Origin of the sequence: Ralstonia insidiosa (assembly GCF_008801405.1) — a bacterium.
Lineage (GTDB): Bacteria > Pseudomonadota > Gammaproteobacteria > Burkholderiales > Burkholderiaceae > Ralstonia > Ralstonia insidiosa.
The window spans coordinates 115344-340238 of the sequence record NZ_VZPV01000001.1 but is presented as its reverse complement, the minus strand read 5'-3'; the positions used below and the strand labels follow the sequence as shown (position 1 = coordinate 340238).

At 63.9% G+C, this 224895-nt stretch carries 216 protein-coding genes, 1 tRNA gene, 2 pseudogenes and 2 riboswitches (2 of these 221 running past the window's edge); of the genes and pseudogenes, 124 read left to right on the top strand and 95 right to left on the bottom strand.

What is annotated here, in order from left to right:
* Positions 1-910 carry the 5' portion of a CoA transferase gene (locus F7R11_RS01655; RefSeq protein ID WP_064805806.1) on the bottom strand. The gene continues 521 nt to the left of window position 1, outside the view, so only the first 910 of its 1431 coding nucleotides appear in the window; it begins with the start codon at positions 908-910; its stop codon lies beyond the left edge, outside the window.
* 104 nt (positions 911-1014) lie between these two features.
* Here F7R11_RS01655 and F7R11_RS01650 point away from each other — a divergent pair, with 104 nt between their 5' ends.
* Entirely contained in the window at positions 1015-2247 is a 1233-nt protein-coding gene (locus tag F7R11_RS01650) for a citrate synthase family protein (RefSeq protein ID WP_064806497.1), read from the top strand.
* A 115-nt stretch (positions 2248-2362) separates the two neighbouring features.
* On the opposite strand, the gene minE is transcribed toward F7R11_RS01650, so the two are convergent.
* Genes minE through minC form a run of 3 tightly spaced genes read right to left on the bottom strand, consistent with a single transcriptional unit; the run spans position 2363 to position 4283 of the window.
* On the bottom strand, positions 2363-2617 hold the full coding sequence (gene minE / locus F7R11_RS01645; protein WP_004628536.1) for a cell division topological specificity factor MinE: 255 nt from the start codon (positions 2615-2617) through the stop codon (positions 2363-2365).
* Positions 2618-2632: 15 nt separating this feature from the next.
* Positions 2633-3451, bottom strand: coding sequence for a septum site-determining protein MinD (minD, locus tag F7R11_RS01640; protein ID WP_021197109.1), 819 nt, complete (start codon positions 3449-3451; stop codon positions 2633-2635).
* Between the two features lie 46 nt (positions 3452-3497).
* Positions 3498-4283, bottom strand: coding sequence for a septum site-determining protein MinC (gene minC / locus F7R11_RS01635; RefSeq protein WP_021197110.1), 786 nt, complete (start codon positions 4281-4283; stop codon positions 3498-3500).
* A gap of 351 nt (positions 4284-4634) precedes the next feature.
* Between minC and F7R11_RS01630 the strand changes: the two genes are divergently transcribed.
* Both F7R11_RS01630 and F7R11_RS01625 read left to right on the top strand, forming a co-directional pair.
* The gene (locus tag F7R11_RS01630; RefSeq protein ID WP_064805804.1) at positions 4635-6713 is read left to right on the top strand and encodes a bifunctional 2',3'-cyclic-nucleotide 2'-phosphodiesterase/3'-nucleotidase; all 2079 of its coding nucleotides are present in this window, start codon (positions 4635-4637) and stop codon (positions 6711-6713) included.
* A gap of 13 nt (positions 6714-6726) precedes the next feature.
* A complete protein-coding gene (locus F7R11_RS01625) occupies positions 6727-7548 on the top strand; it encodes a tetratricopeptide repeat protein (protein WP_064805802.1) in 822 nt (273 codons plus the stop codon).
* Positions 7549-7566: 18 nt separating this feature from the next.
* On the opposite strand, the gene F7R11_RS01620 is transcribed toward F7R11_RS01625, so the two are convergent.
* The 4 genes from F7R11_RS01620 to F7R11_RS01605 all read right to left on the bottom strand — a co-directional run bounded on the left by F7R11_RS01620 (position 7567) and on the right by F7R11_RS01605 (position 10872).
* Complete coding sequence (locus F7R11_RS01620; RefSeq protein WP_064805799.1) at positions 7567-8544, bottom strand: 2-dehydropantoate 2-reductase; 978 nt, start codon at positions 8542-8544, stop codon at positions 7567-7569.
* A 23-nt stretch (positions 8545-8567) separates the two neighbouring features.
* Positions 8568-9392, bottom strand: coding sequence for a class II aldolase/adducin family protein (locus F7R11_RS01615; protein ID WP_064805797.1), 825 nt, complete (start codon positions 9390-9392; stop codon positions 8568-8570).
* 100 nt (positions 9393-9492) lie between these two features.
* Entirely contained in the window at positions 9493-10437 is a 945-nt protein-coding gene (locus F7R11_RS01610; protein WP_064805795.1) for a DUF2272 domain-containing protein, read from the bottom strand.
* A gap of 156 nt (positions 10438-10593) precedes the next feature.
* Positions 10594-10872: an HU family DNA-binding protein gene (locus F7R11_RS01605; protein WP_021197116.1), complete on the bottom strand. Its 279-nt coding sequence runs from the start codon at positions 10870-10872 to the stop codon at positions 10594-10596.
* A gap of 653 nt (positions 10873-11525) precedes the next feature.
* On the opposite strand from F7R11_RS01605, the gene F7R11_RS01600 reads away from it, so the two are divergent.
* On the top strand, positions 11526-12065 hold the full coding sequence (locus F7R11_RS01600; protein ID WP_064805793.1) for an SET domain-containing protein: 540 nt from the start codon (positions 11526-11528) through the stop codon (positions 12063-12065).
* Positions 12066-12081: 16 nt separating this feature from the next.
* Here F7R11_RS01600 and F7R11_RS01595 read toward each other — a convergent pair whose 3' ends face one another.
* Positions 12082-13761 (bottom strand): sensor histidine kinase, encoded by a 1680-nt coding sequence (locus F7R11_RS01595; protein ID WP_064805790.1) that lies wholly within the window; start codon positions 13759-13761, stop codon positions 12082-12084.
* Positions 13762-13771: 10 nt separating this feature from the next.
* Entirely contained in the window at positions 13772-14485 is a 714-nt protein-coding gene (locus tag F7R11_RS01590; protein ID WP_064805788.1) for a response regulator transcription factor, read from the bottom strand.
* Positions 14486-14589: 104 nt separating this feature from the next.
* Between F7R11_RS01590 and F7R11_RS01585 the strand changes: the two genes are divergently transcribed.
* Positions 14590-14817, top strand: coding sequence for a DUF3717 domain-containing protein (locus F7R11_RS01585; protein ID WP_031330061.1), 228 nt, complete (start codon positions 14590-14592; stop codon positions 14815-14817).
* Between the two features lie 18 nt (positions 14818-14835).
* Here F7R11_RS01585 and F7R11_RS01580 read toward each other — a convergent pair whose 3' ends face one another.
* Together F7R11_RS01580 and phhA are read right to left on the bottom strand one after the other, a co-directional pair.
* The gene (locus F7R11_RS01580; RefSeq protein ID WP_064806495.1) at positions 14836-15141 is read right to left on the bottom strand and encodes a 4a-hydroxytetrahydrobiopterin dehydratase; all 306 of its coding nucleotides are present in this window, start codon (positions 15139-15141) and stop codon (positions 14836-14838) included.
* 47 nt (positions 15142-15188) lie between these two features.
* On the bottom strand, positions 15189-16145 hold the full coding sequence (phhA, locus tag F7R11_RS01575) for a phenylalanine 4-monooxygenase (protein ID WP_021197122.1): 957 nt from the start codon (positions 16143-16145) through the stop codon (positions 15189-15191).
* Positions 16146-16283: 138 nt separating this feature from the next.
* On the opposite strand from phhA, the gene F7R11_RS01570 reads away from it, so the two are divergent.
* From F7R11_RS01570 to F7R11_RS01555, 4 genes are all read left to right on the top strand, one after another.
* Positions 16284-16760 (top strand): Lrp/AsnC family transcriptional regulator, encoded by a 477-nt coding sequence (locus tag F7R11_RS01570; RefSeq protein WP_021197123.1) that lies wholly within the window; start codon positions 16284-16286, stop codon positions 16758-16760.
* Positions 16761-16855: 95 nt separating this feature from the next.
* The gene (locus tag F7R11_RS01565; RefSeq protein ID WP_064805786.1) at positions 16856-17626 is read left to right on the top strand and encodes a lysoplasmalogenase; all 771 of its coding nucleotides are present in this window, start codon (positions 16856-16858) and stop codon (positions 17624-17626) included.
* 48 nt (positions 17627-17674) lie between these two features.
* Entirely contained in the window at positions 17675-18676 is a 1002-nt protein-coding gene (locus tag F7R11_RS01560) for a delta(1)-pyrroline-2-carboxylate reductase family protein (protein WP_064805784.1), read from the top strand.
* A gap of 204 nt (positions 18677-18880) precedes the next feature.
* Complete coding sequence (locus F7R11_RS01555; RefSeq protein ID WP_064805782.1) at positions 18881-19609, top strand: OmpW/AlkL family protein; 729 nt, start codon at positions 18881-18883, stop codon at positions 19607-19609.
* Positions 19610-19671: 62 nt separating this feature from the next.
* On the opposite strand, the gene F7R11_RS01550 is transcribed toward F7R11_RS01555, so the two are convergent.
* Complete coding sequence (locus F7R11_RS01550) at positions 19672-19872, bottom strand: heavy-metal-associated domain-containing protein (RefSeq protein ID WP_064805780.1); 201 nt, start codon at positions 19870-19872, stop codon at positions 19672-19674.
* A gap of 158 nt (positions 19873-20030) precedes the next feature.
* Between F7R11_RS01550 and F7R11_RS01545 the strand changes: the two genes are divergently transcribed.
* From F7R11_RS01545 to F7R11_RS01495, 9 genes are all read left to right on the top strand, one after another.
* Positions 20031-22265, top strand: coding sequence for a heavy metal translocating P-type ATPase (locus F7R11_RS01545; protein WP_064805778.1), 2235 nt, complete (start codon positions 20031-20033; stop codon positions 22263-22265).
* Entirely contained in the window at positions 22262-22705 is a 444-nt protein-coding gene (gene cueR / locus F7R11_RS01540; protein ID WP_064805776.1) for a Cu(I)-responsive transcriptional regulator, read from the top strand. Before F7R11_RS01545 ends, cueR begins: the two co-directional genes overlap by 4 nt.
* A gap of 75 nt (positions 22706-22780) precedes the next feature.
* A complete protein-coding gene (locus tag F7R11_RS01535) occupies positions 22781-23641 on the top strand; it encodes an alpha/beta hydrolase (protein ID WP_064805774.1) in 861 nt (286 codons plus the stop codon).
* 572 nt (positions 23642-24213) lie between these two features.
* Entirely contained in the window at positions 24214-25848 is a 1635-nt protein-coding gene (locus F7R11_RS01520; protein WP_064805772.1) for a GMC family oxidoreductase, read from the top strand.
* A gap of 244 nt (positions 25849-26092) precedes the next feature.
* A complete protein-coding gene (locus F7R11_RS01515; RefSeq protein WP_064805770.1) occupies positions 26093-26863 on the top strand; it encodes an ABC transporter ATP-binding protein in 771 nt (256 codons plus the stop codon).
* Positions 26864-26938: 75 nt separating this feature from the next.
* Entirely contained in the window at positions 26939-27679 is a 741-nt protein-coding gene (locus F7R11_RS01510) for an ABC transporter ATP-binding protein (RefSeq protein WP_021197136.1), read from the top strand.
* 76 nt (positions 27680-27755) lie between these two features.
* Positions 27756-28964 (top strand): ABC transporter substrate-binding protein, encoded by a 1209-nt coding sequence (locus tag F7R11_RS01505; RefSeq protein ID WP_064805768.1) that lies wholly within the window; start codon positions 27756-27758, stop codon positions 28962-28964.
* Between the two features lie 80 nt (positions 28965-29044).
* The gene (locus F7R11_RS01500) at positions 29045-29929 is read left to right on the top strand and encodes a branched-chain amino acid ABC transporter permease (protein WP_064805766.1); all 885 of its coding nucleotides are present in this window, start codon (positions 29045-29047) and stop codon (positions 29927-29929) included.
* A 13-nt stretch (positions 29930-29942) separates the two neighbouring features.
* Positions 29943-30929, top strand: a complete 987-nt coding sequence (locus F7R11_RS01495) for a branched-chain amino acid ABC transporter permease (RefSeq protein WP_064805764.1) — start codon at positions 29943-29945, stop codon at positions 30927-30929.
* Between the two features lie 259 nt (positions 30930-31188).
* Here the strand turns inward: F7R11_RS01495 and F7R11_RS01490 are convergent, their stop codons facing one another.
* Positions 31189-31425, bottom strand: coding sequence for a hypothetical protein (locus F7R11_RS01490; protein ID WP_064805762.1), 237 nt, complete (start codon positions 31423-31425; stop codon positions 31189-31191).
* Between the two features lie 145 nt (positions 31426-31570).
* Between F7R11_RS01490 and F7R11_RS01485 the strand changes: the two genes are divergently transcribed.
* Both F7R11_RS01485 and F7R11_RS01480 read left to right on the top strand, forming a co-directional pair.
* Entirely contained in the window at positions 31571-32011 is a 441-nt protein-coding gene (locus tag F7R11_RS01485; RefSeq protein ID WP_064805760.1) for a hypothetical protein, read from the top strand.
* Between the two features lie 35 nt (positions 32012-32046).
* Positions 32047-32805 carry a sulfite exporter TauE/SafE family protein gene (locus F7R11_RS01480; RefSeq protein ID WP_064805758.1) on the top strand — a complete coding sequence of 253 codons (759 nt, stop codon included), beginning with the start codon at positions 32047-32049 and terminating at the stop codon, positions 32803-32805.
* A gap of 3 nt (positions 32806-32808) precedes the next feature.
* On the opposite strand, the gene F7R11_RS01475 is transcribed toward F7R11_RS01480, so the two are convergent.
* The gene (locus tag F7R11_RS01475; protein WP_064805756.1) at positions 32809-33195 is read right to left on the bottom strand and encodes a cupin domain-containing protein; all 387 of its coding nucleotides are present in this window, start codon (positions 33193-33195) and stop codon (positions 32809-32811) included.
* 191 nt (positions 33196-33386) lie between these two features.
* On the opposite strand from F7R11_RS01475, the gene F7R11_RS01470 reads away from it, so the two are divergent.
* Positions 33387-33938, top strand: coding sequence for a phosphonate degradation HD-domain oxygenase (locus tag F7R11_RS01470; RefSeq protein ID WP_064805754.1), 552 nt, complete (start codon positions 33387-33389; stop codon positions 33936-33938).
* Here the strand turns inward: F7R11_RS01470 and F7R11_RS01465 are convergent.
* Positions 33924-34880: an SDR family oxidoreductase gene (locus F7R11_RS01465; RefSeq protein ID WP_064805752.1), complete on the bottom strand. Its 957-nt coding sequence runs from the start codon at positions 34878-34880 to the stop codon at positions 33924-33926. The genes F7R11_RS01470 and F7R11_RS01465 overlap by 15 nt on opposite strands.
* Before the next feature lie 98 nt (positions 34881-34978).
* Between F7R11_RS01465 and F7R11_RS01460 the strand changes: the two genes are divergently transcribed.
* A complete protein-coding gene (locus tag F7R11_RS01460; RefSeq protein WP_064805750.1) occupies positions 34979-35887 on the top strand; it encodes a LysR family transcriptional regulator in 909 nt (302 codons plus the stop codon).
* A gap of 7 nt (positions 35888-35894) precedes the next feature.
* Here F7R11_RS01460 and F7R11_RS01455 read toward each other — a convergent pair whose 3' ends face one another.
* From F7R11_RS01455 to crgA, 3 genes are read right to left on the bottom strand one after another with little or no spacing between them, the layout of a single operon-like run.
* Complete coding sequence (locus F7R11_RS01455) at positions 35895-36110, bottom strand: DUF3820 family protein (protein ID WP_021197147.1); 216 nt, start codon at positions 36108-36110, stop codon at positions 35895-35897.
* Between the two features lie 18 nt (positions 36111-36128).
* Positions 36129-36554 carry a DUF3995 domain-containing protein gene (locus F7R11_RS01450; RefSeq protein ID WP_064805748.1) on the bottom strand — a complete coding sequence of 142 codons (426 nt, stop codon included), beginning with the start codon at positions 36552-36554 and terminating at the stop codon, positions 36129-36131.
* A gap of 59 nt (positions 36555-36613) precedes the next feature.
* Positions 36614-37525, bottom strand: a complete 912-nt coding sequence (gene crgA / locus F7R11_RS01445) for a LysR family transcriptional regulator CrgA (RefSeq protein WP_064805746.1) — start codon at positions 37523-37525, stop codon at positions 36614-36616.
* A 77-nt stretch (positions 37526-37602) separates the two neighbouring features.
* Here crgA and F7R11_RS01440 point away from each other — a divergent pair, with 77 nt between their 5' ends.
* A complete protein-coding gene (locus F7R11_RS01440) occupies positions 37603-38238 on the top strand; it encodes a short chain dehydrogenase (protein ID WP_279630099.1) in 636 nt (211 codons plus the stop codon).
* 58 nt (positions 38239-38296) lie between these two features.
* Here F7R11_RS01440 and F7R11_RS01435 read toward each other — a convergent pair whose 3' ends face one another.
* On the bottom strand, positions 38297-38983 hold the full coding sequence (locus F7R11_RS01435) for a RelA/SpoT domain-containing protein (RefSeq protein ID WP_104577689.1): 687 nt from the start codon (positions 38981-38983) through the stop codon (positions 38297-38299).
* Between the two features lie 4 nt (positions 38984-38987).
* On the bottom strand, positions 38988-40094 hold the full coding sequence (locus tag F7R11_RS01430) for a ParA family protein (RefSeq protein WP_064805742.1): 1107 nt from the start codon (positions 40092-40094) through the stop codon (positions 38988-38990).
* A 302-nt stretch (positions 40095-40396) separates the two neighbouring features.
* Here F7R11_RS01430 and F7R11_RS01425 point away from each other — a divergent pair, with 302 nt between their 5' ends.
* Positions 40397-41545: an ABC transporter substrate-binding protein gene (locus F7R11_RS01425; protein ID WP_064805740.1), complete on the top strand. Its 1149-nt coding sequence runs from the start codon at positions 40397-40399 to the stop codon at positions 41543-41545.
* A 66-nt stretch (positions 41546-41611) separates the two neighbouring features.
* Here the strand turns inward: F7R11_RS01425 and F7R11_RS01420 are convergent, their stop codons facing one another.
* On the bottom strand, positions 41612-42625 hold the full coding sequence (locus F7R11_RS01420) for an aldo/keto reductase (protein ID WP_064805737.1): 1014 nt from the start codon (positions 42623-42625) through the stop codon (positions 41612-41614).
* Positions 42626-42711: 86 nt separating this feature from the next.
* On the opposite strand from F7R11_RS01420, the gene F7R11_RS01415 reads away from it, so the two are divergent.
* The 14 genes from F7R11_RS01415 to F7R11_RS01350 all read left to right on the top strand — a co-directional run bounded on the left by F7R11_RS01415 (position 42712) and on the right by F7R11_RS01350 (position 56170).
* Positions 42712-43650: a LysR family transcriptional regulator gene (locus F7R11_RS01415; protein WP_064805735.1), complete on the top strand. Its 939-nt coding sequence runs from the start codon at positions 42712-42714 to the stop codon at positions 43648-43650.
* A 181-nt stretch (positions 43651-43831) separates the two neighbouring features.
* Positions 43832-45781: a tRNA uridine-5-carboxymethylaminomethyl(34) synthesis enzyme MnmG gene (gene mnmG / locus F7R11_RS01410; protein WP_064805733.1), complete on the top strand. Its 1950-nt coding sequence runs from the start codon at positions 43832-43834 to the stop codon at positions 45779-45781.
* On the top strand, positions 45781-46449 hold the full coding sequence (rsmG, locus tag F7R11_RS01405; RefSeq protein WP_064805731.1) for a 16S rRNA (guanine(527)-N(7))-methyltransferase RsmG: 669 nt from the start codon (positions 45781-45783) through the stop codon (positions 46447-46449). The genes mnmG and rsmG overlap by 1 nt, the downstream gene beginning before the upstream one ends.
* 21 nt (positions 46450-46470) lie before the next feature.
* Positions 46471-47256: a ParA family protein gene (locus tag F7R11_RS01400; RefSeq protein WP_064805728.1), complete on the top strand. Its 786-nt coding sequence runs from the start codon at positions 46471-46473 to the stop codon at positions 47254-47256.
* 17 nt (positions 47257-47273) lie between these two features.
* Positions 47274-48185, top strand: a complete 912-nt coding sequence (locus F7R11_RS01395; RefSeq protein ID WP_064805726.1) for a ParB/RepB/Spo0J family partition protein — start codon at positions 47274-47276, stop codon at positions 48183-48185.
* A gap of 475 nt (positions 48186-48660) precedes the next feature.
* Complete coding sequence (locus tag F7R11_RS01390; RefSeq protein WP_374754729.1) at positions 48661-49089, top strand: ATP synthase subunit I; 429 nt, start codon at positions 48661-48663, stop codon at positions 49087-49089.
* Positions 49090-49313: 224 nt separating this feature from the next.
* Positions 49314-50195 (top strand): F0F1 ATP synthase subunit A, encoded by an 882-nt coding sequence (atpB, locus tag F7R11_RS01385; protein ID WP_021197160.1) that lies wholly within the window; start codon positions 49314-49316, stop codon positions 50193-50195.
* 83 nt (positions 50196-50278) lie between these two features.
* Positions 50279-50545: a F0F1 ATP synthase subunit C gene (gene atpE / locus F7R11_RS01380; protein ID WP_003262709.1), complete on the top strand. Its 267-nt coding sequence runs from the start codon at positions 50279-50281 to the stop codon at positions 50543-50545.
* A 106-nt stretch (positions 50546-50651) separates the two neighbouring features.
* Positions 50652-51122 carry a F0F1 ATP synthase subunit B gene (locus F7R11_RS01375; RefSeq protein ID WP_013210897.1) on the top strand — a complete coding sequence of 157 codons (471 nt, stop codon included), beginning with the start codon at positions 50652-50654 and terminating at the stop codon, positions 51120-51122.
* A gap of 2 nt (positions 51123-51124) precedes the next feature.
* The gene (locus tag F7R11_RS01370) at positions 51125-51661 is read left to right on the top strand and encodes a F0F1 ATP synthase subunit delta (RefSeq protein ID WP_048935664.1); all 537 of its coding nucleotides are present in this window, start codon (positions 51125-51127) and stop codon (positions 51659-51661) included.
* A gap of 62 nt (positions 51662-51723) precedes the next feature.
* On the top strand, positions 51724-53265 hold the full coding sequence (gene atpA / locus F7R11_RS01365) for a F0F1 ATP synthase subunit alpha (protein ID WP_021197162.1): 1542 nt from the start codon (positions 51724-51726) through the stop codon (positions 53263-53265).
* A gap of 77 nt (positions 53266-53342) precedes the next feature.
* Positions 53343-54218 carry a F0F1 ATP synthase subunit gamma gene (atpG, locus tag F7R11_RS01360; RefSeq protein ID WP_064805722.1) on the top strand — a complete coding sequence of 292 codons (876 nt, stop codon included), beginning with the start codon at positions 53343-53345 and terminating at the stop codon, positions 54216-54218.
* 42 nt (positions 54219-54260) lie between these two features.
* A complete protein-coding gene (gene atpD, locus F7R11_RS01355) occupies positions 54261-55664 on the top strand; it encodes a F0F1 ATP synthase subunit beta (RefSeq protein WP_037012562.1) in 1404 nt (467 codons plus the stop codon).
* An 89-nt stretch (positions 55665-55753) separates the two neighbouring features.
* The gene (locus F7R11_RS01350; RefSeq protein ID WP_021197165.1) at positions 55754-56170 is read left to right on the top strand and encodes a F0F1 ATP synthase subunit epsilon; all 417 of its coding nucleotides are present in this window, start codon (positions 55754-55756) and stop codon (positions 56168-56170) included.
* A 99-nt stretch (positions 56171-56269) separates the two neighbouring features.
* Here the strand turns inward: F7R11_RS01350 and F7R11_RS01345 are convergent, their stop codons facing one another.
* Positions 56270-58621, bottom strand: coding sequence for a DUF6600 domain-containing protein (locus F7R11_RS01345; protein ID WP_064805719.1), 2352 nt, complete (start codon positions 58619-58621; stop codon positions 56270-56272).
* 661 nt (positions 58622-59282) lie between these two features.
* Between F7R11_RS01345 and F7R11_RS01340 the strand changes: the two genes are divergently transcribed.
* The 4 genes from F7R11_RS01340 to F7R11_RS01325 all read left to right on the top strand — a co-directional run bounded on the left by F7R11_RS01340 (position 59283) and on the right by F7R11_RS01325 (position 62337).
* A complete protein-coding gene (locus tag F7R11_RS01340; RefSeq protein ID WP_231973125.1) occupies positions 59283-60359 on the top strand; it encodes an RsiV family protein in 1077 nt (358 codons plus the stop codon).
* Between the two features lie 20 nt (positions 60360-60379).
* Positions 60380-60841 carry a CoA-binding protein gene (locus F7R11_RS01335; RefSeq protein ID WP_064806493.1) on the top strand — a complete coding sequence of 154 codons (462 nt, stop codon included), beginning with the start codon at positions 60380-60382 and terminating at the stop codon, positions 60839-60841.
* A 74-nt stretch (positions 60842-60915) separates the two neighbouring features.
* Complete coding sequence (gene uraH / locus F7R11_RS01330; RefSeq protein ID WP_064805715.1) at positions 60916-61323, top strand: hydroxyisourate hydrolase; 408 nt, start codon at positions 60916-60918, stop codon at positions 61321-61323.
* Between the two features lie 66 nt (positions 61324-61389).
* Positions 61390-62337: an alpha/beta hydrolase gene (locus F7R11_RS01325; RefSeq protein ID WP_064805713.1), complete on the top strand. Its 948-nt coding sequence runs from the start codon at positions 61390-61392 to the stop codon at positions 62335-62337.
* A 7-nt stretch (positions 62338-62344) separates the two neighbouring features.
* On the opposite strand, the gene F7R11_RS01320 is transcribed toward F7R11_RS01325, so the two are convergent.
* The 3 genes from F7R11_RS01320 to gstA all read right to left on the bottom strand — a co-directional run bounded on the left by F7R11_RS01320 (position 62345) and on the right by gstA (position 64693).
* A complete protein-coding gene (locus F7R11_RS01320; RefSeq protein WP_021197171.1) occupies positions 62345-62548 on the bottom strand; it encodes a DUF3562 domain-containing protein in 204 nt (67 codons plus the stop codon).
* 194 nt (positions 62549-62742) lie between these two features.
* A complete protein-coding gene (gene pstS, locus F7R11_RS01315; RefSeq protein ID WP_064805711.1) occupies positions 62743-63804 on the bottom strand; it encodes a phosphate ABC transporter substrate-binding protein PstS in 1062 nt (353 codons plus the stop codon).
* Between the two features lie 283 nt (positions 63805-64087).
* Positions 64088-64693 (bottom strand): glutathione transferase GstA, encoded by a 606-nt coding sequence (gene gstA / locus F7R11_RS01310; protein WP_064806491.1) that lies wholly within the window; start codon positions 64691-64693, stop codon positions 64088-64090.
* Between the two features lie 117 nt (positions 64694-64810).
* On the opposite strand from gstA, the gene F7R11_RS01305 reads away from it, so the two are divergent.
* Positions 64811-65692, top strand: a complete 882-nt coding sequence (locus F7R11_RS01305) for a LysR family transcriptional regulator (protein ID WP_064805709.1) — start codon at positions 64811-64813, stop codon at positions 65690-65692.
* A 7-nt stretch (positions 65693-65699) separates the two neighbouring features.
* Here F7R11_RS01305 and F7R11_RS01300 read toward each other — a convergent pair whose 3' ends face one another.
* Positions 65700-66632: a sterol desaturase family protein gene (locus F7R11_RS01300; RefSeq protein ID WP_064805707.1), complete on the bottom strand. Its 933-nt coding sequence runs from the start codon at positions 66630-66632 to the stop codon at positions 65700-65702.
* A 117-nt stretch (positions 66633-66749) separates the two neighbouring features.
* Positions 66750-67316, bottom strand: a complete 567-nt coding sequence (locus tag F7R11_RS01295) for a hypothetical protein (RefSeq protein WP_064805705.1) — start codon at positions 67314-67316, stop codon at positions 66750-66752.
* A gap of 277 nt (positions 67317-67593) precedes the next feature.
* On the opposite strand from F7R11_RS01295, the gene F7R11_RS01290 reads away from it, so the two are divergent.
* The 8 genes from F7R11_RS01290 (at position 67594) to F7R11_RS01255 (ending at position 82072) form a co-directional block, all read left to right on the top strand.
* Positions 67594-69396, top strand: coding sequence for a methyl-accepting chemotaxis protein (locus F7R11_RS01290; RefSeq protein WP_021197177.1), 1803 nt, complete (start codon positions 67594-67596; stop codon positions 69394-69396).
* A gap of 115 nt (positions 69397-69511) precedes the next feature.
* A complete protein-coding gene (locus F7R11_RS01285) occupies positions 69512-69964 on the top strand; it encodes a cupin domain-containing protein (RefSeq protein ID WP_021197178.1) in 453 nt (150 codons plus the stop codon).
* 82 nt (positions 69965-70046) lie between these two features.
* Complete coding sequence (hemE, locus tag F7R11_RS01280) at positions 70047-71141, top strand: uroporphyrinogen decarboxylase (protein ID WP_064805702.1); 1095 nt, start codon at positions 70047-70049, stop codon at positions 71139-71141.
* Positions 71142-71726: 585 nt separating this feature from the next.
* The gene (locus F7R11_RS01275; protein WP_064806489.1) at positions 71727-74045 is read left to right on the top strand and encodes a primosomal protein N'; all 2319 of its coding nucleotides are present in this window, start codon (positions 71727-71729) and stop codon (positions 74043-74045) included.
* A 192-nt stretch (positions 74046-74237) separates the two neighbouring features.
* Positions 74238-78236: a trifunctional transcriptional regulator/proline dehydrogenase/L-glutamate gamma-semialdehyde dehydrogenase gene (gene putA, locus F7R11_RS01270; RefSeq protein ID WP_064805696.1), complete on the top strand. Its 3999-nt coding sequence runs from the start codon at positions 74238-74240 to the stop codon at positions 78234-78236.
* Positions 78237-78366: 130 nt separating this feature from the next.
* The gene (locus tag F7R11_RS01265) at positions 78367-79500 is read left to right on the top strand and encodes a branched-chain amino acid ABC transporter substrate-binding protein (RefSeq protein WP_021197182.1); all 1134 of its coding nucleotides are present in this window, start codon (positions 78367-78369) and stop codon (positions 79498-79500) included.
* A gap of 205 nt (positions 79501-79705) precedes the next feature.
* On the top strand, positions 79706-80929 hold the full coding sequence (locus tag F7R11_RS01260) for a cation:proton antiporter (RefSeq protein WP_021197183.1): 1224 nt from the start codon (positions 79706-79708) through the stop codon (positions 80927-80929).
* A gap of 9 nt (positions 80930-80938) precedes the next feature.
* Positions 80939-82072, top strand: a complete 1134-nt coding sequence (locus F7R11_RS01255; protein WP_064805693.1) for a YbdK family carboxylate-amine ligase — start codon at positions 80939-80941, stop codon at positions 82070-82072.
* Between the two features lie 23 nt (positions 82073-82095).
* On the opposite strand, the gene F7R11_RS01250 is transcribed toward F7R11_RS01255, so the two are convergent.
* The 8 genes from F7R11_RS01250 to F7R11_RS01215 all read right to left on the bottom strand — a co-directional run bounded on the left by F7R11_RS01250 (position 82096) and on the right by F7R11_RS01215 (position 96268).
* On the bottom strand, positions 82096-84150 hold the full coding sequence (locus F7R11_RS01250) for an OPT family oligopeptide transporter (protein WP_064805691.1): 2055 nt from the start codon (positions 84148-84150) through the stop codon (positions 82096-82098).
* A gap of 196 nt (positions 84151-84346) precedes the next feature.
* Positions 84347-85657 carry a nucleotide sugar dehydrogenase gene (locus tag F7R11_RS01245; RefSeq protein WP_064806487.1) on the bottom strand — a complete coding sequence of 437 codons (1311 nt, stop codon included), beginning with the start codon at positions 85655-85657 and terminating at the stop codon, positions 84347-84349.
* 477 nt (positions 85658-86134) lie between these two features.
* Positions 86135-87511 carry an L-serine ammonia-lyase gene (locus F7R11_RS01240; protein ID WP_021197187.1) on the bottom strand — a complete coding sequence of 459 codons (1377 nt, stop codon included), beginning with the start codon at positions 87509-87511 and terminating at the stop codon, positions 86135-86137.
* A 107-nt stretch (positions 87512-87618) separates the two neighbouring features.
* Positions 87619-88731: an alginate lyase family protein gene (locus F7R11_RS01235; protein WP_390624370.1), complete on the bottom strand. Its 1113-nt coding sequence runs from the start codon at positions 88729-88731 to the stop codon at positions 87619-87621.
* A gap of 166 nt (positions 88732-88897) precedes the next feature.
* On the bottom strand, positions 88898-91837 hold the full coding sequence (gene gcvP, locus F7R11_RS01230; protein WP_064805686.1) for an aminomethyl-transferring glycine dehydrogenase: 2940 nt from the start codon (positions 91835-91837) through the stop codon (positions 88898-88900).
* Positions 91838-91922: 85 nt separating this feature from the next.
* The gene (gene gcvH, locus F7R11_RS01225; RefSeq protein WP_064805684.1) at positions 91923-92303 is read right to left on the bottom strand and encodes a glycine cleavage system protein GcvH; all 381 of its coding nucleotides are present in this window, start codon (positions 92301-92303) and stop codon (positions 91923-91925) included.
* Between the two features lie 43 nt (positions 92304-92346).
* Positions 92347-93474, bottom strand: coding sequence for a glycine cleavage system aminomethyltransferase GcvT (gcvT, locus tag F7R11_RS01220; protein WP_064805682.1), 1128 nt, complete (start codon positions 93472-93474; stop codon positions 92347-92349).
* Between the two features lie 128 nt (positions 93475-93602).
* Positions 93603-93729, bottom strand: a riboswitch (glycine riboswitch).
* Between the two features lie 13 nt (positions 93730-93742).
* A riboswitch (glycine riboswitch) is annotated at positions 93743-93840 on the bottom strand.
* Positions 93841-94072: 232 nt separating this feature from the next.
* Complete coding sequence (locus tag F7R11_RS01215; RefSeq protein ID WP_064805680.1) at positions 94073-96268, bottom strand: ESPR-type extended signal peptide-containing protein; 2196 nt, start codon at positions 96266-96268, stop codon at positions 94073-94075.
* An 87-nt stretch (positions 96269-96355) separates the two neighbouring features.
* On the opposite strand from F7R11_RS01215, the gene F7R11_RS01210 reads away from it, so the two are divergent.
* Together F7R11_RS01210 and F7R11_RS01205 are read left to right on the top strand one after the other, a co-directional pair.
* Positions 96356-96640 (top strand): hypothetical protein, encoded by a 285-nt coding sequence (locus F7R11_RS01210; protein WP_021197194.1) that lies wholly within the window; start codon positions 96356-96358, stop codon positions 96638-96640.
* Positions 96641-96769: 129 nt separating this feature from the next.
* The gene (locus F7R11_RS01205; RefSeq protein WP_064805678.1) at positions 96770-98890 is read left to right on the top strand and encodes a UvrD-helicase domain-containing protein; all 2121 of its coding nucleotides are present in this window, start codon (positions 96770-96772) and stop codon (positions 98888-98890) included.
* Between the two features lie 255 nt (positions 98891-99145).
* Here F7R11_RS01205 and F7R11_RS01195 read toward each other — a convergent pair whose 3' ends face one another.
* From F7R11_RS01195 to F7R11_RS01185, 3 genes are all read right to left on the bottom strand, one after another.
* The gene (locus F7R11_RS01195; protein WP_064805676.1) at positions 99146-99538 is read right to left on the bottom strand and encodes a type II toxin-antitoxin system death-on-curing family toxin; all 393 of its coding nucleotides are present in this window, start codon (positions 99536-99538) and stop codon (positions 99146-99148) included.
* A gap of 3 nt (positions 99539-99541) precedes the next feature.
* Positions 99542-99766, bottom strand: a complete 225-nt coding sequence (locus tag F7R11_RS01190) for an AbrB/MazE/SpoVT family DNA-binding domain-containing protein (RefSeq protein WP_064805674.1) — start codon at positions 99764-99766, stop codon at positions 99542-99544.
* 80 nt (positions 99767-99846) lie between these two features.
* Positions 99847-100959 carry an ABC transporter substrate-binding protein gene (locus F7R11_RS01185; protein WP_064805673.1) on the bottom strand — a complete coding sequence of 371 codons (1113 nt, stop codon included), beginning with the start codon at positions 100957-100959 and terminating at the stop codon, positions 99847-99849.
* A gap of 238 nt (positions 100960-101197) precedes the next feature.
* Between F7R11_RS01185 and hemN the strand changes: the two genes are divergently transcribed.
* Positions 101198-102682: an oxygen-independent coproporphyrinogen III oxidase gene (gene hemN, locus F7R11_RS01180; RefSeq protein ID WP_064805672.1), complete on the top strand. Its 1485-nt coding sequence runs from the start codon at positions 101198-101200 to the stop codon at positions 102680-102682.
* 6 nt (positions 102683-102688) lie between these two features.
* Here hemN and pyk read toward each other — a convergent pair whose 3' ends face one another.
* The 4 genes from pyk to gcl form a co-directional block, all read right to left on the bottom strand.
* Positions 102689-104161 carry a pyruvate kinase gene (gene pyk, locus F7R11_RS01175; RefSeq protein WP_031330083.1) on the bottom strand — a complete coding sequence of 491 codons (1473 nt, stop codon included), beginning with the start codon at positions 104159-104161 and terminating at the stop codon, positions 102689-102691.
* A gap of 613 nt (positions 104162-104774) precedes the next feature.
* A complete protein-coding gene (gene glxR, locus F7R11_RS01160) occupies positions 104775-105686 on the bottom strand; it encodes a 2-hydroxy-3-oxopropionate reductase (RefSeq protein ID WP_064805671.1) in 912 nt (303 codons plus the stop codon).
* Positions 105687-105801: 115 nt separating this feature from the next.
* Positions 105802-106584 carry a hydroxypyruvate isomerase gene (gene hyi / locus F7R11_RS01155; RefSeq protein WP_064805670.1) on the bottom strand — a complete coding sequence of 261 codons (783 nt, stop codon included), beginning with the start codon at positions 106582-106584 and terminating at the stop codon, positions 105802-105804.
* Between the two features lie 43 nt (positions 106585-106627).
* Positions 106628-108403, bottom strand: coding sequence for a glyoxylate carboligase (gene gcl / locus F7R11_RS01150; protein WP_064805668.1), 1776 nt, complete (start codon positions 108401-108403; stop codon positions 106628-106630).
* Positions 108404-108749: 346 nt separating this feature from the next.
* Here gcl and F7R11_RS01145 point away from each other — a divergent pair, with 346 nt between their 5' ends.
* The 3 genes from F7R11_RS01145 to F7R11_RS01135 all read left to right on the top strand — a co-directional run bounded on the left by F7R11_RS01145 (position 108750) and on the right by F7R11_RS01135 (position 110356).
* Positions 108750-109661 carry a LysR family transcriptional regulator gene (locus F7R11_RS01145; RefSeq protein ID WP_064805666.1) on the top strand — a complete coding sequence of 304 codons (912 nt, stop codon included), beginning with the start codon at positions 108750-108752 and terminating at the stop codon, positions 109659-109661.
* Between the two features lie 130 nt (positions 109662-109791).
* Positions 109792-110046 (top strand): type II toxin-antitoxin system RelE family toxin, encoded by a 255-nt coding sequence (locus tag F7R11_RS01140; protein ID WP_064805663.1) that lies wholly within the window; start codon positions 109792-109794, stop codon positions 110044-110046.
* Entirely contained in the window at positions 110030-110356 is a 327-nt protein-coding gene (locus F7R11_RS01135; protein ID WP_064805661.1) for a helix-turn-helix domain-containing protein, read from the top strand. Before F7R11_RS01140 ends, F7R11_RS01135 begins: the two co-directional genes overlap by 17 nt.
* Here F7R11_RS01135 and F7R11_RS01130 read toward each other — a convergent pair.
* From F7R11_RS01130 to F7R11_RS01120, 3 genes are read right to left on the bottom strand one after another with little or no spacing between them, the layout of a single operon-like run.
* Complete coding sequence (locus F7R11_RS01130) at positions 110353-110940, bottom strand: IMPACT family protein (protein ID WP_064806485.1); 588 nt, start codon at positions 110938-110940, stop codon at positions 110353-110355. The two genes, F7R11_RS01135 and F7R11_RS01130, sit on opposite strands and share 4 nt — an antisense overlap.
* Positions 110941-110947: 7 nt before the next feature.
* Positions 110948-111643: a GntR family transcriptional regulator gene (locus F7R11_RS01125; protein WP_031330086.1), complete on the bottom strand. Its 696-nt coding sequence runs from the start codon at positions 111641-111643 to the stop codon at positions 110948-110950.
* 37 nt (positions 111644-111680) lie between these two features.
* Positions 111681-113021, bottom strand: coding sequence for a C4-dicarboxylate transporter DctA (locus F7R11_RS01120; RefSeq protein WP_064805659.1), 1341 nt, complete (start codon positions 113019-113021; stop codon positions 111681-111683).
* 345 nt (positions 113022-113366) lie between these two features.
* Here F7R11_RS01120 and alc point away from each other — a divergent pair, with 345 nt between their 5' ends.
* The 4 genes from alc (at position 113367) to arsC (ending at position 116787) form a co-directional block, all read left to right on the top strand.
* Positions 113367-114377: an allantoicase gene (alc, locus tag F7R11_RS01115; protein ID WP_021197208.1), complete on the top strand. Its 1011-nt coding sequence runs from the start codon at positions 113367-113369 to the stop codon at positions 114375-114377.
* Positions 114374-114913: an ureidoglycolate lyase gene (locus F7R11_RS01110; protein ID WP_064805657.1), complete on the top strand. Its 540-nt coding sequence runs from the start codon at positions 114374-114376 to the stop codon at positions 114911-114913. The genes alc and F7R11_RS01110 overlap by 4 nt, the downstream gene beginning before the upstream one ends.
* A gap of 83 nt (positions 114914-114996) precedes the next feature.
* The gene (locus F7R11_RS01105; protein ID WP_064805655.1) at positions 114997-116274 is read left to right on the top strand and encodes a M20/M25/M40 family metallo-hydrolase; all 1278 of its coding nucleotides are present in this window, start codon (positions 114997-114999) and stop codon (positions 116272-116274) included.
* Positions 116275-116436: 162 nt separating this feature from the next.
* Entirely contained in the window at positions 116437-116787 is a 351-nt protein-coding gene (gene arsC, locus F7R11_RS01100) for an arsenate reductase (glutaredoxin) (RefSeq protein WP_021197211.1), read from the top strand.
* 127 nt (positions 116788-116914) lie between these two features.
* On the opposite strand, the gene F7R11_RS01095 is transcribed toward arsC, so the two are convergent.
* The 3 genes from F7R11_RS01095 to F7R11_RS01085 all read right to left on the bottom strand — a co-directional run bounded on the left by F7R11_RS01095 (position 116915) and on the right by F7R11_RS01085 (position 118813).
* Positions 116915-117178 (bottom strand): hypothetical protein, encoded by a 264-nt coding sequence (locus F7R11_RS01095; RefSeq protein ID WP_048935619.1) that lies wholly within the window; start codon positions 117176-117178, stop codon positions 116915-116917.
* 274 nt (positions 117179-117452) lie between these two features.
* A complete protein-coding gene (locus F7R11_RS01090) occupies positions 117453-118160 on the bottom strand; it encodes a 3'-5' exonuclease family protein (protein WP_021197213.1) in 708 nt (235 codons plus the stop codon).
* On the bottom strand, positions 118157-118813 hold the full coding sequence (locus tag F7R11_RS01085) for an MBL fold metallo-hydrolase (RefSeq protein ID WP_021197214.1): 657 nt from the start codon (positions 118811-118813) through the stop codon (positions 118157-118159). Before F7R11_RS01085 ends, F7R11_RS01090 begins: the two co-directional genes overlap by 4 nt.
* Before the next feature lie 201 nt (positions 118814-119014).
* Between F7R11_RS01085 and F7R11_RS01080 the strand changes: the two genes are divergently transcribed.
* Positions 119015-119749 carry a septal ring lytic transglycosylase RlpA family protein gene (locus F7R11_RS01080; protein ID WP_064805653.1) on the top strand — a complete coding sequence of 245 codons (735 nt, stop codon included), beginning with the start codon at positions 119015-119017 and terminating at the stop codon, positions 119747-119749.
* On the opposite strand, the gene rsmI is transcribed toward F7R11_RS01080, so the two are convergent.
* Complete coding sequence (gene rsmI / locus F7R11_RS01075) at positions 119746-120648, bottom strand: 16S rRNA (cytidine(1402)-2'-O)-methyltransferase (RefSeq protein WP_064805651.1); 903 nt, start codon at positions 120646-120648, stop codon at positions 119746-119748. The two genes, F7R11_RS01080 and rsmI, sit on opposite strands and share 4 nt — an antisense overlap.
* 19 nt (positions 120649-120667) lie before the next feature.
* Between rsmI and F7R11_RS01070 the strand changes: the two genes are divergently transcribed.
* The 18 genes from F7R11_RS01070 to F7R11_RS00985 all read left to right on the top strand — a co-directional run bounded on the left by F7R11_RS01070 (position 120668) and on the right by F7R11_RS00985 (position 132207).
* Positions 120668-121048 (top strand): YraN family protein, encoded by a 381-nt coding sequence (locus tag F7R11_RS01070; protein ID WP_064805649.1) that lies wholly within the window; start codon positions 120668-120670, stop codon positions 121046-121048.
* A gap of 40 nt (positions 121049-121088) precedes the next feature.
* Positions 121089-121886, top strand: a complete 798-nt coding sequence (locus F7R11_RS01065) for a BON domain-containing protein (protein WP_064805646.1) — start codon at positions 121089-121091, stop codon at positions 121884-121886.
* Between the two features lie 121 nt (positions 121887-122007).
* A complete protein-coding gene (locus F7R11_RS01060) occupies positions 122008-122355 on the top strand; it encodes a c-type cytochrome (protein ID WP_048935741.1) in 348 nt (115 codons plus the stop codon).
* Positions 122352-123644 carry an NAD(P)/FAD-dependent oxidoreductase gene (locus F7R11_RS01055; RefSeq protein WP_064805644.1) on the top strand — a complete coding sequence of 431 codons (1293 nt, stop codon included), beginning with the start codon at positions 122352-122354 and terminating at the stop codon, positions 123642-123644. The genes F7R11_RS01060 and F7R11_RS01055 overlap by 4 nt, the downstream gene beginning before the upstream one ends.
* Before the next feature lie 267 nt (positions 123645-123911).
* The gene (locus F7R11_RS01050) at positions 123912-124799 is read left to right on the top strand and encodes an EamA family transporter (RefSeq protein WP_064805641.1); all 888 of its coding nucleotides are present in this window, start codon (positions 123912-123914) and stop codon (positions 124797-124799) included.
* Positions 124800-124967: 168 nt separating this feature from the next.
* Positions 124968-125315, top strand: coding sequence for a c-type cytochrome (locus F7R11_RS01045; protein WP_064805638.1), 348 nt, complete (start codon positions 124968-124970; stop codon positions 125313-125315).
* A 14-nt stretch (positions 125316-125329) separates the two neighbouring features.
* Positions 125330-125800 (top strand): thiosulfate oxidation carrier protein SoxY, encoded by a 471-nt coding sequence (gene soxY / locus F7R11_RS01040; RefSeq protein WP_064805636.1) that lies wholly within the window; start codon positions 125330-125332, stop codon positions 125798-125800.
* A gap of 22 nt (positions 125801-125822) precedes the next feature.
* Positions 125823-126134 carry a thiosulfate oxidation carrier complex protein SoxZ gene (gene soxZ / locus F7R11_RS01035; protein WP_021197224.1) on the top strand — a complete coding sequence of 104 codons (312 nt, stop codon included), beginning with the start codon at positions 125823-125825 and terminating at the stop codon, positions 126132-126134.
* 19 nt (positions 126135-126153) lie between these two features.
* Entirely contained in the window at positions 126154-126609 is a 456-nt protein-coding gene (locus F7R11_RS01030; RefSeq protein WP_021197225.1) for a DsrE family protein, read from the top strand.
* A 7-nt stretch (positions 126610-126616) separates the two neighbouring features.
* Positions 126617-127486 carry a sulfur oxidation c-type cytochrome SoxA gene (gene soxA / locus F7R11_RS01025; protein WP_064805634.1) on the top strand — a complete coding sequence of 290 codons (870 nt, stop codon included), beginning with the start codon at positions 126617-126619 and terminating at the stop codon, positions 127484-127486.
* An 8-nt stretch (positions 127487-127494) separates the two neighbouring features.
* Complete coding sequence (gene soxX, locus F7R11_RS01020; protein WP_064805632.1) at positions 127495-128139, top strand: sulfur oxidation c-type cytochrome SoxX; 645 nt, start codon at positions 127495-127497, stop codon at positions 128137-128139.
* Between the two features lie 8 nt (positions 128140-128147).
* A complete protein-coding gene (locus F7R11_RS01015; RefSeq protein ID WP_064805630.1) occupies positions 128148-128645 on the top strand; it encodes a TlpA family protein disulfide reductase in 498 nt (165 codons plus the stop codon).
* The gene (gene soxB / locus F7R11_RS01010) at positions 128642-130357 is read left to right on the top strand and encodes a thiosulfohydrolase SoxB (RefSeq protein WP_064805628.1); all 1716 of its coding nucleotides are present in this window, start codon (positions 128642-128644) and stop codon (positions 130355-130357) included. The genes F7R11_RS01015 and soxB overlap by 4 nt, the downstream gene beginning before the upstream one ends.
* 47 nt (positions 130358-130404) lie before the next feature.
* Positions 130405-130480, top strand: a tRNA-Ala gene (locus tag F7R11_RS01005).
* A gap of 317 nt (positions 130481-130797) precedes the next feature.
* Positions 130798-131037: a hypothetical protein gene (locus tag F7R11_RS01000; RefSeq protein ID WP_064805626.1), complete on the top strand. Its 240-nt coding sequence runs from the start codon at positions 130798-130800 to the stop codon at positions 131035-131037.
* A gap of 104 nt (positions 131038-131141) precedes the next feature.
* Positions 131142-131354, top strand: a complete 213-nt coding sequence (locus F7R11_RS00995) for a hypothetical protein (protein ID WP_064805624.1) — start codon at positions 131142-131144, stop codon at positions 131352-131354.
* Positions 131355-131444: 90 nt separating this feature from the next.
* On the top strand, positions 131445-131705 hold the full coding sequence (locus F7R11_RS00990; RefSeq protein ID WP_151180496.1) for a hypothetical protein: 261 nt from the start codon (positions 131445-131447) through the stop codon (positions 131703-131705).
* A 13-nt stretch (positions 131706-131718) separates the two neighbouring features.
* The gene (locus F7R11_RS00985) at positions 131719-132207 is read left to right on the top strand and encodes a hypothetical protein (RefSeq protein ID WP_064805623.1); all 489 of its coding nucleotides are present in this window, start codon (positions 131719-131721) and stop codon (positions 132205-132207) included.
* A 417-nt stretch (positions 132208-132624) separates the two neighbouring features.
* On the opposite strand, the gene F7R11_RS00980 is transcribed toward F7R11_RS00985, so the two are convergent.
* The 4 genes from F7R11_RS00980 to F7R11_RS00960 form a co-directional block, all read right to left on the bottom strand.
* On the bottom strand, positions 132625-132909 hold the full coding sequence (locus F7R11_RS00980) for a hypothetical protein (RefSeq protein WP_064806483.1): 285 nt from the start codon (positions 132907-132909) through the stop codon (positions 132625-132627).
* Between the two features lie 531 nt (positions 132910-133440).
* Positions 133441-133725, bottom strand: a complete 285-nt coding sequence (locus tag F7R11_RS00970) for a hypothetical protein (protein WP_021197233.1) — start codon at positions 133723-133725, stop codon at positions 133441-133443.
* Positions 133726-133817: 92 nt separating this feature from the next.
* Complete coding sequence (locus tag F7R11_RS00965; protein WP_021197234.1) at positions 133818-134144, bottom strand: hypothetical protein; 327 nt, start codon at positions 134142-134144, stop codon at positions 133818-133820.
* 415 nt (positions 134145-134559) lie between these two features.
* On the bottom strand, positions 134560-134763 hold the full coding sequence (locus tag F7R11_RS00960) for a cold-shock protein (protein ID WP_021197235.1): 204 nt from the start codon (positions 134761-134763) through the stop codon (positions 134560-134562).
* A gap of 651 nt (positions 134764-135414) precedes the next feature.
* On the opposite strand from F7R11_RS00960, the gene F7R11_RS00955 reads away from it, so the two are divergent.
* Together F7R11_RS00955 and F7R11_RS00950 are read left to right on the top strand one after the other, a co-directional pair.
* Positions 135415-135645 (top strand): isochorismatase, encoded by a 231-nt coding sequence (locus tag F7R11_RS00955; protein ID WP_080981257.1) that lies wholly within the window; start codon positions 135415-135417, stop codon positions 135643-135645.
* An 81-nt stretch (positions 135646-135726) separates the two neighbouring features.
* Positions 135727-135981: a hypothetical protein gene (locus tag F7R11_RS00950; protein WP_064805621.1), complete on the top strand. Its 255-nt coding sequence runs from the start codon at positions 135727-135729 to the stop codon at positions 135979-135981.
* Positions 135982-136490: 509 nt separating this feature from the next.
* Here the strand turns inward: F7R11_RS00950 and F7R11_RS00940 are convergent.
* The 4 genes from F7R11_RS00940 to F7R11_RS00925 form a co-directional block, all read right to left on the bottom strand.
* Positions 136491-137255 carry an SDR family oxidoreductase gene (locus F7R11_RS00940; RefSeq protein ID WP_064805619.1) on the bottom strand — a complete coding sequence of 255 codons (765 nt, stop codon included), beginning with the start codon at positions 137253-137255 and terminating at the stop codon, positions 136491-136493.
* A 186-nt stretch (positions 137256-137441) separates the two neighbouring features.
* Entirely contained in the window at positions 137442-138443 is a 1002-nt protein-coding gene (locus F7R11_RS00935) for a MerR family transcriptional regulator (protein WP_064805616.1), read from the bottom strand.
* A gap of 82 nt (positions 138444-138525) precedes the next feature.
* Positions 138526-139197 (bottom strand): HEAT repeat domain-containing protein, encoded by a 672-nt coding sequence (locus F7R11_RS00930; protein ID WP_064805614.1) that lies wholly within the window; start codon positions 139195-139197, stop codon positions 138526-138528.
* A gap of 598 nt (positions 139198-139795) precedes the next feature.
* Positions 139796-141175, bottom strand: coding sequence for a sensor domain-containing diguanylate cyclase (locus F7R11_RS00925; RefSeq protein ID WP_064805612.1), 1380 nt, complete (start codon positions 141173-141175; stop codon positions 139796-139798).
* A 294-nt stretch (positions 141176-141469) separates the two neighbouring features.
* On the opposite strand from F7R11_RS00925, the gene F7R11_RS00920 reads away from it, so the two are divergent.
* Positions 141470-142069 (top strand): undecaprenyl-diphosphatase, encoded by a 600-nt coding sequence (locus tag F7R11_RS00920; protein ID WP_064805610.1) that lies wholly within the window; start codon positions 141470-141472, stop codon positions 142067-142069.
* Positions 142070-142082: 13 nt separating this feature from the next.
* Here the strand turns inward: F7R11_RS00920 and F7R11_RS00915 are convergent, their stop codons facing one another.
* The gene (locus F7R11_RS00915; RefSeq protein WP_021197243.1) at positions 142083-143537 is read right to left on the bottom strand and encodes an MFS transporter; all 1455 of its coding nucleotides are present in this window, start codon (positions 143535-143537) and stop codon (positions 142083-142085) included.
* Positions 143538-143659: 122 nt separating this feature from the next.
* Here F7R11_RS00915 and F7R11_RS00910 point away from each other — a divergent pair, with 122 nt between their 5' ends.
* From F7R11_RS00910 to F7R11_RS00890, 5 genes are all read left to right on the top strand, one after another.
* Entirely contained in the window at positions 143660-144268 is a 609-nt protein-coding gene (locus tag F7R11_RS00910; protein ID WP_064805608.1) for a TetR/AcrR family transcriptional regulator, read from the top strand.
* Between the two features lie 171 nt (positions 144269-144439).
* Positions 144440-145021: a hypothetical protein gene (locus F7R11_RS00905; protein ID WP_064805606.1), complete on the top strand. Its 582-nt coding sequence runs from the start codon at positions 144440-144442 to the stop codon at positions 145019-145021.
* Positions 145018-145965 carry a S1C family serine protease gene (locus tag F7R11_RS00900; RefSeq protein WP_064805604.1) on the top strand — a complete coding sequence of 316 codons (948 nt, stop codon included), beginning with the start codon at positions 145018-145020 and terminating at the stop codon, positions 145963-145965. Before F7R11_RS00905 ends, F7R11_RS00900 begins: the two co-directional genes overlap by 4 nt.
* 220 nt (positions 145966-146185) lie before the next feature.
* Positions 146186-146890 carry a response regulator gene (locus F7R11_RS00895; RefSeq protein WP_064805602.1) on the top strand — a complete coding sequence of 235 codons (705 nt, stop codon included), beginning with the start codon at positions 146186-146188 and terminating at the stop codon, positions 146888-146890.
* Positions 146887-149385 (top strand): ATP-binding protein, encoded by a 2499-nt coding sequence (locus tag F7R11_RS00890; protein ID WP_064805600.1) that lies wholly within the window; start codon positions 146887-146889, stop codon positions 149383-149385. Before F7R11_RS00895 ends, F7R11_RS00890 begins: the two co-directional genes overlap by 4 nt.
* Positions 149386-149416: 31 nt before the next feature.
* Here the strand turns inward: F7R11_RS00890 and F7R11_RS00885 are convergent, their stop codons facing one another.
* Positions 149417-149914 carry a MarR family winged helix-turn-helix transcriptional regulator gene (locus F7R11_RS00885; RefSeq protein WP_064805598.1) on the bottom strand — a complete coding sequence of 166 codons (498 nt, stop codon included), beginning with the start codon at positions 149912-149914 and terminating at the stop codon, positions 149417-149419.
* A gap of 284 nt (positions 149915-150198) precedes the next feature.
* Here F7R11_RS00885 and F7R11_RS00880 point away from each other — a divergent pair, with 284 nt between their 5' ends.
* Together F7R11_RS00880 and F7R11_RS00875 are read left to right on the top strand one after the other, a co-directional pair.
* Positions 150199-150987, top strand: a complete 789-nt coding sequence (locus tag F7R11_RS00880) for an SDR family NAD(P)-dependent oxidoreductase (RefSeq protein ID WP_048933479.1) — start codon at positions 150199-150201, stop codon at positions 150985-150987.
* A gap of 119 nt (positions 150988-151106) precedes the next feature.
* Positions 151107-153851, top strand: coding sequence for a bifunctional glycoside hydrolase/polysaccharide deacetylase family protein (locus tag F7R11_RS00875; protein ID WP_064805596.1), 2745 nt, complete (start codon positions 151107-151109; stop codon positions 153849-153851).
* 7 nt (positions 153852-153858) lie between these two features.
* On the opposite strand, the gene F7R11_RS00870 is transcribed toward F7R11_RS00875, so the two are convergent.
* Positions 153859-154818, bottom strand: a complete 960-nt coding sequence (locus tag F7R11_RS00870) for an alginate lyase family protein (RefSeq protein ID WP_064805594.1) — start codon at positions 154816-154818, stop codon at positions 153859-153861.
* Positions 154819-155004: 186 nt separating this feature from the next.
* On the opposite strand from F7R11_RS00870, the gene F7R11_RS00865 reads away from it, so the two are divergent.
* The 3 genes from F7R11_RS00865 to F7R11_RS00855 all read left to right on the top strand — a co-directional run bounded on the left by F7R11_RS00865 (position 155005) and on the right by F7R11_RS00855 (position 159351).
* On the top strand, positions 155005-156990 hold the full coding sequence (locus tag F7R11_RS00865) for a methyl-accepting chemotaxis protein (RefSeq protein WP_064805592.1): 1986 nt from the start codon (positions 155005-155007) through the stop codon (positions 156988-156990).
* 181 nt (positions 156991-157171) lie between these two features.
* On the top strand, positions 157172-157756 hold the full coding sequence (locus F7R11_RS00860; RefSeq protein WP_021197254.1) for a response regulator transcription factor: 585 nt from the start codon (positions 157172-157174) through the stop codon (positions 157754-157756).
* 500 nt (positions 157757-158256) lie between these two features.
* Positions 158257-159351, top strand: a complete 1095-nt coding sequence (locus F7R11_RS00855) for a porin (protein WP_021197255.1) — start codon at positions 158257-158259, stop codon at positions 159349-159351.
* Between the two features lie 79 nt (positions 159352-159430).
* Here F7R11_RS00855 and F7R11_RS00850 read toward each other — a convergent pair whose 3' ends face one another.
* From F7R11_RS00850 to F7R11_RS00840, 3 genes are all read right to left on the bottom strand, one after another.
* Positions 159431-160333: a ferritin-like domain-containing protein gene (locus F7R11_RS00850; RefSeq protein ID WP_231973119.1), complete on the bottom strand. Its 903-nt coding sequence runs from the start codon at positions 160331-160333 to the stop codon at positions 159431-159433.
* A gap of 106 nt (positions 160334-160439) precedes the next feature.
* The gene (locus F7R11_RS00845; RefSeq protein ID WP_064805590.1) at positions 160440-161666 is read right to left on the bottom strand and encodes an MFS transporter; all 1227 of its coding nucleotides are present in this window, start codon (positions 161664-161666) and stop codon (positions 160440-160442) included.
* A gap of 110 nt (positions 161667-161776) precedes the next feature.
* Entirely contained in the window at positions 161777-162469 is a 693-nt protein-coding gene (locus tag F7R11_RS00840) for a Crp/Fnr family transcriptional regulator (protein WP_064805588.1), read from the bottom strand.
* 196 nt (positions 162470-162665) lie between these two features.
* Between F7R11_RS00840 and F7R11_RS00835 the strand changes: the two genes are divergently transcribed.
* Positions 162666-163289, top strand: coding sequence for an HD domain-containing protein (locus F7R11_RS00835; protein ID WP_021197259.1), 624 nt, complete (start codon positions 162666-162668; stop codon positions 163287-163289).
* Here F7R11_RS00835 and F7R11_RS00830 read toward each other — a convergent pair whose 3' ends face one another.
* Entirely contained in the window at positions 163290-164285 is a 996-nt protein-coding gene (locus F7R11_RS00830) for a 2-hydroxyacid dehydrogenase (protein WP_064805586.1), read from the bottom strand. It lies immediately after the preceding gene.
* 132 nt (positions 164286-164417) lie between these two features.
* Here F7R11_RS00830 and sbcB point away from each other — a divergent pair, with 132 nt between their 5' ends.
* Complete coding sequence (gene sbcB, locus F7R11_RS00825; RefSeq protein ID WP_064805584.1) at positions 164418-165857, top strand: exodeoxyribonuclease I; 1440 nt, start codon at positions 164418-164420, stop codon at positions 165855-165857.
* Between the two features lie 330 nt (positions 165858-166187).
* On the opposite strand, the gene F7R11_RS00820 is transcribed toward sbcB, so the two are convergent.
* Positions 166188-169748, bottom strand: a complete 3561-nt coding sequence (locus F7R11_RS00820) for an indolepyruvate ferredoxin oxidoreductase family protein (protein WP_064805581.1) — start codon at positions 169746-169748, stop codon at positions 166188-166190.
* Between the two features lie 697 nt (positions 169749-170445).
* On the opposite strand from F7R11_RS00820, the gene F7R11_RS00815 reads away from it, so the two are divergent.
* Together F7R11_RS00815 and F7R11_RS00810 are read left to right on the top strand one after the other, a co-directional pair.
* On the top strand, positions 170446-171312 hold the full coding sequence (locus tag F7R11_RS00815) for a bactofilin family protein (protein ID WP_064805579.1): 867 nt from the start codon (positions 170446-170448) through the stop codon (positions 171310-171312).
* Positions 171313-171365: 53 nt separating this feature from the next.
* Positions 171366-171977 carry a hypothetical protein gene (locus F7R11_RS00810; RefSeq protein ID WP_064806479.1) on the top strand — a complete coding sequence of 204 codons (612 nt, stop codon included), beginning with the start codon at positions 171366-171368 and terminating at the stop codon, positions 171975-171977.
* A 25-nt stretch (positions 171978-172002) separates the two neighbouring features.
* On the opposite strand, the gene pdxR is transcribed toward F7R11_RS00810, so the two are convergent.
* Positions 172003-173478: a MocR-like pyridoxine biosynthesis transcription factor PdxR gene (pdxR, locus tag F7R11_RS00805; RefSeq protein ID WP_064805577.1), complete on the bottom strand. Its 1476-nt coding sequence runs from the start codon at positions 173476-173478 to the stop codon at positions 172003-172005.
* A 93-nt stretch (positions 173479-173571) separates the two neighbouring features.
* On the opposite strand from pdxR, the gene F7R11_RS00800 reads away from it, so the two are divergent.
* The gene (locus F7R11_RS00800; protein WP_064805575.1) at positions 173572-174252 is read left to right on the top strand and encodes a pyridoxamine 5'-phosphate oxidase family protein; all 681 of its coding nucleotides are present in this window, start codon (positions 173572-173574) and stop codon (positions 174250-174252) included.
* Positions 174249-175160, top strand: a complete 912-nt coding sequence (locus tag F7R11_RS00795) for a DMT family transporter (protein WP_167317196.1) — start codon at positions 174249-174251, stop codon at positions 175158-175160. Before F7R11_RS00800 ends, F7R11_RS00795 begins: the two co-directional genes overlap by 4 nt.
* A gap of 146 nt (positions 175161-175306) precedes the next feature.
* Here the strand turns inward: F7R11_RS00795 and gspF are convergent, their stop codons facing one another.
* From gspF to gspG, 11 genes are all read right to left on the bottom strand, one after another.
* The gene (gspF, locus tag F7R11_RS00790) at positions 175307-176518 is read right to left on the bottom strand and encodes a type II secretion system inner membrane protein GspF (protein ID WP_064805572.1); all 1212 of its coding nucleotides are present in this window, start codon (positions 176516-176518) and stop codon (positions 175307-175309) included.
* A gap of 11 nt (positions 176519-176529) precedes the next feature.
* Positions 176530-178089, bottom strand: coding sequence for a type II secretion system ATPase GspE (gspE, locus tag F7R11_RS00785; protein WP_064805570.1), 1560 nt, complete (start codon positions 178087-178089; stop codon positions 176530-176532).
* Between the two features lie 21 nt (positions 178090-178110).
* The gene (gene gspD / locus F7R11_RS00780; RefSeq protein WP_021197270.1) at positions 178111-180525 is read right to left on the bottom strand and encodes a type II secretion system secretin GspD; all 2415 of its coding nucleotides are present in this window, start codon (positions 180523-180525) and stop codon (positions 178111-178113) included.
* Between the two features lie 37 nt (positions 180526-180562).
* Positions 180563-181414, bottom strand: a complete 852-nt coding sequence (locus F7R11_RS00775) for a type II secretion system protein N (protein ID WP_064805568.1) — start codon at positions 181412-181414, stop codon at positions 180563-180565.
* Between the two features lie 10 nt (positions 181415-181424).
* Complete coding sequence (gspM, locus tag F7R11_RS00770) at positions 181425-181994, bottom strand: type II secretion system protein M (protein ID WP_064805566.1); 570 nt, start codon at positions 181992-181994, stop codon at positions 181425-181427.
* A gap of 10 nt (positions 181995-182004) precedes the next feature.
* Positions 182005-183432 carry a type II secretion system protein GspL gene (gene gspL, locus F7R11_RS00765; RefSeq protein WP_064805564.1) on the bottom strand — a complete coding sequence of 476 codons (1428 nt, stop codon included), beginning with the start codon at positions 183430-183432 and terminating at the stop codon, positions 182005-182007.
* 164 nt (positions 183433-183596) lie between these two features.
* On the bottom strand, positions 183597-184670 hold the full coding sequence (gene gspK / locus F7R11_RS00760; protein ID WP_064805562.1) for a type II secretion system minor pseudopilin GspK: 1074 nt from the start codon (positions 184668-184670) through the stop codon (positions 183597-183599).
* Position 184671: 1 nt separating this feature from the next.
* On the bottom strand, positions 184672-185400 hold the full coding sequence (locus tag F7R11_RS00755) for a PulJ/GspJ family protein (RefSeq protein ID WP_064805560.1): 729 nt from the start codon (positions 185398-185400) through the stop codon (positions 184672-184674).
* Entirely contained in the window at positions 185381-185800 is a 420-nt protein-coding gene (gene gspI, locus F7R11_RS00750; protein ID WP_064805558.1) for a type II secretion system minor pseudopilin GspI, read from the bottom strand. Before gspI ends, F7R11_RS00755 begins: the two co-directional genes overlap by 20 nt.
* Complete coding sequence (locus F7R11_RS00745) at positions 185797-186297, bottom strand: GspH/FimT family pseudopilin (protein WP_064805556.1); 501 nt, start codon at positions 186295-186297, stop codon at positions 185797-185799. The genes gspI and F7R11_RS00745 overlap by 4 nt, the downstream gene beginning before the upstream one ends.
* Before the next feature lie 30 nt (positions 186298-186327).
* Positions 186328-186807, bottom strand: coding sequence for a type II secretion system major pseudopilin GspG (gspG, locus tag F7R11_RS00740; RefSeq protein WP_021197278.1), 480 nt, complete (start codon positions 186805-186807; stop codon positions 186328-186330).
* A gap of 175 nt (positions 186808-186982) precedes the next feature.
* On the opposite strand from gspG, the gene F7R11_RS00735 reads away from it, so the two are divergent.
* Positions 186983-187672, top strand: a complete 690-nt coding sequence (locus tag F7R11_RS00735; RefSeq protein WP_064805554.1) for a type II secretion system protein N — start codon at positions 186983-186985, stop codon at positions 187670-187672.
* Between the two features lie 138 nt (positions 187673-187810).
* The gene (locus F7R11_RS00730) at positions 187811-188398 is read left to right on the top strand and encodes an EF-hand domain-containing protein (protein ID WP_064805552.1); all 588 of its coding nucleotides are present in this window, start codon (positions 187811-187813) and stop codon (positions 188396-188398) included.
* A 216-nt stretch (positions 188399-188614) separates the two neighbouring features.
* Here the strand turns inward: F7R11_RS00730 and hppD are convergent, their stop codons facing one another.
* Positions 188615-189721: a 4-hydroxyphenylpyruvate dioxygenase gene (gene hppD / locus F7R11_RS00725; protein ID WP_021197281.1), complete on the bottom strand. Its 1107-nt coding sequence runs from the start codon at positions 189719-189721 to the stop codon at positions 188615-188617.
* A gap of 171 nt (positions 189722-189892) precedes the next feature.
* Here hppD and F7R11_RS00720 point away from each other — a divergent pair, with 171 nt between their 5' ends.
* A complete protein-coding gene (locus F7R11_RS00720) occupies positions 189893-190381 on the top strand; it encodes an Lrp/AsnC family transcriptional regulator (RefSeq protein WP_021197282.1) in 489 nt (162 codons plus the stop codon).
* A gap of 18 nt (positions 190382-190399) precedes the next feature.
* Positions 190400-190780 carry a hypothetical protein gene (locus F7R11_RS00715; protein WP_064805550.1) on the top strand — a complete coding sequence of 127 codons (381 nt, stop codon included), beginning with the start codon at positions 190400-190402 and terminating at the stop codon, positions 190778-190780.
* A 50-nt stretch (positions 190781-190830) separates the two neighbouring features.
* Here F7R11_RS00715 and F7R11_RS00710 read toward each other — a convergent pair whose 3' ends face one another.
* The 8 genes and pseudogenes from F7R11_RS00710 to F7R11_RS00675 form a co-directional block, all read right to left on the bottom strand.
* Positions 190831-191289 (bottom strand): hypothetical protein, encoded by a 459-nt coding sequence (locus F7R11_RS00710; protein WP_064805548.1) that lies wholly within the window; start codon positions 191287-191289, stop codon positions 190831-190833.
* Positions 191286-191674: pseudogene (locus tag F7R11_RS00705) on the bottom strand (SgcJ/EcaC family oxidoreductase). The gene F7R11_RS00710 and the pseudogene F7R11_RS00705 overlap by 4 nt, the downstream one beginning before the upstream one ends.
* Positions 191675-191714: 40 nt before the next feature.
* Positions 191715-192152 (bottom strand): hypothetical protein, encoded by a 438-nt coding sequence (locus tag F7R11_RS00700; protein WP_064805546.1) that lies wholly within the window; start codon positions 192150-192152, stop codon positions 191715-191717.
* A gap of 22 nt (positions 192153-192174) precedes the next feature.
* The gene (locus F7R11_RS00695) at positions 192175-192588 is read right to left on the bottom strand and encodes a hypothetical protein (protein ID WP_064805544.1); all 414 of its coding nucleotides are present in this window, start codon (positions 192586-192588) and stop codon (positions 192175-192177) included.
* Positions 192579-193346, bottom strand: coding sequence for a LysM peptidoglycan-binding domain-containing protein (locus F7R11_RS00690; RefSeq protein WP_064805542.1), 768 nt, complete (start codon positions 193344-193346; stop codon positions 192579-192581). The genes F7R11_RS00695 and F7R11_RS00690 overlap by 10 nt, the downstream gene beginning before the upstream one ends.
* A 151-nt stretch (positions 193347-193497) precedes the next feature.
* A complete protein-coding gene (locus F7R11_RS00685) occupies positions 193498-193989 on the bottom strand; it encodes a cupin domain-containing protein (RefSeq protein ID WP_064805540.1) in 492 nt (163 codons plus the stop codon).
* Between the two features lie 202 nt (positions 193990-194191).
* Entirely contained in the window at positions 194192-194887 is a 696-nt protein-coding gene (locus F7R11_RS00680; RefSeq protein ID WP_021197288.1) for a GNAT family N-acetyltransferase, read from the bottom strand.
* Between the two features lie 162 nt (positions 194888-195049).
* Positions 195050-195265, bottom strand: coding sequence for a hypothetical protein (locus F7R11_RS00675; protein WP_151180495.1), 216 nt, complete (start codon positions 195263-195265; stop codon positions 195050-195052).
* A gap of 24 nt (positions 195266-195289) precedes the next feature.
* Here F7R11_RS00675 and kefF point away from each other — a divergent pair, with 24 nt between their 5' ends.
* Together kefF and kefC are read left to right on the top strand one after the other, a co-directional pair.
* Positions 195290-195856, top strand: a complete 567-nt coding sequence (gene kefF / locus F7R11_RS00670; RefSeq protein WP_021197289.1) for a glutathione-regulated potassium-efflux system oxidoreductase KefF — start codon at positions 195290-195292, stop codon at positions 195854-195856.
* A gap of 30 nt (positions 195857-195886) precedes the next feature.
* A complete protein-coding gene (kefC, locus tag F7R11_RS00665) occupies positions 195887-197827 on the top strand; it encodes a glutathione-regulated potassium-efflux system protein KefC (protein ID WP_064805538.1) in 1941 nt (646 codons plus the stop codon).
* Between the two features lie 26 nt (positions 197828-197853).
* On the opposite strand, the gene F7R11_RS00660 is transcribed toward kefC, so the two are convergent.
* Together F7R11_RS00660 and F7R11_RS00655 are read right to left on the bottom strand one after the other, a co-directional pair.
* Entirely contained in the window at positions 197854-198600 is a 747-nt protein-coding gene (locus tag F7R11_RS00660) for a cellulose 1,4-beta-cellobiosidase (protein WP_231973117.1), read from the bottom strand.
* A 155-nt stretch (positions 198601-198755) separates the two neighbouring features.
* Entirely contained in the window at positions 198756-199550 is a 795-nt protein-coding gene (locus F7R11_RS00655) for a DUF1835 domain-containing protein (RefSeq protein ID WP_021197292.1), read from the bottom strand.
* 198 nt (positions 199551-199748) lie between these two features.
* Between F7R11_RS00655 and F7R11_RS00650 the strand changes: the two genes are divergently transcribed.
* Positions 199749-201059, top strand: a complete 1311-nt coding sequence (locus F7R11_RS00650) for a M20/M25/M40 family metallo-hydrolase (RefSeq protein ID WP_064805536.1) — start codon at positions 199749-199751, stop codon at positions 201057-201059.
* Between the two features lie 197 nt (positions 201060-201256).
* On the opposite strand, the gene F7R11_RS00645 is transcribed toward F7R11_RS00650, so the two are convergent.
* A complete protein-coding gene (locus tag F7R11_RS00645; RefSeq protein WP_064805534.1) occupies positions 201257-201541 on the bottom strand; it encodes a hypothetical protein in 285 nt (94 codons plus the stop codon).
* 498 nt (positions 201542-202039) lie between these two features.
* On the opposite strand from F7R11_RS00645, the gene F7R11_RS00640 reads away from it, so the two are divergent.
* Together F7R11_RS00640 and F7R11_RS00635 are read left to right on the top strand one after the other, a co-directional pair.
* The gene (locus tag F7R11_RS00640; RefSeq protein ID WP_021197295.1) at positions 202040-203170 is read left to right on the top strand and encodes a porin; all 1131 of its coding nucleotides are present in this window, start codon (positions 202040-202042) and stop codon (positions 203168-203170) included.
* A gap of 138 nt (positions 203171-203308) precedes the next feature.
* Positions 203309-204307, top strand: coding sequence for a Bug family tripartite tricarboxylate transporter substrate binding protein (locus tag F7R11_RS00635; protein ID WP_064805531.1), 999 nt, complete (start codon positions 203309-203311; stop codon positions 204305-204307).
* 3 nt (positions 204308-204310) lie between these two features.
* Here the strand turns inward: F7R11_RS00635 and kdpE are convergent, their stop codons facing one another.
* From kdpE to hisC, 3 genes are all read right to left on the bottom strand, one after another.
* Complete coding sequence (gene kdpE / locus F7R11_RS00630) at positions 204311-205015, bottom strand: two-component system response regulator KdpE (RefSeq protein WP_021197297.1); 705 nt, start codon at positions 205013-205015, stop codon at positions 204311-204313.
* A 75-nt stretch (positions 205016-205090) separates the two neighbouring features.
* On the bottom strand, positions 205091-205402 hold the full coding sequence (locus F7R11_RS00625; RefSeq protein ID WP_021197298.1) for a high-potential iron-sulfur protein: 312 nt from the start codon (positions 205400-205402) through the stop codon (positions 205091-205093).
* A gap of 346 nt (positions 205403-205748) precedes the next feature.
* Positions 205749-206816: a histidinol-phosphate transaminase gene (hisC, locus tag F7R11_RS00620; RefSeq protein WP_064805529.1), complete on the bottom strand. Its 1068-nt coding sequence runs from the start codon at positions 206814-206816 to the stop codon at positions 205749-205751.
* A gap of 470 nt (positions 206817-207286) precedes the next feature.
* Here hisC and F7R11_RS00615 point away from each other — a divergent pair, with 470 nt between their 5' ends.
* The 9 genes from F7R11_RS00615 (at position 207287) to F7R11_RS27220 (ending at position 215462) form a co-directional block, all read left to right on the top strand.
* Complete coding sequence (locus tag F7R11_RS00615) at positions 207287-208507, top strand: site-specific integrase (protein ID WP_167317201.1); 1221 nt, start codon at positions 207287-207289, stop codon at positions 208505-208507.
* On the top strand, positions 208504-209322 hold the full coding sequence (locus F7R11_RS00610) for a hypothetical protein (RefSeq protein ID WP_104577685.1): 819 nt from the start codon (positions 208504-208506) through the stop codon (positions 209320-209322). Before F7R11_RS00615 ends, F7R11_RS00610 begins: the two co-directional genes overlap by 4 nt.
* A 149-nt stretch (positions 209323-209471) precedes the next feature.
* Positions 209472-209675, top strand: coding sequence for an excisionase (locus F7R11_RS00605; protein ID WP_104577684.1), 204 nt, complete (start codon positions 209472-209474; stop codon positions 209673-209675).
* A gap of 13 nt (positions 209676-209688) precedes the next feature.
* Positions 209689-210015, top strand: a complete 327-nt coding sequence (locus tag F7R11_RS00600; RefSeq protein ID WP_104577683.1) for a hypothetical protein — start codon at positions 209689-209691, stop codon at positions 210013-210015.
* Between the two features lie 102 nt (positions 210016-210117).
* Positions 210118-211551, top strand: a complete 1434-nt coding sequence (locus tag F7R11_RS00595) for a DUF3987 domain-containing protein (protein ID WP_104577682.1) — start codon at positions 210118-210120, stop codon at positions 211549-211551.
* Positions 211552-211686: 135 nt separating this feature from the next.
* A complete protein-coding gene (locus tag F7R11_RS00590; RefSeq protein WP_208636678.1) occupies positions 211687-212976 on the top strand; it encodes a DUF3296 domain-containing protein in 1290 nt (429 codons plus the stop codon).
* Between the two features lie 363 nt (positions 212977-213339).
* Entirely contained in the window at positions 213340-213771 is a 432-nt protein-coding gene (locus F7R11_RS00585) for a hypothetical protein (protein ID WP_104577680.1), read from the top strand.
* A 549-nt stretch (positions 213772-214320) separates the two neighbouring features.
* Positions 214321-214920, top strand: coding sequence for a hypothetical protein (locus F7R11_RS27225; RefSeq protein WP_249042856.1), 600 nt, complete (start codon positions 214321-214323; stop codon positions 214918-214920).
* The gene (locus F7R11_RS27220; RefSeq protein WP_249042855.1) at positions 214899-215462 is read left to right on the top strand and encodes a YagK/YfjJ domain-containing protein; all 564 of its coding nucleotides are present in this window, start codon (positions 214899-214901) and stop codon (positions 215460-215462) included. The genes F7R11_RS27225 and F7R11_RS27220 overlap by 22 nt, the downstream gene beginning before the upstream one ends.
* 113 nt (positions 215463-215575) lie before the next feature.
* On the opposite strand, the gene F7R11_RS00575 is transcribed toward F7R11_RS27220, so the two are convergent.
* Positions 215576-216556 (bottom strand): YiiX/YebB-like N1pC/P60 family cysteine hydrolase, encoded by a 981-nt coding sequence (locus F7R11_RS00575; RefSeq protein ID WP_167317200.1) that lies wholly within the window; start codon positions 216554-216556, stop codon positions 215576-215578.
* 152 nt (positions 216557-216708) lie between these two features.
* On the opposite strand from F7R11_RS00575, the gene F7R11_RS00570 reads away from it, so the two are divergent.
* From F7R11_RS00570 to F7R11_RS00560, 3 genes are read left to right on the top strand one after another with little or no spacing between them, the layout of a single operon-like run.
* The gene (locus tag F7R11_RS00570) at positions 216709-217980 is read left to right on the top strand and encodes an HNH endonuclease signature motif containing protein (RefSeq protein ID WP_104577677.1); all 1272 of its coding nucleotides are present in this window, start codon (positions 216709-216711) and stop codon (positions 217978-217980) included.
* 40 nt (positions 217981-218020) lie between these two features.
* Entirely contained in the window at positions 218021-218857 is an 837-nt protein-coding gene (locus F7R11_RS00565) for a hypothetical protein (protein WP_104577676.1), read from the top strand.
* Between the two features lie 42 nt (positions 218858-218899).
* Positions 218900-219274, top strand: a complete 375-nt coding sequence (locus F7R11_RS00560; RefSeq protein ID WP_104577675.1) for a PHA-granule associated protein 4 — start codon at positions 218900-218902, stop codon at positions 219272-219274.
* 532 nt (positions 219275-219806) lie between these two features.
* On the opposite strand, the pseudogene F7R11_RS27215 reads toward F7R11_RS00560, so the two are convergent.
* Positions 219807-219920 (bottom strand): annotated as a pseudogene (locus F7R11_RS27215) (HU family DNA-binding protein); the annotation flags it as partial.
* Positions 219921-220761: 841 nt separating this feature from the next.
* Here F7R11_RS27215 and F7R11_RS00550 point away from each other — a divergent pair.
* From F7R11_RS00550 to F7R11_RS00535, 4 genes are all read left to right on the top strand, one after another.
* The gene (locus F7R11_RS00550; RefSeq protein ID WP_104577674.1) at positions 220762-221664 is read left to right on the top strand and encodes an alpha/beta hydrolase; all 903 of its coding nucleotides are present in this window, start codon (positions 220762-220764) and stop codon (positions 221662-221664) included.
* A 40-nt stretch (positions 221665-221704) separates the two neighbouring features.
* A complete protein-coding gene (locus F7R11_RS00545; RefSeq protein WP_104577673.1) occupies positions 221705-223306 on the top strand; it encodes a flavin-containing monooxygenase in 1602 nt (533 codons plus the stop codon).
* A gap of 251 nt (positions 223307-223557) precedes the next feature.
* Entirely contained in the window at positions 223558-224448 is an 891-nt protein-coding gene (locus F7R11_RS00540; protein ID WP_104577672.1) for a transporter, read from the top strand.
* Between the two features lie 47 nt (positions 224449-224495).
* Positions 224496-224895, top strand: the 5' end (the start) of a protein-coding gene (locus tag F7R11_RS00535; RefSeq protein WP_104577671.1) for an alcohol dehydrogenase. The gene runs 653 nt beyond the window's last position; the window shows 400 of its 1053 coding nt (coding positions 1-400); it begins with the start codon at positions 224496-224498; the stop codon falls past the right edge of the window.

Below are 224895 nucleotides of genomic sequence, written 5' to 3'. Positions count from 1 at the left end.
CGCCGGGTCGATAGCCCTGCACGAAGACGTCGGCATCGCGCAGCAGGGTGCGCAATTGCGCGGCGTCGGCCGCATCGCGCAAGTCCAGTTGCGCGGAGCGCTTGCCGCGCCCGGTATCGACCACCAGCGACGGGATGGCCGGCAGGTGCGGCGCGGTAACGAGCAAGACGTCCGCCCCATGTGCCGCCAACGTCCGGCCGCACACCGGGCCGGCAATCACGCGCGTGACATCCAGCACGCGCACGCCGGACAACGGCCGCCCATCGGCGTGCACGGCCAGCGGTTCGGGCGGGGCATCGCCGATGCGTTCGATGGTCATCAGCGGTTGGCCCGCCACGGCCATGCCTTGCGGGTGGCGATCCCACTCGTCAAACGTGCGTGCAGCAGCGACCACCATGCCGACCTGCGCGGCAGCTTCCTCAAACGCTTCGGCCTTCCACTGGCCCAACGCAGCGGCCACCGCATCGCGGTCGTACGCGCAGCCGAGCAGCTTGAGCACGCCATCACGGTGATGCGGGAAGTTGGTATGCAGGCGCACCCAGCGGCCATCGCTGCAGCGGTACAGCCCGGCGATCTTGTCCCACGGTTCGGGTGGCAGTTGGCCGTCGACACGGAAGTAGCGCTCGGAGCGGAACTCCAGCGCGGCATGACGCATGTCCACCGACACGGTCTGCTGACGCCCGGTGCGCAGGGTATCGACCTGCGCGGCCGCCAACGCCGACGCGGCGATGACGCTCTGCGCCAGCGTGTTCACCGCAAAGGACGAAGGCAGCGCAGCGGCGCCCGTCAACGTCACGCGGGACAGCGCATCGGCGGGCCGGCCGAGCGTGCTCCACAGTTGGGCGAGGGCTTCAGTCGAGGTGAGGGTCTGCATGGAAGGATCAACCGCATCAGCAACAGGTGACGACATGACAGGACTCCGCGGAAAGAGGGTGCACGCATTACAGTCCTGCGGTGGCAATAGCGTCAACATTGACTAAACTGATCAACCTCGATCGCCTGACCACGCTTGCGATGACCCAGTACCTCGATGCCGCCGAAGCTGCGCAGCGCCTGAACATCTCGCGCCCAACACTGTACGCCTACGTGAGCCGCGGGCTGCTGGCCGCCTACCCAGCGCCCGACGGTCGCGGCAGCCGCTATCGCGAAGCCGACGTGACGCGCCTGGCCGATCAGCGTGCGGGGGGCCGCCGCCCGCGCCAGGTGGTGCGCCACGCGCTGGACTGGGGCCTGCCGGTCATGGAATCGGCCATCACGCTCATCGACAACGGGCGGCTGTTCTATCGCGGCACACCGGCACTGGAGCTGGCGGAACACGCCACGCTGGAAGCCGTTGCCGCGCGGCTCTGGCAATGCGATGAAGCGGCAGCGTTTGATGCGCCTGCGCCCGTGCTGCCGAAGAGCTGGTACGCGGCGCTGGCCTCCTTGGCAGATGCCGACATCCGCCAGCGCTGCATGGCGCTGTGCACGCTCGCGCTGCCAGCGCTGGACGAAGCCGCATGGCGTCAGGACTCCGCTCGCACGGCACGCGATGCTGGTTCACTGCTGCGCGTGGCGTTTGCCGCCATGCTGGGCCGCAAGCCCGATGCCGTGCCCGTGCATCTGCAATGCCAGCAAGCGTGGGGCGTCGACGCGCAAGCCGCCGAGGCTATCCGCGTCGCACTGGTGCTCTGCGCCGATCACGAACTCAATGCGTCGAGCTTTGCGGCACGGGTTGTCGCCTCAACGGGTGCCAGCCTGGGCGCTGTCGTGAGTGCGGGGCTGGCTGCGCTCACTGGCGGCCTGCACGGAGGCACCACGGCACGCGTGGAGGCATTGCTGAGCGAGCTGGAAGGGGAGCGGTCGATAAGCACCGCCTTGCGCCGTCGGCTTGATCGCGGCGATGCACTGCCGGGCTTTGGCCACCCGCTGTATCGCAAGGCCGACCCGCGGGCGAATGCCATTCTGGCGCAGTTGCCGACGACGGGCGCAGTGCGTAAGCGACTGCAGTCGGTGATCGACGCCGTGGCCGATCTGACCGGCGATGGGCCGTCTTTGGATTTTGCGTTGGTGGCCACCCGGCGTGTGCTCGGGCTGCCGGAGGGTGCAGGCTTTGGCCTGTTCGCGGCGGGACGCACGGCCGGCTGGATTGCGCACGCGCTGGAGCAGCGCGCAGCAGGGCAGTTGATCCGCCCACGCGCGGCCTACGTGGGGCCGATGCCGGCCGCACCGGAAGCGCCGGCGGGCCGCATCATTCGCGTGCGCTAGCTGAGAAAGACCGTCGCAAAACGAAGCGAAGCGGTTCTGGCGGTTCAGCGCCGACGCAGACAGTACTTGGGTACGGCCAGTCGGCGCTGGGCCGCCAGAATCGTTTTTCGGCGGTCTAGGCCTGCGGAATCTCGATCTTCACCTCCAGCACTTCCAGGTTGTCCTGGCGCTCGAGGTTGACCTTGATGTCGTCGTTGCCGATCTTCACGTACTTCGAGATCACGGCCACCAGCTCGCGCTGCAGCGCAGGCAGGTAGTCAGCGGGGGCCCCGCTGGCGGTGCGTTCATGGGCGAGGATGATCTGCAGGCGTTCCTTGGCGACGCTTGCAGTCTTCTTCTTCTCGCCCAGCAGGAAAGACAGAATCGACATGGGTGTGCGTCTCCTTTATTTTCCGCCGCCGAACAGGCGTTGCAGGAAGCCCGGCTTGTTGTACTCGACGTAGCGCAGCTCCTTCTCCTTGCCCAGGAAGCGGTCGATCACGTCGTGGTAGGCATTCGCCACGTCGGTGCCTTCCAGGTGGATGGCGGGCAGGCCCTGGTTGGAGGCTTGCAGCACGGCTTCCGATTCCGGAATCACGCCGATCAGCTTGATGCGCAGGATTTCCTGGATGTCCGACAGCGACAGCATCTCGCCTTCGGACACCCGCTTCGGGTTGTAGCGCGTGAGCAGCAGGTGTTCCTTGATCGGCTCCTTGCTCTGCTCCGCACGGCGCGACTTGGACGACAGGATGCCCAGGATGCGATCCGAGTCACGCACGGACGACACTTCCGGGTTCGTCACGACGATGGCTTCATCAGCAAAGTACATCGCCATCAGCGCGCCCGATTCGATACCGGCGGGCGAATCGCAGACGATGTATTCGAAGCCCATTTCCTTCAGGCCCTCGATCACCTTCTCGACGCCGTCACGCGTGAGCGCATCCTTGTCGCGCGTTTGCGAAGCGGGGAGGATGAACAGGTTCTCGCACTTCTTGTCCTTGATGAGGGCCTGGTTCAGGTTGGCCTCACCGTGGATCACGTTGATCAGGTCATACACCACGCGACGCTCGCAACCCATGATGAGGTCGAGGTTGCGCAGGCCGACGTCGAAGTCGATGACGGCGGTCTTGTGGCCGCGCAGCGCGAGGCCCGCGGAAAACGCCGCGCTGGTGGTCGTCTTGCCGACGCCGCCCTTGCCGGAAGTGACAACGATGATCTTGGTCATGGCTCGTAACTCTAAAAGTTAAATCGCTCGGCACGCATGCAGCGTGTCATTTCATCCGCAACGGTTCAAAAACCAACGTGTTGTCCGTGAGCCGGACCTGCGCAGGCTTGCTGGCGTAGGCGTCCGGCCACGGGGTTTCGCCGGTGCGGTAGATGCCGGCGATGGAAATCAGTTGGGGCTCCAGGCACGTGCAGAAGATGCGCGCATCCAGGTTGCCCTTGACGCCTGCCAGCGCGCGACCGCGCAGCGAGGCATACACGTAGATGTTGCCTTCGGCGATCACCTCGGCGCCGTCGCTCACGATGTCCAGCACCACCAGGTCGCCACGCGCATAGATGCGCTGGCCGGAACGCAGGGGGCGGTCAATGACCATGGTGCCGGGCTGCATGGCTACGGCATCGACGGGGGGAGCGGAAGGGGCAGGCGCTACTGCCTCAGACGACGGCGCTTCGGCGGCCTGGGCATGCTCAGTCGCATCCTGGCCATCCTTCGCATCCTTCTCGCCGCGCGGGCGGCGGCCGTGGCTGTCGAGCAGCGGCAAGCCAAAGGCCTGTGCCCACTCGGCCTGCTCGGGGTCGGCTACCACACCGATCGCGCGGGCACGCAACGTGGTGAGGGTCTCCACCAGACGGTCGATGGGAAGGCGTTCGTCCTCGGCCAGGCGGCGCACGTCGATGGCGATCACGTCATTGGAGAAGAACTCCGGCGTGTCGGCAAAGCGTCGCGTGAGCTCGGCGGTCAGAGCGTCCAAGTCGGCGGTGCGCGGCGACAGCAGCAGGGCATCGACGGAGCCGCTGCGGATCTCGAACAGCGGCGCTTTCTTCTGGGACATAGAACGGCTACGCGGAAAAATGGGCCCATTCTAACGTTGTTGACGAAACGTCCCGAAATTTTTGACCCCGCCGATCCCCCATCCGGCGGAGATCCGCAGCTGGCGCACGTCTTCGGCCGTAAGGTTCACGCTGATTTGTCATCCGGCAGTCACAGCTTCGTCACGCACCCTTCCGATACTCGCTGGCTTCGAGAGCCCGACCAGCCCCCCGGCCCCAGTCATCCGTTCTCTCGCTTGCGTTTTCGTTTGTCACGCAAACGATCACGTACGCGCCTTCAGCTGTTCCTCAAGCAGTCCGTAGTCTGCCGTTCGCAGTTCGCATACCAAAAAAGAACCTTCAGGGAGAAGTTCATGCGAGTCCGACCGTTGTACTCAGCGGCGTTGCCGCTTGCTGCGTTTTTGTCGCTGTCACTGGCCGCCTGCGGTGGCGGTGACGACAACCCCACCAACAACGCCGGCACGGGTGGCAACCCCACACCGGCCGCCGCTGCACCTACCGGCACCAAAGCCACGCTGGCCGTGCTGGAAACCACCGACCTGCACACCAATGTGCTGTCGTACGACTACTTCAAGCTGGCCGCTGATAACTCGCTCGGCTTCGAGCGCGTGTCGACGCTCATCAGCCAGGCGCGGTCGCAATTCCCCAACACGCTGCTGCTGGACAACGGCGACACCATCCAGGGCACCGCACTGTCGGACTACCAGGCCATGGTAAGCCCGGTCACGTGCGGCCAGACGCTGGCGATCTACAAGGTGATGAACGCCGCCAAGTACGACGGCGGCGGCATCGGCAACCACGAGTTCAACTACGGCCTGCCATACCTGTCGCAAGTCACGGGCAATACGTTCAACGTGACCGGCATGCCGGACCCGTCTGCGCAGACCAAATGCGCGGGCCCGGCCTTCCCGCAGGTGCTGGCCAACGTGATGAGCGCGAAGACCAACGCGCCGCTGTTCCAGCCGTACACCATCATCACCAAGACGGTGACGGCCACGGCACCGGACGGCAGCACCGTCAGCGCACCCGTCAAGGTCGGCATCATCAGCTTCACGCCGCCCACCATCACCGCGTGGGACAAGCGCTGGCTCGATGGCAAGGTCTACACCGTCGGCATCAAGGAAACAGCGGCCAAGTACATCCCCGAGATGAAGGCGAAGGGCGCGGACCTGATCGTCGCGATCTCGCACGGCGGGCTGGACAACTCGACGTATTCGCCGACGATGGAAAACGGCAGCTGGTGGCTGTCGACCGTGCCCGGCATCGACGCGATGCTGATCGGCCACTCACACCAGCTCTTCCCGGATGCAAAGAGCACGGTCTATCAGTTCAACCTGCCGGGTGTGGACAAAGCAGCCGGCACCGTGAACGGCGTGCCGACGGTGATGGCCAACTACTGGGGCAAGCACCTGGGCGTGATCAAGCTGGGCCTCTCGTATAACGGCACGAACTGGGTCGTCGACAAGACGCAGACCACGGTGGAAGCGCGTTCGATCCAGAACGCCGACAAAACCTACGTGGCCGCTGACCCGGCCGTCTCCGCTGCGATTGCCACCGAACACCAGGCAACGATCAACTACGTGAAGACGCCGGTGGGCAGCACCGACTTCAACATGAACACGTACTTTGCCGATGTGGGTGACCCGGGTGCGATCGAGATCGTCAACCAGGCGCAGGCCAAGTATGTGTCGGACTACGTCCAGGCCAACCTGCCGCAGTACGCTTCGCTGCCGGTGCTGTCGGTCAGCGCGCCGTTCAAGAGCGGCTTTGGTGGCGGCACGGACTACACCGATGTGGCCGCCGGCCCGCTGGCGATCAACAACGCGGCCGACCTGTACCTGTATCCGAACACGATCTACGCCGTGAAGGTGGCAGGCTCCGACATCAAGAACTGGCTGGAAACGGCGGCCAAGCGCTTCAACACCATCGACCCGACCAGCGCGACGGTGCAGAAGCTGGTGAGCTCGTTCCCGGGCTACAACTTCGACATGTTCACCGACCCGAACCTGACGTATGAGATCGATGTCACGCAAGCCGTGGGCAGCCGCATCAAGAACCTGCAGTACAAGGGCGCACCGATTGATCCGGCAGGTCAGTTCATCGTGGCCACCAACAACTACCGTGCGAGCGGCGGTGGCAACTTCCCCGGTCTGGATGGCAGCAAGACGATCTATGCATCACCGGATGCCAACCGCGATGTGCTGATCAGCTACATCAAGAAGATCGGCAGCGTGCAGCGTGCAACCAATGGCTCGCAACGCAGCTGGCGCTTCACGAAACTAGCGACGTCGTCCGCAACGGTGGTGTTCTCGTCGGCAGCCGGCAAGTTGACGTCGGCAGCCGCCGCAAACATCAACGGCATCACGCTGTATCAGGCAGATGACGGCACCAACAAGGGTCTGTCGCTGTACCAGATCGATCTGACGCAATAAGCAGGAGCCGACCATGCCTTCTCTTCGTTCCGCATGGGCTGGTGCACCGGCCATCGAAACCCCGCGCCAGTCGGTGCCGATGCTCACGGTGGCCGCCGCGTTGGCGATCATCGTGGCCTTGGGCGGCTGGCTGTCGCACGCACGACAGGTACCTGCTGTGGATGCCACGCAACTGGAATCGTGGCGCGCGATGGTCGTGCAGGCGATGGAGCCCGAAGCACTGCGGCAGTTGCGGCAGTTGGCACGCAGTGGTTCGGTGCCGGCGCAGTCGGCACTGGGTGAAGCGTTGCTCAGCGCGCATGACGACTCATTGCGTAACGAAGGGATCCGCTGGCTGGAAACCGCCGCGCAACCAGCCAACGGTGTCCCCGGTGATGTGTATGCGCAGCTCTCGCTCGGCAAGGCGCTGTTGCTGGGCACGGGGGGCGTGGCGCGTGACTATCCGCGCGCGCTCCGCCTTCTGCGCCAGGCTGCAGACAAAGGCGATGCTGCTGCCGCGTACTACCTCGGCGTGATGTATCGCAGCGGTTACGGCACGGGCATCGACACAGTGCAGGCAGCGCATTGGTTTGACCGCGCCGCGCAGCACGGCATTCCGGGCGCGATGTTCATGCTGGCCAATGCCTACCGGGATGGCGATGGCGTGCCGCACGATGAAGCCCGTGCACTGGCGTTGTATCAAGACGCCGCCGAGCACGAATTGCCAGAAGCCGTGCAGGCTCTGGCGATGGCGTATCAGAACGGCGAGCTCGGCCTCAAGCGCGATGACGCCGCGTATCACCAGCAGTGGATCGAAACGGCGCACGCGCTCAAGCACCCGGCGCTGGCGCCGTAACGCAACCGTATCGTTGTCTCAGTAAAGCCCGCGGGTCTGGGCGTGCAAGCGCACCAGACCCAGCAGGGCATCGATCTGCGGCGTTGGCACACCCACGTGTTGACCGATCTCCCGCACCGATGCCACCAGTGCATCGATCTCCAGCGGGCCACGTCCGGCTTCCGCATCCTGCAGCATTGATGTTTTGAACGCGCCCAGTTGGCGTGTCACGGCACTGCGCTCTTCACCGCTTTGTGCGATGGGGCAGCCAATGCGCGCGCCAATCGCCTTCGCTTCCTCCATCACCGCCAGGCAGAACGCTGAGACCAGCGGATCGTCGAGCATCCGATCACACGTGGCACCGGTCAGCACCGACACCGGGTTCATCGTCATGTTGCCCCACAGCTTGAACCAGATGTCGCGCTGGATGGCGTCGCTACGCTCGATCTGCAGGCCGGCACGTTCGAACAGCGTGCCGATCGTTTCCAGTCGCGATGACGATCCACCCGCCGGCTCACCCAGAATCAATCGCTTGCCGAACCCGTGACGTACCTGGCCCGGTGCAGACGTTGAACACGTCAGATGCACGACGCAGCCGAGCACGTTCTTCGTCGGAATCGCATCGGCAATCCGGCCATGCGGATCAACCGACTGCAAGCGCAGCCCCTCCAGCGGACCGGGCCGATCGAAGAACCACCACGGCACACCGTTCATGGCCACCACCACGCAGGTGTCCGGGCCGATCAGGGGCGCGATGGTTTGCGCGACGCTTTCCATGGCAGGCGCCTTGACGGCAACGATCACGACGTCCTGCACACCGAGCGCCGTCGCATCGTTGTTCGCCTGAACGGGGACGGTGTGTGTGATGCCGTCTTCCGTCAATCGCAGGCCTTCGGTTTGCAACGCGTCCAGTGTCGCGCCCCGTGCCAGCACGCTGATGGATTCGCCCGCCAGCGCGAGCTTCGCGCCCAGATACCCGCCGACAGCGCCGGCGCCCACGATGCAGATACGTGTCATGTGCTTGGAAGAGGGGAAGAGAATCAGGAACGGTAGGACGGGTCGATACGATCAATGGTGCGGGTGAGTGCCGCAAACACATCTTCGCCCGCGCCGAAGTTCGGATTGAACTGCAAGGAGTCGCGCGTGCAATTGCGCGCAATGGCCTCGGGAATCTCCAGCACAGGCCCCATCGATGTGGAAGCCAGTTGGATCTCGCAAGCGCGGTTGAGCAGCCACAGCACGGCAAACGCCCGCGCAATCGAATCGCCCCACGCAAGCAGGCCGTGGTTGCGCAGGATCACCGCAGGCTTGTCGCCGATGTTCTGCACCAGGCGCGGGCCTTCATCGGCATGCACGGTGATGCCTTCAAAGTCGTGATAGGCCACCTTGCCGTGCAACTGTGCCGCATAGAAATTGCTGATCGACAAGCCGTCACGTGCGCAGGCCACGGCCATGCCGGCGGTGGTGTGCGTGTGCATGACGCAATGCGCGCCCGGAATGCCGGCATGGATGGCCGCATGCACTGTAAAACCGGCTGGATTGACCGGCCAGTCCGGCTGACCCGCTGCGCGCTGCACGTTGCCTTGCAGATCGATCTTCACGAGGTTCGATGCACAAACCTCGGCATACGTCAGGCCAAACGGGTTGATGAGAAAGTGAGGGCCGCCGTCCTCGCTGGCGCCGTCTTCAGGCACCAGGCGCAGCGTGATGTGGTTGTAGATCAGCTCGGTCCAGCCGAGGTGCGCAAAGATGCGATAGCACGCCGCCAGCTTCACGCGTGCAGCCCATTCGCGCGGGCCGCACCAAGCGGGGCGATGGGCCTGGATGTCCGATCCGGCATCGGGATTCAGCGAAAGCACCGTCATGACCTGTCTCCTGGTCGTGGCGCTGGTCGGATTGCCAGCGCCTGGTTGCTTCACATGTTAATTAATTTGCGGCAAACGTCAAATCGTCTACCGCTCACTGCTAAGGCAGTTGATTGCGCAGGACCACCATCCACTGCATGACCGAGTTTGTGTAGGGGTCCACCTGATTGGCGTCGTTCAGCTCGGTGATGCTCATGGAGGCGGATTGCTGCACGTTACCGCCAATCGACTTGACCTCGTGGCGGACGGGATCCACCTCGACGACCAAATCGCAGTGCATGGGGGTCATACCCGAGCGGATCTCGGCCGGATCCGTCATGAAGCGGTCAGCGCCACGTGCGGTACAGATCAGGTCGCCAGGGCGCGGTACGGCAGGTGTGCGTTCGAGTACGAAGGCGGGATGCCGGAGCAGGTGGTCGCGCGCATCGGTCACGTACTCGGCGTGAGTGGCACCCGTGAGGAACTGGTCATTCTGCAGACCCGCCTTGCGCATGATCCACGAGATGAACACCGCAGACCATGCCCAACCACCGGTGGTCAGTTGCTGGCAGGTCGGTGTCTTGCCGACGATGGCCCAATAGCGCTTGGCCAGCACGCAGCCGCGCGCAGTTGCCTCACCACCGGTGCCGTCGGGATAGCGCAGGCACGGTATGGGTGACGGGGCGACAGCGGCGGTGGCTTGCGGCTTCGACAGCGGCGGCCTATCCGTGCCGGCCTCTTCATCGGACGGTACAGGCGTTGGGTCGTCCTGCGTCAGCCAGTGACCTTGCGGTTGATCGGGAAAACCGCCTCCCGTCACGCAATACGTATCGTCACGCCCTACACGCACCACCTGACGGCCCCAGCGATCCCATTCGGTTAACGCAATCTCAATCATCTTCTGGCGCGACGTGGCACCGGGCGTTGTCTGCACGACCTCGTTGTCGGGCAGCGGCTCGGCTTGCGGACGCGCAGGCGGTGTCGTACAGCCGGCAATCCAGACGACGGGGGCAACGAGAAGAATCGGAAGCGTGATGCGCAGAACGCGCTGGAAGGGGCGGAGCATGTGTGGGAGGGTCAGATCCGGCCTGACGGGGAGACAGGCCCTCCGACGTGGTACGCCAGCGCTGCGGGCTGGTCACGCATGCATTGGCGTGCCACGTCGTTGGCGAGAGACCAGGCAGGCTGGTTCACGCCAAGGTCGTCATCGCATTAGGCGCGATTACGCATTCACGGCGTCCTTGAACTTCTGGCCGGCCTTGAACTTGACGGTCTTGGCGGCTTCCACCTTGATTTCTTCGCCGGTGCGCGGGTTACGCGCCATGCGCTCGGCACGCTCGCCCTGGCTGAAGGTACCAAAGCCGATCAGGCTGACCGCGTCACCCTTGCCAACGGATTCCATGATGGCCGCGAGCGTCACGTTCAGTGCCTGCTCGGCCTTGGCCTTGGTCAGACCGTCTACGCCGCTGGCGATGGCGTCGATCAGTTCAGTTTTCGTCATTGCTTGACTCCCTTCAAGAGTAGATAAAACACACATCGGAGCCTCCGGGGGGCGGCTCCAAGGGCGACATGATACCGGCATGCGCTTGCCGCCGGCATGTGTGCTTTGTAACGGCGCATGGCACACAGGTTCCGGAAACCCGCATGGTGCCTGCCTTGCGAGGTGAGGCCATCACATCAGGATCGACACATTGCGTTTTGCTTTGGGTCTGGTTTGCTCGTCGTAGATAGGGGCGACGTACGTCGATCGATGGGTTTACCTTTTTCTTTATGTATACAGATAGTAGTAGTAGATAACGGTGGATATCTTCTGTGGATAACCGGAAAAAGCGCTTTGTGTTCAACCACTTGCGGCAAGCAAAACCACTTGCACAGTGTGTGCCCTGAGGTGGATGACTTGCGGGTTTCGCTAGACCCCCTGTCGGCAACCCCGTCACTTGTGCCCACACCATCGACAGGGCAGCCACAGACAGCCCACATCCTTTGCCGGTAGTTATCCACAGCGGCAGGCTGGGTTATCCACACGACTTGTCCACATCGGTTATCCACATGGGGTGGGTTGCATGGGGTCGCGGCACGTGTCGAGTTGCCATGCTTTTGGTGTAGGCTCACGGCTTCGCTGATCGACGTTTTCTGTTTTTGCCTCAACGCCTTATGACACGCACGTCCCCTGATGCCACGCCGGCCCTGGCTGAGTCCTCGCCCGCGCCGGAAGCCCCGGCCACACTGCGCCGCCGTGATCGCATCGAGGTGCGTGAATCGGGCGTGCACGGGCGTGGTGTCTATGCCACCGCACCGATCGCCAAGAACAAGAAGATCATCGAATACAAGGGCGAGCACATCTCGTGGAAGGAGGCACTGCGCCGCCATCCGCATGACCCGACCGACCCGAACCACACGTTCTACTTCAGCCTGGAAGACGGCAGCGTGATCGACGCCAAGTTTGGCGGCAACCGCGCGCGCTGGATCAACCATTCCTGCAAGCCGAACTGCGAGGCACGTGAGAAGGACGGCCGCGTCTTCATTCACGCGCTGCGCGATATCGAACCCGGCGAAGAGCTGTTCTACGACTACGGCCTCGTCATTGAAGGCCGCCAGACCAAGGCGCTGCGGGAACAGTTTGCGTGCCGCTGCGGCGCGAAGAAATGCCGTGGCACGATGCTGGCCCGGCCCGAGAAATCCAAGAAGAAGTAAGCCGAAGGTCCGTCGCTCAGACGGATTCGTTCACCAACGGTAAGCGCAAGACGAAGCGCATCACGCGGCAGTCGTCGCGTGCGATGGCGTCATCAATGGCGACCGTGCCGCCGTGCAGGCGCACGATGTCGTGCACGATGGCCAGGCCCAGGCCGCTGCCTTGCGGTTGACCGGGCAGGTGGTCCGCATCGCCACGGAAAAAGCGCTGGAACACCTCGCCACGGCGCTCGTGCGGAATGCCCGGGCCGTTGTCTTCCACGCTCACCACACCCCACCAGCGCGAAGCGGCGTCGGCTTCCATGCCGGCGCGCAAGGTGATGCGCCCTCCGGTTGGTACGTACTTGATGGCGTTGTCGAGCAGGTTGTTGATGGCTTCGCGCAGCAGCACTGCGTTGGCCAATACCGGCGCCTGCAATGAACCTGGCGAGGCCGCTTCCTGCGGCCAGGCTTCGAAGCCAAGATCCAACCCGCGGGCCAACGCACGCGGTACCCACTGCGCGCCGGTATCAAATGCGAGGGATACCAGGTCCACCCGCATTGGCGGCCCCAGTTGATCGAGCGTCATGCCCGGTTCGGCGCGCGCCAGGGTCAGCAGCTGGTTGGACAGACGCACGGCACGGTTGGCACCCGACTGCAGTTCCAGCAGCGCGGGCCGTGCCTCTTCCAATGTCTTGGCATCGACGGCGCGATCCGCATGCAGCTTCAATGCCGTGAGCGGTGTACGCAACTGGTGCGCAGCATCGGCGATGAAGGTGCGCTGCGCTTCCAGGGCATCGCGCAGGCGAGCGAGCAGTGCATTCATCGCGTTGATGAGCGGCTGCAATTCAGCCGGCACGCGTTGCGCGGAGTCCGGCGGCAGCGGCGTCACCGATTGCGCGCTCTGTTTGTTGAGCGTGTCGGCCAGCGTCTGCAGCGGCTGCAATTCTTCTTTGAGCACCAGCGAGAGGATCAAGCCGCCAATGGCCAGCAACACGATCAGCGGAATCGACACCGATAGCAGCACTTCCTTGGCGGCGGTGTCACGGTGGTCCAGCAGTTCTGCGACTTCCACGACGATGCCGTCTTCGGGTGGTCCGGCATCGGGTGGTGTGGCCGGGTTCAGCGCGGGAGCCGTCTGCGCCTGTGTGGGGGCGAGGGCGGGGCGCGTGACGTCGTCTTCCGGGTCTGGCGGCGCGGGTTGGCGTGGCGAGTGAGCCTTGGGTGTTTCAGCGCTGACGCCAGGCACCAGCAGGTGCACGGCGCGCACCTGTTTGCCGTCGACCCAGCTATAGAACACCCGCGCATCACCAATACGGACCTGGCCCGAGCCATAGCCGAGCAGCGTGTCGCGCCCGGCCAGCGTGCCGCTGGGCCCGGCGATGCGCCAGAAGACGCGGTCTTCGCCACCGTTCTGCACGAGCGTCTGAGCACTCAACTCGATGTCGTACAGCTTGGCTGCCGGCACGTGCGGACCGGCAATGCGGATCTGTTCCGCCAACGTATTGGCCACACCCACCAGCGCGCGGTCGAACACCTGCGTGGTGTAGTGCGCCGCCAGCCAATACGACAGTGCACCGGTGCCGACCACCAGACCGAACAGCGGCGTCGCCAGCGCGCGCAGCAGGTGCAGGCGCAGGCTGACGGCGACGTTGCCGGACGCCCCAGTTGCCGGAGCAGCCGAATCGCGAGCGGCAGCGGGACGGTGGCGCTTGAACATGAGAGGAGGACTAGGCTGCCGCGCCGCGTGCCTGCAGCAGATAACCGAAGCCGCGCACGGTGACGATCTCGGCGTCGGAATGTTCGATCTTGCGGCGCACGCGGTGCACGTAGACCTCAATGGCCGTATCGCCCACCACGTCGTGGCTGGCTTCACCAATGGCATGGCCGAAGCTGGCCAGGTGGTCCTGCAACTGCACCTTGCTGACCACGCGACCCTGCCGGAGCATCAGCAGCTCCAGCACGGCAAACTCGCGCGGCGACAGTTCCAGCGGTGCCGCTTCGACAAAGATGCGTCGTTCGCTGCCGCTCATGCGCAGCCGGCCAACCAGAATGTCCGGGCGAGCGATCGGTTCGGTTGGGTCCCCACGCCGGCGCAGCAATGCCTGCACGCGAGCCACCAGTTCGAGCATCTCGAAGGGCTTGAGCAGGTAATCGTCTGCACCGGCATTCAAGCCGTTGACCTTGTCGAGCAGGCCATCTCGCGCGGTGAGAATCAGCACCGGCGTGGCACGATCGCGTGCACGGAATTGCGACAGTAGCGTCATGCCATCGATGCCCGGCAAACCAAGATCGAGAATCACCAGATCGTGCGTCTGTTTGGCGAGCTGCTCGGCGGCAAACACACCGTCATGCACCGTGTGCACGCGATGCCCGGCCTGGGTGAGTCCGGCGTGAATACCGCTGGCAATGGCGCGGTCGTCTTCAATCAGCAGGATGCGCATGGAATGAGCCTGGATGCGGCGGTCCTTCAATCGGAATGGAGTGGGGCGAGGAAGCGCACAGAAAAGGGCAATCCGCACGCATAGCGCAGCGCTACAATGCGCGGATGACCGATGCCCTGCTCACCATCACCGACCTGGAGGCCGCCATCAACTTCTGGCGCGCCCGTTCGCCCGCCGAGGGCGAGGAATTGCGGCTGTGTGCCGAGGCGTCAGCGTTGGCCAAGCCGTATGCGTTGATGATTGTACAAGGCGCCACCCGCATCGCCCCTGAGCAACTGGGCGACAAGGCGCGGGCGGCGTTTGAGGCGTGGCGCGCCGCAGTGGGCGCGTAGCTCGGGACTCGGCTGGCGTTATTTCGCGCCGGTGCTCTTCGCGGCCTGCTCGATGAAGCGCGCGAGATCGGCGTCACGGTGCGTGAGGCCGTTTGCGTCATGCGTAGACAAGGTGATGTCCACGCGATTCCATACGTTGAACCACTCCGGGTGGTGATTCATCTGCTCGGCCTTGATCGCCACGCGCGTCATGAAGCCGAACGCGGCGTTGAAGTCGGCAAAGGTGAAGGTCTTCTGGATCGCGTCGCGGTCGCTCTGCAGTGTCCAGCCGGGCACTTCGGCAAACAGGGCCTTGCGTTGGTCTTCGTTCAGGGTGGGCATCATGGTGTCTTGCGGAATATGGGTGTGAATGCGCGCAGTATAGTCAGCGCTCAAATATCCGCCGTGTCTGCCCAACCTTCGCGGTTGCCGACGTTCAGCACCAGATCGCCCTCCACGACATCGCCCGCACCGATGGTCGGCAGCGCGGCGAGTTCTTCATACAGCGGCGTGAAGTCTGGGCGCGTGGCGTCGAATAACTGCTCGAAGCTGTCGATGGTGAAGTAGGTCTTCTGGAACGTGTCGATGCGATAGCGCGTGCGCATGATGCGGCGCACATCAAAGCCGATGCGGTTCGGGCTGGCCGAATCCAGCGCGTACACCGATTCACTCTTGCTCGACACAATGCCTGCGCCGTAGATGCGCAGGCCGGCCGGCGTGCGGATCAGGCCAAACTCCACCGTGTACCAGTACAAGCGCGCCAGCATGTCGAGCTGGCCCAGGCGTGCCGCCTTCAGGCCGCCCTTGCCGTAGGCTTCCATGTAGTCGGCAAAGATCGGGTTAATCAGCAGCGGCACGTGGCCGAAGATGTCGTGGAAGCAGTCCGGCTCTTGCAGGTAGTCGAGTTGGTCGGGGCGGCGCATCCACCAGCTGGCGGGGAAGCGGCGGTTGGCCAGGTGGTCGAAGAACACTTCGTCCGGCACCAGGCCCGGCACGGCAACGATCTGCCAGCCGGTAGCGCGCATCAGCGTTTCATTGAGCTGGTCGAACGACGGCACGCCTTCGCGGCTCATGCCCAGGGTCGACAGGCCTTGCAGAAATTCATCGCACACGCGGCCCGGCAACAGGGCTTCCTGGCGGTCGTACAGGGTGCGCCAGGTGGCGTGGTCGGCGGCGGTGTAGCGGTGCACCGGCTGCTGCATGGTGAAATCAGCACGCAGCGTCTGGCCGTCCAGGCCCTCGGCGAATTGTTCGCGTAGTTTGTCGGTCAGGGTGCCGTTGAAGCCTGTGGGTGCCGCATGTTGGGCCGCGTTTTGGGCAGCGTCGGGGGCGGTGGTTGCGATGTCCATTTGTGATGTCGATCTTGTCCAATCAGAGTCCGGCCAGTGTATTGGGGAGGCCACGCGGATTGGCCGCAAAACCGGCTTCCATTGCACGCGGTTTGCGGATTTCATGCAAAATCCTGCCTATCAACGCAGGAGATTTGCATGATTTCCATGGATAACTTCGATCTGGCCCTGCTAGCAGCACTTCAGCGCGATGGCCGTGCGACCCACCAGCAGCTCTCGGAGCAGGTGCACCTGTCGGCCAGCCAGGTCGGGCGGCGCCTGGCGCGCCTTGAGTCCGAAGGGGTGATCGAAGGCTATCGGGTGGTGCTGTCGCCGACCGGACTGGGGCTGGGCGTGACGGTGTTCGCGAGCGTCAAGCTCGCCCACCACGGCGATGCCATCGTCGAGCGCTTTCACGAAGAGATCAGCCTGCTCGATGCCGTGCAGGAGTGCTATTCGGTGGCTGGGGATGCCGATTACATGCTGCGCGTGGTGGTGCCGGATCTGCCCGCGCTGTCGGAGTTTGTGATGCGCAAGCTGATGCGCGTGCCGGGTGTGGACAATGTGCGCTCCAACATCGTGCTGACGGCGCTTAAGCGCGATGGTGCGCTGCCACTATCCCACCTTGGTGGGTAGATTCGCGCCTTGCGCCTGGGTGCGCGGCGTGTCACGCTGCAAGCCGACAATCACTTTGCAGCAGTTGAATAGCCTGTCTTGGGCGGGAGACCACGATGGTTGAAGGACACACCACGCATCCGGCGCACCCGCTGGCGCATCTTGCGGGCGGCTACGGCATGCCGGCGCGGGTTCGCGCGTGGTGGGTGGCCGCAGCCATCGCGGGTGTCACCTACGGCGGCATGCTGACCATGGTGGCCGTGGAAGTGCCGCCCGGCACGCCGTTGGTCGGCCGCATCGCTCTGCAGCCGCTGTGGAAGATGCTGATGGCGCTGCTGCTGGCGCGCGCCGCGGCGTTGCACGAGGTGCCGCGCGAGCGCCGCTGGTTGATCGGCGCCATGATGTTCTCTGCGCTGGGGGATTTGTGGCTGGCGTTGCCGGGCTTTGGGTTCTCGTTCATTGCAGGCTTGAGCAGCTTCCTGGTGGCGCACCTGTGCTACCTGCGTGTGCTGGTCGGGCTGCGCGGGGCGTCGTCGCCCCTTCGCCTGCTCGGGGTCGGGGCCATGATTGGCGTGGCCATCGGCATGCTGGTCTGGTACTGGCCTGGCCTGGGCGAGATGAAGGGGCCGGTCATTGTCTATATGGTGGTGTTGTCGTCGATGGTGTGTGCGGCCTTGCTGGCGCGTTTGCCTGGGCCGCTCACGGCTTGGGGTGCGATCGCTTTTGCCACCTCCGACGCGATGATCGGCATCAGCGTGTTCGTCTTTCCGTTCACCGACCATGAGCTGGCGATCTGGTGGAGCTACGCCGGCGCCCAGCTTCTCATCAGCGCTGGGCTGCTGACGCGCCGCACGCCACCGCCGCCGCGCCGGGTTGTTCCGGCGTAATCAGCGCAAGGCCCATCCCCCCGTTTCCATCCGCTGCAGGAGCCTCCGATGCTGCAGACTCTCGACGCCGCCGCCACGGCGGTCCGCCTGCCTTACGCCGCGCTGGCCGATGCCATTGCGCAGGTATTGCGCGATGCGCGTGCCGGCAAAGCCCAGGCGCCTGCACGGCTGGTGATGCCGGTGCCCGGCCCGGGCAGCCTGTTGCTGATGCCCGCATCCAATGCCGACATCGCGATCACCAAGATGATCACCGTGCACCCGCACAACCCGGCGCGCAGCCTGCCGGCCATCCACGGCGAGGTGGTGGTGATGGATGCGCAGACCGGCGTGCGCCGCCTGCTGCTGGATGGCCCGACCGTGACTGCTCACCGCACCGCAGCCGTATCGCTGCTTGCCGCGCGCCTGCTGGCCCCGGAGCCGGCGGGGGACTTGCTGTTGATTGGCGCCGGTGCGCAGGCACGCGCGCACCTCGAGGCGTTCCGCTTCGGGCTGGGCACACGGCGCGTGACCATCATCGCGCGCACGGCGGACAGTGCCGAGGCGCTCGTCGTTTATGCGCGCCAACTCGGCATGGATGCCACAGCAGTGGCTGGCGGCGATGCAACGGGCGTGGCGCAAGCCGCCCGCGCGGTGCTCCCGCAAACGCCGCTAGTCGTTACCGCGACGCCCTCGGCGCAGCCAGTCTTGCCCGATCTGGCAGGCCCGGATTACCCGGATGGCTACGCATGGAGCCCACATCACTTCATCGCGGCGGTTGGCGCGTTCCGGCCTGACATGGCGGAACTGCCGCCGCGCCTGTGCGTGCAGGCGGCAGCGGGCAATCGGCTCTACGCCGATACGCTGGTCGACCTGGAAGTCGAAGCCGGTGATCTGCTGCAGGCGGGGGTGCCGTGGTCGCGTGTGCGGCCGCTACAACAGTGTGTCGATGCGCCGCAAGACACACTTGCGCAGGCACCGCCGGTGTTGCCGGTGGTGTTCAAGAGCGTCGGCAGCGCGTTGTGGGATCTGGCCGCATGCGTGCTGGCGCTGTCCAAAGCCAAGCCTGTTTAAAAACTGAGCATGTGCTGAAGACGCCCGCCGCAGGCCGGTTTGGCGTGGCGCTTATAACAGGAAACCTCTAGAAAAAGGGTTCTAGCCGGGGCAATCACACGGGATAATGGCCATCCCTTCCGCCTGGGAGGAGACTTAGAACGCACCAGCAAACGTTCAAATTGCGTTTGCCTTGGATGCGTCTCAACAGGAGCACGTACAGAGATGGCCTATAAAAAAGCACTGGCGGCCGCCGCCGGGATGATCCTCGCCACCGCCGCGCACGCACAGGCTGCCGGCAGCAACATCGTCAGCGCAGGCTGGTTCCGCGTCATGCCGAACAGCTCGAGCGACCCGCTCTTCGTGAAGAGCTTCAATGGTGCGCCGATCAACCAGCCGCAGCCGGGCACGGGCGCCAAGATCCAGGAAGCCGATACCCTCGGCCTCGCTTTCACGCACTTCTTCACCGACAACTTTGCGGTGGAACTCGTGGGTGGCATTCCCCCGCGCCACAAGATCGAAGGCACGGGCTCGTTCTCGGGCTACGGTGAAATCGGCTCGGCCAAGCAGTGGAGCCCGGCCGTGCTGGCCAAGTGGTACTTCTTCAATGCTGATACCAAGCTGCGCCCGTACGTTGGCCTGGGCCTGAACTACACGTGGTTCAGCGATGCCAAGATCACCAACAGCGCGTTCCAGAACCAGGTGCTGGGCCGTGGCACGCCTGGCAGCACGAGCAGCGTGTCGACCGACAGCTCGCTCAACCCGGTGGTGAACGTGGGTGCGACCTACGCCATCACCAAGGACTGGTTCGTTGGCCTGTCGGTGTCGTATCTCCCGCTGAAGACCACGGCGACGATCGACACGACGCTGATCAACGGCGCGCGTATCCAGAGCGAAGCGAAGATCAAGATCAACCCGATCGTGACCTTCCTGAACGTCGGCTACCGCTTCTAAGCCGGTTCAGCGCAAGCAAAAAGGCGTGCCACTGCGGCACGCCTTTTTGTTGCCTGCGCCGGTCAGGCGATGGCCTTGACCGGATAGCCGGCTTGCTCGATGGCCGCCTTGACGGCATCGGTACCGGCACCGCTCGTCACGGCCACAGTCTGCTTGGACAGATCCACCTGCACGCTGGCAGCGGCATCCACCTGTTGCACCGCGCGGGTGACGGCAGACACGCAATGGCCGCAGCTCATACCTTCCACAGAAAACGTCGTCATGATTCGGGCTCCTGAATCGAAAGAAAAGAGGGGAGAGGAAGTTACGGCCGCAGTATGAACCTTCCTACCATGGGAAGCGCAAGCGTAAGATGAGGACTTGACCTTGCCAAGATGGGAAGGTCTAGGCTGATGCCATCTTCCCCGAAATGGACGCTTCCATGACTGCCGCCAGCCTTGCAGCCGACGTAACGCCAGCCTCACTCGATCTCGATATCAGCGGGATGACCTGTGCCGCCTGTGCCGGCCGGGTTGAGCGTGCCTTGCGTGCCGTGCCTGGTGTGACCGAAGCGAGCGTGAACCTCGCCACCGAGCGGGCCCGCGTGCAGGGCGGAGCGACCGGCGATGCGCTGGTCGCTGCCGTGACGGCCGCCGGCTATGACGCACGCGTTGCGGCAGACGAGACCGCAGCGCCCGTCGCCATCGAAACGGATTTCTGGGACGGCGCCGGCCCCGTGTGGATTGCCGCCGCGCTGTCCGTGCCGCTGGTGCTGCCGATGATCGCCGGCTGGATCGGCAGCGACTGGATGCTGCCCGCCTGGGTGCAATGGCTGCTGGCGACGCCGGTGCAGTTCGTGATCGGCGCGCGTTTCTACAAGTCGGGTTGGAAGGCCGCGCGTGCGGGTGCCGGCAATATGGATCTGCTGGTCGCGCTGGGTACGTCTGCGGCGTATGGGCTGTCGCTGTGGCTGTGGTGGCGCGCCGGTGCGGATGCGATGCCGCATCTCTACTTCGAGAGTGCCGCCGTGGTCATCACGCTGGTGCGCCTGGGCAAGTGGCTGGAAGTGCGCGCCAAGCGCCAGACGGCGCAAGCCATCCGCGCACTGCAGGCGTTGCGTCCGGACATGGCCCGCGTGCGCGGCGTTGATGGCACGCTGCGTGACACGCCCGTCGCGAAGGTGCGTGTGGGCGACGTGGTGTCGGTGCGCGCAGGGGAGCGCATCCCCGTGGATGCCGTGGTGCTCGAAGGCGCCAGCCATGTCGATGAATCCATGCTGACCGGCGAGAGCTTGCCCATGCCCAAGCGCGAAGGCGATCGCGTGACGGCCGGTGCCATCGCTACGGATGGCGTGCTGCTCGTGCGCACCACGGCCATTGGCGCGGACACCATGCTCTCGCGCATCATCCGGCTTGTGGAAGACGCGCAAGCCGCCAAGCCGCCGATCCAGCAACTGGTGGACCGCGTGAGCGCGATTTTCGTGCCGGCGGTGTTGGTGGCGGCGGTGCTCACGCTGGCCGGTTGGGCGATCGCCGGGGCAGAGTGGGAGACGGCCATCGTCAATGCGGTGGCCGTGCTGGTGATTGCCTGCCCGTGTGCATTGGGCCTGGCGACGCCGTCGGCCATCATGGCGGGCACCGGCGCGGGCGCGCGGCGCGGCATCCTGATTGCGGATGCACAGGCACTGGAGCGTGCGCAGCAAGTGGACTTCGTCGTCTTCGACAAGACCGGCACGCTCACCGTCGGCCAGCCGCGTGTGACGGCGGTGGAAGCGGCACCCGGTGTGGATGCGGATGCGCTGCTCGATCAGCTCGTCGCGCTGCAAGCCGAAAACACCCACCCGCTCGCACATGCCACGCGTGCGTACGCGGTTGAGCGAGGCCGCACGAAAGGTCGCACAATCGCGCCCGCACAATCGCCCGAAGTGCTGGCCGGACGCGGCACGCGCGGCATCGTGAACGGTGCGTCGCTGCAACTCGGCAACGCGCGCTGGATGGATGAGCTCGGGCTCAATCGCGGTGCACTGCAAGCGCGCGCTGATGCGTTGGAAGGGCAAGGCAACACCGTCTCGTGGCTCGCACAAAGCAGCGAAGGTGGCGTGCAATTGCGTGGCCTGATTGCGTTTGGCGATGCGCTGAAGCCCGGTGCCAAGGCGGCAGTGGCTGCGCTGCAGGCTCGGGGCGTTCGCACCGCGCTCGTGACGGGCGACAACGCGGGCGCCGCACGCACGGTGGCGGCTGCGCTGGGCATCGACGAAGTGGCCGCGCAAGTGCTGCCGCAGGACAAGGCGGCACGCGTGACAGCCTGGCAGCAGAGCGGCCACGTAGTCGCGATGGTGGGCGATGGCATCAACGATGCGCCCGCGCTGGCTGCGGCCGACGTCGGCATCGCCATGGCCACCGGCACGGATGTCGCTATGCAGGCCGCCGGCATCACGCTCATGCGTGGCGAGCCGCGCCTGGTGAGCGATGCGCTCGACCTCTCGCGCCGCACCGTCGCCAAGATTCGCCAGAACCTGTTCTGGGCCTTCATCTACAACGTGGTGGGCATTCCGCTGGCCGCCTTCGGCCTGCTCAGCCCCACCTTTGCCGGCGCGGCGATGGCGTTCTCCAGCGTGAGCGTGGTCACCAACGCGTTGATGCTGCGCCGCTGGCAAGCCTCCGGAGAGCGCGCATGACGCAGACCGATCTCAACGCAACCCAAGCTCCGGTCAATATCGGCGAGGCCGCCAAGGCGAGCGGTGTGTCGGCCAAGATGATCCGCTACTACGAGAGCATCGGCCTGCTGCCGCCCAGCCCGCGCACCGAGGGCAACTACCGTATGTACGACGCGCGGGCGCTGCATGTACTGCGCTTTATCCACAGGTCGCGCTCGCTCGGGTTCGCGCTGGAGGAAATCCGCACGCTGCTGTCGCTCTGGCATGACCGCGAGCGTGCCAGCGCCGATGTGAAGGCGATCACGATGCGCCATGTGGCCGACCTGGACGCACGCATCCGCGAGTTGCAAGGCATGCGCGACACGCTGATGACGCTGGCCAACGCCTGCCATGGTGACGACCGACCCGACTGCCCGATCCTCGAAGGCGTGGCCGGAGACGAAGGGGCCTGCTGCCACTGAGGGAAGCCTCCACAGCCGTCCCTTGTGGCGAGAGGCGTCTATGCCACAATCTGGCAACCCAACGAGGAGACGCCCATGACGCAAGCCCCTGCCGAGGTCAACGCGGTTGAAAGCCGCCAGCGCATGAAGGACCACACCGAGCTGTTGGTCCGGACCTGGTTACCCGCGCCCGACAGCGGCGAACCGCGCGGTACCGTCATCCTCGTTCACGGCATGGCTGAGCACAGCGGGCGTTATCCCCATGTGGCCAAGGTGCTCACCGATCTTGGCCTGCGCGTACGGGCCTTCGACCTGCGCGGCCACGGCAAGAGCGGCGGCCCGCGCATGGCGCTGGATGCGCAGGACAACTACCTCACCGATCTCGCAGAGATCATCGACGCGGCCGTCGCCGAATGGCATGAAATGCCGTTTGTGCTGGGGCACAGCATGGGTGGGCTGATCGTTGCGCGTTTCACGACGGCGCGTATCCGGCCGGTGCGTGGCGTGCTGCTGTCATCGCCCGCGCTGCGCGTGAAGCTGCCGCCAGGGGCGGGCATTGTGCGCGGCATTCTTTCCGCACTGGCGCCGCGGTTGGCGGTGCCCAATCCTGTGGATCCGTCCAAGTTGTCGCATGATCCGAGCGTCGGTCCTGCCTACCGTGCCGACCCACTGGTGCAGAGCACGATCAGCGCTTCGCTGCTCGAATTCATGCTCAATGCGATTACGCAGGCGCAGCAGGATGCGCCTCGTTTGGAAGCGCCGATGCTGCTGATGGCGGGTGGTTCTGATTCGATTGTTGATCCGTCTGGCAGTCGGGATTTTTATGCGAATGCGCCGGAAGAATTGCGCACGCTGGCGTGGTTTGATTCGGGGTACCACGAGATCTTCAATGAGGCTGAACCGCTGCGTGGTGAGGTGTTTGGGAAGATGACGGAGTGGCTTTCTTCTCGGATTTGATTTGGGCCTTAGTGGTCCATCTGCCTTTCGTACCCTGCCGGGCACGACTCACTTTTCTTTGTCTTGCCAAAGAAAAGTAAGCAAAAGAAAGGCGCGCCCGAGATGGCGAAAGACCCCTTGGATTTTTGTCGCGGGGAGGGAGAGGAGGCAAACTCGCTTCGCTCAGACAGCCTCCTCTCTTTATCCTCCCCGCAACAAAAATCCAAGGCGCCATCAAGGGCAGGAACGTCAAAGGACAAACCGACGGAATGCATACGTGAACACCAAGGCAATTCTTGGCAGTGAGCAGGCATACGATGGTTTGCTTTACCCTTGCCCTAGATGGCGCCTTGAATTTGTGTAAGCGGGCGGAAAAAAGACGGGGAACTGTTTGAGCGCAGCGAGTTTTCCCCGTCTCCGCCCGGTTACGCAAATTCAAGGGATGTGTCGCCATCTCGGGCGCGCCTTTCTTTGCTTACTTTCTTTGGCAAGACAAAGAAAGTGAGTCAGCCCCGGTAGGGGATGAAACAAGGGATGCACCACGAGAACAAAAAACAAAACCCAGCAACACCAAAGAGAAAAAGCACGGAGACATGGAAACCTACGACTACATCATCATCGGCGCAGGCTCCGCGGGCTGCGTCCTCGCCAACCGTCTGACGCAAGACCCCGACGTCTCTGTGCTGCTGCTGGAGGCCGGCGGCAAAGACGATTACCACTGGATCCACATCCCCGTCGGCTATCTGTACTGCATTGGCAATCCGCGCACCGACTGGCTCTACCGCACCCGCGAAGAACCCGGCTTGAATGGCCGCTCACTCGGCTACCCGCGCGGCCGCGTGCTGGGCGGCTGCTCGTCGATCAACGGGATGATCTACATGCGCGGTCAGCGCGAGGACTACGACGGTTGGGCTGCCACCACCGGCGATGCTTCGTGGAAGTGGGACGCCGTGCTGCCGCTCTTCAAGGCCAGCGAGAACCACCACGGTGGTGCGAACGAATGGCACGGCGCCAGCGGCGAATGGCGCGTTGAAGCGCAACGCCTGCAGTGGCAAGTGCTGGAGACCTTCATCGAAGCCGCCGTGCAGGCCGGCATCCCGCGCACGAGCGACTTCAACCGTGGGGACAACTTCGGCGTCGGCTATTTCGAGGTCAACCAGAAACACGGCATCCGCTGGAACACGGCCAAGGGCTTTCTGCGCCCGGCATCGCAGCGGCCCAATCTGACCATCGTGACCGGTGCGCAGGTGCGCTCGCTCACGTTTGACGGCAAGCGCTGCACGGGGGTGACCTATCGCGGGGCAGGGCAGGACTACACGGTGGCCGCGCGTGAAGAGGTGATCCTCTCGGCTGGGGCGATCAACTCGCCGCAGTTGCTGGAGCTGGCGGGCATCGGCCAGCCGGAGCGGCTGCAGGCGCTGGGCATCCACGTGCGTCAGGCATTGCCGGGTGTGGGCGAGAACCTGCAGGACCATCTGCAACTGCGCAGCGTGGTGAAGGTGCACGGTGTGCCGACGCTCAACACGCGCGCCGCCAACTGGTGGGGCAAGGCGCTGATCGGCATGGAGTACGCGTTCAACCGCAGCGGGCCGATGAGCATGGCGCCATCGCAGTTGGGGGTGTTCGCGCGTTCGAACCCGCAAGTGGCGCGGCCGGATGTGGAGTACCACGTGCAGCCGCTCTCGCTCGACAAGTTTGGCGATCCGCTGCACGCGTTCAACGCCTTCACCGCCAGCGTGTGCAACCTGCGGCCGACCTCGCGTGGCACGGTGCACGTCACCTCGGCGGATCCGTTTGCGGCACCCGTGATCGCCCCCAATTACTTATCCACAGAGGAAGACCGCAAGGTCGCCGCCGATTCACTGCGCCTCACGCGCCGCATCGTCGCGCAGCCCGCCCTGGCGAAGTACCGACCGGAGGAATACCTGCCAGGCCCCAGTTACCAGACCGACGAAGACCTCGCCCGCGCCGCCGGCGATATCGGCACAACCATCTTCCACCCGGTCGGCACGTGCCGCATGGGGCGGGCGGATGACGCGGGTGCGGTGGTCGATGCGCAGTTGCGCGTGCACGGCATCGAGGGACTGCGCGTGGTGGATGCGTCCGTCATGCCGACCATCACCTCGGGCAATACCAACTCGCCGACGATCATGATTGCGGAGAAGGCGAGCGAGATGATTCGGGCGGCACGCAAGGCGCGTGCACGCGGCGAGCCGGTGGCGGCCTGACGCCGGTTTGCGGGCCGATGACACGGGCGTGACACGCGCCGGTGTCATATCGATAGGCAATCGGTATTGCTCCGATACGTAACTCTACGTAACCCTCGTCTGCCAGCCGCAAAGCCAGTACCGGCGCGGGTTTCGGGGCCGTAAGCGACGCGTAATCGTCTTGGTACAAACCCCGATGTTTTGCGACGCAACAGCCGTTGACAATCGTCCGCACCAAAAAAGAGGCGGGAGACCAGAGGGAATCATGGCGCAGGACATCATTCTCGAAACGCGCGGACTGACCAAAGCCTTCAAGGGCTTTACCGCCGTGTCCGACGTCAACCTGCGCGTGCAGCGTGGGTCCATCCATGCGCTCATCGGCCCGAACGGTGCCGGCAAGACAACCTGCTTCAACCTGCTGACCAAATTCCTGGTGCCCACGCGCGGCACCATCCTGTTCAACGGCATCGATATCACCGCGGAAAAGCCGGCGCAGATTGCGCGGCGCGGCGTGATCCGCTCGTTCCAGATCTCCGCCGTGTTTCCGCATCTGACGGTGATGGAAAACGTTCGCGTTGGACTGCAGCGCCAACTCGGTACGGCATACGCATTCTGGCAAAGCGAGCAATCGCTCAATGTCTTGAATGACCGCGCAATGGCGCTGCTCGAACAGGTGGGCCTGACGCAGTTCGCGCACACCGTGACGGTGGAGCTGCCCTACGGCCGCAAGCGCGCGCTGGAGATTGCCACCACGCTGGCGATGGAGCCCGAGCTGATGCTGCTCGACGAGCCCACGCAGGGCATGGGCCACGAAGACGTGGACCGCGTGACGGAGCTGATCAAGCGCGTGTCCGAAGGCCGCACGATCCTGATGGTGGAGCACAACATGAACGTGGTGTCCTCCATCGCCGACAAGATCACGGTGCTGCAGCGTGGCCAGATCCTGGCCGAAGGCCCGTACGAAGACGTCTCGAAGAATCCGCAGGTGATGGAAGCCTATATGGGCACCGCCGATGCGGCGCTGGAAGGCCACTGATCAGCGCTGACTGATCCGCGATGCGGCCGCACGCTGCATGACTGAACGCTAGACCCGAACACACGAGAACACTGCATGAGCACGCCCGCGCTCCAGATCAAGGACCTGCACGCCTGGTACGGCGAATCGCACATCCTGCATGGTGTCGACCTGACCGTGAACCGCGGCGAGGTCGTCACGCTGCTCGGCCGCAATGGCGCGGGCCGTACCACCACCCTGCGCGCGATCATGGGCCTGGTGGGCTCGCGCAAGGGCTCAATCGTCGTGCACGACGCCAGCGGCCAGGGCATCGAGACCATCGACCTGCCGACGCACAAGATTGCCCATTGCGGCATCGGCTATTGCCCGGAAGAGCGCGGCATCTTCTCCAGCCTGTCGTGCGAAGAGAACCTGATGCTGCCGCCGGTGCTGAAAGACCAAGTTGCCAAGAGCGGCAACCCTGGCATGAGCATCGACGAGATCTACGCGATGTTCCCCAACCTGAAGGAGCGTCGTCAGAGCCAGGGCACGCGCCTGTCGGGCGGCGAGCAGCAGATGCTGGCGGTCGGGCGCATCTTGCGCACCGGCGCGAACCTGCTGTTGTTGGATGAGATTTCCGAAGGGTTGGCCCCGGTAATCGTGCAGGCACTGGCCCGCATGATCCTGATGCTCAAGAAGCGTGGCTACACGGTGGTGATGGTGGAGCAGAACTTCCGCTTTGCCGCGCCGCTGGCCGATCGCTTCTATGTGATGGAACACGGCCGCATCGTCGAGCGTTTCGAGGCGGCGCAGTTGCAGGACAAGATGCCGGTGCTGCACGAGCTGCTCGGCGTTTAACACGTTGTCGATATCGATTTGCTTCACCACCGCGCGACGCGTCACAAGCGATGCGCGCACTACAGGAGACAAGACCATGACACTCAAGAAGCTGGCTGGTGCATTGATGGCGGCAGGGCTGGGCGTAGCGGCATTCGGTGCGCACGCGCAGGTGAGCGGCGACAAGGTGAAGATCGGCTACATCACCGACCTCTCTGGCCTGTATGCCGATATCGACGGGCAGGGCGGTGTCGAGGCCGTGAAGATGGCGATCGAGGATGCGGGTGGCAAGGTGCTCGGCAAGCCGATCGAACTGGTCACGGCCGACCACCAGAACAAGGCTGACATCGCCGCTTCAAAGGCGCGCGAGTGGATGGATCAGCAGGGCATCGACATGCTGCTGGGCGGCACCAACTCCGCCACATCGCTGGCGATGAGCAAGGTGGCGGCCGAGAAGAAGAAGGTGTTCATCGGCATCGGCGCCGGCACAGCCCGCCTGACCAACGAGGAGTGCACGCCGTACACGATCCACTACGCGTACGACACGGTGGCGCTGGCCAAGGGCACCGGCAGCGCGGTGGTCAAGCAGGGCGGCAAGTCGTGGTTCTTCCTGACCGCCGACTACGCCTTCGGCCACTCGCTGGAGAACGACACTGCAGCCGTGGTGAAGGCCAACGGCGGCACGGTGGTGGGTTCGGTCAAGCATCCGCTGTCGGCGTCGGACTTCTCGTCGTACCTGCTGCAGGCGCAGTCGTCCAAGGCGCAGATCCTGGGCCTGGCCAACGCGGGCGGCGACACGATCAACTCGATCAAGGCGGCCAAGGAATTCGGCATCACCAAGTCGATGAAGATCGCCGGTCTGCTGATGTTCATCAACGACGTGCATAGCCTGGGCCTGCAAACCGCCGAAGGCCTGCTGATGACCGACAGCTGGTACTGGGACATGAACGACGCCACGCGCAAGTTCGCCAACCGCTACTTCATGAAGATGAAGAAGATGCCGAGCAGCTTGCAGGCCGCCGACTACTCGGCCGTGTCGAACTACATCAAGGCGGTGGCCGCCGCCGGCACGGACGATCCGGACAAGGTGATCGCGCAGCTCAAGAAGACCAAGATCGACGACTTCTACACCAAGGGCTACATCCGCCAGGACGGCCGTGGCATCCACGACATGTATCTGCTGCAGGTGAAGACGCCGGCCGAATCGAAGAAGCCGTGGGATTACCTGAAGGTCGTGGCAACGATTCCGGGCGAGCAGGCGTTCGCCACGCAGGCGGAATCGAAGTGCGCGCTGTGGAAGAAGTAAGCGTGTAAGAACCGGCGCCGCTGTCCAATGGAGGGCGGCGCCGTCAATTGTGTTGGTGTGGTGTTCTCTTCTTGACCGCGATGGAAATCTTTGGCGTTCCGCTACCGGCCATGCTCAGCCAGCTGCTGCTGGGCCTGGTCAACGGTTCCTTCTATGCGATGTTGAGCCTGGGCCTTGCGGTCATCTTCGGGCTGCTCAACGTCATCAATTTCGCGCACGGGGCGCTGTTCATGCTGGGCGCGGTGCTCACGTGGATGGGGTTCTCGTATCTGGGTGTGCCGTACTGGGCGATGCTGGTGCTCTCGCCGCTGGTGATCGGCCTGCTGGGCATGGTGATCGAGCGCACGCTGCTGCGCTTCATCTACAAGCTCGACCATCTGTACGGCCTGCTGCTCACGCTGGGCGTGACGTTGGTCATTGAAGGCGTGTTCCGCGCCATCTACGGCGTGTCGGGCCTGCCGTATGACACGCCCCAACCGCTGCAGGGCGCCACCGACCTCGGCTTCATGATGCTGCCCAACTACCGCGCGTGGGTGGTGGTGGCCTCGCTGGCGGTGTGCTTCGCCACGTGGTTCATGATCGAGAAGACCAAGCTGGGTGCGTACCTGCGCGCCGGCACCGAGAACCCGAAGCTGGTGGAAGCCTTTGGCGTGAACGTGCCGCTGATGGTCACGCTCACCTACGGCTTTGGCGTGGCGCTGGCGGCGTTTGCCGGTGTGCTGGCGGCACCGGTCATCCAGATTTCGCCGCTGATGGGGCAGAGCATGATCATCACCGTGTTTGCGGTGGTGGTGATCGGCGGCATGGGCTCGATCATGGGCTCCATCCTCACCGGCCTCGGCCTGGGGGTGATCGAAGGGCTGACCAAGGTGTTTTATCCACAGGCGTCGGCCACGGTGGTGTTCGTGATCATGGTGCTGGTGCTGCTGGTGCGTCCGGCCGGCCTGTTCGGTAAAGAGAAATAAGCGAAGCGGCACGATGCAAAACACTTCTTCCCTCAAATACGTCCTGTACGGCCTGCTGCTGGTGGCGCTGATTGCGGCGCCGCTGGTGGGTGCGTACCCGGTGTTCGTCGCCAAGCTGCTGTGCTTTGCGCTGTTTGCGTCGGCGTTCAATCTGCTGCTGGGCTACACGGGGCTGCTGTCGTTCGGGCACGCGGCGTTCTTTGGCGGCGCGGGCTACGTGGCCGGCTACATGATGCGCGACCTGCACGTCACGCCGGAACTCGGCCTGCTGGCCGGCACGGCGGCAGGCGCCTTCATCGGCCTGGTCGTCGGCCTGCTGGCCATCCGCCGCCAGGGCATCTACTTCGCGATGATCACGCTGGCGCTCGCGCAGATGCTGTACTTCTTCTGCCTGCAGGTGCCGTTCACCGGCGGTGAAGATGGCCTGCAGGGCGTCCCGCGCGGCAAGCTGTTCGGCATGCTGGACCTGTCGTCCGACATGACGCTGTACTACGTGGTGCTCGTCATCGTCGCGCTGGCCTTCCTGCTGATCGTGCGCACGATCCACTCGCCGTTCGGGCAGATCCTGAAGGCCATCAAGGAGAACGAGCCACGCGCCATCTCCCTCGGCTACGACACCGACCGCTTCAAGCTGCTGGCCTTCGTGCTGTCGGCGGCACTGACCGGGCTGGCCGGCTCGCTCAAGACGCTGGTGCTCGGCTTCGAGACGCTGACGGACGTGCACTGGTCAATGTCCGGCTCGGTGATCCTGATGACGCTGGTGGGCGGCCTGGGCATCCTGTCGGGCCCGATCCTGGGTGCGGCACTGGTGATTGCGCTGGAAAACAAGCTGGGCGACATCGGCACCTTCCTGGCGGGCGCCACCGGCATCGACGGCTTCAACGTGCTGGGCGAATCGGTCACGACGGTCACGGGCGCGATTTTCGTGATCTGTGTGCTGACCTTCCGCCGCGGCATCATGGGCGAAATTGCTGCGCGGCTACCTTGGTTGCGGCGCTAGGGTCACAATGACCGCAAATGGCGTCGCACTCCCCCCGAAAGGATGATCTTGGCGCCGATTTGGTGCTTAGTGCACCGTAAGGGTTTGCTCTAGTTGTTGCGTTGCGGTGCATTCTTTACAGTCTCGTTACGGTTTTCGCACGAGATAAATGAGGCGGGAGCGAGGAGACGACAGCACACACCGCACGAAACGGTGGAGATGCTAAATAGAACAGAGGCCCTGCCAGGCGATCCCCGGCAGGGCCTTTTAGTTTGTGCCTTCAGTGCGCGGCGCTCGCCGCCAACAGAGCCCGGCCCCGGGCGCTGACCGTCACAAGATGTTGCTCTGGTGACGACCCGGGCGCGCAGTCCACCAGCCCGTCGATGCACGCATCTTCCCAGATCGACAAACGCGGACACGACGTTCGCCAAGCCTCCAGCACTTCGGTATAGGGCCTCGGCCGTTCGACCAGTGACTGCAGCAATTGCAGGGTGAGGGCACGGGTCGGGTCGGTCATGGTGGGCTCCGTTTGCGGGTTATCCACATATCCACATATCCACATACCCACAGTCTCGTCGGCGCTGGCTTACAAGAGAAATGCATTCGGAGTCGACGCCTATGCGGGCGCTGCATGACAATGGCGTCTTCGCTTCGAGCCGCCCATGACCCTGTCCACCCGTCTTGCCACGCCGGATGACCGGCCCCGCCTGTTGGCTGCCATCGCATCGAGCGCGTCACCGCTGCAATTGGCGCATGCCGTCGATACGCTGCTCGCGCACCCGAGCGCGCATCCTTGCTTCCTCGTTGAGGCGGACGACGGGGCATTGGTCGGTGTCGCGCCGATCACGCTCGTACCGCACCTGGCGCTGGGCGGGTTGGTGGCGTGGCTGCCAGTCGGCGTGATGGCGTTTTCCGACGACGTGGTTACGCGTGACACTGCCTTGGCTGCCGTCAATGAGTACGCCCGCGCACATGGCATACTCCACGTCCTGCTGCCGCCTGCAGCGCTTGCCGCGTATGACGCCACCGCGCTCGGCTTTGCGCCGGATGCGTCCGGTTGCTGGCGGCGTAGCGCGCGTCCGTCGCCCAAATCGCTGGGCTAGTCCTTCCCGCTCACCTGTCTGTCTCTACTCCCCTGATGGAATTCGCTTTGCTCGCCGTGGCCGGCTTTCTGGCTGGCCTGATCGATGCCGTGGCCGGTGGCGGCGGCCTGGTGCAGATTCCCGCACTGTTCTCCGCGTACCCGAACATTGCGCCGGCCACGCTGATCGGCACCAACAAGGTCGCGTCGATGTCGGGCACGGCCACGGCGGCGGTGCGCTATGGGCGGACGGTACGCATCTACTGGGGTGCGACGGCGCCAGCGGTGGTCACGGCGTTCGCATTCTCGCTGCTGGGCGCGTGGGCGCTCGTGCACATTCCCGCCGAGCCGCTGCGCCGCGCGCTGCCGTTCGTGCTGGCGGCGCTGCTGATCTACACGGTGGCCAAGAAGAACCTGGGTGCAGAACACGCCCCTAGCCTCGCAGGTTGGCGCGAGCGCGCAGCGGCACTGCTGGCCGGTGCCGTCATCGGCTTCTACGACGGTGTGTTTGGTCCGGGTACGGGTAGCTTCCTGATGATCGTGTTCGTGCGCGTGTTCGGCTACGACTTCCTGCACGCATCCGCCTCCACCAAGATCGTCAATCTGGCGACCAACGTGGCGGCCTTGCTGCTGCTTGCCGCCAAGGGCCACGTGTGGTGGCAGCTTGGCCTGGTGATGGCGGTGGCCAACGTGGCCGGCAACCAGGTCGGCAGCCACCTTGCGCTGCGGCACGGCAGCCGCTTCGTGCGCAAGGTGTTCATCGTGGTGGTGCTGGCGCTGATCCTGAAGACGGCTTACGACGCGTTTATCCGCTGAGGTTTACACGCCCAATTGCGTGTCGAGCGCCACGGTGCGCTCGGTGATCACATCGCCCGTGTGTTGCGTGGTCACGGTTTCGATCAGCATGATCCCGCACTCTTCGTCGGCCGCATCCACACTCGGGCAGTGGCGCACACCGCGCGGCACCACGCAGAATTCACCGGGGCCGAGGTGCACGTCGGCGCGGTCTTCGAAGGCGATCTTCAGGCGGCCGTAGACCACGAAGAACAGCTCATCTTCGTTCGGGTGGTCGTGCCAGACGAATTCTCCCTTGAGCTTGGCGACCTTGATGTACTGGTCGTTGACCTGGCCGACGATGCGCGGCGACCAATAGTCCGTGACCTGTTCCAGCGCGTTTGCGACCTGCACCGCGTGTCCTGCGAGCATGATGGGCTCCGATGTGTGGGCCGTGGGGAGGCCCTGAAGATAAGGGCGCGCCTGGCGCATTCCCAACCAATCTTTCTAATCGCACGGATCACGCGGGCTAATGCCGGCGCGCGCGCCGATGGCGCTGTCACCGGTTTGACGCATGCGCGCACTACGCTGCAAGGTTCCGCCTTCATCTGTGCAGCAGCACCATGGCCCTGAGCCTCGACGACATCCAAACGCTATTCGACCGCCACGGTGACATCGCCTACAGCGGCGAGCCCGTCACCCAGCTTGAACACGCGCTGCAGACCGCCGCGCTGGCGGAGCAGGCGGGGGCATCGGATGCGCTTACTACCGCTGCGCTGCTGCATGACCTCGGCCACCTGCTGAACCTGCAGGGTGATACGCCCACCGCGCACGGCATCGACGATCAGCACCAGTACTTTGCGCTGCCGTTCCTGCGTGCGACGTTTCCTGACGCGGTGCTGGAGCCGATCCGCCTGCACGTGGATGCCAAGCGTTGCCTGTGCGCGATGGACGCGCATTACTACGCGCGCCTGTCGGCCGATTCCGTGCGCAGCCTGGCGCTGCAGGGTGGCGTGTTCTCCGCGGAAGAGGCTGAGGCCTTCATGCAGCGCCCCTACGCGGCGGACGCACTGCAACTGCGCCGCTGGGACGACCTCGCCAAGGTGGCGGGCCAGTCGACGCCCGATCTCGCGCACTTTCTGGCGACGGCTGCGCGCGTCTCAAACGCAGCGTAGGCTGCGCAGCGTCGTGCCCACGGCCTCATCCCACGGGGTGTGCGGCTCGGCGCCCAGCGTTTGCACGAGCTTGGCGTTGTCCATGCGTACCGGTTGCTGCCACAGATAACGCATTTCGCGCATCTCGCGCATCGTCTCTGAAAACGGCGACAGGACCGGCAGAATCCACCACGGGAAGATGCGCGTCTTCACCGAGCGGCCAACGCTGTGACCGATCGAGCGGGGCATCTGCGTGCCGTCGGCGTCCCAGTGGCCACGCATGTGATAGACCGCGAAAGCGGGCAGGCGGTCGCCTTGCTCGACCAGGCGCAGCATCGTTTCGGCCACATCCGGCAGATACGCCCATTGGTGCCCGACGCCGCGTGCGTTAGGGACGGTGACGGTGCCGACAGCCTTGCCCGGCCGCACCAGCGCGGCGGCAAACCAGTTGTTGCCCGTGTGCGGTCCGAAGAAGTCGCCCGCGCGCACGATCAGGCTGCACACGCCATTGGCGCTGGCGGCCTGCATGCGGCGCTCCAGTTCCACGCGAATCTTCCCCTTGCGTGTGAGCGGCTGCTGCACGGTGTTCTCGCGCAGCACGGGAAAGGTGTCGGGCGCAAAGTTGTACACCGTGCCGGGCAGCACAATGCGCGCGCCAGATGCGCGGGCCGCGGCGATGGTGTTGTCGATCATCGGCAGCACCTGGCCAGCCCAGTTCTTGTAGCCCGGCGGGTTGACGGCGTGGATGATCAGCTCGGCGCCTTGTGCGGCTCCGACCACGTCCTCGCGCACCATGGCATCACCTCGCACCCACTCGAAGGCGGTGTTGCGATCCACCAGCGCATCCGGATTGCGCTGCAGTGCGCGCACGTGCCAGCCGCGTGCCACCAGACGCCGTGCTACCTCGCCGCCAATGCCGCCGGTGGCGCCTAAGACCAATGCGATGCGCTTTGCTTGTTCCATGACCGTGCTCCCGAGTGAGTGTTGCGATGGAGGCATTCTGGTCGCGCTTGTGCTTCAATGGAATTGTTGATGATGAGCGTGCAGCTATACGAATTTGTATGATTGAATCAGGGGCATTCACCGAGCCGGGCTGGGAGCTGTATCGGACCTTCCTCGCCGTTGCGCGGGAGGGTTCGCTATCAGGCGCGGCGCGCGCGCTGGGGCTGACGCAGCCCACGGCCGGGCGCCATGTCGATGCGCTGGAACAGGCGCTGGGCCTGTCGCTATTCATCCGTACCCAGCAGGGGCTGAGCCCGACGGAGGCGGCGTTGTCCTTACGTCCTTTCGCAGAATCGCTTGAGGCCACCAGCGCCGCCTTGCTGCGCGCCGCATCCAGCCAGGGCGAGGGCGTGCGCGGCACCGTGCGCATCACCGCCAGCGAGGTGGTGGCGGTGGAAGTGCTGCCGCCGATCCTCGCCGATCTGCACGCTGCGTACCCGGAACTGACGATCGAGCTGGTGCCGTCCAACCGCCTGGAAGACCTGCTGCGCCGCGAAGCCGACATCGCCGTGCGCATGCAGCCACCGACACAGGGCGTGCTGGTTGCGCGGCAACTTGGTGGCATTGAGCTGGGGGCGTTTGCGCACCGGTGTTATCTGGAGCGGCGCGGTGTGCCTGCCACGCTGGGTGATCTCGCGGGGCACACGTTGATCGGCTACGACAAGGAGAACGCCTTCCTGCGCGGCGTGCGTGCGCAGCTACCGTGGATTCAACGCAACCGCTTCGCACTGCGCACCGACAGCGATCTCGCAGCGATTGCCGCGTTGCGCGCGGGTTTCGGTATCGGCTTCTGCCAAGTGGGATTGGCGCAGCGCAATCCGGATCTCGTGCGCCTGTTTGTTGACGAGGTTTCGATCACGCTCGACACGTGGCTCGCCATGCATGAAGACCTGCGCGACAGCCCGCGTTGCCGCGCGGTATTTGATGCGCTGGCAGTGGGGCTGCAACGCTACATCAACGGCAATTGAGCGGTCGCTATCTGCCTTGGCGCAACGGATCGAGCAGGCCTTTCAGGCCGTTGTGATCCAGCTCCTGCATCAGCGCCAGCAAGCGGCCGATCTGCCCCGGTGGAAAGCCCTCGCGCGCGAACCAGTTCAGGTAGTGGCCCGGCAGATCGGCGATCAGCCGGCCCTTGTATTTGCCGAAGGGCATTTGCGTGGTGACGAGGCGTTGGAGGTCTTCGGGTTGCATGGGCGCTATTGTGCCGTGTCAGCGTGAGGCGGCCGCGACAATCAACACCGCCAACACCACGCACAACGGCGAATACCCCCACGTATCCCGCCGCGCAAACACACTGCCGCGCACCCGCTTGAAGAAGCCGACATAGCGGAAGTCCCCCACCGCACGCAGCACAAAGATGGCGGCGAGCACGAAGGCGCCAACGCGCAGTACCCCTTGCGGAACCGGTGCGGCCAGGATGCCAGCCGCAGCAGCCACCCAGGCCGCCATGGCAAGCAGGATCACCGCGATCGATGCTGTGCCAATCGCGCTCGGCTTGAACACCGGTGCGCCACCCACCGACGGCAGTGCAGCCTGTTTGCCGGCGACGCCGCCGGCTGCCCAGTACAGATGCGTCAAACCGAGGAAGGCGAGCACTGCGCAAGCGATACGACCAGCAACGAGGGCGAGGAACATGATGGTGGCTCAGAGGGGGATGGCCCGAGTGTAGTCAGCCATGTCGCTTGCTGCGACGGCTACGGTGTCGCACCCTGCGCCGGCACACGCGCTGCCACCTGCTCCAGCAGATGCGCCACAAAACTGGAGAGCTTCGGCAACGGCCGCCGATCCTGCCGATACACGATGTGGATCGGCCGCGGCTCCGGCGCGTACGCCTGCAGCACGCGCACGAGCTTGCCGTTCGCCAGGTCCTCGGCCACCAGCACTTCCGGCTGCAGCAGCAGGCCGGCACCCGCAATCGCCGCCATGCGCAGGCCGTGGCCGTCATTGCACGTGAAGGCCGGATCGTCGCGCCAGGGCGTGTCGCCTTCCCACCCGCGCAACTGCCACGCATTGCGGTTGTTCCACACCATATGCGAGAGGCAGCGATGCTGTGGCAGGTCCGCTGGTGTTTCAGGCCGCCCATGCCGCGCCAGGTAATCCGGCGATGCGCAGATGACCATGCGATACACGCACAGCGGTTTGGCCACCAAGTCGGCATCACCTAGCGCGCCGATACGGATGGCGAGGTCGAACCCTTCGTCGACGAGGTCGACCATGCTGTTGCTCAGGTTCAGTTCCACACGCACTTGCGGATGCGCTTGCTGGAACGTCGCAGCCAACGGAGCGATGACGCAGGCGCCGAAGGTGGTCGGTGCGCTCACGCGCAGCGTGCCCGAGGGCGATGCGCGTAGCCGCTCGACGGAGGTCTCTGCCCAGCGTACCTGCTCCAGCACGCGCTTGGCGTCTTCGTAGAACACGCGGCCGGCATCGGTCAGGCTCTGACGGCGCGTGCTGCGCTGGAGCAGGCGTGCGCCGAGCCGCGTCTCCAGCTCCTGCACGTACTTGCCGACCATCACCGCCGACATCTCTAGCCGCGCCGCCGCCTCGGTGAAGTTGCCGCCTTCCACCACGGCGATGAAGGTTTCCATGCTGCGCAGCTTGTCCATATTCCGAACTGGTGATTAGGAATGGCCGAAGTTACCACGGCTTTATCGCATGCAGAGTTCGGCGAAGAATAGGCGCTATTCCAACCAGATTTGCGAAGGAGCACAGCATGAAGATCGTCGTGATTGGCGCCAGCGGTACCTTAGGCCGCGCCGTAGTCGCCGAATTGGAGCAGGGTGGGTCGCACGAAATCATCCGCGTGGGCCGTACGCAGGGTGACCACCAGGTCGACATCACCAACGCCGACAGCGTGGCCGCGCTGTTCGACAAAGTCGGCCGCGTGGACGCCATCGTCTCCACCGCCGGCAATCTGTTCTTCGGGCCGCTGACCGAGATGTCGGCGGCGGATTTCAACATCGGCCTGCAGGACAAGCTGCTCGGCCAGGTGCGCCTGGCGCTGGTCGGCCAGCACTACTTGAACGATGGTGGATCGATCACGCTCACCACGGGCATCGTCGGCCAGGAGCCGATTGCGCAGGGCGCCAACGCGACGGCGGTGAACTCGGCCGTCGAGGGCTTCGTGCGTGCCGCCGCATGCGAGTTGCCGCGCGGCATCCGCATCAACGCGGTCAGCCCGACCGTGCTGACCGAATCGATGGGCGCCTACGGCCCGTTCTTTCCCGGTTTCGAACCGGTGCCGGCGGCGCGTGCAGCACTGGCGTACCGGCGCAGCATTGAGGGCGTACAGAGCGGGCGGGTGTATCGGGTGGGTTGATCTAGCAACCGAGAATCTATCGCGACTTGCCGGAGTGTTAATGCTCTGGTCTATTTTATTAATTCGTGTTGTGCACTTTGAAGATTGCATCCGCCAGTCGCGAACCCGTCGAGACAAGTTTGGAAAGAACGCGAAGCTGCTCGATGCTTGCCAGTTTGTTTGTTCTTTGAGGGTAATTGATAGAGTGATCAATTTCGCCCCATGCCTCTTCAAAGAGCGTTCTTACCTGCACCTCGCAAACCAAATTCTCTTGGTGATTGGCGGGTGCAATAAGATAGTGAACGCTGGTGTAATACGATGGTTTTAGCGAGGTCCTGATCTTGAAGCTTTTAAAATAATCGGCGGATTCTGGATCCCAGGTGTACGCAATCGGCTTTTCAGCTAGGCGCCAGTTCTTCGATTTTATTTTTTGCAATATGAAATTATGAATATGCTCGAATTGGCTTTGATGCAGATGCAGCACACGCAAGCCGGCAAGATCCGTTATTTCCGAGAACAGATTTTCTTGTGTGATGGTTCGCCCATCCAATCGCTTGCGGTGAATTTTGTCCGCTAGATGAGCTTCATCTTTTAGACGGCTTCGCAAAGAGTGAATTATGGTTGGGGTTCCAGTATTAAGATCTGCACAAGACGAAAATTCAGCTTGAACAGATTGAAGAAATAACTCAAAAAATCTCTTTTTCTTTGAGTACAAGGCGATCAAGTCGCGATTTTCTTGGTCATCGAAATGGTCTGTCAGTGGCACGTTGTCACCCTATCAGCTTGATGCGCTCAATTAGGGATTCTGAGAATGAGTGATATTTTGATTCTGTTGCAATAATATCGGGCTTTTGACCGTTGATGGTATTCTGATGGTCTTTGTCCAACTCTTTTACAAGTGGAATCTTCCACATGGGAACTCGATAATGCTGCGCGAGGGTCGCAAAGGTGTTGTGTCCGTGCATAATTGACTCGCCCCCAATTGGCTCGGCTAGAAGTGCATCACTAATATCCTGGCGGATGTCCTCGCCGATGTGTCTATGGATAACGGCGGGAATTTCGAGTGCATATTTTAGATGTGCCTGTGCGAGATTCCACTTTGAACCTGCTTTGGTATATTTTCTGGCGTTATAGATTGTATATCCAAGGAAGCGAACGAATTTCTGCGGAAAAAGCTTTCGCTTATCGCTGGATATTAGTTTATAGATGATTTCAAATTCTTCATGCCATTTCCGTAAGGAGTTTCCGATATTTCGAATTCCGTATAGCGAAAACATATCGGGGGCGGCGGGAACAAAGAAACCATCAACTGTTGAAATAATAATCTTGTTTAGTGCACCCAGACTCGGGGAAGTATCAATGATTATGTAATCGTACTTACTCTTTTTCGCGTACTCTTCAGCAATGTTTCGAATCTTTGTGATCGTCCGAATGGCAAGGGCATCACCTCGATATGCGTCACTCCAGCGGGTAGAGACCTTTTCTTCAAATTCGTGAATTGAGAGACGTCCTGGAACAAGGTGAAGGCTCGGGGTAATTTTGTGCGGGGGAGGGAGTTTGTCGAACTCGCCGGTGCCGTCAATTGTAGGCTGCAGGAGATAGTGGAGCGATCGGGTTTTGTTGTGCAGAGCATCGAGCTCGCTGGCTTTCTTTTTCTTTCGAAATTGCTCAATGCCAATCTCAATGCACTCATCTTCTTCCTCCCAGATGTTGTGTATCTTCTCGACGGGGATTGAGTAGATTGTGAGATTACATTGAGGATCTGCATCCAGCAGCAGGACTTTGTGACCAAGTTCACTTAGAGCGTGGGCAAGGTGGAACGTGAGCGTGGTTTTTCCTACGCCGCCTTTGTTATTGAAAACCGAAAGCAGTTTCATGTTTTACGAGTCCAGTTGCTGTATTGCGGCTTGAGTGTTAGATCGTCCGCGCCTACTACCATTATGGCAAATTTGGCAGTATGGAATGTTATGTTGGTTTTCTTAGTATGACATTGAACAACTGCTGGTTTATTGAAAACCCCTCTCTGGCGGTAATTGCGTAGCATAACGGGTATCTCCCCCTTGCCCGCGCGGCGTGACTCCTTCTAGACTCCTTCATCCCCGACCCATCGGTCGGTGAATTCCCAGAGTTCCAGATCAAGGGCGGGCACAGAACCCGCCCGCACACTTCAGGAGACGGCATGAAGGTTTCGCGCGCCACCCGCATTGCACTCGCTGCCATGGCACTGTTGGCGGGTACAGCATTCGCCCAGGTCAAGGTCGGGATCACGGTGTCAGCCACCGGACCGGCGGCTTCGCTGGGGATTCCCGAAAAGAACACGGTAGCGCTGCTGCCCAAGGAAATCGCGGGCAAGAAGATCGAGTACATCGTCCTCGACGATGCGTCTGACACCACCACCGCCGTCAAGAACACGCGCAAGCTCATCACCGAAGACAAGGTCGATCTGGTGATCGGCTCGACCGTCACGCCCAACTCGCTGGCAATGGTGGACGTGGTGGGCGAGAGCGAAACGCCGATGATCACGCTGGCCGCCTCCGCACGCATCATCGAGCCGATGGACGCCAAGCGCGCGTGGGTGTTCAAGACGCCGCAAAACGATTCGCACATGGCGACCGCCATTGCCGAGCACATGGCCAACCACGGTGTGAAGACCGTTGCGCTGATCGGTTTTGCCGATGCCTATGGCGATTCGTGGGCGCAGGAGTTCGACAAGGTGGCGGGGCTGCGCAAGCTGAAGGTCGTGGCCAATGAGCGCTTTGCACGTACCGATACGTCGGTGACGGGGCAGGTGCTGAAGATCATGTCGGCCAATCCGGATGCGGTGCTGATCGCAGGCTCAGGTACGCCGGCCGCGCTGCCGGAGCGCGCGCTCAAGGAGCGCGGCTACAAGGGCAAGCTGTATCAGACGCACGGCGTGGCGAATGCCGACTTCCTCCGCGTGTGCGGCAAGGATTGCGAGGGTACGTTCCTGCCGGCCGGGCCGATCCTGGTGGCGGAGCAACTGCCTGACAGCAACCCGGTGAAGAAGCCGGCGCTGGCGTACAAGACGGCGTACGAGAAAGCGTACGGTGGTCAGGTCTCGACCTTCGGCGGCCATATGTGGGATGCGGGGCTGCTGCTGGCGAACGCGATGCCCGAGGCGCTGAAGAAGGGGCAGCCGGGTACGCCGGCATTCCGCAAGGGGCTGCGGGATGCGATGGAGGCGACGACCAATCTGGCGATCTCGCACGGCGTGATGAACATGAACGCCAAGGATCACCTGGGCCTGGACCAGCGCTCGCGGGTGATGGTCGAGATCAAGGACGGCAAGTGGAAGCTGCAGAACTGACGACGTAGCAGCCTCATCGCCCCACGCAAAACGCACGGTCCGCGCCGTGCGTTTTGCTTTTGGCGCTCACGCGTTGACCAGGCTTTGCGGTACTGGCGATGCCGTCGTCTCGGGCAGTGCGGCCTGGATTTCGGCGAGATCCGCGTCAGTCAGCTTCAGGTCCGCCGCGCCGAGCAGACCATCGAGCTGATCTGGTCGTCGCACCCCGACGATGGCGCCGGTCACCACCGGGTTGCGTAGCGTCCACGCGATGGCGACTTCGGCGGGTGTCCGCCCATGCCGCGCGCCCACGCCACGCAGCACTTCTACCAGCGCCAGATTGTGTGTCAGGTTGGGCTCCTGAAACTCGGGGCTGCGCTGTGCGCGCCAGTCGTTGGCCGGCAGGCTGGCAATACGCTCGCGTGTCATGCGACCTGACAGCAGCCCCGATTGCAGCGGCGAATAGACGATGTTGCCGATGCCGTGCGCCGCCGTGTAGGGCAGGATGGATGCCTCGATGCCGCGCATCAGCAGCGAGTAGGGCGGCTGCAGCGCGGCAATCGACGCGACAGACTGCGCGCGCGCCATCTGCGCTGCATCGAAGTTCGACACGCCGATCTGCCGGATCTTGCCCGCGCGGCGCGCCTGTTCCAAGGCGGCGATGGCCGCTTCGATCGATTGCTCCGGCGCGCCCGGCGGAAAGGCCGGCCAGTGGATCTGGTACAGGTCGATCGTTTCCACGTTCAACCGACGCAGGCTGTCGTCGATCTCGCGCGCGAGCGACGCCGGATCGAGCGAATGCGAAATCCGCCCTTGCGCGTCCCAGAGCAGAGACCCCTTGGTGAACACATACGGCCGGCGGCTGGCCGGCAGTTCGCTGAGTGCCTGGCCGACCACGGTTTCCGCGTGGCCCAGTCCGTAGGCGGCAGCGGTGTCGATCCAGTTGATGCCAGCGTCCACCGCAGCGGCGATCGCGGCAATGGAGTCGCGGTCGTCCTGTGCGCCCCAACCGTATTCCCAGTTGCCACCACCCGAAGCCCAGGTGCCGAAGCCGAGTGGGGAGGTGTACAGGTCGGATTGACCGAGTTGTCGTGTCTGCATGGCGATGTCCTTGTCAGATCAGGGAGAGGAGTCGCCAGTCTAGGCAGCGTGATCGCGCCGATTAAGTGGATAGAATCGGATGCACTATGAAGACAGAATTCACAATCGATCCGGACCTGCTGCCTGCGCTCGATGCATTGCGCCGCGTGGCCGAGGCGGGGAGTTTCACGCACGCAGCGGCGGCGCTGGAGGTCTCCACCTCTGCGTTGTCGCAGACGATCCGGCGGCTGGAGTCCGCGCTCGGCGCGCAGCTGCTGGCGCGTACGACACGGCAGGTGAGCGCGACCGAAGCGGGGGAGGCCTTGCTCGCCGTCGCGCGACCGAGTCTCGATGCGCTGTACGGCGCGATGGCCGAAGTGGGCGAGCGTGCGACGGAGCCGCGCGGCACGTTGCGTGTGACGGCTTCACGCGTGGCGTACCAGGCGGTGCTGCAACCGGTGCTTGGCGATTTCCTCTCGCGTTATCCGCGTATCGAGCTGGAGGTGTCGGTGGACGATGGTTTGTCGGCCATCGTCGCAGACCGCTTTGACGTCGGTATCCGCTTTGGGGAGCGTGTCGAGCGCGACATGGTTGGTGTGCCGATCGGGCCGGCGCGGCGCGTCGCGGTGGTGGGCAGCCCGGCGTATCTGCAAGCGTATGGCACACCCGAAACACCGGACGCGCTGCGCGGACATCGCTGTATCCGCTACCGCTTTCCAAGCAGCGGCACCTTGTACGACTGGGAGTTTGTCGAGCCCGAGCAGGGCGGCGCCATTCAGTCGGTCGACGTGGCCGGCGGTTTTATCGCGAATGATGTGTTGGCGATGGTCGGGGCGGCGAAGCAGGGCGTTGGCTTGGCGCACGTGCTGGAAGACCTCGTCGCCGAGGAGGTGGCGGCCGGGCACCTGGCCCGGGTGCTTGAGGCGTGGTGCCCGCCCATGTATCGCTTTCATCTCTATTTCCCCCGCACGCCACAGATGCCGGGCAAGCTGCGGGTCTTCATCGATTTCCTGCGCGCTCGGTCGGAAAGCAAGGGCGGTGACTGAACCGAATGATGTGTTTCACGTGAAACACAAACGCCGCGAAACAAGCGATGCATGTTCCACGTGAAACATGAAATGCGGCTGAATTTCGTCTCGATTGCCGCATCGTCGAACAGCGGGGTAGCTGCGCGACTTATAATTCCGCTTCTCCAAATTTCTGATGCCTCCATGCGAGGAGGAAGCCATGCTGTATCCAATTGAATTCGATGTGATCGTGGTGGGTGGCGGACACGCCGGCACCGAGGCCGCCCTGGCGGCGGCGCGCATGGGTTGCCAGACCCTGCTGCTGACGCACAACATCGAGACGCTGGGGCAGATGAGCTGCAACCCGTCCATCGGGGGCATTGGCAAGGGCCATCTGGTCAAGGAAGTGGATGCGCTGGGCGGTGCCATGGCCATTGCCACGGACGAGGGCGGGATCCAGTTCCGCATCCTCAACTCCAGCAAGGGGCCGGCCGTGCGCGCGACCCGCGCCCAAGCGGACCGTGTGCTGTACAAGGCCGCCATCCGCCATCGCCTGGAGAACCAGCCGAACCTGATGCTGTTCCAGCAGGCCGTCGAAGACCTGTTGGTGGAAGGCGATCGCGTGGTCGGCGCGGTGACGCAGGTAGGCGTGCAGTTCCGTGCACGTGCGGTCGTGCTGACGGCGGGGACGTTCCTCGACGGCAAGATCCACGTGGGCCTGAACAACTACACCGGTGGCCGTGCGGGCGACCCGGCAGCGGTGTCGCTGTCGGCGCGCCTGAAGGAATTGAAGCTGCCGCAAGGGCGTTTGAAGACCGGTACGCCACCTCGGATCGACGGCCGGACCATCGATTTCTCGGTGCTGGAAGAGCAGCCGGGCGATTTGGATCCGGTGCCGGTGTTCTCGTTCATGGGGCGTGCGGACATGCATCCACGCCAAGTACCGTGCTGGGTCACGCACACCAACGAGCGCACGCACGACATCATCCGCGCCGGCCTCGATCGCTCGCCGATGTACACGGGCGTGATCGAAGGGGTAGGGCCGCGCTACTGCCCGAGCATCGAAGACAAGATCCACCGCTTCGCCAGCAAGGACAGCCACCAGATTTTCCTGGAGCCGGAAGGGCTGACGACGAATGAGTTTTACCCGAACGGCGTGTCGACCAGCCTGCCGTTCGATGTGCAGCTGGACCTGATCCACTCGATGCGCGGCCTGGAAAACGCGCACATCCTGCGCCCGGGTTATGCCATCGAATACGACTATTTCGACCCGCGCGGGCTGAAGGCTTCGCTGGAATCGAAGGCGATTTCCGGTCTGTTCTTCGCCGGCCAGATCAACGGCACGACCGGCTACGAAGAAGCTGCCGCCCAAGGCCTGCTCGCCGGGATCAACGCCGGCCTGCAAGTGCAGGGCAAGGATGCCTGGACGCCGCGCCGTGACCAGGCTTACTTGGGCGTGCTGGTCGACGACCTCATCACCCGTGGCGTGACCGAGCCGTACCGCATGTTCACCAGCCGCGCCGAATTCCGCCTGAGCCTGCGTGAAGACAACGCCGACATGCGCCTGACCGAAGTCGGCCGCACGCTGGGCGTGGTCGACGACGCCCGCTGGGATGCGTTCAACCGCAAGCGCGACGCTGTTTCACGTGAAACAGAACGCCTGAAGTCGACCTGGGTGAACCCGGCGATCCTCCCGCTGGAAGACGCCGAGCCGGTGCTGGGGAAAGGTATTGAGCGCGAGTACTCGCTGGCCGACCTGCTGCGTCGCCCGAACGTGACGTACGAATCGCTGATGGGCATGCAGGGCGGCAAGTACGCGCCCGAGGGTCCGTTTGCCGAAGATCCGCTGCTGGCCGAGCAGATCCGCGAGCAGGTCGAGATCGGCATCAAGTACCACGGCTACATCGCCCGCCAGGCCGATGAAGTGGAGCGCCTGGGCGCCAACGAGAACACCCGTCTGCCTGCGGATTTCGATTATTCGCAGGTGCGCGGCCTGTCGATCGAAGTGCAGCAGAAGCTGGCCAAGCACAAGCCCGAGACCATCGGGCAGGCGTCGCGTATCTCCGGCATCACGCCGGCGGCGGTGTCGCTGTTGCTGGTGCATCTGAAGAAGGGCGTGCTGCGCGGCCAAGTTGGCCCCCGCGCCGGCGCAGAAGGCGAGGCCGCTTGATGGCAAATGCATTGACCGACGCCCGATCGGAGTTGGAGGCGGGCGCGCGCGCCCTGGGCTTGTCACTGGACGAAGCTCAAGTGGATCGCCTGCTGGCGTACCAAGGGCTGCTTGCCAAGTGGAACCGCGTCTACAACCTGACCGCCATCCGCGACGCGGGTGAGATGCTCACGCATCACTTGCTGGATTCGCTGTCGGCCGTGTCGCGCATTGCTGAGTTGGCGCGCCGCGCGCAGCCGGATGCACCACGCGTGCTGGATGTTGGCTCCGGTGGCGGCTTGCCCGGCATTCCGCTGGCCATCGCCTACCCGGATGTGAGTGTCACGATGGTCGACATCGTGCAAAAGAAAACCGCGTTCCTGACGCAGTGCCGTGCCGAGCTTGGCCTGACCAACGCCCAGTCGCACTGGGGCCACGTGGAAAAACTGGCCGACACTACCGGCTACGGCGTCATCACCTCGCGCGCGTTTGCTGAACTGGTCGATTTCGTGAATCTCGCCGGCCACCTGCTGGCGCCGGGCGGCCGCATGGTCGCCATGAAGGGCGTGCGCCCGGACACCGAAATCGAACGCCTGCCCGCCGGCTGGACCGTCGAAGCCATCGAACGCCTGACCGTGCCGGGGCTGCCGGCCGAGCGTCATCTGGTCATCCTTGCGCCGTCGGCGTGAGTCATTCACCGCAGAGGAGTCATGTCGAATATTTTCGTGATCGCCAACCAGAAGGGTGGGGTCGGCAAGACCACCACCACGGTGAACCTCGCCGCCGGCCTGGCCGCGCAAGGGCAGCGCGTGCTGCTGGTCGATTTGGACCCGCAGGGCAACGCCTCGATGGGCTCGGGCATCGACAAGCACACGCTGGAATTCAGCGTGTATCAGGTGCTCGTCGGCTTGGCGACGATTCCGCAGGCGCGCCAGCGCTCGGAAGCCGGCCGCTACGATGTGCTGCCCGCCAACCGTGACTTGGCCGGTGCTGAAGTCGAACTGGTCGACCTGGAGCATCGCGAAAACCGCCTCAAGCTCGCATTGGCTGAGGTCGATGCCGACTACGACTTCGTCCTGATCGATTGCCCGCCGTCGCTGTCGCTGCTTACGCTCAACGGCCTGTGCGCCGCGCACGGCGTGGTCGTACCGATGCAGTGCGAGTACTTCGCGCTCGAAGGGCTGTCGGATCTGGTCAACACCATCAAGCAGGTGCACGCCAACCTGAACCGTGATCTGAAGGTGATCGGCCTGTTGCGTGTGATGTTCGACCCGCGTGTGACGCTGCAGCAGCAGGTATCGGCGCAGCTCGAGTCGCACTTTGGCGACAAGGTCTTCAAGACGCTGATCCCGCGCAACGTGCGCCTGGCCGAGGCGCCGTCGTACGGCATGCCGGGTGTGGCGTTCGACCCTGCGTCGAAGGGCGCCAAGGCCTACCTGGATTTCGGCGCCGAGATGATCGCGCGCGTGCGGCAGATGGCCGACACGCCGGCCTGATGCGGTAAGAGGACAACATGAGCACGATGAAGAAAAAGGGACTGGGCCGCGGCCTCGAGGCGCTGCTGGGCAGTCCCGCCGAGATTGTCGAGACCGCCAAGCAGGAGGGCGCGCCGACGGTGCTGAAGCTCGAGCAGATGCAGCCCGGCAAGTACCAACCGCGTACGCGCATGGACGAAGGTGCGCTGCAGGAGTTGGCCGCGAGCATTCGCGCGCAAGGCCTGATGCAGCCGATCCTGGTGCGCAAGATCGCGTCCGACGGCCCGCAGCCCAAGTACGAAATCATCGCGGGCGAGCGCCGCTTCCGCGCCTCGCGCTTGGCCGGTCTGACCGAAGTGCCGGTGCTCGTGAAGGACGTGCCGGACGAATCGGCCGCCGCCATGGCGCTCATCGAGAACATCCAGCGCGAAGACCTCAACCCGCTGGAAGAAGCGCAGGGCATTGCGCGCCTGGTGCGTGAATTCCAGTTCACGCACGAGCAGGCGGCAGAATCGGTGGGCCGCTCGCGCAGCGCGGTATCAAACCTATTGCGCCTGTTGAATCTCGCCCAGCCTGTGCAGACGATGTTGATGGCCGGCGACATCGACATGGGCCACGCCCGTGCGCTGCTAGCAGTCGACAGTGCGACACAAATCCTGTTGGCCAACCAGATCGTCAACAAGCGCCTGTCGGTGCGCGAGACGGAAAAGCTGGTGGCGTTGACGCTCAAGCCGTTCGAGTTGAAGTCGCTCAAGCAGAAGGGCGCACATCAAGGGGGGCGAGATGTCGCCCGTCTGGAAGAAGAACTGGCTGACCAACTGGGCTTGGGCGTACAGATCAAGCTGGCGGCCAAGGGCCGTGGCCAGCTGACCGTGCAGTTCAGCAGCCTCGACGAGTTTGACGGTTTGCTGGCGCGCCTGCGTCCGGACGGCGGCGAAGAGGCTGCCTGAGTTGTATTGCTGCGACAGTTTGACGCAGTTGGCGTAACCCGCGCCGCTGCGTCATTTGCGGGCATCCGCCGGCACCGAATCAGTGCGATTACCTCGCACGTCATCGACGCTGTGCGCGGGCAATACCATCATGGAATCACCGGGGCACCGCTCCATCAGGCGGATTCGGTGCCCTGGCAGCAGCACATCATTGCGTAGGGAGCGTGGAACGCAGCCGCTCCGAGTGCTGTCGAAGGCGCCTGCACGACCGTTCGCTTGCGCGTTGACTGGTGAACGCCATGTCCCGTAAAATCGTGCGGTTTTAAATCCGCCTGACCCAAAGCGGTGCGGCATGACGAAAGCGCATTCTTCCATGCAGCCAGCTGACCGGCAACGGCCCGATTCTTACGCTTCGTTGGAAGCCGCCCGACCTGAGTCGGCGCAGGATCCGAAGCACGATGATTGGGACGACGATGCCGGGAAGGCGGAGCCGCCGATGCATGTGCTCTCACATGACGAAGCGGTTGCCATGTTCGGCGAGCAGGCCCTGCGGGCTTCGCGTATCACGCCTTTCTCCATCGTGCTCGGCCAGGTGGCCATCACACTGTTGTGTGCGCTCGGATGGTATGTGGGTAGCTGGTTTGCGGGCACAGGCGCCGCGTCGGCAGGCCAAGCTGCGTTGTCGGCCTTGTTGGGTGGCGGTGTGTGCGTGGTGCCTTCGGCATGGTTCGCGATGCGACTGTCGACGGCCAAGGGGTTCGAGTCCATCGCCCGACTGGTGGTGGGCGAAGCGATCAAGGTGCTCGGCACGGTCGCACTGCTGGTGATCGTGGTGGTGGTGTTCAAGGGGCTGCACTGGCCGCCTTTGCTGATCACCCTGATCCTGGCACTCAAGATGTACTGGGTCGGTCTCGCATTGCGATGATGGACCTCTAGCCTGCGGCATTGCGGCAGGCGCATGGGATGTGTCGGAACACCGCAGGAACTGGCGGCAGGAGAGGCCCCGGTTCATTGCGCTGACACTCCGCAAGAATAAGGTGGCGCGTTCAAGCCGCGTGCAGTCCGCGATCTCCAGGGAAACCTGTTGAGCATCGGGCGCGAGCTGGAACGGATCACGAAGAATGTTTCGCAATATTGGACTGAATCATCATGGCAACTGAAGTCGCAGAAGCCGCCGGCCACGCCGCCGAGCACGCTCTCACGCCTTCCGCGTATATCGCGGAGCATTTGCAGAATTTCAATAGCATCGGTGGCAAGCAGGCGTCCGTCGTCGACTTCACCGTCATCAACTGGGACACGATGTTCTGGTCCGTGTTGATGGGCCTGATCGGCATCATCTTCCTGGGCATGGCCGCGCGCCGTGTCACCTCTGGCGTTCCCGGTCGTTTTCAAGCCTTCGTTGAGCTGGTTGTCGAGATGGTCGACGACCAGGCCAAGGGCATCATCCACGGCGATCGCTCCTGGATCGCTCCGCTGGCCCTGATGGTTTTCGTCTGGGTCACGCTGATGAACGCGGTCGACTTGATCCCGGTGGATTGGGTGACGGGCGTCAATCATCTCCTGGGCACCTTCGGCCTGCACGTGCCGCACCACCGCGCAGTGGCCACGGCTGACCTGAACGGCACGTTCGGCATGTCGTTCGCTGTGCTGATCCTGATGATCTACTACAGCTTCAAGATCAAGGGTGCGGGCGGCTTCGCGCACGAGCTGCTCTCCGCTCCGTTCGGCGCCAAGTGGTACCTCGCGCCGTTCAACCTGGTCCTCAACATCATTGAATTCCTCGCCAAGGCTGTGTCGCTGGGCATGCGGTTGTTCGGCAACATGTACGCAGGCGAGCTGGTGTTCCTGTTGATCGCGCTGCTTGGCTCGGTCTGGACGTTCGGTGCTGACACGTCGGCACTGGGTTTCGTGGGTCACGTGGTGGCGGGTGCAGTGTGGGCGATCTTCCACATCCTGATCGTGCTGCTGCAAGCCTTCATTTTCATGATGCTGACGCTGGTGTACATCGGCCAGGCACATGAACACCACTAAGTAGTTGCGGTTCAGGTTCTCCGGTTCCGTTTGATTTTTCCAAGTTCTCAAGTTCTTAGTCTTTCACGTAAAAGGGAGTCATCATGCAAGCATTTCTCGCCAACATCCAAGGTCTGACCGCCATCGGTATCGGCATCATCATCGGCCTGGGTGCTATCGGCGCCTGCCTCGGCATCGCACTGATGGGCGGCAAGTACATCGAAGCCTGCGCACGTCAGCCTGAGCTGATGAACCCGCTGCAAACCAAGATGTTCCTGCTGGCTGGCCTGATCGACGCGGCATTCCTGATCGGCGTTGGTGTGGCCATGCTGTTCGCGTTCGCCAACCCGCTGCTGTCGGTCATCAAGTAATTCTTTTCGGTCTGCATGATGCCGGAGGCGGCTTGGGTGAACGCTCTGCGTGACCCTCGCCGCTTCGTGCATTGATCCGTAGTCTCAATACCGAAAGGAACACACCATGAACCTGAACGCCACACTCGTTGCGCAGATGGTCGTGTTCTTCATCCTGTGGTGGGTTGTTGCCAAGTTCATTTGGCCGCCCCTGGTGAAGGCGCTCGACGAACGCGCAAAGAAAATTGCCGATGGCCTGGCCGCTGCCGATAAGGGCAAGGCTGAGCTGGAGCTGGCCAACAAGCGGGTCGAGCAGGCACTGACCGAAGCGCGCAATGAAGGCGCGCAGCGCATCGCGGACGCTGAAAAGCGTGCCCAGATGAGCGCCGACGAGATCAAGCAAAACGCCCAAGCTGAAGCTGCACGCATCATCGCGCAAGCCAAGGCCGAAGCCGAGCAGCAAACCGTGCGCGCGCGTGAATCGCTGCGTGACCAGGTTGCCACGCTGGCTGTGAAGGGTGCCGAGCAGATCCTCAAGCGTGAAGTCAATGCGCAGGTGCACTCTGATCTGCTCAATCAACTCAAGGCTGAGCTGTAATCATGGCAGAACTCGCAACCGTTGCCCGTCCGTACGCAGAGGCGCTGTTTCGCGTAGCGAAGGCCGGCAATCTGGGTGCATGGTCTGAGCTCGTGTCGGAAATGGGGCAAGTCGCCGCCGTGCCCGACATGAAGGCAGTCGCCGATGATCCGAAGCTCTCCAAAGCCGATGTGGCGGGGATCTTCCTGTCGGCGTTGAAATCTCCGGTATCGCATGAGGCGAAGGAACTGGTTGGCCTGCTGGTGGCCAACAAGCGCCTGTCGCTGCTGCCGGAAATTGCCGCGCAATTCCATGTGCTGCGGAATGCCAGCGAAGGCGCCGCCGACGTCGAGATCACCAGTGCGTTCCCGCTTGAGGGCGCGCCCCTGACCGAACTGGTCGCCACGCTCGAACGCAAGTTCGGCAAGAAGCTGCAGGCTCACGTAAGCGTCGATCCTTCGTTGATCGGCGGCGTGCGTGTGCAGATTGGCGACGAAGTGCTCGACACCTCGGTGCGCGCGCGCCTGACGCAGATGCAGTCTGCGCTGACCGCCGCGTAATGCTGTTCCGCGAGGCGCCGATGAGACTGCCCGCGAACAGATTGAAGAATTAGGAGCATTCGATGCAACTGAACCCCTCCGAGATCAGCGACCTGATCAAGACCCGTATCGAGGGCTTGAAGGCTGGCGCTGACGCAAAGAACACCGGCACGGTCATCTCCGTGACGGACGGTATCTGCCGCATTCATGGCCTGTCGGGCGTGATGCAAGGCGAAATGCTGGAATTCCCGGGCAACACGTTCGGCCTCGCGCTGAACCTCGAGCGCGACTCCGTCGGCGCCGTGATCCTGGGTGAGTACGAGCACATTTCCGAAGGCCAGGAAGTCAAGTGCACGGGCCGCATTCTGGAAGTGCCGGTTGGTCCGGAACTGCTGGGCCGCGTGGTCAACGCACTGGGCCAGCCGATCGACGGCAAGGGCCCGATCAACGCCAAGAAGACGGACGTGATCGAGAAGGTCGCTCCGGGCGTGATCGCACGTCAGTCGGTGAGCCAGCCGGTGCAGACCGGTCTGAAGTCGATCGACGCGATGGTGCCGATCGGCCGTGGCCAGCGTGAGCTGATCATTGGCGACCGCCAGACCGGCAAGACCGCCGTGGCAGTCGACGCCATCATCAACCAGAAGGGCAAGGGCATCTTCTGCGTGTACGTGGCAATCGGCCAGAAGGCTTCGACGATCGCCAACGTGGTGCGCAAGCTCGAAGAGCACGGCGCGCTGGAATACACGATCGTGGTGGCGGCTGCCGCTTCGGATTCCGCTGCCATGCAGTACCTGTCGGCCTACGCCGGCTGCACGATGGGCGAATACTTCCGCGACCGTGGTGAAGATGCTCTGATCGTGTATGACGATCTGACCAAGCAAGCTTGGGCCTACCGTCAGGTTTCGCTGCTGCTGCGCCGCCCGCCGGGCCGTGAAGCCTACCCGGGCGACGTGTTCTACCTGCACTCGCGTCTGCTGGAGCGTGCCGCTCGTGTGAACGCTGACCACATCGAAAAGATCACCAACGGTGAAGTCAAGGGCAAGACCGGTTCGCTGACCGCACTGCCCGTGATCGAAACGCAGGCCGGCGACGTGTCCGCGTTCGTGCCGACCAACGTGATCTCGATTACCGACGGCCAGATCTTCCTGGAAACCGACCTGTTCAACGCAGGTGTGCGCCCCGCTATCAACGCCGGTATCTCGGTGTCGCGTGTGGGTGGTGCCGCTCAGACCAAGGTCATCAAGAAGCTGTCCGGTGGTATCCGTACCGACTTGGCCCAGTACCGTGAACTGGCTGCGTTCGCGCAGTTCGCTTCCGACCTGGACGAAGCGACCCGCAAGCAGCTCGAGCGCGGCCGCCGCGTGACCGAACTGCTCAAGCAGCCGCAATACCAGCCGCTGCAAGTGTGGCAGCTGGCCGCGTCGCTGTACGCAGCCAACAATGGCTTCCTCGACAACGTGGACGTGAAGGACATCCTGGCTTTCGAAAAGGGCCTGCACGACACGCTGAAGACGAAGTACGCCGATCTCATCAACCGCATCGAAGATACGAAGGATCTGTCGAAGGACGATGAGGCCGCCCTGCGTGCCGCGATCGAGGATTTCAAGAAGTCCGCCGCGTTCTAACCGCGTCATTCCCGGAACTGGCCACACGAGGTTGAGAAATTCGGCCTGCGTGGCCAGGACTGAACGGAGAGGAAGAAATGGCCGGAACAAAAGAAATCCGCACCAAGATCAAGAGCGTGCAAAACACGCGCAAGATCACCAAGGCGATGGAAATGGTCGCCGCATCCAAGATGCGCAAGGCGCAGGAACGGATGCGTGCTGCCCGCCCGTACGCCGAGAAGATCCGCAACGTGGCTGCGCACATGGCGTTGGCCAATCCGGAGTACAAGCACCCGTTCATGGTGGAGCGCGACATCAAGCGTGCCGGCCTGATCGTGGTGACGACGGACAAGGGCCTGTGCGGTGGCTTGAACACCAACGTGCTGCGCGCCGTCACCAACCAGCTGCGCGAGCAGCAGGGCAAGGGCATTGAGACGCAGGCCACGGCCATCGGTACCAAGGGTATGCAGTTCCTCGGCCGTATTGGCGCGAACGTCGTCTCGAACGTCGTGCACCTGGGTGACACGCCGCATCTGGAAAAGCTGATCGGCGCGATCAAGGTTCAGCTCGACGCGTTCAACGCTGGCGAGATCGATGCCGTGTACCTCGCGTACACCCGCTTCATCAACACGATGAAGCAGGAGCCGGTGGTTGAGCAGCTGCTGCCGCTCACGGCCGACAAGCTGACGCAGACCGACGCCGAGAAGCAAGCCTACTCGTGGGACTACATCTACGAGCCGGACGCACAAACGGTGGTCGACGAGCTGCTGATCCGCTACGTCGAGGCGCTGGTGTACCAGGCGGTGGCCGAGAACATGGCCTCCGAGCAATCGGCCCGGATGGTGGCGATGAAGGCGGCTTCGGACAACGCGAAGAACGTGATCGGCGAACTGCAACTGGTCTACAACAAGACCCGTCAGGCAGCGATCACGAAGGAACTGTCCGAAATCGTCAGCGGCGCAGCGGCAGTCTGATAGCCACGGCAAAGAATCAAGTTATTGGAGATACAAATGAGTATCGCAAACGGAAATATCGTGCAGTGCATCGGCGCCGTGGTGGACATTCAGTTCCCGCGTGACGCGATGCCGAAGGTTTACGACGCGCTGGTGCTGGATGACAGCAACGAAGCCTCGTTCGCCGAGAAGGGCTTGACCTTCGAAGTGCAACAACAGCTGGGTGACGGCGTGGTGCGTACCATTGCACTGGGTTCGTCCGACGGTCTGCGTCGCGGCATGCGCGTGGCCACCACCGGCGCGCCGATTTCGGTGCCGGTCGGTCACGGCACGCTGGGCCGCATCATGGACGTGCTGGGTCGTCCGATCGACGAAGCTGGCCCGATCGCCTGCGACGAAAAGCGTGCGATTCACCAGAAGGCCCCGAAGTTCGACGAACTGTCGCCGTCGGTGGACCTGCTGGAAACCGGCATCAAGGTGATCGACCTGGTCTGCCCGTTCGCCAAGGGCGGTAAGGTGGGTCTGTTCGGTGGCGCCGGTGTTGGCAAGACCGTGAACATGATGGAGCTGATCAACAACATCGCCAAGCAGCACTCGGGCTTGTCGGTGTTTGCTGGCGTGGGCGAGCGTACCCGTGAGGGCAACGACTTCTACCACGAAATGAAGGACTCCAACGTGCTCGACAAGGTGGCCATGGTGTTCGGCCAGATGAACGAGCCGCCGGGCAACCGTCTGCGCGTGGCGCTGACCGGCCTGACGATGGCCGAGCGCTTCCGCGACGAAGGCCGTGACATCCTGTTCTTCGTCGACAACATCTACCGCTACACGCTGGCCGGTACCGAAGTGTCGGCACTGCTGGGCCGTATGCCTTCGGCCGTGGGTTATCAGCCGACGCTGGCTGAAGAAATGGGCAAGCTGCAGGAACGTATTACGTCGACCAAGACCGGCTCGATCACGTCGATCCAGGCCGTGTACGTGCCTGCCGATGACTTGACCGACCCGTCGCCGGCCACGACCTTCCTGCACCTGGACTCGACCGTCGTGCTGTCGCGTGACATCGCTGCACTGGGTATCTACCCGGCAGTGGATCCGCTCGACTCGACCTCGCGTCAGCTCGACCCGCAAGTCGTGGGCCAAGAGCACTACGAAGTCGCCGACCGCGTGAAGAAGACGCTGCAGCGCTACAAGGAACTGCGCGACATCATCGCGATTCTGGGCATGGACGAACTGTCGCCGGAAGACAAGCTGGCTGTGGGCCGCGCCCGTAAGATCCAGCGTTTCCTGTCGCAGCCGTTCCACGTGGCAGAAGTGTTCACGGGTTCGCCGGGCAAGTACGTGCCGCTGAAGGAAACCATCCGCGGCTTCAAGATGCTGGTGGACGGCGAGTGCGATCACCTGCCGGAACAAGCGTTCTACATGGTCGGCTCGATCGACGAAGCCTTCGAGAAGGCCAAGAAGCTCCAGTAAGAGCGATGTCTGGCCCTGTGCGTAAGCCGGGGCCAGTACTGGCTTTCTGACATTCTCGGAGAGCCGCTTTTCTGAGCAAAGGAATCGAGATGGCAACCATTCATGTAGACGTCGTCAGCGCTGAGCACGAGATCTTCTCCGGCAATGCCAAGTTTGTGGCGCTGCCGGGCGAGGCTGGTGAGCTGGGCATTCTGCCCGGTCACACGCCGCTGATCACGCGCATCAAGCCGGGCGCCGTGCGCATCGAGAAGGAAGATGGCGGCGAAGAGTTCGTGTTCGTTGCCGGTGGCATTCTCGAAGTGCAGCCGAAGAAGGTGACCGTGCTGGCCGATACCGCAATCCGCGGTCACGACCTGGACGAAGCCAAGGCGAACGAAGCCAAGCGTGCGGCCGAAGAGGCGCTGCAGAACCAAAGCAGCGACATCGATCTGGCTCGTGCCCAAGGTGAACTGGCCGTGGCCGCTGCGCAGTTGGCCGCAATCGCGCGCCTGCGTCGCAAGCGCTGAACGCCGGTGATTGCCGATCTGCCTGGCAGGTCGGTATGACCCAAGAAAAAGCAGCCCAAACGGGCTGCTTTTTTGTTGCCTGTCGCTACTTACTGCTGCTTAGCGGTGGTCCTCTTCACGGTGCTGCTCGTTGTGGCCGCCGCCTTGGCCTTGTGGGTGAGGCTGCTGTGCGGGCGCGGCTTCATGATGCTCGACGTGCGGCGGTTGAGGTTGCGGCTGGGGCTGCGGACGCGGCGACTCCGGACGCGGTTCGGGCCGAGGCAGCGGTTGCGACGGGTGAATTTCCACCGGACGCGGCGACTGTGCCGATGGGCGCGGCGCTTCGAAGTGCTGCTCAGACTGACGCGGCTCAGGACGCGGTTGCGCTTGCGGCTCTGGGCGCGGGCGTTCCTGCGGAGCGGGTGCGGTCGGCCGGATGACTTCAGCGGGGTGCGGTTGTGGTTGTTGCGCCTGCACCGGACGATGCTCCTCGCCGCGCATGCCTTCCTGCGGCTGCGGACGTGACGTCATCCCGGTGGGCGACTGCGGGGGCAGCGCGGGCTTGGGCAAGACGGCGCGCTCCTCACCACGACGTTGCTCCTGCGGGGGCTGTGCACCGGGTTGTTGTCCGGGGCGCGTGGTCGTGCCCGGCGCCGTGAAGGCTTGCGGCGCAGGCGGCTGTGCGCCATGCGGGGCTTGTGCATTCCCCGGCATCGGCTCGTTGTTGGCACCGCGCGGGCCATTGGGTTCGTTGCCTGGGCGCGGCGCACCTTCACCATGCGGCATGTTGGCCGGTGTGGCGCGCGTGAGGCGCAGACCAGCCGCCTGCGCACCCACCGGCATCGGTTGCACGCCGGCATTGGCGGGGCCACGTACCGGTGCGATGTGCGCGGGGGCATTGCCGCCCGTCCACGCCGGGCCGGCGCCGGCCAACGTGCCGCCTTGGGCGTGGAAGCGCTCGGCCAATGCATCGTGCCCACCCGCCGGCGCCTGCGGTGCGCGCACAGCAATGGCTTGCCGCGAGAACACCTGTGCCGGCGGCAACGGATGCGCACCGTTGGCGGCAGCCGCGCCCACCAGGCTTGCCTTCACCGGTGCCAGCGCGGGCGTTGACACAATCTGCGCATGCGCAAGTTGCGCGCGCATCTGCTCGGGGCGCAGTGTCGTCATCGCCGGGCCGACCGGCTGGCCGCTCACGAATGTCTTGGCGGGTACGGCCGTCAGTGCGGCGGGGTTGTTGGCGTTGACATACGTGACGCGGTTCACATTGGTGATGTTGGTCACGTTGTTGTTGATGATCGTCTTGTTGACCGTGACGTTGTTCACCACCACCGTCTTGTTGATGTTGGTGACGTAGGTGGGACTGGCGGCATACACGGGGCGATACGCCTCGCCTGGCGCCAGCGGGAACCACGCGACGCCCGGCGAGCCGATCGAGATGTTGATGCCCCAGCTCACACCGCCGCCACCGCCACCGCCCACAAAACCGACCAGCGCCGGCGCATACACCGGACGCGGTACCACCGGCCCCGGAACCCAGCACCACGTCGCGCCCACATAGGCCCAGCGGCCATAGTGGAACGGCGCGAAGCCCCACGGCTGATCGTCAACCCACGTCCAGCCCCACGGTGCGACCCATGCCCAGTGGCCCGTGCGATACGGCGCCCAGCCGGTTGGCACCGCGCTCGGCACCCACACGGCGCCGTAGCCGTCTTCCTCGCGCCATGAGCCGTAGCCGTCCAGGGCTTCGTAGCCGGTCATTTCGCGGCCGACGTAGCGGGCCGAGATTGAAGCATCTTCGCGCGCGTCGCGCGATTCGGCCCAGCGGTCGAAGCCGTCGCGGCCGGGGTTGTCCATGCCACCGGCCTCGGCCAGGTCGGTGCCGCCAAAGCGGATCTGCTGGCCAGCGCCCAGCGGGGTCGAGCGATCGTCGCCATAGGCCGTGCCCTGACCGTGCCAGACAGTGACGGTGGTGCTGGAGCCATCGGGAGCCACGTCGAGGCGGTACTCACCCGGCGCCTGCGGTGTGAAGGCGAGGTTCGGCGTATCGATCTCGATGGTCTGATCGGGCGGCAACGCCCGCACGCGTACCGACAAGGCGCCCTGCGTCAGCTTGACTTGCGTATTGCGATCATCCAGGTCGACCAGCGTGGCGCCGGTGTTCTGGCCGAGGCGCAGCGCGGTGGAGCCGACGTGCAGCTCGCTGCGGCTGCCCTGGTCGGACCAGAGTCGGTCGCCAGTCGTGAATGGGCGGTTGAGGGTGGCGCCGGCCCAGTCGTCGGAGCCGGCAGGCGCAAAGCTCACCGCACCCGAAAAGTCAGACAGCCGCGCAACGCGCGACGCCGGATCAGCGGCCAGCGCCGCGCGCGACCCGCAGACCAGCAGCACCGCGGCAATACCCACGGCGCGCAACACGTGCGGCAGCCGCACACCGGAGAGACGGAGAGAACGGCGGGATGGAGTGGTGGACATGATGAGCCCTCGTTTTTGTGGCGGCACGTGCCGCGTGGATGTCTCCATTTAACGCAGCAGGCGGCGAAGGGTCGACCTGGCTTTGTAAGGGCGTGTATCGGGGGAGGGACCATGCGGCGGCACGGACCGTGCTCACCCGTGAGGGGGTGCTTACGCAAAGTGCGCAGGCAAAAAAAAGCGCGCGGGCCGGGGAGCACCGCGCGGACGGGAAATCCCTTCGAGGGGTCAATTCGAAAGGAAGGGGTAACCTCGCAGCGCAACCGCCGTGTCTGGTGTGCGCCGCATTGCTGGGAAGAGAACCCGGCTGGCGCACAACAATTGGACACAAAGACGTCGCGTGCCGAGGCATTGTGGGCGACGAGGGGGCCACAAGGCGTAACAAAATGTGTCGGATTGCAATCGAATGCAAGTGCTGTAAGAACCCGCCTGGCGTGGTGCAACAAGCGCTGGAAAGCACGTTCTGGGGAACGTCTGCTGCACCTGCACAGTCCCACGACTCTGCCGCGCAGGGGCGCGGGGCTTGAGGATAGGCGGGCCTGCCACGTGCGGACCCGTCTGGGGTGTTGGGTCATAGGAGGGAAGCATGCACAGGCAGACGGTGCATTGTTGGGCGCATTCGGCGGCACGGAAATCGGCCGGAGGCGGCGTTTTTGTTACCTTGATGGCGGCAGTCTGCGCGGTCGGTTCGGCACATGCCGCGGGCGAAGCGGCCTCTGCGCCGTCTACGGCGCCCGCAAGTGCATCTGCCGCCTCTGCACCTGTTGCTTCCACGCCAGCCACCCCCCTTGCAAAACCGCAGGACCCACGCGAACGCCACGCCGGCACGTTCTGGCAAGGCACGGTCGGCAAGGGAGCCGACAACCCCGGCTGGAACGTCTGGCTGAGCGTGTACGACCCGCCTCCCAAGGCGCGTGACCAGGACAAGGACCCGGTCGCTGACACGCTCACCGGCGATGCCTACGATGACCGCCCCCAAGGCCGCACCATGTGGACCATCGAAGGCCGCAACGCGCCCGAACGCCGCTTCGTGTGGCGTGAGCGCGCCGATGCTCTCGACCCCAGCGGCCAGCCCATGGTGCGCGAGGGCGGTACGCTCTCCGGCGCGTTGTCAGCCGACGGCACCGCCGCCACCGGCACTTGGAGCGACGGCGGCCGCAGTCAGCCCTTCACGCTCAAGCGCGTAGCGCGCTATCGCGAAGTGACCGGCACCGCCGGCCAGGCCACCATCACCGAGCGCTACCCCGTGACCGGCGATGCGGCTGTTGATGCGCTGGTGCAATCGCTGCGCATCAACCGCTGCGATCAGTACGACACCGAATGCGTCATCCGCATCAGCGCCGTTGGCCTGGGCGACACGGTGAGCCTGCTGCGCATGGTCTGGGCGTACAGCGGTGGTGCGCACGGCAACTACGGCTTCACGGCGGGCAACTGGCGACGCGGCGCGCAGGGCTTCCAGCCGATCACCCTGGCGGATGTACTGAACCCGACGCCCACCTGCCTGCAAAGCTTCAATACGCAGATCGTCGATGCGCTCAAGCGCGAAGGCGCGCCCGAAGCCACGCGCGGCGTGCTCAAAGAGAAGGATCTGCGTAACCCGGCGTTTCCGTTTACGCTCCAAGGAGACCGCATCGTCGTGCACTACGGGCCGTATGAAGTGGGCCCGTATTCATCGGGCGCGTTCCGTGCCGCCGTGCGGGTCGATGATCTGGGTGCCGCGTGCAAGCGGCCCACTACCTGAACACGCGCTATCCATTCGCCATGTCCGCCAGTCCTTCCTACGTCGACGAACAAGCCATCATGCGCCGGCTGCTGTCCGGCAAGACCATCGCCGTGGTGGGTCTCTCACCGCGCCCCACGCGGCCGAGCTATGACGTGGCGCGCTATCTGCAGCAAGCCGGCTATCGCATCGTGCCGGTCAACCCGCAGCACGCTGGTGAAGACGTGCTGGGCGAGCCGTGCTACGGCACGCTGGCCGAAGCGGCAACAACACTGGCAGCCGCCGGCCAGCGCATCGACCTGGTCGACATCTTCCGCCGCGCAGAGCAGGTGCTGCCCGTTGTGCAGGAAGCCATTGCCGTGGGCGTGGGCGGCATCTGGGTGCAGCTGGGCATCGTCAACGATGAGGCAATGGCCGTCGCGCGCGCCGCCGGCATTCCAGCGGTGCAGGACCGCTGTACCAAGATCGAGCACTGGCGACTCGGTATCGGCGAGCGCGCCTGAAAGCGCCACCATTTATGACGGTAAACCGAGAGCGTTTCACCTAGGCTTTGGGCTCCAACTTTCAAGGAGCCCCCATGCCATTCCGACACTGGATCTCGACCATCGCCCTGGCCGCCGCATCGTCCCTGGCGGTTGCTGCTGAAGGCGGCCTGAGCGTGCACGTGCTCGATCAGCAAACCGGCACACCCGCAGCCGACATGCGCGTCACGCTAGAGGCCCGTACGGGCGGTGCCTGGCACACCATCGCCCGCGGCACGACCGATGCCGACGGCCGCATCAAGACGCTACTGAAAGCGGACCAGCCGCTTGCTGCTGGCGACTACCGTGCGACCTTCCATACCGGCGATTACTTCAGCGCGCATCACACGGCTACGTTCTTCCCCGAGGTGCCCGTCGTCTTTCACGTGCAGGACGCGGCGCAGCACTATCACATCCCGCTGCTGCTCAGTCCGTTCGGCTTCTCGACGTACCGTGGAAGTTAAAGCGGGCGTTGAAGCTCACGCGCTACACTTCGACGGTCATCGAAACTTGCACGAAGCATCCGCACCATGGCCGTCGATCCGCAGATCCTGCAGTTCTATCAACGCGTTGCCGAGCGCTTTGGCGCGTTGCCTGCGCCCGAAGATGCCCCCGCCCAACGCGAGCGCTTCGAGGCGATTGCCGCGCTCTCCGATCGACCCGATCCGGACAGCGTTGAAGCATCCGACCTGAGCCTGCCGCTGCCGGGCCGCACGCTGGATGCGATCGTCTTTCGGCCGAAGCACGTGGCCACGCCGCGCATGCTGGTGTGGTTTCACGGCGGCGGCTGGGTGGTGGGCGCGCCGCGCACGACGCACCGCATGCTGGCAGCGCTGCTCGCACAGGACACCGGCTGTGCGGTCGTGAGCGTGGACTATCGCCTTGCCCCTGAACATCCGTTTCCTGTGCCGGCCGATGATGCGCGGGATGCGCTGGTGTACCTGGCGGAGCAGCGCTCAAGCCTCGGGGTCGATCCCGATTTTCTGGCCGTGGGCGGGGATAGCGCGGGCGGGCATCTCGCCGTGCAAGCTACGGCAAGCGTGCGCCCGGGCCTCGTCAACGCGCAGCTGCTGGTCTACCCGGTGAGCACACCCGCCTTCGGCAGCGAGAGCTACAACGCCTTCGCGCAAGGGCCTGGCCTCACGCGCGACGATATGCGCTGGTACTGGGAGAAGTTCATCGGTGCTGAAGCGCTGACCAAGTCGTTGGCTGAGCAGGACGGGCGCATCTACCTGATGGCGCAGCCGCCGAAATACACGCCGCCCGACACGGTGGTCATCGTGGCCGCACACGACGTGCTGCGCGACGACGGCCTGCACTACGCCGACTACCTCGTGCAGCACGGCGCGCAGGTCATCACCATTGAAGCGTCAGGTATGACGCACGGCTTTGCGCGCATGCAACCCGACGTCGAGCGCGCACGCGAATGGATGCGCCGCGCGGCGCACGCATTCGTCGGGATGATCAGCGAGGAATAAGCAGGGACTAGCGTTGTGGTGCGCGACGCGGGCGGAACGCCGCCAGTACGCGCCGTGTGACGAACAGCGAGAGGTAGTCGTGCACGCTGGCGTCCGCCGACAATGCGCGCATGGTTTCCTGGTACTGAACGCGGACGAGATCAGCAGGTGCACCGGTGTCGTGTGCGATCTTGTCGATCTGTTCGTCCTGGTCTGCGATGGCGGTGCCCATTGCGGTTCCCCGTCGTTGCTGTGGCAGTGACATGCGCGGCTGGTTCGCGCGACGAGTGACCACTATAGGTAACGCGCAGGAACAATCCAGCCCTGTTGCAAAGCTTTCAGCGCGCTGTCTGCGCAGCATCAAAATGGTGCTACTGCGATGCCGTTGCCAGTGCAAAGACTGCACCGGCAAGACGCATTTACCGCTTATTTGCCCCAGTTTGCGGGCATGCTCTGCAGGCCGATGGCGGCACCCGACGCATCGGTAATGCGTGCCAGCTCACGATACGCAATCGCCTGAACGCGCTCGGGCAGCGGTACGAATTTGGCCTTGGCGGCCAGCTCGTCGCCGTGGAAGTAGCCCCACGTCAGAAACTTCAACGCCGCCAGCGTGCGCGGGCCGGACTGGCTCACCGCCGGTACCACGATGAAGGTGCCCATGGTGATCGGCCAGGTCTCTGCACCCGGCAGGTTGACCAGCGGCGCGGTGAACTCACCCTTGCGGTTCCAGGCGCTCTGCACCACGGCCTCGCGGAAGCCATTGACCTGTGCGCTCACGAAGCGGCCGGCGGCGTTGCGCAACTGCACGGCGTTCAGATCGTTGTCGAGGATGTAGTTGTAGTCGACATAGCCGATGGCGCCAGGCGTCGCCTGCACAGTCTTGACCACGTCGCCGCTGCCTTTGACGCCAAGGTAGTCCGCCGGCCAGGCGATGGTCGACTTGGTGCCGTAGGTGGTCTTCCAGTCGGGGCTGACGGCGCTCAGGTAATCGGTGAAGTGGTATGTGGTGCCCGAACCATCGGCGCGCACTACGAGGCGGATCTTCAGTTTGGGCAGCGCCACGCCGGGGTTCAGCGTGCGCAGTTCGGGCGCGTCCCAGCTATCGATCTTGCCCAGGAAGATCTGGGCCAGCACTTCGCCCGTCAGCTTGAGCTGGCCGCGCGCCACGCCCGGCACGTTGATGAACGGCACCGCGCCCGTCACCACCGACGGCACGCACACCAGGCCCGCCTTGGCCGCATCGGCGGAAGACAGCGGCACGTCCGACGCACCGAAATCCACCGAACCTGCGCGGATACGCTTGATGCCCTCGCCCGAGCCCACGGCGTCGTAGTTGAGCGTGATGCCCGACGACGCGGCATACCCCGCCGACCAGACGCGATAGACCGGCGCAGCAGCGGTCGACCCCGCTCCACGAACCTCAGCGCGAGCGAGAGCGGAAAAGCCTGCGGCGACAACGGCCAGGGCCAGAACAGCGTGCTTGAACATGAGACGACCTGCGGGCAGCGGAATGCGAAGCCTGAAATTGTAGCGATGCGCGTGCTGCAGTGCGGCATGCTGCGTTGATAGAGCCCATCTACAACAAGGGGATGTGTTGTAAGACGTTCCGCAAACGTTGGGCAGTGTAGGGGGTGGATTAGGCGGTTTTGATTAAGCCTGGATCGGGCTGGCCATGCTACCGAACATCACCGGCGGCCGGCTCACGTACCAAACAAAAAAGCGCCGGACCTTGCAGCCCAGCGCTTCGCATTCGCAGCAACGCGGTCGTGCGTTATTTCACCAACCCTTCCACCGTCATCGCCTCCTGCACCGCAGCCCGTGCACCCACCCGCGCCATGTACGCCTGCACATTCGGATATGCCCCCATCGGCAGTGCCAGGAAGTTGGCCCAGTTCAGTATCGTAAAGGCGTAAGCATCGGCCACGCTGTAGTCCTCCGCCAGATACGGCTGCTTGGCCAGGCGGGCATCCAGTTCAGCAAAGCGCTTGGCCAGTTTGTCTTTGGCGCCTTGGCGTGTGACGTCGGGCGTTTCCTTGTACCAGAGCGGGCCGAAGCCCTTGTGCAGTTCGGTGCTGACAAAGGTCAGCCACTCGATCACCGCCAAGCGGCGTGCGCTGCCGGCCTTGCCGATGAGCGCCTGGGTCGGGTCGAGGTCGGCCACGTATTGCAGCAGTGCAGCGGCTTCGGTGTGGCGTGATCCGTCGGCCAGCTCCAGCAGCGGCACGTAGCCGCGCGGCGAGATCGTATAGAAATCCGTGCCGTCGGCGGTGAGATGCTTGGTGAGGTCGACCGAGGTCACGTCAAACTTGGCGCCGACTTCACGCAGGGCGATGTGCACAGCCAGCGAGCAGGCACCGGCGGAGTAATAGAGCTTCATGATCGTTTTCTCATCCATCAAGTTGGAAAGCCGCCAACTGCGATGGAGTGCCAGCGGCAGCGGTGTCGACACTGTAGGATTGCATCCATGCCAATGAAATAGGCAACACAGAAAACCATGCATGCAGAAACGCAATACCGGCTGAGCGCCGCCGACCTGGAAGTCGTGCTGGCGATGGCGCGCACCGGCACGCTGGCGGCAGCGGGCGATCGGCTGGGCGTGGATGCGTCCACCGTGTTCCGGTCTCTGCAGCGTATCGAACGGGGGCTTGGGCAATCGTTGTTTGCGCGCTCGCGTACGGGGTATCTGGCCAACGAGCTGGCGCAATCATTGGCTGAGCGGGCGGAGCAGGTGGAGGCCGCGCTGGAGGGCGCACGCTCTGCGGTGCATGCCGCGCCGGATCAGGTGTCGGGCACGGTGCGCATTACCACCACCGACACCATCCTGGTCGGCCTGGTGGCCCCCGCGTTGAAGGCGTTGCAAGCGCAGCACCCAAACCTGACCTATGACCTGCGCGTGGGCAACGAGCTGGCGAGCCTGACCCGCCGCGATGCCGACATCGCCGTGCGCGCCACCCGCCGCCCGCCGCAGCACTTGGTCGGCAAACACCTGGGGCCGATTCGCGTGGGGCTCTATGCGGGGCGCGGTTGCGACACCACGTATGCCGACGTGGAAGCGGGCCGCGCGCCGTGGATTGCCATTGACGATGCGATTCCGGAGCACCCCTCCGTGGCCTGGCGCAAGCGGCACTTCCCCAAGGTGGTCCCCACCTACTTCGTCAATAGCCTGCAGATCGCGGCGGAGATGGTGGCGATAGGGTCGGGCATCGCCATCCTTCCCGTGGTGATGGCGCAGGCGCGCAGTGATCTGGTGTCGCTGCGGGACTTGCAGGACGCGAACCAGTCGGAACTGTGGTTGCTGACGCATCCGGAGTCGCGCCACCTGCGGCGGATTGCGACGGTGTACGGGCATCTGGCGCAGGTGTTGCGCATGCCGTGAGGCGTGGTCAGTTGGCGATGGCCGTGGTTGGCACAACGTCGCCCTCGTCGGCAACCAGCGCGGCACGCCGGCGCAAATCCTCCGTCGTCTCGCCGTTGCCGTCGGGCCGCCAGCCCGGCGGGCGGAACAGGTAGCCAAACACCTCGGGTGCCGAACGGGCAGTCTTCAGGTCCTGCCACAACCCGCGCCACTGGCTGAACTCGATGGTCAGCAGGTTGTATGTGCGCAGCGGGTGCACCAGGCCATAGCGACAGGGCACGTCTTTGCGCTCGGGGATGTAGGTGCCGAACAGGCGGTCGAAGATGATCAGCACGCCGCCGTAGTTGCCGTCGAGGTATTCCAGGTTGGCGGCGTGATGCACGCGGTGCGCCGACGGCGTGTTCAGGAACCACTCCAGCGGCCCGAGACGCGGAATCCACGTGGCGTGAATCCAGAACTGGTACAGCAGGTTCAGCGACAGCAGCATCAGCACGATGCGCGGCGGCATGCCCAGCAGCGGCGCCAGCGAGAAGAAGAGCAGGGTGCCGGTCAGCTTGCCCGTCCAGCCAAAGCGGTAGGCGGCCGACAGGTTCAGATCGTTGGGCGAGTGGTGGACGGCGTGGGTGCACCAGAACCAGCGCACACGGTGCGCGGCGCGGTGGTACCAGTAGTAGCAGAACTCCTGGCCGAGAAAGCAGGCTGCCCAGCCGGTCCAGTTGTCCATCGGCAGGGTCCACAGGCGGTGCTGGTAGATCCAGTCCAGGCCTTGCAGCCAGAACGCCATCGGCAACAGCCAGCGCAGTGGGTACTCGCGTACCAGGAAATCGACCACTGACACGCCAGCGGCTTTCCAGTCGTAGTTGCTCCAGCCGCGCAGGAACGACAGCGCCAGCGCCTCGGCCAATGACGACACCAACACGAGCACGACGGCAATCTTCAGGATGGTGAACAGCACGGCCATGGCGCGGGGCTCCGGTGGGGTGCCAAGGACACTACCGCAACGCTAAGGTGCCCACAATCCGAGGGAACGCCAGAAAGCGGGGGCAGCCTATCGGCTTTCGCCGGACTGCCACGTCTATCAGTGAAACACGATGGCACCGTTGTCGGCGCACATCTCAAAGGCCTTTTTCCAGTCGGCGTAGGACTCCTTGAAATACGGGTCCGGATGCTTTTCAGCCGCTTCGCTGTACTGGACGAAGTCCTGATAGACCTTCTTGCAGGCGATTGGGCCGATGACGCCTTCTGCGTCGGAGAAATTGATCAACTCCCAGAACGGCCCCTGCTGAAGCCTCCACGCAGTGGCGTCGTATCGAAGCTCCGTCTTGCCGAGGAATTCGTATGGGCTTGCCTTGTAGCCGGCCAGCTTGGCGAGTTCATTTCGCCAGGCGTTGTAGCCCGAATACGACCCCGCGCGAAACTCAAACGACGACTTGAACGCGTAGACCGTGCCGCTTTGCAGGTCGTCGAAACGCTCGGGGAAGTTGACCGGGGACAGGATCACCTGGTTCTTTCCCTGTGGTTGGCCATCGGAATCGAGGGTGGGTGCGGTGACTTGGGTCAGGCCGCTGAGCGCGGTGATATCGAGTCCGGCGCGGGCAACTGAGGCGGACAGAAGCAGAGCGAGGGCCAAAAGAATCTTTTGCATGCGTGACGGTTGTCCGAGGAAGGGCGAAGGCCCGTGATGCCTGGGCAACTGACATTGTTGACTTCGGCGCACTCACACAACAACCCCACTGCGCGCACATACCCCTCATACGTCGGGGGTGCCATTCCTGCTTTGCGCCTCAAGTTCGCTCCAACACTGCCGTAGCTTGCTCAGTGGCCCCCCAACAGCCCGCGGTTCGCCGTTCTGGAGGGCGCAACGGTAGCACCGAGCGCTGTACGCAGTCTGATTCACGCAGGACATTCCACCTATAAGAATCATGATCTCCTCTCTTCGGACCCGCATTCTCCTCATCTCGTCGGCCACCGTGATCGGCGCTCTGGCACTGTCCGGCGCCGCCACGTATTCCATCGTGCGCAGCAATACGATGGAATCGATCGACCAGAACCTCGCTGCTATCGCCAGCGGCAACACGCTCGCCATCGACAAGTGGGTGGCCGCCAAGGCGCAGGCCGTGAAGGCCACCGCCGAGGTGGTCGAACACGGCGATCCGCAGGGCTTCGGCAAGCACATGGGCAATGCCAATGGCTTCCCGATCATCACCATCGGCTGGACGGACAAGACGTTCTTCTCCACCAGCTCCACCACGCCCAAGGACTACGACCCGACCGGGCGGCCCTGGTATAAGCAGGCCATCGAAGCCGGCAAGCTGCTCGTAACCAAGCCCTACGGCGATGTGTCGACCGGTGTGCAGTACGTGTCGTTTGCCGCACCGCTCGTGCACAACGGTGAAACGACCGGCGCCATCTCGGGCGCCGTGCCGCTCGACGGCGTGCGTGAAGTGGTGGCTGCCGTGCACCCCACGCCGTCCAGCCTCGCCTTTGTGGTCGCCAAGGATGGTCAGGTGATCGCCCACCCCGACGCCAAGCTGATGCTCAAGCCGGCCACCGACGTGGCGGCTTCGCTCAATGCCGATACGCTCGCCACACTGGCCAAGGCCAGCACCCCGCTGGAAGTGGAGTTGGCCGGCGCGCCCAAGCTGCTCAAGGCGCAGGCCGTGCAGGGCACCGACTGGTATCTGGTGATCGCCCTGGACAAGGCCGAAGCCACCGCCGGCTTGCGCAACGTCGTCAAGGCACTGGCTGTGGCCATGGTGCTGCTGACGCTGGCCGCCGTGGGCATCGCCGCGTTCTTCACGTCGCAATCGTTCCGCCGCCTGTCGCAAGTGCGCGATGCGATGGAGACCATCGGCGCCGGTGGTGGCGACCTGACGCATCGCCTGCCCGTGGTCGGCAATGACGAAGTCGCGCAGATCAGCGCCGCGTTCAACACCTTCATCGACAAGATTGGCGAAGTGCTGCTGGAAGTGCGCGCCAGCGTCGACAGCATGAAGTCGGCCACCGGCGAGATCGAAATGGGCAACCGCGATCTCTCCAACCGCACCGAGGTCTCGGCGAGCAACCTGCAGGAAACCTCTGCCGCGCTGACCGAGCTGACCACCAGCGTGAAGAACTCCGCCGATGCGGCCGTGCAGGCCACGCGCCTGGCGAGCGACGCCAGCGATGCCGCCACGCGCGGCGGCGAGGTGGTGTCGAGCGCCGTGAGCACGATGGACGAGATTGCCAAGTCGTCGGCGCGCATCACCGAAATCATCGGCGTGATCGACAGCATTGCATTCCAAACCAACATCCTGGCGCTCAACGCGGCCGTAGAAGCTGCCCGTGCCGGCGAAAACGGCCGCGGCTTTGCCGTGGTGGCCGGTGAGGTGCGCACGCTGGCGCAACGCAGCGCCACCGCCGCCCGCGAGATCAAGGACCTGATCCAGGCCTCGGAGGCCAGCGTGAAGACCGGCGCGCAGCGCGTGCAGGCCGCCGGCGCGACGATGCAGGAGATCGTGTCCGGCATCGAGCGTGTCGCCCGCATCATCGGCGAGATCGACGGTGCGATGCACGAGCAGAGCAGCGGCATCAGCCAGATCGACCGCAGCGTCGCCGAGATGGACCAGGCCACACAGCAGAACGCGGCGCTGGTGGAGCAATCGACCGCCGCATCGGCGATGCTCAACGAGCAGGCACAGGGTCTGGCGCGCACGGTGGGGCTGTTCAAGTTGCGCGCGGGCTAAGCCGCCTCGTCACGGCACGCTCCGGAATCGCCCTAACTCTTCGCGCCCGCCCGCCGATGCGACAATCGCCACGGACTGCCGCACTCCGACGGCGGCCGCGCAAAGAGGAGGCATCATGCACCGCACTCTGGTTGGCATTCGGGCGGCCAGCGCCGTCGCCGTACTTGTTGGTTGCACCGGCGCGTTAGCCCAGGCATCGGCGCCGGCCGCGCTCACCCCGCAGCTCATCAACATGGGCAGCATGACGGCGGAGGAGATCGGCCCCGTCATCGCCGAAATGGGCACGTTGCGCACCAAAACGCTGGTGAATGCCGCCAACGGCACGGTGGGCGTTCAGGTGGGTACGGTCGCCAAGCACACGCATACCTATTCGGACGAGATTCAGTACGTGATGGCCGGTACGGCCACGTTCTGGCTCGACAACGCGCCACGTGAGGTGCGGGCGGGGGATCTGGTCGTTATCCCGCGCGGGGTGGTGCACGGCACGCTGACCACCAGCCCGGATTTCAAGGCCATGGCGATCAAGCTGCCGCCGCAGCGGGCGGGGGATACGCAAAAGGTGCCCTGAGCTGTGCCGAGTATTGGCGTGGATCAGCCCGGGATAAAAACACCATCCCTTACAATGGCGCCCTCATCAAGAGTCCAACGCCATGTCCGCACCGCTCGCCAACGACACCTTCCTGCGCGCCCTGCGCCGCCAGCCGACCGACTACACGCCGCTGTGGCTGATGCGCCAGGCAGGCCGTTACCTGCCGGAGTACAACGCTACGCGTGCCCGCGCCGGCAGCTTCCTGGGCTTGGCCAAGTCGCCGGCATATGCGACGGAAGTGACGCTGCAGCCGCTGGACCGCTATCCGCTGGACGCGGCCATCCTGTTCTCCGACATCCTGACCGTGCCCGACGCCATGGGCCTGGGCCTGTCGTTCGCGCAGGGCGAAGGCCCGCGCTTTGCCAAGCCGGTGCGCACGGAGGCGGACGTGGCCGCGCTGTCGGTGCCGGACATGTCGTCGTTGCAGTACGTGTTTGACGCCGTGGCGGAAATCCGCCGCGCGCTCGTGCAGGACGGCCGCCAGCGCGTGCCGCTGATCGGCTTCTCGGGCAGCCCGTGGACGCTGGCCTGCTACATGGTCGAAGGTGGCGGCTCGGACGACTTCCGCACCGTCAAGTCGATGCTCTACGCGCGCCCGGACCTGATGCACCGCATCCTGGAGATCAACGCGCAGGCCGTGATCGACTACCTGAACGCGCAGATCGAGGCCGGCGCCCAGGCCGTGCAGGTGTTCGACACCTGGGGCGGCGCGCTGGCCGATGGCATCTATCACGAGTTCTCGCTGGCCTACATGCAGCGTGTGGTGGAAGGCATCCGCGCCGGGGCCGACGGCCAGCGCGTGCCGGTCATCCTGTTCACCAAGGGCGGCGGCCTGTGGCTCGAAGCCATGGCCGAGACCGGCGCCGATGCGCTGGGCGTGGACTGGACGGTCAACCTGCAGCTCGCCCGCCAGCGCACCGGCGGCCGCGTCGCCCTGCAAGGCAACCTTGACCCGACCGTGCTGTTCGCGGCACCCGACGCCATTCGCACGCAAGTGCGCCGCGTGTTGGAAGACTACGCGGCCAGCGGCGACAGCGATGGCCACATCTTCAACCTGGGCCACGGTATCTCGCAGTTCACGCCGCCCGAGGCGGTGACGGTGCTGGTGGACGAGGTGCATAGCTTCAGTCGTGCACTGCGCAAAAAAGCCGCGTAACAGAATCATGGTGCGGTGCGATGGCGTTTGAATTGAGCCATCGCAGTGCGTGAAGCCGAGCGCATGGGTGGAACGCTCGCCGCTTTGGTGCAAAGAGGGTGAGCGTCTACTCGCATGCCCGGGCCCGCAGATTGGCCCCAAAGGGGTGTCAAGCGATTTATTTCGCGCACTTTGGTGCGTAACCTGACTGTCAAGACTTGACTTATGCACAAAGCTGTCGCGGCTGGCTTTTTTCGCGGCGCAACACAGTCGGGTTTGTGCGCTCATCGCATAAGTGTTTGATTTTTTTGAGGGAATGGCGCGCGCGCCGAAATCGTGCAAGCCAGAAAAACGGCGGATTCATCGGCTTTCCCGGGCGCTGCGGGCGACTTTTCAACAAAGTTATCCACAGCCTGTGTGGATAGACCTAAAAATCGGCCACCGATCAGGGTGCCACTGCGTAAACCTCAAGTGATACTTGAAGATTGAGTCAGGCAGGGCAATCACTGTGCTGGCAAGGTGAGACGGGCGCCGCGCTTTCGCCAGGTGCGTGATGCGTCGCTGCACCGCAACAATTCCTTTGCAATTCAACCGTTTGCCTCTCGGATGACCACCGCACAAGCCGACACCGTGTTTCCCGATGCCGTGGCGGATACCGAGGCCGCAGCCGCCATCGCACGGGTGGTGATCGACACGCCGCTCGATGCCGTGTTCGATTACCGGTGTGCGCAGCCGGTGTTGCCGGGGCAACTGGTGGTCGTGCCGTTCGGCAACCGCCGCGTGGTGGCATTGGTGGTGGAAACCGCCGCCACCACCGAGGTGCCGCAAGACAAGCTGCGTGACGTGGAGCGCGTGCTCGACTGGGTGCCGCCGCTCAATGCCGAATGGCGTGCGCTGGCCGAATTTGCCGCCGGCTACTACCACCGCGCGCTGGGCGAAGTGACGTTGCCAGCGCTGCCGCCGCTGTGGCGCACACCCGGTAGCTGGGACAACCTCGCGCGCCAAGCCACTGAAACCGTCTATGTGATGCAGGAGCCTGCATCGACCGTCGGCGCCGCGTTGCTCGACAGCGTGCCCAAGCGCGCGACCGGCGCCATGCGGCTGGCTGAAGCGCTGACTGGCGACGGCGAGCTTTCCACCAGTGCCGCCGTCGCATTGCACGGGCAGGCCGTGGCCAAGCTGCGCGACTGGGCCGCCGTCGGCTGGCTACGCGCCGAACTGCGGCCGAAGGCGCTGCTACCGCAGCCGCTGGAATTGCCCGAGCCGTCCGTCGCGCCCGCCCTGAACGCCGAGCAGGCCACCGCCGTCGCGGCCATCGCGCAGGGTGGGGCGAGCGGTGCGTTCAGCCCCTTCCTGCTCTACGGCGTGACCGGCAGCGGCAAGACCGAGGTCTACCTGCACGCCATCGCCGATGCCCTGGCGCGCGACGCCAACGCGCAGGTGCTGATGCTGGTGCCCGAGATCAACCTGACGCCGCAGTTGGAAGCGCGCATCGCGGCGCGTTTTCCGGGCGTGCCCATGGCGGCGCTGCACAGCGGCCTAGCCGAACAACCCCGGGCCCTGAACTGGCTGGCCGCGCATCGCGGCGAGGCGCGCATCGTGCTCGGCACCCGGCTGGCGATGCTGGCGTCGCTGCCCAACCTGGCGCTCATCCTCGTCGACGAAGAGCACGACACGTCCTACAAGCAGCAGGAAGGCCTGCGCTACTCCGCGCGCGATCTGGCGTTGTGGCGGGCCAAGCAGCGCAACATCCCCGTCGTGCTGGGGTCGGCCACGCCGTCGCTGGAAACCTGGTGGCGCGCCGAGCAGAGCGCCACCACGCGCTTGACGCTGTCGCAGCGCGCGCAGGCCGAGGCGGTGCTGCCGCGCGTGTCGCTCATCGACCTGAATCTGGAACGCCGCGCCGGGCGCGAGATTCGCGATGGGCTGTCCAAGCCGCTGGTCGATGCGATGGCCGATCGCCTCGCGCGTGGCGAACAGAGCCTACTGTTCCTCAACCGCCGGGGCTATGCGCCGGTGCTGTCCTGCGATGCGTGTGGCTGGCTGTCGGGGTGCCCGCGGTGCTCCGCGTACCTGGTGCTGCACAAGCCGGAACGGCGCCTGCGCTGCCACCACTGCGGTTACGAATCGCGCATTCCGCATCACTGCCCCGACTGCGGCAACGTCGATATCGCCCCGCTCGGGCGCGGTACCCAGCGCATCGAAGAGACGCTCGGCGAGCTGTTTCCACAGGCACGTGTCGCCCGCATCGACGCCGATTCCACCCGCCGCAAGGGCAGTGCCGAAGCGCTGTTCGACACCGTGCACGAAGGCAGCGTCGACATCCTGATCGGCACGCAGATGGTCGCCAAGGGGCACGACTTCCAGCGCGTGACGCTGGTGGGTGTCGTGGCACCGGACCCTTCGCTGTTCTCGCATGATTTCCGCGCCGGGGAGCACCTGTTTGCCTCGCTGATGCAGGTGGCGGGGCGCGCCGGACGTGCCGGGTTGGCGGGCGAGGTGCTGATCCAGACGCGCTATCCGGATGCTCCCGCGTTGCAGGCACTCGTGCGCCATGACTACGGCGGGTTCGCGCGCCAGTTGCTGCGGGAGCGCAAGCAGGCCGGGTTGCCGCCGTTTGCGTACCAAGCGCTGCTGACCACCGAGCACAAGGAAGTGGCGCGTGCGCTGGAATTCCTCGCCGCCGCCCGGGCGCTGGGCGAAACCCTCGTCGCAGAGTTGGGGGCACCGGTGTTTCTGCATGATCCGGTGCCGATGACCATGGTGCGGCTAGCCAACCGCGAGCGGGCGCAACTGCTGGTGGAATCGGCTTCTCGCGCTGCGCTGCAGAAGCTGCTGTCTGCCTGGACCGAGCGGTTTGGGGAGATTACGAAGACAGTGAAAGGGGTGCGGTGGCAGTTGGAGATTGATCCGTTGCGGATCTGAGCGCCGCAACGCACCCCGGGGGGCTGGCACCCGCCCCAAAACCAAGCACGCGTCACGTGCGGTTGCACCAAATCTACCCCCTTCGATGCAAGGGGTTTTACTAGGTTGCACCTTCAAATCCACCGGGCGTATGATCCGCTTCGATTTGCCGGCCACAAGCTTTGGCAATGGCAGCTACGGATAGGAACCCACATGGCTACAACCACCCTCGGGGTCAAGCTGGACGATGCTTCGCGTGAACGCCTCAAGCGCGTTGCGCAGTCCATTGACCGCACGCCGCACTGGCTGATCAAGCAGGCGATCTTCACGTATCTGGATCAAGTGGAGCGGGGGCAGCTGCCAAATGACGTAAAAGCAGACGCAAACGGCACGGCGGCGGATGGCCTCCCGTCCGCCGCCGCCGCCGTCTCGGATGTGCACGAGGGTGATGACCCTGCGGTGCAACCGTTCCTCGAATTCGCACAAAGCGTGCAACCGCAATCGGTGCTGCGCGCGGCTATCACCGCCGCATATCGCCGGCCGGAAACCGAAGCCATTCCGATGCTGCTGGAGCAGGCCCGCCTGCCGGTCGCGCTCGCCTCGGAAGCCAAGCAACTGGCACGTGATCTCGCCGGCAAGCTGCGTACGCAAAAGGTTGGCACCGGCCGCGAAGGTCTGGTGCAGGGCCTGATTCAGGAGTTCTCCCTGTCGAGCCAGGAAGGCGTGGCGCTGATGTGCCTGGCCGAAGCGCTGCTGCGCATCCCCGACAAGGCCACGCGCGACGCACTCATCCGCGACAAGATCAGCAACGGCAACTGGCACTCGCACGTCGGCCAGAGCCCGTCGTTGTTCGTCAACGCCGCCACCTGGGGCCTGCTGCTCACGGGCAAGCTGGTCGCCACGCACAACGAAGCCGGGCTGTCGAAGGCGCTCACGCGCATCATCGGCAAGAGCGGCGAGCCGCTGATCCGCAAGGGCGTGGACATGGCGATGCGCCTGATGGGCGAGCAGTTCGTCACCGGCGAGACCATTTCCGAAGCGCTGGCCAACGCGCGCAAGTTTGAAGCCGAAGGCTTCCGCTACTCCTACGACATGCTCGGTGAAGCCGCCATGACGGAGGAAGACGCGCAGCGCTATCTCGCGTCGTACGAACAGGCCATCCGCGCGATCGGGCAGGCTTCGGGCGGACGCGGCATCTACGAAGGGCCGGGCATCTCGATCAAGCTGTCGGCGCTGCACCCGCGCTACAGCCGCGCGCAATACGATCGCACCATCAACGAGCTGTACCCGCGCGTGAAGGCGCTGGCCGTGCTGGCGCGTGAATACGACATCGGCATCAACATCGATGCGGAAGAGGCCGACCGCCTGGAGCTGTCGCTCGATCTGCTGGAGCGCCTGTGCTTTGCGCCCGAGCTGGCCGGCTGGAACGGCATCGGCTTCGTGGTGCAGGGTTACCAGAAGCGCTGCCCGTTCGTGCTCGACTTCATCATTGATCTGGCCCGTCGCAGCAAGCACCGCCTGATGATCCGCCTGGTCAAGGGCGCCTATTGGGACAGCGAGGTCAAGCGCGCTCAGGTCGAGGGCCTGGAGGGCTATCCGGTCTACACGCGCAAGGTCTACACCGATGTGTCGTACCTGGCCTGCGCGCGCAAGCTGCTGGCCGCGCCGGAGGCGATCTTCCCGCAGTTCGCCACGCACAATGCCCACACGCTGGCCGCGATCTACCAGATGGCCGGCCAGAACTACTACCCCGGCCAGTACGAGTTCCAGTGCCTGCATGGCATGGGTGAACCGCTGTACGAGCAGGTGGTCGGCAACAAGCCCGGCAAGCTCAACCGCCCGTGCCGCATCTACGCGCCGGTCGGTACGCATGAAACGCTGCTGGCTTACCTGGTGCGCCGTCTGCTGGAAAACGGCGCCAATACCTCGTTCGTGAACCGCATTGCGGACGAGTCGATTTCTCTGGACGACCTCGTCGCCGATCCGGTGGCGGTGGTGGAACGGATGCACGCCGATGAAGGGACGCTCGGCATGCCGCATCCGAAAATTCCGCTGCCGCGCCACCTCTACGGTGACGTTCGCGCAAACTCGTCGGGCATTGACCTGGCGAACGAGCAGCGCCTGGCGTCGTTGTCGTCCGCCCTTCTTGCTGGCACCAGCACGGTCTGGACCGCCGCACCGACCATCGGTGATGCACCGTACGCTGGTGGCACGCCGCAGCCGGTACGCAATCCGTCGGACCTGCGCGACATCGTTGGCCATGTGACCGAAGCCACCGAGGCCGACGTTGATGCCGCACTCGCTGCTGCCGCTGCTGCCGCGCCGATCTGGCAAGCCACGCCGCCCGAAGCGCGCGCCGCGCTGCTCGATCGCGCCGCCGATCTGATGGAAGGCGAGATGCAGCACCTGATGGGGCTGATCATTCGCGAAGCGGGCAAGACGCTGTCCAACGCCATCGCTGAAGTGCGTGAAGCCGTGGACTTCCTGCGCTATTACGCAGCGCAAGTGCGCGGCGGGTTCTCGAACGACACGCACCGCCCGCTGGGCCCGGTGGTCTGCATCAGCCCGTGGAACTTCCCGCTGGCGATCTTCACCGGCCAGGTGAGCGCGGCGCTGGCCGCCGGCAACCCTGTGCTGGCCAAGCCCGCTGAACAGACCCCACTGATCGCCGCCCAGGCCGTGCGCATCCTGCGCGAAGCTGGTGTGCCGGCCGGTGCCGTGCAATTGCTGCCGGGCCGTGGCGAGACCGTGGGTGCGGCGCTGGTGAAGGATGGGCGCACCAAGGGCGTGATGTTCACCGGCTCGACTGAAGTCGCGCGCATTCTGCAGCGCACGCTGGCCGGTCGCCTGGATGCCAACGGCGCACCGATTCCCCTGATTGCCGAAACCGGCGGCCAGAACGCGATGATCGTGGATTCGTCCGCGCTGGCCGAGCAGGTGGTGGCGGACGTGCTGTCTTCCGCGTTTGATTCCGCAGGCCAGCGTTGCTCGGCACTGCGTGTGCTGTGCGTGCAGGACGACGTGGCCGACCGCGTGCTCACGATGCTCAAGGGCGGCATGGCCGAGTTGGCGATGGGCAACTCGGATCGCCTGTCGACCGACGTGGGCCCGGTGATTGACGCCGAAGCGCGCAACAACATCGTCGGCCATATCGAAGCGATGCGCGCCAAGGGCCGTCGCGTGCATCAGACGCCGGTGCCGGAAGCCTGCGCGCACGGCACCTTCGTGCCGCCAACGGTAATTGAACTCGACAGCCTGACGGACCTGACGCGCGAAATCTTCGGCCCGGTGCTGCACGTGGTGCGCTGGAAGCGCTCAGCAGACAACGCCGGCCTGACCAAGCTGATCGAGCAGATCAACGGTACCGGCTACGGCCTGACGCTGGGCATCCACACGCGTATCGACGAGACCATCGCGCACGTGGTGGACCGCGCGCACGTCGGCAACCTGTATGTGAACCGCAATATTGTGGGCGCTGTGGTGGGCGTGCAGCCGTTCGGCGGCGAGGGCCTGTCGGGCACCGGCCCGAAGGCGGGCGGCCCGCTGTATCTGCTGCGTTTGCTGTCGACCTGCCCGCAGGACGGCATGCGCACTGCGCTGTCGCTCACCGCGGGTGCTGGCACCGAAGTGGACACCGAAGCGCGCCGCGCACTGCTCGCGCCGTTCGATGCGCTGGTTGACTGGGCACGCAAGCAGTCGCCCGTGGCGCAGTTGGCCAACCTGACGGCGCTGTGCGAACGCCTGGCGGCTGCCTCGGCCACCGGTGCCACGGCAACGCTGCCGGGCCCGACGGGTGAGCGCAATACCTACACGCTGTTGCCGCGCGAAGCCGTGCTGTGCGTGGCAGTGGATCCGGCCGACTGGCTGCGCCAACTGGCCGCCGTGCTGGCGGTCGGCAGCATGGCTGTGGTGCTGGAAAACCCTGCTGTAGAAGCTGTGTTGCGGGAGTTGCCGCCGGCAGTACAATCGCGCGTCCGTGTGGTGCCGGCCCTGGATGGGGCCGCGTTCGACGCGGTGCTGCACCACGGCGATTCGGACCATCTACGCGCCATCTGCGAAGGGCTGGCACGACGCGCCGGCCCGATCGTGGGGGTGCAAGGCCTGCCGCACGGCGGGGAAGGGCTGGCGCTGGAGCGCCTGCTGATCGAGCGTTCGCTATCGGTCAATACGGCCGCGGCGGGTGGCAACGCCAGCCTGATGACCATCGGCTGACGGGGAGCACGAGCAGGATTCGCGGTTTCACCCACACGACGGGTGCGGGTGGAATGCGAAGCGGGAGGAGGGCGATGGTGATCCCGTCGCGCTATTGATCCAAATTGCGTTTGAACTAGGAGACGCACAAATGAAACTGAAACAACTGTGGGTGGCGGCGGCACTGTGTGCGCTGGGTAGCGCAGCATCGGCGCAGGAAGTCATCAAACTGGGCTTTGCTGCCCCGATGTCGGGTCCGCAAGCGCAATACGGCACGGACATGAAGAACGGTGCGACCCTGGCTGTTGAAGAGTTCAATGCCACGCACCCGAAGATCGCCGGTAAGGAAGTCAAGTTCCAACTCATGGCCGAAGACGACCAGGCTGACCCGAAGACGGGCACTGCCGTCGCACAGAAGCTGGTGGATAGCGGCATCAAGGGCATGCTCGGCCACTTCAACTCGGGCACCAGCATTCCGGCATCGCGCGTGTACAACCAGGCCGGCATCGCGCAGATCGCCATGGCGACGGCTCCGGAATACACCAAGCAAGGCTACAAGACGACCTTCCGCATGATGACCTCCGACACCCAGCAGGGTTCGGTGGTCGGCACCTTCGCGGTCAAGAAGCTGGGCTACAAGAACATCGCCATCATTGACGACCGCACCGCCTACGGCCAAGGTCTGGCTGACGAGTTCGAGAAGGCTGCCAAGGCTTCCGGCGCCACCATCGTGCGTCGTGAGTACACCAACGACAAGGCCAGCGACTTCAAGGCCATCCTGACGCAGATCAAGAGCAAGAACCCGGATGCCGTGTTCTACGGCGGCGCCGAAGGCCAATCCGCGCCGCTGCTCAAGCAGATGCGCGAACTGGGCATCAAGTCCACGCTGATGTCGGGCGAAATGTCCAAGACCGACGAATTCATCAAGCTGGCCGGCCCGCAAGCGGCCGAAGGCATGGTGGCATCGCTGGCTGGCCTGCCGCTGGAGCAGATGCCCGGCGGCGCGGGCTACAAGCAGCGCTATGAGAAGCGCTTCGGCACGCCGGTGCAGACGTACTCGCCGTACGCTTACGACGGCGCGATGGCCCTGATGAAGGCCATGGTGGCTGCCGGCTCGTCGGACCCGGCCAAGTACCTGCCGATCCTGGCGGCGACCAACGCACAAGGCGTGACCGCCAAGCACTACGCCTACGACGACAAGGGCGACCTGAAGGACGGCGGCATCACCGTCTACAAGGTCACCGGTGGCAAGTGGGCACCGCTGGAAAGCGTGGGCGGCAAATAAGCCCCCGTCGACCGGCTCTGCGCCGTTCGCAGCATGAGAAGCCGCCCTTCGGGGCGGTTTTTCTTTGTCCGGCGCCGGCTGGTGCAAACACGCTAATTCTGCGATCTTCTTCAAATATCTTTCATCTGATATCAAATATCGTGTAACGCGATCTCATCGCGTGTCAGTGCTTGACTGACTTTCCCGTTTGGGTGCTTCGGGTACCATGTCGCCCATGACAGGACTTCACGATCTCTTCCCTTCGTGGCCGCCCGCTCCGGGCGGCCTGTTCTGGATCGGGCTGGCGCTGGTGGGTGCAGCGCTGTGCGGCGAGTTTGCGCGCGTGGCGCTCAGGCTGCCGCGCATTGTCGGCTATGCGGTGGCGGGGCTGGCGGCCGGGGTACTCGGTCGTCCGCTGATCGACGCCGACATGCTCGACCAGACCCACATCCTGATCGAGATGGCGCTGGCGCTGGCGCTGTTCGAGCTGGGGCATCGGCTCTCGTTCGAGTGGCTGCGCGCCAACCGCTGGCTGCTGCTCACCAGTGGTTTCGAGAGCCTGCTGACCTGGGGCCTCGTCACCTGGGTGTTGCAACTGTTTGGTGTGGCAACACCGGTGGCGGTGGCGGCCGGTGCGATTGCGGTGGCGACCTCGCCCACCGTGCTGCTACAACTGAAGAACGAACTGCGCGCCGAAGGCCAGGTGACAGAACGGTTGCTTTCGCTGGGGGCGCTCAACAGCATCTACGCCAGCGTGCTGGTGCCGCTCACCGCCGGCTGGCTGCACTCTGAATACGGCCACTGGGCTGCCGCGCTGATCCACCCGCTCTATCTGCTGGCAGGCTCCGTGCTACTCGCTTGGGTGGTCGGCAAGGCGGGCCATGCGCTGTATCACCGCATGGCGGGTGACGATCACTACGCGTTCCTGGTGCTGGTGGGCTTGGTGCTGTTTGCGCTGGCGATGGCCAAGCTGCTGAAGCTGTCGGTGCCGCTCACGCTGTTGCTGGCGGGCGTGGTGTTCAAGCACCAGGATGCGCACCCGCGCGTGTGGCCGTCGCACTTCGGCAGCGCGGGCAGCATCCTGATTGTGGTGATGATCGTGTCGCTTGGGCTGCCGCTCACCGCGTCGGATTGGGCCATCGGCGGGGTGGCGGCAGTGGCACTCGTGCTGGCGCGCTTTGTCGCCAAGCTGGCGGGTACGACGGCGCTGGGTTCGTTCTCGGGGCTGTCGATGCGCCAGAGTGTGGCGCTGGGCCTGGCGCTGGGGCCGATGTCGGGATTGTCATGGTTGTTGATGCACGATACGGCGGCGCTGTATCCACAGACCGGCGCACCGCTGGCCGCCATCATCCTGTGCACGCTGGCGATCCAGCAGATTGCCGCGCCCATCCTGACTGCACGGTCGCTGCGCTGGGCCGGCGAGGTGCGTCAGGACAACGACCATCGCTAAGAGGTAGGCATGTCGCTCGAACCGTTCTCGAAATCCGAAGCCCTGACGTTTGGCGTTGAGCTGGAGTTGCAGCTCGTCAACCGTCACGACTACGACCTCGCCTCGGCATCGCCGGACTTGCTGCGCATGCTCAAGGGCAAGGAGTACCCCGGCGATATCAAGCCGGAGATCACCGATTCGATGATCGAGATCTCCACCGGCATCTGCCACAGCCACGACGAGGCGCTGTGGCAACTGCGCGAGATGCGCGACCGCATGGCCGAAGCCGCCACGGCGCTGAACATCGGCATCTGCGGCGGCGGCACGCACCCGTTCCAGCAGTGGAGCCAGCGCACGATCTCGCAGTCGCCGCGTTACCAGTACATCTCGGATCTGTACGGCTATCTGGCCAAGCAGTTCACCGTGTTCGGGCAGCACGTGCACATTGGCTGCCCGAACCCGGACGACGCGCTGTACCTGCTGCACGCCATGTCGCGCTACGTGCCGCACTTCATTGCGCTGGCCGCGTCATCGCCGTTCGTGCAGGGCGTGGATACCGGGTTTGCTTCCGCGCGCATGAACTCGGTCAGCGCCTTCCCGATGTCGGGTCGCGCGCCGTTCGTGCTCACGTGGGACGCCTTCATCGCGTACTTCGACAAGATGCACGCCACCGGCGTGATCGAAAGCATGAAGGACTTCTACTGGGACATCCGCCCCAAGCCCGAATTCGGCACGATCGAAGTGCGCGTGATGGACACCCCGCTCACCGTCGAGCGCGCCGCCGCCATTGCCGCCTACATCCAGGCGCTGGGCCGCTGGCTGCTGCTCGACCGTCCGTTCACGCCGGTGGAAGACGACTACCTCGTCTACACCTTCAACCGCTTCCAGGCGTGCCGCTTCGGGCTGGCTGGGGAATACGTCGACCCCGCCACCGGCAACCGTGGCGCGTTGGCCGATCACATCCTGGAAACCAGCAAGGTGTTGTCGCATCACGCCGAGGCGCTATCGTCCGAAGGGGCGCTGGATATGGTGCGGGAGGTGGTGGAAGGGCGCGACACGGATGCCGAGTGGATCCGCCGTGCCCAAAACGAAACCCGCAACCTGCACGAGACCGTGCGACGGGGTTGCGGGCGTTGGACGCAGGCCGCAACACAACCTGCGTAAGTGGAGTGACTAGCGCTGCTTGATCAGTGAGCGGGGCGCACCGCCAGCACGCGACGCGCAAACGCCCAGCAGATCAGCGCGAACACGATCAGCCCCAGCCATTGCGCGGCGCTTTCAAACGACGCGCCGACAATCGCCAGCGGCGCATCCGTGCCTGTGGTGCCGATGATGGCCGCCATCAGCACGCCCACCAGGCTTTCACCCACGATCAGGCCCGAGGCCAGCAGCACGCCGTGGCGGTTCGGGACTTCTGCATAGCGCTCGTACGGCACGCCGGCCGCTTGGGCACGCCTGGCGAGAATCTTCTCAATGACCCACGCCAGCACGGCACCGATCACCAGCGGCGCGCTCACCGTCGGCGGCAGGTAGATACCGATGCCCACAGCCAGCACTGGCAACCGTGCTGCACCGCCGCGCCGCTTGAGCACCCAGTCGATGGCGATGAGGATGGCACCGACGATGGTGCCGGTAATCACCATGTTCCATTCCAGCTTGTGCGTAAAGATGCCGGTGGCGATGGCCGTCATCAGCGTGGCCTGCGGTGCGGACAGCGCCTGTGCGGCGTCCATGCCGGCACGCGGCAGCGCACCCGGGAAGCCATACGCGTTGTAGAGCAGTTCCAGCACCGGCGAGATGACCGCCGCGCCCGCCACGCAGCCAACCAGCAGCGCGACCTGCTGGCGCCACGGCGTGGCCCCGACCAGCCAGCCGGTCTTCAGATCCTGCAGGTTGTCGTTGGAGATGGTCGCCACGGCCACCACGGCCGACGTCGTGAAAATCGCCAGCGCAATGCCCAGCTTGCTGGCCTCGGGCGAACCGACGATGCCGTTGTCTGCCCCCACGGCCAACAGCAGCAGCGACACCAGCGTGATGGCGATCATGCCGATCCCCGAGATGGGGCTGGAGGACGAGCCGATCAGCCCGGCCATGTAGCCGCACGCCGCCGCCACCAGAAAGCCGAACACCACCGCAAACACCACCGCACAGGCAATCAGCGTCCAGCGCGAGCCGGGCGACAGCATGGTCGGCGCCAGGAAGGCCGCGAAGGTGATCACCAGCACCACCACCATCGCCAGCGTGACCAGCAGAATCCAGCGCGGCGCCATGTCCTGCTCGGTGCGTTGCCGGGCGTCGCCTTGCGGGCGCAGGCTGCCGAACGAGCGCTTGACGCCTTGCACCACCGGGCCGATCAGCGTGCCGAGCGTCCACACGGCCGCCACCGCAATCACGCCCGCACCGATGAAGCGCACCTGTGTGCGCCAGACATCTGCACCGAAGGCGGCGAGCGCTTTGCCCTCCGGCATCGGCGTGATGGCAGTCAGGTACGGCACGGCGATGCCCCAGGCGATTACCAGGCCCACCAGCATGGCCAACCCGCCCATCAGGCCGATCAGGTAACCCGCACCGAGCAGCGCCGTCGAGAAGCCCAGCGGCAAACGCACCACCGAGGCCCCTGCAGCGAACCACCAGCTCGCGCCTTCGCCCAGCACACGCAGGCCGCTGGTCGCAAACGCAACGATGGCCGCGACAATGCCGCCCGCCGCCAGATCGCGCATGCCGGTGGCCGCCGGCACGGCATCGCCACTGGCGGCCTGTGTGCCGTCAGCGGATTGGCCGCTGCCCACGCGCAGGATTTCCGCCGCGGCCACACCTTCGGGGTAGGGCAGATCGCTCTGCACCACCATCGCGTGGCGCAGCGGAATCGTGAACACCACGCCCAGCATGCCGCCGGCCATGCAGACGCCAAACGTTTGCCAGAACGGAAAGCCCTGCCAGTGGCCAATCATCACCAGGCCCGGCAGAACAAAGATGATGGAAGACAGCGTCCCGGCTGCAGACGCCTGCGTCTGCACCATGTTGTTCTCGAGGATGTTGGTGCCGCCGAGCATGCGCAGCACCGCCATCGAGATCACGGCGGCGGGAATCGCCGATGAGAACGTCAGGCCGACCTTCAGGCCCAGGTACACGTTCGAAGCGGTGAAGATCACGGTGATGATGGCACCGAGGATCATGCCGCGCAGCGTCAACTCCGGCAGCGTGGCTGCCGGTGTGTGCTTGAGAGGACGAGGAGATTGCATCCTGCGGGTCTCCGATGAGGGTTTTTGTGGCCCGGATTATAGGAGGGGCGGGATGCGACGGGACGAATGATTTGTTTTGAGCTTCCTCTAAATTGCGTACGGGAGCACCGCGAATCCGTGGGTGGTCGTCTTCAATGGGAGGCGGGCTTGTGCAGCGCCCATCGACACGCGGCAACACCGGCTGCTCAACCGACGCTCAAGGCCGCCAGAGTGTCGCGTGTTCCGGGCGCAGATCCCGATCCAGCACGGCCTTCAGGTCGCAGACCACGAACCGCGCGTGAGGCTTGGCCAGCGATGCAATCAAACGCCAGCCGCCGTCCCGATATTCGGCATGCGGCACCGCCAGTACGATGGCATCGGCAGGCTCGGCCTCGGCCAGCGGGGTCAGGTGGAGGCCATACGCCTGTGCCACCTCGTCGCTGTTGGCCAGCGGATCAACGATCTGCGTGCGGATACCCAGCCTGTTGAGCGCTTTGACGATGTCGATCACTTTCGAGTGGCGAACGTCGGGCACGTCTTCCTTGAGCGTGGCGCCAAGCACCGTCACGATGGTCTGCGGATGCAGCAGGTGGCGTTTCGTCATCCAGTGGAGCAACTGGTCGACAACGAACTGCGCCATGCCATCGTTGGTTTCGCGGGCAGACAGGATCAGGCTGGCATTGAACCCGGGGGGGATCGCCCCGTGCATCAGGTAATGCGGATCGACCGAAATGCCGTGACCGCCAACCAGGCCCGGCCGGAAATCTACGAAGTTCCACTTGCTGCGCGCGGCGTCCAGGACGTCATGCGTATCCACGCCGAGCGTGCTGAGCTGCTGTGACACCTCATTCATCAGTGCGATGTTCACGTCGCGCTGCGTGTCTTCCAACACCTTGGCAGCCTCAGCCACCTTGATGCTCTTGGCGGGATGCACGTGTGTGATCACGCTGTACAGCTTCATCAGCGTGTCACGCGTCTGCGGCGTGTCTCCCGAAACAATCTTGGTGACGGTGGTAAGCGTGTGCTCGCGATCGCCCGGGTTGATGCGCTCGGGCGAGTAACCAACGTGGAAGTCATGCAGGTGCTTCAAACCGCTGTGCCGTTCGAGCAGGGGGATGCATACGTCTTCGGTCACGCCAGGGTAGACCGTGCTCTCGTACACGACGGTCGCACCCCGCTGTATGTGCCGGCCTACCTCGGCGGACGCTTGTTCCAAGGGGCGGAGGTCTGGTACCCGAGCCTCGTCGACTGGGGTCGGCACGGCGACGATGATGATGTCGGCCTGCTTCAGTACCGATGCATCGGTGGTCAGTTGTATTGGCGCGCTCAGCAACGCATCGCGAGAGAGCTCGCCGGTGCGGTCGTAGCCTTCGCGCAACTCCGTCACACGCGTGGCGTCGATATCCACGCCCCACACACGGAAATGTCGTGAAAGCGCATGGGCCAGTGACGCACCGACGTAGCCGAGGCCGACTACGGCGACGCAGTGCGGTGCCGGCGCAGTTTCAACTGGGGCTGCGCCGTGGATGGGGGACGCGGGGGCAGCGAGTTGTGGCGCTAAGACCGAAGATTTCTCGCGAGAAGGCACTGAGTTTCCCTCATAACGTAGTGCGGCCGCATGCGACGAGCGTGTCCCTTGAGGGGTTCTCTAGAGCAAGCGGGCGACCCGGTCGAGCGGACTGATCCTGTCGCGACACATTGACTCGGGCGGCACGGGATTGAATGTGTCAAACGTTATGCCCAGGCAACATGTGCGTGTATGAGAATGCTCCGATGTTGCGGCGTGTTTGCGTGAAGTCTCGTGTCGTGAACATTGCGCGACCACATCCAACATGTAAAACGGCCAAACCGCCAAGCCCCCGAGCAACAACACTCGCGAACCAACGGTTTGGCCGTTCCCGCCCGATGCGGCGCCGTTCCTTACGGACTTTCCTTAGCAGCAAGACAAAGAAAGTGCGTCAGCCCCGGCAGGGGATGAAACACGGGATGGACCACCAAGCCCAAATCAGCACTCCACAATATTCACAGCCAACCCACCGCGCGCCGTTTCCTTGTACTTGGTCTTCATGTCCGCCCCCGTCTCCCGCATTGTCTTGATCACGGAGTCGAGCGACACGTAGTGCGTGCCATCGCCGCGCAACGCCATGCGTGCCGCGTTCACCGCCTTCACCGAGGCCATCGCATTGCGCTCGATACACGGAATCTGCACCAGCCCGCCAACGGGGTCGCACGTCAGGCCGAGGTTGTGCTCCATGCCGATTTCAGCCGCGTTCTCGACCTGCGCGGGCGTGCCGCCCAGCACCGCAGCGAGCGCCCCTGCAGCCATCGAACAGGCCACGCCCACTTCACCCTGGCAACCCACTTCCGCACCGGAGATGGACGCATTCATCTTGTAAAGCATGCCGATCGCGCCCGCCGTGAGCAGGAAATCCACGATGCCGTTGTCGTTCGCGCCGGGCACGAAGCGATCGTAGTAATGCATCACGGCCGGGATGATGCCGGCTGCGCCGTTGGTTGGCGCCGTCACCACGCGCCCGCCTGCGGCGTTCTCTTCGTTGACGGCGATGGCGTACAGGTTCACCCAGTCGATCACCGACAGCGGATCGGACAGCGTGCGCTCGGCCTGCACTGTGAGCCGCGAATACAGCTCAGCCGCACGGCGACGCACGTGGAACGGGCCGGGCAGTTCGCCTTCCGTGCGGCAACCGCGCGCCACACATGCCTGCATCACATGCCAGATGTTGAGCAGACCGGTGCGCACCTCGGCTTCCGAGCGCCAGGTCAGTTCGTTCTCCAGCATCAGGCGGGCGATCGACTTGCCCGTCGATTCGCACATCGTCAGCAGTTCCTTGCCGCTGCGGAACGGATGCGGCAGTTGGTCATGCGCCGACAGCACTTGCGTATTCGCCGCGCCGGCTGTCACGACAAAGCCGCCGCCCACCGACAGGTAACGCGCCTCGCGCAGCCGCTCGCCGGCCGCATCGAAGGCGTGGAATTTCATGCCGTTCGGGTGCTCGGCCATCGCCTCGCGGCGGTAGAAGGCGATGTGTTCCTTCTCGGTAAAGCGCACCGCATGACGGCCCAGCAGCGATAGCGATTGCGATGCGCGCAGTGCTGCTAGCTTGGCGTCGATGGTGTCGGGGTCGATGGTGTCCGGCGCCTCGCCCATCAGGCCAAGGATCACACCGCGATCGGTGCCGTGGCCCTTGCCGGTGGCGCCGAGTGAGCCATACAGCTCCACACGCACGCTGGCCACTTGCGGCATCAGCCCATCGGCTTCGAGGCCCGAGGCGAACATCAGCGCGGCGCGCATCGGCCCGACGGTGTGCGAGCTGGACGGGCCAATGCCGATCTTGAAGAGGTCGAAAACAGAAACAGCCATGGGGTAGGGCTCCGGGGGCGATCAATGACAATCAGGAGGGCAAGTTGGCTTGTGGCCAGTTGCGCCGGGTTGTTGCGTGCCCGCTGTCTGCTGTAATGATGCGCCGATCAGCGTGCCGCGCACAGCGCCAGCCAATCGGGCGCGGTGGCAGCAAGCCGTTCGGCCAGCGGGCGGTAGTTCGGGTCCAGTCGCGTGGCCTGCCAGAAGAGCGTACCGGCGCTCTTCGGCTCCCACATGCCGGAGAAGCCGGGCAGGCCAGCATCAGCACGCGTCTTGTCGAAGGCGACGTGCGAGTGGACGTATTCCTCATGCGTGCGGCTGCCGTCGGCATACGGCACGAGCCAGTCGATGGCGGCGGCGAGCGTGGCGCCATTGCTCGCGCGCTCGCGCAGCCAGTGTTGACCGAACGGCGCCACGGCAATCGCGGCCATCGTCAGCGGCTCCAGGTCGTAGACGACGTAGTGCAGCGCATCGCGGTCTTCAAAGTCTTCCACTGAGCCGTCGGGGCGCACGTTGTTGGCGAGTTGCTGCAGGAACAGGCGATGTGTCTGCTCGATCAGCGCGCGGTCGCCCAGCGCGGCGGCCGACATCGCCATCAGCTTGATGCGGTGGCTCTGCCAGTTGTTGATCCACGTGTGGGACAGCGGCTGGCGGGCGGCCTCGGTGCGCCCGATGTAGCCCTCGGCCAGCGTGCGCAGGAAGCGTTGCGTCTCTTCCCGCGTGCCCGGTGTCAGGCCGTCACGTGCGAGCGTATAGGCCTGGATCAGTGCATCGAACTTCGTCTCGTCGATCGGGTTGAAGCTCGGTACGTACGTGCCGACCCACGCGTGCAGGAAGGTATCGACCTGCTCGGCGAAGCGCTTGTCGCTGGTGAGTCGCCAGGCCAGCGCGGCGTCGCGCATGACGGGAAAGTCCCGCGCGGCTGCAACGGATTCGTCGTAGATGCCCTGGTGCGGCAGCGTGCCTTCGGTATGCAGGCGCGGCAGCGGATGCGGGGTCTGCCCAAGGTGCTGCGTCGCGCGAGCAATCAGCTTGGCGGCAGCCGGGTCGCCGGACTGCGCAGGCGAAACACTGCACCAGTCGCGCGCCGGACCTGCCGGACCATGTGCACCGGCATACACAGATGCCGCTGCTCCCGCCTGTGTCGGCGAGCACGCACTGCACGCCGCAACAGCGGCAGCACAGGCAAGCAGGCGAAGGAGCGGGGCGCGGTGGAGCATCGGCATGGAAGGGTCTCGTCGATCAGGTGAACTGTCGTCACCTTACTTGGCGAGGCGCCTGAAAGCGTCGATTGTGAAAGCGGGTTACAGCGATTGCGCCCGGTTACATGTGACGCGGCGGTGGGGGATTGCGCTCCACCACCGCCGCGTCACCTCAGGCCCGTCTTCAGTCTTGCGCGTACTCGCTCATCGGCACGCAGGCGCAGAACAGGTTGCGGTCGCCGTAGACGTTGTCGGCGCGGCCAACCGGCGGCCAGTACTTCTGCTTGCGCAGCGAGGCCACCGGGTAGGCCGCCTGCTCGCGCGTGTACTTGTGTTGCCAGTTATCTGCCATCACCACGGCAGCGGTGTGCGGCGCGTGCTTGAGCGGATTGTCTTCGCGGTCGAATTCGCCCGAGATCACCTTGTCGACTTCGCCACGGATGGCGATCATCGCGTCGATGAAGCGGTCGAGTTCCACCTTCGGCTCGCTCTCGGTCGGCTCGATCATCAGCGTGCCGGGCACCGGGAAGCTCATCGTCGGTGCGTGGAAGCCGAAGTCCATCAGGCGCTTGGCGATGTCTTCGTTGCTGATGCCCGATTCCTTCTGCAGCGGACGGATGTCGAGAATGCACTCGTGCGCCACCAGATCGTGCGCGCCCGTGTACAGCACCGGGTAGTACGGGGCGAGACGCTTGGCCACGTAGTTGGCCGACAGGATGGCCGTCTCGGTCGCAGCCGTCAGGCCCGCCGCGCCCATCATGGCGATGTACATCCACGAGATCGGCAGGATCGACGCCGAACCGAATGCCGCAGCCGACACGTTGCCGATGTTCTGGCTGGCGTCTTCACCCGACGCTGCGCGACCCGGCAGGAACGGTGCGAGGTGCGCACCCACAGCCACCGGACCGACGCCCGGGCCGCCACCGCCGTGCGGAATGCAGAACGTCTTGTGCAGGTTCAGGTGCGAGACATCGCCGCCGAAGTGGCCCGGCGCTGCCGTGCCGACCATGGCGTTCATGTTGGCGCCATCGACATACACCTGACCGCCGTGGCTGTGCACGATCTCGCAGACGCGCTTCACGCCTTCCTCGAACACGCCGTGCGTGGACGGGTAGGTGATCATGATCGCCGCGAGGTTCTTGCTGTGCTCGGCGGCCTTCTTTTCCAAATCCGCCAGATCGACGTTGCCGCGCTCATCGCAAGCAACCACGACAACCTGCATGCCGGCCATCTGCGCCGATGCCGGGTTCGTGCCGTGCGCGGACGACGGAATCAGACACACGTTGCGATGACCTTCGCCGCGGCTGGCGTGGTACGCGTGGATGATCAGCAGGCCAGCGTATTCGCCCTGCGAGCCGGCGTTCGGCTGCAGGCTCACGGCGGCGTAACCGGTGGCAGCGCACAGCATCTGCTCGAGCTGGTCGATCATTTCGCGGTAGCCCACGGTCTGATCAGCCGGTGCGAACGGGTGGATGTTCGAGAACTCGGGCCACGTCACCGGCAGCATTTCGGCGGTGGCGTTGAGCTTCATCGTGCACGAGCCCAGCGGGATCATGGTGCGGTCGAGCGCCAGGTCCTTGTCGGCCAGGCTGCGCAGGTAGCGCAGCATTTCGTGCTCGGAGTGGTGCGCGTTGAACACCGGGTGCGTCAGGTAGGTGCTCTGGCGGACGAGCGACGTCGGGTACGCATCGGCGACGGCCGCTTCGGTCTTGTCGAAGTCCGGCGCGGCAGCGTGGGCGGCGTGCGCGAAGATGTCCCACAGCGCGACCACATCAGCACGCGTGACGGTCTCATCCAGCGAGATGCCCAGGCGGGCGTCATCGATCTGGCGCAGGTTGATACCGTGCGCCTGCGCAGCGATGTGCAGGTTGGCGGTGCGCGGGCCGGTGGCGACGGTCAGCGTGTCGAAGAAGGCGTCCGATTCCAGCGTGTAGCCGACGGCGCGCAGGCCGGCGGCCAGCGTGGCGGTCAGGCGGTGCACGCGCTGGGCGATACGCTTCAGACCTTGCGGGCCGTGGTAGACGGCGTACATCGACGCCATCACGCCCAGCAGCACCTGCGCGGTACAGATGTTCGAGGTGGCCTTTTCACGGCGGATATGCTGCTCGCGCGTCTGCAGCGCGAGGCGGTACGCCGAGTTGCCTTGCGCATCGATCGTCACGCCGACGAGGCGGCCGGGCATCGAACGCTTGAACGCATCGCGCACGGCCATGTAGCCGGCGTGCGGGCCGCCGAAACCGAACGGCACGCCAAAGCGCTGCGTGTTGCCGATCACCACATCGGCACCCCATTCGCCCGGCGCGGCCAGCAGCGTGAGCGCCAGCAGGTCAGCTGCGGCAACCACCAGACCACCGGCCGCGTGCACGGCGTCGGTCAGCGCTTGGTAAGTTGCCAGATCGCCCAGCAGTGCACCGTTGGCGCCCGGGTATTGCAGCAGCACGCCAAAGGCGTCGTGCTTGGCAGCATCCGCAGCGGGGCCGGTCACCACTTGCACGCCGATCGGTTCGGCGCGCGTGCGCACGACTTCCAGCGTTTGCGGCAGCACGTCGTCGGCCACGAAGAACACGGTCGACTTCGACTTGCCAATGCGCTGCAGCAGCGTCATTGCCTCAGCCGCAGCAGTAGCTTCGTCCAGCATCGACGCGTTGGCGATGTCCATCGCCGTCAGGTCGATCACCATCTGCTGGAAGTTCAGCATCGCTTCCAAGCGGCCCTGCGAGATTTCCGGTTGGTACGGCGTATAGGCCGTGTACCAAGCGGGGTTCTCCAGGATGTTGCGCAGGATCACGCCCGGCGTGTGCGTGCCGTAATAGCCCTGGCCAATCAGGCTCTTGACCACGCGGTTCTGCCCGGCGATGCCGCGCAGCTTGGCCAGCGCGGCTTCTTCCGTCAGCGGCTGCGTGAATTCGCCCAGCGGCATTACGTCTTGGCGGCGGATAGCGGCGGGGATCACGGCGTCGATCAGCGCGGCGCGGCTGGCGTAGCCGAGCGTGTCGAGCATCTGGGCCTGCTCGTCGGCAGACGGGCCGATGTGGCGGTGCGAGAAGGCATCGCGCGCCTCCAGGTCAGCCAGGGTGGGGCGTTCGGCGGACAGCGCCGAGGAAGCGGGGTGCGGAGCGTTCATGGCAAGGGCTCGAAATTCAGGCAATGCAGCAAAAAGCCGATGCGCGGCGCAGGTCAGGGCGCGCACATCGGCTTGAAGGACCGGCTTAGCCGATCTTGGTGGTGTACTGCTCGGCCGACAGCAGGGCGTTCACGTCGTCGGCGTTGGTCGGCTTGATCTTGAACAGCCACGCGGCGTAGGCGTCGGCGTTGACCGACTCCGGTGCGCCAGCAGCATCCTCATTCTTGGCGACGATCTCGCCCGACACCGGGGCGTAGATGTCGGAGGCAGCCTTGACCGATTCCACCACGGCAATCGCTTCGTCCTTGGCGACGGTGCGCCCAGCGTCCGGCAATTCGAGGAACACGATGTCGCCCAGCGCGTCTTGTGCGAAATCGGTGATGCCGATGGTCAGCGTGCCGTCGGCTTCAACGCGGATCCACTCGTCGTGTTCGGTGTACTTCAGATCGGCGGGGATGTTGCTCATGAAAGGTTCTCCGGAAGATTTGGAATGAGTGGAATTCGGGGGTTCAGCTGACCAGCGCCTTGCCATTGCGCACGAACGGCAGTTTAACCACAGTCGCGGTCAACTTGCGGTCGCGGATCTCGACCTGCACGTCGGTGCCGATGGCCACATCCTTGGGCAAGCGCGCCAGCGCGATGGAGAGCGACAGGCTCGGGCTGAACGTGCCGCTGGTGATCTCGCCGTCACCGGCGGGGGTGATGACCTTTTGGTGGGCGCGCAGCACGCCGCCCTTGTCGCGCAGGATCAGGCCGACGAACTGCTCGCGCTGGCCACCGGCTTGCAGTGCCGCCTTGCCGGTGAAGTCGCGTTCGCTTTGCAGATCGACCGTCCAGGCCAGACCCGCGTCGAGCGGCGAGACGTGCTCGTCCATGTCCTGGCCGTAGAGGTTCATGCCGGCCTCCAGGCGCAGCGTGTCGCGTGCACCCAGACCGGCCGGGCGGACGCCGGCTTGCAGCAGGCGTTCCCACACGCCGGCGATTTGCGAGGCGGGCACCACCAGTTCGAAGCCGTCTTCCCCGGTGTAGCCAGTACGGGCGACCATGATCTCGCCCACGCCATCCACGGTGACGAAGCCTGCGTTGAACGGCTTGAGCGCCTCGCCCACGGCCTGCGTGCCCGGCAGCGCGGCGTACGTTTTGGCGCGGGCGTTCGGGCCCTGCACGGCGAGGATGCCCAGCGGCTCGGCGCCGGCGTTGTTGTCGGAGCGGCGCGGCGTGATGGTTACGCCCGTGCCGGCGGCTTCGTTCTGCGCGACGATCCACTCCAGGTCAGTCGGCGCAGTGCCGGCGTTGACCACCAGGCGGAACCAGTCTTCGCGGAAGAAGTAGACGATCAGGTCGTCGATCACGCCGCCCTTGGGGTTGAGCATGCAGCTGTAAAGCGCCTTGCCCGGGGTTTGCAGCTTGTCGACGTTGTTGGCCAGCAGCCCACGCAGGAAATCGCGCACGCGCGCGCCGGTGAGGTCGACCACGCACATGTGCGAGACGTCGAAGATGCCTGCGTCTTGGCGCACGGCGTGGTGTTCTTCGATCTGGGAGCCGTAGTTGACGGGCATGTCCCAGCCGCCAAAGTCGACCATGCGGGCGCCCAGCGAGCGGTGGATGGCATTGAGCGGCGTGTGTTGGAGCGTCATGGAATCTCTCGGCTGAGTGCGCCGCCGGTGGCCTGGGCGCGGCGCATGGATCGGGGACCAAAAAGCAAAAAAGGCCACCCGCACAGCCTGATGCCTCATGGTGACGCCATGAAGATGCAAGCTGCGCGGATGGCCCCTCTGTCCTTGGTACCTGAGAGATTGCGAGCAGAGCGCATAGCGGTGCGCGCCGTTCGTGAGCCCCTTCGGTGGGCGCCTGCAGTGGTCGTGCAGCGCCAGCTCTCCAGAGTGCGGTCAGACGCATGTCTGGCCGATCCACCCGGTCCTGGATGCCTGAGAGTTTTCGGGTGCTACCCCTTCGGCGGTGCCTGGCCGTGTGCGGCGGGCACGCTCTCCCGGATGGATGGGCGGAATTTACGGAAGGGGGCTGGGATTGTCAATCAGGGCGAGTCGGCGGCGCTTTTTGGCAGCAATGCTGCCCAAAAAACTGGCCGCACTTCGTGGGACGTGTCAAGGCACGTGAGCCGTGTAACGCCATCGGAAAAAGCGAGGGGCACAAACGATTGCGCCCATAAAAAGAAACGGGCGTGCAGTGGAGACCCGCGCGCCCGTTTTACTTCACACCATCAACGACGGTGGGTTACCAGCCGAAACCAGCGCCCACGCCCACGTTGTACTCCTTGCCGCCAGCGGTAGAACCGCCGATCGTCACCGTGGCGCGCGAGCCGACCTTGCGCTGGTAGCCGATCGCCAGTGCGGTTTCACCGCGATACAGACCCGTGCCGATGGCCATGCGGTTGTCGGTCTGCAGACCGGCCGCGCTCGCCATCATCGTGGACATGGCCGCGTTCATGGCACCTACGCGGTTGACCTTGCTGTCGATCTGGCTGACTTGGTTCTGCAGGTTGCCGACGCTGTTTTGCACGCCTGCAATTTGACGATCCATTTGTGCCTTGTTGACCGCATCGGTGGGGTTCGTACCTTCCGCAACGTTGGTAATGGCGCGTTCGTTGCCAACGGAGCCGACGGACACCGTGTTGGCCGTATCCGCGATCGAGCCGGCACCCAAGGCGACACTGTTGTCTGCGGTTGCCCGGGCATTGGCGCCCGTCGCCGTGGAGTTTTGGCCCTTGGCAACCGCGTTGGCACCCGATGCCGTAGCGTAGGCCCCCGATGCTACGGCCTCCTCCTTCTGGCCGGGATTACCGTTGTTTGCACCGCTACCGGAGAACTTGTCGTTGGCAGCGCTACCGCCGCCGACGCTGCTGCCTTCCAGGGTGAAAACGCGGTTATCCAACTTCGAGAGTGCATCGCCCACAGTGGTCGACTGGTCGCCATTCCGGAAGGTGTAGGTCGGGCCGGTCCACACACCGTTGTTGAACCCAGCACCGCCGCCCAACGCGCTACCTACGCCATTGAGCTGGCTGAAGTTGACGGCGTCATTGGCATTCACGCCATTGGCGATGTTCGACAGCTTGACCGGTGCCGTTGCCGGAACCATGGCGCCCGTACCATCGTCCTTCAGGCCACCCAGAGTAACGCTGTCCTTCTTATCGCTGTCGTATGTCACAACGTTGGCCAGCGTGCCATCACTGCCCACCAGACCTGCGTCCTTGAGCTGCTTGACGTTGACGGCGTCAGTGTCGTCCGTACCGGCTGCCACGTTCTTGATCTGCACGGGGCCCGTGCCAGTCACCGGGTTCGTGAGGGTGATGGTGTTGCCCGCAGCGTCGTACTGAACAGAGTTGGCGGCAGCCTTTGCAGCCTGCTCAGCCGTGCTCTTGACGTCGAACAGTTGGCCACCGTTGACAGCGTCCTTGCTGTCCGAAGCCACTGCACCATCGGCCACGTTCGAGAGCTTGACCGGCGTGCCGGCATTGCCCAGCGTGACGCTATTCTTGGCTGCACTGTCGTACTGCACGGCGTTGTCGGCCACGGCCTTGACGCTGTCGAGCTGGCTCTTGTTTACGGCGTCGGTGTCAGCCGTGCCGGCAGCCACGTTCTTGATCTGCACGGGGCCAGTGCCAGTCGCCGGGTTCGTGAGAGTGATGGTGTCGCCAGCAGCGTCGTACTGGACCGAGTTGTTCGCCTTGGTGGCGGCCTGTTCAGCCGTGTTGTTGACGTCGCTCAACTGACTGAAGTTGACGGCGTCAGTGGCGTTCGTGCCAGCCGTTACGTTGGTCAGCTTGCGCGTGATGGGGCTGCCGTCCGCGCCCTTGCCGCCGAAGTTCACTGCGTCGCCATCGGTGTCTTTTGCTACGGTGATCTCAGCGCCAGCCGTGGCCTGTTGGACCATGCCGGCCGTGCCGTTGGTCAGGTTGGCGATGTTGGTGGTGTTGTTGACGATGCTGGCGGTGTTACCCTTGATCCGGTCATCCAAGTTGCCCAGCGCGCCTGGCACGGTGGAGTACGTTGTGCCTCCCTTGCTGTCTGCGCCCAGCGTGTATGTCGGGGCAACAATCGCGCCTGTCACACTGTTGATACGCCCACCGAGCGCGGTGAGAGCACCGTTGAGCTGATTGACGGTCACGGCATCGGTTGTGCCAACACCGTTCTCAATACCCGTGAGGCGACGGTTTTGGCCCGCTACGTTGGAGAAACTGACGGAGCCCCCGGTCACGCTGCTGCCAATATTGATCGGCCCCCCATCGTCCGGCTGCTCGATCAGAACTTGCGCCATCGCCCCAGGCGCAGAAAACAATGCTGCGCTTGCGATCAGCGCGGCGCCCACTGGCCGCACAACGGAACGCCCCTTGCCGCGCCCACGCGCGATCTCCGAAACCGCCATCCATACGCCAGTCGCCTTGTTGAACACAACGCGATATGCCTTGTTCATATCAATCCCCCCTGCGGGAATAAAAGTGGAATTCCGAGCCGATCCATGTCATTGATCGGCGGCCGCAGAGTCTGGAGAAATCGAGGGATGAGTTCCGTCGATTTGTATGGCAATCGCAATGAATTGCGGAAATTGAAGAATCAGAAAGCGCTGATAACACGCGGCATCCTGTGCGCCGTGTTGCTGTCCGTGACACCGTTGACGCGATGTGACGCGATTTTCTCCGTTACGAAAAATCCCAAAGATCGGCAAATTCTTATTTTTGGGTTTGACGCTGGCCAATCCATAGACGTTGGGTTGAACGCCAGGACGGTCAGCTTGCCGGTGAGCTCCAGCAGAGCATCTCAAAATCACCTGCAGGAACACGTCTGAAAATGCCTGACCGGTACGGCGCCGAGTCATGTGCGCGCCACGCCAGATGAGGCCCCAAGCCCTGTCGCCCGTGCGTGCTACCATCGCCCTCCGCTGTACCTTCCCGCCTGCTTTTCTCCGCCTGTCCCCATGTCCTCTGGTCTCGCCCACGGGCTCAACGCTGCCCAATCCGAAGGTGTGCACTACCTCGACGGCCCGTGCCTGGTGCTGGCCGGCGCGGGCTCCGGCAAGACGCGCGTGATCACGCAGAAGATCGCGCACCTGATTCTCGACAAGGGCTTCGAGCCAAAGCACATCGCCGCCGTCACGTTCACCAACAAGGCGGCCAAGGAAATGCAGGAGCGCGTGGCCAAGCTGATGGATGGCCAGACGCGCGCCGACGGCAAGCGCATCCCCATCAAGCAGTTGACGGTGTGTACGTTCCACTCGCTGGGGGTGCAGATCCTGCGTGCGGAGGCCGAGCACGTGGGCCTCAAGCCGCGCTTCTCGATCATGGATTCGGACGACTGCTTCGGCATGATCCAGGAGCAGCTGGCGACCACCGACAAGCAACTGATCCGCCGCGTGCAGAGCACGATCTCGCTATGGAAGAACGGTCTCGTCGAACCGGAAACCGCGATTGCCGAAGCGCTCGCCAACAACAACGTCGATGAACACCAGGCCGCGCTGGTCTACCGCAACTACGTCGCCACGCTGCATGCGTATCAGGCGGTGGACTTTGATGACCTGATCCGCATTCCCGCCGAGCTGTTCGCGCGCAATGAGGAGGTGCGCCTGAAGTGGCAGAACCGCCTGCGCTACTTCCTCGTCGATGAGTACCAAGACACCAACGCCTGCCAGTACCAGCTGCTGAAGCTGCTGGCGGGTGGTTCGCACCTGCGTGCGCCGGCCTTCACGGCGGTGGGTGATGACGACCAGGCCATCTATGGCTGGCGCGGTGCGACGCTCGACAACCTCAAGCTGCTGCAGACGGATTTCCCGAACCTGAAGGTGATCAAGCTGGAGCAGAATTACCGCTCCACGGTGCGCATCCTGAATGCGGCCAACGCGGTCATCGCGCAGAACCCGAAGCTGTTCGAGAAGACGCTGTGGAGCGAGCACGGCATGGGCGATGCCATCAACGTCACCAGCGCCAACGATGAAGAGCACGAGGCCGAGAGCGTGGTCTTCAAGCTCTCCGCGCACAAGTTCGAGCGCCGCGCGCAGTTTCGCGATTACGCGATCCTGTATCGCGGCAACTTCCAGGCGCGGCTGTTCGAGCAAATCCTGCGGCGTGAGCGCATTCCGTATGTGCTTTCGGGCGGGCAGAGCTTTTTCGACAAGGCCGAGATCAAGGACTTGTGTGCGTACCTGCGGCTGATTGCCAATGCCGATGACGACCCCGCGTTCATCCGCGCCATCACCACGCCCAAGCGCGGCGTGGGCAATGCGACGCTGGAAGTGCTGGGCGCGTTCGCGGGGCAGGCGAAGGTGTCATTGTTCGAGGCAGCGATGATGGGCGGCATTGAAGGGCAACTCGCACCGCGCCAGTTGGAACCGCTGCGCGTGTTCTGCGAGTTCATCGTGCGGCTGTCAGACCGCGCCGCCAAGGAGCCCGCCGCCACGCTGCTCGACGAGATGATGGGCGGCATCCACTACGAGGCCTACCTGTACGACACCTACGACGAGCGCCAGGCCCAGAACAAGTGGACCAACGTGCTGGAGTTTGTGGACTGGCTCAAGCGCAAGGGCACCAAGCCCGAGAAACAAGACAGCGAAGAGGCCACCGGTTTCGACAATGCCGATGGTTTGATGGACCAAGGCAAGAACCTGCTGGAACTCACGCAGACCATCGCGCTGATCAGCATGCTCGAAGGCCGGGAAGAGGACCCGGATGCGGTGCGCCTTTCAACGCTGCATGCGAGCAAGGGGCTGGAGTATCCGCACGTGTTTCTGGTGGGCGTGGAGGAGGGCATCCTGCCGCACTGCCGTGAGGACGACGACTTGACCGACGAGAAGATCGAAGAAGAGCGGCGGCTGATGTACGTGGGGATTACGCGGGCGCAGCGCAGCTTGCATATCAGTTGGTGCAAGAAGCGTAAGCGGGCGCGGGAAACGGTGGTGTGTGAGCCGTCACGATATATCGCGGAGATGAAGCTTGGTGATGATGCCGGGCCGACGCCCGAGGATTCGATGCCGGCGATGTCACCTAAGGATCGGTTGGGGGCGTTGAAGGGGTTGTTGTCGGCCAAGAAGCCGGTGGTTTCCTGATTTTTTTTGCTTTTGGTCCATCCCCTATTTCATCCCCTGCCGGGGCTGACTCACTTTTCTTTGTCTTGCCAAGCAAAAGAAAGGCGCGCCCGAGATGGCGACACCCCCTTGAATTTGTGTGACCGTGCGGGGAAGGAGGCAAACTCGCTTCGCTCAGACAAGCCTCCTTCCTTTTTCCGCCCGCTCACAGAAATTCAAGGCGCCATCTAGGGCAGGAACGGCCAAACCGTCGGGATGCTGCGGGTGACAGGCACCTCAAGCGGGTTCGCAGTGTTGCTCCAGCCATTGTTGGAGTGTGACTTCGCTCAGGCTTCCATCTGCCAAGGCCAGGAACGTCTCGTACTTGGCTTCCTGTGAAGCTGTGACGGCATAGCCGTTCAAGCGCAGAAACAGCAGCGAGACAACGAACGCCGTGCGCTTGTTGCCGTCAACGAAGGGATGGTTGCGCGCGATGCCGAATGCGTAGGCCGCGGCCAGTTGCGTGAGAGAAACACCGTTTTCTGCATAGGCGAATAGGTGGCGGGGGCGAGCCAGTGCAGATGCGAGCAGGCCCGCATCCCGAACCCCTGCTGCGCCACCGTGTTCGGCGAGCTGGCGCTTGTGCACCGCATCGACCACGGCGTCGAGCACCCAAATCGGTTCTGCCATGTCTTACTGCGCCAGCTTGCGCAAAACGTCGCGGTTCTCGCGCATGAGGTCTTCTGCCGCGTCCATCTGCGCGGCGAAGTCGGGGCGGTAGGGCGTCAGTTCGATGCCTTCGGGCGTTTCAACCACGTACAGGCTGTCGCCTTTGTCGACGCGGAGCTTGGCCAGTAACTCGCGCGGCAGGATAACGCCGACGGAGTTGCCGACCGTGGTGAGTTTGAGCGTGGGCATGCGCGCCTCCAGCAGATATACGGCTGCATTATAACGCTGGTTATAACATCTGACGGCTCAGATGATCGTGCTAGGCCCCCCTAATTCCCCGTCCCCTGGATGTAGTTCAAATCCACAAACTCACTCCCCCGATTCCCCCGAGTGAAATCCAAGGTAAATCCCCCCACATCCGCACGCGTGTGCAGCGCGCGCCGCAACTCAGCCCCGGCCGCTTTGCCACCCACCGCATTCATCGCCTGAATCAGATACGTGGCGGCGATATAACCCGACAACGTTGCCCCTGAGGGCGGCTCATCCAGAAACTGCTTCATGCGTGCGATGTGTTCGCGCGTGATTTTCGTGTTGCCGACGGCAGGGTTGGGTACGGTCTGCGCGAGCAGCATGCCGCCGCTGTAGCCGGTGCCGAGAATTTCACGCGCCACCTGCGGATTGACCGAGGAGAGCCCGACCAGGAAGCCATACCATCCGTGCTGGGCCAGCGCACGGCCGACGCTGGCGTAGGCGAGGGTGTCGCCCGCGACGATGATGGCAGTCGGCTTGGTGGGGGCGATGCGTGCGGCCAGTTCACCCGGATCGCCCGTCAGGGTGTAGAGATCGAGCGTCTCGGCAGCATCCCCCTTGGCGGGCGGTGTGGCTGCCAGCGTGTTGCGCAGGCGCGCGCCTAGTTGCGGATCGAACCCCGCAGTGGTGACCAGCGCGATGCGCCGCATGCCGAACTGGCGCAGGCGGTTGTGGGCGGCGACGATCTCGTGGTCGTAGTCGGGGCGGATGAACCAGACGTTGTCGGACGTGGACGTGGCGCCCGAGAGCGGTGCCAGCAGCGGCACATTGCGCCGCGCGATCTCCGCAGACGCGGTCAGCGCGGGCAACAGGCGCTCACTCACGCCAAAGAGCACTTCCACGCGATCGCGCTCGATCATGTCGATGGCCTGCGGCACCGCTTCGGGTTGTTCGACGTCGCGGCGGATCAGGCTGATGCGCCGGCCCTTGATGCCACCACTCAGGTTGGCCGCATCAAACGCGACCTTGGCGCCGGCCATGAAGTCGCGCGCGTAGTCGGCCTGGGCGCCTCCGCGCTCGACCAACTGTCCGACAACGAAGGTGGTATTGCCTTGCGCATGCGCCGTCAGCGTCACAACGGCGGTTGCGCAGGCGAATGCGCACGCGCAGCGGCGTGCCAGTGTCTGCCACATCATGCTTCCCCCAAAGACGAATCGACGGCGCGTTGTTCTTGTTGTGATCAGCCTGGCAGGCCGGGTGCGCGCCAATCGCCGATGTTAGACAGTGCAACGTGACAGATCAGTGAAGTTCAGCCCCTCCTGATGGAGGGATTGGCGCGTTTGAACCCGCATTGACCGACGTTGACACATATCAACGCGCCGCCGATAGCGCAGGCATAGCATCAACCATCGCCCTCGCACCCCACGCCCCATGTTCCCCTTTGCCCAACCGGCCGCCGAGGATGCGGCCGCCAATGACGCCGCCTTCCGTTGGTCTGCACCGCAAGTACGTGCGCTGGCGCAGCGCTTTGATACGCACGGCCCGCGCTACACGTCGTACCCCACAGCGGACCGTTTCCACAACGGCTTCAGCAACGCGGCCTACCTCGATGCACTGCACCGCCGCGCCGCGATTGCGCCAGCGCTGCATGCGCCGTTGTCGCTGTACATGCATCTGCCGTTCTGCGCGAACCTCTGCTACTACTGCGGCTGCAACAAGGTCATCACCAAGGACCACTCGCGCAGTGCGCGCTACATCCGCGCCCTGGCGCAGGAGATGGCGCTCGTGGCCGGGCATGTCGGCCCGCTGCGCCGGGTGACGCAACTGCACTGGGGCGGTGGCACACCCACCTTCCTCACGCACGGTGAGATGCGCGCCGTGATGGCCGCCACGCGTACGCATTTCGATCTGATGCCCGACGCGGAAATCTCCGTCGAACTCGACCCGCGCCATGCAGACGATGCCACGCTGGAGGTGCTGGCCGAACTCGGCTTCAATCGCGCCAGCCTTGGCATTCAAGACTTTGATCCGGAGGTGCAGCGCGCCGTCCACCGCATCCAGAGCGTGGAAGACACGCGCCGCGTGGTGGACAGTGCGCGCCGCCTCGGTTTTGAATCGATCAGCTTCGATCTGATATACGGTTTGCCGCATCAGCGTACCGAGACCTTCAACGCCACGCTGGATCGCGTGCTGGAGATGGCGCCGGATCGGCTGTCTGTCTACAGCTATGCGCACCTGCCGCACCTGTTCAAGCCGCAACGCCGCATCGACTTGCTCGCGCTGCCCACCGCCGACGAGAAGCTCGACCTGCTGGCGATGACGGTGGAGCGTCTGGTGGACGCAGGCTATGTCTATATCGGGATGGACCACTTCGCGCGGCCGGATGACGCGCTGGCGATTGCGCAGCGCGAAGGGCGCCTGCAGCGCAATTTCCAGGGCTATTCCACGCATGCCGATTGTGATCTGCTGGCCTTTGGCGTGTCCGCCATCAGCCGCGTGGGCGATGTGTATGCGCAGAACGAGAAGGACCTCGACGCGTACTACGCGCGCATCGATGCCAACGAGCTGCCGGTGCTGCGCGGCCTGTCGCTCACGCCGGACGACCACGTGCGGCGTGCGCTGATTGGCGAACTGATGTGCGGGTTCGAACTGGACATGCGCGCGTTTGGCGCGGCGCATGGGTTGGACTTCAAGCGCACCTTTGCCGATGAGCTGGAGGCGCTGGCGCCGCTGGAAGAAGCCGGCCTGGTGAAGGTGGGCGACGAGCTCATCCTCATCACGCCACAAGGAAGGTTGCTGGTGCGGCGTATCGCGATGGTGTTCGACGCGCATCTGCGTACCGTTGGCACCGAGCGCGCGGTCGAGGCGCAGGGCAAGCCTGTCGCCTTCGTTCCGCGCTACTCCAAGGTGGTCTGATCGACCTTAAGCCGTTGCCGGTTCCTGCGCAGTCGTTTCCGTTTGCGCGGTCGCGACGGTCTGCGGCCAGACTTCGGCTAGACGCAGCAGGTTGGTCGACCCAGCCTGACCAAACGGCATGCCCGCCGTGATGGCGATCTGGTCGCCCGACACGGCAAAGCCTTCACGCGCAGCGGCGCGGCAGGCCGCATCCACCATTTCATCCACGCTGTGCACGTCGGCGCTCACGGTGCTGTGCACGCCCCAGGTGATCGCCAGACGGCGCGCCGTATCCAGGCGCGGCGTGATGCTCACGATGGGTGCCAGCGGCCGTTCACGCGCGGCGCGCAGGCTGGTCTTGCCGCTGGACGTGTAGGTGACCGTGGCCACTGCGCCCAGGATATGCGTCACGTCGCGCAGCGCCGCGCAGATGGCGTCCTGGCGCGTCGGCAGCGGGGCCTGGTGTTGTGCGTCGATCAGGTTGCGGTAGAGCGGATCGCGCTCGGTCTCGGCAATGATGCGGTTCATGATGCTGACCGCGGCCACCGGGTGCTTGCCGCTGGCCGATTCAGCCGACAGCATCACGGCATCCGTGCCGTCGTAGACGGCGGTGGCCACGTCGGACGCTTCGGCGCGCGTCGGCACCGGCGCCTCGATCATCGATTCCAGCATCTGCGTGGCCACGACCACCGGCTTGCCGTGCTGGCGCGCGATACGCAGGATGCGCTTTTGCACGCCGGGCACGCGCTCGGGCGGCAGCTCCACGCCCAGGTCACCACGCGCCACCATCAGCGCGTCGGAGGCCTGCACGATGTCTTCCAGGTGCAGCAGCGCCGCAGGCTTCTCGATCTTGGAGAGCAGGCCGGCGCGGTCGCCGATGATCTCGCGTGCGGCGATCACGTCTTCGGCGCGCTGCACGAACGACAGTGCAATCCAGTCCACACCCAGTGACAGGGCGAACTCGAGGTCGCGCAGGTCTTTCTCGGTGAGTGCGGGGATGGGGATCACCGCGTCGGGCACATTCACGCCCTTGCGATCCGACAGCGGGCCGCCGTCGACCACGCGCGTGACGATGGCAGTTGGGTCGACGGCTTCCACGGCCAGGCGGATTTTGCCGTCATCGAGCAGCAGCGATTGGCCCGGTGCGGTGGCGGCGTACAGCTCGGGGTGTGGCAGGTGCACGCGGGTAACGTCGCCCGGCGTCGGGTCGCGGTCGAGCACGAAGCGGTCGCCGTTCTTGAGCACGACGCGGCCTTCGGCAAACGTGCCGATGCGCAGCTTCGGGCCTTGCATGTCGGCCAGAATGCCGATGGGGCGGCCGGTCTCGGCTTCCACCGCGCGCACGGTGTCGTAGCGCTTGCGGTGGTCTTCGTGCGAGCCGTGGCTGAAGTTCAGGCGGAAGACGTCTGCGCCGGCGTCGAAGAGGGCGCGGATGGTGTCCTTGTCGCTGCTGGCGGGGCCGAGGGTGGCGAGGATTTTGGTGTTGCGGAAGCGGCGCACTTTGGATGGCTCCGGTGGGTTGTTGTTTGGACCTGGGTGGTCCATCCCTCATTTCATCCCCTGCCGGGGCTGACTCACTTTCTTTGTCTTGCCAAAGAAAGTAAGCAAAGAAAGGCGCGCCCAAGATGGCGACCCATCCCTTGAATTTTCGTAACCGGGCGGAGACGGGGAAAACTCGCTGCGCTCAAACAGTTCCCCGTCTTTTTTCCGCCCGCTTACAAAAATTCAAGGCGCCATCTAGGGCAGGGGCAAAACAAACCGTTGGTCTGTATGCCCTAGTGGCTCTTGTGGTTTGCTGCGATTTGCTGCTGCTTGTGCTTACTACTACTGCGGTTGTGCCTCGATGGTTTGGCCTTTGACGTTCCTGCCCTTGATGGCGCCTTGAATTTCTGTCGCAAGGAGGAAAAAGGAAGGGAAACTGTCTGAGCGAAGCGAGTTTTTCCCTTCCCCTCCTTGCGACATAAATTCAAGGGGAAGTCGCCATCTCGGGCGCGCCTTTCTTTGCTTACTTTCTTTGGCAAGACAAAGAAAGTGAGTCAGCCCCGGCAGGGGATGAAATGAGGGATGAACCAACAACACAAAAACCAAAGTCCATCCCCGCCACAAAGCAATATCAGGCAATGTCGTGGTTCGACATGATCTCAATCGCCCGGCACAGCGCCGAGTGATCCTGCTTACCCAGACCGTTGGCAGCACAGGTGTTGAACAGCTCCTGCGCCGTCGCCGTGTTCGGCAGTGCCACGCCCAGCGCCTTCGCACCCTGCAGCGCCAGGTTCAGATCCTTCTGGTGCAGTTCGATACGGAAGCCCGGATCAAACGTACGCTTGACCATGCGCTCGCCATGCACTTCCAGAATGCGCGAGTTGGCAAAGCCGCCCATCAGCGCCTGGCGCACCTTTGCGGGGTCCGCACCAGCCTTCGATGCAAACAGCAGCGCTTCCGACACGGCCTGGATGTTCAGCGCCACGATGATCTGGTTGGCTACCTTGGTGGTCTGGCCGTCACCATTGCCGCCTACCAGCGTGATGTTCTTGCCCATCAGTTGGAACAGCGGCACCACGCGGTCGAACGCAGCTTGTTCACCGCCGACCATGATCGTCAGCGAGGCAGCCTTCGCGCCCACTTCGCCGCCCGACACAGGCGCGTCCAGGTATTGCGCGCCAGTCTTGTTGATGCGTGCAGCGAAGTCCTTGGTAGCGATCGGCGAGATCGAGCTCATGTCGACGACGATCTTGTTGGCAGCCGCATCCTTGCCTGCGTCCTTCAGCGCCTTGGCGACGCCCTTTTCGCTGAACAGCACGGCCTCAACGTGCGGGGTGTCCGGCACCATCACGAAGATGATGTCGGCACGCTTGGCGACTTCCTCGGCGCTCGTGCAGACCGTCACGCCAGCTTCCACCAATGCGGCCGGTGCCGGGTTGACGTCGTGCACGAACAGCGTGTGGCCCGCGGCGCGCAGGTGGCCTGCCATGGGCGCGCCCATGATGCCGAGACCGATGAAACCGAGGTTGAGTGCGTTTGCCATGGTGAGGGATCTCCTTGGTTTAAATGTGAGTGGTTTGACAGGCGGGCCGGTGGCCCACCTTCTTTAGCCCCCGGGGAGCGATGAACGCACCCACCGGGTCAAGGCGAACAGAAAATCAGGCGACGTGATGCGCGGCGCGCCAGCCCAGACCTTCCACGGTCCCGGCCTTGGGCTTGTACTCGCAGCCGACCCAGCCCTTGTAGCCAATCTCATCCAGCCAGCGGAACAGGAACTGGTAGTTGATCTCGCCCGTGCCCGGCTCGTTGCGGCCCGGGTTGTCGGCCAGTTGCACATGCTTGATCTTGTCCAGATGGCGCTTGAGCGTATTCGCCACTTCGCCTTCCATCCGCTGCATGTGATAGATGTCGTACTGCACGTACAGGTTGGACGCATCCACGTCGTTGATCAGGTCCAGCGCCTGCTGCGTGCGGCTCAGGTAGAAGCCGGGAATGTCGAACGTGTTGATCGGCTCGACCAGCAGATCAATCTTCTCGGCCTTCAGCGCCTTCGCTGCAAACTTCAGGTTCTCCACCAGCGTCTTGCGCGCAGCGTCTTCGCTCACGCCTTCCGGGCGAATCCCCACCAGGCAGTTGAGCTGCTTCACGCCGAGCACCTTGGCGTACTTGATGGCTTCGCCCACGCCTTCCTGAAACTCACCCACGCGATCCGGCAGGATGGCAATGCCACGCTCGCCGCCGTCCCAGTTACCGGCCGGCAGGTTGTGCAGCACCAGGTCCAGTTGGTAGGTGTTCAGCTTGTCGGCGATCTGGTCTGCGTGAAACGCGTAGGGGAACAGGAACTCCACGCCACGGAAGCCCGCACGCGCGGCGGCTTCGAAGCGGTCGAGGAAGGCCTGCTCGTTGAAGAGCATGGTCAGGTTGGCTGCCAGCTTTGTCATGGTTTCTCCTGTTATCGGACGGTGAGGGAACAGCGCGCCGTCTTTATGCGGTGGCGCCTTCGGCTTCCGTGAGGGTGTCTTCCAGGTCGAGCACTTCTTCAAACTCGACCACGTTGTCGATCTCGGTGCCCATGGCGATGTTGGTCACGCGCTCGAGGATCACTTCCACCATCACCGGCACCGAGAACTCAGCCATCAGCTTGCGAGCCTGTGCGAAGGCCGGTTCGATGTCTTCCGGCTTGAACACGCGGATCGCCTTGCAACCGAGGCCTTCCACCACCTTCACGTGGTCGACGCCGTAGCCATTCAGTTCCGGCGAGTTCACGTTGTCGAAGGCGAGCTGGACGCAGTAGTCCATGTCGAAGTTGCGCTGTGCCTGGCGGATCAGGCCCAGGTATGAGTTGTTCACCACCACGTGGATGTACGGCACCTTGAACTGCGCGGCCACCGCCATCTCTTCGATCATGAACTGGAAGTCGTAGTCACCCGAGATGGCGACCACGTCGCTGTTGGGCGAAGCCACCTTCACGCCGATCGCGGCGGGAATCGTCCAGCCCAGCGGGCCGGCCTGGCCGCAGTTGATCCAGTGGCGCGGCTGGTTGACCGACAGGAACTGCGCAGCGGCGATCTGCGACAGACCGATCGTCGACACGTAACGCACATCGCGCGGGAAGTACTGGTTCATCTCGCGGTACACACGCTGCGGCTTGACCGGCACGTTGTCGAAGTCCGAGCGACGCAGCATCGTGCGCTTGCGCTTCTGCACGTCGGCGTTCCACGACTTGCGGCACGGCAGCTTGCCTGCGGCCTTCAGCTCGCGGGCGACTTCGATGAACTTCTCCAGCGCGGCACCAGCGTCCGACACGATGCCCAGGTCCGGGCCGAACACGCGACCGATCTGGGTCGGTTCGATATCGACGTGGATGAACTTGCGGCCCTTCGTGTAGACGTCGACGCTACCCGTGTGGCGGTTGGCCCAGCGGTTGCCGATGCCGAACACGAAGTCCGACGCCAGCAGTGTGGCGTTGCCGTAGCGGTGCGACGTTTGCAGACCGACCATGCCGGCGTTGAGCGGGTGGTCGTCGGCCAGCACGCCCCAGCCCATCAGGGTCGGAACCACAGGCACGTTCACCAGCTCGGCAAACTCGACCATCAGCTTGTCGGCATTGGCGTTGATCACGCCGCCGCCACATACCAGCAGCGGGCGCTCGGCTGCGCACAGCATCTCGATGGCGCGCTCAGCCTGGGCACGCGTAGCCGCGGGCTTGTACACCGGCATCGGGCTGTAGGTGTCGATGTCGAATTCGATCTCGGCGACTTGCACGTCGAACGGCAGGTCGATCAGCACCGGACCCGGGCGGCCCGAGCGCATCAGGTGGAACGCTTGCTGGAACACGCGCGGCACCAGCGCCGGCTCACGCACGGTGACGGCCCACTTGGTGACCGGCTTGGCGATCGATTCGATGTCGACGGCCTGGAAGTCTTCCTTGTACAGGCGCGCGCGCGGCGCTTGGCCAGTAATGCAGAGGATGGGAATCGAATCCGCCCAGGCCGAGTACAGGCCGGTGATCATGTCGGTGCCTGCGGGGCCCGAGGTGCCGATGCACACGCCGATATTGCCGGGTTCGGCACGGGTATAGCCCTCGGCCATGTGCGAAGCGCCTTCAACGTGGCGAGCCAGCACGTGGCTGATGTTGCCGGCCTTACGCAGGGCCGAGTACAACGGGTTGATGGCGGCACCAGGCACGCCGAAGGCGGTGGTGATGCCTTCTTTTTCCATCACCGCAACTGCGGCATCAATCGCTCTCATCTTCGGCATGGTGTGTCTCCAGGAAGGGGAAGGTGGGAATAGGGTTGAGCTGATCCTATTCCCGCATGCCGATATGGATAAACGCAGCTTTCGTCAGTTGATTGCGAACCTCTCGTATCGAATGGTTTTGCGTACCGCAGCAATCCGAGGCCAGGGAATCAGCCGGAGATGCCTGTCACCAAGCCAAATTCACGCGACTTTGTGCGGCGCAAAAACTCAAGGCCGCGCGTAACCATCGATCACATCACTGACAGTCATTTCAGTCATTCGTCATAGGTGATATGCGCTGGATAGCACCAATCCGCATATGGAATCCTCCATAAAATGGTCAGACATTGCGAACTGGAATGATGGAATGGACAAGCTCAAGCAGATCGAAGCGTTCATCGCCGTGGTGGAACACGGCAGCATGGCCGCCGCCGCGCTCACGCAGGACGTGACGCCCGTCATGATCGGCCGCCGCATCAACGCGCTGGAGGCGCGACTGGGCGTGAAGCTGCTGCACCGGTCCACGCGCCGCATTGCCGTGACAGAGCAGGGCGCCGTGTTCATGGAACAGTGCAAGAAAGCGCTGGGCGAGCTGGACCGCGCCGAGCTGCTGGTGGCCGAAGGCCGCCACAAGGCGACGGGGCACCTGATCGTGTCCGCGCCGGCCGCGTTCGGCCGCAAGCACGTCGCGCCGCACGCGCCGGACTTCCTGCGCGCCAACCCCGATGTGCGCTGCTCGTTCAACCTGACCGACCGCGTGGTCGACCTCGTGCGCGAGGGCTACGACGTCGGCATCCGCATCGGCGGCGCGATCGATCCGAATTTCGTGGCGATCCGTCTGGCGTCGAACAAGCGCGTGGTGTGCGGCACGCCGGCGTACTTCGCCAAGCACGGCGTGCCGCGCACGCTGGACGATCTGGAGCGGCACAATTGCCTGGCCTTCAACCTGCAGGGCGGTCAACAGCGCGGCTGGTACTTCCAGCAGAACGGCAAGGCCGTCACCATCAAAGTCAACGGCAACCTCGACTGCAACGATGGTGAATTGCTGCACCGCTGGATGGGCGAGGGCCTGGGTTTGGGCTGGCGCTCAACCTGGGAGATCCAACCCGAGCTGGAATCCGGCGCGCTGATGACGGTGCTGGATGACTACGCGCTGCCGGACTACGACATCCTCGCCGTGTACCCGCAGCAGCGGCCGGTGCCGGCAAAGATTCGGTTCTTTATTGAGCACCTGAAGGCGGTGTATGCGCAGGCGGGGTATTGGTCGCGCGGCAGTTAAGTCAAGGCGCGGTCTGATCGACGCGACGCGGGTCGCTGGGAATCATGGCGGGCTAGCACGCCATGTGAGCCCCGCCGATGAAAACGTATAAAAAATACTATAAACTTATAAATCGTTCGCTGGTCGCATCATGAATGCGATCCAATGGACAACACGGGCTGCCAAGCAACTTCGGAAGCTGGATCGACCACAACAGCAAGTGGTCGTGCGCGCGGTGGGCGGGCTTGCCACCATGCCGGCGTGCCAGAACGTCAAGGCATTGGTTGAACACCAGTACGGCTACCGACTGCGTGTCGGCAACTACCGCGTGCTCTTCGACTGGGATGGCGACATCCGCGTGGTCGACATCCAAGAAGTGAGGAAACGTGATGAACGCACCTACTAACATCCAGATCATCAACGGTCCGGACGGCTCGCCGGCGTTCGTCGTCATTCCCTATGCCGACTACCTCGCGGAGCGTGCCGAAGCCCGAGACTTGATTCCGCATGGGGTCATCGAACGCACAATCGAAGGCGCTTCGCCGGCCCGTGCTTGGCGTGAGCACCTGGGCCTGACGCAGGCCGAGATTGCAAAACGTCTGGGCATTTCGCAGCCTGCCTACGCACAGCAGGAGAACAGCGACAGGTTGCGCAAGTCATCCCGCGAAAAGATCGCAGGGGCACTTGGCATTCTTCCGGAGCAACTGGATTTCTAGCTCGCGATGATGACGCGCCCCTGCGTCAAATCCCGCAGCGTGATGCGCGCCTCGGCTTCATCCGTTACCGGCAGGCGCACCGTGAGCGTGACACCCGCATCGTAAGCCGCATCAAGCAACGCATAGCCACCATCATCGATCCACCGCCGGATACGCGCCTCATCGGCATAATCAGTAACCAGGGTGAGAGTGGTGCGGGCGATGCGCTCCACGTGTTCGGCTTGCATGAGCGCGGAGGCAATGGCATCGGTATAGGCACGCACGAGACCGCCCGCGCCCAGCTTCACGCCACCGAAGTAACGCACCACGGCGCCCAGCGTGCTGTCCAGGTCGTGATGGCGCAGCACTTCGAGGATTGGCCGCCCAGCGGTACCAGAGGGTTCGCCGTCATCCGACATACCGGATTGCCCGCCGGCCAATAACGCCCAACAGACATGCGTAGCTGCGGGATGCTCAGCGCGCAGGCGTGCCACGACCTCCATGGCAGCGGCGCGGTCCTCGACCGGCACGGCCCATCCAATGAAACGGCTCTTCTTGATTTCCAGCTCGACAGAGACTGGCGCGCGCAGCGTGTACGTCGGCACGCGCGTGTCAGGCGAGGAGGGCGGCAACGAGGTCTGTTGCCCGACCACCCGGCGATTCGAACTTGAGTGACGCCTCGGTGTGCGCCATGTGTTCTTCCATCAGGGCGATGGCGCCTTCGACGTCCCCGCGCTTGGCGGCTTCCAGGAAGGCGGTGTGCTCGTCGGACGAGCGCACGGCGTCGTAGGTGGACTGGTACATCATCGTGATGACCGAGCTGCGGGCGGACAGCTCGCGCAGCATCTCCTTGAGCACGCTGTTGCCGACCACGTCGGCCAGCAGCAGGTGGAAGTCGGCCATCAGGCGGTTACGGCGCGGCACGTCGGCAAGGTTGCCGCTGGCGGCCACGTGGTGCTCTTCGGCCAGGTGTTTTTCCAGCCGCTTGTAATCGGCGGGGGTGGCTTTCGCGATGAACTCGCGCACCAGCGCCACCTCCAGCACGCGGCGCACGGCAAACACCTCGCGCGCCTCGGTCTCGTCCGGCTTGGCCACGAAGGCGCCGCGGTCGGGCTCCATGCGGATCAGCTTGTCCTTGGCCAGCATCAACAGCGCCGCGCGAATCTTGGTGCGGCTGACGCCGTAGACCTTCGCCAGCGCCTCTTCGCGCAGCTTGGTGCCCGGAGGCAGCCGATGCGCGACGATCGCCTGGGCGATGTCGTCGGCAATGCCTTCGGAGGAGATATCGGCGGCGGTGGTTTCGGTCATGGTGCCAATTTTACCGCCGTCCGACAGGATGCCGGCTTCAGGCATGCGGCAGGGTGTGCGCTGCGGCGGCCGGGGCGGCATGGCCATGCGCAATCGCCTCGCCTTCTTCGGTGATGTCGATCTTGCCGTCCAGCACCGCATTGGCACGCACGCGGTCGATGTCTTTCTCCCAGGCTGCAATCACCACCGTGGCCACGCAGTTGCCGATCAGGTTACCCAGCGCGCGGGCGATCCCGATGAACCAGTCGACAGAGAGCACCAGCACCAGGCCCACGGCCGGAATGGCCGGGATGACCGACAGGGTGGCCGCCAGAATCACGATGGCCGACCCCGGAATGCCGTGCGCGCCCTTGGAGGTGATCAGCGCCACGCCCAGGATCAGCAGCAGATCCTGGAAGGCCAGCGGCGTGTTGGTGGCCTGGGCGATGAACACCGCGGCCAGCGTCAGGTAGATCGAGAACGCATCGAGGTTGAACGAGTAGCCGGTCGGGATGACGAGACCCACCACCGAGCGCTTGATGCCCATCTTCTCCAGCTTGTTCATGATGGACGGCAGCACAGCATCGGACGAGGCCGTGCCCAGCACCACCAGCAGTTCAGCGCGCAGGAAGCGGATCAGCTTGAAGATGTTGAAACCCGCCACGCGCAGGATCGTGCCTAGCACCACCACCACGAAGATCGCCACGGCCGCATAGAACAGCAGCACCAGGAAGCCCAGTTGCTTGAGCGAGCCCGCACCGTACTTGCCTACGGTAAAGGCCACCGCACCCAGCACGCCCAGCGGCGCCAGGCGGATGATCACCGCCATCATGCGGAATAGCACATGCGAGAGCTGATCGATGAACGAAACCAGCGGCTTGGTGCGCTCACCCAGCAGCGACAGCGAGCAACCGAACAGGATCGACACCAGCAGCACCTGCAGGATGTCGCCCTTCACAAAGCCGCTGACGAACGTATCTGGGATCAACTTGAGGAAGAACGCGGCCACGCCGGTCGACTCCACCTGCTTGGCCGTCGTCATGTACGACGCCATGGCCGCCGGGTCGAGCGTCTTCGGGTCGACATTCATGCCGTGGCCCGGCCCGAACACGTAGGCCAGCGCAATGCCTAGCGCCAGCGCAATCGTCGTAACCACTTCGAAGTAGATGACGGCCTTGCCGCCTACGCGCCCAACCTTCTTCAGTTCGCCGGCGCCGCAGATGCCGACCACCACCACCGAGAACACGATCGGCGCGATCAGCATCTTGATGAGCTTCAGAAAGCCGTCGCCGAGCGGCTGCAGTTTCTGTGCAAATTCTGGCGCCCAGACGCCCAGCGCAATACCGATTGCTAGGGCAATCAAAACCTGCCCGAACAACGGGCGCGTAAAGCGTTGCATGGTGAATCCTCCTTTGGATTTCAGGTGTCTCAAGCCCTGCCCAATCGTCTAATTCGGTCTATTGCGATTGTCGTCACGGCTTTGTTTTTGCTCATCGCACCGCAACAAATTGTTGTCGCGAATTGTTGGGCGGTGACGGCATCATAGGCGATCCAATTTTTGTATGCAATTTTTGAATTCACATGCTAGCATCGGTTCATGCAGTCCCGCGAACCCTTGTGGTTCCGCCATTTACACTGCACTTCCGGTGTTCCCGTCGCCATAGTTTCGAGTGTTCTTACTCGCCGTTTTTGTTCGATGGGCGTGCCGTATAACATCCAGAGACAAACACCAAGGAGTTTTCCCATGGCGCTGCCTACGCTCGATCCCAACGCCCCTGATTTCACCCGACGCTATCCGAACCTGGCCGATCCGCGCCTGGGTGCCGTGGCCACGTTTGCGACCGACGAATTCTTCGCGCCGAAAGACCGCATGCTCAACCCCGAGCCGGCTGTCTTCATCCCCGGCAAGTACGACGACCACGGCAAGTGGATGGACGGCTGGGAAACGCGCCGTCGCCGCAACGGCGGTTACGACCACTGCATCGTCAAGCTGGCCCGTCCGGGCGTCGTGAAGGGTGTGGATATCGACACCAGCCACTTCACCGGCAACTTCCCGCCGGCCGCGTCCATTGAAGCCGCCTACCTGCCGGACGGCGAGCCGACCGATGCCACGCAGTGGACCGAAATCGTTCCGTCGACCACGCTGCAAGGCAACAGCCACGCCTACGTGGCCGTGACCAACACCGGCGCTTTCACGCACCTGCGCGTGAACATCTTCCCGGACGGCGGTATTGCCCGCCTGCGCGTGTACGGCCAGCCGCAAGTCGACTGGAAGGGCGCTGACCGCACCAAGCTGATCGACCTGGCTGCCATGGAAAACGGCGCCTACGTGGTCGAAGCCAACAACGAACACTTCGGGCCGGCCTCGCGCATGCTGATGCCGGGCCGTGGCGTGAACATGGGCGACGGCTGGGAAACGCGCCGCCGCCGCGAGCCGGGCAACGACTGGTGCGTGATCGCCCTGGCACACCCGGGCCGCATCCGCAAGATCGAAGTCGACACCGCGCACTTCAAGGGCAACTTTGCCGACCGCGTGTCCATCCAGGCAGCACGCGTGGTGGGCGGCACCGACAGCTCGCTGAAGACGCAAGCGATGTTCTGGCAGACGCTGCTGCCCGAGCAGAAGCTGCAGATGGACCTGCAGCACTACTACGAAGCGGAAATCGCGGATCTGGGCATCGTCACGCACGTGCGTTTCAACATGTTCCCGGACGGTGGTGTGTCGCGCCTGCGTCTGTGGGGGGTACTGGAATGAGCCAAGACACCGCTGCAGTTGCCAACCCTCGCATTGCACTGACCATCGAGCCGCTCACGCGCGAAGCGTTCGCGCCGTTCGGCGACGTGATCGAGCTGGAGGGGTGTAAGCAGTTCCCCATCAACCAGGGCACGACCATCCGCTTTCATGACCTCGCCAACGTGGATGTGGGCGAGGGTGGCCGGGCGCTGATCAGCCTGTTCCGTGGCCAGCCGCGCACGCTGCCGTTCGAGGTGAAGATGCTGGAGCGCCACCCGCGTGGCAGCCAGGCCTTCATCCCGCAGAACGACAAGCCCTACCTGGTGGTCGTGGCGCCGGCCGGCGAGCTGGACCCGAGCAAGCTGCGCGCGTTCGTCTCGCACGGCTGGCAGGGCGTGAACTATGCACGTGGCGTGTGGCATCACCCGCTGCTGGCACTGGGCGAGGTGAGCGATTTCCTCGTCGTCGACCGCGGCGGCGAAGGCCACAACTGCGACGAGCAGGACTTGCCGGAATCGGTGTGGTTGACTGCCGAGGCGATGCAAGCCGCGCAGTAAGCCTCCCCTGAATCAGTGACAACCTTGGGCCCCCGCACAACGGGGGCTCAGTCACTTCTAGAACCTACAAGGAGACCATCGACATGACTCAGGCTCAACTCACCACCGCCGGCATCGGTGCGGACATTCGAGCGTTTGTCGAGGCCGCACACGGTCGCCAAACCGAGTTTCTGCGCGAGCTGGTGAAGGTGCCGTCGGACAACCCGTCCGGCGACTGCGCGCCGCACGCAGCACGCGCCAAGGCGCTGCTGGAGGCACTGGGCCTGACCGTCGAGGCACATGCCGTGCCGGAGGCGCAGGTGCGTGCTGTCGGCATGGTCAGCGCCACCAATCTGATCGTGCGGCACACGTTCGGCAACGGCGGCCCCACCATCGCCATGAATGCGCACGGCGATGTCGTCCCGCCCGGCCTGGGCTGGACGCACGACCCGTACGGCGGCGAGATCGTCGAGACCGAACACGGCCCCACGATGTTTGGCCGTGGCGTGGCGGTGTCCAAGTCGGACTTCGCGACTTACACGTGGGCGTTGCTCGCGCTGATTGAGGCGGAGAAGCGCGGTGCCAAGCTCAACGGCACGGTGGAACTGCATTTCACGTACGACGAGGAAACCGGTGGCAACATCGGCCCGAAGTGGCTGCTGGATCAAGGCCTCTCCAAGCCCGACTACGCCATCTCGGCCGGGTTTGCGTATGGCATCACCTCGGCGCACAACGGCTGTTTGCACGTGCAGGTGACGGTGCGCGGCAAGCAGGCGCACGCTGCCATGCCGCACACGGGCATCGACGCCATCGAGGCCGCGACGCACATCCTGCAGGCGGTGTATACGTATCGCGCCGAACTCGCAACGCGCACGTCGAGCGTCTCGGGCATTGATCATGCGACGCTCAACGTCGGCCTGATCCAGGGTGGCATCAACACCAACGTGGTGCCCGATCTGGTGACCTTCCGCATCGACCGTCGGATGATTCCCGAAGAGGCAGGGCGTGATGCTGAAGGCGAACTGCGTGCGGTGATTGAGCGTGCAGCGGCGGAGCGGCCGGGGATTGCGGTGTCGGTTGAACGCATTCTGCTGGCCGCGCCGCTGGCTGAACTACCGGGCGTGGAAACGCTGACCGGTGCGCTGCGGCGCAATGCGTTGGCGGTATTTGGTGGGGATGTGCCGGTGCATGGTGTGCCGCTGTACACCGATGCGCGGCATTACACGGCGTATGGTGTGCCGACGGTTCTGTATGGCGCTGGGCCGCGCACGCTGATGGAAGCACGCGGCCACAACACCGACGAGAACCTGCGCCTCAATGACTTGCGTGGTGCCACGGTGGTGGTGGGTTGTGCGGTGGCGGAATTACTCGGCGGCGCTTGATCATCACCGTTGCGTTTTGGATAGGGCTGGCGTTTGCCAGCCCTTTTTGCTTTGGGGCGTCAGGGTCAAACTCGACGAACCCCCTCTTAGCGAGAGGCGAAGTCCTCCACCACACCAACCCATTAAGATGGCACCTCCAAGCACCCGTCAGCCATCTCGACCATGCAGATCTATCACAACCCCCGCTGCTCCAAATCACGCACCGCGCTTGAACAGGCTGAGGCTTTTGCCGAAAAGCAGGGCGAATCGCTCGAAGTCATCGAGTACCTGAAAACGCCGCCCACGCTGGCCGAGTTGAAGACCCTCGCCAAGCAGCTCGACACCCCGTTGCGCAGCCTGGTGCGTGAAAACGAAGACGAGTACGCGCAACTCAACCTGGCCGCCGCCTCAGACGATGCGCTGCTCAAGGCAATTGCAGAACACCCGAAGCTGCTGCAGCGTCCCGTGCTCGTGCGCGACGGCAAGGCCACCATCGGCCGTACGCCCGAAGCCCTCGACGCGTTCTTGAAGTAACGCAAACGCCCGCGCCCCAAAAGTTGAACGGCCTGCCGATTTCCATCGGACAGGCCGTTCAGGGGTGGCCGTATCGCCTTGCGCGAGGGCCGGGGCTGCGTCCGTCAAGACGCGCAAGGGCACCGGATCATTCCAGGCCCATCCATCGGGCCATTTCTGACCCGAATCCAACTGCCAGCAGGGCTACCAGCACCACTGCCAGCGCCACAGCGGTGGAAACCACTGTGACCTTCATCACTTCCGCGTCGTCGCTCTCGTCGCCGCGGGCACGATGCAGATGCGTGTGCGCGCTCAACGGGATCGCCTTCGCGGTTGTTTTGCGATGCCAATGCAAGCGCTCCGTCATCGCTCGCAAGTGTTGCGTATCAAACGCGTCACGGGAAAATCGCATCGCGGCACCTCCCGTCGTTAGCTGATAGCCGACGCCGGCACGCACCGGCGTCGGGGGTACGTGCGGCCCGAAAACGATACGACAAGCAAATGGCGTATGCGAGTGGCTTTGCTTGTCGGCGCCGGGTGGCGCAGTCGTCTGGTCGCCTCGCACAAGCCCAGCGTAGACGCGGGTTTGCGGCGCCGCAAGTTGCGTTGCGTCATGGTGCGCGGATCACGCGGGCAAAACGCAAACGGACTGCGGCTCTTCGCGAAATGCGTGATGTGAGCGGCGCTCAGTCTTGCGCGCTGTGCAGGGCCGTTTGTATTGCCGCGTGCTCGGCTTCTCGCACACGCAGTTCAGCGAGCATGTTGCAGAAGAGGGCGCCTTGCTCCTTCGCATCATCCAGCGCGACATGCGTGTGCGGCAGCGGGTCGTGCCAGTGCTCGGGAAAGGCCGCCTTGACGTTGCGCCGATACGGCAAGCCCGTAAGCGCAAAGGCCAGCGTCTTGATGTCGAGCGCCGCCCAGCCGAACGGCGAGCGCCCGGCAAACCGCATCATGTACCAGAACATGTACGTGAAATCGAACCCCGCCGGAAACGCCACGAACACCGGCTTGCCGGGCAGGCTCTCGACCCATTCGACGTAGCGCGGCAAAGCCACTTCGGGCGCTTCGAGATTCTTGCGACACGCAGCCCAGGCCTCTGGCTGCGTTTGCCACCACTGCATCTGGATCGGGTGCCCCTGTGCACCGGGCAGCGTTTCGAGATTCGCTTCGAACGTGCCGATGAGCGTCTTGTCGGCGAGGTATGCGGCACTCGCAAAGCTCAGCATCGAATGCGGCCCGGGGATGGGCCCATCGGCTTCGATGTCGGTGCTGACGTAGATCTCGGGCCGCGTGTCAGGCGGCTGGTTGCCGCGCTTGCGGCGGGGTTTGTCTGCTGGGGCCGCAGGCGCGGTATCGGCGAACGTGTCGTTGGTATCGCTGGTGTCGTCGCTCATGACGTGCCTTCGTTGGCAAACAGGCGATCGGCAACGTACGGGTTGGTTGCGCGCTCATCGCCAAAGGTGGAGACCGGCCCGTGGCCCGGCACGAAGGTGACGTCATCGCCCAGCGGCCAGAGCTTGGTGCGGATCGCGTGGATCAGGTCTGCATGGTTGCCGCGCGGGAAGTCCGTGCGGCCGATCGAGCCCGCGAACAGCACATCGCCGACGATGGCGATGCGGTCTTCCGCGCTGAAGAACACCACGTGGCCGGGCGTGTGCCCCGGGCAATGGAAGACCTGCAGCGTGCGGCCAGCAGCTTCCACGGTGTCGCCATCGTCAAGCCAGCGGTCCGGCACGAACGCCTTGGCCGGCGGAAAGCCGAAGCGCTGGCTCTGCATCGGGAGCTGGTCGATCCAGAAGGCTTCGTCCTTGTGCGGGCCTTCGATGGGCACGCCGAGTTGCGTGCGCAGGGCATCGGCAGCGGCGCAGTGGTCGACGTGGCCGTGCGTGAGCAGGATCTTTTCGATGCGCGCGCCATGCTGCTGGGCGGCGGCCAGGATGCGTTCGATGTCGCCGCCGGGGTCGGTGACGGCAGCAGCACCATCGTCGCCAATCAGCAGCGTGCAGTTCTGTTCAAACGGCGTAACGGGGACGACAACGACTTTCATGTGGTTTTTTACGCACTTTCGTGCGAAGACGGAACAAGGCAATTGTAACGGCCCAAGCCCGCGCCAGCATTGGGCTGGCGGGGCGCTCTGTTACATCCGGCGGAAAATATTACAAAGTTCATGCAAGATGCCTGCATGATGCGACCGTTTTAATAGGAAATGTAAATAATCGAGGAGGGCGTGCATGTTAGACTCGCGCCCATGCTCAAGCTTTCCCCCATGTTCTCCAGCCTTCCGGCCGGCCGCACGCTGCGTGCCTGGCTGACGCACGGCACCGCTTTGCTGGTGTTGGCGGGTTGTGCTGCCGTGCCGGGGGAGCCCCCGCAGAATCCGCTCAATGCGGCCAATGCCGACAAGTCAGCCGCGCCTGCGCTGAAGGTGCCGGACGTGCGTGACAACCCGGATGCCTGGGGTGCGCTGTCGTTCCGCAGCGTGCCGGATTCCAGCAGCCTCAAGCTCGACGAGAACGCCAATACCGAACCGGGTCTGCGCGCAGACCTTGGCACGTTCGAGCAGCGCGGCGTCGCATCCTGGTATGGCCGCGGGTTCCACGGTCGCCGCACGGCCAGCGGTGAGCGCTTCGATATGAACGCCTTCACGGTGGCGCATCCGTCGCTGCCGCTGCAGAGTTGGGTGCTGGTGCGCAACCTCTCCAACGACCGCGTAGTCGTGGCCAAGGTGACAGACCGTGGCCCCTACCACGGCAGGCGCGTCCTCGACGTGTCGTACGCCGCGGCCAAGCGCCTGGATTTCGTCAAGCGTGGTTCAACGCAGGTGGAGATCCGTCGCCTGTCGCGCGCGGAAGTCGAAGCACTGCGCCCGGAACTCACGCAGACCGACCTCGCCAGCAATGATGGCGACGCCGACGTCGGCGCCGACGAGCCGGCACCGCCGAAGAAAAAGGCGACCAAGCGCCGCGCAAAAACGCGTCGTTAATCCTTCCCGTCGTTTTTCAATGCCAGCGCGCTTTGATACAGCGCGTCGACCGGCGCACCCGTGATCGCCCCAGCCAGCTTGGCGGCGCGCTTGGCGGGCAATTCGGCCAGCAGCAGGCGCAGCACTTGATCTGCGGCCATCGCCGTCGGGGCCGCGTCCTGCGCGCCTGCACCTTCCACCACCAGAACGAATTCGCCCTTGCTGTGCGAGGCATCGGCAGCCAGCCAGGCCGGTGCTTCGGCCGCAGGCAACACGACGATCTGCTCGAACAACTTGGTCAACTCGCGACCGATGAGCAGGCGCCGCGCCGGCAGATGTTCGGCCAGCGCGGCGAGCGTGGCATCGATGCGATGCGGCGCTTCATACAGCACCCATGCCGGCTCGTGCGCCGCCCATTGACGGATGGCCGCATCGCGCTGCCCGGCCTTGGGCGGCAGGAAACCAACGAAGGTGAATTGCCCGCCCGACGTGTCGAGCAATTCGCCGGCGGCGGACAGCGCCGTCACCACCGCGCTCGCGCCCGGCAGCGGAATCACGCGCTGCCCGGCTGCGCGCACGGCCTCGACGATGCGTGAGCCGGGGTCGGAGACGCCCGGCGTGCCCGCATCCGACACGTAGGCGATGCGCTCGCCCTGCGCCAGACGCGCGACGATGCGTGCCGCAGCCTCGCGCTCGTTGTGCTCATGCGCTGCCAGCATCGGCCGCGACAGCCCCAGGCGATTGAGTAATTGCCCGGTGTTGCGCGTGTCCTCGCAGGCCACCGCATCGACCATGCCGAGCACATACCGCGCCCGCAGCGACACGTCGGCGGCGTTCCCGATGGGGGTGGCCACCACATATAATGCGCCGGCGGGATAGTGCTGGTCGTGCGCCAGCAGGGTCCAGTCAGGATCACTCACAAGAACTTCTCTCAGTCACTTGGTTCAAACCGCAAAGCCCATCACCGCAGCCACCGGCGAAGCCGGTGAAGACCGCGCGCTGCGTTACTTGCAAGCGCGCGGTTTGTCGGTGGTCATCCGCAATTATCGCTGCAAGGGCGGCGAGATTGATCTGGTGATGCGCGACGCGGCCGGCGCGCTGGTGTTCGTCGAGGTGCGTGCCCGCGTGGCGCGCTCCACGCAACGCTTCGGTGGTGCGGCCGCGAGTGTCACGCCCGCCAAGCAGCGTCGCCTGATTGCCGCGGCCGAAGATTTTCTCGCACGGCAGGCCGATGATGTGCCCGCCTGCCGTTTTGACGTCATCACCATCGACGGCGCGCGTATCGAATGGATGCGCGATGCCTTTGGCGCTGAAGCATGAACTTTGCTCTTCCTCTTTCCGGACTTCATTCAAGGACAGCATGAAACTCTCGTCGCCTACGTCTGCCCGTGCCAAGCGCATCATCGTGCTGGCTGCCCTGGCGGGTATCACCGCCACGCAGTTGACCGCCTGCTTCCCGCTGTTTGCCGGTGCCGTGGCCGGCGGCGTTGCAATGGCCACCGACCGTCGCCCGACCGCTACCCAGACCATCGACCGCGGCCTGCAGTTGGAAGCCGAGAATACGCTGATCTCGCGCTACGACGGCCGTGCCCACGTGAACGTGACGGTCTACAACCGCAAGGTGCTGCTGACCGGTGAAGCCGGTACCGAAGCGACCAAGCAGGAGATCGGCCAGTACGCGCAGAAGCTGGAGAACGCGCGTGAGGTCGTCAACGAGCTCGTGGTGACGCCGGAGTCGAGCACGTTCGGCTCGCGCACCAACGACACGTACATCACCACCAAGGTGAAGAGCGTGCTGGCCGGCACGGAAGGTGTGCCCTGGAACTCCATCAAGGTGACCACCGAAGCGCAGACCGTCTTCCTGCTGGGCGTGGTGACCGAGGCCGAGGGCAACAAAGCCACCGAAGCCGTGCGCACCGTGGGCGGCGTCAAAAAGGTCGTGAAAGTGTTCGACTACGTGACCGAAGAGGAGCGCAAGCGCCTGGATACGAACGCATCGTCGACCAACCCGCAGACCGCGCCGGGTACGCCGGCCCCGGTGCAGCAGGGCACGCCGACGGCAACGCAGGCACCGGCACCGGTCACCTCGGCCTCGCCGGGCGTGACGGTGTCGCCCACCACCTCGCCGGCACTGCCGCCGGGCAAGCAACTGCCCTGAGGCCCATCGGCGCATCACAAAAAACGCAGCCACCGCGCTGCGTTTTTTGTTGTCCGCGCGCACGGCACATGGCAAGGCGGGCGTGTTAGCGTATGACGCTTCCGTGACTTCGCTGCCCCCCATGCCCGTCGCTCACCGACTTGCTGTCGCCGCTTTGCTTGCGGCGCTGTCTTCGGCTCACGCCGTCCAAGCGGCCGATCGCCCGCCCACCAACGCGCAGGCCCGTACCTGGGCTGCCTCCTGCGCGAGCTGCCATCACGCGGATACGGCACCCGGTGCCAAGTCGGCTGCGCAGACGCTGCCCTCGCTGGCCGGCCGCTCGCAGGCTGAATTGATCGACACGCTGCAGGCGTTCCGCAACGGCACGCGCCCCTCCACGGTGATGGGCCAGCTTGCGCGTGGTTATGACGATGCGCAGATCACCGCGATTGCCGGCTGGCTGTCGCGCCAACCGCAGGAGGCCCCATGAACCAGACCCTGCGCAAGGACCGGCGCACCGTACTGCGCGCACTTGGGGCGACTGCCTTGGCCGGGCCGCTGGCCGCATGCGCTTCGCTCTCGGGCACGCGCAATGCGCGCGTCGTCGTGGTTGGCGGCGGCTACGGCGGTGCGACAGCAGCGAAGTACGTGCGTGTGTTCTCCGGCAACCATGTCGACGTGACGCTGGTCGAGCCCAATGCCGCATTCGTGTCGTGTCCGCTGTCGAATCTCGTACTGTCGGGTGACCGTGATCTGGCCTCGATCACCGTGCCGTACGACGCGCTGGTCGAGCGCCACGGTGTGCGCTGGGTGCGCGATCGCGCCGCGGCCATCGACATCGGCGCGAAGCAGGTGCGCCTGGCCGGCGGCGGCACGCTGGACTATGACCGGCTGATCCTCTCGCCCGGCATCGATTTCGTGCCGGGGGCGATTCCTGGTCTGGCCAACGCGGCCACGGCTGCGCAGGCACCGCACGCGTGGAAGGCCGGCATGCAGACACTGGCGCTGCGTCACCGGCTCGAAGCCATGCCCAACGGCGGCACGGTGGCCATCAGCATTCCGCTGGCGCCGTACCGCTGCCCGCCCGCGCCGTACGAGCGCGCCTGCCTGATTGCCAACTGGCTGCAGCGCGCCAAGCCGGACTCGCGTGTACTCATTCTTGATGCCAACGACGACGTGACCTCCAAGGGCGCCCTGTTCAAGCGCGTGTGGGCGGAGCGTTATCCACAGCACATCGAATATCGCCCGCAATACAACGCGGTCGACATCGACGCCACCGGCCGCGTGCTCAAGTTCGATGTACAGGACGATGTGCAGGCCGATGTGGTCAACCTCATCCCGCCGCAGCGTGCCGGGGCGATTGCCGTGCAGGCCGGGCTGGCGACCGCCAATGGGCGCTGGTGCGAGGTCGATTTCCTGTCGTTCGAATCAAAGGCAGCGCCGGGCGTACATGTGATTGGCGATGCCATCCAGACCGCGCCGCTGATGCCTAAATCGGGCCACATGGCCAACCAGCATGGCAAGGTGGCGGCCGCTGCCGTGGTGGCCATGTTGGCCGGCCACGCGCCCGACACGTCGCCGCTGTATGCCAACACCTGCTACAGCTTCATCACCCCCGACGAGGCGATGCACGTGGCGACCGTCCACCGCTATGACTCGGCCGAGCGCACCATGGTGACGGTGCAAGGCGCGGGCGGGCTCTCGGATGGCCCCTCCGTGGCGGAAGGCAAGCTGGCGCAGGGCTGGAGCCGGGCAATCTGGTCGGACATGCTCGGCTAGTCCGCTGAATCATTGAAATGGGAGGTGAAGGACATGTCATGCGGGAAGCAGCGCTAGGCGCAAAGCGCAGCAATAGCGAGCTATTGCGAGCATTTGCAACGACGCGATGCGCCCGCATGGCATGGCAGGCACCGACCAATTTCAATGATTCAGTGGACTAGGCACAAACAATGCGCAAGATTGTGCAAGTCGCATAGGCGGCCCGCGCCTACAGTGCGTCATAGGGCCGCGCGGGCGGCCGCTGACCGTCTGAGCATTCCGATCATCATGTCTCCCAAGGATCTGCTGCTGGCCCTGACCGTTGTGCTGGTGTGGGGCGTCAACTTCGTCGTCATCAAGGTGGGCCTGCACGGCGTGCCGCCCATGCTGCTGGGTGCGCTGCGCTTTGCGCTGGTCGCCTTCCCGGCCGTGCTGTTCGTGCCGCGCCCGAAGATTCCGCTCAAGTGGCTGCTCGCTTACGGCGCCACCATCAGCTTTGGGCAGTTCGCCTTTTTGTTCTCGGCGATGTATGTGGGCATGCCGGCGGGGCTGGCCTCGCTGGTGCTGCAATCGCAGGCGTTCTTTACGCTGACGATCGCCGCGCTGGTGCTGCGCGAGCCGATCCGCTGGTTCCACCTGGCCGGCATGGCCGTTGCCGCGTGCGGGCTGGCGATCATCGGCATGGCCGGCGGTGCCGTGACGACCGGCATGACCACGGCCGGCTTCCTGCTGACGCTGTGTGCAGCGTTCTCGTGGGCCAGCGGCAATATCGTCACCAAGCGGATCGGCAAAGTGAACGTGGTGAGCCTGGTGATCTGGGGCGCGGTGATTCCGCCGATTCCGTTCCTGCTGCTGTCGTACTGGATGGAGGGGCCGGAGCAGATTGTCCACAGCCTGACGAACATCGGCTGGTCGAGCATTGGCGCGATCGTCTACCTGGCCTTTGGCGCCACCATCTTCGGCTACAGCCTGTGGAGCCGCCTGCTGGGCCGATACGCGGCCAGCCAGGTCGCGCCGCTCACGCTGCTGGTGCCGGTGGTCGGGCTGATCTCGGCCGCCGTGCTGCTGGGCGAGCGGCTGGTGCCAGCACAGTGGCTGGGCGGCGCGGTGGTGATGGCCGGCCTGCTGCTCAACGTCTTCGGTGGCCGGCTGGCAGCACGGCGGGCGATGGCCTGAGCGTCGACGCCCTGCCGAACAGGCGCCCGGGCCGTAAGGTTCCGGGCGCTTTGCTTTTGGGGCGACGCGGGATTTGGCCCACTTCGGGCACAATAACGGGTCCGATTTCGATCATTGCGACCATTGGCCCGCACACGCATGCGGGCAGGCCCATCCTCTGGAGACCACATGAAGTTCGCCCCCACGCTCGCCGCGGCTGCGGTGCTGGCCGGCCTGGCGTTGTCCGCCACGCCTGCGCTGGCCGCCGTCGACGCAGCCCGTGCCCTGACCATCGCCAACCAGAACGCCTGCATGGGCTGCCACGCCGTGGATCGCAAGCTCGTCGGCCCGGCCTACAAGGATGTCGCCGCCAAGTACAAGGGCGATGCAGGGGCCGAAGCCAAGCTCATCAAGAAGGTGCGCGAAGGCGGCATGGGCAACTGGGGCCAGATTCCGATGCCGGCCAACCCGAAGATCGCCGATGCGGATCTGAAGACCGTGATCGACTGGGTGCTCGCGGGCGCCCCGGCCAAGTGAGCGAGGACAGGGCAATGACCGATTCCGTGAACCTCTCCCGCCGAGACGTGCTGCGCGCAGGTGCCATGATGGCGCTGCTGGTGTCCGCCGGCCTCGCCACCCCGGCACAGGCCGCCGAGTGGAACAAGGCTGCCTTCGCCATCAAGGGCGTGAACGACGTGCTCAAGCAACTGGGCGGCGGCGCTGTCGACAAGGGCGGCGCTGGTATCCAGCTCACCGCCCCGGACATCGCCGAAAACGGCGCCGTGGTGCCGCTGGTGGTGACCAGCACGCTGCCGGGTACGGACCTGATCGCCATCCTGGTGGAAAAGAACCCGAACACGCTGGCCGCCACATTTGCCATTCCGGCCGGCACCGACCCGTTTGTGAGCACGCGCGTGAAGATGGGCGAGACCTCGATGGTCTACGCCGCCGTGCGTGCCAACGGCAAGTGGGTGCTGGCGAGCAAGGAAGTGAAGGTCACCCTTGGTGGCTGCGGCGGTTAAGAATCAGGACAAGGAGCACACCATGGCAGACCCGATGCGCATTCGCGCAATGGAAAACGGCGGCACGACCGACGTGAAGATCCTGATGAAGCACGACATGGAAACCGGCCAGCGCAAGGACGCGTCCGGCAAGATCGTGCCGGCTTGGCACATCACCAACGTGACGGTGCAGCACAACGGCAAGACGGTGCTGGACGGGCAGTTCGGCCCGGCCGTATCGAAGGATCCGTTCCTCAATTTCAAGTTCAAGGGCGGCGCCAAGGGCGACAAGGTGACGGTCACGTGGGTCGACAACCACGGCGACAAGCGCACCGACGAGACTGCAATCCAATAACGCTTTTCAGGAGGCTGCCATGCGACGCAGTTTCTTCCGTGTGACCGCTGCGCTGGCAGCGTTGGGCGTGGCAGGCAAGGCCGCCGCGCAGACCGCACCCCGTGCCGGCGGCGCTGGTGCCCGCTACAAGGTGGTGTACCAACTGAGCGAAGGCATCGACCAGGCCGTGCGCGCGATCGGCAACCTTCGTAACCACCTCAACGGCGCACCCGGCACGAAGATCGTGGTGGTGGCGCTGGGGCACGGCATCGAATTCCTGGTCGAAGGGGCCAAGGACGCACAGGGCCGCCCGTTCGACGCGCCTGTGGCCGCACTGGCCAGCATGGGCGTGGAGTTTCGCGTGTGCCACAACTCGCTGATGGCCTTCAAGGTGCCGGAAGACAAGCTGCTGCTCGAAGCCAAGGTGGTGCCCGCCGGTGTGGTGGAGATCACCCGCTTGCAGCAAGAAGAAGGCTTCGCCTATCTCAAGCCGTAGGCGCTCCATGGACTGTAGGCGACCCACGGAGGGGACCGTGAAACGCACCAAACGAATCGTCGCGCTGGCCGCGACGCTGGCGGCCGGCATTGCCCTGGTGGCAAACGCGCAGGACGCCAAGGATCAGAAAGACCAGAAGGACAGCGTCGCCGCCGGCATCGCGCAGTACCGCGAAATGCTGGCCGACGGCAACCCGGCCGAACTCTGGGAAGCCGCTGGCGAAGAACTCTGGAAGAAGCCCGCCGGCCCGAAGCAGGCCTCGCTCGAAGCGTGCGACCTGGGCCTGGGCCCCGGCGTCGTGAAGGGCGCGTACGCCAAGCTGCCGCGCTTCTTCAAGGACACCGGCCGCGTGATGGACGCCGAACAGCGCCTCATGTATTGCCGCATGACGCTGCAGGGGCTGACGAAGGAACAGGCCTCGGCCAACCCGTTCTCGTCGCCGGGCAAGCCGTCGGACATTGAACGGCTGATGGCGTACATCACCTCGGAATCGCGCGGCGCGGCCATTGATATTCCGTTGGCGCATCCCGAAGAAAAGCGCACGTACGAACTCGGCCGCCGCATGTTCTTCTACCGTGGCGGTGCGTATGACTTTGCCTGCGCCACGTGCCACGCCCAGCCGGGCCAGCGCATTCGCCTGCAGGAGCTGCCCGATCTGCTGACGGCCGATGGCGCGCGCTTTGCGTATTCGACATGGCCCGGCTACCGCGTCTCGCAAGGCGAGGTGCGCACGATGCAGCACCGCCTGTACGACTGCCTGCGCCAGCAGCGCTTTCCGGAACCGCTCTACGGTAGCGAGGTGATCACCGCGCTGGAGCTGTTCCTCGCCCGCAACGCCAACGGCGGCAAGATGGACGCGCCGTCGATCAAACGATGAGGCCACGCATGTTTCGACTGACCCCCATCGTTCTGACCGCGCTGGCACTCGCTGCCGGCACCGCGCACGCGGCGGATGCCATCACGCCACCCAAGCCCGACGCGAAGGCTGACGCCGCGCTCGCCAAGATCATCCACGAGAGCTTTGTCTCCAAGGGCCCGGCCACCGTGGAAGGCGTGACCGAGCGCGACGACGTGCAGAAAATCTGTAGCCAGTACGCCGATCGCAACACTGTGCCCGCCGCCGTCGCCAAGAAGCTGGAAGACGCGCAGACGAAGACCATCCACTACCCGGCTGACAACAAGTGGCTGGGCGACTGGAAGGAAGGCGAGAAGACCGCGCAGAGCGGCCGTGGCATGCAGTTCTCCGACCCCGCTGGCGGGGCCAACGGTGCCAATTGCTATGCGTGCCATCGCCTGTCGAAAGACGAGGTGTCGTACGGCACCATCGGCCCGTCGCTGTACCAGTACGGCAAGCTGCGTGGCGATTCGGAGGCGATCCTGCGCTACACGTGGGGCAAGATCTACAACTCCAACGCGTATGCCGCGTGCTCCAACATGCCGCGCTTCGGGCACAAGGGCATCCTCACCGAGCAGCAGATCCGCGATGTGATGGCGCTGTTGTTTGACCCGGCATCCCCGGTCAACCAGTAGAGACGGCCATGCACGCCATTCGACGGTTCGTGATGTGGGCGGCAGCGATGGTGCTTGCTGCTGGCACTGCGCAGGCCGTCGAGGTAGGCGATGTGGTGACGATGCCCGACGTGCAATTGCTCGACGGCACCCGTGTGCCGGGCAATGCATGGCGCGGGCATCCCGTCATCATCGCCACGTGGGCCTCGTGGTGCCCGTTCTGCGCGCTGCAGAATCCTCGCTTGCAGAAGCTGTATGAAGCAACGCGCGGTACCGACCTGCGCATCCTCACCATCAGCATCGACGCCAACCCGCAGCTCGCGAAAGACTACGTCGCCAAGCGCGGCTTCACCTTTCCGGTGACGATGGAAACCGACGCGCTGTGCGCCGCCACCGGCCCGCGCAAGGGTTTGCCGGAACTGCTCGTGCTCGACACCAACGGTCGCGTGGTGCGAAAGGAAGTCGGCGAAATGCTCGAAGACGACGTGGCGGATCTCGCTCGCTACGCGCACAACAACAAGCAATGAACCGCCGCGAATTCGTTCAAGCCCTGGCGATTGCCACAGCCGCCGGCCTGCGCCTGACCGATGCCCATGCCGATACGTTGAGCTACGACGTACCACGCTTCGGCAACGTTCACCTGCTGCACTTCACCGACTGCCACGCGCAGTTGCTGCCCATCGAATACCGCGAGCCCAACATGAACCTGGGCGTAGCGCAATGGGCCGGGCAACCGCCGCATCTGGTTGGGCACGCGCTGCTCAAGCGTTACGGCATCGCGCCCGGTACACGTGCCGCGCATGCCTTTACTTGGCTTAATTTCAACGAAGCCGCGCGCCGCTACGGCCGCATGGGCGGCTTCGCGCATCTGGCCACGCTCATCAAGCGCCTGCGTGCCACGCGCCCGAACGCGCTGCTGCTCGACGGCGGTGACACGTGGCAGGGCTCGGCAACCGCGCTGTGGACCAACGGACAGGACATGGTCGAAGCGGCACTCGCACTCGGCGTCGACGTCATGACCCCGCACTGGGAGATGACCTACGGCGCCGACCGCGTACGCCACGTGGTCGACCACGATTTCAAGAACAAAGTCGCCTTCGTCGCGCAAAACATCCAGACGGCGGATTTTGGCGACCCGGTGTTCGACCCGTACGTGCTGCGCGAGCTGAACGGCGTACCGGTCGCCATCGTCGGCCAGGCGTTCCCCTACACGCCGATCGCGCACCCCGCCGATTTCACGCCCGACTGGACCTTCGGCATTCAGGAAGAGCGGCTGCAGAAGATGATCGACGAGGCGCGCGGCAAGGGCGCCAAGGTGGTCGTCCTGCTCTCGCACAACGGCATGGATGTGGACCTGAAGCTCGCCTCGCGCGTGCGCGGGCTGGATGCCATCCTCGGCGGCCACACGCACGATGCGGTGCCGGCGCCGGTCAAGGTCAGCAACCCGGGCGGCGTGACGCTCGTCACCAACGCGGGCGCCAACGGCAAGTTCGTCGGCGTGCTCGACTTGGACGTGCGCGGCGGTACCGTGCGCGACATCCGCTACACGCTGCTGCCCGTGTTCGCCGATCTGCTGCCGCCCGATCCGGCCATGACCGCGCTCATCGAGCGCGTGCGTGCGCCTTACCAAGACAAGCTCGGCGAAACGCTGGCCGTCAACCGTGGCCTGTTGTACCGGCGCGGCAACTTCAACGGCACGTTCGACCAGCTCATCGTCGATGGCCTGATGCACGCGCAGGGCGCGGAAATCGCCTTCTCGCCCGGCTTCCGCTGGGGCACCACGCTGCTGCCCGGCGAAGCGCTGACGATGGAGGCGCTGATGGCCCAGACCGCCATCACGTACCCCGCCACCACGCTCACCGAGATGACGGGCACCACCATCAAGACCGTGCTCGAAGACGTGGCCGACAACCTCTTCAACCCCGACCCGTACTACCAGCAGGGCGGCGACATGGTGCGCACCGGCGGCCTGCGCTACACCATCGACCCGATGAAGCCGATGGGCCAGCGCATCACCGACATGCGCGTGGGTGATAAACCGCTCGACGCCGACCGCCGCTACAAAGTGGCCGGCTGGGCCGCCGTGTCGCCAGAAGCCCGCAAGGCCGGTGGCCGCCCGGTGTGGGACGTGCTGGCCGACTGGCTGCGCGACCAGCGCGAAGTGACCGCCCGGCCGCTGAATACACCGCGCATTGTCGGCATGGCGGACAACCCTGGCATGGAAGCAGGGCCGGGTTGACCCGCGATTGAAGGCGCGCCGGGACTTCGGGTAGACTTATTTTTCACGGGCCGATAGCTCAGCTGGGAGAGCGCCGCGTTCGCAATGCGGAGGTCGGGAGTTCGATCCTCCTTCGGTCCACCAACTCACTGGCAAGGTTTGCCAAGCGTTGCCAAGAAACCCGCTAGCTGAAAGGCTTTGCGGGTTTTTTGTTGCCAGCGTTGCCTAAGTTTTGCCGTTGACACCCGGGGGCAAGTCACTACCCCGACGAACCACTTGCCCCCAATGCCCCTCTACGACTTCACTGCTGTTCACGCTTGGATCGCTGACCCCGCGAACTACTGCGTCGCGCCGAGCAGCAACGCGCCGTAGATGCATAAACTAAGTGCATGAATCCGCATACTTTTTCTGCGGCCTTAGATAGCCCGTCGAGACTAGCCGCAGACCGCTCCGGGAAGGTTATGCACCAGCATAAAAACCACTCGATGAAGCGCGCCGGTGAGGCGGGGTATGTCGTCTCCAAACATGTCGTGCGTTGCGTACTAGATGCCCGCCAGGCAGTTCTTGAAAACACCCCACATGTCTTGGTGGTGGACGAGCGCAGCGCAGCGATGGCCGACAAGTTCCTCAACCTGCTGGGCAGGATCGCGCTTAGCGAGGCTCCCAGTGATCGCCTCCCGGGAGTGCCAAGGATCATCTGATCAATGGCTGCTATCGGCCAGTAGCTGTCACTCGACATCGTGACTCAGGCCGCGCATATTTGTTATCTTCGTGAGAGCACCGCCACCTTAGGTGGCGGTCGAGAATGACGGTCGAAGAATTGCAAAGCAATCTGTTCCAGCTTATTGATGTATATGTCACAAGTTCAACTGTGAACGACGAGCTTACGTCGCTCGTGAATCGGCATGATGTTCCAGTGAAAGCAATCCTTGTTGACCTAACACTTTCCGTCTCGGAAGGGCAAATTTCAGAGGCCGATGCGCAGACCATTGGCGATATATTATTCAACTATTGCTGAGATCGAAGTATCGTCAACCGACGGCCCTATCCGACCGTTTCACCCTAACTACTATATTTAATTCGTCAACGCGATGAAAGCGGAAATTCAATGACAACTGAAGCACCTCAAACCGATGCTGATTCCGAAGATGGCACGAAGGATCGTGGTCGGCTAGCGAAGCGCGACTGGCTTAGGTTACATGCAAAATCATTTTCTTTGCGTTGGACAGCAGTTTCAGGTGTCTTATGGCTAACCGCATGGAACAAGGCTGGTTATTTTCTGTCCGGGACTTCACTGATCATCGCGGCAATCGCGTCAAGTTGTGCGGCGATTGGTTTTTACATAGCCCATCAAGTGACAAACAAGTAGCCGGGAAAAGCCTGTGAGACTGGATCTCAAGAACAATAAATGGAAAATCACGATAGCGCTCATTGTCGTAGTGGGAACAGTGTTGCTTGGCCTTGGATTCCGCATTCACATTGGGTATTTTTCTGAAGATAGGATAGCGGCACTTCGTGCGGAGGCTTTGCTGGTTAAACGTTTCAACTCGAAGCAGTTCGACCTGATCTATGCTGATGCAGCCCAGGCAATGCGCGACGCGGTTTCCCGAAGGCAAATGGTGGAAGCCATGACGGCGACCATGGATGCTTTTGGGACGATCGTCGAGGATACCGAAGGGGCGGTCACGTGCTTCCCAGATCAGGTGCGAATGGTTCGCTGGTTGAAATCGTCAAGTGGTGCCGAACTAACGCAGATGAGCATGTGGTACACGCCGGGTGGAGACGCAAAGTTGTTGATGATGCAGATCTCGCCGGGACGTGAGGCAGTGGACCCTGCAATAGTTGAACAACATCGCTGTAGCTCGCGGTAGGTCGCGTGAACTCGATGGCCACAGTTCGAATGGGGAGCGAGCTCCAGCGGGTCAGCTGAACTTCCGGCCGCCATTCACTCTGAACCTTGAGCGTTTGCCTCTGCAAAGGGTGAACTTCCAGGCTATGTCGCGCTTGTTTGGCGAATGCGCTAGGTTTAGCCACTGCTATTTTTGCAGCAGATGCAAAGGTATGCTTCTCTGACAAAGTGCAGCCCTATGCTTCAACAACAAAGCCGACCATGTGTCGGCTTTGTTGTTTTGTAACCCGAGCCCTTCAGCTGCCTATCGGCTAGCGTCCAACATGCAAATTGCAAAAACGTAGGCCCGTTAAGACGGGTGATCACGCGACCCTAGCGTATGGGCAGGATTCTTGATGTTGTAGTGAAGGGACTGACCTTTTGAGCCTGCTTGATGCACCTATGCGGAACGCATGAATTGGCCAGGCACAAATCCATCGATGATGCCTTCGGCCATCTTCGCAGCCGCACGTTTTGCCGTCCCGATGCTCTCCCATTGGGTCGTCAGCAGCGGGAAGATTCGGGAACGCTCGGTATCCGGTGGCTCACCTTCCTGGCAGATCAACACGGAGGCGCTGTAAGCCCGATCCGGGCGCCGCTCATGCCATTCACGAGGCGTATCAAACAGGTAGATCAGGGGATAAACATCGAACCCCTTGTAGCTGCAAGTCGGATGGGCGTCCACAGCAATCTCCGTTGAAAGGGGTGCCCCACTGTACGCTCTTTCCGCTTGCTCGACTGAACTATCCTCGAACAAGCGAGTGCGGACGAAGCGGCCTTTGTGCGCTACGTGATCCCGCCGGTCTGAGATCTCCTTCCCAAGGCTGTGCGTGCATGTCGAGGGTATGGTCACCTTGCGCAGTTTTTGCGTGGAGACTTTCTCGGACGACTTGCCCGATGGCCAACCGGCAAAAGGCTTCAACGCTGTGCGCAACTGTGGGTGGCACATCGGGCGTGCTTGCCAACAGCCTGAAGGACCGTCTTCCTTCACCCACGAAACTGGTGAATTGCACACAGTTCGGGTGTCCATCGGTGCAAAAGCCAACCGTGATGGAATACGTCACGCCTTTTGCCCCTCCAGGTAGTGTGCAGAGAAAGCTCGTCTTGTCAGACGCATGCGTCATCTTGTTTCCGGATGGGTCATGCACTCAATACTCCTCTCTAACGCAATATCAGAATCGGCGTGGCCATGAACGGGGGAAATGCATTGCGCCCTTTACAGCAACGCTACAGACTCGCCCGCCACCAGGCCATTGATGACGTCTTCGCCAAACTTCAGCGCTCCCCGCCTCGCCGTGCCAACGTTTTCCCAAACGGCAAGCGTCACGCGAAAAACGCGCGAATGCTCGGTTCCAGGTCGATGACCCTCTCGGCAGATCATCACAGACGCGTTGAACGTGCGATCGGGGCGCTTTCGCGGCCATGACTGGACCGTCTCGGTCCTGTACACCAATGGATACAGGTCAAAACCTTTGTACGTGGCTGACGGGTTTGCATTCATGAATGACTCCGGCCGATGGTGGGCATGACTGACACCCCGGCAGGGCGCCGGCAGTGGTTTTGAATGGCAATCCCGTTGATTGGCCCGGGCGGCTATGCATCCATTCCCAGATGGTCGACGGTGATCACGAGCGCCCGATCTCCCGGGTCTACCTGAGCATGCACGCCAAGGTGCGCCCGCAGAAAACGGTCAAGCATGCGCTGCAGCTCACAAAGGTCTTGCCGATCTGCGTGCATCAACTGATGCATGACATCGTGCGTGAATGCGATCGTCAGCGTTCTCACACGCCAGATGCGGCTGTCGAACTCAGGTACCTGCCAGTTTGCCGTGAGCACACTGGGATCGGTGTTCCAGGTCCGCACATCCTGCCCGGTAATTTCATCCAGCACCGGCTTGGTAAATGCGACAAGATCGAGCATCACGGATTTCCACGACTTACATCGCGAGTAGGAGCACTAGCAGGCAACTTCCGTGTGCGGAACTGGCGAGGATGACAGGGGGCAGGGCACGATCAGCGAGAGAGGCGCGACCGAGCGCGGTGATCACAAGTGCGGGTAAAAATGCTTTCGTACCAACGGATGCGTGATCCGGCGCACCGTGGGTCGGTGTTCCACTGTACTCCCATATGTGCACTGCGGCGTCATCATCTTTTGGAGTACCTCACGACGTGTCGTTCGCGCGCAGTCGTGGCGCAAGTCAAAGCAACAGGCGAAGGTGCAGTCTGCTTCAACCTGACGCTCAGCGTGTGCCGTATGTCGGACGTGAACACGGCGATGTGCGGAGGGCGAAAAAAAACCCCGCGTGGCGGGGTTTTTTCTTGGCGGGCGAGATCGCTCAGATCACTTGAATCTTGGTCGCAGCCGGGCCTTTTTGGCCAGCACCGGACACAAAGCTCACTTTCTGCCCTTCTTGAAGCGACTTGAACCCATTACCCTGAACCTCAGAGAAATGAGCAAACAGATCGTTGCCGCCTGCGTCAGGGGTGATGAAGCCGAAGCCCTTGGAGTCGTTGAACCACTTTACGATACCGGTTTCCATGTTGGATTCCTTAAACGTTCTGGATAAGCCCATGCTTACCAGGCATGACGATCAAGGAAGGAACAAAGAGAAAAAGGTGTCGCTTGGCGTGACAACCCAAAACATCGGAGTAACTGCTTGAAAAGCCTGCGGCGCAAGTTCTACCAGCATCGCAAGTCATTGTCAACAAAAAAGCCATCAATCTCGAAATAGCGCATGAATGTGGTTGCGACCGCGCTCTGCCGCCGCACCACGTTGCTCATGCACCGCAGCCGTTGTAAATCAAGGAAGGCTCGCATGGAGGCAGCGGTTGCGGGAAGCTGTTACCATGCACAACCTCTGCCCGCTTTTCGAATCGATCGGGCTCGGATACCGGCCATACGACACAACATAGCGCCGGCCACCCTCGGGCGTACACCCGGATCATCTTGGGCCACGCAGCCCATCACCTACCTGACCGGCGGTTTATCCGCTCCGTATGCGGCACGCATGTACTAGGCGCGCCAGCCTACGCAAGTACGGTCACTCGTTGCCAATCGCTTGCGCCATGCATTTGTGTGCATGATCCAAAGGCATTGGCCCCACCCATCGTGGCGTAGCTCATCTGCAGGAAGCGGCTTGCTCAGGCGCTCCATGCCTGCCATCTGCCTTCGCCCGAAACCTAGCAGTGTATTGAACCAAGTCCTTTCCCCCTACACGGTGTCCGTGTACCCAATTGAACAAGAACCCGGCATCTGGTTTGCCACCTATCTCATCAGTGAGTACAGCGATGGTGTGGAACGCATCCTCGCCAACGTCTCGATGCGCCACAACGTACATGGTACGGAGGCACTCGCAAGACATGCGGCCCGGCTTGCAGGAAGAGCAGCCATCGCACGTCTGGCGCCTCGCGACAAGAACTGAACCATGCAAGCCGCCTCGGGCGGCTTTTCCGCTTGCTGCAACGGCATGCCCCCACCCACAGTCAACGAGAAGAGAATCACCATGTCTGTTAGCGATGAATGGGAAGAATTGCATCTCACGCCCGACGGCTGGAGAGATGGCAGCTACCGGCACGAGCCTGGCGATGCCGTCATCGTCGCGCCACCGGCCAATGATGTACTGACGGTGCGCAGGCATGTGGCTGCCGTGTATGGCGGTCCGTCACGCGTGACAGAAGACAGAACACCGCGCACCGATGACATGAGCCAGATCGAGCAATTGCTGTTGAAATATGGCGCTCCCGTCTTTGGCGTCTAACCCAGAGACGAAACGGACGAATGCCCGTGCGCTACATCGGGTCCACGTTATTCGAGAGAGGAATTGGCATGACACTCTGCCACGCTTGCCTTGCCATTGAAGTCCATCGACTTGGTGCATCAGGCCATGCTTCCCTAAGAATCACCGACACACAACGCATCAAAGTATCCAAGGCGGCGGCTGTCACGGTGAGCACGTTCACGTGCGGCACGTGCGGCGCGAGTTGGACCTATCGCGAAGGGAAAAACGTGCCCAACCCAGGATGGTCGCTTGATCAGTAGCGCCAGTACCTCGTCAGCGAGGAGCCGGCTGATCTCGTGCTCATAGGCCCTCGTGCCACCATGCCAAGGCGCAAAGATAGGGGTTCAGGGTGAGGCAAAGAGATCGTCCCTGTCTCAAGCCATGCCCAAAAACCGGCGAGCTGCAAAGCCTCGCGGGTTTCTTATTGCCAGGATTACCCAGGTTTTACGTTGCCCTCGGGGTCAGCCCCCTCAGAGAATCGTGTCACATCAAGTGCGAGTGATTGAGACACCGCCCTCGACGAGCAACGTTGTACCCGTCACGAAGCTCGACAGATCGGACGCAAGATAGAGCGCCGACTTGGCGATCTCTTCTGGATGGGCCATCCGTTTGAGCGCGTGGATGCTTTCGACAAACGCTTTCTGCTCCGGCTTGCTGGCTGCCTCCCGCCCCATCTCGGTGTCGGTGCCGCCCGGCATCAGCACGTTGACGCGCAAGCCAGACGGACCGTACTCGGCGGCGAGCGTGCGCGTCAGGCCCACGAGCGCAGCCTTGCTCGCGGAATACGCGGCCATCCCTGGAAAGCCGACCGTATAGCCGACGAACGATGACGTGAAGATCAGCGAGCCGTGCGGGCGCGCGAGCAGCGCTGGAATCTGATATTTCGCGCCGAGGAACGCACTCGTCAGGTTGGTCTCGAGCGTGTCGCGCCAGCCGTCCAGCGTGATGTCGGTGACGCTGCCGAGCGCCCCCATTGTCGCGGCATTGTTGAACGCCACGTCAAGCCCGCCGAAACGGCCGACGGCCAACTCAACAGCGTGCTTCGCGCAACGCTCGTCCCGCACGTCGCCCGCCAGTGCCACCGCCTTGCCACCGACGTCGGCAATCTCGTCAACCAGCGTGTCGAGCAACGCCGCGCGGCGCGCAACCAGAACGACGCTTGCGCCTTCCTTCGCAAACTTCTTTGCCACCTCACGACCGATACCCGAGCTGGCGCCCGTCACGATTGCAGTCTTGTTAGCGAGAAGAGCCATGTTCACTCCATCTTGATGATCGGAGCAGCAGGGTAGGCGTCTGGATGCTGCGCAGCACTCCGGTTCTTGCTGCGCAAATCCAAGCGATGCGTTGATGGCGGTCCCGAAAAGATCAAGCCGTGCTTGGCTCGACTGCGGCCAATGACGTTGGAGGAAGCGGGGTGCTTTGGGGCCGCAACCCTACAGCTAAACGCAGCTACGCATGCCAATCACATAACCCGCAGTGCGCACCACCGCCGGGTCCGCATCAGCCGCCAGCCGCGCAAGCAGCGCTGACGCCGCGTCGTTGATTTCCGCAAGCGCCTGACAAATGCGTACACGCGCCTGAACATCGGCCGACCCATCCGAAATCGCCGCTTCAAATCGCTCCACAACGTGCTTCGCGATCGCAGGGTCTTCCGCCAGATGGGCCAACGCATCGGCCGCCTCAACATCGTGCACCCCGACGACAACCTGCTCAATCAGCAACGGAATAGTCTCGCGTACGCCCCATTCGCCAAGCACCCGCGCAGCGCGGTACCGCACGTGCTCCGCAGGGTCGAGCAGCGCGACGCGCAACGCTTCCACTGCATCGGCACCACCGAGTTTCGCCAGTGCGAGCACGGCCCGTTCGCGCACCGCCGGGTCCGCCTGTTGAAGCGCCGCACTGAGTACGCTGGCGCGGCTGCCTTCGGCTCTTTCCAACGCCCAGGACAGTGCACCCGCAACATTCGGCTCTTGCTCCTGGAGCAGGGCCTGGGCGATGAGTTCTGCCAGCGGGGCATCGCTGGAGGCGGCGTCAAACGCAGCACGCTGTCGCTCTGGCGCATGCGTCGAGTCCAGTCCTTTCAGCAACTGCACGACTTCGAGCACGGCTGACCAATCTTCGGGGGCGGCGGCGGACACGGCAGCCAGCCGGGAGAGCAGCGCTTGTTCTGCGGCCAGCCGCTCGCGACTGCGCGCCATCAGCGTGTCAATGAGCGCATCGGGGCGGGGGGCTTGTTGGCTGAGCGCCTCGCGCACCTCGGCAAGCCCAAGACCCAGCGAGCGCAGGCTTTCCACTTGGAACAGGCGCCAGGCATCGGCTTGCGAGTACTCGCGGTATCCCGCTTCAGTCCGTGCGGATGGGCTGATCAGCCCGATCCTGTCGTAGTGCCGCAGCATGCGCGCGCTGACGCCGGAGCGATTGGCCAACTCGCTGATGCGCATCACTGGTCTCCGGTGTCGTCTGGGGTATGTGGCCTCGTTTCTCGGCCTCAGGGGGGGCTTTGATCGGGTCGAAAAAATTCTATCAAAGCGATTGTTGGCAACTTGCTGATGCATCGGCTTCTGGCAACGTTGCACCTGCGCGCTCCGCATCAGTTGGATCCAGCACAAACGCCCCCTCAGGGTCGGCGATCAGCCTGAGGCTTGCGCAGGCGTGAATGCGAGCCGCTGGGTCCGTATGGCGGGCCGCTGCTGCTTCGAGCTGGGCCACGGCATCGTCCCCGAGCATGAGCAGCGCCCGGCTCAGACTCCGCTGGAGGTGCTTGTCGCCGCGGCCCAGCTCGTGAATCAGCTCGTGTGCCAGCGCGGCACGTTGCTCGGTCGGCACCAGCCCCGCCGCGGTACGCCACGCCGTACGCGCGACTTCCGGATCGGGGTCATGCAGGTGCCCGCTGGTGATCGCCGGCCACGTTGCAGGGTCGCCAATCTTTGAGAGCGTATGCAGCGCCTGGCTACGCGCTTGCGCCAACGGCGAGTGCAGTTCGTCCAGCAGCAACGGCACCGTCAGGTCCTGCGCGTGCCGGGTGAGTGCCCAGGTGAGCATGTCGCGGACAAAGAAATCCGGCTCGATGCGGCAGCGCTGCACCAGCGGCGCAATCTTGCCCGGATGGGGCGCCATGCCGGCACCCAGCGCCGCCGTCAGGCGCAGCGAGGCGTCCGGGTGCTCCAGCGCTTTGGTCAATGTGTGATGGGTCATGAACGCCTCCTCGCCCGACAGTGGGCGCCTTGTCACCGTGACAAGGTCAACCTCTTTTTTGGGCAAGGAGAGCGTGGCACACCATGGAACGTGTCGCCGTTGATGCGCTCGCTGAGGCATTGCCCGCGCGGATGACGTCAGCGACAGGCTGTGGGTCGTGCATGTTCGACGCGGGGCCTTCCGTCGGACTGCGATGTGGATAACTCCCCCCTCCCGCTGTGGAAAACTTAAGGGAAAAGCGTGTTGGCTCTCCGGGGTTAGGTTGTCCACAGTGCGGGCATAACTTCTGCGCGTGCGGATGGGGTGCGATGCGATCTACCGCACTCATCCACGCCAAGGCACACGCTGTCCGAACGGTTGTGCATTTCGCAAGGCATTGATGCCAAAGCGTTTTTTGCAGCTATCCACAGGACTTATCCACCGTTATCTACTACTACTATCTTTATATAAAGAAAGAAGTAAACAGAAACAGAAAGCATGCGGGTGCGTGTGTGCCTTGATTGCAGGCAACTGACGCTAGGACGTTTGACCTGCAATGCGTGATCAAGGAAATAGAACAGGCGGTGTTCTGTGCCTCGGGTGGCTTGCAGCTTTGGTGTCACATCACCGCAGCGGCCATGGCCTGCGCACTGATGACGAGGTTGCGCCCTGCAGCCTTGGCCTGGTACAGCGCGGCATCGGCCGTCTCGACCAGCATGTCGATGGAGAATGCCTGGCTGCTGGGTGTGGCGGTGGCGCAGCCGGCGCTGACCGTGACATAGCGTGAAGGCGCCGCGGCCTCGATACGCAGGCGCATCACCGCGTCACGCGCGCGCTCGGCCAATGCCTGTGCATCGTTCGGGCCTGTGTCGGGCAACACGATGACGAACTCTTCGCCGCCGTAGCGCGCGATGAAATCTCCGGGGCGGCGCACGACGCCGGACAGCGCTGAGGCCACGGCCGCCAGGCAGGCATCGCCTTTGAGGTGGCCGAAGGCGTCGTTGTAGCGCTTGAAGTGGTCCACATCCACCATGATGAGCGACAAGGGTTGCCCGTTGCGCTTGGCAGCGCCCACGCGCACGCCGATCTGCTCGTTGAAGTAGCTGCGGTTGTACAAGCCGGTAAGCGCGTCATGCATGGAGGCTTGCCGCAACGACACGTGCGCCTCGAACAGCCGCCGGTACAGCGCCGTCACCTCCCACACCAGCACGCACACCAGCACCCCAGGGGCGAACATGCTGAACAGGCGCGCCACGTACCAGCCCACGGTAAAGCGGTCGGCGCTCAGCAAGTTCAGGCTCGTATCCGTAAAGCACGCCAGCGCGGCAATCGCCAGCCACACGTCCAGCACGGCGCGCAGGCGGCCGCTTGCGAGCACCGCCAGCAGGGCAATCGCGTTGATGGCCCACAGGACCACCGCGACGGGGTTGCTGGCAATGGCCCCTCCGGTGGATGACACCAACGGCGGCGGCAGATCCGCCATCAGGGCGATAGCGCACAGCAGCGCGCCCACCACCACGGGCCCGCCGATCAATAACCACGTCCACAGGCCGACGTGCCGCTTGGAGACCGCATCGTGGGAGAGCCGGTCACGCGTGAGCACCGCCAGGATCACGAACATCGGAAAGCCGCCGTGCCAGAACACCCACATCCACACCGCGCTGGTCGGGCGGGCGCCGAACAGGCCGGTGGGGGAGAACACGCCCGGAAACATCAGCAGTTGCAGGGCTACGGCCAGCGCGGTGAAGGCATAGGCGCCGCCCAGCGCACCCAGCATCGGCTGGCGCGTCACGGTGAACTGGGCGCCCAGCAGGAAGGCGGCGATACAGGCGGTGGTGAAGACCGTCAATGCGCACATCGGCATGAACGGGCTGATGGCGGGCCACGGCAGGTTGGCCCGCGGCGCGGCCACGGCCAGCGTCAGGAGGATCAGCAAGGCGATCACGCCGGCCACGGCGGATTGCCGGCGCGTGGCCCGCTGGATCAGGAAACTTTCCATCCAACCCCCGGTTTGGTTATCAGTGTCCGTTCGGTCCGTTGCCCGCTGTGTGCGCCAGCGGTGCCGGGGTGGCGATCGGCGATGGGTGTGCGCGGTCTGTGTATCTCCATCATAGGCATGGGGCGACGGGGCGAAAAGCCTGGGCAATGATCGGGCTATTCCTGTCATTTGCCTAAGTCTGGCGCCGTAGCCTTGTCGGCAGACCCGCTCCAAGGGAATTGAAGGGAACGCCCCGTACCGTGCGCGGGACAAACCAGTGCTGTCGAATCAACCTGGCCTGCGGGCCGATGCGGTATGGAATCACTCAATCACACCCTGTTTCTCTGGCTCAACGCCCCGGCCGACCCAGCCCCCACCACATTTGGGCTGGCAGTGTTCTTTGCGGAATACATGATCTGGCTGGCGCCGCTCACGCTCGTGGCCTGCTGGCTGTGGGGCGAACCGGACTCGCGCCGCCATGCCCTGCAGACCGCGTTGGCCACCGCCCTGGCGCTGCTCATCAGCGCGGGGTTCAGCCTGCTCTGGTATCACCCGCGGCCGTTCGAGATCGGCCTGGGGACCAATCTGCTGCCGCATGTGGCGGATTCATCGTTCCCGAGCGACCACCTGACGGTGTGGTGGACGGTCGCATTCAGCCTGATGTGGCATGCGCGTCTGCGCCGTGTGGGCACGTGGTTGGCGCTGCTGGGCTTGCCGATGGCCTGGGCGCGCATCTACCTGGGGGTGCACTATCCGTTTGACATGCTGGGCGCTGCTACCGTGTCGGCATTGAGCGCCTGGCTGTGCAGCGGGCGCGTGGCGCACACGCTGTCGGAGCCGCTGCACCGCCTCGGGTTGGCGGTGCATGGCGTGGTACTCGCGCCGGCCGTGCGGCGCGGCTGGGTGCGCAAATAAGGGCGAAGGGCGCTCAGGCGTGCCGGCGCCACGCACGCCAGAACAGCACGAAGGCCAGCGCCGTAGCGCCCACGTTGTACAGCATCGCCAGCGCGAAGGCGTGACCATGATGTGCGGCATCTGCTGCCGTGCTGCCGCCATCCACCTGGCCAAGCAACGAGAACAGCAGCACCCCCACCACAGTCACACCCACGGCATTGCCCACCGCCTGCATGGTGGTGACGGTGCCCGCACCCATGCCCGCTTGGGCAGTCTCGACACTGCTCAGGATGGTGTTGAGCGACAGCGGGATCACCATCCCCTGACCAAAGCCATTGAGCATCAGCGGCACGATCAGCAGAGGAATGACGGTGCCAGCCTGCGCCATCGTGCTCAACAGGATGAGGCCGACGCCAAAGATCGCCGTGCCCAGCAGCAGTGCGCGGTGCCCAATGCGTTCGGCCAGGCGTGGTGCCGTGAGGGATCCGCAGAAGAAGGCAACCGCCGCCGGTGTGAAGACCATCCCCGCCGCGAGCGGTGACAGGCCGCGCCCAAACTGCAGCAGGATGGTCAGCGCCAGAAAGTACGAACTGATGGCCGTGTAGAACAGAAAGATCGCCAGCACGCCCAGCACAAAGCTCCGATTGCGGAACAACGCGATCTCAATGATGGGAACACGGCCCGCCGCCGACAGCGCCTGCTCGTACCGCACGAAATGCCGAAACACCAGGAGTGAGGCCAGCGGCACCGCCCACGCCCACCATGGCCAGCCGTATTCGCGCCCCTGCATGATGGGCACCAGCAGCATGGCAAGCGCCACTGCGCCTACCGTTGCACCGTACCCATCCAGGTGGGCTGCAACCGGCGCACGCGATTCCGTCACGAAGCTGCGCGCGGCCAGCAGCGCCACCATGCCAATCGGTACGTTGACCAGAAACACCGCACGCCAGCCTGCAATGTCGGCCGCCAGGGGGTGCGCAATCAGCCAGCCACCGATGATCTGCGACACCGACGCGGCCACGCCCTGTACCGCGCCCATCACCCCGAACGCGCGCCGACGCGCATCCCCATCAAACAACACGCGTGCGGTGGCCATGACCTGGGGCATCAGGATGGCGGCGCCCAGGCCCTGCGCCACGCGCATGGCAATCAGCATCCACGCACTCGTTGCCAGCCCGCAGAGGGCAGACGCCAGTGTGAACAGCGCCATGCCCACCAGAAACATGCGCTTGCGCCCGAACAGGTCGCCCAGGCGCGCACCGTTGAGCAGGAACACCGCATAGGCGGCGCTGTAGCCCACCATCACGAGCTGGATCTCGGCAAAGCTGGCGTGCAGGCCGGTGCGGATGTCCGGAATCGCCACGTTGACGATGAACAGGTCGAGAATGGTGACAAAGTTGCCGGTCAGCAACGCCGCCAGCGCGGGCCAGCGTCGCGCCGGCGAGGTGGGCGCGGCAGACAGGCTGCCCGCGAGGGATTCCGTTGACATGAGGGGATCTCGGTTATTAATATACGGTCGTACGTATACTAAAGAGCGATTTACCTGCGTCAAGGTTTGATTGCGTTGACCTTACTCACAGACAGGGCTTCGAGAACACAGAGGGCATCACCATGAACGAGACCGACGGCCGGCGCGCGCGCGGCGAGCGTGCGCGCGCCCAGGTGCTGGAGCACGCCACCGCCATCGCCTCCACCGATGGGCTGGAGGGGCTGACCATTGGCCGCGTCGCCACCGATGCAGGCGTGGGCAAGGGCAACATCCAGGTGCTGTTTGGCGACAAGGAGACGCTGCAGCTCGCCACGCTGGATGCGGGTGTTGTGCACTACCGGAACGTGGTGGTGGAGCCGGCGCTGGCGTTGGAAAGCCCGCTGGCCCGCCTGCGCGCGTTGACCGAAGGCTGGTTCGACTACGTTGCGGGTGGGCAGTCGCCGGGGGGTTGTTTTGTCTGCGCAGCCAGCTACGAATACCGCGCCCGCCCCGGCACCATCCAGGATCACGTGCGTGGCCACCGTGAGGCGGTGCGCGCGCGCTTTCGCGAGGTGATCGTTGCTGGTCAGGCTGCCGGTGAACTGCGCGCCGACCTGGACGTCGAGCAGCTCGTCTTCGAGATCGAATCCTTCCGCTCCAATGCCAATGTCGCCTTCCTGATGGGGGACATGGCGGTGTTCGAGCGCGCGCGGCATAGCACGCGGGCGCGCATCGACGCGGCTGTCGTGTAGGTACGGCGACCCCCCAGCCGCGGTCCGACGCGCGGATGCCACGCCCATGCGGCGCGCCGTTCCCGCGTCGCCACCTTTGGTTACACTTGAGCGATGCATGGCATTGCAGGCCCGCGGGGCTGCATTCGCCAATCACATCGAACAATGCAACGAAAGAGTGCCGGGGGGCGCATGACGATCCGAACGATCGTGGCGGTAACAGGGGGTGCGCTGTGGCTGGTCGGTTGCGCAATGCCGTATACCGAGCCGCCAGCCGGCGCCAAGACCGCAACAGTGGATTTCATTCGGCCACTGTCCAGTACCAACGCCACCATCCTCACCTTTGACGAGGCCAAGTCGTGCGGCAACCCGCGCACCGCGCTCAAGCCCAATGACGTGACCCGGCCGATCCGCGTGCTGGCGGGTGTGCCGACGGCGCTGGGGGCCACGTTCATCCGTACCTCGGGCATGCTGCAGTATCGCTGCGGTGTGTCGGCGACGTTCGTGCCGCAGCCGGGCAAGCAGTACAAGATGACGGCCAGCTACCCGACCAATGCCCACGTCTGCCGTGCCGGCGTGGTGGAATCGGACGATGGCAAATCGTGGCACGCTTTCAACGTGCGCTACCGCATGTACCAGATCAACCAAGCCTGGGGTACTGGAAGCTGCCCCGACCTGACCGATACCGATGTCGCCTTTTTGCGCGACAAGACCCGCTCCGAAGACGGCTCCACCACGCTGAGCGACCTTTCCGATCTGCTGACCCCGCAATGAGCCGTACTGCCCTGATTCTTCGCGCGTGCCTTGCCGCTGCTGCGGCGCTGAGCGCGCTGCCTGCCACTGCGCTGGAGCCGGCCGATGTCTTCGCCAAGGTCGCGCCCAGTATCTGGGAGGTGCTCGTGGCCGATGCCACTGGCCGACCGACCGCACTGGGTAGCGCGGTGGTGATCGGCGATGGGCTGGCCATCACCAACTGCCACGTGCTGCGCGGCGGCAAGCAGGTCAACGTCAAGCGCGGCAACGCCACCTTTGGTGCGCGCCTGCTGTATCCCGATGTAGAGCGCGACCTGTGCCAGCTGCGCATCGCCGATTTCCACTACCCGGCCGTCACCATCGCTCCCAGCAGCATGCTGGTGACCGGGCAGAAGGTCTATGCGATCGGCAACCCGCTGGGGTTTGATCTCACCATCAGCGAAGGGCTGATCTCGTCACTGCGGCACGACGAAAACGGACAACTCCGGGCCATCCAGACGTCTGCGGCCATCTCGCAGGGTTCGAGCGGCGGTGGGCTGTTCGACAGCAATGCGCGGCTGGTGGGCATCACCTCGCGCATGGTGTCCGCTGCGTATGGGCAAAACCTGAACTTTGCGGCCCCGGCCGACTGGATCAACGACGTGCCAGCGCGTGCGCAAAAGGCGCTGGCCGAGCGGGCGGCTGCGCAGTCTGCAGCCAAGGCGGCTGCGGCGGCGACCCCGTCGGGCACCACGCCGGCTGACGCCGCCCCACGCAAGCCTGGCGAACTTGGCCCGAAAGCGCAGGCCGGCTTTGCTGAATATTTGCGCAAGCCCTGGCCGAAGGTGTTCGTGGCGGCCGATGGCGACGAGTTCATCTACCAATGGGGCCAGAACGCGGAGTTCCGCGCGGTGTCGTGGTGCAAGGAGCGCTATCAGAACTGCTCCATCTACGCCCGGGACGACACCGTGGTCGAGGGAAAGTGACACTTGGCGCGGTTTCTGGTGTCCACGGCGGTTATCACAGACAATAAGACATTAAATTTATGACCGTTTGTGTCGTCTGTAAGCATGGAGGCTCCGGATGGTGTCAATCGGAGACCGGTTCACGGGGGCCGGAATCTGTGCTGCAACGTTGAGTGCTGCGGCGCAGTAAAGTCAGCCCCCCCGCAACCATCCCAAACACGTTGAAGAGGAATTTGCCAACATGAACTGGACCGCGACCCGACCGATCCGCGTGGTCGTGCTCGATGACCATGCGGTCGTCCGTCACGGCCTGGCCGCGCGCCTGAAGCAGGAGGCCGATATCGAGGTCAGCGGCATGTTCGCGTCGGGCCGGGAGGTCGTGCAGGCGCTCAAGGACAACACCGTCGAGGTGGACATCCTGTTGATGGATTACTCGCTTGGGCCGGCCGAGATCGATGGGCTGAACTTGATCCGCCTGATTCGCGTGCGCTATCCGGAGTTGAAGATTCTGGTGGCGTCTGCCCACCACAACAAAGCGACGGTCGGGCTGGTCATGCATGCCGGTGCACGCGGGTTTGTGGGCAAGGAAGAAGAACTGTCGGAACTGGTGCGGGCGATCCGCTCCGTGGCGGCGGGCGGCAAGCGGCTGAATGCCACGCTGGCTGCCGAGATGGAGCGCGATGCCCTGGCCGCCGATGCGCCGGCTCCGACATCGGCAGGTGATGGCAACCAACTCTCCGCACTGGTGGAACGCCCCGAGCTGAGCCCGCGTGAGAGCGAGGTCCTGCGCTGCGTTCTGGATGGTATGTCTGTCACCGATATTGCCGAGAAGTTTGCGCGCAGCATCAAGACCATCAGCTCGCAGAAGCAGTCTGCCTATCGCAAGCTGGGTATCCGCACCGATACCGAACTCTTCAAGATCAAGCACGAGTTGGAGGGGCAGTGAGCCTGCGGCAGCGTCTTGTACGCTGCCTCGTCATTGGCGTGCTGGTCGCTTCGGGTTGGCCGCTTTGGGCGGCTGCACAGCAGGCGCCACAGTTCACCCCGGAAGAGCGCGCCTGGATCACGCAGCATCCGGTTGTGCGGGTTGCGTACCGGGAGAACTGGAAACCCTTCGAGTACGCCGAGAAAGGCCAGATCAAGGGGCTGGCGTCCGGCTATCTGGATGCGATCAGCCGTGTGAGCGGCCTGCGATTCAAGCCGATATTCATCGACAACTGGGGCGAAAGCCGTCAAGCGTTTTTCAAGGGCGAGGTCGACCTGCTGCCGAGCCTGTCCACGCTCGCCCCATCGGATGATTTGACGCAGCAGTTGCTGCCGACAGCCCCCTATTTCATGGGCGCCACGTTGGCCGTGGGCCGTGCCACGCAGCACCCGATCTTCCGCCTGAGCGAACTGGACGGCATGACGGTCGCGCTCATCGGTGGTGGCGCCACCGAGATCCTCATGCGCGAGAGGCTGCCTCACAGCCATCTGTTGCTGTTCGAGTCGACGGATGCTGCCCTGCAGGCGGTGGCCGATGGCTCGGCAGAGGTTGCTGCCGCCACCAACTACGCTGCCGAGCCACTGCTGCGTCGCCGTTTTGTCGACGCGCTGCATATCTCGGGCGTCATCAGCGACCTGCCGGTGCCGCTCTACATGGGCGTGCATGCGGATCAGCCGCTGCTGCGCTCAATCTTGGACAAGTCATTGCATGCGCTCACGGCCGCCGAAACCGATGCCATCGAACAACATTGGCTTGAAGTGGTGGACTATGGCGCCCCATCGTACGGATCGATCCTGCGTTACCGGGCGCGTGAGCTGGCACTGGTGGCCGCAGCGATTGCCGGCATCCTCTTCCTGGCATGGCGCGCGCGGGCCCAGCGCCAACGCGCCGAACGCAGCGAGCGCGAGAAGACCCGCTTCCTGGCCGTGATGAGCCACGAGATCCGCACGCCGATGAACGCCATCCTGTCATCGGTCGAGCTGCTGCAGCACACACCGCTCGACGACAAGCAAAAGCGCCTGACGGACGTGGCGACCACCGCCTCGCAGACGCTGCTGGTGTTGCTCGATGACGTGCTCGACATCTCCAAGCTGGAAGCCCAGCGCGTCGCGCTTGAACTGTTGCCCACGCCGATCCTGCCGTGGATCAACGATGCGCTGGACGTGGTGCGTTGGCGTGCCGAGCGCAAAGGGCTGGCGCTCACGTTCATGAGCGGTGTCGACCCGTCGCTGTGTCTGCGGATCGATCCGACTCGCACGCGGCAGATTCTGCTGAACCTGTTGTCCAACGCGGTCAAGTTCACCGAGCACGGCGGGGTGACGGTGCGCATGTCCTACGTGCCGCCAACCAAGCGGGGTGCAGCCGGTACGCTCACCATCGACGTGGCCGATACGGGGGTCGGCATTGCGCAGAAAGACCAGCGCACCATCTTCAAGGCGTTCCAGCAGGCCGACTCCAGCACCACGCGGCGCTTTGGCGGTACGGGGCTGGGGTTGTCCATCGCACGTGAACTCGCGCGGTTGATGGGCGGCAACATTGAGGTGCGGAGCACGCCGGGGGCGGGCACGGTCTTTACCGTCACGCTGCCTGCCGAGGTGGCGACGGTGGAGGAAGCGCAGGCGGCGGCACGCCCCGTCACGGATGCACGCACCCTCACGATTGCGCCTGAGCCCATCGGCTTGCCCGATGCTGGGCTGCAAACGTCGCCGCCCCAGGCGGTGTCGGTGGCTACGCAAACCAGCAAGCCGCGCCCGCGCGTGCTCGTGGTGGACGATCAGCCAACCAACCTGATGGTGATCGAAGACCAGTTGCACACACTCGGTTGCGATGTCGAGCTCGCCGCTGACGGTGCGCAGGCGCTGGAGAAGGCCGCGGCGCACGCGTTCGATCTCATCCTGATGGACTGCTACCTGCCGGATATCGACGGCTATGCGGTTACGGCGCGCATTCGCGCGCGCGAGGCCGGTGCCGGCACCCATACGCCCATCCTCGCCATCTCCGCTGCGGTGGATGACGAGCACCAGCAGCGCGTCATGGAAAGCGGCATGGACGGCATGCTGACCAAGCCCATCCGCCTGGATGCCCTGCGCGAGATGATCGAGCTGTGGTGCGATGTCGCCTACGGTGACGACAGCCAGAACGCGCCGCGCGTGGCCACGCCCGCCCTGGCTGGGGAAGGCCGCGATCTCTGGTCGATCTATCTGGATTCGTTGGATGACGATCTGGAAAGCCTGGCCCACGCGCTGGATGCGCGCGACCCGACCGCGGCGCGCTACGTGGCGCACCGGATCAAGGGCGCGGCGCTGACGGTGGAGCAGGCCGCGATTGCCGAGCGGGCCCGCGTGCTCGAGGCGGCGCTGGCGCAGGCCGGCGCGATCCCGGCCGATGCCCCCGCTGCGCTGGCCGAACTGCGCCGCCAGCGCGACCAGCTTCACGCCGACAGCACCGTCGGCTGACTAGCCCTGCCGTTTGCCGTGCACCGCGCGCTCAGGCGTTGTGCAGCACGCGCAGCAGGAGGTTTTCCAGTTGCTTGACCTCGGTCTGCGAGAACCCGCGCAGCAACTGGTTCAGCACATCGATGATCAAGGGCCGGATCTCCGGATACAGCGCGCGGCCTTGCTCCGTGAGCGTGACGACCACCGAGCGGCGGTCAGCATCGCTCGGGGCGCGCTTCACGATGTTCTTCTTCTCCAGCCGATCGATCAGCCGCGTCATTGCACCCGGATCGTAGTGCAGCAGGCGCGAGAGTTCGGCCGGTGTGGTGGCCAGGTCTTCGGCCAGATAGATGACCACCATCCACTGCGCGGCGGTCAGGTCAATCGACGCCAGCGCACTGTCGATATGCGTCACCAGCGCATGCCGGACCCGATGCACGAGTCGGCCGACGTTGGTGTCGCGATCCATGGTGTCGACCTGGTAGGCGCCTTCGCCCGTGCCGCCGCTCACGGCGGTGGCCTCTGGTGGAGTTTGTACGTCTGTGCTCATGGTGGTGCTCCCCGTTCTACCGGTGATCCGGCTTGTCTTGCGCGCCGTGCGTTCCCGTAACGCGGAGCGTGCTTCATTCCACACTAATCGTCGCTTGCCCAGGCCGTCAAGCCGGGATCGACACCAAGGCTGATCGTCAAATCACATTGGATACCGCTGCAAAACGATTGCGGCTGGCAAAGGGTGGGGTGGTTCGTATCATGGTTGAAACGTCGGCACTGCCAAGGGTGTGAACCAAGTGGCGCGACGTGCTCGTCCTCCTCCAAATTCCATTTTTTACTGCCATGAACCTCCACCTTCAGAACAAGCTTGCTCTCGTGACCGGCTCAACTAAGGGCATCGGACATGCCATTGCTGTAGCACTGGCTGCCGAAGGCGCCCGCGTCATCGTCAATGGCCGCACCGAAGCCTCGGTGGCCGATGCCATCAACCGCCTGCGTGCCGAGGTGCCCGACGCCCATGTCGAGGCCTTTGCCGGGGATTTGTCCGCACCCGAACAGGTCGCGGCGCTGCTCGCCCGTTTTCCCAAGGTCGATGTGCTCGTCAACAACCTCGGCATCTTCGACCCCAAGCCGTTTGAAGAGATCGACGACGCCGAATGGCTGCGCTTCTTCAACGTGAACGTGATGAGCGGCGTGCGGCTCTCGCGTGCCTACCTGGGTGCCATGAAGGCGCAGAACTGGGGGCGCATCATCTTCATCAGCAGCGAGAGCGGCGTGCAGATTCCGGCCGAGATGATCCACTACGGCGTGACCAAGACGGCGTTGCTGGGCCTCTCGCGCGGGCTGGCCGAAGTGACCGCGGGCACCGCCGTCACCGTGAATGCCGTGCTGCCCGGGCCCACGCGTTCTGAAGGCGTGGATGAATTCGTGGGCAAACTCTCGGGCGGCCAGAGCTTCGAGGCGTTCGAGAAGACGTTCTTCGAGACCGCGCGGCCCACTTCGCTCATCAAGCGCTTTGCCACGCCGCAAGAGGTGGCGAACCTGGTGGCCTACGTTGCCAGCCCGCTGTCGGCCGCCACCACGGGGGCGGCGCTGCGTGTGGATGGCGGGGTGGTGAAGTCGGCGTTCTAAGGGGGAAGCGCCCCGCAGTGTGTTGCCAACGCACTGCGGCGGCCATCACCCAAACAAGAACGTTGCAATCGGCCGCCAGCCCGACACAATGGAAGTCGGATCAATTCTCGAGGATCGGGATGCAGGGCAGGCAGGCGGTGAGCAGCAATCGGCAATGGCGTTGGTCAGCATGGCTGGGTGCCGTTGCGTTGGCATGCGGGGCTGCTGCTGCACATGCGCAGCCCGCCACCCCTGATCCGCAGATCGCCTTCTACTACGGCCGCGATGTCCCGGCCCCTGAGTTGCAGGCCTTCGACTGGGTGGTGCTCGATCCGGCGGCGGCCGGCACCTTCGACCCGAAACAGCCATCGCCCACGTTGTGGCTCGCGCGTGTTGACCTGACACAGCAGGCGGAGGCGATGCGCGACAGCACATGGCCGGCCAACGTGCTCGATCCGGTGTTTGCACCGTTGCTGGCGCAGGGCTATCAGGGGTTCCTGCTAGATGGGCTGGACACGCTGGCAGCCAAGACCCCGGGTGCCGTCAACGCGGTGGCGGCACTGGTGCAGGCGCTGCATGCGCGTGCGCCGCAGGCCAAGCTGCTGGCGGGCGGCACCGCGTGGCTCGATACGCTGGCGCCGCAACTGTCCGGCGTGGTCACGCCCGGCCTTGTGCGTGAGCTTACGGGCGGCGAAGGTCTGCAAGACGTGAGCGATGCCGATCGCACGGCCCGCGTTGCCGCGCTGCGCAGCATCGCTACGCAATACCACCTGCCCGCTGTCGCGCTGGACTACTGCGCCAACTACAACCGCACCTGCCTGCGCGAGACCGCCAACGTGGCGCGTGCCGCGGGCGTGACCAGCTATGCCACCACGCCTGGCGCAGACTTCATCGGCATCGGCCGTCTGGAAGTCATGCCGCGTCGTGTGCTGCTGATTGAGCCGCAAGAGCCCGGCACCAGCACCAATACCCTGCCGGTCGTGCTGTATCTGGCCATGCCCATCAACTACCTCGGCTATCGCGTTGAGTTTGCTGATGGGTACAAGCCGTTGCCCACCGTCACACCCGATCGCTACGCCGGCGTGGTCACGTGGTTCGATGCCAGTTCACCGCGCCCTGGCGCCTGGGCGTCATGGCTCAAGCGCACCATCGATGCCGGTGTGCGCGTGGCGATGTTCAACCAGTTTGGCCTGAACATGGATGCGTCGATGGCGCAGACGCTGGGCCTGAAGACCGTGCCGGGGTCGCCTTCGGGGCCGTTGTCGATCGTCTCGCGTGATCCGATGGTCGGCTTCGAGCTGCAACCGCACCCTGAACGGCGCGATGCCGTGGGTGTGCAGGTCGACCCACTAACGCCGGGTGCGCAGTCGCTGCTGCGCCTGTCTGCGGGTGACTACACGTTCGACGCGGCCGCCATCACGCCGTGGGGCGGCTACGTGCTGCGCCCGTTTGGCGTGTTTCGCATGCCCGACGTGGACCAGGCACGCTGGGTGATCCAGCCGCTGGATTTTCTGCGCCGCGCGCTGGCGTTGCCCCCCATGCCGGTGCCCGATACCACCACCGAAAACGGCCGCCGCCTGATGACCGTGCATATCGACGGCGACGGCTTTGCCTCGCGCACCGAGTTCCCGCCGGGCGAGTTCTCCGGCCAGGCGCTGCTGCGAGAGATCTTCGAGCGCTACAAGGTGCCGACCACCGTGTCGATCATCGAGGGCGAGGTGGCGTCCGACGGCATGTACCCCAAGCTCACGCCGCAGCTCGAGCCCATCGCGCGCAGCATCTTCGCGCAGCCATATGTGGAACTGGCAAGCCACACGTTCTCGCACCCGTTCAACTGGCTGCGCACGGCCGATGCGCCCACGTCAACGCAGGCTGCGCAAGAGGAGGGCGCTGACGCCTTCGGGCTGAAGATCCCTAACTACCGTTTCAGCTTCGACCGCGAGATCGCTGGCTCCATCGACTACATCAACACCAAGCTGGCGCCGCCAGACAAGCGTGTGAAGGTGTTGCTGTGGAGCGGCAACGGTCAGGTGCCGCAGATTGCCGTGCAGAAGACGGTGGAGGCCGGCGTGCTCAACATGAACGGCGGCGACACGTACATCACACGCTCCAACCCGAGCTGGACCGCTATCGCGCCATTGGGTGTGGACAAGGGCAATGGCCTGTTCCAGGTGTTCGCGCCCGAGCAGAACGAGAACATCTACACCAACCTCTGGCACGGCCCGTACTACGGCTTTTCGCGGGCCATCGAAACGTTCGAACTGACCGACAAGCCCTATCGCTTCAAGCCGATTGGCATCTACTACCACATGTATTCGGGCACCAAGCTCGCCTCGCTGAGCGCGTTGCGGCAGGTGTATGACTGGGCGCTCACGCAACCCGTCATGCCCATCTACGCATCGGACTACATCCACAAGGTGCTCGATTTCCGCAGCTTTGCCGTCGCGCGGGATGGCGACGCCTGGGTCGTGCGCGGTAATGGGGATCTGCGCACCGTGCGCTGGGCCGGCACCGGCGCACCGCGTCTGGCCGATGCACGTGACGTGGCGGGCTACGTGGCCGGCCCGGGTGGCACGTACATCCACCTGACCAGCGGTTCAGCGCGCTTCACGCTGGACAGCGCCCAACCAACGCAACCCTACGTGCGCGATGCCAGTGGTCGGCTGTCGAACTGGCAGCGTAGTGCGGATGGCCGCTCGCTGTCTGTCGACGTGGCGGGCTATACGCGCCCGTTCATCCGCTTTGCCAACGCCGCACGCTGCCGCGCCACCGTGGATGGCCGCGAGGTGACCGGCACGCACGGCGCCGACTGGCGCATCGACCTGGGTGCGGGCAACCCGGACAAGCTGGTGCCGCAGCGCGTGGCGCTGACCTGCGGCGCCTAGCGCGGCGCTAAGGCAACGTCACGCCCCACGCCTGCGTGACGTTGCCGCCCAGCCGCCATTCATGGAAGGCACGCCGTGCCGCAATCAGCGCCGGCAGACGCGAATCGTGCTGGCTGGCGTAGTAGGGCTCCATCCACGACAGCTCGTCCTGGAAGGTCCACGGAAACAGGTTTTGTTTGATGGGGCTCACGGCGCGGAAGCTGTCCGGGTCCTGCACCGCGCGCGTGACGAGGTCTGCCAGCCGGCCGATCGCGTGCTGGTTTTCGGCGTACAGATCGATGTTGCGCGGCCTGACCAGCTCGGCCGTGAACACCAGCGGCAGCAGCGCGAACGTGTGGTAGTGCAAGGCGCGGTCCCCGCGTTTGAGTTCGCGCTGCAGCTCGCCATGCGGGCCGATATCGCGGATGCCTTCCCGCACGCGGGCGACGCCATCGTCCACCAGGTCCCCCCGACGCGCCACCGTGCCGATGGCTACCAGGTTAAGTCCGGCCCAGTAGGTCAGGTTGTTGTGCAGGCTGTTGATCTCTTGCGCGTCGCGGGTGGCGATGGCGATGCGGGTGAGCCAGTTGTCGATGGTGGCAGCGCGCGGCGCATCGAGGCGCCCAAGCTTTTGCGCGCGCAGGAGTACCAGCGCGAAGTCCGTCCCTGCCCACGAGCGCTCGTAGTACCCCTGGTAGCCGGTGATCGGCCCCATCAAGGCGCCGGCCCGTGCCCACCCCTCAAGCAGATCGATCGTGCAGGCCCAGTCGCCGGCCTCCGCGGCCTTGTTGAGCCGGTCGATGTACGTGCGCATGGGCTTGACGGCTTGTTGGTAGCCGGCCGGATCGTCGTAGAAACCGGGCGGGTCGATGGTGTGCTCGGCCGGCGGCACCACGCAGGCGGCCTGCGTGGGTGGCATCGCGCACAGCAAGGCTGCGGCGGTGAATGCGAAGGTGATGCCGTGGCATAGCGGCTGGAGTCTGCGCATGTCGTGTCCTGGTTCGTGTTGGGCGGAAGGCTGGGCGGCCAGAGCATTCTAGGCGGGCGGCTGTCTGTTGTCCGGTGCGTCGGACAGTGTCTGGTTTTCCGGACAATGACGACTGTTAAAGGTTTGCGCTCAAGCTTTTCGCCGGTGATCCGTTGTTAACCCGACTGTCGATCACCAGGAAAAAGCATGCGAACGCCCCCTCGCCACTCCGCCTCCGAACCCGCCACCAGCCTTGGCACGCGGCTGGCTGCCATCGGCCTGATTGCCCTCGTGCTGGTGTTCGGTGCCTTTGCGCTGGCCAACTCGCAAGCGAGCCTGCGCACGCTGGAAGCCAACGCGCAATCGGCCATGCGTGACCAGGAGGCCGCCATGCGCGACATGATTGCGCTCTTCGACGGCGCCATGCGCACCGAGGCGGACCGCTTCCTCACCGCCTTTGCCGATGCCGCCCCTGGCCCCTACAGCGTGGACCCGGCGCAGACCGTGGAAGTGGCCGGCAAGCCCACGCCCACCTTCAAGAGCGGCGACACGGTGCTGAACCTGAACTACACCGTGCCGGACAAGTTCTTCGCCCGCACCGGCGGCACCATCGCCACTGTGTTTGCCCGCACCGGCGACGACTTCGTACGGGTGACGACCTCGCTCAAGAAGGAGAACGGCGAACGCGCCATCGGCACGCTGCTCGATCGCGCCCACCCCAGCTACAAGGCGCTGATGGCGGGCGAGCCGTTCCGCGGACTGGCATGGCTGTTTGGCGTGCCCTACATGAGCAAGTACGAGCCGGTGCGCGATGCTGCCGGCAAGGTGGTCGGTGCGCTGTACGTGGGGGTGGACGTGCGTACTGAACTGGCGCTGCTCAAGGACAAGATCCGCGCGCACACCGTCGGCAAGACGGGTGGCTACTTCGTCATTGACGGCAAGCCCGGCGCCGACCAGGGCAAGGTGCTGATCGACCGCAACACGGCGCGCGAAGGCAAGAACCTGCTCGACGCCAAGGACGCCGCTGGCCAGTCTTGGGTGCGCGAGATGATCGAGCAGAAGGACGGCATCCTGCGCCACACGCTGGCCGACACCGAGGGCGGCGCCACGCGTGAGCGCTTCACCGTCTTCTCGCAGTATCCGGACTGGACGCTGGTGATTGCCGGCACGGCCTACGTGGACGAACTGGAAGCCGATCTGATCGCTGCCCGCAACCGGTTCCTGCTGCTGGGCCTGGCGCTGGGTGCGCTGCTGGCCGCAGGCCTCTGGTGGATGCTGCGCCGTGCGGTGAGCGCACCGCTGGCCGAAGTGGTGATGGTGGCAGAGCGCGTGGCCGCCGGTGACCTGACGCACCGCCTGCCCGCCACCCGTGGTGACGAGATCGGCCAGTTGATGCGCGCCATCAACGGTGTCGGCGATGGTCTCTCGGGTATTGTCGACAAGGTGCGCGCAAGCGCCTCCACCATCGCCTCCAGCACCGGCCAGATCGCCGCGGGCAATGCAGACCTTTCCGCGCGCACCGAGGCGCAGGCGGGCAGTCTGGAGCGCACCGCATCGAGCATCGAGGAGCTGGCCGCGACCGTGCGCCAGAACGCTGACAGCGCGCAGCATGCACACGACATGGTGCAGTCCGCCAGCCAGGCGGCCAACGCCGGCGGGCAGACCGTCGAGCGCCTGGTCGGCACGATGTCGGGCATCCACACCACGGCGCAGAAGATTGCCGACATCACCGGCATCATCGATGGCATCGCCTTCCAGACCAACATCCTGGCGCTGAACGCCGCCGTGGAAGCTGCCCGCGCCGGCGAGCAGGGCCGTGGTTTTGCCGTGGTGGCGGGCGAGGTGCGCAGCCTCGCGCAACGTAGCGCCGCCGCCGCCAAGGAGATCAAGGTACTCATCAACCGCTCGGTGGAAGAGGTGCAGGCCGGCAACGAAGCCGCGCGTGGTGCGGGGGACGCCATGCAGGACATCGTCACGCGTGTGGAGCGCATCGCCGGCTTCATGGGCGAGATCAGCCATGCCTCGCGCGAGCAGTCGCAGGGCATTGAAGAGGTCAACCAGGCGGTGACGTCGATGGACGAGGTGACGCAGCAGAACGCCGCGCTGGTGGAAGAAGCCGCAGCCGCCGCTGAGAGCTTGCGTCAACAGGCGCAGGAACTGCGTGGCGCGGTGGATGTGTTCCGGCTGGCGTGACCGCGGCACCGTCGCAGAAAATTGACGCAACGTTGCAGTTTGTAGCTGGGGCGCGGCAAATCTCTGGCAAACCTGTACGGCGAGGAACTTGCGTTCTGCCCGCGCACTCGCACGAGAGAATCTGTCAGCCATTTGCAACGCAACGTGACGGGATGCTCCCGGAGCTTGTGCGCCCCAGTCCATGTCCGCCGTAGGTCAAGCCTTTCATTCCGTGGTCGCAATCGACGACCACCCCCTCGTTCTCGAGTCCATTCAAGCGCTGCTTGCCGGGTCGCCGTATCTGCAGCTTGTAGCCACTGCGGCCGATGGGGCGGAGGGGCTGCAATTGATCCGCTCGGCGCGCCCCAAGCTGGCGATCATCGACATCAATCTGCCCAGCCTCGATGGCCTTGAACTGGTGCGGCGGGTTCGCGCGCAACGCCAGGACATCGGCATCGTGACGATCTCGTCGGAAAGCGCAGACGACAACGCGCGGTTGGCCTTCCTGGCCGGTGCGAATGCCTACGTCGAAAAATCGGAAGCCACCGCTGTCCTGTCGGCGGCCCTGTTGCTGGCCGCACGCGGGTATCTGTCGTTTCCCCATGCAGCGATGGGCCCCACGGAAGGTGCGGGCCTGGCCACGCTGACCAAACGGGAGCTGCGCGTGAACCAGCTGCTCACGCAAGGCTACGGGAACACGGAGATCGCCCAGCGCCTCGGCATCTCGCCGAAGACGGTCTCGACCTTCAAGCACCGTATCTCCAAGAAGGTCGGGCTCGCTGCCTGACCACCGGCGTCCCACGACGTCGCGCCGGCAGACACGCATTCTTGCGGTGGCTCGGGCGCCCAATCTCTTCGATACCACCAGTACGCAGCGATACCCGTAAAGCCATCGGGTGCACGGGCATGCGCGCGGGCAAAAAAAAGGCCGCTTTTTCAAGCGGCCTTTAAAGTCGATATGAAGCTGTGAAACTGTAATTCAAGCTTCGGGCGAATCATAATCGAAAACACGTGATCTGCAATAGTTTATTTTTTGTCGTCTATCGGATTATTTTTCGGAATTGATGGATTGGAACTTGTGAGTTGTGGGATTGTGCCGGCGTAAGCCGTGCTTACAACGATTGTTTGTGTTGCGTAAACTATTGAAAATACAAGGATATTTTTCTTTCGTGGCTTAGGTTTCATATTCGCCACAGCTTGATTTCGTCAATTGTTAAATGCATTCCTTGGGGATACATAATTACCGCATCGCAATTCCCCGCGATAGTGTTTTTCAAGGAAAACGATATGAAGATCAAGCTGTTTGCGGCGGCTGCCGCATCCCTGGTTTCGGCTGGTGCATTCGCGCAATCGAGCGTCTCCCTGTACGGTACGGTTGATGCCGGCGTCGAGTGGGTGAACAAAGGCCCGGGCAACGGTGGCTCGCGCACGGCCCTGCAATCGGGCAACGAAATGACGGGTTCGCGTTGGGGCCTGCGTGGCGTTGAAGACCTGGGCGGCGGCCTGAAGGGCATCTTCAACCTGGAAAGCGGCTTCACGCTCGACGACGGCAAGTCGGCCCAATTGGATACGAACGGCAATGGTCGTCTGTTTGGCCGTACTGCCTATGTCGGTCTGCAAGGCCAGTGGGGTCAACTGACGCTGGGTCGCCAGACGAACCTGCTGTACGACTTCACGACCAAGTACGACCCGATGGCGCTGACCTCGCGCTACTCGATCCTGTCGCAAGATGCGGCGATGGGTGGCCGTGCCGACAACGCCGTGAAGTACATCGGTACGTTTGGTGGCCTGACCGCGTCGGCGCTGTACTCGACGCGCAATGACGGCCAGGAAATCGCTGGCAACAACAAGGTTGGCCGTGAGTGGAGCGCGGGTGCGAACTACGCAGCGGGCCCGTTCTCGATTGGTGCCGTGTATGACCAAACGAACAGCAACACCCTCCTGACGGCGAACAGCAAGCAGCAACGCGCTACGGTGGCTGGCACCTATGCGTTTGGCCCAGCCAAGCTGTTTGCGGGCTACCGCTGGTCCAACGCGAGCGCCGACATCGTCGCCACGACGGCAAATACGCGCTCGAACCTGTACTGGCTGGGTGCTGGCTACCAAGCCACGCCGGCGGTGTCCCTAACGGGCGCAGCGTACTACCAGCAGGACAAGGGCAGCGCTGTCGGTAGCCCGTGGCTGTTCGTGGTGGGCAGCGACTACGCCCTGTCCAAGCGTACGGATGCCTACCTGAACCTGGCTTATGCCAAGAACAGCAGCGGTTCGATCCTGGGTGTGGCGGGCATGGGTGATGTGTACCACACGCCTGCAGTGGGTACGACGCCGGCAGACAGCAGCAACCAAATGGGTGCAATGGTTGGTCTGCGCCACAAGTTCTAATCGACTCGCGTTGATGGCTTGAACGAAAAACCCGGGCATCTGCCCGGGTTTTTCTTTGGGTCTGCGCAGCGCGTGAAGGTCAGTGCAAGACCACGCGCCGCACCAGTGCCACCAGCGGCGGTCGGATCGAGCGTTCGATCATCGGCCGCAAACGCAGCGGTTTGAGCAGCATCTTGGCCGCCATGTCGATCGGTAAGTGCGAGCGCACCAGCGCGCTCACAAGCGAGTTGAGTGCGCGTACATCGGCCTCGGGCACGTCTTCCTGACCGCGTTCGATGCGCAGCACGTTGCGCAGGGCGATCATCGAATCTTCGTTCTTGATTTCGCGCAGGCGTGAGGCGAGCGCCTTGAGCACGCGCGCGCGGCCGACGCCTTCGCGGGCATTGCACTCGTTGAAGAAGCGCAGGAAGTGCTTGTAGTGACGGACTTCGTCTGCCGAGATGCGGCTGGCGAGGTCGCGCAGCACGGGCTCGTCGGCCTCGGTGGCGGCCTGGGCGATGGCGCGGTAGAACGTGGCGGTGCCCATCTCGACCACGCAGCGCGCCACCATTTCCAGTGCCTGCGTCGGCTCGAACTGGTCGATCGAGCAGGTGAGGGAGTACTCGTCGAAAAAGCGGGCGTAGCCGCGCTCCCAGTCAAACTCGGGCCAGACGGTTTCAACGTAGCAGCGCAGGGCGCGGCCGTGCTGCAGCTCTTCGCGCTCCCAGTGGGCGATCAGCCAGTGAGCGGTTTCTGGGCGATCTGCGTAGTACTGGGCGAGATTGCCTGCATAGAGATCAGAGCCGCTCTCGACAAACGAGGCGCTGACCACGAGATAGAACAGCGTGCGGTTCTCGCGCACGCGTGCAACGTCGATGCTGCCGTAAGCGATCTCGTGGACTGTCCACGGGAGTTGTTCGCTGACGGACCCTGCTTCCAGATGAACCTGTGACACGGTGTGTCCTCCGTTGGCGGTGCCGCAAGAAGTCGGCTGCCATAGCATGAGAATGAAACATCACGTCTCATGTTTCAAGACACTTTTGCGTCAATAAAGGTTCCTATAAGCAATCTTCTGCGTGCAAAGTGGTGTCAGAGCCATGGCGATTGCGTCACTCGGGTGTTTTGCGCATCGGGCGGGCCTGGGCGTGCCACAACCCGTAGGTGAAGGCGCCGAGCGCGACCAGTGCCGCGGCCACCATCGCCCATTCGACCGCCGCATAGCCGCCGGAGGCCTTCCATAGCAGTGCGCCCAACCACGGCGCACTGGCCTGGGCCAGCAGCACGGGCGTCATCATCAGGCCGTTGAGTGTGGCGTATTGGCTGCGCGAGACCAGCTCCGGCATGGCGATCGCGCGCAGCATGGTGTTGATGCCGTTGGCTGCACCGTAGACCAGCGCAAAGACGAGCAGCAGTGGGCCGCTGGAGAGGGCGAGCACCACAAGCGCGAGCGCCATCGCCACATATGTCGCTGGGGCGATGCGCACCGGGTGCGCCAGGCGAAACCGCATCATCGCCAGCCGGCCGAGCACCTGGGCCGGGCCGATGAGCGCCGCAATCAGCAACTGGCGGCTGGTTGGCTCTCCTTTCTCGGAAAGCAGCGGAATCAGGTGCGCACCAAGCACCGTGTTGGTCAGGGCGACGGCGACGAACGCCAGCACCACCGCCCAGAACACCGGCATGCGCAGCGCCATGCGCCACGCGGAAGGTTGCGCAGGCGCCGTCGGACCGGTGGCCTCTGCCAGCGCGTGCACCGGCGGCCGTACGCGCAGCCGCGCATGGATAGGCAAGCAGATCAGCAGATGCGCCAGCGCGAAGCACTGCAGCGTGTGGCGCCAGCCGATGTGCTCCACGCCCCACTGCGCCAGCGGAATACAGATGGTGCTGGAGAACCCCGCAATCAGCGTGAGGCCGATGATGGGGCGCTGGTAGGCATCGCCAAACGCCTGGCGCAGCACGACGAAGGCGGGGTCGTAGAGCGTAGTGGCCATCGCCACGCCCAGCGGAAGCCAGAGCAGCAGGAAAGCCGTTTCACCGGAGACGAGCGACCACCCCAGCAGGCTGCCCGCGGCCAGCACCGTGCCCATGCCCATCACGCGCCGCGCGGGCCAGCGGTCCAGCGCGCGGCCCACCCAGAACGAGCACAGCGCCCACACCAGCAGCCCCAGCGAGAACCCGCCCGCCAGGAACGGCCGCGCCCAGCCGAGCGTGTCGTGCATCGGCGCAAGGAAGACGGTGAAGGTGAAGTAGAGCGTGCCCCACGAGACCGTTTGCGCGAGGCCAAGCAGCAACACAAGGCGCCGGCCTTCGGGTGAGGCCGGCGAGAGCATGGGTGTCATGGAGACTGAGGCGGTGGGTGGCAGGCCACGGGTGAGCCTGCGTGCGGCGTGTGGGGCATTCTAGCGGCGCGAGCCTGGGTGCGCGTGCCCCGGTCGAAGGGGGCACTCAGCTAGTGGCTGCCGGCGAGTGCACGCAGCGCTGTCGCATCGACGATCTCGACCGCTCGGTAGTGGCAGCGGATCCACCCCGCGCGCTGCCACGCCTGCAGGTATTTGGAGATGGTCTGCCGAGAGCGCGCCAGCATGCGGCCCAGTTCTTCATTGCTGGCCGCCACGGTACGGCCATCGCTCGCCCGCGCAAGCTGCAGCAGGCGCTGGGCGAGGCGCGCATCGGCGGGCATTTCGCTGGCGTGCTCGAACTCGTCGAAGATCAGGCGGATGCGCTGGCAGAGCTGTTGCATCAGCGCCCACATGCCGGCCGGATAGGCCGCCACCACGCGCGCAAAGGCCGCGCTGCCGAGCAGGATAAGCGTGGTCGGCCCCTGGGCATGCGCGCTGTGTGTGCGGCCGCCGCCGTCAATGAGGGCGATTTCCCCGAACCACTCGCCCGCGCGCAGCACGCCATAGACAAGTTCGCTGCCGCCATCGGTCGTACGGCTGATGCGCACACGGCCGCGCACGATCAGGAACATGCCCTGCGCGGGGCCGCCGTGGGGGTGGATGCATTCGCCGTCGGGGTAGGTGATGAGGCGTGCGGCGGGCGCGATCTCCGCCAGCAGGTCGGCAGGCGCACCACGCAACCAGCCTTGTGCGAGTTGCGCGGGGGTGGGGGCGGGGATCGTGTGGGAGGCTTCGGCTGGCATGTCGGCAGAATGCGTCGAAGGGGGCGCGGATCATTGTCAAATGCTTGACAGTCTGCGCGCAAGCCCCGGGCAGAGAATGCCCCAACGTTATCCACAATAGTTATCCACAGCGGATATCCACAGTGGTTATCCACAACAAGCTGCGCACCCATGACGCGGCACACCAGACCGATTCAGGCGACGAAGGAGACACCCCATGACGCACGACACTGCCCCGCGCGCGACGTTTTCCCACATGGAGCACGGCACCCGCGAGGACTGGGCCGCCATCTCGGCCGAGTTCATGCCATTCGCTCGTGCGCTGCCCGACCGCGTGCTCGCGCACCTGAAGCTGCTGGACGGCGATTGCGGCGGCTTTCCGATCGACCGCCTCGCGCATTCCCTGCAGACCGCCACGCTGGCCCACCGCGACGGCCGGGATGAGGAATATGTGGTCTGCGCGCTGCTGCATGACATCGGCGACACACTGGGCAGCTTCAACCACCCGGACATCGCCGCCGCCATCCTCAAGCCCTTCGTCAGCCCCGAGAACCTGTGGATGGTCGAGAAGCACGGCATCTTCCAGGGCTACTACTTCTTCCACCACCTGGGCCTGGACCGCAACCTGCGCGAGCAATACCGCAGCCAGCCCGAGCTGTTCGAGCGCACCGCCGAGTTCTGCGCCAAGTACGACGGCGCCGCCTTCATGGCTGACTACGACAACCTGCCGCTGTCGTTCTTCGAGCCGATGGTGCGCCGCGTGCTGGCGCAGCCGCGCAACTCCATCTACGTGAAAGAAGGTGAGCGCGAACTGTCCAAGCCGAAGGCCGAGGCGGCGTAACTAGGGCTTCACCACGTTCACGGGCGCACCGGCCGTCCACGCCGCCACGTTGGCGAGTGTGGTGTCGGCGATGCCCGCCAGCGCCTCACGCGTGAAGAACGCCTGGTGCGCGGTGACGATGACGTTGGGAAAGGTCAGCAGCCGCGCGAATACATCGTCTTGCAGCACATCGGCGGAGCGGTCTTCGAAGAAGAGGTCCGCTTCCTCCTCATACACGTCCAGCCCCAGGTGGCCGAGCTGGCCGGTCTTGAGCGCGTCGATCAGGGCAGGGCTGTCGACCAGGCCGCCACGGCTGGTGTTGATGAGCATGGCGCCCGTCTTCATGCTGGCGAGCGCGCTGGCGTCGATCAGGTGGTGCGTCTCGGCATTGAGCGGGCAGTGCAGGCTGACGATGTCGGACTGCGCCAGCAATTCCGGCAGCGGCACGTAGCGCACGCCTATTGCCGCGAGCGACGCCTGCGGAAACGGATCAAACGCCAGCAACTGGCACCCGAAGCCCGCCATGATGCGCGCGAACACCTGTCCGATCTGCCCGGTGCCGGCCACGCCCACCGTCTTGCCCGCCAGATCGAAGCCGAGTAGCCCATCCAGTGAGAAATCCCCTTCGCGCGTGCGATTGCAGGCGCGGTGCAGCCGCCGGTTGAGCGTAAGGATCATGCCGACCGCATGCTCGGCCACCGCATGTGGTGAATACGCCGGCACGCGCACCACCGTCAGCCCCAGGCCCTGCGCCGCTGCCAGATCGACATGGTTGAAACCCGCCGAGCGCAGCGCGATCAGGCGCGTGCCGCCTGCCGCCAGTTCGGCCAGCACGTTGGCATCGAGCGAGTCGTTGACGAACGGGCAGACCACGTCGAAACCCGCAGCGAGCGGCGCCGTCTGCGCGTCCAGGTGCGCGCGCTGGAAGACGAGGTCGAAGCCGTGGCCGCCGCGCGCCTGTGCGGCACGGAAGCTGTCTTCGTCATAACGGTGGCTGCTGAAGAAGAGGATGCGCATGGCGTGGCTCGGCGATTCGGCAAGTTGGGCGACCGCGCTAGCTTACTACCGCCCCATGTCGGGTTTGCGTGGCCCACCTGGCAACGCTGTTAGCATGCCGGCATCTTTTGTCTTTTCCAGCGAGCCACCGCCTTGCCCGTCACCCAGACCTTCCTCTGGCACGACTACGAAACCTTCGGCGCCGTGCCGCGCCGCGATCGCCCTGCGCAGTTCGCGGGCATCCGCACCGATGCCGAACTCAACGAGATCGGCGAGCCGGTCGAGCTGTTCTGCCAGCCCTCCAATGACTGGCTGCCCGATCCAGTGTCGTGCCTCATCACCGGCATCACGCCGCAGCAGTGCGCCAAGCAGGGCATTCCGGAGTACCGCTTCGCCCAGGCCATCGAGCGCGAACTGGGCACGCCCGGCACCATCGGCGTCGGCTACAACACCATCCGCTTTGACGACGAAGTCACCCGCCACCTGTTCTGGCGCAACCTGATCGACCCGTATGCCCGCGAGTGGCAGAACGAATGCGGGCGGTGGGACTTGCTCGACGTGGTGCGCACCACCTGGGCGCTGCGCCCCGAAGGCATCCAGTGGCCGAAACACGAAGACGGCAAGCCGAGCTTCAAGCTGGAGCACCTGTCCAAGGCCAACGGCCTGGTGCACGAGGCTGCGCACGATGCCGTGTCTGACGTGCGCGCGACGATTGCGCTGGCGCGCCTGATCCGCAATGCGCAGCCGCGCCTGTTCGACTTTTGCCTGGCGCTGCGCAAGAAGGACCGCGTGCTGGCGGAGATTGGTGACGCATCGCGCCCGCTGCTGCACATCTCCGGCATGTATGGCGTGGAGCGCGGCTGCATGGCCGTGGTGTGGCCGCTCGGCTGGCACCCGACCAACAAGAACGAGCTGATCGTATGGGACTTGGCGTTCGATCCGTCGGCGCTGTTCCACATGGATGTCGCCACCATCCGCGAGCGCATGTTCACGCGCACCGCCGATCTGGCCGAAGGCACCACGCGCCTGCCCATCAAGTCGATCCACATCAACAAGTCGCCCATCGTCATCAGCAACATGAAGACGCTGCAGCCCGCGCAGGCCGAGCGTTGGGGCATCGACTTTGCAACGATCGAGCGCCACGCCGCCATCGCCCAGGGCGCGCCCGACATGCGTGAGACCTGGCGCCAGGTCTACGCCCGCGAGCTGGAGCCGATCGACGATGTGGACCAGAACCTCTACGGCGGCTTCGTCAGCAATGACGACCGCCGTACGCTCAACGAGCTGCGCACGCTCAGCGGCGAACAGCTCGCGCAGCTGCACCCCGATTTCGCAGACGAGCGCCTGCCGGAGCTGCTGTTCCACTACCGCGCGCGCAACTTCCCCGACACGTTGAGTGAAGAGGAATACGAGCAGTGGGAGCAGTTGCGTGCAGAGCGCCTGTTCGAGGGCGTCGGTGGTTATCTGACGTTTGAGGCGTTCGGTGAGCGGCTCCAGCAACTGGCCGCCGACGCTACAGAGCAGGGTGACAACCGTGCACAGGGCATCCTGCAAGACCTGTACGACTACGCGCAGCAGATCGTGCCGGGTTAATCCCGCCGCCGGCTCTCAAAGACTCGCCCCCGGCGCTGAAAGCCTCGCCGGCGGGTGGGTGGAGTCCCAACAGTGGCTCTCACAGCGCCGGCATGGACGCTCAACGCCCCGGAGCTGACGCTCAACGCCCCAGCGCCGGCGCCTGGAGAGCCGGCATTGGCTTTCAAAGCATCGTCGCTGGGTGTGCGGAGAGTCAGCGCTGGCTCTCAAAGACACGAAGGCGGCTCTCTGAGTCCCGGCGTTGGCTCTTAAAGACCCGCTGCCGGCGCCCCGAGAGCCGCCTTCGTGGAACGCGGTGTCCTGCGTTCCTTTCTTTGATACGTCGGCCGATCAGGCTGCGCGCTGCGCCGCCGCCGGATCACGCCACTGCGCGAGCAGCTTGTTCCAACGGATGCGTGCGGCCGCCAGGTTCGCTTCCTTCACGTGGCCGAAGCCGCGGATGTCTTCCGGCAGGCGTGCCAGTTCCACGGCCTGTGCCAGCTTTTTCGCCGACAGCCCCTTCACCAGTTCGTCCACCAGCGCACGGTATTCACCGATCAGCGCGCGCTCGGTGCGGCGCTCTTCGGTCTTGCCGAACACGTCGAACGCCGTGCCGCGCAGGCCCTTGAGCTTGGCCAGCACCTTGAAGATGCGCATCGTGTTCGGGCCGAAGCGCTTCTTCACCAGATGGCCCTTCTCGTCGTGCTTGGCCGTCATGGGCGGCGCGAGCCAGAAGTTGAGTTGGTAGTCGCGGCCGGGCTCGCCATCGAACTGTGCGCGCAGCTTGTCGAGGAAGGCCGGATCGGTGTACAGGCGGGCGACTTCGTATTCGTCCTTATACGCCATCAGCTTCGACAGATTGCGCACCACGGCTTCGGTCAGTGCCAGCGTTTGGCCAGCACCCACCACCGCCGCTTCTGCTGCACGCACACGCTCCACCACCGAGCGGAACTCGGCAGCGTAAGCAGCGTTCTGGTACGCAGTCAGCAGATCGACACGACGAGCAATCAGCGTGTCCAGCGAGGGCAGGGCGATCACATCGGCCTTGGCACGCGGGGCGTCGTCGGCGAGCTTGAGCACGGCCTCGCGGTCTTGCGCGAGATGGCGACCCCACTCGAAGGCGGTCTTGTTCTTCTCGACCGCCACGCCGTTGAGTTCGATGGCGCGGATGAGCGCGTCGTACGTCAGCGGAATCCAGCCCTTCTGCCACGCAAAGCCCAGCACCAGCGGGTTGGTGAAGATCGCGTCGCCCAGCAGGCGCACGGCCAGCGTGCTGGCGTCTTCAAACGCGCACGCATCGCCGATGGCCGCGCGGATGTCGGCTTCCGCCGAGCTGCCCGGGAAGCGCCAGTTCGGGTTTTTGATGAAATCCGCTGTGGGCGATGCAGTGCTGTTGACGATGGCGCGCGTCTGGCCGTACTGCACCTTGGACAACACTTCGTCCCCCGCCGAGACGATCGCATCGCAGCCGATCACGAGGTCGGCTTCGCCCATGGCGATGCGCGTGGCGTGGATCGAATCCGGACGCTCGCCGATCTGCACATGCGAGAGCACCGCGCCGCCTTTCTGCGCCAGGCCCGCCATGTCGAGCACGGTCACGCCTTTGCCTTCGATGTGCGCCGCCATGCCGAGCAGACCGCCGATGGTCACCACGCCCGTGCCGCCCACGCCGGTCACCAGCACGCCGTACGCACGCTGGATGGCAGGCAGCTCAGGGTGCGGCAGCAGCGGCAGGCCATCCATCGACACGCCACGCGATTCCGGCTTGCGCACTTGCGCGCCTTCGGCCGTCACAAAGCTCGGGCAGAAGCCGTTCACGCACGAGAAATCCTTGTTGCACGACGACTGGTTGATCTTGCGCTTGGTGCCCAGCTCCGTTTCCAGCGGCTCGACCGACAGGCAGTTCGACTTGACCGAGCAATCACCGCAGCCTTCGCACACCGCGTCGTTGATGAACGCGCGGCGTGCCGGGTCGACCATCGTGCCGCGCTTGCGGCGGCGGCGCTTTTCCGTCGCGCAGGTCTGGTCGTAGATCAGCACGCTGGTGCCTTGCACCTCGCGCAGCTCGCGCTGAATCGCATCCAGGCGATCGCGGTGATGCACCGTCACGCCTTCCGGCAGCTTGATGGCCGCGTTGTACTTCTCCGGCTCGTCCGTGACGATGACGATGCGCGACGTGCCTTCGGCATGCACCTGTGCAGCAATCTGCGGCACCGACAGCGGGCCGTCCACCGGCTGACCGCCGGTCATGGCCACCGCATCGTTGTAGAGGATCTTGTAGGTGATGTTCACCTTGGCCGCGATGGACGCGCGAATCGCCAGCAGGCCCGAGTGGTAGTACGTGCCGTCGCCCAGGTTGGCGAACACGTGCTGGTCGCCCGAGAACGGCATCTGGCCGATCCACGCCACGCCTTCGCCGCCCATCTGGCTGAAGGTGTCGGTGCGGCGGTCCATCCACACGGTCATGTAGTGGCAGCCGATGCCGGCCAGCGCGCGCGAGCCTTCCGGCACGTTGGTCGACGTGTTGTGCGGGCAGCCCGAGCAGAACCACGGCTTGCGCTCGGCGGTGATGCGCGGCTTGGCGAGCGCCTTCTCTTTGGCGTCGATGATGGCGATGCGCGAGGCAATGCGTGCGCGCACGTCCGACGGCAGCTCGAACTTCTCCAGCCGCGTGGCGATGGCGCGGGCGATCAGCGCGGGCGACAGCTCGTAGTGCGCCGGCAGCAGCCAGTTGGCCATCGGCACCGACCATTCGCCGCCAGCGTTGTCGCGCTCGTCGAACTTGCCGTACACGCGCGGACGCACGTCGTCGCGGTAGTTGTACAGCTCTTCCTTCAGTTGGTATTCGAGGATCTGGCGTTTCTCTTCCACCACCAGGATCTCTTGCAGCCCTTCGGCAAACGCGCGCGCACCATGCGCTTCCAGCGGCCACACGCAGCCGACCTTGTACAGGCGGATGCCGATGCGGCGGCAGGTTTCCTCATCCAGGCCGAGGTCGACCAGCGCCTGACGCACGTCCAGGTACGCCTTGCCGGCGGTCATGATGCCGAAGCGTGCCTGCGGCGAATCCATCACCACGCGGTCGAGCTTGTTGGCACGCACATACGACAGACCGGCGTACCACTTGTAATCGAGCAGACGCGCTTCCTGCACCAGCGGCGGATCCGGCCAGCGGATGTTCAGGCCGCCCTGCGGCATGATGAAATCTTCCGGCAGGATGATCTCGGCGCGGTGCGGATCAACGTCCACCGAAGCCGACGACTCCACCACGTCCGTCACGCACTTCATCGACACCCACAGGCCGGAGTAGCGGCTCATCGCCCAGCCGTGCAGGCCGTAGTCGAGGTACTCCTGCACGTTCGACGGATACAGCACCGGAATGCCGGCTGCCTTGAAAACGTGCTCCGACTGGTGCGCCAGCGTGGACGACTTGGCGGCGTGGTCATCGCCTGCCAGCACCAGCACGCCGCCATGCGCGGACGAACCCGCCGAGTTGGCGTGCTTGAACACGTCGATCGTGCGGTCCACACCTGGACCCTTGCCGTACCACATGCCGTACACGCCGCTGAACTTGGCGTTCGGATACAGATTGACCTGCTGCGAGCCCCAGACCGCCGTGGCGGCCAAGTCTTCATTCAGCCCCGCCTGGAAGACGATGTTGTGCCCGGCCAGATGCTTCTTGGCTTTCCACAAGGCTTGGTCCAGCGCGCCCAGTGGCGAGCCGCGGTAGCCGGAGATGAAGCCCGCCGTATTGAGCCCAGCGGCGCGGTCGCGCTCCTGCTGCAGCATCGGCAGACGCACCAGTGCCTGCGTGCCGCTGATGTAGATGCGGCCACGCTCGAGCGTGTACTTGTCGTCCAGGGAAACGGTTTCGAGCGCGCGGCGTAGCGCGTCGTTCAGAGGGGCATTCATGCGTGCTCCGTGTGGGTGTGCCGGGATCACCAGCAGCAGGTCTCTTTTGGTGCCGTCTGCGCCGCTTCTTGTGGAAACTGGCAGACAGCCGTGGGTCGGGGCATCGTAGCACCGCGTGACATTCCCAACACCGTGCAACGCAGCAAGAATGGGGCGGGGTTTTCCCGAGGTTGCGGCGTTTTCGGCACAGATGTGGCGCATGGATCGGGCTGGCGACACGGATGCTGCGGTGCATGCGAAATGCCCAGGCAGAACGGTCTGAAGCGCGGCGTATTGGCAAACTTGCGTCAAGAAGCCATGCGTGCGTCACCTTGCCACTGGACATTCGAGAGCACCGCGGCCATCCTGCGCGGTTCCGTTCCGGACCTCCCTTTTTTCAGACCATGTCTCGCACTCAACCCATTCGCGCGCTGCGCCGGCAAGCTTTGCCGGCTGTCTGCGCGCGTGTGCGTTGCGGTGCCGCGCAGGATCTCTCGCCCGCGCACGCTGCCCTTCGGCATTTCCTGCTCGCCCGGCTTTCCTGAGCCGTGCGGGGCGCCGCCCTAGCTGGCGTCTCTGCCCCGTACGGCCACTTCCGCTTTCTCCCCGTCTTTAACGCTGGTTTGGCGCTGCATCAACACGATGGGCGCCGGCACCGGTTCGTCCGCCATCTGCCGGCTGATCGTTGATCGCCAAGTTGCCGGGCGCAGGAATCGCCATGGAACTCACACAGAACTTCATCAAGGCCAAGCAGCCTTGCGCGGCGGGCTACCGCTGGTACATCCGCAACCGCCACAACGGCACCGATTACCAACACCTGCTCGATAGCCTCGTGCGCGAAGGCCGCATCGCCGATGCCATCTGGTTGCTCGACAACTTCGGCCCGACTGATGCCGTGCTCGAAGCCGACGACATCGAGGCCGATGCGCTCATCTTTGCCGGCACGATCGTGGTGCGCGGCGGCATCCACGTCGACGGTGTGTTGCGTGCGGGGCAGGCCATCCGTGCAGGCGGCGGCGTACGTGCCGGTGAATCCATCACCACGGGCGGCGATCTTGAAGCCAAGGCTGGCCTCTACTGCGATGGCACCGTGCACGTGGGCGGCGACCTACGCGTCGGCTGGAGCGTGACGGCTGCCGGTGCGCTGCACTGTGGCGGCGTGGTGCGCGTGCACCGTGACTTGCATTGCGACGCCGACATCGACGTGGCGGACGACCTGCTGATCGGCGAAGCGCTGGCCGTGCGCGGCAGCGTGCGCGTCGGCAAGGGCCTGCGCGCTGGCGGCGAGGTGTGCAGCGAGGCGGGCATCGTCAGTGCGAACGGCATTCTCGCGGGCGCTGATCTGCGGGCGAGCACGCACCTAGAGGCCGGCTGGGGCATCAAGGCCTGGGGCGACATCGAAGCCGGCGGCGCCATCCGCGCGGGCGAGGGCGTCGAGGCCGGCGGTGTGATCGTTGCTGGGCCAGGCTATGGCATTCACGCGGGCCTGAACGTGCGCATGGACGACTGGCCTGCCAGTGCCTGCATTCGCGCGGCTCAGCAACCGTCGCGGCTCATTAGCGGCTATTGGGCGGAGGCCGCATGAGCACCGCACTGACTCTGCCCATGCCGCCACCGGTCTTGCCGACGTTGGCATCCATGGTGCAATCGCTGCGCCGGCGGCTTGCACCGCTTGGCCTGCGCACCGACGTCGACTTCAACAACGAAGACATCGAGCGCGAACTCGACGCGCTGTATGAACGCATGCAAACGCCCGGCACGCCGCTGCATGGCATGACGTTCGATGACGGCACGTTGCCTGGCTTCCGCATTCACACGCGCGAGGCCGATGGCGAGACCTATGTCTATGTCGAAGATGTGGCGGCGCGGCGCCTGGCCGGCTACACGGTCTTCAACCGCTTGATTGAGCTGGACAGGCGGGCGGATCCCCATCTGCGTGCGCCGCATTCGAAGTACGCGTTGGCGTACCAGCGGCGTGGGTTGGCCTCGACCGTCTTCCGGCGCGCGCTCGACGGTGGGATGTGTCTGATGAGCGGCGCGCGTCAGTCCGTCGGCGTGCATGGGGTATGGCAGTCGCTCGCCAGGCGCTACCCATCGGGGTATGTGGAGGTGCGCGACAAGCGCCTGCGCTACCTGGGTGAGCAGGTAGACGATGTCGTGCTGCTGGAGGACTTGCACACGCGGCGCGTGCTGCTGGGCGCGGGTTGGAGCCTGGACAAACTCGCCGCTGCCACAAGGATGGTCGTCTGACTGCGTGCCCGATGCGCAACAGATCCTATGCGGCGACCGCCTCAATCACGCGCTGCATCTGCAAGACCAACCCGTCCATCGCTTCGGCGGGCACATTGCCGTAGCCGAGCACCAGGCCGTTGTATTGCGCGGTCAGCGTGCCCGGCAGGCAGAAGCGCGACAGCGGCCGCAGCACCATGCCCTGCGCGCGGGCGGCAACACTCACATCCACGTCGCGTACCGGCGCGTCGAGCCGCGTCGACAGGTGCATGCCACCGGCGCCGCCCGAGACGGTCACCACACCGTGCAGGTGCCGCTCAAGCGCAGCCTGCAACGCATTGCGACGCTCGCCGTACAGGCGCCGCATGCGCCGCAGATGCCGCGTGAAGTGGCCCGCCTCAATGAACTCCGCCAGCGCCAGCTGATCGGCCACGCGCCCGCGCAGCATCAGCGCGCCGGCTGTCGGACGCAGCACGGTGGCCAATGCCGGCGGCACGACCATGTAGCCGAGACGCAGCGCCGGAAACAGCATCTTGCTGAAGGTGCCCAGGTAGACCACGGGCGCATCGGCGGTCAGGCCCTGCACCGCAGACAGCGGCGCACCGCTGTGGCGGAACTCGCTGTCGTAGTCGTCTTCGATGATCCACGCGCCCACGGCACGTGCGTGCTGGATCAGCGCGAGGCGACGCTCCAGGCTCATCACCGAGCCCAGCGGGTACTGGTGCGACGGCGTGATGTAGATCAGCTTGGGCGGCGTGTCGCGCCAGTCTTCCGGGCGCGGGGCGAGGCCATCGGCATCGATGCCGATCGGCACCAGCCGCAGGTCTGCTGCCCGCATGGAGGCACGTGCACCGTAGTAGCCGGGGTTCTCGATCCAGGCGATGTCGCCGGCATCGGCCAGTGCGCGGGCACAGAGGTCCAGGCTGTTCTGCGTGCCATCGGTGATGAACACCTGCGCGGCCTCGCAGCGCACGCCGCGCGAGACGCGCAGATACTCGGCCACGGCCTGACGCAGCGCCACGTTGCCTTCCACCTGCCCGTAGCCCATCTGTGCTGGACCGATGCGGCGCCATGCCCGCTCCATGCAGCGCCGCCATTGCGCGAGCGGAAACTCGTCCAGCGCGGGTGTGCCCGGCAGGAAGGGCAGCAGATCGCTCATCTCGCCGCTCGGGCGCTCCAGCCCGGCAACGCGGCGCGATAACGCAGGTGGCGCTTCCGGTGCTTGTGTCGGGGCCTGCTGCAAGCCCACGCGTGCGACCACCGTGCCTTGCCGGCGGCTGAGCACAAAGCCCTCCGCTGCCAGTTGTTCGTACGCGTACAGCACCGAGTTGCGCGCCATGCCCAGCTCTTCGGCCAATGAGCGCGATGAAGCCAACCGCGTGCCTTCCTCAATCTGCCCACTCAGGATGGCCGTGCGCAGGCAAGCGTACAGCCGATGCTGCTGCGAGGGCCGTGCTCCGCTCTCTGCTTTGCCGCGTGCCGCAGTCCGTTCGTAGTTCGACAGCAAGACGCCGTAGTCCATCCTGGCTCCAAGGTTCTGCGTTTCTGTGGGTCTACGCATGGTGCCACGGTTTTCTTATCGTCAGCAGATCGATTGCCTACCCGGAGCCTTGCCATGACGACCACTGCTGCCACCCCGCCCACCGATCGCACGCGCGTGAATCGTGTCGCCCGCCGCGGCCACTACGATGCCGCCACACTGCACGCCATCTTGGATGCGGCCTACGTCTGTCATATGGCCTTTGCCGATGAGCACGGCGTGCATTGCATTCCCACCGCATGCTGGCGCGAAGGCGGTCACCTCTACGTGCATGGCTCCAACGGCAGCCGGATGCTCAAGCTGGCGGCCAGCGGCGCGCAGGTGTGCGTGACGGTCACGCATATCGACGGCTTGGTGTTGGCGCGCTCGGCATTCAACCACTCGATGAACTATCGGTCAGCCGTCATCTACGGCGCGTTCGAGGTCGTGCCCGACGAACAGAAGCCGGCCACGCTCGACGCCTTCATGGAGACCCTCGCCCCCGGGCGCTCGAAAGAGGCGCGCCCCGGCAATGCCAAGGAATTGGCGGCCACCACCGTGTTGCGCATTGCGTTGGACGAAGCCGCGTGCAAGATCCGCACGGGCGGCCCGAAGGACGATGCAGAAGACCTCGCATTGCCCGTATGGGCTGGCGTGCTGCCCATGGCGTTGCTGCCGCTCGCGCCGGTGGTGGACGGCGCACCGGCCGGTACGCCGGACTATGTGCGCGAGTGGAAGGCCACGGCCCGTGTCCCTGCGGAAGAAGTGACATCGTGACTACCGCTGTCGGCACCGCAACGGTCGGAAGCTCGGCTCGCACCGCCTGGTTGCTGCTCGGCGTGGTCGCGCTGGCCTGGGGGATCAACTGGCCGGTCGGCAAGGCGATGCTCGCCTACTTGCCGCCCATCTGGGTGGTGGCGTTGCGCTCTGCTGTCGGCACGCTTGCGCTGCTGGTGATCTGTCTGCTGCGTGGGCGGTTGGTGATGCCAAAGCGCGGCGACATCCCGGTCATCCTGAGTGTTGGTGTGCTGCACATGACGGCGTTTTCGGCGCTGGTCAGCCTGGGGCTGCAGTTCGTGCCGGCGGGGCGCTCGGTGGTGCTGGCGTACACCACGCCGCTGTGGGTGGTGCCGGGCGCGTGGCTATTGCTCGGCGAGCCGCTGACTAGCCGGCGTCTGTTCGGTGTCGGGCTGGGGCTGTTGGGGTTGCTGCTGATCTTCAATCCGCTGATGTTTGATTGGCATGCGGGGCGTGCCGTGTTCGGCAATGGGCTCGTGATGCTGGCGGCGCTGTGTTGGGCGGGGAGCATTCTGTATGTCCGCTCGCACAAGTGGGTGACACCGCCGTTTGAGTTGGTGTTCTGGCAGGCGTTGTTGGCGACCGTGTTGTTGGTGCCGTTGGCGCTTTTGCACGATGGTGTGCCGTCGATTGACTGGCAGCCTTCGCTGATCGGGTTGCTGCTTTACGGTGGCGTGTTTGGGATTGCACTGGCGTATTGGGCGGTCACCACGGTCAATCGGATACTGCCGGCTACGACGACGTCGCTGGGGCTGCTGGGGGTGCCGGTGTTTGGGATTGTTTGCTCTGCGGTGGCGCTGGGGGAGGTGGTCAGTGGTGCGCTGTTGGGGGCGATGGGGTTGATTCTTGGGGGGATATTGGTGGGGGCTTTGGGGAGGCGGTCTTAGGTTTGGTTTTGTATTGGCCCTAGTGGTCCATCCCTGTTTCGTACCCTGCCGGGCACGACTCACTTTTCTTTGGCAAGACAAAGAAAGTGAGTCAGCCCCGGCAGGGGATGAAACAAGGGATGGACCACACAGGCCCAAACCAAGAATCAGTGCACCAGTTGGTTGATCTCAATAATCGGCATCAACACAGCCAAAACGATCAGCAGCACAACCACGCCCATCGTCAAAATCAGCGCAGGCTCCAGCAACCCAGTCAGGAACAACGTACGCCGCTCAAGCTCCTGAGCCTCACCTTGCGCAGCCCGCTCCAACATCGCAGGCAAGTTCCCCGTCGCCTCGCCAGAGCGAATCAAGTGCACCAGCACAGGCGGAAACTGATTCTGCGCCGCCAACGCCCGCGCCAGCGATGTCCCTTCCCGCACACGCGTAGACGCATCCTCTACGTTTGTCTTCAGGGCCACGTTGTTCAGCGTCTCCCCCGCCGCCTGCAGCCCCCGCAAGATCGGCACACCCGCACTGGTGAGAATCGCCAACGTGCTGGCAAACCGCGCCGTGTTGTAGCCCCGCACGAGCTTGCCGAACAGCGGCGCCGTCAGCAGCCACTTGTGCCACGACAACCGCAGCGCCGGCTGCTTGAGCAGGTTGCGAATCAGCAGACCAAGCACCACCAGCACGATCGCCGCCAGCCACCCCCAGTTCCGCACGAAATCCGAGAGCCACAGCATGATGATCGTGAGCGTTGGCAGCTTCTGCTTGGTATTGGCAAACACACTCACCACCTGCGGCACCACGTACGACAGCAGGAAGATCACGATCGCAAACGCCACCACCGTGACGATGGCCGGGTAGGTGAACGCCAGCTTGATCTTCGAGGTGAGCGCGTTGCGGCTCTCGATGTAGTCGGCCAGGCGCGTGAGCACGAGACCCAGGTTGCCCGAGTGCTCCCCCGCCGAAACGAGTGCACGGTAGATATCCGGAAAATCCTTCGGATGCTGCGCGAGCGCGACCGAGAGCGAGCTGCCGCCCACCACTTCCGCGCGGATGGCGGCGAGCAGTTCGCCCACGTACGCACGTTCGGCCTGATCGGCCAGCGCGGCCAGCGCTTCATCCAGCGGCAAGCCGGCCACCAGCAGGCTGGCGAGCTGGCGCGTGATGAGCGCGTTTTCCTGCGCGGAGAGCCGCTTGCCGAAGCTGGATCCGCTGCGCTTGGTGGCTTGCGCGCCCAGCGCGTCGACCAGCAATGGCGTCAGGCCGCGGGCGCGCAGCAGCGTACGCGCCTGACGTGCGCTGTCGGCTTCGATGACACCCTTGTCGGTTTTGCCGGCGGCGTCGGCGGCTTCGTAGCGGAAGGCTGGCATGCGCTATTCGTTCAGTCGCGCGTCACGCGCAGCACTTCTTCCAGCGAGGTCGCGCCCGTGTCGATCAAGCGCTGCGCATCGGCGCGCATGGTCTGCAGGCCTTGGCCGATCGCGAAGGCCTTGATCTCGGATTCGGCGGCCTGGCGGTGGATCATGGTCTGGATCTCGGGCGTAACGGTTAGCAGTTCGTACACACCGGTCCGGCCCTGGTAGCCCGAATTGCCGCAGCGGTCACACCCGACGTGATGCCACACCGATTTGCGCGCGGGCGTGGCCGGCGCCACGCCGTCCGCAACCGGCGTACCGGCCACGGCTTCCAATTCAGCGGGCGTGAGCTCGAGCACTTCTTCACGGCGGCACTGCACGCACAGGCGGCGCACCAGCCGCTGCGCCAGCACCCCGAGCAGCGACGACGACAGCAGGAACGGCTCGATCCCCATGTCGATCAGGCGCGTCACGGCAGAGGCCGAATCGTTCGTGTGCAGCGTCGCCAGCACCAGGTGACCGGTCAGCGAGGCCTGCACGGCAATCTGCGCGGTTTCCAGATCGCGGATTTCCCCGATCATCACCACGTCCGGGTCCTGGCGCAGGATGGCGCGCAGGGCCTTGGCGAAGGTCATGTCGATCTTCGGGTTGACCTGCGTCTGGCCGATGCCGTCGAGGTCGTATTCGATCGGGTCTTCCACCGTCATGATGTTGGTGGATGCCGCATCGAGCCGGGACAGCGCCGCGTACAGCGTGGTCGTCTTGCCGGAACCCGTCGGGCCGGTGACGAGCACGATGCCGTGCGGCTGGTTGATCAGGTGGTCGAAGCGCGCCAGCGTGCCGGCGCCCATGCCGAGCTTGCCCAGGTCGAGCCGGCCGGCTTCCTTGTCGAGCAGACGCAGCACCGCGCGTTCGCCGTGGCCGGTGGGCAGCGTGCTCACCCGCACGTCCACCGGGCGACCGCCCACACGCAGCGTGATGCGGCCATCTTGCGGCAGGCGTTTCTCGGCAATGTCGAGCTGCGCCATGATCTTGATGCGCGAGATCAGCGCGCCGTGCAGCGCCTTCTTCGGGCGCACCACGTCGCGCAGCGTGCCGTCCACGCGGAAGCGCACCACCGATGCATTCTCGAACGGCTCGATGTGGATATCCGAGGCGCCTTCGCGCGCGGCCTGCGTGAGCAGTGCGTTGATCATGCGGATGATCGGCGCGTCGTCTTCGGATTCGAGCAGGTCTTCCACGGCGGGAATGTCCTGCATCAGGCGCGAGAGGTCGACTTCGCCTTCCACCTCGCCGACCACCTGGGCGGCGCTGCCATCTTGCGCGTTGTAGGCCGTTTGCGTGGCGGTGGAGAGTGCAGCGGTGTCGAGCGTGACCAGATGCAGCGCGCCGAACACGCGGGCCAGCTCGGCCAGCGCGGTGCGTGAGGTTTCCGGGCAGACCCAGACTTCCAGCGTGTCGACGTCCTGCCGGGCGACGAGCAACTTGGCGTCGCGTGCGAACGCGTACGGCACTAGGCGCACCGCCGATTGCGAGGGCGGCTCCAGCGTCTGGACGTCGGTGGTCAGGGCTTGCGTCGTTGCCATGATGTGTTGTCCTCGGCGGCGTTAGCCGCCGTTCCTCGGCGCGTTGCCGTCGTAGCCGCCCGAGGTGGGTGCCGCAAAGTTCTGCAGGCGCGGCTCGCTGCGCGTGGTGCCTTGCGGCATCGGCAGCGGTGCGCCCGGCGGCACCTGCGTGCCGATGGGGCCCTTCGGCACGATCGACACGTCGCCGTAATTGTCGGCTGGGCGCATCGATTCGGGCGTGGGCAGCACCGGCGTGTCCTTGTCGGACGTGGTCGGCAGCATGTTGGGCGAGACAAAGCCTTGCTGCGTCCCGCGCATGTAGTTATAGCGGTTGTCCGACAGCGCGCCGGTAGCTTCGGCCGTGCGCAGGATGATCGGGCGCAGGAACACCAGCAGGTTGGTCTTCACGCGCGTCTTGTTCTCGGAGCGGAACAGTGCGCCCAGGATGGGGATGTCGCCCAGGCCCGGCACCTTCTGTTCGCCGTCTTGATAGTTGTCTTCCAGCAGGCCACCGAGCACGACGACCTGGCCGTCGTTGGCCAGCACGTTGGTCTCGATGGAGCGCACGTTGGTGGTCGGGCCCTGCGTCGCGTTCTGCGTGCCGTTCACCACCGACGACGATTCCTGGAAGATCTGCATCTTCACCAGCCCGCCATCCGTGATCTGCGGCTTGACGCGCAGCGTGATACCCACGTCCTTGCGGTCGTAGGTCTGGAACGGCTGCGACGCCGTACCCGATTGCTGCGTATACGAACCGGTCGTGATTGGCACGTTCTGGCCGATCAGGATCTTGGCTTCTTCGTTATCCAGCGTGATCAGGTTGGGCGTGGACAGCACGTTGACCGAGCCGTCCGAACCGAGCGCGGTGAGGAGCGCGCCCAGGCCGCTGCCCCGGTTGAATACCCCCACGTTGCCACCGTTGAGCTGTCCGACGTTCAGGCTACCCAGTGCCGCTTGCGCCGCCGTGCTGCCGATGCCGCCCGAACTGATGGCGGCAATCGTGCCGGCCAGATTGAGCAGGTTACCGGAGCCGGTGCCGAAGTTGGTGCCGCCCCCGATATACGTGCCCGGCCCGCCACCGCCAACCAGCCACTGAATGCCCAGCTGCGACGCCTTGGTGGCCGTCACTTCCACGATCATCGATTCGATGTAGACCTGCGCGCGGCGCGCATCCAGGTCATCAATCACGGCGCGCAGGTTGCGGTAAACCGGCTCGCTGGCGGTGATGATGAGTGCGTTGGTGGCGGCATCTGCCTGGATGATGCCGCCGGTGGTCGGCGTGTTGTTCTGCCCGAACGAGGCACGGAACGAAGAATTGCCGCTGCCGCCGCTGCTCGAGCCGGAACCGCTGCCGTAGTTGGTGTTCTGCGTGTTCTGGTTGAACTGCGAGCCCGAGGCGCCGCCGGTCGGTTGCGAGGTCGCGCCCTGTGCCGCGCTCTGCCCACCCGGGCCCGTGGATGCGGAGGCCGACAGCGTGGAGTCGGCCGCCACAATGGCGCGCAGCGTCGTGGCCAGCTGCACCGCGTTGGCATTCTTGAGCGGCACCACCCAGATGTTGCCCGGGCGTGCACTGGGCACGTCGAGCTTGGCGATCAGCTGTTTGGCCTGTGCCAGCCGCGCGGCGCTGGAGGCGCGCACCATCACGCTGTTCGAGCGCGGCTCGGCCACCACCGAGGTGCGCAGGCTTGGGTCCGACAACGATGCGCCGGCACCGGCCGCGGCACCGCCACCGCCCGACGGGTCGAGCAGCTTCTGCAGCGTGGCGGCCACGTCGATGGCCACGGCGTTCTTCAGCTGGATCAGTTCGGTCTCGCCCGCTGCAGGGGTGTCGATTGACGCGATGATGCGGCCGATGCGGCGCAGGTTATCTGCGTAGTCGGTAATGACCAGCGTGTTGTTGGCCGGGTACGCGGTGATGGTGTTGTTGGGCGCGATCATCGGCCGCAACACCGGCACCAGGTTGTTGGCCGATTCATGCTGCAGACGGAACACCTGCGTGACGACCTGCTCGCCGCCGCGCGCACCCGCGGCCCCCACCGAGGTGGGCGAGCCCTGCAGCTTGGCATCCGCTTCCGGCACCACCTTGGTAAAGCCGTTGCCCTCGACAATCGCGTACCCCTGCATGCGCAGGATCGAGCCCAGCGATTCCAGCGCCTGCGAGCGTGTCACCGGCTTCTCGGTGACGAGGTTGACCGTGCCCTTCACGCGCGGGTCGACGATGAAGTTCTTACCGGTGGCCTGGCCCACGGCCTTCACCACCGATTCCAGATCGGCGTTGACGAAGTTCAGCGAGACCTCATCACCGGGATTGCCGGTGTTGCCATTTTGAGAGGCTGCCGCGCCGGAGGGCGGTGCCGCAAAGACGGGCATCGAGCCGGCCACCATCGTTGCGCAGCACGCCAGGACGATGGCGCGGACGGTGAGTCGGGAGGAGGCGTTGTGCATGGTCTCGTTCATGGTTGTCGGCACACTGGCTCGCGCGCCGGCTTAAGAATCAAAAGCGTAGTCGATAGTGCGACCCGTCGCGCGGGCCCAGCAGGCTCAACAAGCCAATCAATTGCGGTTCCGACTCCGGCGTGGCACTGGCCACACCGTCAAAATGCGCGCCCTGTCCGAGCGTTCCCTGGCCCTGCAGCGACAGCGGTCCGGCCAGCGTCGACAGGGCCAGTTGCATGGGCCCGCCGGCGGCGCCGCCGAACGACAGCACGGCCTGGTAGCTGCCCAGCGGCCGTACCCGGCTGAGGCTGGATGATACCTGCTCAACCGTGACCGTCAGCGCGCCCTGGACGGTGTCCGGCTGGCCCTGATCTCGTCCTGACGCACGGCCAAATTGGCCCGACAGCGGCGTCCATTTCGCACGCAGCCGACCGTCCAGCTTGAGCGTGTTGAACGGTGCACCGATACCCTCCAGCAGCGACGCCGGCAGCGTCATCGCCCCGGCTTCGGCTTGCCAGCCACCCGGCGAGACCGACACCACCACCGGCTGCTCCAGCGCGCGGTCGTGCGCCACATGCGCCCGCAGCGTGCCGGTCAGCAGCGGCAGCATGTCGACCGACCAGGACAACCGCCCCGGCAGCACGGTGGCATCGGCGCCGCCGTTGCCGGCCGTGAGCGCCAGCGTGGCGCTGCCATGCCAGATACTGCCTTGTGGATCGGCCAGCAGCACACGCTGCCCGGTGGCCGACGCCACCCGTTCAGCGGCCCACGCCGCCGGATACTGCGAGACGACCGTCGCCCCCACAGCCAGCAGCGCAACACCGCACCACAGCAGGCGCCAGCCCAGGCTCGTACGTTCAGATGCGTCGCGGCGGCGCAGGCGCAGCGGCGGTAACGATTCGATAGCCATCGGCGCTGCGTCAGCGGCTCGTGGCGGCGGGGCCTTGCAGCGTTGCCGTCACGTTGACCAGGGCGGTGGCGCCCACGTATTTGATGTTCGCGTCGATCACCTTCATGCGCTGCGCCTGCCGCACTTCCTGCAGCCATTCAGCGACGGCGCCGAAGGGCACCTTGTCCAGTTGCACCTGTACGCTCTCACCCGACAGCGCCATCCGCGTGGCCTTCAGCCCATGGTTGGTGAGGCTGGTGTTGAGTGCCTGCTGCAGCTCTGCACCATGCGGCACCGGTGCGGCGGCAATGGCCGACAGCCCGCGGGCTTCCTGGCCAAGCGTTTCCATCTCGGCCAACTGGCTGCGCATCTGCGGCAGGGCTTTTTCGATGCGGCGTTGCCCTTCAAAGGCCGGGTCCCACAGCACCAGATAGATGATGACCAGCACGAGGATCGCACCACCACCAGCGAGGATGCGGCGCTCGCGCGGCTCGCGCTGCATCCAGAAGGTGGTGACCGTGTCGCGCACCGAGTCCGGCACGCCGATGCGTGGCAGGCGGCGGGCGCCAGAAGCGGAGGAGGAAGGGGAGGAAGTCGCCATGGAGGAATCGTTATTGGGCGATGGAAACCGTCCAGCGCGAGCCAGGCACGGTGGCCTCGGCGCCGCGCGGGGCCTCGGCGGTGTCCATGTTCAGGCCGACGTTGCGGGCGGCGGTGCGCAGCGCGTTGGTGTCGGTGCCGTCCTTGAGCGTGACCGTCAGCGCGCGGCCGTGATAGTCCAGCGCGAGCAGCGCGTCGGGCGCGAGGCCCGTGGCAGCCTGGGCAAAGCGATCGGCCAGCGGCAGGAAGTCTTCCGGTGCGGATTTGCCGGCGGCCAGGCGCAGCTGCTCGACCTGGCGACGCATCTGCGCGGGCGGATCGAGGATCACCGGCGTATTCGGGAAGGCCGTCTGCAGCTGTGTACGCATGGCCGCATCGAGGCGCTTCTGCTCGGCGCGCAGCGTGAGCCAGCGCGCGTTCATGCCGACGAGCTGCACGACCACCAGCAGCACGGCCAGCGCGATCGGCAGGCGCCACATGGACCAGTCCACGCCGGCCATGCCGCCATTGGCGAAGTCGAACTGGCAGAGGTCGGCCTCGCCCGTGGCGAGTGCGTTGCGCGCGCCCGATGCCCATGCTGCCCAGTCCAGCGTGGCGGCGGCCGGATCCGTAGACAAGCTAGGTGCGAGTTCGCGCAGGGCAGGCGACACCATCAGCCGGGCCGGCGTGGGTGCAATGGCCAGCCAGTTGGCGACGTTGGCCGGCAGCAGGCGCAGGCCGTAGCCCTCGGCAGGGCCGGTGCGGACGGTGATGTCGACAGCCGCAGGCGCATCCGGATCGGAGGGCGGTGCAGCATCCAGTGCAATCGTGGCCGGAGCGACTACCGCTGCGGCAGCGTCTGCCGCTTCCGCGGCGACGGGCTCAACCGGGGCTTCGAGCGACGGCTCGGCGCGCTCGGCGTCGTTGGCGGCTTCAACCGGCGCGGCGATGGCCGCAGGTGTTTCAAACGGCAGGCAAAGCTGCGCAGGCAGCAAGTGACACGTGCGGTGCTTGTGCGCGCCAAAGCTGTCGAGGATGAAGCGGACCCACGCGCGGTCGGCAATCATCAGCGTGCGCGACTGCGGCTCACGCGGGGCGCGCCAGCCACGGATGGGGGCAGCGGCGAGGCGCGGGCCGAGGGCGATGTGGCATTGCTGTGCGTCCTGCACCAGGCGGTCTTCTACCAGGTTGGGCAGGGCCAGGCGCAGCTTGGGCAATGCCAGCGGCGGCACATTGGCGGGCACCAGCAAGACGTCGGCGGCCGGCAGCAGCAGGATCAGGCGGTCGGCCGCGGGCAGCTCGTCCGGGCGCGACGTGCCTTCACGCAGGATGCGCTGGGCGCCTTGTGTGCCTTCCTCGCGCACCAGCGCAAACGGCACGGACGCGAGCGCACCCGCTTGCCAGCGTTCGGGCGATTGAATGGGCCGGTGCGGCAGGCGCACGTACAGGGAGGTCGTCAAACCGCTCCTCTATTGAGAGTGTTGATGCGAGCTACCGGAATCACCGGGAATGCCCCCGGACTGCGCAAGACCCGCGATGCTGAACGATGCGGATGACAATACGGCGAAGGCTAGGGTCTGTCTACTGACGGAATGTCCGCAGTTAGAGGGGTGTTGCGGCGCCGTCATGACGGAATTCCGTCGATGCGGCGGACCCAGACGATACGGGTCGCGTTATTGTTGACCGGATCACCACGTGAAACAAGCGCCACTTGGCCAAGCTGCGCGCGCTCGTGACGAGCCATGCCGTAGACCAGAAAGTAGTGCGTCTGCACGTCCAGCAGGTTGCTGATATTGCTGGTGTCGGCGCCAGGCGCCAAGCCGCGCAACTGGTTGGTGACGTCGCCGATGTTGCGGAAGTAGGCACGGTCGCGCGCCTGCACCAGTGCCCGTGCGCGGTCCAGGCTCAGGCTGGGGATGACGGCAGCCAGCACTTCGGCGCTGGCCGTGTTGGCGTTGATCTGCGTGCGCGTGGGCAGCACGATCACGTACGGGCGCAGCTTGCGCACCGCATCTGCCGTATAGCCGGGGATGGACAGCAGGCTATCCACATCATCGAGCGGGCGTGGGCCGTTGCCAGTGCTACCGCCACCGCCGCTGTCATCACCGCCGCCAGACTGCCCACCGGTAGCGCCCTCGACTGACTGGAAGCCGCCCAGCATCTGCGCCAGGGTCGTCGCCGTGAGGTTGGCCAGGCCCGGGTCGAGATTCAGCGACTGCAACAGCTGGCCGTAAGCCTTGATGCCGTCCTTGTCGCGGCCGGTGACGATGGTGCGCGTGCCCAGCGTCTGCATCGTCAGCAGGTTCATCAGGTTGAAGCGCGCCTGGGCATCGAAGATGCGGCCCGAGAGGTATGACTCCTCGCCCGCCGTATCCGTGCGCAGCGAGCTGCCGAGGAAGTCCGACAGCTTGGTTTCCTGAATGGGCACGGCCCAGATCTCGCCCAGGTGGTCGACGGCGCCGGTGCGGCGCAGGTCGTCGCGCAGGATCAGGCGGGCCCAGTCGATGCCCGCCCGCGCGATCCACGTGGCCTGCGCTTTCAGGCGCTGGTTTTCCACCGCGCGAATCTCCACCTGCTGGCGCCACAGCATGCCCGAGACGATCACCACGGCCAGCGTGACCACCAGCAGCGCGGTGACGATGGCCGCGCCGCGCTGGCGTGCATGGTATTGAAGCGGCTTGGGCGAGCATCGCGCCATGTCAGAGCCCCGTCATGCAGATGCGCGTGAAGCGCTGCGGCGCGCCCTGCGGCGTCATGCGCACGAGCAGCGCCAGTTCCACCGCGCGCACCGAGGCCGCCGGCACCACCACGCCGTTGTTGGCGGACGGCGCCGATGCGCTGGGCGTGGAGGCCGACGGCAGGCCCGTCAGCGTGGTCGTATTGCTGCCGCCCGGAAACAGCGCCGCCGACAGCGCGCCGGTGTTGTCCAGCCAGCCGCCGGGTTCGATCCAGGCGCGGGCGCTGATGCCGTCGATATTGCTGGCGAGTTGGTAGCGTGCCGCATTGCCGCCGCCCTGGCGCAGGTTGTCGAGCGCGTTGCGCAGGTCGCCGCGGTTGGTGATGGGCTGGCTTTGCAGGCGTTCGAGCCGGCTGTCGATGATGCGGTAGAGCACCACCTGCCACGCGGGCGGCTGGCTGTCGTCGCGGCGGTCGCGCACCAGCAGCACGCGATTGGCGTCCACCTCGATCGGTGAGCGCGACAGGGCGTTCGGATCGGCCAGTTGCGTGCAGTCGGCATCGAACTGGGCGTAGGCGGTCTTGAGGGCTTCGATGCGTTCGTCGCGTTGGGCCAGCGCCTCGTGCGTGCGCGTCATGCTGTCCAGCCCGCGCCAGGCCAGCACGGCCAGGATGGCCAGCAGCGTGATGGCCACCAGCAGCTCAAGCAGGGTGAAGCCGCGTACGCGGTGTTTAGAAGACATTGCGCGCATCGTTGGGCAACAGGGTGACCAACCAGGCCAGACGCACGGACTTGGCGGCGTCTGCGTACACCGACACCTCCACGCGGCGGAACACCGGGTTGGGCGTGGTGGCGACAGTCTCTTCGCACCAGAGTTCGGTATCGCCCTGCGGGCACGAGAAGCCGCGCGAGCCCGGATCAGGGAAGGCACGTGCCAAGCGGAGGTTGGCGAGATCGTTCTCGGCGCTCCAGGTGGCGATCATGCGCGTCTGCAAGGATTCGCTGGCCGACGTCATGCTGCCCATGGCGCGCATGGTGGCGGTGAGCGCCACGGCCACGATGGTCAGCGCCACCAGCACTTCCAGTAGGGTAAAGCCACGACGCGCGCGCGCGCGACCGATGTAGCGTGCGGGTTTGACTGCGGGCGTCATGGTGTTTCGGTCAGTACGCGCGGGCCGCCGTCGGACACGATGTCCACACGCGCACCCTGCGAGGTCAGCGCCACGCGCCACGGCAGGCCGATCGCCTCGCGGCCGAACACCAGCCGCTGTGGCGCACCGGGCACCGTCGCCGCACCGGTGACGATCTGTACGCTGTCCATGCCTTGGCGCCAGTGGCCCGGCGCCAGTACATCGCGCGTGAGCAGGCGCCAGCCGTTGGGCGTTGACTCATAGAAGCGCCAGCCCTGTGCATCGCCCTCCCACGCCACGGGGCGCGAGGTCAGTTGCGCTTCTTCCTGGCCAAGCTCGATCAGGCGGGCCATCTTCTGCGCGTCGTCGTTCAATTGCGAGCGCGGGTTGGGCGTGGCATTCACGGCCACCACGCCCAGCACGATGCCGATGATGACCACCACCACCAGCAGCTCCAGCAGCGTGAAGCCGCGAGCGTGCCGCGGAGCCTGCCGGTAAGGCAGCGGATGGCCGGTCATGATGATGGGAGTGGTGCTCAGGCCGGGGGATCAGTTGTCCCAGTTGCCGATGTCGGCGTCGTTGCCCGTGCCGCCGGGCTGGCCGTCGGCGCCAAAGCTGAAGATGTCCACTTCACCGCGTACGCCCGGGTTCAGGTACTGGTACGGGTGGCCCCACGGGTCTTTCGGCAGGCGCTCCAGATAGCCGCCGGCCTTCCAGTTGTTGGGGATGGGCTCGGTGGTCGGCTTGGCGACCAGTGCGCCAATCCCCTGCTCGGTGGTCGGGTAGCGGCCGTTGTCCAGGCGATAGAGCTTGAGCGCCTGCGAGATGGAAGCAATGTCCTGCTTGGCGGCAATGATGCGCGCCTCGTCGGGGCGGCTCATGATCTTCGGCACCACCAGCGCGGCAAGGATGCCGAGGATCACCACCACCACCATGATTTCGATCAGGGTGAAGCCACGCGCCGCACGACGGGCCAGGGTGGCGCCTGCACGTTGGCGGAAAGAGGAGCGGAGTTGGCCTTGCATCATGGCGAGAGAGTTGGCAATAAGAGTGGGAACACAGTATATCCGTGAGATATGACCATAGATTGTGCGGCGGGGTCGTGCCGCGCCTACGTTTAGAACGGGCCCTCCAAGCTGTTCATCGAACCGGCATGAAGGGCGGATAGAATCAGCAAACTCTCACGGTGCACCGCCACGTTTCATGAATGCTCAACAGTCGTCCCGCCTGCTCAGTCTTGTACTGTTTGCTGCCCTGTGTGCGCTGTTGACGCACTGGGTTCTGACACTGTCGTCGCTGCGCGCGCTGTCGGTGCCGCGCGAGGCCCGCGTGGCGCAGACCGACGCGCTGGAGACCGGCGCCTCGGTCACGCTTTTCGGCGGCGGCCCGCAGACCGGCCCGCGCGACGTGCAGGTGGCCGGCGTGGTGGCCGATCTGGCCGACGGCACCGGCGCCGCCATCGTCTCGGTGGATGGCGGCCCGCCGCAGGCTGTGCGTGCCGGCAAGTCGCTGTCGTCCAACCTCAAGCTGGTCGAAATCAAGGCGCGCTCCGTGGTGATCGAACGCAACGGCACACGCCAGGAGATTCCGCTGCCGGCCAGCGCCGTGGTGGCTGGGGTCTCGCCCGCCAACCGTAACGCGCAACCGCTGCCGCCGTCGGGTGCCGCGGCTCCGCTGGCAACGCCCGCCACGCCGCCAATGACAGTGCCCAACAACCCGGCCAACACCACCTTGCCGGGCGCCATGCTGCCCATCGCGCCCGCACAGATGAACACGGGCGAGGATGTGCCCAACCAGGGCGGCGGTATCACGGGCCCGCGCCATCGCGCGGCAGCCGCTGCCCGCAAGGGCGATACGTCACAGCAGCAGCCACAACCTGGCGCAGATCAGTAAGCGCACAACAGCGCCCGGCGTGACCGGGCGCGCATATTACAGCGCGTGTGATCGGGGTAACAGCGTGTAAAACCCGGCAACGTGACGGCATTGTCGGGTTCTAATCCGTTACACAGTCCATGTGAAAAGGAGCTGACCATGACCAACAAACGTGCTGTCCACGCCTTCCTCGCAACTTCGGCCCTGTTCCTGGCCATGTCGGGCATGAACGCCCGCGCCCAGGACGCCAGCGCGCCCGCCGCGCAGGCACCCGCAGCCGCCCAGGCACCGAGCACCACCGCCCGCGCCGCCAAGCCGGCCCACCACGGCGGCTTCAAGGCCATCGACACCAACGGCGACGGCCAGATCTCGCGCGACGAGGCCAAGGGTCACGCCTGGCTGGAAAAGAACTTCGACCAGATCGACACCAACCACGACGGCCAACTCAGCAAGGAAGAGCTGGCCGCCTGGCGCAAGGCCCACAAGGGCGAAGCACGCGCCAAGATGGAAGAGCGCTTCGACGCCAAGTTCAAGGCCGCCGACAAGAACGGCGACGGTGCTCTGACGAAGGACGAAGTGCAGGCCGGCATGCCGCGCCTGGCCAAGAACTTCGACCAGATCGACGCCAACCACGACGGCAAGGTCACGGAAGACGAGATCCGCGCGTACATGCAGGCGCGTCACGATGCCCGCAAGGCACAGAAAGCCGCCTCGGCAACGACGCCAACTACCACGCAAACGCAATAACGCATCGTTCGATGCAGCCAATGGCGGCGCCTTCGGGCGCCGTTTTTCATGGCTGCGCGAACTCACATCATCCCATCGGCACGCGACTGAATGGAGGCGGCTTGGCGACAGCGCGGTGTCAGCAACGCATGCGCTTTCGCCGCGCAGCGCCCATGAAAAAACACCCCGGTGGCGAACCAGCGGGGTGTGGAGGAAGCAAGCCTGACGTGAGGATGTTCAGGCTGGCTGATCGTCGGCCTTGAGCACGCCGCGGCGCATCTGATCGAGCTCAATCGACTCGAACAGCGCCTTGAAGTTGCCCTCGCCAAAACCTTGGTTGCCCTTGCGCTGGATGAACTCGAAGAAGATCGGACCGAGCTGGTTTTCCGAGAAGATCTGCAGCAGCAGGTCGCCCGGGGCACCGTCGATCAGGATCTTGCGCTTCTTCAGTTCCGCCACGTCTTCACCATGGCCGGGGATGCGCTTGTCGACCAGTTCGTAATACGTGTCGATGGTGTCCAGCAGCTTGATGCCGTTGCCGCGCAGTGCGTCCACCGTGGCCGACAGGTTGGTCGAACCCAGTGCGATGTGTTGGATGCCCTCGCCGTGGTACATGTCCAGGTACTCCTGGATCTGACCGGCCTTCTCCGTCCCTTCTTCGTTGATGGGGATGCGGATGTTGCCGCACGGGCTCGTCATCGCCTTGCTCTTCACACCCGTGACCTGGCCTTCGATGTCGAAGTAGCGCACTTCACGGAAGTTGAAGAAGCGTTCGTAAAACTCGGCCCATTCCTTCATGCGGCCACGGTAGACGTTGTGCGTCAGGTGGTCGATGTAGGTCAGGCCGTGCCCGGTGGGGTTCGGGTTGGCGCCAGCAATGGGCACGAAATCGACGTCATAGATGCTGATGTTGCCGATGTCGCCCGGCTTGGCTTCGTTCTTGCCGGTCCAGCGGTCCACCAGGTAGATCAGCGAATCGCCGATGCCCTTGATGGCCGGGATGTTCAGTTCCATCGGGCCGCTGTGGGTGTCGAAACCCCAGGCGCCCAGTTCCAGCGCACGCTTGTAAGCGAAGGCCGCGTCTTGCACGCGGAACGCAATCGCGCAGATCGACGGGCCGTGCAGGCGCGCAAAGCGCTGCGCGAACGAATCCGGCTCGGCGTTGATGATGAAGTTGATGTCGCCCTGGCGATACAGCGTCACGTTCTTGTGGCGGTGCTTCGCAATGGCGGTAAAGCCCATGTTCTCGAACAGCTTGCCCATGGCAACGGGGTCCGGCGCGGCGTATTCGATGAACTCGAAACCGGCGGTGCCCATCGGGTTTTCCCAAGGCGTGAATTGCATGGCGATGTCTCCTGCAGGGGGCGGCGCACTCACTGCAGTGAGGAGGGCGCTCAGGGCTTTGACGATCCTCGCAGTGTAGAAGTGTCCATCTACGCAAAAATTGCGAAGTTGTGCCCGGCTTGCTAAATTTGCGCAAGAAAATTGCCGAATAAATTGGTGCGGAGCAACAAAATGAGCAAGGTGGAACTCGACAAGATTGACCGCAAGATCCTGGAGGTCCTCCAGAACAACGGCCGCCTCACCAATCTGGAAGTCGCCGAGCGGGTGAACCTGTCACCCAGCCCGTGTTTGCGACGCATCCGCCGCCTGGAGGAGAGCGGCGTGATCCGGCAGTACGCCGCGCTGCTCGATCCGGGCAAGATCGGCCTGGGGCTGTCGGCGTACATCAATGTGCGGCTGGAGAAGCAGGGCGGGGCGCCCAAGGGCAAGGCGCCGGGCGATATCTTCCGCGCCGCCGTCGCCACTTGGCCTGAGGTGGTCACGTGCTACGCCATGACTGGCGAGATGGACTACCTGCTCAAGGTGTTCGTGGAAGACATGGACCACTTTGCGCGGTTCATCCGCGACCAACTGCTCGCCCACCCGGCGGTGATTGACGTGAAGAGCAGTTTTGCGTTGGAGCGGATTAAGGATACGACGGCGTTGCCGGTGGTGGTTTGAGGCGGCAATCAGCGATCAATGACCGATAAGCCGCCGATGACAAAGCGCGCCATTGCTGGAGTGATGTTTAGCGTCCTGTGCACGATTGCCTTTGCACAATCGCACGACGAGCCACGCAACATCAAACAGCTAGCCGACTGGTATAGGGGAAGCCTAGAGGAGCAACGGCGATTTCAAGACTACGTTCTGGCGACGTATGAAAGCTTAAGAGTTCGCCATAAGATATGCCCACCGAAGCGCGCCGAAGAAAAGGAGCGTTCCGCTGCTGTCATGGCAGTCGAGATGGCCATTGATGGCGATGATTTTGACGAGGCTGCCCCAGCCTTTAAGGCATTAAACCGGCTATTTGAATTCTGGTTTCCCTGCTCATCCGCCACATCACCGCTGATGATTCGCTAGTCCATCGCGCGGGTTAAAGACCTAATCAGACTTGAGCGAAGTGTGCAAGCTCAATCGCCACCTATTCGTTGGAGCGGTGGTGTCGGCGACGTGCCGTCCGCCCGCCGCGTGATCGACACGCTAGGCGCCGACGGTGGCGCATGGTGCGCTCGCAGGGTCACGAGCCAATCTCCATGGAACCCATCACACGTGAAACGGAAGTGCTGCTCATCGAGCCACTCGACCTCTTCCAGCAAGTACGTTGTGTACCAGGTGCTGATCGTTTCAAAGCCGATCACCCTATCGAGTCCCGCCGACACCAGCGTAACGGTGATGGCCTCCTCGAATAGGCAGTCGTAGTTGGTGATGAATACGTAGCCGAGCGACGTCTCGTACTGATGCAGCAATATGTAGCCCGGCACCGCGAGCGAGCGGTGTAGCGTGCCGTCCACAAATACACGAGAGTGCCCGGGCCAGGACTTGTAGGGGCCAATATGCCCTTGCAGCTTGAAGCGGTTGACCGGCGTCATGTTGTGGCCTCCGCCACCACCAAATTCGCATCCCGCACCAACCGCCACTTCTTATCCGCCTCCTTGCGCAAGATGGTGAGCGTCTGCCCCGAGCGCCGCACCACCTTCCCATCCGGCATCGTGATGCCGATGCGCAGCGCGTTGCGCAGGTAAGCGATATCGCCAAACATCTGCACTTCCTGATATCGCTCGTGCCGTCCACCTGCACATCCTTCATGCCATTGGACATGGCCGCGAAGGCTTCCTTGCCGAAGGGCGCTTGACCGGGCGTGAGGAACAGCACGTCATCGGTCATCAGGCTGAGCACGGTGGGCCGATCTCCGGCTTTGCTGGCAGCGAGCAAGGTCTCCACTACGTTGCGGATAGCGCGTTCGTCGTCGGTCATGGCGGTGCGGGTGTCGTCGGTGAAAGGGCGGCTTTTCACTCTACACCGCAGGCTCGACCGGCGGCGTTGCGCGGCGTTTCACAAACACCGCCGGCGACAACACCGGAATGTGCCGCGCGCGCAGCGTGACCAGCCAGTCGCCGACGGCACCCTCGCAGGTGAGGCGAAAGTGCTCCGCGTCGATCCACTGCACATCGGCCAGCCAGAACGTGGCGTAGGGCGCGCCGATGGTGGCGGTGTCGATCACGCGTGACAGGTCGTGCGCGACGAGCGTGATGGAGACGGCCTCTTCAAACGGGCAGTCGTACTCGGTGATGAGCACGAAGCCGAGATCGGTTTCGTACTGCCGCAGCAAGTCGTAGCCGGGAATGGCGAGCGTGGGGTGCGGCACGCCGTCAACGATCACGCGCGTGCGCGCGGGCCACTTCTCATACGGGCCGGTGTGCTTCTCCAGGCTGAAGCGTTGGAGCGGCTGCATGGCGGCGGCGCGGTGCGTGCGCTTATTCCTTGCGCATGCCGCAGTTGGCGACCTGCCGGCCGGGCTCAACGGAGTCTTTCCAGCCGGGCTCGTTGCGCTTCTGGTACGCCTCCAGCGACGGGTAGCCGTTCACGTTCCAGAAGGTGTCGTTGTAGCGGGAGACCTCGATGACAGCGAGGCCGCAGCGCTTGTGGCGGTCTTCAATCTTGTACGCGGCGCGCGGTTTGTCGCCAGCCAGATCCTGGTCGAGCACTTTGTAGCGTGCCGGGCCGCACTTGAAGAAGCTGGCGTTCCACTCGATGGTCTTGGGGCGCACGAACAGCGCACCAAAGCAGGCACGGCCATCGCCGCGGTAGGTGCCAGTCAGCGTATCGGCGGCCATGGCCGACTGCGCTGCCAGCAGCGACAGGGCGATCAGCAAGCGGCTTACTTGCATGCGGCAGTCTTCCCGTTGTGGATGAGGGTGAGCGCGTAGTCGAGCTTGCGAGCGTACGACGGGTCTCCAACGTTGTACAGCGCGGCCACGTTTTGCGTGGTGGCGGGCCGCCAGCCGGTAATCACCTGCTGCATGGCGGCCTTGCGGTACTTGATGACCTGGCCGGGCTTGAGAGCGCTGGCACCCGGGTTGAGCGCGCGCAGCTCCGTCAGCGTCGAGCCCTGTGCGCGGGCGATCTTGTCCAGGCTGTCGCCGGCCTTGACGGTTACGTCGTAGACCTTGGTGTCGGCATCCGGCACGCTCTGGATGCTGAACTTGGCCATGCGGGTGAGCAGGTAGCCGATGCCCGCGCGAATGTTCCACGCCGGCACGGTGGCGACGGACGCCGCATTGAGCTTGGTGCGGATGGCGGGCGGCACGATCAGGTCGCTGCCTTCCTTGCCGCGCAGCAGGGTGTTCAGGCCCGGATCACCGGGGTTGCCGATCTGAATCGGGTTGCTGCCCCACTTGGGCGAATCGGCGCCGGTTTCCACCCACAGCATCGCCTTGATGATCTGCCAATCCAGCGGCTGGTAGCCGGCGGTACCCATCAGGAAGCGGTTGTACTCGATGACGGCGGATTGGATATCGCAGTCGTAGCCGTTCCATTGATCTGGATGCTGCGTCGCGCTGTTGACGTAGTCCTGCCAACGCTCGAAATCCGTCTTGGGTTTGGCCGCTGGCTTGGCCTGATGTTGGGTTTGAGCCTTGGTGACCATGCGCCCCTCCGTGGTTGCTTGGCGTGTGGAGGAGCATGGTAGCCAGCGTGCGCCGGCCACGTGTTAAGGGGCGTTTATCTAGCTTGCCGACCGCTGGTTGAGAGGAATGGCTGCCCCGGTGGCCTTGCGGAGCAGCCATTGATGCGGCGTGTTATTGCTTGGGCGACGGATCATCCTGCGGGTTGACGTACTTGATGTCCAGCGGCCCCATGCCATGGATCTGCACCACCGTTGCCGTCTTGGTGAAGGCGTAGTGGTGCACGCCGCCCGGCAGGTTGTGGAAGCCGCCCGCCTTGAGCGCGTGCGCGGCGCCCATGTCCATGGCGTCGCCGCCGCCCAGATAGAGCGTGCCCGAGATCACCGTGATGTTCTCGGTTTGCGTGTGCCAGTGCGGCGGCACCTTGTAGCCGCCCGGTGCCTTCATGCGGATGACGTACGGGCCATCCTTGCCTGGGTCGCCGTAGAGCACGGCCAGCTTGAGCCCCTTGGGCATGCTCGGGGGGCCGTCAACCCACTTCATGCCGGCGGGATTCATCATCATCATTTCGCTGTCGGCGGTGTCCTGGGCGTGGGCGGGCAGGGCGCCCAGGCACAACAGCACGATCGCGCTCAACAGCGGCCAGTGCGCAAGTTGCTTGTTCATCTTCGTCTCCTTCTTGCCTCGGCATCGGCTCGCGGGCGACGAGGGATGGGCCGCCCCTGAAGGGCGAGTGGTGCCTCGCAATCATCGTAGGGGAGGCACCCGTGCGGCTGACAAGCACGCAATCGCTCTAGACGGCGGCCCTTGTGGCGCAGAATGAAAAACGCCCGGTCAGAGCCGGGCGTTTCTTCATTTGCAGGTGCGATCAGACCGTGCGTTTTTGCGGCACCAGCGAGCGCCAGAAGCGCTGGCCGAAGCGGCGTGCATCGCGCAGGTTGCGCTTGAGCAGGTAGTCCAGGTCGGCCACTTGCTCGTCGATGGCCTCGGTCAGCAGGCTCATCGTGTCAGCGGGCGGCAATTCCAGGTAGGCATCGGCTTCACCGTACGCATACTGCACGCGCATACCGGCCTTCTTGGCGATGTGCATCATGGCCGCGTTGCGCGACAGGCAGTGCATGTACAGCGTGCGCACCTTGGTGTTCTGACCGTGCATGGCGGCGCGCTGGAACAACGCACTGCCCACGCCCTTGCCGCGAGCGGATTCCGACACCGACACGCCAAACTCCGCCACACGCCCTTGCGGGTTGTCGCGCAGGTAGGCGAGGTGGCCAACGCCGACCAGCTCCAGGCGCTCGTTATAGACGCCAAAGACCTTGTCGTGGTCGAAGTCGATGCTGTCGACGTACGCTTCGATGACGTGATCCCGCACCACCTGGCCGAAACGCAGCAGGCGGTCTTCCTCGCCCAGGGCGAGCAGGTGTTTGAGCAGGCGCGAGCGATGGTGCGCGGCAAGCTCGCGTACCAGCACGGTGGAACGCGGCGCACCTTGCGCGGCTTCCGTCTTGTCGATGTCGTCTTGGGTGACGACGCCGATGGCCTTGCTCAGTTCGAGCGGGTTCACGACAACGTTTCCTATTCTGTGTACGCCCTTATTGGAAGGGCAACGGGGTGATGGTTTGGAGGCGCGAATGGCGCTTCCGGAGCACGCAGTCGGGTGCAACTGGGTGTTGTGCAACGCACCATGCTATTGTAGGGCAATCAGGGATTTCCCGTAAGACTCGTGTCAGGCTTTCGCCAGAATTTCCCGCCAAATCATTGATTTATCGCAGGCGAGCGCGGCTTCCGGGGGTGTGGTGCATCCACAACGGGCATTGTTGTGATGCACAAAAAGCGCCGCCGGAATCGCCTGATTTGCGCAAATTTGCCCCGCAGCTTCCGCGACGCGCGAGGGCACGCTGTAACGCCGCTCAACAATAGCCGTGCGAAGATGCACGTTCAAGACGCCCCCGCCTCCTGATTTTCCATGACCCCGTCGCGCATTCTTGTGATCTACGCGCATCCTGCGCCGCGCCGCTCGCGCGCCAACAAGCCGCTGGCGCGTGCACTGGCCAGCCTGCCTGGCGTGGCCATGCACGATCTCTACTGGCACTACCCCGATTTCGACATCGATGTGCGCATCGAGCAGGCAGCCGTGGAGGCCGCCGAACTGGTCGTCTTCCAGTTTCCGGTGCAGTGGTACGCCACGCCGTCACTGCTCAAGGAGTGGCTGGACGTGGTGCTGGAGATGGGCTGGGCCTACGGGCCGGGCGGCACCGCCTTGCGCGGCAAGCATCTGATGGTGCTGGCCACCACCGGCGGCCGCGCCCACGCTTACAGCCAGACCGGCACCCACGGCTACACGTTCGACATGTTCCTGCTGCCGCTGCAGCGGACTGCCGCGCTGTGCGGGATGCAGTGGGAGCCGCCACATGTGCTGCACGACGCCGACGACGCGTCACCGGAAGCTATTGACGCCCATATCGCCCAGGTGCGCGCCGCACTGCAGCCGTGGCTGCCGGACAGCACAGACGATAGCGACTTCCCGGTCTGACGTTCCCGATTCTCCGTTTCCTGCCAGCCCATGCAATCGCACGACCTGCTCGTCAACTTCGTCATTTACCTGGCTGCGGCCGTGGCAGCGGTGCCGCTGGCGCGGCGGCTGGGCCTGGGCTCGGTGCTCGGCTATTTGTTGGCCGGCGTGATCGTGGGGCCGTGGGGGCTGCGGCTCATCACCAACGTGCAGTCGATCTTGGATTTCTCTGAGTTCGGCGTCGTGCTGATGATGTTCGTGATCGGGCTGGAGCTGGAGCCGGCGCGGCTGTGGTCGCTCCGGCGCAGCATCTTCGGGTACGGCGGGCTGCAGTTGGCGGTGTGCGCGCTGATGGTCGGGCTGGCGGTCATGGCGGTCGGCCACCCGTGGCGCGCGGCGGTGGTGGCGGGGCTGGGGCTGGCGTTGTCGTCCACCGCCATCGCGCTGGCTACGCTCTCCGAGCGCAACTTGATGCGCACGCCGGCTGGCACGGCCAGCTTCGGCATTCTGCTGTTCCAGGACATTGCGGCCATCCCGATGATCGCGCTGCTGCCACTGCTGGCGGCCGACGCGGGGGATGCGTCCGGCAGCCACAGCTGGATGGCGGCGGCCAAGGCCGTGGGCGTGGTGGCGGCGGTCATCTTTGGCGGGCGTACGGTCCTGCGGCCGGTGCTGCGTGCAATTGCCCGCACCAACATGCGCGAGATGTTCACCTCGTTCTCGCTGCTGCTGGTGGTGGGCATTGCACTGCTGATGCACAGCGTGGGCTTGTCGATGGCGCTGGGTGCCTTCATTGCCGGTGTGCTGCTGGCCGATTCCGAATACCGCCACGCGCTGGAAACCGATATCGAGCCGTTCAAGGGCCTGCTGCTCGGGCTGTTCTTCCTGGCCGTGGGCATGTCGATCGACTTTGGTGTGCTGATGCGCCAGCCGCTGGCGGTGGTGGTGCTGGTGGTGGTCTTCCTGGTGGTGAAGATTGGCGCACTGCGCTTGCTGGCCACGCGCTTTGGCATTGCACGCGGGCAGGCGTGGCTGTTTGCGTTCCTGCTCTCGCAGGGCGGTGAATTTGCCTTTGTGGTGTTCGGCCCCAGCGTGGCGGGCGAGGTGCTGGGCGCAGAGACGGCGGCCACGCTGAACCTGGTGGTGGCCCTGTCAATGGCGGCCACGCCGTTGCTGCTGCTGTTCCACGACAAGTTTCTCGTGCCGCGCCTGACCAGCGGAAAGAAGCGCGTGCCGGAGGCCATCGAACCGCAGGACAACCAGGTCATCATCGCCGGTTTCGGCCGCTTCGGGCAGATCGTCGGGCGCCTGCTCTACAGCCAGGGCTACAGCGCCACGGTGCTCGACCACGATCCTGACCAGATCGACATGCTGCGCCGCTTCGGCTTCAAGGTTTTCTATGGTGATGCCACGCGCATGGACCTGCTGGAAACCGCCGGTGCCGACAAGGCCCGCATGATGGTCGTCGCCATCGACGATATGGAGACCAGCCTGGAGGTGGTTGACCGCGTGCGTGAGCGATTCCCGCACCTGACGCTGTACGTCCGGGCGCGCAACGTGTCGCACGTGTACCAGTTGCGTGACCGCGGCGTGGAGGTGATCGAGCGGGAGATGTTTGAGGGCTCGTTGATGCTCGGCCGCCGCGTGCTGGAGGGTCTGGGCAAGGAGCCGTACGAGGCGCACCGCATTGCCCAGACGTTCCGCCGTCACACGCTCAATTCCATGGATCAGGTCTACCCGGTCTATCGCGATCAGAAGAAGCTCGTGTCGCTCGCCCAGCAGGGCCGCGATGAACTGGCTGAGATGTTCCAGCGCGACCGCATGCAGCGCAAACGCCTGCGTGAATCGGGCATGCCGTGGGGCGAGGGCAACGAACACGACGATGTGACGGAGTCCCAACCCGACGCCGACCTCGTCAACGAGATCGACGGCAGTGAACCCGCTACGCCCATCGATTGCCCGGCGCGCGCCGGCATTCGGCGCGAGGATTGATGCCTCGCGCCTGACGCCTCGGTCGGTCAGCTATAGACGTTGATGCTGCTGCCCACGGCCACGGACGCCGTCGACTGACCGCCCAGGTTCTGCGCCAGCTGCTGCAGGAAGTCTTGCAGCGATGCCGAGCTCGCGGACGACGACGAGCCGCCCGTGCCGCTGGAGCTGCTGCTCGAACCGCCTTGCACGTTGCCCACGAGCTGCTGGAAATCCGATTGCAGCGCCGACAACGCGCTGTTCGACGAGGTATCCCCGCTGTTGAGCTGCGAGATCAGGTTCTGCAGGCCCGACGACAGGTCCGACCCATAGCTGCCCGAAGCGCCGCCTGTACTGGACGTGCTGTCGCTGCCGCTCGCGCTCTTCAGCGCTGCAAACAAGTCGTGCTTGAGCTTGTGGATGTCTTTGCCCACCGACGCGTCGTCGCCAACAGCGGGCGGAGGCGGTGGAGTCGAGCCGTCGGTCGCGTTGGCGGCGGCCGTGCTGCCGGTGCTGCTGACACCACTGGTTGCGCTGGTCGATGATGTCGATGACGTCGACGAGATTGCCGAGGGATCCGACACGCCGGCTTGGGCGAGTGCCTGCTCGATCGCTTGCATGAAATCACCGCCGCCACCGCCGCCGCCATGATGGCGATGGTGGCGTACCGGCGTCGTGCCGGTGGTGCCGGACGTGTCGCTGGTGGAAGTGGCCGTTGTTGCGGTAGTCGCGCTGGTCGACGAGAGGCTGCTCGTCGCATACAGCGATGCATTGCTGCTGAGGGAAGAGATGTCCACGTGTGCCCCCGGAATGGGATGGTTGGTCTGCTTCTGGATTGACGGCCGAAGCCTGCCAGCCTGTAGGCACACACTGAGAAGACGGGGTGAACAAAAAAGGAGCGCTCTGGGCGCTCCTTTTGGATAGGCCTATCAACGGCCCGACTGCGGTGAACTTAAATCGCCACGCTCACATTGCGGCGCAGCTCGCATGTGGAGAGCGAGTCGGCTTCACCGCGCAGCAGCAACTGGCCGTTGCCGACCAGTTCGCGGCAACGCCAGAAGACGAACCAGTCGCTGGCGAGCAACCCATCGATGGCGCCCATGATGCTGCCGACCACGTCGCGTGCGCTGGCCCAGTCGGTCGGCACGTGCTCCAGAATCACTTCGTCGACCGTGGCGTATGACACCGGTACCAGCGTGTTGCCCTTCCACAGGCGCACGTCGGCGTTCTCGCGCACGGTCTGCTGCCACTCGTACGCCAGGCGACCGATGCGCAGCACGGATACCGGTGCGATGGTCGAGAACCGCCGCGCCAGTCGCGCCCCGGAATACATGCCGATGGTCGTGAGTGGCCCCTGGCCGTTGGGCGTTTCCAGTTCGCGCGCATCCATGCCGATTTCGTTGATCCGCTGCGGCGATTGATGCAGATGGAACGCCACCCGGCGCAGCATGAGTTGGTCCGACGCACTCTGGCCGTGCCAGATCGCCACCTCGGTGGTGGCATCGCGCAGGTCTGCCAATGACGCCAGTGCGTCGCGCATTTCAGTGGCGAAATCGATGCTGCTGGTGGGCGCCACGCGCTGCCAGAAGCCCGAGCGCGCCATGGCCACGCTATCGACGTCGGCCAGCGGCCCGACGGCGAGGTCGTCGCGCAGCACTACGACGGAATCGGGGCGGCCTGCCTGTGCGAGCGCCTGCTTGAGCGTGGCGCCGGCAACATCGCCGTTGACGACATGGATGTATTGCATGGCAGCAATTGTAGCGACAGTGTCAGCGGTGTGCTGTCGTTTCAGGTGCGATTTTAGGCAGCACTGCCGATATTCCATTGCGTTGGGTCAGAAGCCCTATTCAGCGAGGGGGAGGGCTCCAGGCAACCATCAGGCGGGCGTGCGAAAATCGCAGTCTGATTTTGTTGCAGACCATAACTACATAGGTGAGGAACGTCCATGAGAGCCAAGTCGATGGTGAGGGGAATGCGGTCGGTCATGCTGGCAGCGCTGGCGATGGGCGGTGCATTGGTGGCGGGTCAGGCCGCCGCCGTGCCCCCTGCTGAGATCTATAAGCGCGCCCAGCAGGAAAAGCCTGCACTGATCGACACCATGAAGACGCTGGTGTCGATTGAATCCGGCAGCAAGGACATCGAAGGCCTGGACAAGATTGCCGGCGTGATTGCCGACCGCCTGCGCCTGCTGGGTGGCGACGTCAAGCTGATCGACCCGAGCGACCACGCGTACCGCATGGCCGACACGCCCGAGAAGATCGGCAAGATGGTGCTCGCGCGCTTCAAGGGCGAGGGCACGCGCAACATCATGCTGATCGCGCACATGGATACGGTGTACCTCAAGGGCATGCTCGCGCAGCAGCCGTTCCGCATCGATGGCGACCGCGCCTACGGCCTGGGTATCGCCGACGACAAGAACGGCGTGGCCGTCATCCTGCACACCGTGTCGATCCTGCAGGCGGTTGGCTTCAAGAAATACGGCACGCTCACCGTGCTCATCAACGGCGATGAAGAGATCAGCTCGCCGGGCGCGCGCGCCATGCAGGCCAAGCTGGGCGCCGAACAAGACGCCGTGTTCTCGTGCGAGGGCACGCGTGTGACCTCCGACAAGCTGTCGCTGGCCACCAGCGGCATCGGTGCCATCCTGCTGGATGTGAAGGGCAAGGCCTCGCACGCGGGCGGCGCGCCGGAGCAGGGCCGCAACGCGCTGTACGAGCTGTCGCACCAGGTGCTGCAGATGCGCGATCTGTCCAAGCCGGAGACCGGCCTCAAGGTCAATTGGACGGTGTCGCAGGCCGGCACCAACCGCAACGTGATTCCGGCCGTGGCGAGCGCCCAGGCAGACGTGCGCCTGCTGCGCGCGGCCGATGCCGACAAGCTGGAAGAGACCGTCAACGAGCGCATCAAGAACAAGCTGATTCCCGATACGCAGGTGACGGCCAAGTTCGAGCGCCGCCGCCCGCCTCTGGAGGCCACGCCGGCTTCGCGCGCGCTGGCCGAGCATGCCCAGAAGATCTACGGCGAGCTTGGCAAGACACTGGAGATTGATGACAAGGCAGAGGGTGGTGGTACGGATGCGGCCTTCGCCGCCTCCAAGACCAAGGCGCCGGTGATCGAGCGCTTCGGCCTGGCCAGCTTCGGGGCGCACTCGAATGACGCCGAGTACGTCGACCTGAACTCCATCGTGCCGCGCCTGTACCTGCTTACGCGCATGGTGATGGATGTGTCGCGTGACCGCGTGGGCGTGACCAAGTAACGATCTTCGCCATCCATATAAGACGGGACGGTTGCCAATCGGCACCGTCCCGTTTTTGTTGAGCACGCGGCAGTCACGAAAAAGCCCCGCTGATGCAACACCAACGGGGCCGGATTGGGCCAAAGGCGGAAAACGGAGGGTGCCTGGAGACCGGCCCTTAACTGAAGAAAGCGCGTGAACAATGTGCGCTTTCCGTATCAACTCGGTACCGGATAACCATAGACTGAGCCACCACCGTCGCGGGTGCGGCCGGCCGGGTCACTGCGCATGCCGTCCGAATACGGGTCAAAGCGGCCGCTGCGCGCGCCTTCTGTGTAGGTGTCGAAGCGCCCGGTGCGGGCACCATCGCTATAGACGTCAAAACGTTCGGCGCGGGCGGCCTGCCCGAACACCTCCACGCGGCTGGCCTGCGCCCAAGCGCCGCCCGCCGCCAGGGCACCTGCCGCCAACAGCGCGGCCATTCCAATTTGCTTGAGTCGCATGGCGAACTCCTTCTTCAACTGATTTTCGATGCTGTTTTAAGGCGTGGTCTTTTGACTGTCCTGCCACGGCCTGAAGCGTAGGTCAGAGGGATGGCCGTATCCACGGTGGTGCGACGAACGGTTTGTTGTGAGCGCCGAAATGATGCGAGTCAGCGTGAATGGCGCCGCAAAACCCACCAAAGGCGGGAGTGTCGGGGGGCGGGGGCCACCTTTTTGCCTAAACAGGGAGTATTGGAAGCCCGCGAGCCAATCTTGGTGCACCACAGCAGGGCGCGACGAGCCGGCAAGCCTTGTCGGAGGCTGTTTTGGTGCAGCGCATTAAGAGCGATGCGTGCTTACCACACTTGGTGGCGCGATTCTGTGAATTGCTTTGCCGCGCATAAGGGCTTTTGTTAAATTTGCGCGGCACTTCCGACACGGAAGCAAAGGAACGGAGGAGCCCAACCTCATGCACACGGGGGCGGGCGGTTTGAGACAACTCTTTTATTACGAGCCCACATGAAAAAGTCTGCCATTCTGGTTGCAGTTGGCGCCCTGTTCGCAGGTTCTGCCTACGCCCAATCGAGCGTGACGCTGTACGGTATTGTCGATACCAGCATTCACTACATCAACAACGCTAACCAAGCTGGCAACAGCGTGACCCAGATGGAAAGCGGTGCTGTGTCCAACAGCCGCTGGGGCCTGAAGGGCTCGGAAGACCTGGGTGGTGGCAACAAGGCACTGTTCGTGCTGGAAAGCGGCTTCAATTCCGATTCGGGCACGATGAGCAGCAAGGGTACGCTGTTCAATCGTCAATCGTTCGTGGGTCTGCAGAACAAGGACCTGGGCACCATCACGCTGGGCCGTCAATACAACTTCGGCTTTACGACTGGCGGCAACTTTGACCCGCTGGGCGTGGGTAACTACGACGGCAACTCGTGGATGTACTACGGCCTGACCGGTCTGCGCGAGTCGAACATGCTGAAGTACGAAGGCAAGTGGAACGGCCTGTCGGTCGGCCTGGCCTACGGCTTTGGTGAAGTGGCTGGCGCTGCTAGCCAGAACTCGTACGTTGGCGGCACGGTGGCCTATGAATTCGGCCCGGCCTACATCGGCGGCTTCGCACAGCAGCACAAGGACATCGCTGGCAACAAGCAAACCGTGTGGGGTATCGGCGGTAACTACACCGTTGGGCCGGCCAAGCTGTACGTGGGCTACATCGACAGCAGCGATGCCACCGGTTGCGTGAACAGCTCGTCGAACTGCGTTGGTGGCAGCGCCTTCGGCCTGAACATCTACGGCAACGCCACCACGGGCGCTGGCCTGACCCCGGGCGCGACGAAGCGTCGTGACCACGTCGGCATCCTGGGCGTGACGTACAACGTCACCCCGGCACTGGCTCTGACGGGCGCGTTCTACTACGACAGCATCAGCAACGCACAGCTGACCGCCGGCAACGACGGCAAGCGCTACACCGGCGTTCTGCTGGCCGAATACGCTCTGTCCAAGCGCACGCAAGTCTACGGCACGATCGACTACAACAAGGTCAAGGACGCAGCACTGCCGCAACTGTCGGGTGGCGGCAACGCAACCGGCATTGGCAAGTCGAACCAGACCAGCGCTGGCGTGGGTATCCGCCACATCTTCTAATCGACGCTGTCACTCGATTGGGAACGGAAAGGCGCCTTCGGGCGCCTTTTCTTTTGCCTTGTTGTCTTGATATGGCGGGGCAAGACTGCCGGGGCATCCGCCTACAATGGCATTTTCTGATTGCCCCTCCTGCGCGCCATGACTGCTGAACGTTCTGCCCGTCGTCGTCTGATTGCTTCTGCTGCGCTGCTGTGTGCTGGTGTTTCGCTGCTCGCTGCGGTGCCCGTGCAGGCGCAGGACTACCCGGCCAAGCCGATCCGCATCATCGTCGCCTATCCGACCGGTGGGATTTCCGACAACGTGGCCCGTGCCCTGGGGGAGAAGCTCTCGGCACAGCTTGGTCAGCCGGTGGTGGTGGAGAATCGCGCCGGTGCGGGCGGCAGTATCGGCATGGATGCGGTGGCCAAGGCTGCGCCCGATGGCTATACGCTGGGCTTTTCGTCGGTGAGCCCACTGACGCTCAACCCGCATTTCGGCAAGCTGCCGTATGACCCGCAGAAGGACATCGCCCCCGTGGCCAACGTCATGTACGCGCCGATGATCCTGCTGGGCACGCCGTCGTTCACGGGCAAGAGCTTTGCCGACATGCTGGGCCAGTCGCGCGCCAAGCCGGGTTCGATCCGCTGGTCGACGTCGGGTCTGGGCACGGTGGGGCATCTGGCGCTGGAGCAGATCAAGACGCAGGCGCGTGTCGATATCACGCTGATTCCGTACAAGGGCGGTGGCCAGCAACTGACGGACGCGCTGGGCGGGCAGGTGGAGGTGATGTCGACTAATGTCGGCCCGACGCTGATGCAGCATATCGCCAGCGGCAAACTGCGCCCCCTTGCGGTGGGCGCGCCGCACCGGCTCGATGCGCTGCCGAACGTGCCGACCTTTGCCGAACTTGGTTATGCCAAGGCCAACATGGCGTCAACGTTCGGTGTGTTTGCGCCGGCCAAGACGCCCGTGCCGGTCATCACGCGGCTGAATGCGGAGATCAACAAGGCGCTGGCCGCGCCCGACCTGCGCGATCGACTCACGCAGGCCGCCGTGGTGCCGGCAGGCGGCACGCCCGAGCAATTTGCTGCCGCTATCCGCGCGGAATACGACAGCAACGGCCGCATCGTGCGCGCCGCGGGCATCAAGGAACAGTAAGGCTCAGGCCGTAAAGCGGTACCCGACGCCGACCTCGGTCAGCAGGTACTCGGGCCGCGCGGGGTCGCGCTCAAGCTTGTGGCGCAGGTGGCCCATATAGATGCGCAGGTAGTGGCTGCTGTCAGAGTGCGCTGGGCCCCAGACTTCGCGCAGCAGCTCGCGGTGGGTCATCACGGTACCGCGCCGGCCGAGCAGCACCGCCAGCAGGCGATATTCGATCGGAGTGAGGTGCACGGCCTCGCCGTTGCGGGTGACCAGGCGGCGCGCCAGGTCGACCTCCACCTCGCCGAAGCGGATGACGCTGCCGCCGTCTTCACCACGCTTGGCATGTCGGCGCAGCAGCACGCGCAGGCGGGCGATCAGTTCGCCCACGCCAAAGGGTTTGGTGAGGTAGTCATCCGCACCGGCATCGAGCGCCTCGATCTTGTCGCGCTCATCTACGCGGGCCGAGAGCACCAGCACCGGCACCTCCGTCCAGGTGCGCAACTCTCGGATCAACTGCATACCGTCGCCATCGGGCAGGCCAAGGTCGAGGATCACGGCGTCCGGCTGGCGTGTGCCGGCCTCGATCAGCCCGCGTTCGACGCGGTCGGCTTCATGGACTTCGCAGCCTTCTTCCTCCAGCGCAGCGCGGACGAAGCGGCGGATATGGGGTTCGTCGTCGATGACGAGGACGGTGGGCGTGAATGTGAACGGCATGGCACGCATTGTAGAGCGGCATCGGCAAAACAAAAACGGACCCCGCAGGGTCCGTTTCGTTGGCGAGTGGCCAGCCTGTGTAGCTTAGGCCTTCTTCGCCCAGGCGCTGCACCAGCCCTTGTTGGCAACGTCCTTGCCGGCGAACAGCGGGCAGCCGCCTTGTGCTGCCGTGCCGCCTTGGTACAGGGCGCAGTTGCCGCAGTGTTGATCTGCTGCGTGCTTCGGGAACTTGGCCTTGTCGACCTTGGTGGTGTCGGCCTTGTAGCCGAGGGCGGCGGCTTGCGGGTCGGTCTCCGCCACCATCGGTGCTGCCAGAGCCAGATCCGACATCGACATGACGGCGCCCGCGGCGGCCACGATCGGGATGCTCTTCAGGAATTGACGACGATTGGACATGCTGATTCCTTTTGTGGGAGTGTGTTGTGTGGCGTCCCGTGCCGCGCTGGTGCTTACGCACCGGCTCGCCCTAGGGGACAGCGGACGGCGTCGGCGCGCCATTTTCCCGCTCGTGCATTCTGGCACAGCAATCGGCTGGCGGCACCTGCGTCTGGTCAATGTTCCCCTTACCTACGTGCAGTAATCACTGACTTCGCTGGTTGGTAATGCAGTCAGTGAAAGTGTGCAGATAGGCCGTGTGGCTGGGGAATGGCGCGGCAACGGGGCTTGCCATCCCCCATCTGGCGGGCTGCCCCATCGAGGCCGCCGATGCTTGCCCGCCGGGGATGGCAATTTGTCGCGGGGGTCAGGCCAGCAGGTCGCGCAGCGCCTCGATGAATGCGTCGCATTCGTCATCGCTGCCGACCGTGATGCGCAGATGCTGGTCGATGCGCGGCAGCTTGAAATGACGTACAAAGATTTCCTGCGCTTTCAGGTGCGCCGCCAGCGTGGCGGCATCGTGTGCAGGATGCCGTGCGAAGACAAAGTTCGCGGCCGACGGCACGACCTCGAACCCCAGGGTGTGCAGGGCTTGTGTCAGCCGATCGCGGCTGGCGATCACGCGCGCGCAGGTGGTGCGGAAGTAGGTGTCGTCTTCGTAAGCCGCCTGGGCTGCCACTTGGGCAAGGCGATCCAGCGGGTACGAGTTGAAGCTGTCCTTCACGCGGTTGAGCGCTTCGATGAGCGCTGCGTGGCCAAACGCAAAGCCGACCCGCATGCCGGCGAGCGAGCGGGACTTGGACGTCGTATGCACGACCAGCAGATTCGGATAGCGGTCGACGAGCGAGATTGCCGACTGAGCACCGAAATCCACATACGCTTCGTCAATCACCACCACAGACGACGGGTTGGCCGCGACGATCCGCTCGATCTCTGCCAGCGGCAACGCATGGCCGGTCGGCGCGTTCGGGTTCGGGAACAGCACACCGCCCGCGTCGCCCAGATAGTCATCAGCGTTGATCGAAAAATCGTCGGCCAGCGGAATCACGTCGCACTGCACGCCGTACAGCCGGGCGTAGGTCGGGTAGAAGCTGTACGAAATGTCGGGAAAACGCAGCGGCTTGTCGTGCTTGAGCAGCGCTTGGAATACGTGCGCCAGCACCTCGTCTGAACCGTTGCCTGCAAACACCTGCTCGGGCTGCAAGCCGTGATGCGCGGCGACCGTCTCGCGCAGCCGGCGCGACAGCGGATCGGGATAGCGGCGCAGGCTGTTGCCCGTGTCGCCCAGTTCACGGGCGATGGCCTCAACCACGCGCGGCGACGGTGGGTAGGGGTTCTCGTTGGTGTTCAGCTTGACCGGGTGCGCCAGCGCGGGTTGTTCACCCGGGACATACGGCACAAGTTGCTGAACCACATCGCTCCAGTAACGGCTCACTGCTCGACTCCTGACGGGTGATGTTCCCCAGCGTGCCTGATCTTCGATCGACGGAATTGGGGATCGCGAAAGCGCGCGGGGCGGGGCTTGATCCTGTCTTGCACCGTATTTGGCGGCGACGCCATGGATTGCGGCAGAAACGTGACTCGGGCGCAGGACCGCCCCAACATTTTGCGCAATTCGGTGAGTGTTTGGCGCGCCCGGCTGGGATCGAACCAGCAACCCCTGCCTTCGGAGAGCCGAGAAACATGTTCTTTGAGGTAAGTTGGTGTATTTTTTTATTGAAAAATCAGCTACTTATGTAACCCGTGTTCAGGTGTGTACTTGCTTGTTCACGGCGTGATTGGCCCTAATTCGGCCCTAAGCTATACTTTTGCCTTATTGGCAGGGTCTAGGGCATGGGGCAAAGATTCAAAATCGACCGCGATTTCTTGCGGTCAATCATACCAACCGGCAGGTACCAGGAATTCGTGGATGCCGACGTGCGCGCGTTCGTGGTGAAGGTGACGCCCGCCGGCCGGATTAGCTACACAATCCGATGGACGAAGCCCGACGGCTCGCGCGGGCGGCGCGTGCTCGGCTACTGGCCAGACTTGAACCCTGGCGAGGCGCGTGAGCTGGCGAAAAAATCCCTGCGCGACGTAGACAAGACGGGCGACACGACAGCGGATGTGCTTGAGCGCCGTCGCCGAAAGGTGGAAGCCGAAAAGATTGTCGGCACGCCAACGCTCGCGAAATTCATCGATGATCGTTACGCCGACTGGCTCGCTGCCAACACCAAAAGCAGCGCTGCGACAACGGCACGTCTGCGCAAGTCGTTCGCCCAACACCTCGACAAGCCGATCAGCGAGTTCAATGCGTGGATCATCGAGAAGTGGCGCTCCAACCGCCTCAAGGCTAACGTCAGCGCATCCACAGCCAATCGAGACCTATCGGCGCTGCGCGGCCTGTTTTCTCGGGCGCTCGAATGGGGTTTGATTGCCGAGCACCCTATGCGGACGGTGAAGGCATTACAGGCACCCAGCGGTAAGGTGCGCTGGCTGTCGGGCGACGAAGAGACCCGATTGCGCATGGCGCTAGATGCTCGCGAAGAGCGTGAACGCACCGGCCGTGAGTCGGCGAACGCATGGCGCGCCGCGAGGGGATACGAACCGATGCCAGACCTACGCAGCCTTGCCTTCGTCGACTACCTCAAGCCTGCGGTGCTACTTTCGATCAACACCGGCCTTCGGCAAGGTGAGCTGTTAAAGCTCAACTGGCAGCATGTAAACCTCGACCGTGCAATCTTGACCGTGATTGACGCTTTGGCGAAGTCCGGAAAGCAGCGCCACATTCCACTAAACGACGAAGCACTAGCAACGCTCAAGGCATGGCGCCAGCAACAGACGCAGCACAGCATTGTTTTCGCGAGCGCGGCCGGAGGCGTGCGGACCGACGTAAAAACCGCATGGTCCAAGCTGCTCAACGACGCAAAGATCACGCATTTCCGATGGCATGACATGCGCCACCACTTCGCGTCCCGGCTCGTTATGGCGGGCGTGGATCTCAACACGGTGCGCGAGCTACTTGGTCACGCCGATTTGACGATGACGCTGCGGTACGCGCATCTTGCGCCCGAGCACCTGTCGGCGGCCGTCGCGAAGCTTAACCGACCAGTTTCTGCGCTAGCCAGCGAATCAGAGAACGCATGATGGGAAAGATTGACAATTCAGACGAATACGTAGGACCCGACGCGTTTCTAGGGCCCGTCCCGTTTGATATTGAGCCCGCGGACTTCGCGTGGCAGCCTGGAGGTGAATGGCTGAAGGAGCTTGACCAAGGTCACTCGATGGTTGTCGATCGCATCATCCCTTCTCTTGAGCGTGAAGCCGCGTTGCGGCTGCGCCGTGAGTGGAGTAGAGGCAGCCGTAAAAACTATCCGAGCCTCAGCGACGGCTACGAGCAATGGCGGGATTGGTGGCTAAAAGAGGTGTCGCAATATCGCGCCGCAGGTAATGCCACCCTCGACGGGAGCACGTCCCTGTCTGCAGTAGGGGAAGCGGCGGTCAATATTTTCGTCGTTGCCTCCCATTTGAGGTTCGCGATTGCACAGAAGCAGGCCGAAAAAGCATCTGCCCTTGGAATGACATTGTTTGCCGAATCGTTGCTCGGAGGGTATGCACTCAAGCACTCGGCCGCGATGGAGGCGGTCAGCGCAATGCGGAACTCGCGACGTGTTGCTTTTGAAAACGGTGCGGGCAAGGCAAACGATGATCTTGCGAGGGCGAAGCTCTACACCGAATTTGAAGCGAAGTGCATCTGGGAACGTGATGGCACGCTCAGGATCGGCGAGGTTGCGAAGGGTGTCATCAACGGGCTAAAGCTCAGCGAGAAGGTCTTTTCTGACAATTTCGATATCCCGGACGAACCAACCATCAAGAAGTGGATTCGAGAGGCAGGCAAAGAGGGCGGGCTGGAAATACCAAATGACGCGCAACGACCAGGAAGACCCCCGAGGAAAAAATAGAAATCATGCCTGCGTAGCGCAAATATGTTTTTACGCTGCGCAAAAACATATTTAGGCAGCGCGTACAAATTTTTATCCGCTTCGGGAGCACATAACCTCGCTTCAAGGTTGCTCGGGTGAGTAACCTCTTACGAAGGAGTCGAGGAAATATGGAATTCAGCTACACCATTCCCCAATTCTGCGCGGCATATCACTTCAGCCGTGTCTACTACTATTCCCTGAAGGCCCAGGGTAAAGGGCCGAAAGAACTGCGCCTTGGCCGCCGCGTCGTCATCCCGCGCAAGTGTGCGGAAGAGTGGGAGGCCCAGATGCTGGCTGCGCAGACGGTTGACGGTAACGCCGCGTCGGCGTAATGCGGAGGTCGAAATGACAACCAACGCAAAGAAGCCCTCCGATCCGCTCGACAACTTCGATGCCAAGCGTGTCGCCCGTGAACTTGACGGGTTGCAAGCAAACGCGCGAGCACACTTTCTGGAGCTGCTACCGAGCATCAAGGCAGCCAAAGAACGAGGCGTGCCGACGAGGCGGATTCTCGCAACATTGGCATCGCACGGGCTGCAGTTCAGTGCCGCAACATTCGGCACGTTTTACGAGCGCGCATCGCGTGAATTCGCCGACGCGGAATTCCGCAAGTTCGTCGAAAACGTATCGCGCAGCAGCGCGACCCGACACAGGGCAACTACGCGCCAATGATGTTGCGACAACCCGGTGCTACCGCGCACCGGGGTTTATGCCCTAGCCATCCCTAAACATAGCTCGACACAACACGAGACCACAGTGCCACGCGAATGCGTGATGTCGTCTGTTGCTGGCGAGCCAACAAGGATCACTATGTTTCCTCTGAATTACTGCGCCTCTTTGTTCCATCTCGATCAATTTCCCGACGAAGCCTTCGGCCCACGCATGCGCAGCATGTATGACCTCTTGGTGCAAATAGGCATCCCCAGCTCCATTGATGGTGCGACTGTGCTTCACGCCGGTCTTGCATACGTTAATCCTGCGGTCGACCTTGAGTCGGAAAGCGGAAAGAGAGGGCCAATCGGCGTCAACACCACGATCAGCGGAGTATCTGGTTGTGGCAAAACCGTCGCAAAAAATTACGCCTACGACAGCATGTCCCGCTTCCATGCCGCGTACCTGAAAGACGACCCTAACGAGATAGCGCTGTACGAGGACGCTGATGTAGCGGCCTGCGATGATGACGATGAGGAAGACTCAGAGCAACGCCCGAACGACAAAGGCGGGTCGCGCCACCCGTTCGAGTCCCATATCCAGTTCAGCGGCACGATGGAGGCCATGATCGACAGTCTCGTGTCGTATCCAGTAATGAATGAGATCGATGATGAGTTCACGGCGCTGCAGTCGGGCAGCATTACGCGCCATGGCAATACGCGCGTCAAACTGTACGACGGTCAGACATTCAGCGTTGCCCTGAAGTCGTCCGGTCGTGGGAACATTGTTGGGCCGCGTGTCACCTCTGGACGCTGGACCCAACCGCATATCCTGCGCGAGTTCGACAAGAAGCACGGAGCGCGCTACAGGAATTCGGGCCTCGGCGCCCGTGAGATCTTCGTGGAATACGATGGTGGCCCACGCGTCATCCGCCTGCTCAAGGCCGATACGCCACTGTGGAATGAGGCATGCATGGAGTTTCTGCGCGACACAGTGCGACTGGTTCGCCTTCGGCTGCAGCGTCCCGTTGTGAAGTTCCGTGCGGATGGGCTTCGTGCTACGGAGATGGTGGTTCAGCGTTATCAGCAGCGCGGAGCACGTGGTGGTGATTTGGAGCCTCTGCCCGAACACGTCGCACGCCAGCCAGAGATCATCCAACGCATTGCCGCAGGGCTTCATTCTTTTGAAGGCTGGGCTGGTGACATCTCGGGCGAAACCGTAGAGCGTGCCTTGCGTATCGGTGAATTTTTCACGGAGCACTATAAACGTCGCTTCGCACCGAAACCAAAGGTGCCTCGTGAATTCGTGGAAGCCGGCCACCTTGAACAATGTCTGCGCCACTACGTGCAGAAAACCGGACAGTTGGCGATCAAGCGCAGTCACCTTCGCGACTATGCGCCGAACATTGGGATGACCAAGGCCGCGCTAGACCGTGCCTTGACCGTGCTCTGCTCGTCCGATCGAGCCCGCATCGTTATCGGCAGTGACAAGGCGGCCTGGGTTGTACTGAACGCAGCCTACTTCCCCGTACCGCATTCCCTGACTAGCTACCGATAAGCCGGACATGGCGAGGCGGTCGGATCTCGTTGAGGACTGGAGAGTGTGTCGCAGATCTAAGCGGCACCTCTGCAGCATTCGCGCGTCAACAGGTCGTCAACTCGTAGTAGCCGTGTTCATGCATAGGAGAAATGCATGGAAAAAAAGAAACAGAAGTGGTTCGAAGTCGAGCAGAGAGATCTGGTCGATGATGTCCGTAGCCTGAACGCGGCGCACAGCGTCGTATTGAACCGTCAAGGCAACCCGATCATCCTCAATCGGCGAGCGGGTTCATTGGTAAGCGTGGTGACATTTATGTTCCGGGTCATCAGAACAACGGATGTTGCGTTCGAGATCGTGGAGCAGAACGGCAAGAAGAAATCGGTTCCGGCGTCGACGCTGAGTGAGTATTTCAGCGCACCGGGCGCGATGGCACAGTTGTATTCACGCCGCTCTCGGCACTCGCCACCGGTGCAACTCTTTTTTGACTGCTTCGCGGCGCACGATATTTGCCGTTGTACCTTGGCCGGCCCGGACCGTCAGTTTGAGGATGGTTCGCGTATCGAGGCCGAAGTGTTTGTTGATTTCATCAACACCCTGCGAGAGCAGGGTACACGTGTCGGGATCGTCAAGCAGCTTAATGACTGGAACAACGCCAGCGACGACAACGACAAGAGCGTGCGGCGTTATGTCGACGCGTTGTTTGAACGTAACGGTGCACTTCTCCCTGTGCATCTGGAACTGTGGAGTATCGACTGCTCCATTGATGAAGAGCGTGTCGACGAGATCGTCAACATGGTGGAAGAGGAGCGTGCGAAGGATATGGCGGCTTTGCGCGCCAGGGCGGGCGAAGAAGCAAATTCGTCGGAGTTGGAGGAGCATCACGATGCGTCAGCCGTGGTCGCCGACCGTGATCGGTTGTTGGACAACATGCGGGCCAAGCCCGCGATTTTCCGGAACCTCGCCGGTTATGTCTGGCGCATCGAGTGGTCGTACACGGGATTCTATCTGCGTGTCGTGTTCTTCTTCGACGACACGGAGCCGCATACCGCCGAATGGTTGGGTGAGTTGATCGGTCGCTACTGGGTCGATGCGATTACGAAGGGAAAGGGCACGTATCGCAATCTGAACATTTGCTCAACGAAGTTCGCTGGTGTCGGCAAGGTCCACAGCAAGGACGCAGCGAAGCGTGTGAATCTGGTGCAAGTGCTGCGCCGCCTGGCGCGACGTGACCGTTACATCTGCGTTGATCCGCGAGTGAAGTGCAATCGTTTCGGTATGGGTCGTCTGCCCAAACGGAAGATGTCGAAGGAGGCCCAAGCCATGCGTCGTTCTCGCCTGAAACAGCGAAATGCGCTCGCTCCGGAGTGGGTACACGCCGCCGTGGTGGATGTCCGAAATAGCTCTTTCCCTTTTGGGCCAACAGGTTACCGCTTACCTCTTTGAGCGTTCGCGCTATTCCAGCTCGAAGCTCAGGCTGGAGTTGGTCCTGTCAGAGCAGGCAGGCCGGGAGCGCTGCACCAAGCGCGTGCAAGCGTGTGAGGCATATCGGAATTGGCTCTTTGTCTTTTCGATCAAGAGGTTGCGTCTGGCCCCTGTCTCGCCAGCGCTATCGCCGGTCACCGGTCCCATCAGGCTGGTGATCGGCATTCCTCGCAATGCCGTGCCTGGCGAAACACTGGGGCTTGGCGTGCGCGGGCTGTGTTAGGCGGTCAACGAGAGGCACTCCAACGTCAACGAGCCATCCATCCACCGAGGCGCTGCCGTCAATGCGGGCGTGGGCGCCATGTAAATTTTGAAGGAACCGAAATGAATACCAACGCAACCGAGAACTCCGGCGCAGCGAACCGTGTGTCAATGAATGCTGCGCTGACCCAAGCTACTCAGCGCATGCAAAAGAAAAGCGTCGATCAACCGGACATCGATGCGCTCAAAGCTGCCGTGCTGGCGTATGTGCCCCCCAAGAAGCACACAGCGATTGATGTCGTGCGCGAGCTCTTCCCCGTGCTGGAGGAGAAGCGCAAAGATGGTGCATCCTACGAGGGGTTGGCTGAGTTACTGAGCGGCAAGGGTTGGGAAACGTCCGTGCAGACACTCAAGACCCTGATGTCGAACGTGCGCCGTGAGATGAAGACCGTGTACGTGTCGTGTCCGCACTGTGGCACCAAGGTGCCGGAAGCGCTGATCGCAAAAGATCATGCCAGCACCGTGCACGACAGCGAAGGTGATAGCACTGCGTAGAAGCCAGCGCATGAGGGCGTAACTGTTCTCTGACTCGCGTGTGTGGCTCATCGGTACGTCCGGTGGGCTGCCATGTAACCAGCAACGTATCGAGTGTCATCTCGTGGTGGTTGCTGTTAAGTATCGAATGCAATGCGAGGTAGCTTCGTCGTGTATGGGATTTTTACTGCGTGGACATGTATGTATATGAGAGGCCGAAAGCAAAGCCGAGTCTCTCCAGGGTGTCGATGATTGAATCGCCGAGATTCTCGTGCTCATCGAGTGCAAGCCATTTCTGCTTCCCTTGGAATACATCAACCCCAAGGGTAGGACAGCTCCCCATGCGCAGTCCTTACCGGAGGAAGGATAGGAGTAGGTCATCTTCTTCTCGGGACTAGCAGAGTATCTGAGCAGCCTTCGATGGCACCTCGCATCGAGCAGTCAACGACAACAGAGGAAGGTCTCCAGTTCATCGACAAGCACAACTGGCAAGTCATGTAGCTGTCACTCGAACCAGAGACCAAGTCAATCACCGTCGCACACATCAGTGCGACACATCATTAAGCAACCATGCAACATTCCACTGAAGACCAGGAAGCACTGGAGGTATTCGCTCGCCTTGATGAGCGTGTGAACCTTGAACAAACGGAGGTAGACGGCAAGGATACCGTCGTTTTCCACAAGGGCTATGGATCACGACACCTGTTCGCTATCGAGAAATTCGTTCGAGCAATCGAGAAGGGATGGGGAGGGTTCGTAGAAGAGCCTACTCGTTACAGCGGGTTGAAGAGGATTCGCGAGCAGTTTCTTGGTAAGCGCTACTACAAGAAGATAAACGACTGGCTGGAACGATACTCGGACCTGTACCGCTATTCGATCCGAGTCGACGTGTTCTACGATGTTTGCAAGGACCTCGGTCTGATCGGTCCGTATCGATTGTCACTGGGTGAGCCCGCAGACGTTGTGAGTACCGATGGCATGCGTGGCATGGACGTGTTCAATACGTTGATTGAGCGGATCCGGTTGCGTTGCCAGTCTCGTGTGTTCAAGGAGCATGAACGCTTGAGGCAGGTGAACGCGATGCGGAATACGAAGAACGTGCTGGAGTTGGAGGAGGAGATGTTCTCCAACGAGACAGGACGATCCCGATGGTTGGTTCTCTCTCTCTGACGTTGCGCTACAAGCCGCAGTACCGTCGATGGATCACGCCGGAGACGATCCAGGAGCACCGCGACAGATTCTTCGCAGCGCGACGCTTCAATACGCTCATGGCGGGCATCAAGGGCTTTGTATGGGCGATCGAGCAAGGTGAGGAAACAGGGCTACATCTGCATGTCATCTTGTTCTACTCAGCAGAGTCGAACCACGACGAGTTCATCGCGAAGCAGATCGGCGAATACTGGGTAGATGCGGTGACGGAAGGTAAGGGCGCCTACTGGAACAGCAATCAAGCCTGGCTGAAGAGGCGCTACGAAAAGCGTGGACACGGCATCGGCGTTGGCCAGATCAACTGGGACGACACCGAGAAGCGGCAGGCGCTGCGTGTGAATCTGGTGTATCTCGCCAAGGCTGAACAGCACCTGATGATCCAGGGGCCGGAGAGCGTGCGCACATTCGACATGGGGCAGGTGCCGAAGAAGATCAAGTCAGGGCGCCCTCGTGGGGATGCTGATGCGATCACCACGGATGGGAACGAAGCCCTGACAGATTAGTTAGATGTAGCTGAGGGGCGCGACCACGACAGCTGAGTCTCAGGCCAATTTGATCGAGTTAGCAGCGTGACCAACGCGCAACCGCTGCTAACGCGCAAACAGCAGGCAGCGGCTCAAGTCGGCTGCTCAGCAGCACGATTTAGGGGCTTTCCTGTGTCCCAAAAATGGTGATGGAGAGATGCCTCGATCTCCTTCGTCTCTTTTACCATTGCAATGTACTTCTCCTTTGTGAGCAACTTCTTGGACATTGCTAATTGGGCTTGCTTCAGTGCATTCTTCCTGTCCGTGAACCTCAAGCGATTGAGTTCGAGACCGTGTATGAAAATTTTGGCTGTAACCTTTAACATCGCCGAGTACTTCCTGCAGACGTCCACGTAGATCTTTGCATCAGCGGTGACGTCCCGCCACTGCGTATGAAGATCCGCCAACTGGTCGAAGTGAGCGGGTGCAACGATCGGGCTCGCGTTGATACCTGTGCCGGTCAGCCCGATGTCTCGGTACACCTTTCGAACAAGCTCCGAACAGTAGGCGTGATCTCGGCCGGATTTCCAACTCGGTTTGATTTTGTAAGGCTGCGCAAGGTAGTAACTGCACGCGCGCCGAATGACATCGGCATGCCGCTCATCTATCCCTTTGAAGCGGATAACCCGCCAATCATCTTCGACATCTGCCAGGACGTCTTGAATCAACCGGTTGGATACACCGGCTCCAGGGATCGCATCGATACAGATGAAGTCAGCATGGACCAGTGCCACATGGCTGGACTTTCCGTACACGTAGAAGGGTTTTTGGGCCGCTGCCAAAAGCTTCGAGCGTTGAGCCGTACCTGTCATTAGGATTACATCACCCGTTCGAAGCTTCCCGTCAACTGCGCCGACCTCCTCCAAAAAGGGATTCGGCTCACCACGGATGTGTGCGCGGAAAATTGGGTATTGTTCTTCTGGAATACCATCGAGCGCCGCCATCGCATCCAACGCGTTGTCCGACAAGGCCCGGATGGAAGTCAACAACTGCTCTGAGCGCTCGGGCGAAGCCATCGTTCTAAGAACGTTTGATGTCGCCATTTTCCTGGCTATTTTTTGAATCTGGTCCATTGCAAGGTTCTCAAAAATGGGGCGCATGACGACCGTGTGCGGAAGCGACACCACTTCCCCGGTCGGGGTCGCGGAGCATGCGCTATCGAATAGCGCCGAGAGGGGATTGTGAGTCCCTGCACTATCGTTCCAAATCAATCAATGATCAACACATGAGCGAAGATCAGCGCATAAGGGTTATCGCGGGACTTGCCTCTCTGGAGGAGCTTGCCTCCATGAGGAAAAATCTGGCGGATAAGGAAGGTTTGACCAGTCGGATTGATGGTGCACTTAGAGAGAGGGCATTTGTGCTCTATCAAGGGAAGGTGGCTGACAGGCTGCAGCGAAGACTCGACACGCTGGCACCACTCGAACTGAAGATCGTACGCGGCCTGGCTGCGCTTTGGCTGACTCACGAAAAGAACGCTCCTCCAAACCGTTCACTTCAGGCGGTTCGTAACCGAGACGGCGACCTAGTCGCGTTTGCGGAGGACGTGGTGTCAAGCGGGTCAGAGTCCAGTGGCTATCGCCGGTTGAAGGCTGCCGGCTATGAGGATCTAGTCTTTGAGCGGGTAGTTCTGGATCATCCGGATGCTTTCTCAGAGAAAGCGCGATTGAGTGCACAGCGTAGACTGCAGAAGCTTGAGCAGGCGCCGGTCGAACCTGAGCTTGAGGACCGCACGCGTCGTCTGCAAGACGGAACCTATTCGACCAAAGACCTACTTGACGAATTGGGTTTCAAGAAGCCTCAGCCTACGGCTTGGTATGCTCTGAGGGGAGACGAGATCGTATTCTTGTCGTGGGTTACAGAGGCCGATTTCGAGCGAGGTGTCGCGAGGATTCTTGCGGGCGAAGGCGACACTAGGCCGAACTTCTATCACTGGCGTGCGCAGATCGAAAAGATCCGTGAGGGTGCCTACCGGAACGCGTATGTTGTCTTTGGGTACAAAGGAGTAGACAACACAAACGTCCAGCACAGCCCCGAAGTGAGACTCTACGTCATTAGGAATATCCGCTCAGTCGGCGCTGAGATATTCGCAACGTTTGCCTTGATCGGGGAGGCAATTCAGCATGCCGCGGACTGGGACGTCGAATCGACCAGCGATGAGGTGGCATCGACGAGTCCTGTGCAGATGACCACGACGCCGGTCCGGCCTGAGCAACCAGCCTTCAGGCGTGCGTTGATCGAGCGCTTCAATGGGCGATGTGCACTATCAGGATGCGCTGTTGCCGAACTGTTGGACGCGGCTCATCTTCCCGGGCGAGATTGGGCACTCGGCCACAACACCGCTGCCGACGGAATTTTGCTCCGAACGGATCTGCACCGAGCGCTAGACAACGGCCTGATTCGGCTCGACGAGGAACTGAATCTCACGTGGGTGGATCCCAGCGTCAGCGACTTGTATGGAGCATTGATTCGCCCGATGGGAAACAGCAGCGCCTAGAGTTTCAGGCGCGCACGAGGTATGTCAACCGGGAGCCGATATGTTGGAATTTGAGGGCCGATGGCGCTTCGAATCGCCGGGGGAGCTCTCCGGCGACGTTGTCAGCGACGTTTTCACGCAGATCATCTGCAAGGTGGTCTCACAGGGGGATCGGCAAGACCTACTTGAAATATTCAAGCGGCGCTTTGCGCAGGCAGCAGGCAAGTCGTCCATTCGGAGCTCTAGCGAGAGCTGGGCGGAAAGCGACCTTCTGTCCTACATGCAGGACGCGAGCGAAAACGCAGCTTTGTTCATCGAAGCGTTGTACGACGGGCTACTTGATACGACCAAGCGGCTCCAGCCAGCCACTATCCCTCCGTGGCCCTACGTGAATCAGGTATTGGCGCCGAGCGGGTACGCGATTGATCCCCCTGTACTCAGCATGGGTGCGCTGGTAACGCCGGTGGCGGTGCCAACGCATGTGCCTTCACTTGACGCCCAAGCGAATTCGCTAATCCAGACATCCCTGAGCAAATCAGAAACGTTCCTCACCACTGGTGAGTACCGCGCGGCGGTGCAGGAGATACTGTGGTTGTTGGAGACCATCTCGACCGCGTTTCAGGGTGCCCAATATCCGGATGGCGACGTTACAGGGAAGTATTTCAGCAAGATCATTGGTGATTTGCGACGGCTCAATCACGGTCGCACGCTCAGCCAAGTCATAGGCTGGATGGAAAGCGTGTATGGATACTTGTCGTCTCCCACTGGCGGCGCCATCCGCCATGGTGCAACGCTGAACTCGGGGCTAACGCTAACAGAGGGCGAAGCACGGTTGTACTGCGACCTGACGCGCAGCTACATCAACTATCTTTTGCATGAGCACGCACAACTGAGGTGATGGCGTGCAAGCTAGGCGTTCACGAAGGACATAGGGGAAGCGATGACAACAGCGCGCGCTGGTACGCGAGAAGAAGCGTTGCGGCTGCTGAACACAAGCGGAATCGCCGTGATCGAACTGGATTACGAGGAGGGGTGGCAGGATGCCGTCGAGTTGGGTCGCATGGGCCAGAAGGTGGGGGTTCGCGTGGAGTTTCGCGGCCACGAGAGCATTGCCGTTCAGTCGCTGATTGCGTTGATGGTCGGACTATCACGCCCCAAGCTGACGTTTCGCCAGCGCAACTTGTACTGTCAGTTCAGCTTGGACGCGTTGCCCGCAGGCGAGCTGGAGAAGCTCGATGCCAAGGCTACTGCCTCGGGGGACTACATCCTTGCCGGCCACCTGCTGCGCGATGTGGACGGCCGCTGGGGTGAGTAGTCGTCTCCCAACATAGATGGTCCCCGGTCCGGCGTAATGCGTTCGGAATATTTTCTTGTTCTTCACTGACTTCTGTCGCGGGGCGACGGCCGAGTTCGCTTCAGAGCATCGGGCTTCGTGTTGACGATCAAGCTAGCAGCACGGCTAATCGATGCCACGACTGGATGTGCCGTGGGTGCGCCTAGGTCGCGATCCAAATCAGAGGCAAGAAACGGTATTCGGTCAGGCGTCTAGAGTGTTTTCGGCTACCCAAGCAGATCACCCTGTGTGGGCGCCGTAGTTATTGCCGCGTTGATGGTTCGGCGGTGTGGCTGTTTGGGGTAGCTGATGTGCTTGAGTGCTCGGGCAACGGTGTTCAGTTCGTGCCAGATTGCACATGCGTCAGCCGGTGTTAGCAGCTCGGCCGAGGCGTTGAGGGTGGCATTGAGTTCAGCAAGGCGAAGCAACGCGTCGCCCGGCGGCTCTACAGTGCAGCATTGTTCGGGATTCAGCATAAAAAAGAGAGCCGAGGCTCTCTTTGTTTTCTCCATCGTTACCCGTTCAGGGCTGCGTCCTTGATCTTCTTGAGCGCTCGCACTTTCACGCGTACGGTTGCCGGCTTCGCCTCGAACCACTGCTCTTGGCCCGTGAACGGATTCTTGCCGTAAGCGTGTCTGTGATGGACTAGTGGTGGTCCAAACGAACCACACCAGTTCATCCTATTGACCAATTTCTGGAGTCAAGTGGCGCGAGCGCCAGCACGCGGGTGGCGGGATCTTAAAGCCGTCACGCAGCGTAAATCGAAAGGCAACCGGCATACGGGATCGGGTGGTGGAGCCTCCGCTTGCTTAACTCAAGATTGTGTTTCGCGTACTGGGGTTGTCAGTTGGTATTCCGCGCTGCGTTCGTACTTCTCCCGTTTTCGCGAGGCGTTCGACATCCATCTTGCGGCGGCGTACGCAGTCTCCGTTGAGTGGAATGTCACCCCGCGTCGTGGCAGTGCCGCAGTGCAGTGAGCTGCTGCCGATATTGGCAGCGTAAGCGTAGTGCTCACCTTCAAGCTCAGGAGTGCCCAGCGCCCCCGATTGCTGCACTCGTTAGCCCAGCCCTGATGGGTTCACTCCAAATCACCCTGCCGGGTGAGGCATTGCTGCTCGAACGTTAGCGGGCAATTGACTCTTCGCATTTCTCTAGAACGATGCATCCGTCATTGTTAATCATGCGCGCGCAAGGCGGGCAGGGTAGCCGATACATACCGCTCCATCTGAATCAGCGATGAGTCATCCGCGCGTCAGCGGCGCCGGCTGTGGACTGGCGGTAAAGCCCGCACGACGCCCCGAATCCGCCGCACTGCGACCGGCCGATGACATGCAGTCTCAGTCTCTACGACAGCCTTAGCGTCCCGCGTTGCGTATTTCCTTCAACGTGGATGACCAGAACGTTCAATACCGCGCCTGCGTTTGCTCCGACCATTGGGCCATCCCACATGACAACAGACGGAGACAATCATGGGAATCTCACCCCAATCGGATTTTTTGAGGGCGTTGTACCAGTCGTGGTCGGACCGCATGGCAGCCAACCCAGGTCTGACCATTGCCGACTTGCGTAGCCTGTTCGACGAGTGGCACCAGCCGACGCTCGAGCCGGAAGGAGTGACTTACAAGTCGGACCGGTTCTCTGGCATCGATGCCATCTGGGCTCTGCCGCAAGGCGCAGATTTCAAGCAGGTCATCCTCTACACCCACGGCGGCGGCTTTGCCGTGGGGTCTGCCGACAGCCACCGCAAGCTCGCCGGGCATCTGGCCAAGCATCTGGGCGTGACGGCCGTGGTGATTGATTACCGGCGCGCGCCCGAGCATCCCTTTCCGGCCCAGATCGAGGACTCGACGGCGGTTTATAAGGAATTGCTGGAGCGTGGCTTCAAGCCGGCTGACATCATTACCAGCGGCGACTCCGCCGGTGGCAACCTGGCCATCTCGACGGTGCTGAAACTGCGCCAGGATGGGGTGCCACTGCCAGCCGCGGTCATCGTCTTCTCCCCTTGGCTCGACATGGAACACGTCGGGAAGACCCTGCAGACCAACGCGGCCACCGACGCCCTGGTCAGCAAGGCCGTGCTCGAGGGCATGTCGAGCATGTTTCTCGGCGAAACGGGCTCGCGCACGGACCCCCTTGCCAACCCCCTGAAAGCAGACTTCCGCGGCTTCCCGCGCCTCTACATCAATGCCGGCTCGGTCGAAACCCTGCTGGATAACGCACAGGATCTGGCGCGCATTGCCAAGGCGGCCGGCGTCGACGTCACCTTGTCCGTGGTTGACGGCATGCAGCACGTCTTCCCCTTCCTCGCTGGCCGAGCCCCCGAGGCAGACGACGAACTGCGTCGCATCGCCCAGTGGTTCAAGCGCAACTGAACGGCGCAAGCGATTTAACAAAAATATAGGAGACAACACCATGGACAACGAGCAAAGCTTCGACGCCATCGTCATCGGCAGCGGCTTCGGCGGCATCTACATGCTGCACAAGCTGCGCAACGAACTCGGGCTGAAGACCCGTGCGTTCGAGAAGGGCGGTGGTGTGGGCGGAACTTGGTATTTCAACCGCTACCCTGGCGCCAAGTCTGACACCGAGGGCTTCGTCTATCGCTATTCTTTTGACAAAGACTTACTGCAGGAATGGGACTGGAACACCCGCTACTTGGAACAGGCGGACATCGAGAGCTATCTTAACCATGTCGTCGACCGGTATGACCTGCGCCGCGACATCCAGATCAACACCGAGGTGACGAGCGCGGTGTTCGATGAGCAGCGCAAGCTCTGGCAGATCCGCACCAGTACCGGCGAGGCGTTCACCTGCCGCTACCTGGTGACGGCGCTTGGCCTGCTCGCTAGAAGCAATATCCCTGACATTCCTGGGCGCGACAGCTTTTCCGGCAGGATGGTACACACCAATGCCTGGCCCGAGGATCTGGACATCACCGGTAAGCGCGTCGGCGTCATCGGTACTGGCTCCACCGGCACCCAGTTCATCATTGCCGCTGCCAAGATGGCCGGCCATCTGACGGTGTTCCAACGCTCCCCCCAGTATTGCGTGCCGTCCGGCAACGGTCCGGTCGATGCTGCCGAGGTCGCCGAAACCAAGAGGAACTTCGATGCGATCTGGGACCAAGTGCGCAACTCCGTGGTCGCCTTCGGCTTCCAGGAGAGCGGCATTGAGGCGATGAAGGTCTCCGAGGCCGAACGCGAGCGCATTTTCCAGGAGAACTGGGACAAGGGCAACGGCTTCCGGTTCATGTTTGGTACCTTCTGCGACATCGCAACCGACCCGCAGGCCAACGAGGCCGCGGCCGCCTTCATCCGCTCGAAGATCAAAGAAATCGTCAAGGATCCCGAGACTGCGCGCAAGCTTACGCCGAGCGGTCTGTATGCCAAGCGCCCGCTATGCAACGAGGGTTACTACGAGACCTTCAACCGCGGCAACGTCAGCCTGGTTTCGATCAAGGAGAACCCGATCGAGCGCATCACGCCCAACGGAGTGCTGACGGCCGACGGCGTCGAGCACAAGCTTGATGTGCTGGTCTTCGCCACCGGTTTTGACGCGGTGGACGGCAACTACCGTTCGATGAATCTGCGCGGACGCGGCGGGCGGCATATCAATGACCACTGGGCCGAGGGTCCCACCAGCTATCTGGGTCTGTCCACGCACGGTTTCCCGAACATGTTCATGATCCTCGGGCCCAACGGCCCATTCACCAACCTGCCACCGAGCATTGAAGCGCAGGTCCAGTGGATTGGGGGCGCGATTAGCCATGCCGAGCACTCGAAGCTCGCTACCGTCGAGCCGACTCGGCAGGCAGAGGAGGGCTGGACAAAGACCTGTCTGGACATTGCCAATATGACGCTCTTCCCGAAGGTTGAGTCGTGGATCTTCGGCGCCAACATCCCCGGTAAGAAGAGCACGGTCATGTTTTACATGGCCGGACTTGGTGCCTACCGACAGCAACTCGAGGCCGTTCGTAATGCCGGCTACGAAGGATTCGCCGTCGACCAAGGCTAGGCATCTCCCCGCTTTGGGTTCCATGCGCTGAACAGAGGCTGCGGCAGGTGCGCAGCCCTTTCAGTGGGGCGGTGCGAGCACCCCACACGTTCATCGATGCAGGGGCGGCTACTGTCGTCCCTCTGACAAGCCTCATCGCGTCGAACGCACTCGCCACGCTGCGCCCGTATATCGGAGCTGCCTCCAGTTCCTGAATCTTGTCACCTGCGCCCTGCGGTGAACCATGACAAAAAAAAATTAGGAGACAAATCTTGAAACAAGCTTCCAAGCAACTGGCCGCAATGGCTGTCGCCTTTCTGGCTCTGACGCTGGCTGCGCCCGCAAGCGCCGTCGATCTCGATGCCGGTGACTACACTGCGTTGCCGGGTGGCACCAACGCGCTGGTAATTTATGGGCAATATGCCACGCGCGACGAGCTTTATAGCAAGGGCAATCAAGTGCCCATTAATCCGAGGCTCGACTCGGAAATCGGCATCCTGCGCGGGGTGCACTTCATGGACGTCGGTGGCCACATCATCGACCCGCAATTCCTGCTGCCGTTCGGCCGGTTGAGCGCCAAGGACGACATCTCCGCACTGGGCTCGAAGAGCGGTGTAGGTGACCTGATCCTCGCGTCTGCGATCTGGTTTACCAGGCCCGGCGACAAGACCCATTTCGCTATCACCCCCTACTTGTGGCTGCCGACCGGGACTTACGACCGTAACCAACCCCTCAGCCTCGGCGAACACCGCTACAAGTTCGCGCTCCAAGCCGGCTACAGCACGGAACTGGCACCCCGCGTCAACTGGGATCTAGCCGGAGACGTCACCCTGTTCGGAAAGAACACCGACGCGAACGACGGCCAGGGTGGTGCGACCACGCTGAAACAGAAAGCGCTGTACGAGTTCCAGACCCATCTGCGCTATCAGCTCACTCCGGTGCTGGACCTGCGCGTCGGCCTGTTCCATACCTTTGGCGGGGAAACTGAACTAGGTGGGGTGAATCAGGGCGACCGGCAGATCACCACCAAATTCAATGTCGGTACGGCCTGGTTTGTAGCTCCCACCGTTCAGCTGATAGCGACCTACGGCCGTGACATCAAGGTGCGCGAAGGTTTCAAGATCAATAACCAGGTCAACCTGCGGTTGCTGACGCTGTTCTGACGCTGCGTTCGAATCTGAAATCTGCCGAATTGAAGGAGATACACACCATGCGCTGCTATTGCGTTATGCACCACGGCCAGCCGCTAGAGCTCATCGAGAAAGAAATGCCCAAACCCGTGGGTACCGAGGTACTCGTACGGGTGACGGCTGCGGGTCTGTGCCACACCGACCTGCACATCTGGGAGGGCTACTATGACCTTGGTGCCGGTAAGCGGCTGAACCTGTCAGATCGTGGCATCAAGCCTCCCATTGTGCTCAGCCACGAGATCTGCGGCGAGGTGGTGTCCGCAGGCGAGGGTGCCGGTGACGTGAAGCTAGGCGGTCGCTTCGTGGTCCACCCGTGGATCGGCTGTGGCGAATGCCCGACCTGCCTGCGCGGCGACGAGAACATCTGCTCGAAGAGCCGCCCCCTCGGCGTGGCCCGGCCAGGCGGGTTCGCCGACTACG

Excerpts from the sequence above, each read along its gene's own strand:
- F7R11_RS01500 (WP_064805766.1), top strand. The coding sequence starts at position 29,045 with ATGGAAATCTTTGGCGTTCCGCTACCGGCCATGCTCAGCCAGCTGCTG.
- gspK (WP_064805562.1), bottom strand. The coding sequence starts at position 184,670 with ATGGCGCGATGCTCGCCCAAGCCGCTTCAATACCATGCACGCCAGCGC.
- F7R11_RS01600 (WP_064805793.1), top strand. The coding sequence starts at position 11,526 with ATGACACGCACGTCCCCTGATGCCACGCCGGCCCTGGCTGAGTCCTCG.
- F7R11_RS00880 (WP_048933479.1), top strand. The coding sequence starts at position 150,199 with ATGAACCTCCACCTTCAGAACAAGCTTGCTCTCGTGACCGGCTCAACT.
- F7R11_RS27225 (WP_249042856.1), top strand. The coding sequence starts at position 214,321 with ATGCAACATTCCACTGAAGACCAGGAAGCACTGGAGGTATTCGCTCGC.
- F7R11_RS00755 (WP_064805560.1), bottom strand. The coding sequence starts at position 185,400 with ATGCGCGCAATGTCTTCTAAACACCGCGTACGCGGCTTCACCCTGCTT.
- atpB (WP_021197160.1), top strand. The coding sequence starts at position 49,314 with ATGGCAACTGAAGTCGCAGAAGCCGCCGGCCACGCCGCCGAGCACGCT.
- soxZ (WP_021197224.1), top strand. The coding sequence starts at position 125,823 with ATGGCAGACCCGATGCGCATTCGCGCAATGGAAAACGGCGGCACGACC.
- gspI (WP_064805558.1), bottom strand. The coding sequence starts at position 185,800 with ATGACGCCCGCAGTCAAACCCGCACGCTACATCGGTCGCGCGCGCGCG.
- F7R11_RS01185 (WP_064805673.1), bottom strand. The coding sequence starts at position 100,959 with ATGTGGCAGACACTGGCACGCCGCTGCGCGTGCGCATTCGCCTGCGCA.
- F7R11_RS01205 (WP_064805678.1), top strand. The coding sequence starts at position 96,770 with ATGTCCTCTGGTCTCGCCCACGGGCTCAACGCTGCCCAATCCGAAGGT.
- F7R11_RS00570 (WP_104577677.1), top strand. The coding sequence starts at position 216,709 with ATGAGCGAAGATCAGCGCATAAGGGTTATCGCGGGACTTGCCTCTCTG.
- F7R11_RS00810 (WP_064806479.1), top strand. The coding sequence starts at position 171,366 with ATGGTGCAATCGCTGCGCCGGCGGCTTGCACCGCTTGGCCTGCGCACC.
- F7R11_RS00870 (WP_064805594.1), bottom strand. The coding sequence starts at position 154,818 with ATGCGCAGACTCCAGCCGCTATGCCACGGCATCACCTTCGCATTCACC.
- crgA (WP_064805746.1), bottom strand. The coding sequence starts at position 37,525 with ATGGACAAGCTGCGCAGCATGGAAACCTTCATCGCCGTGGTGGAAGGC.
- F7R11_RS01505 (WP_064805768.1), top strand. The coding sequence starts at position 27,756 with ATGACACTCAAGAAGCTGGCTGGTGCATTGATGGCGGCAGGGCTGGGC.
- glxR (WP_064805671.1), bottom strand. The coding sequence starts at position 105,686 with ATGGCAAACGCACTCAACCTCGGTTTCATCGGTCTCGGCATCATGGGC.
- F7R11_RS01460 (WP_064805750.1), top strand. The coding sequence starts at position 34,979 with ATGATTGAATCAGGGGCATTCACCGAGCCGGGCTGGGAGCTGTATCGG.
- F7R11_RS01240 (WP_021197187.1), bottom strand. The coding sequence starts at position 87,511 with ATGGCTGTTTCTGTTTTCGACCTCTTCAAGATCGGCATTGGCCCGTCC.
- F7R11_RS00835 (WP_021197259.1), top strand. The coding sequence starts at position 162,666 with ATGACGCACGACACTGCCCCGCGCGCGACGTTTTCCCACATGGAGCAC.
- F7R11_RS01090 (WP_021197213.1), bottom strand. The coding sequence starts at position 118,160 with ATGAGCGACGACACCAGCGATACCAACGACACGTTCGCCGATACCGCG.
- F7R11_RS01450 (WP_064805748.1), bottom strand. The coding sequence starts at position 36,554 with ATGTTCCTCGCCCTCGTTGCTGGTCGTATCGCTTGCGCAGTGCTCGCC.
- F7R11_RS01215 (WP_064805680.1), bottom strand. The coding sequence starts at position 96,268 with ATGAACAAGGCATATCGCGTTGTGTTCAACAAGGCGACTGGCGTATGG.
- minD (WP_021197109.1), bottom strand. The coding sequence starts at position 3,451 with ATGACCAAGATCATCGTTGTCACTTCCGGCAAGGGCGGCGTCGGCAAG.
- F7R11_RS00600 (WP_104577683.1), top strand. The coding sequence starts at position 209,689 with ATGACAACCAACGCAAAGAAGCCCTCCGATCCGCTCGACAACTTCGAT.
- F7R11_RS01480 (WP_064805758.1), top strand. The coding sequence starts at position 32,047 with ATGGAATTCGCTTTGCTCGCCGTGGCCGGCTTTCTGGCTGGCCTGATC.
- cueR (WP_064805776.1), top strand. The coding sequence starts at position 22,262 with ATGACGCAGACCGATCTCAACGCAACCCAAGCTCCGGTCAATATCGGC.
- putA (WP_064805696.1), top strand. The coding sequence starts at position 74,238 with ATGGCTACAACCACCCTCGGGGTCAAGCTGGACGATGCTTCGCGTGAA.
- F7R11_RS01325 (WP_064805713.1), top strand. The coding sequence starts at position 61,390 with ATGGCCGTCGATCCGCAGATCCTGCAGTTCTATCAACGCGTTGCCGAG.
- minE (WP_004628536.1), bottom strand. The coding sequence starts at position 2,617 with ATGTCGATTCTGTCTTTCCTGCTGGGCGAGAAGAAGAAGACTGCAAGC.
- F7R11_RS00585 (WP_104577680.1), top strand. The coding sequence starts at position 213,340 with ATGAATACCAACGCAACCGAGAACTCCGGCGCAGCGAACCGTGTGTCA.
- F7R11_RS01555 (WP_064805782.1), top strand. The coding sequence starts at position 18,881 with ATGGCCTATAAAAAAGCACTGGCGGCCGCCGCCGGGATGATCCTCGCC.
- F7R11_RS01375 (WP_013210897.1), top strand. The coding sequence starts at position 50,652 with ATGAACCTGAACGCCACACTCGTTGCGCAGATGGTCGTGTTCTTCATC.
- F7R11_RS01095 (WP_048935619.1), bottom strand. The coding sequence starts at position 117,178 with ATGCGATTTTCCCGTGACGCGTTTGATACGCAACACTTGCGAGCGATG.
- F7R11_RS01030 (WP_021197225.1), top strand. The coding sequence starts at position 126,154 with ATGCGACGCAGTTTCTTCCGTGTGACCGCTGCGCTGGCAGCGTTGGGC.
- kdpE (WP_021197297.1), bottom strand. The coding sequence starts at position 205,015 with ATGCGTGCCATGCCGTTCACATTCACGCCCACCGTCCTCGTCATCGAC.
- F7R11_RS01625 (WP_064805802.1), top strand. The coding sequence starts at position 6,727 with ATGCCTTCTCTTCGTTCCGCATGGGCTGGTGCACCGGCCATCGAAACC.
- F7R11_RS01585 (WP_031330061.1), top strand. The coding sequence starts at position 14,590 with ATGACCGATGCCCTGCTCACCATCACCGACCTGGAGGCCGCCATCAAC.
- F7R11_RS01560 (WP_064805784.1), top strand. The coding sequence starts at position 17,675 with ATGCTGCAGACTCTCGACGCCGCCGCCACGGCGGTCCGCCTGCCTTAC.
- F7R11_RS01565 (WP_064805786.1), top strand. The coding sequence starts at position 16,856 with ATGGTTGAAGGACACACCACGCATCCGGCGCACCCGCTGGCGCATCTT.
- F7R11_RS00710 (WP_064805548.1), bottom strand. The coding sequence starts at position 191,289 with ATGACGCCGGTCAACCGCTTCAAGCTGCAAGGGCATATTGGCCCCTAC.
- F7R11_RS01595 (WP_064805790.1), bottom strand. The coding sequence starts at position 13,761 with ATGTTCAAGCGCCACCGTCCCGCTGCCGCTCGCGATTCGGCTGCTCCG.
- F7R11_RS01080 (WP_064805653.1), top strand. The coding sequence starts at position 119,015 with ATGCTCAAGCTTTCCCCCATGTTCTCCAGCCTTCCGGCCGGCCGCACG.
- F7R11_RS01485 (WP_064805760.1), top strand. The coding sequence starts at position 31,571 with ATGACCCTGTCCACCCGTCTTGCCACGCCGGATGACCGGCCCCGCCTG.
- kefC (WP_064805538.1), top strand. The coding sequence starts at position 195,887 with ATGCAATCGCACGACCTGCTCGTCAACTTCGTCATTTACCTGGCTGCG.
- F7R11_RS00695 (WP_064805544.1), bottom strand. The coding sequence starts at position 192,588 with ATGCAAGTAAGCCGCTTGCTGATCGCCCTGTCGCTGCTGGCAGCGCAG.
- F7R11_RS01190 (WP_064805674.1), bottom strand. The coding sequence starts at position 99,766 with ATGCCCACGCTCAAACTCACCACGGTCGGCAACTCCGTCGGCGTTATC.
- F7R11_RS01465 (WP_064805752.1), bottom strand. The coding sequence starts at position 34,880 with ATGGAACAAGCAAAGCGCATCGCATTGGTCTTAGGCGCCACCGGCGGC.
- F7R11_RS00635 (WP_064805531.1), top strand. The coding sequence starts at position 203,309 with ATGACTGCTGAACGTTCTGCCCGTCGTCGTCTGATTGCTTCTGCTGCG.
- F7R11_RS01430 (WP_064805742.1), bottom strand. The coding sequence starts at position 40,094 with ATGAAACTGCTTTCGGTTTTCAATAACAAAGGCGGCGTAGGAAAAACC.
- soxA (WP_064805634.1), top strand. The coding sequence starts at position 126,617 with ATGGACTGTAGGCGACCCACGGAGGGGACCGTGAAACGCACCAAACGA.
- F7R11_RS01415 (WP_064805735.1), top strand. The coding sequence starts at position 42,712 with ATGAAGACAGAATTCACAATCGATCCGGACCTGCTGCCTGCGCTCGAT.
- gcvT (WP_064805682.1), bottom strand. The coding sequence starts at position 93,474 with ATGACGCTCCAACACACGCCGCTCAATGCCATCCACCGCTCGCTGGGC.
- F7R11_RS01125 (WP_031330086.1), bottom strand. The coding sequence starts at position 111,643 with ATGACCGAAACCACCGCCGCCGATATCTCCTCCGAAGGCATTGCCGAC.
- F7R11_RS01425 (WP_064805740.1), top strand. The coding sequence starts at position 40,397 with ATGAAGGTTTCGCGCGCCACCCGCATTGCACTCGCTGCCATGGCACTG.
- soxY (WP_064805636.1), top strand. The coding sequence starts at position 125,330 with ATGACCGATTCCGTGAACCTCTCCCGCCGAGACGTGCTGCGCGCAGGT.
- F7R11_RS00565 (WP_104577676.1), top strand. The coding sequence starts at position 218,021 with ATGTTGGAATTTGAGGGCCGATGGCGCTTCGAATCGCCGGGGGAGCTC.
- phhA (WP_021197122.1), bottom strand. The coding sequence starts at position 16,145 with ATGGACATCGCAACCACCGCCCCCGACGCTGCCCAAAACGCGGCCCAA.
- gcl (WP_064805668.1), bottom strand. The coding sequence starts at position 108,403 with ATGCCGAAGATGAGAGCGATTGATGCCGCAGTTGCGGTGATGGAAAAA.
- F7R11_RS01610 (WP_064805795.1), bottom strand. The coding sequence starts at position 10,437 with ATGCTCCGCCCCTTCCAGCGCGTTCTGCGCATCACGCTTCCGATTCTT.
- F7R11_RS00930 (WP_064805614.1), bottom strand. The coding sequence starts at position 139,197 with ATGACCCATCACACATTGACCAAAGCGCTGGAGCACCCGGACGCCTCG.
- F7R11_RS00940 (WP_064805619.1), bottom strand. The coding sequence starts at position 137,255 with ATGGCTCTTCTCGCTAACAAGACTGCAATCGTGACGGGCGCCAGCTCG.
- F7R11_RS00595 (WP_104577682.1), top strand. The coding sequence starts at position 210,118 with ATGTCGTCTGTTGCTGGCGAGCCAACAAGGATCACTATGTTTCCTCTG.
- F7R11_RS01650 (WP_064806497.1), top strand. The coding sequence starts at position 1,015 with ATGACCCAGTACCTCGATGCCGCCGAAGCTGCGCAGCGCCTGAACATC.
- F7R11_RS01145 (WP_064805666.1), top strand. The coding sequence starts at position 108,750 with ATGGACAAGCTCAAGCAGATCGAAGCGTTCATCGCCGTGGTGGAACAC.
- F7R11_RS01255 (WP_064805693.1), top strand. The coding sequence starts at position 80,939 with ATGTCGCTCGAACCGTTCTCGAAATCCGAAGCCCTGACGTTTGGCGTT.
- pdxR (WP_064805577.1), bottom strand. The coding sequence starts at position 173,478 with ATGGACTACGGCGTCTTGCTGTCGAACTACGAACGGACTGCGGCACGC.
- F7R11_RS01510 (WP_021197136.1), top strand. The coding sequence starts at position 26,939 with ATGAGCACGCCCGCGCTCCAGATCAAGGACCTGCACGCCTGGTACGGC.
- F7R11_RS01065 (WP_064805646.1), top strand. The coding sequence starts at position 121,089 with ATGAAACTCTCGTCGCCTACGTCTGCCCGTGCCAAGCGCATCATCGTG.
- gcvH (WP_064805684.1), bottom strand. The coding sequence starts at position 92,303 with ATGAGCAACATCCCCGCCGATCTGAAGTACACCGAACACGACGAGTGG.
- F7R11_RS01550 (WP_064805780.1), bottom strand. The coding sequence starts at position 19,872 with ATGACGACGTTTTCTGTGGAAGGTATGAGCTGCGGCCATTGCGTGTCT.
- F7R11_RS01140 (WP_064805663.1), top strand. The coding sequence starts at position 109,792 with ATGAATGCGATCCAATGGACAACACGGGCTGCCAAGCAACTTCGGAAG.
- F7R11_RS01455 (WP_021197147.1), bottom strand. The coding sequence starts at position 36,110 with ATGCAACCCGAAGACCTCCAACGCCTCGTCACCACGCAAATGCCCTTC.
- hyi (WP_064805670.1), bottom strand. The coding sequence starts at position 106,584 with ATGACAAAGCTGGCAGCCAACCTGACCATGCTCTTCAACGAGCAGGCC.
- F7R11_RS00745 (WP_064805556.1), bottom strand. The coding sequence starts at position 186,297 with ATGACCGGCCATCCGCTGCCTTACCGGCAGGCTCCGCGGCACGCTCGC.
- F7R11_RS00820 (WP_064805581.1), bottom strand. The coding sequence starts at position 169,748 with ATGAATGCCCCTCTGAACGACGCGCTACGCCGCGCGCTCGAAACCGTT.
- F7R11_RS00575 (WP_167317200.1), bottom strand. The coding sequence starts at position 216,556 with ATGGACCAGATTCAAAAAATAGCCAGGAAAATGGCGACATCAAACGTT.
- hemN (WP_064805672.1), top strand. The coding sequence starts at position 101,198 with ATGTTCCCCTTTGCCCAACCGGCCGCCGAGGATGCGGCCGCCAATGAC.
- F7R11_RS00625 (WP_021197298.1), bottom strand. The coding sequence starts at position 205,402 with ATGTCCAATCGTCGTCAATTCCTGAAGAGCATCCCGATCGTGGCCGCC.
- F7R11_RS01285 (WP_021197178.1), top strand. The coding sequence starts at position 69,512 with ATGCACCGCACTCTGGTTGGCATTCGGGCGGCCAGCGCCGTCGCCGTA.
- F7R11_RS00545 (WP_104577673.1), top strand. The coding sequence starts at position 221,705 with ATGGACAACGAGCAAAGCTTCGACGCCATCGTCATCGGCAGCGGCTTC.
- F7R11_RS27220 (WP_249042855.1), top strand. The coding sequence starts at position 214,899 with ATGGTTGGTTCTCTCTCTCTGACGTTGCGCTACAAGCCGCAGTACCGT.
- F7R11_RS00935 (WP_064805616.1), bottom strand. The coding sequence starts at position 138,443 with ATGCGCATCAGCGAGTTGGCCAATCGCTCCGGCGTCAGCGCGCGCATG.
- minC (WP_021197110.1), bottom strand. The coding sequence starts at position 4,283 with ATGTCCCAGAAGAAAGCGCCGCTGTTCGAGATCCGCAGCGGCTCCGTC.
- F7R11_RS00850 (WP_231973119.1), bottom strand. The coding sequence starts at position 160,333 with ATGCTATGGCAGCCGACTTCTTGCGGCACCGCCAACGGAGGACACACC.
- rsmG (WP_064805731.1), top strand. The coding sequence starts at position 45,781 with ATGGCAAATGCATTGACCGACGCCCGATCGGAGTTGGAGGCGGGCGCG.
- F7R11_RS00900 (WP_064805604.1), top strand. The coding sequence starts at position 145,018 with ATGAGCCGTACTGCCCTGATTCTTCGCGCGTGCCTTGCCGCTGCTGCG.
- F7R11_RS01620 (WP_064805799.1), bottom strand. The coding sequence starts at position 8,544 with ATGACACGTATCTGCATCGTGGGCGCCGGCGCTGTCGGCGGGTATCTG.
- F7R11_RS01295 (WP_064805705.1), bottom strand. The coding sequence starts at position 67,316 with ATGCAAAAGATTCTTTTGGCCCTCGCTCTGCTTCTGTCCGCCTCAGTT.
- F7R11_RS00700 (WP_064805546.1), bottom strand. The coding sequence starts at position 192,152 with ATGCAGCCGCTCCAACGCTTCAGCCTGGAGAAGCACACCGGCCCGTAT.
- F7R11_RS00550 (WP_104577674.1), top strand. The coding sequence starts at position 220,762 with ATGGGAATCTCACCCCAATCGGATTTTTTGAGGGCGTTGTACCAGTCG.
- F7R11_RS01345 (WP_064805719.1), bottom strand. The coding sequence starts at position 58,621 with ATGTCCACCACTCCATCCCGCCGTTCTCTCCGTCTCTCCGGTGTGCGG.
- F7R11_RS01515 (WP_064805770.1), top strand. The coding sequence starts at position 26,093 with ATGGCGCAGGACATCATTCTCGAAACGCGCGGACTGACCAAAGCCTTC.
- atpG (WP_064805722.1), top strand. The coding sequence starts at position 53,343 with ATGGCCGGAACAAAAGAAATCCGCACCAAGATCAAGAGCGTGCAAAAC.
- F7R11_RS01265 (WP_021197182.1), top strand. The coding sequence starts at position 78,367 with ATGAAACTGAAACAACTGTGGGTGGCGGCGGCACTGTGTGCGCTGGGT.
- soxX (WP_064805632.1), top strand. The coding sequence starts at position 127,495 with ATGTTTCGACTGACCCCCATCGTTCTGACCGCGCTGGCACTCGCTGCC.
- F7R11_RS01470 (WP_064805754.1), top strand. The coding sequence starts at position 33,387 with ATGGCCCTGAGCCTCGACGACATCCAAACGCTATTCGACCGCCACGGT.
- F7R11_RS00645 (WP_064805534.1), bottom strand. The coding sequence starts at position 201,541 with ATGCGACTCAAGCAAATTGGAATGGCCGCGCTGTTGGCGGCAGGTGCC.
- F7R11_RS00730 (WP_064805552.1), top strand. The coding sequence starts at position 187,811 with ATGACCAACAAACGTGCTGTCCACGCCTTCCTCGCAACTTCGGCCCTG.
- pstS (WP_064805711.1), bottom strand. The coding sequence starts at position 63,804 with ATGTTCAAGCACGCTGTTCTGGCCCTGGCCGTTGTCGCCGCAGGCTTT.
- gcvP (WP_064805686.1), bottom strand. The coding sequence starts at position 91,837 with ATGAACGCTCCGCACCCCGCTTCCTCGGCGCTGTCCGCCGAACGCCCC.
- F7R11_RS01390 (WP_374754729.1), top strand. The coding sequence starts at position 48,661 with ATGCATGTGCTCTCACATGACGAAGCGGTTGCCATGTTCGGCGAGCAG.
- atpE (WP_003262709.1), top strand. The coding sequence starts at position 50,279 with ATGCAAGCATTTCTCGCCAACATCCAAGGTCTGACCGCCATCGGTATC.
- F7R11_RS01110 (WP_064805657.1), top strand. The coding sequence starts at position 114,374 with ATGAGCCAAGACACCGCTGCAGTTGCCAACCCTCGCATTGCACTGACC.
- F7R11_RS01275 (WP_064806489.1), top strand. The coding sequence starts at position 71,727 with ATGACCACCGCACAAGCCGACACCGTGTTTCCCGATGCCGTGGCGGAT.
- F7R11_RS01210 (WP_021197194.1), top strand. The coding sequence starts at position 96,356 with ATGAGTTCCGTCGATTTGTATGGCAATCGCAATGAATTGCGGAAATTG.
- gspE (WP_064805570.1), bottom strand. The coding sequence starts at position 178,089 with ATGGCAACGACGCAAGCCCTGACCACCGACGTCCAGACGCTGGAGCCG.
- F7R11_RS00715 (WP_064805550.1), top strand. The coding sequence starts at position 190,400 with ATGACCGATAAGCCGCCGATGACAAAGCGCGCCATTGCTGGAGTGATG.
- F7R11_RS00815 (WP_064805579.1), top strand. The coding sequence starts at position 170,446 with ATGGAACTCACACAGAACTTCATCAAGGCCAAGCAGCCTTGCGCGGCG.
- atpA (WP_021197162.1), top strand. The coding sequence starts at position 51,724 with ATGCAACTGAACCCCTCCGAGATCAGCGACCTGATCAAGACCCGTATC.
- F7R11_RS01000 (WP_064805626.1), top strand. The coding sequence starts at position 130,798 with ATGCACCAGCATAAAAACCACTCGATGAAGCGCGCCGGTGAGGCGGGG.
- F7R11_RS00885 (WP_064805598.1), bottom strand. The coding sequence starts at position 149,914 with ATGAGCACAGACGTACAAACTCCACCAGAGGCCACCGCCGTGAGCGGC.
- F7R11_RS00905 (WP_064805606.1), top strand. The coding sequence starts at position 144,440 with ATGACGATCCGAACGATCGTGGCGGTAACAGGGGGTGCGCTGTGGCTG.
- F7R11_RS00960 (WP_021197235.1), bottom strand. The coding sequence starts at position 134,763 with ATGGAAACCGGTATCGTAAAGTGGTTCAACGACTCCAAGGGCTTCGGC.
- F7R11_RS01395 (WP_064805726.1), top strand. The coding sequence starts at position 47,274 with ATGAGCACGATGAAGAAAAAGGGACTGGGCCGCGGCCTCGAGGCGCTG.
- F7R11_RS01120 (WP_064805659.1), bottom strand. The coding sequence starts at position 113,021 with ATGCAACGCTTTACGCGCCCGTTGTTCGGGCAGGTTTTGATTGCCCTA.
- soxB (WP_064805628.1), top strand. The coding sequence starts at position 128,642 with ATGAACCGCCGCGAATTCGTTCAAGCCCTGGCGATTGCCACAGCCGCC.
- F7R11_RS01335 (WP_064806493.1), top strand. The coding sequence starts at position 60,380 with ATGTCCGCCAGTCCTTCCTACGTCGACGAACAAGCCATCATGCGCCGG.
- F7R11_RS00610 (WP_104577685.1), top strand. The coding sequence starts at position 208,504 with ATGATGGGAAAGATTGACAATTCAGACGAATACGTAGGACCCGACGCG.
- F7R11_RS00970 (WP_021197233.1), bottom strand. The coding sequence starts at position 133,725 with ATGAATGCAAACCCGTCAGCCACGTACAAAGGTTTTGACCTGTATCCA.
- F7R11_RS01580 (WP_064806495.1), bottom strand. The coding sequence starts at position 15,141 with ATGATGCCCACCCTGAACGAAGACCAACGCAAGGCCCTGTTTGCCGAA.
- uraH (WP_064805715.1), top strand. The coding sequence starts at position 60,916 with ATGCCATTCCGACACTGGATCTCGACCATCGCCCTGGCCGCCGCATCG.
- F7R11_RS00920 (WP_064805610.1), top strand. The coding sequence starts at position 141,470 with ATGGAATCACTCAATCACACCCTGTTTCTCTGGCTCAACGCCCCGGCC.
- F7R11_RS01520 (WP_064805772.1), top strand. The coding sequence starts at position 24,214 with ATGGAAACCTACGACTACATCATCATCGGCGCAGGCTCCGCGGGCTGC.
- F7R11_RS01545 (WP_064805778.1), top strand. The coding sequence starts at position 20,031 with ATGACTGCCGCCAGCCTTGCAGCCGACGTAACGCCAGCCTCACTCGAT.
- F7R11_RS00605 (WP_104577684.1), top strand. The coding sequence starts at position 209,472 with ATGGAATTCAGCTACACCATTCCCCAATTCTGCGCGGCATATCACTTC.
- F7R11_RS01320 (WP_021197171.1), bottom strand. The coding sequence starts at position 62,548 with ATGGGCACCGCCATCGCAGACCAGGACGAACAGATCGACAAGATCGCA.
- F7R11_RS01050 (WP_064805641.1), top strand. The coding sequence starts at position 123,912 with ATGTCTCCCAAGGATCTGCTGCTGGCCCTGACCGTTGTGCTGGTGTGG.
- F7R11_RS00855 (WP_021197255.1), top strand. The coding sequence starts at position 158,257 with ATGAAGATCAAGCTGTTTGCGGCGGCTGCCGCATCCCTGGTTTCGGCT.
- gspF (WP_064805572.1), bottom strand. The coding sequence starts at position 176,518 with ATGCCAGCCTTCCGCTACGAAGCCGCCGACGCCGCCGGCAAAACCGAC.
- F7R11_RS00800 (WP_064805575.1), top strand. The coding sequence starts at position 173,572 with ATGACGACCACTGCTGCCACCCCGCCCACCGATCGCACGCGCGTGAAT.
- F7R11_RS00865 (WP_064805592.1), top strand. The coding sequence starts at position 155,005 with ATGCGAACGCCCCCTCGCCACTCCGCCTCCGAACCCGCCACCAGCCTT.
- F7R11_RS00915 (WP_021197243.1), bottom strand. The coding sequence starts at position 143,537 with ATGTCAACGGAATCCCTCGCGGGCAGCCTGTCTGCCGCGCCCACCTCG.
- F7R11_RS01475 (WP_064805756.1), bottom strand. The coding sequence starts at position 33,195 with ATGCTCGCAGGACACGCGGTGCAGGTCGCAAACGCGCTGGAACAGGTC.
- F7R11_RS01260 (WP_021197183.1), top strand. The coding sequence starts at position 79,706 with ATGTCGCCCATGACAGGACTTCACGATCTCTTCCCTTCGTGGCCGCCC.
- F7R11_RS01085 (WP_021197214.1), bottom strand. The coding sequence starts at position 118,813 with ATGAAAGTCGTTGTCGTCCCCGTTACGCCGTTTGAACAGAACTGCACG.
- gspD (WP_021197270.1), bottom strand. The coding sequence starts at position 180,525 with ATGAACGAGACCATGCACAACGCCTCCTCCCGACTCACCGTCCGCGCC.
- F7R11_RS00590 (WP_208636678.1), top strand. The coding sequence starts at position 211,687 with ATGGAAAAAAAGAAACAGAAGTGGTTCGAAGTCGAGCAGAGAGATCTG.
- F7R11_RS00910 (WP_064805608.1), top strand. The coding sequence starts at position 143,660 with ATGAACGAGACCGACGGCCGGCGCGCGCGCGGCGAGCGTGCGCGCGCC.
- F7R11_RS00655 (WP_021197292.1), bottom strand. The coding sequence starts at position 199,550 with ATGCAATACATCCATGTCGTCAACGGCGATGTTGCCGGCGCCACGCTC.
- F7R11_RS01290 (WP_021197177.1), top strand. The coding sequence starts at position 67,594 with ATGATCTCCTCTCTTCGGACCCGCATTCTCCTCATCTCGTCGGCCACC.
- F7R11_RS00990 (WP_151180496.1), top strand. The coding sequence starts at position 131,445 with ATGACAACTGAAGCACCTCAAACCGATGCTGATTCCGAAGATGGCACG.
- F7R11_RS00925 (WP_064805612.1), bottom strand. The coding sequence starts at position 141,175 with ATGGAAAGTTTCCTGATCCAGCGGGCCACGCGCCGGCAATCCGCCGTG.
- F7R11_RS00845 (WP_064805590.1), bottom strand. The coding sequence starts at position 161,666 with ATGACACCCATGCTCTCGCCGGCCTCACCCGAAGGCCGGCGCCTTGTG.
- F7R11_RS01590 (WP_064805788.1), bottom strand. The coding sequence starts at position 14,485 with ATGCGCATCCTGCTGATTGAAGACGACCGCGCCATTGCCAGCGGTATT.
- F7R11_RS01605 (WP_021197116.1), bottom strand. The coding sequence starts at position 10,872 with ATGACGAAAACTGAACTGATCGACGCCATCGCCAGCGGCGTAGACGGT.
- F7R11_RS01300 (WP_064805707.1), bottom strand. The coding sequence starts at position 66,632 with ATGGCCGTGCTGTTCACCATCCTGAAGATTGCCGTCGTGCTCGTGTTG.
- gspG (WP_021197278.1), bottom strand. The coding sequence starts at position 186,807 with ATGATGCAAGGCCAACTCCGCTCCTCTTTCCGCCAACGTGCAGGCGCC.
- F7R11_RS00685 (WP_064805540.1), bottom strand. The coding sequence starts at position 193,989 with ATGAACAAGCAACTTGCGCACTGGCCGCTGTTGAGCGCGATCGTGCTG.
- F7R11_RS01340 (WP_231973125.1), top strand. The coding sequence starts at position 59,283 with ATGGCGGCAGTCTGCGCGGTCGGTTCGGCACATGCCGCGGGCGAAGCG.
- F7R11_RS01400 (WP_064805728.1), top strand. The coding sequence starts at position 46,471 with ATGTCGAATATTTTCGTGATCGCCAACCAGAAGGGTGGGGTCGGCAAG.
- F7R11_RS01055 (WP_064805644.1), top strand. The coding sequence starts at position 122,352 with ATGAACCAGACCCTGCGCAAGGACCGGCGCACCGTACTGCGCGCACTT.
- alc (WP_021197208.1), top strand. The coding sequence starts at position 113,367 with ATGGCGCTGCCTACGCTCGATCCCAACGCCCCTGATTTCACCCGACGC.
- F7R11_RS01490 (WP_064805762.1), bottom strand. The coding sequence starts at position 31,425 with ATGACCGACCCGACCCGTGCCCTCACCCTGCAATTGCTGCAGTCACTG.
- gspM (WP_064805566.1), bottom strand. The coding sequence starts at position 181,994 with ATGGCGACTTCCTCCCCTTCCTCCTCCGCTTCTGGCGCCCGCCGCCTG.
- F7R11_RS01045 (WP_064805638.1), top strand. The coding sequence starts at position 124,968 with ATGAAGTTCGCCCCCACGCTCGCCGCGGCTGCGGTGCTGGCCGGCCTG.
- F7R11_RS01105 (WP_064805655.1), top strand. The coding sequence starts at position 114,997 with ATGACTCAGGCTCAACTCACCACCGCCGGCATCGGTGCGGACATTCGA.
- hppD (WP_021197281.1), bottom strand. The coding sequence starts at position 189,721 with ATGCAATTCACGCCTTGGGAAAACCCGATGGGCACCGCCGGTTTCGAG.
- F7R11_RS01305 (WP_064805709.1), top strand. The coding sequence starts at position 64,811 with ATGCATGCAGAAACGCAATACCGGCTGAGCGCCGCCGACCTGGAAGTC.
- F7R11_RS00690 (WP_064805542.1), bottom strand. The coding sequence starts at position 193,346 with ATGGTCACCAAGGCTCAAACCCAACATCAGGCCAAGCCAGCGGCCAAA.
- F7R11_RS01250 (WP_064805691.1), bottom strand. The coding sequence starts at position 84,150 with ATGCAATCTCCTCGTCCTCTCAAGCACACACCGGCAGCCACGCTGCCG.
- F7R11_RS00965 (WP_021197234.1), bottom strand. The coding sequence starts at position 134,144 with ATGCTCGATCTTGTCGCATTTACCAAGCCGGTGCTGGATGAAATTACC.
- F7R11_RS00840 (WP_064805588.1), bottom strand. The coding sequence starts at position 162,469 with ATGCCAGCCGAAGCCTCCCACACGATCCCCGCCCCCACCCCCGCGCAA.
- arsC (WP_021197211.1), top strand. The coding sequence starts at position 116,437 with ATGCAGATCTATCACAACCCCCGCTGCTCCAAATCACGCACCGCGCTT.
- mnmG (WP_064805733.1), top strand. The coding sequence starts at position 43,832 with ATGCTGTATCCAATTGAATTCGATGTGATCGTGGTGGGTGGCGGACAC.
- F7R11_RS00895 (WP_064805602.1), top strand. The coding sequence starts at position 146,186 with ATGAACTGGACCGCGACCCGACCGATCCGCGTGGTCGTGCTCGATGAC.
- F7R11_RS01630 (WP_064805804.1), top strand. The coding sequence starts at position 4,635 with ATGCGAGTCCGACCGTTGTACTCAGCGGCGTTGCCGCTTGCTGCGTTT.
- F7R11_RS01495 (WP_064805764.1), top strand. The coding sequence starts at position 29,943 with ATGCAAAACACTTCTTCCCTCAAATACGTCCTGTACGGCCTGCTGCTG.
- F7R11_RS00830 (WP_064805586.1), bottom strand. The coding sequence starts at position 164,285 with ATGCGCATCCTCTTCTTCAGCAGCCACCGTTATGACGAAGACAGCTTC.
- kefF (WP_021197289.1), top strand. The coding sequence starts at position 195,290 with ATGACCCCGTCGCGCATTCTTGTGATCTACGCGCATCCTGCGCCGCGC.
- F7R11_RS01420 (WP_064805737.1), bottom strand. The coding sequence starts at position 42,625 with ATGCAGACACGACAACTCGGTCAATCCGACCTGTACACCTCCCCACTC.
- F7R11_RS01195 (WP_064805676.1), bottom strand. The coding sequence starts at position 99,538 with ATGGCAGAACCGATTTGGGTGCTCGACGCCGTGGTCGATGCGGTGCAC.
- gstA (WP_064806491.1), bottom strand. The coding sequence starts at position 64,693 with ATGAAGCTCTATTACTCCGCCGGTGCCTGCTCGCTGGCTGTGCACATC.
- F7R11_RS01350 (WP_021197165.1), top strand. The coding sequence starts at position 55,754 with ATGGCAACCATTCATGTAGACGTCGTCAGCGCTGAGCACGAGATCTTC.
- F7R11_RS00650 (WP_064805536.1), top strand. The coding sequence starts at position 199,749 with ATGAGAGCCAAGTCGATGGTGAGGGGAATGCGGTCGGTCATGCTGGCA.
- F7R11_RS00860 (WP_021197254.1), top strand. The coding sequence starts at position 157,172 with ATGTCCGCCGTAGGTCAAGCCTTTCATTCCGTGGTCGCAATCGACGAC.
- F7R11_RS01615 (WP_064805797.1), bottom strand. The coding sequence starts at position 9,392 with ATGACGGTGCTTTCGCTGAATCCCGATGCCGGATCGGACATCCAGGCC.
- F7R11_RS00640 (WP_021197295.1), top strand. The coding sequence starts at position 202,040 with ATGAAAAAGTCTGCCATTCTGGTTGCAGTTGGCGCCCTGTTCGCAGGT.
- F7R11_RS00995 (WP_064805624.1), top strand. The coding sequence starts at position 131,142 with ATGACGGTCGAAGAATTGCAAAGCAATCTGTTCCAGCTTATTGATGTA.
- F7R11_RS00560 (WP_104577675.1), top strand. The coding sequence starts at position 218,900 with ATGACAACAGCGCGCGCTGGTACGCGAGAAGAAGCGTTGCGGCTGCTG.
- F7R11_RS01015 (WP_064805630.1), top strand. The coding sequence starts at position 128,148 with ATGCACGCCATTCGACGGTTCGTGATGTGGGCGGCAGCGATGGTGCTT.
- F7R11_RS01060 (WP_048935741.1), top strand. The coding sequence starts at position 122,008 with ATGCCCGTCGCTCACCGACTTGCTGTCGCCGCTTTGCTTGCGGCGCTG.
- F7R11_RS01370 (WP_048935664.1), top strand. The coding sequence starts at position 51,125 with ATGGCAGAACTCGCAACCGTTGCCCGTCCGTACGCAGAGGCGCTGTTT.
- F7R11_RS00775 (WP_064805568.1), bottom strand. The coding sequence starts at position 181,414 with ATGGCTATCGAATCGTTACCGCCGCTGCGCCTGCGCCGCCGCGACGCA.
- hemE (WP_064805702.1), top strand. The coding sequence starts at position 70,047 with ATGTCCGCACCGCTCGCCAACGACACCTTCCTGCGCGCCCTGCGCCGC.
- F7R11_RS01570 (WP_021197123.1), top strand. The coding sequence starts at position 16,284 with ATGATTTCCATGGATAACTTCGATCTGGCCCTGCTAGCAGCACTTCAG.
- F7R11_RS00875 (WP_064805596.1), top strand. The coding sequence starts at position 151,107 with ATGCAGGGCAGGCAGGCGGTGAGCAGCAATCGGCAATGGCGTTGGTCA.
- F7R11_RS01235 (WP_390624370.1), bottom strand. The coding sequence starts at position 88,731 with ATGCTCCACCGCGCCCCGCTCCTTCGCCTGCTTGCCTGTGCTGCCGCT.
- F7R11_RS01135 (WP_064805661.1), top strand. The coding sequence starts at position 110,030 with ATGAACGCACCTACTAACATCCAGATCATCAACGGTCCGGACGGCTCG.
- F7R11_RS00735 (WP_064805554.1), top strand. The coding sequence starts at position 186,983 with ATGAATGCTCAACAGTCGTCCCGCCTGCTCAGTCTTGTACTGTTTGCT.
- F7R11_RS01535 (WP_064805774.1), top strand. The coding sequence starts at position 22,781 with ATGACGCAAGCCCCTGCCGAGGTCAACGCGGTTGAAAGCCGCCAGCGC.
- F7R11_RS00720 (WP_021197282.1), top strand. The coding sequence starts at position 189,893 with ATGAGCAAGGTGGAACTCGACAAGATTGACCGCAAGATCCTGGAGGTC.
- F7R11_RS00950 (WP_064805621.1), top strand. The coding sequence starts at position 135,727 with ATGTCTGTTAGCGATGAATGGGAAGAATTGCATCTCACGCCCGACGGC.